Here is a 230,686-nt window from a genome sequence, read left to right as displayed (position 1 = left end):
TGATAGTTTTGTAGATAAGTATCAGGTTTCAGGACCGTTATGCAGTCCAGATGATATTATTGGACGCAATATTATGCTTACTAAAGTAAATGTATCTGATATTTTATTAGTTGAGTTGTCAGGAGCTTATGGTCCAACATCTTCTCCTGGACTTTTTCATAGTCATGGGTTCCCTTCTGAGGTATTATTATATCGAGGAGAAACCTACCTTATTAGAGGTAGTGATACAACAGAAGATATTGTAAATAAGCAAATACTAGTAAATTTTAAACAAGAAGAACCAATCTTAAGTTAATTGATATAATAATGGATACTGATAAAATTTTAGATATAATAAAAGACGGTTTACTAGATAGTATTCCGAATATTACTAAAGAAGAGATCTTAATAGAATCTCATCTTAAAAATGATTTAGGAATTGATTCGCTTTCATCTATGTTTTTTCTAACATATTTAGAAGATAATATTAATGGTTTCGAGGTAAACCCTGATAATATAGAAGCCAAACACTTCAATACGTTACAAACAATTTTCGAGTATGTACTTACCGAAATGAGCATAGATGTTTCGGTTTTATAACGTATAAAACTTCCATTTTAATTATTGTAGAGGAATTCTAGATTTCTTTACCGCAAGTACTTATTGATACTCTAATCATTTTAGAAGTATCAATAAGCTACTTGTTAATTCAACTTATAAATATTTTATAATGATACCAAAAATTCAAAATTTCTTGGAAGAATCTGCACACCTATATCCTAACGAAATAGCTGTAGTATTCGGAGAAAAAAGATTTTCATTTTCTAACATAAATAGACAATCCGATTCACTTGCTTCGTATTTTCAAAATATCGGTGTTAAAAGAGGAGATCGTGTTGTACTTCAATTAGGAAATGCTATAGAGACTGTCATCTCTTTCTGGGCAGTTCTAAAAATTGGAGCTATTGTAATTCCTGTAGGAACTGAGCTAAAATCTAATAAAATTGAATATATACTTAATGATTCTGGTGCTATAGTTTTAATCACCAAAGAAGATATAGCAGTTCAGAATATAGAACTATTAGATAACTCAAAGCTTAAAAAGATTATTATTCCTAATAAATCATTAGATCTAGAAGAAACCTTATTTGTTGATTTTGGACGTGTATCTAATAAAACGGAAAAAGAACTTGTTTCTTCGAGAACAATTAGTGTTGATTTAGCTGCTATTATATATACCTCTGGTTCTACCGGTGAACCAAAAGGAGTGATGTTAACTCATCAAAATATGATTGCCGCTACGAATTCATTAAATAGTTATTTGAGGTATAGTAAGGAAGATAAAATTTTATGTGCTTTACCCTTATCATTTGATTATGGTTTATATCAAATGATTATGAGTATTTCTGTTGGAGCAACATTAGTATTAGAAAAAGAATCCACTTGGCCCATATTTCTATTAAAAAGAATAGAAAAGGAGAAAGCAACAATAATACCTGCAGTACCAACGATGATCATGCTATTATTTGAGCAAAATAAGAAACATCGTTTTGATTTAAGAAGTGTACGTTCCGTAACAAATACTGGAGCTGCCCTAACGAGTAGTAATATTCAGATGATCAAAAATATATTTCCAAAGGCTCAAATATTTTCAATGTATGGCCTAACAGAATGTAAGAGATGCACGTACTTGCCTCCAGAAGATATTGACAATAAACCGGATAGTGTAGGGATAGCTATTCCAAATACTGAACTATGGTTAGTGGATTCTGATGATAACAAAATATCTACTCCAAATACAATAGGTCAATTAGTAATACGCGGTGCAACTGTAATGCAGGGATATTGGAATAAACCAATTAAAACATTAGAAAAACTTAAACCAGGTAGATATCCAAGTGAAAAAGTATTGTATACCGGTGATTACTGTACTATTGACGATGATGGATATCTCTATTTTATAGGTAGAATGGATCATATGATTAATTCTAGAGGTATAAAAGTTAGTCCCAAAGAAGTCGAAGATTATATAGGAAATATTAAAGAAGTCAACGCTGTTGTAGTAACAGGTGTTCCTCACGCTGATTACGGAGAAGCGTTATTTGCGTTCATTGTACTTAACTCAAATGAATCAATTACAGAAAAAGAGATTTTATCGCATTGCTCATCTAATTTAGAAAATTATAAAGTACCAGAGTATATTCAGATTATCGAATCAATTCCAAAAACTCCGAATGGAAAATTTAATGTAATTGTATTAAAACAAAGAGCATTAAAAATTATAGAAGAAGCTAATAATACGATATCTATTTAATTATGGAATTAGTATTGGATATAGAAGGTTTTAAGATTAGTGCTAAAACCTGGGGAGATAAGACAGGTCAACCACTGCTTGCTATTCATGGTTGGTTGGATAATGCAAATACATTCGACAAGATAGCACCATTACTTTCTGAGGATATTTATTTAGTCGCTCTTGATTTAGCTGGTCACGGTTTTTCTGATCATCGATCGGTTAATGATTCCTATTATTTGTGGGACTATGCGATTGATATATTGAATGTAGTAAGCATATTAAAATGGAAGAACTTTTCGATTCTTGCACATTCCATGGGCACGGGAGTGGCAGCTATTATTGCGGCTGCAATGCCCGAATTTATGGATAGATTAGTTTTTATAGATGGTTTAGGTGCTCCTTTTGTAATTAATGAGGGGGATGTTGTATCTAATTTTAGAAAATCCACAAAACAACTGAAAATGGCTAAGAAGACCAAGTTGTTTGGTTTTTCTTCAACAAATTCTTCTCAATTTGATACTAGGGAAGAAGCTATTAAGGATAGAATGAAGAGTAACATCAGTAGTATGTCGTATGATGCATCCGCTTGCTTGATAGGGAGATCTTTGTCTCAAACATCTAATGGATATCGATGGCGGTATGATCCGCGTATTGCCTTACCAGAATGTTATAAGATGACAGAAAGACAAGCGCAACTTTTTATTGAAAAAATATCTTGTGAGGTACTTGTTATTTTAGGAAAAGAGGGCCTTTTCTCAAATGGAATGTTTAGCGAAAGGCTTAAGAGGTTTAAAAAAGCTAGTGTTCATTGGGTTACAGGTGGTCATCATCTGCACCTCGAAGAAACACATATAGAAACCTCAACATTAATAAATCAATTTTTACAAACAGAATTTTAATTATGAAAAAGAATATATTAACGATTATAGCATGCTTATTAATGATGTATGCCTCTAGTGCTCAGGAAAAAAAAGAACAGAATAAAACTACATTTGCAACCAAAATCATTCATAATAGTGTTGCAGGTTTTTATCCTATTTTCTTTGGTAACTTTGAAACGAATAGAAATTTTGATATTACCTTTTATACTATTTTTTGGACAAATCCATCTTTTGGAAACTTGCCATCCGGAAGTGATCTATTGTTAGAAACGTCTGTTGGATTAGGATTTAAGTTATTAGATAAATCTTTATATATTAATCCATCTTTTGGTTTCACTAGTGGTAAGTTTTCATCTAATAGCACAGGAACTAAAATAGGAGAAGGAATTGTTCCGAGTGTTTATGTAAATTATCAAAAGGGTTTGATTGATTTTGAAGGATATATATCTTACTATAAATCAATACGAGAAGATGATGGTATCTTGACCAAAGATTATCTTTTAAATTGGATGGCTCCGGGAATAAGTGTTAGTAAGCGTGTAGTTTTAGGAGTTTTTTATGAATCCTTTGGAGTAACGAGACAAGAAGAAGGAGATCCTTTATTAGTATATCAGTGGTTAGGAGGGTCAATTAAACTAAAATTTGATAAAGGAATTGCTTTTAGAATATCGGCAGGAGCAACCTTAAATACGGATGCAGGAACCTCTGATGAGTTTTATAAAGTTTCTGCATTTATACCATTATAAATCATACAGTAATTTGCGTAAAGCGAGTGTAAAAAACAAGTTATACTCGCTTTATACTATCCGTGAATTGATTCTTTTTTACTTAGAGATTTCATGATATCTGCTTCGAAATCCAATAAATCCTGCCATTTTTGATCAACTTCTTTGCGATCTCCATACTGACGGGCAAAGTTTAGAAACATAGTATAATGATTAGCTTCACTAACCATTAAATCTCTGTAAAACTTAGCTAATTCTTGATCTTCTAATTCTTCTGATAAAAGTTTAAAACGTTCACAACTTCTGGCCTCAATCAAGGCTGCATATAATAGTCGATGTACTAATTGCGTAGTTCTACTACCACCTTTTGGAAAAAAAGTAACTAATTGAATGACATAATCATCTTTTCTATCTCGACCTAATGTCCATCCACGGGCAATGATTTTATCGTGTACCATTTTAAAATGACTGATTTCCTCTTTAACTAGTTTAGTCATCTCCTGTACCAATTCTGTATATTCGGGGAAACTAACAATTAATGATATGGCAGTTGATGTTGCCTTTTGTTCACAATAGGCATGATCCGTAAGGATTTCTTCAATGTTTTTTTCTACAATATTTACCCATCGCGGATCAGTTGGGAGTTTTAAACCTAGCATCATCTTGTTTCAATTATAATAAGCAAAATTACTATTTTGATTTTTCTAATGCTAATTAGTCAGATGGAAAGGTTTTTCTAAACTAAGAAATGTTGACTCTAGATCTTAATCATGTTTATCAGAAATCGTAAGTTATATATTTTTTCAATAAAACACTATTAGATATCTAAGTCAAAATCAGACCTTAATTTATCAATAAGAGGATTTTTTTCTCGAAGTTTTTCGTATTTATCTTGCGGAGTAAAAGCATATTTTTTTGATGCCTCTTCGTTTACCTTAATATCAAGTGCAATACTATAATTGTTAAGTTTTTTGTAAAGAAACTGAAATAATCCTGGTAGTGCACTCTCCATATCAGCTTTCATAGAATTATTAGGTAGTTCTAAATAAATTTTACCATCATTTAATGTAGGTATATTCATCGCGAACATAGAACCAATAATACGTTCTCCTTTTTTGTCTTGCATTTTCCCATATTCTTCCCAACCAGCTTGCATTTCGGATTCAGTGAAATCATCACTAGGTAAATTTTTAGGATCAACAATTGTATCTACTTTTTTCTCAGCGTGTTCTTTTTTCTTACGAATACTACTTAGTGATAAACCAGAGGTTCTACCAGTTCTATTTCTAATTACAGATTTGTTTTCCGAAGTGGTTGGAGCTATAGTAGCTGTTTGTTCTGTATTAGTAATTTGAGAAGGAGATTCTTGTTTTTTTTCATCAACAGGAGTGGATGAAACAGATACACCGGGATTTTCTTTAGAAATAGAAATCTCAGATTCACTATGAGCAGCTTTTTCTTCAGCTCTTTCTTTAACTTCTGGAGAAATCTTTACTGGTTGTATTCCTTTTTCCTTGAAATAGTTAGGAGGGATTATGTAAGGCTGGCCTTTTTTTTTTCTCCGTCTTTAGTAAGTACAGAGGCAAGTTGCATTAAACATAATTCGACCAATAATCGCTGGTTACGACTTGTTTTATATTTTAAATCACAATCATTTGCAAGTTCAATTCCCTGAACTAAAAATGGATGTGGTGCTTTTTGTGATTGTTCTAAATATTTGGCTTTTGTTTGTTCTCCAACTTCCAATAGATTAATGGTAGCTTGATTTTTGCAAACTAATAAATCTCTAAAATGAGAAGCCAAACCAGCTATAAAATGATGACCATCAAATCCTTGAGCTAGAATTTCATTGAATTCTAAAAGTAATTGAGGAATATTATTTTGCAGAATTAGATCTGTAGTCTTAAAATACGTTTCATAATCTAATACATTGAGGTTTTCGGTAACAGCCTGTCGAGTTAGATTTTTACCACTAAAACTAACAACTCTATCAAAAATAGACAAAGCATCTCGCATAGCACCATCCGCTTTTTGAGCAATGATTTGTAAAGCATCCTCATCAGCAGTTATTCCTTCTTGCTCAGCTACCTGCATCAAATGATTCTTTGCATCGGTAACTGTTATTCGTTTAAAATCAAAAATCTGACAACGAGATAATATCGTTGGAATGATTTTATGTTTCTCTGTAGTTGCAAGTATAAAAATCGCATGTTTTGGCGGTTCTTCTAATGTTTTAAGAAAAGCATTAAAAGCTGCTTGTGATAACATGTGTACCTCATCAATTATGTAAACTTTATAAGTTCCAACTTGTGGAGGTATACGAACTTGATCGATTAAGTTTCGGATATCATCAACAGAGTTATTAGAAGCAGCATCTAACTCAAAAATGTTAAATGCAAAATCTTCATCTGGATTTTCATGTCCTTGTTGATTAATTGTTTTTGCTAGAATTCTAGCACATGATGTTTTACCAACACCTCTTGGGCCTGTAAATAATAAGGCTTGCGCAAGGTGATTGTTCTCGATAGCATTAAGCAGCGTATTAGTAATAGCCTGTTGTCCCACAACGTCCTTAAACGTCTGAGGTCTATATTTACGTGCAGATACTATGAAGTGTTCCATCGATACAAAGTTAAAAATTGATTGGAAATAAAGAATTACTGTATTTGGTTTTTACAACCGAGTTATTAACAGTTTAAAAAAAACACGAATTACTTATTCAAGCTTTCTATTTATTTTATTTTTGCACGTAAGCAGATCACCTTATCGCTGTTTTGATTTATCAAAAGAGAGGAAAGTCCGGACACCATAGTGCAGTATAGCGGGTAACGCCCGTCCGTCGTGAGATGAGGACAAGTGCAGCAGAAAGTATGTACAGGTAAGGCTGTAGTGAAACCAGGTAAACTCTATACGGTGCAACGCCATGTATACCAACGCTTAAGGGTTGCGCGCCCAATGTTGGAGGGTAGGCGGTTTGATCTTGATAGTAATATCAAGGCTAGATAAATGATAAGGATTCCATCTTTGATGGATTACAGAATCCGGCTTATGATCTGCTTTTTTTATTTCTTTAGTTAGGCATACAATTTGATAAGATTGAATAAACAAGATAAAGATATGCCAATCAAAATCACTTTACTATTTCTGTTAATTTCCTTTGTATCAATCTCCGCTCAAAATCAGATTCCTAATACAGAAGAGTTGTTTGGAAAATGGATCATAGAAAAGGATTCTTATAACAAATTCAAAACGTATCTTATTAATGCTGAATTAGAAAATACTAATGTATCTACAAGGATTAATATTTTTAGAGATGTGTATACAGGAACACTAAAAATGGAATATGTTAAACCGGTGGGGACTAAATATAATACTCCTAGACCTAGATGTGGAAATGGTCCTAAATTGATAAAAAATGTCAAAGGAAATTACGAGGCATATACTGTTTGCGCTTATGATCCGAAAAATGGAAAATTAAAAGTGTTGGACCCTAGTTTTATAGATGGTAAATTGTTTTATGTAAAAAAGATTGGCATTGAAGAAATAGCGCTAATTAAAATCAAATAACTTTTTTACAAATCCTTTAACAAGTAGCAATACTATTTTTCTTGTACATTGTGCTACCAAAAGAAAATTGTATTTATGAATATTGCTATTGTTTGTTATCCAACCTTTGGAGGTAGTGGAGTAGTGGCTACAGAATTAGGAATTGCTCTTGCTAAATTAAACCATCAGGTACATTTCGTAACGTATAAACAACCAGTAAGACTAGGGTTATTAAGTCCCAATATTCATTTCCATGAAGTTACCGTTCCAGAATATCCTCTATTTCATTATCAACCGTATGAATTAGCTTTATCTAGTAAGTTGGTAAATACGGTAAAGAAATATGATATAGAATTACTACATGTACATTATGCTATACCGCACGCATATGCGGGATATATGGCCAAACAAATATTAGCAGAAGAAGGAATACATATTCCAATGGTAACAACATTACATGGTACTGATATTACATTGGTAGGAAATCATCCTTTTTATAAACCTGCTGTTACCTTTAGTATTAATAATAGTGATATTGTTACTTCAGTTTCAGAAAGTTTAAAAGATGATACATTAAGATTATTTGATATAAAAAAAACTATTGAGGTAGTTCCTAATTTTATTGAAGCTAGTGTACGTAAAACTGATTTTACAGATTGTCAGAGAGAGTTGATGGCTAAACCAGAAGAGCGTATAGTTACTCATATTAGTAATTTTAGACCAGTAAAAAGAATTATGGATATTGTAGACATATTCTATAATATTCAAAAAGAACTTCCCGCTAAGTTATTAATGGTAGGCGATGGTCCTGAGCGAAAAGCGGCTGAAAAGAAGTGTAAAGAATTAGGGATAAAAGATCATGTGATTTTCCTTGGTAATAGTAATGAAATTGATAAAATATTATGTTTCTCTGATTTGTTTCTACTTCCTTCCGAGAGAGAAAGTTTCGGTTTAGCGGCTTTAGAAGCTATGGTAAATAAAGTTCCCGTAGTATCAAGTAATTCAGGAGGTATTCCAGAGGTTAATTTAGATGGTGTTTCTGGATATTTAAGTAATGTAGGGGATGTTCAGGAAATGTCTAATAATGCAATTAGTATTTTAAGAGATGACGAAACATTGAGTAAGTTTAAGGAAGGAGCATTTAACCAAGCATTGAAATTTGATATTGCTAATATAGTTCCTTTATATGTAGAATTATATGAGAGCGCACTCGCCGCAGTTTAGAGAAACAAAATAAAGCGCTATTATTTTGATAATAGCGCCTTACAACTAAACAAAAATCAAATCAGTTGATTCTCGAGGGGTTTAAAAGATATATCTTGCAGCAATTCCGATATTGACTCCGAAGTTATCCACATCACTAAATCCTCCAGTATTTTCTATACTATGAATATCATAGGTTGGACGAATACTAAATGCCACCTGCAGTGGAAAATCAAAACGATAATCTACTCCAAAATCAGCTCCAACATATGGAAAGAATTCACTATCTCTATCATTGGTTATTCCAAAACCAAAAATGCTAGTTTTAAAGTCAATATATCCTGCACCTATTCCAGGACCGGCAAACCAATTTAGGTTATCCCAAATGTTATAACTCCAATGAAAGTATGCACCTCCGCGATAGGTGTTAATGAATGAATTTGTTTTCCAACTTAGGTTAACGTCAATTCTATTATGTTCTCCAAACATTTGACGTTGGTATGTAATTTCTGGACCAAATCCTTCATCACCAACAACTCCTTGTGATAATCTAATACCTATAGCACTTTTAGGAATATCTTGTGCCTGAAGATTAATACTAGTTACAATTAAGATGAGAACAAAAAATAATTTTTTCATGATTATAAGGTTTTTTTAATATTTACCTTTTGTATGTAATCGAATGAAAAGGTTAACATATAATCGAAAAAAAATAAAAATCCCTCGACAATAGTGCCAAGGGATTTTTATTATGATATGTTAGATGTACTAAAACTTATATCTTGCACTTAGACCAAGATTAAATATTATATCATCATTTGTGTAATCATCAAAGTAAATTTCTGGTCGAAAATCTAAAGAAATTAATAACGGAAAGTCGAAATTGAATTCAATACCAACGTCTCCCGTTACAAAACCAAAAGTCCCTAAGTCATCCCTATTATCAAGATCATTGTCATAATCGACAAGACCACCACCGATACCAGGCCCAACATACCAGTTTAGTCCTCCATCAATATTAAACACCCATTGATAGATTCCAGTTAATTTAACAGCATTAAAACTATTTCTTCCTTGCACTCCTAGATTTAATTCTGCTCTAGTTTTAGAGCTTAATTTTGCTTGATAAGTAGCTTCTGCCCAAAAACCATTACTTTCACTAAGTCTTAAACCTATAGCATGTTCCGAAATTTCTTGCGCTTGTGCTGTAAAAATTGAAGCAAATAATAAAGAGGTAATGATAATAATACGCTTCGTCATTGTGATATTGTTTTTTTATTGTTATCCCAATATAACGTTAGATCCTTTTTTTTAATATGACTGAATTGCTTAAGGTTTTGTTAATTTCTAATTTAATACAACATATGAATTCTTTTAAAACCTGTCTAAACTTCTTGTAATTTCATATCAGTACTTTCGAAAATTTTATCTGCTGAATTTGCTATAAACCCTGTAAAAAGTTTACCATTCTCTTGTTTGTGTCTAAATGCGAATTCATAATAACAAGAAGTAATCTCTTTGATCCCCTCAATAAATTCTATTTCGATTTTATCTGCTAAAATACTTGATTGTTCAAGAAATTGAGAAGGAGTTCCTTTGATCTCTCCACCAGAAGAGTTCAGTACAAATCCGTTTTCCTTTAGAAAATTATTAAGACTAGTTAAATTTTTAAAGTTGTTCAGTTTATTAACGTCTACTGTAAAGTGATTGGAGCAAAAACCATTAACGTACATCCAAGCAGCATATTCAGATTCTTGTTGTAAGTTTTTATAGATTTCATAGGATGGTGTCTCCCAAACCCTACCTTTTAATATTAAATCATCTTGGTCAAAAATTGTACGCTCGACGTTATCCAATAATTCTTTTACAGTTTTCTGAAGCTGTTCAGTAAAATGATGGCTTAGCAATTGACTTATAAAAATTTTTGGAGCATCCGGATTATCAGCATGTTCGTAATGTTTAGCATACAGTTTTTTAGCTTCAAAATGATATTCATTTATTTCTTTATAACCCATTGCTAAAAATGGTTTAGCGATTACACTAATATTAGTTCTTGGGTCATCAAAAGTTCTAATTGCGATATGATCATTGAAAATCGTTTCATTCTCTTCTGTTAATAGAGATTTAACCTTATTTGCAGATGGAGTTTTATGGGCATATTGTTTCCATAGCTCGTTAAAAAAAAGTGTAGAATTCATTTTATCTGTTTATTTTTATTTCAAAAGTACTACATTTGACTAATTTTATTACTTTAGGTAATTGATTTAATTAATTATTGTTTTTTTTTATGTCAAATTGATTTTACTTTAAAATAAGGTTTCTTATTTATAGTTTAGATCACTCAAAATTTCATTCATTATGAATCATTTTGATTATATAGATCAGCAAATATTATTGCAGATCCGCGAAGATGCTAGAAAACCTTTTTCTCAGATAGCCGAAGAATTAAAGATTTCTAATTCATTAGTACATCAAAGAATTAGAAAGTTAAAAGAGAATCAGGTAATTAATAAAGCCGAGTTTGTTATTGATGAGAAGCAAATAGGATACAAAACCAAATCTTATGTAGGAATAAGGCTTAAAGAAGCTAGATATGCTAGGTCGGTGGTTGATGATTTAGCTAAAATACCAGAAATATTAGAATGTAATTATGTATCTGGTAATTATGCACTTTTTATCCTGATATTTGCATACGATAATCATCATTTACGTAATATACTGTACGAACAAGTTCATCAAATAGATGGAGTTGCTGGTACTGATAGTTTTATTTGTTTTGATACCAATTTTAAACGGCAGATTACGTTAGATTCATTAGTAAAAGGAAAAAAAATATGATAAAAGAGGCTGATCTCATTACTTTAAGTGAACAGTTAGATGGAGAATTAAACTTCGATTTTCTTACCAAATCCTTATATGCTACTGATGCATCTGTATATCGCAGAATTCCTACGGCGGTAGCTTTTCCTAAAAATATATTGGACCTAAAGAAAATTATAAATTTTGCGAACGATAATAGCTGCGGTTTAATACCAAGAACGGCTGGGACTTCTTTAGCAGGTCAGTGTGTTGGAGATGGTATTGTAGTAGATGTGTCTAAATACTTTACTAAAATAATAGCTATCGATGAAGCTAAAAAAACAGTTACTGTTCAGCCCGGAGTTATTAGAGATGATTTAAACCGTTTTCTAAAACCTTATGGGGTGTTTTTTGGACCAAATACTTCTACCTCTAATCGTTGTATGATAGGAGGTATGGTTGGCAATAATAGTAGTGGTACTACTTCTATACAATATGGAGTTACTAGAGATAAAGTAATCGAATTACAAACAGTTTTATCTGATGGTAGCGAAGTAACGTTTTCCAATGTTTCTAAAGAAGGTTTTGAGCATAAGAGGAATCAAAATACATTAGAAGGTAAGATATATGATACTGTTTTTAATGAATTGATTTCTAAAGATGTACAAGAAAATATACATAATAATTTTCCAAAACCAGAGATACATAGACGTAATACTGGATATGCAATTGATGAATTAATTAAGTCCAATGTTTTCTCAGATTGCAAAAAGGATTTTAATATGTGTAATTTATTATCTGGTAGTGAGGGAACATTAGCTTTTACAACACAAATTACGTTGCAACTGGATAAACTCCCTCCTCAGGAGTCATTGATGATAGCTTCTCACTTTCATTCTATCGAAGACTGTTTAAATGCTGTAGAACCAGTAATGAAACATACATTATTTACTTGTGAAATGATGGATAAGACAATCTTAGATTGTACAAAAAACAATGTAGAACAACTTAAGAATCGCTTTTTTATAGAAGATGATCCTCAAGCGATTTTAATGTTAGAATTAAGAGCTAATGATTTAGAAAGTCTTGAAAAACAAAAAATGAAACTGTTGTCTACATTAGAGAATTCAGGATTGACCTATGCGAATCCTATTTTATTGGGAAATCAAATTAATCAAGCCTTAGAACTCAGAAAAGCAGGGTTGGGGTTATTAGGTAATATTATTGGTGATAAAAAAGCAGTAGCCTGTATAGAGGATACGGCCGTAGCTTTGTCTGATTTAGCAAACTATATCAAAGAGTTTTCTGATCTAATGAAAAAACATGATCAAGATGCAGTTTATTATGCACATGCGGGTGCTGGGGAACTGCATTTAAGACCAATTTTAGATCTTAAAAAGAAAACAGATGTTGTGCTCTTTAAAGAAATCACTGATGATGTAGCTAGTTTGGTAAAAAAGTACAATGGATCCATGAGTGGAGAACATGGTGACGGAATTGTTCGAGCAGAGTATATTCCTTTTATGATTGGAGAAGCGAATTATCATGTACTAAAACAGATAAAAACTGTATTTGATCCTAATGGTATTTTTAATCCAGGAAAAATAGTAGATGCCTATGCTATGAATGAACAGTTAAGGTACGAGATTGATAGAAAAGAACCTGAAATAGAAACATTATTAGATTTTACAGATTCTTTAGGAATTTTACGTGCTGCAGAAAAATGTAATGGGAGTGGAGATTGCAGAAAATCAGTAGAATCTGGAGGAACGATGTGTCCTAGTTATAGGGCTACTAAAAATGAAAAGGATACAACTAGGGGTAGAGCTAATACACTACGAGAAGTATTAACGAATAATACCGAACCTAATAAGTTTAACAAGAAAGAATTAAAAGAAGTATTTGATTTATGCATTAGTTGTAAAGGTTGTTCTAGTGAATGTCCTTCTAATGTCGATGTAGCTGCGCTAAAAGCAGAGTTCGAATATCAATATCAAAAAGAAAATGGAACTTCTCTTAGAACTAAATTATTTGCAAATAATAATACGTTAAATAATCTAGGAAGAATAGCACCCAGTTTAACAAATTTCTTTTTTGAAAACACATTTACTTCTGGAATTTTAAAATCTACTCTTGGTATTGCTAAAGAGAGAGAATTGCCATTACTAAGCAAACAGTCTTTAAGAAAATGGTGTCAATACCATTTAAAACTAAAACAACCTAAAAATCCAATTAAAAGCATTTACTTTTTTGTTGATGAGTTTACGAATCATTTAGATACAGATATTGGAATCGATGCCTTGGAGTTGTTAACAGGATTAGGTTATGAGGTAAAAATTACAAATCACAAGGAAAGTGGTCGAACATTTATTTCTAAAGGATTATTAAAGCAGGCTAAAAAACTTGCGAATTATAATTTAAATACTTTTAGAGAATTAATATCCAGTGATATTCCATTAATTGGATTAGAGCCTTCGGCGATATTAACGTTTAGAGATGAATATCATAGGTTAGCTGATGATAAAGAAGTAGCAAAAACACTTTCGCAAAACACTTTTTTAATTGATGAGTTTTTAAAATCAGAGGTTGAACTAGGTAATATTACTTCTGAGCAATTTACAAGGGAAGAAAAAGTAATAAAACTTCACGGGCATTGTCATCAGAAAGCATTGTCTACTATTCATACAACGTTTGTATACCTTAATCTACCCAAGAACTACAAAGTGACCATTATTCCTTCTGGATGTTGTGGTATGGCAGGGTCTTTTGGGTATGAAAAAGAGCATTATGATGTGAGTATGCAAATTGGGGAACAAACATTATTTCCTGCGGTAAGAAAAGCTCCAGAAACAACTATTATTGCTGCTGTTGGAACTAGTTGTAGACATCAGATTAAAGATGGAACAAAACGTATTGCATTGCATCCTGTTAGTATATTAAATGCAGCTTTAATATCGAAAACAGAATATAAATAACCTATAATCAATGTGTTGTGAAATTGTGAATATCTAATAACAAAATTCGTATTGAGAACTTTTTTTAAGATTTATATTTGGCATCCTAAAAAAGTAAATATATGAGCGCTACTTGGTACGAATGTAAAGTAAAATATAGAAAAATAAATGATTCTGGAGTACAGAAAGTAACTACAGAACCTTATTTAGTGGATGCAGTATCTTATACAGAAGCAGAAACTAGAATTAATGAAGAAATGGCAGCATATGTTAGTGAAGAATTTATTATTACTAATATAAAAGTTGCAAATTTTGCTGAGATACACCCTTTTGAAAATTCTGATCGTTGGTTTAAATCAAAAGTATCTTTGATAGCTTATGACGAAGAAAGCGGTAAAGAAAGGAAAACAAATATGTATCTTTTAATTCAGGCTAATGATGTAAAAGAAGCTTTTGACAATACTAATAGTGTTATGAAAGGTACAACAGGAGATTATACAATACCTGCAATTGCAGAATCACCAATTATGGATGTTTTTCCTTATTTTACAGGTGAAGAGGAACAATTAGAAAAATTCAAAGCATTGAGAGATTCTATTCAAGAAGTAGAAGAAGTAGAAATAGATGAAGATGTACCGGCAGCTCCAGGTTTTATAGGAGAAGAAGAATAATATTTTTAAAGTATTAAAACCTAATAGAGGGTTTCTAGAAAAAAGCTTTTGTAGCATATGACATGAATGCTCCAAAAGCTTTTTTTATATAATAATTTTTAATTTGACTAAAAAAGTTAATTTCTCATATATATTATTGTAGAATAATAATTTTAATCTTTTAGTAACTTATTCTAGAATTGATCGTCAAATAGATAATAATTGTTTTATTAAGCAACCACATTATCAATCAAAATAATAATCACATGAAATTATCACAAACAATTAAAACGTTACTTTTAGTTTTCTTTTGTACAGGAATGTTCTTTAGTACACAGGCCCAAAATTTAGAAAAAGAAATTGATGCTATAGTTTCTTCGATGTATTCTGTAGACGAACCGGGTATCTCAATTTTAGTAGCCAAAAATGGAAAACCTATTTATAGAAAGGCATTTGGAAAAGCTAATTTAGAATTAGAAGTTCCTCTCAAACCAGAAAATGTATTCGAAATAGGTTCGATAACCAAGCAATTTACTGCAGTTGCAATCCTAATGTTAGAAGAACAAGGAAAACTTAAAATTGATGACGAAATCACTAAGTATATTCCAGATTATCCTACGAATGGAAAGAAGATTACCGTTCATCATCTTCTAAATCATACATCTGGTATTAAAAGTTATACTGGTATGCCTAGTTTTATGAAATCTGCGCGTACTGATATGACACCAACCGAATTAATAGATGTATTTAAAAATGAGCCTATGGATTTTGATCCAGGAGAAGAGTTTAGATACAATAATTCGGGTTATATATTATTAGGATATATTATTGAAGTAGTAACAAAAGATACGTATGAAAATTTTATAGAGAAGAATATTTTCCAAAAAATAGGAATGAATTCTTCATATTACGGAAGTACTAGTGAACTTATTAAAAATAGAGCTTATGGGTATAAACAAAATGAAGATGCATTCCTTAATGCGGATTATCTAAGTCTTACATTACCTTACGCCGCAGGATCATTGATGTCTACAGTAGATGATCTATTAAAATGGCAAAATGCAATAAGTGCTAACACCTTTATTAAAAGATCAAGTTTAGAAAAAGCAATAAACGGATCTAAGTTAAACAGTGGCGAAGAAATTGATTATGGCTATGGTTGGAGTAAGACCATAATACAAGAATCTAAAGGATATGCGCATAGTGGAGGAATTTTTGGATACACAACGAATGGAATCTTTCTAGAAAATGAAAATGTATATGTAATTGGATTAACTAATTGTAACTGTAAGAATGTACGTGAAATCACTATGAAAGTAGCAGCTACTGTCATAGGTAAACCAATTCCTGATAAAAAAGATGCAGTTGCATTATCAATTAAAGAAGCAAAAAAATGGGTAGGAGCTTATGAGTTTGAAGATAATGTTATAAGACATATTATGCTTAAAGATGGTAAACTATTTAGTCTAAGAGAAGGAGAAAATTCTAGAGAGTTTGAAATATACCAAATGAAAGATGGTTCGTTTATTTTTGATGATGGAACTATATCTTATAATTTTTCGATGACTGATGATGGAAAAAGACAAACAGTATTTAAAACTGCTGATAAAAGTTTTACAGGAAAAGGAATTGATAAAGCTCCTCCTGCAGAAAGAAAGTCTATTACGGTATCAGCAGATATTTTGAAACAATATGTGGGTAAATTCGAGTTACAACCAAACTTCATCATAGACATTACTTTAGAAGGAAATTCAATATATGCAGAGGCTACAGGGCAACCTAAGTTTGAACTTTTTGCAGAATCCGAGACATTGTTTTTCCTAAAAGTAGTACCTGCAGAAATTAGTTTCAACGCTAATAATAAAGGGTTAATAGATAGTTTGACTCTAAATCAAGGAGGAAGAAAAATGCCGGCAAAAAGGATCAATTAGGGATTCTAGATCTTAGTTCAGTCATAATTTTAATATCAAATTATTAGATATCATAAAAGCGGAGTTAAATTTAATATTTTAACTCCGCTTTATTGGTTATAATTAAGCGAAAAATAACTTAATTAAATATGAATAGTTGGTCTTATTTTAATCGTTTAAAGAAGTGTTTAACTTGATCATATATAAAGAACTTGCATCTATTTTTGGCTCTGATCCAGGAAGTATTTTTTGTTCAATAATACCATTATCATCTTCATCGGTAACCGCAAAATCATCATCATTGATACACCCTAAAGTATGATCATCAATAACCCATATACCTTCTAATTTATCGTGTGGATATCCTGTTTTTTCGACAAGATCTGCTATTAAGGTCTTAGTAACAGGAACAATTCCAGCGTTTTCTAACTCCACCCAGGTAGATTCTTCCAGAGTTTTTCCATTAAGTAGTAAACCAAATTCATCTTCGTCATTAGTAGAACTAACATCTGTGGCGTTAGAAATATCTATTTTATAGATATGTTTTTGTACAGTACCTTCTCCAGAAAAATTACCATCTCTTTCTATAACAAGAAATTCTGTATCAGATAAACCAACGATTTCTGAATTTGATAAGTTTGAGTTTTCTTGTCTATAAAGGAATTGTTTTGTTCTAGCTGTTCGTAAGTCAAACACTAAAATTCTAGTAAGATCCGTTCTAATTGTTTCAGGATTATACATAGTAGATTGCATGATACCTACTAAATTCCTTTGATTTGGTGTGATTCCTAATCCTTCCATTCCTCGATTTGGTCTTCGTTTCGCAAATACAGCAGGAATTTTTCTACCTCCATTGTCATCATTAATACCATAAGGAGATATACGTTCAAGTTCTACACCTTCAGAAGAATAGTGTACAATATGAGGACCATATTCATCAGAAACCCAAAAACTCCCATCATATAATGCCACCAAACCTTCTGCATCTAGACCGAAATCATCAAATGGTAATTGGTTACCATCAATATCATAAGGTATCTCTCCTGTAGCTCCTTTTCCTTCAGGATTCGGAATTCCTGAAATAGGATTACCATTTGGATCTTTTAATATGATTTCTTTTTTTAGAATAATATCACCTTCCGAAGTAACAGAGAACAAGCCGATTCTTGGGGTGTAATCTGCGACCGGAAATTTTTTTCCATCCATAAAGTCAGTATTTGGACCTCTATCGGTTATTGCATAAAATTCTCCTTTTCTTCTAGGATTAGCAGTTGCCGCAGAACCGTAACCACCATTTCTAATTTCTACATCCTCTTGGGTAGTAGTTAATACTTCAAAAGGCAGCTCATATTGGATGTTTTCTTCTAAAACAAGTTGAGGTGGAACAGATATTGGACCTCCAGAAAAGTCATCCAAATACTGACAAGATGTAAAAAGAATTAGTACTGCACAAAGCAGCATGGTCTTAAGAGTTTTCATTGGTTTTAAGTTTAGTTATGTAATTAAGAAATTGTGTGAGATTTTTTAAAAAACTAATTAGATCTTTTTTTCTAGAAATGAATTCAAGAAAAATGAAGGTTGTAGTCCTTCAAGGTCTAGAGGAACGTTTTCAATATCTTCATTTAGTTCTTCAGCATAGGCTTCAAGTTGCTGTTGCTGGTAATGAACAAGTTTCCATTCTTTATTATGATATTCTAATGATGTTAGGTTTTCTATCCAATCTCCAGAATTTAAATACATACAAGATCCATTCTTATCTTTATATGTTTTTATTTGTGGTTGATGGATATGCCCACAAACGACGTATGTATATGCATTCTTGATAGCAAGTTCTGCAGCTACTTCTTCAAAATCATTTATGTATTTGACTGCTTTTTTAACGCTATTTTTAATTTTTTTAGAAAGTGAAAATTTTTCCTCCCCCATTCGTAAGAGAAACCAATTAATAAATTGATTTAATAAAATGAGCATATCATAGCCCCATCCACCTAATTTAGCTAACCATTTTGCGTTCTGAATCGAGGCATCAAAAATATCTCCGTGAAAAAACCAAGCTTTTTTTCCATCTAAATCCAAAACTAACTTATCAACTAATTTGAAGTTACCCATCGTAGTATCACTGAATTTTCGGAGCATTTCGTCGTGGTTTCCAGTGATATATATAACTTCGGTCCCTTTAGAAGCAAGAGTGATAATTTTTTTAATGATTTTAAGATGCGGCTTAGGGAAATACCTTTTTCTAAATTGCCAAATATCTACGATATCACCATTAAGAATAAGTACTTTGGGTTTGATACTATTGAGATAATTTAGTAATTCTTTTGCGTGACATCCAAACGTTCCTAAGTGAACATCAGATATAACTACGATATCTACAGTACGTTTCTTCATAAAAATGACTTATTCCTACAAATAAACTACTATATAGTTAAATAATAATTAAGGGATTATGAGCATATTGTTATCTGTGTTTGAATATTTTAACTCGGTATTACTAGAATGTTAAACCGATATTATTATCAAAAAGTTATAAACCATCAAATATTTAATTATTTCTGAGTTATTTTATGAAATTGTCTTATTCTATAGTGTTTTATTGAATAAAATACTTCTATAAACTTTCTTAACAACGCTCCAATAGCTTTGTTTTGCTTTTTTCTTATCCTGAAGTATCTCTAAATTCGTCCTTCAAATCTTAACATTTTTCGTATTGAAAAGTTTAGAATTTTTCTTTCTAATAAAATTTATTTTATGACATTTTTACATTTGAAAGTTTATACATATCGTTTTTTGATTTTTGGCGTATTCGTAATGATGCTATCCTGTGATTCTAAGATTTCAGAAACTTCATCTAGCAATTATCCTAAAGATCCTGTCGAGAATAAAATTGATAGTATCTTGTCTACAATGTCATTAGAAGAAAAAATAGGACAAACGGCGCAACGCGGTAAGTCTAGTAGAGTAAAAGAACTACCAAAAGATCTTAAAGATGCAGTTAGAAAAGGACAAATAGGATCTTTTCTTAACATAATGAATAAAGAGGATGCTAAAGAACTTCAGAGAATAGCCGTAGAAGAAAGCCCTAGTAAGATTCCATTAATTTTTGCACGAGATGTAATCCATGGTTTCAAAACAATTTTCCCTATTCCGCTAGGGCAGGCGGCTTCATTTAATCCTTCATTAGTACAAGAAGGTTCGCGAATAGCAGCAATAGAGGCAAGTACTTATGGAATAAGATGGACTTTTGCTCCGATGATAGATATTTCTAGGGATCCTCGTTGGGGAAGAATAGCAGAATCAGCAGGTGAGGACCCTTATCTTACAAGTAGAATGGCAGAAGCATATGTAAAAGGCTTTCAAGGAGAAGATTTAGCATCACCAACAAGTTTAGCTGCTTGTGCCAAACATTTTATTGGATATGGAGCTGCAGAAGGAGGTAGGGATTATAACACAGCAAACATCAATGATAATTTGTTGCATAATGTATATTTAAAACCTTTTAAAACTGCAGTAGATGCAGGTTCCGCAACTTTTATGACAAGTTTTAATGATCTTAATGGGATTCCGGCATCGGCAAATTCATATATACTAAAAGACATTTTAAGAGAAGAATGGGGGTTTGATGGTTTCGTAGTAAGTGATTGGAATTCTATAATAGAAATGGTAAATCATGGATATGCCAAGGATCAAAAAGAAGCTGCAGAGAAATCTATTAACGCAATGTTGGACATGGAAATGACCAGTACTTCTTATCACGATCATTTAAAAGAATTAATCCAAGAGGATAAATTTTCTGAAAAAGAATTAGATAAAATCGTAAGAAATATTCTTCGAATCAAGTTTAGATTGGGATTATTTGATAACCCTTATTTTGATTCTGATGATACAATATTGTATGATAAAAAACATTTAACGGCAGCACAAAAAACTGCTGAAGAAAGTATTATTTTATTAAAAAATAAGAATAATATTTTACCATTAGGTGCAAAAAGCAAAATAGCTATAATTGGTCCTTTGGCGGATGCGCCTCACGAACAATTGGGAACTTGGACTTTTGATGGAGAAAAAGAGCATACAATTACTCCTTTACAATCATTTAAAAGTGATGATGAATATATGGTACAGTATAGTAAGGGGTTATCGTACAGCAGAGATAAATCGGAGAATGATTTTGGTGATGCAATAAAGACAGCAAAATCGTCTGATATCATCTTGTTTTTTGCGGGAGAAGAAGCAATTCTTTCTGGAGAAGCACATAGTAGAGCTGATATCAACCTTCCTGGAGCACAAGAAGAACTAATTACAGAATTACACAAAACAGGAAAACCAATTATTTTAGTTCTAATGGCAGGAAGACCTATTACGTTAGGAAATATTAAAGATAAGGTAGATGCAGTTCTTATGGCATGGCATCCTGGAACTATGGGAGGTCCAGCTTTAAAAAATATTATTACGGGTTTGGTTTCTCCATCAGCAAAGTTGCCAGTAACCTGGCCAAAAGAGGTAGGGCAAATTCCTATTCATTATAATCATAAAAATACAGGTAGACCCGTAATTCCAGAAGAGTTTGTTCATATGGATTCAATTCCAATTGGTGCCTGGCAGAGTTCTCTTGGGAATACTTCTCATTATCTAGATGCAGGGTTTTTACCAGAATATCCTTTTGGTTATGGACTTGGTTATAGCAGCTTTAAGTACTCCAATTTTTCTATATCCTCAACGAATCCAAAGATAGGGGAAACTATTACTGTAAAAGTTCTAGTGACTAATACTGGAGATGTAAAGGCTAAAGAAACAGTACAATTATATTTTAGAGACATGGTTGGGAGTTTAACTAGACCTGTAAAGGAGTTGCTACGTTTTGAGAAAATTATATTAAATTCAGGGGAATCTAAAGAGGTTGAATTTACTTTTTCGACAAATGATTTAGCTTTTTATGGACCTGACAAGAAATGGATTACTGAATCTGGTAATTTTAAGCTATGGATCGCTAAACATGCTTTAGACGAAGAAAATGAATTAGAATTTATTTTAGAATAATAATTTACTATTGTTAAGGTGTCTAAAAGTATAATATACATAGTATATGGAGTTTCTGGAAGTGGAAAAACTACAGTAGGAAAAGCATTAGCTAAAGAATTAAATATTCCTTTTTTTGATGCAGATGATTTTCATCCAGAAGAGAATATTAAAAAAATGTCAACGGGCTTTCCTTTAGATGATTCTGATAGAGAACCTTGGCTGAAGAAATTAGCGAGTGAAATCGTAGTTTGGAATACAAACAAAGGTGCAGTACTGGCTTGTTCAGCTTTAAAGAAAGCTTATAGAAAAACCCTTCAATCTATCGATTCTAAGTATGTGAAGTGGATTTTTTTGGATGGGAGTTTTGATTTGATTTCAAATCGTTTAGAAGCTAGAAAAGATCATTTTTTTAAAAAGGAAATGCTATTCTCTCAATTTGAAGCTTTAGAACAACCGGAGGATGGTATTTCTATTAATATAGATAAGAGTGTTGATCAAATTATGAGCGAAATTAGAACTACATTAAATACAGATAAATCACAATTAGGGTTAATTGGTTTAGGAGTCATGGGTAAGAGTTTAGCTAAAAACTTATTGTCCAAAAACTTTAAACTTTCTGTATATAATAGACATGTTGATCATATTGAAGTTAATGTTGCTAAAAACTTTGTTGCCGAGGAGTCTAAATACCAAACATTATTAGGTTTCGATGATTTAAAAGAGTTTGTAGATTCTTTAGAACAACCGCGCACAATAATGCTTATGGTTAATGCAGGAAAACCAGTGGACCTAGTTATCGATGAATTATTACGCTATTTGTCCGAAGAAGATTGTATTATAGATGGAGGTAATTCTCACTATAAAGCAACATTAGAAAGAAGTAAAAGACTAGAAGAAAGAGGAATTCATTTTTTAGGAACCGGAATATCAGGGGGAGAAGAAGGAGCCTTAAAAGGTCCTTCGATAATGCCGGGAGGCTCTAAAACGGCTTATAATAGATCAGGGAAATATTTAGAAGCAATAGCTGCAAGAGATAAAAATAATAGGAGTTGTTGTACTTATATAGGACCAGAAGGATCTGGTCATTTTGTAAAAATGGTTCATAACGGAATTGAATATGCAGAGATGCAATTATTAGCAGAAACATATCATATGCTAAGATTTTATGCGCATAAAACTCCAGCTGAAATAGCTACTGTTTTTAACGATTGGATTAAAAAAGGACTAAAAAGTTATCTGTTAGAGATTACTTCGGATCTTCTTCTTAAAACAGAGGGTGAGGATTTTCTTATTGATAAAATATTAGATAAAGCAGGACAGAAAGGAACTGGTGGATGGTCTACAAATGCCGCCTTGGAATTGGGTGTTTCTCTACCTACGATTTCTGAATCTGTAATGGCTCGTAATGTTTCTGGAATTAAATCTGAACGGGTAAAAGCATCTGAGATATATCAACTTAAAACTTCAGATTACCCTGCCAATGATATTGTTTTTATTGAAAATTTAGAAAAAGCTTTTAAAGCTACTAGTATTATCAATCATCACATAGGGTTTCAATTATTAAACGAAGCATCAGCAACATATCAGTGGGGACTCAATCTGTCTGAAATTGCTAGTATATGGACCAATGGCTGTATTATTAGAAGCAATCTTATGGAACAAATGGCTGTGTTATTTGTAGAAAATAATGGGATACCTTTATTATTGTTTCCAGAAGTGGTTTCTACTATGAAATCTACGATAGATTCACTTTCAGAAACGGTGGCAACAGGATTAAAATCAGGTTTTTCACTACCAGTATTGTCTGCAGCAGCAAATTATTTTTTCGCATATACATCTGCGCAATCTTCTGCTAATATTATACAAGCGCAACGAGATTATTTTGGCGCTCATACATATCAAAGAGTGGATCAACCAATTGACCAATATTTTCATACAAACTGGAAAAGCTAATTTATGGATTATCAATTACTAATTGCAGTAGGAGTAGGTATCTTTGCACTACTTTTTATGATTTTAAAGTTACGAATGCAGGCTTTTATAGCCTTGTTAATCGTTTGTATATTAGTTGGAATTGTAGCTGGCTTACCTGCAGATGACATTCTAAATAGCATAAAAAATGGAATGGGAAGTACACTAGGTTTTGTGGCTACCGTGGTTGGACTTGGAGCGTTGTTTGGTGGTTTACTTGAGAATTCTGGAGGTGCACAAGGATTGGCTAATTATATCTTAAAATTAGCTGGAGAAAAAAATGCATCTTGGGCATTGATGATTACCGGTTTTATAATTGCAATACCCGTTTTTTTTGATGTAGCTTTTATTATTTTGGTTCCAATTGTTTATGCAATTGCTAGAAAAACTAAAAAATCTTTATTGTTATATGCTATTCCATTATTGGCTGGTTTAGCAATCACTCACAGTTTTATTCCACCAACACCAGGTCCAGTTGCTGTTGCCGATATATTAGGAGCTAATCTTGGTTGGGTAATTGTTTTTGGTTTTTTAACAGGTATTCCTGCGGCTATTATAAGCGGACCTATATTAGCAAAATACTTAGCTACAAGAATAAATATTACTATTCCTGAAACAAATGACTCAGGTGTTGCAATAAATAACACACCTAATCCTATTGGTATTATATTGATTATAGCATTACCCATTATGCTGATTGTTTTAAAAACGGTTTTATTAGGTGATTGGTTCGGAGAAGATGTATTATCAAAATCGATGGTAAACTTGATTACGTTGTTTGGTCATCCATTTACTGCGTTAATCATTGCTAATGTGGTCGCTTGGTATTTTTTAGGAATCAAAAGAGGTGTTACTAGAGATGATTTATTGAAAATTTCTATGAAATCTTTTAAACCAGCAGGAGCAATTATTCTATTAACTGGTGCTGGTGGCGCTTTTAAACAGATACTAGTGGATACTAAAGCAGGTGAGTTATTGGCATCATCATTACAGAGTTCATATATTCATCCATTATTGTTTGCTTTTATTGTGGCAGCTTTGATACGAGTTTTACAGGGATCAGCAACAACAGCTATGATTGCAGCCGCAGGAATTACATCACCTATTATTCTAGCGGGTGATTTTAGTAACTCTCAGATAGCTCTCTTTGTTATTTCTATAGCATCTGGGGCAACTATTTTATCTCATGTTAATGATAGTGGATTTTGGTTGGTTGGTCAATACTTGGGTATGACAGAGAAACAAACATTTCGTTCTTGGACTGTGATGACTACATTAATAGCTATTACTGGGGTTTTGATGTCACTACTATTGTGGTATATTTTTTAAATATTTTAAGTTGATTTTAAAAAAAAGTTTTCATAAACATATCGTTTGGTTAAAAATTAGTTAACTATTTGTTTTGTAATATGTTATTTTAATTGATATGTTTATTTTAAACGTGTTAATTATTAAAACAAAAGTAATGGAAGCATTAGATAATCTTAAGAAAACTTATAAGGAGATGGATCGTAATGAAAAACAAAAGATCCAAGGTGGGACGCAACAAAAATCAGTAGTAATATGGTCTAGAATGGCAATTACCGAGGAATGTACTGATCATATTTTAGGTTGCTAAAATCATATTTTTATTACAAAAAAAAATAGTTATTTATATAACTCGTTAGTAAAAACAAAGACTTAAAATTACGTTCTTTGTTGAACTATGAATCCAGAAGTTTATAAACACATAGAATTATTATTAGGTAGTATAGGTTTTATCATAGCGTTATTCTTTGGTGCTTTTTTGATAATAACCAAAGAACAGCGATCTAGTGCTAATATATTTTTAGCGATTTATTTATTGGCATTTAGTCTTAGAATTGGTAAATCACTGTTTTATAATTATTTTCAGATAGATCCGATAGTTCGCAATGTATTTTTAGGCATGTTGTTGGCAATTGGACCTTCCTTATTTTTTTATACCAAGAAACTATTTGAACTAAATAAAATAGATAATAAAAGATCAATTTTTATTCACTACATCCCTTTGTTTTTATTCGTAACATTTTGCTGGGTAATCCCGAATAATGATTCTATTTCTTCCAGAATTATATTTTTAGCACTGTTATTTCACATATTAGCATATGGATTGTATACGTTATATTGGATAGTGGTAAATAGAAAAGAGAGAAATGATAAATCGAATAAACTCTATCATTGGCTATTGTTTTTTACGATATTAACGATAATGATGTCACTCATACAGATTAGTGTTTTTCTGGATGTGGTTCCATACTTAAGTACTGCTTTTTTATTTTCTTTGATAATTTTGATTTTATCAATTACCGCATTAAAGAATCCTTTTTTGTTTAAAATGAAGAATGAAAAATATATTAATTCTTCGCTAGACAATGAAAAAGGGATAGAATATTTGAAAAAGTTAATGAGTTTAATAGAACAAGAAAAAGTATTTCTGGATCCCGAATTAACACTAACCAAATTGAGTAAGCGGATTGGAATAACGTCTAAACAATTGTCGCAAGTAATTAATCAAAATAGAAATGAAAACTATTCTCAATTTATTGCTAGGTATCGAGTAGAGGAAGCTAAAAGATTATTGAGGTTGCCAGAATATCATAACTTCAAAATATCTGCTATTGCTTATGAAAGTGGTTTTAATAGTATATCTTCATTTAATACTGCCTTTAAAAAAATAACGAATACTACTGCAGTTCGATTTAGAGAATCTTTGTAAAGATGATTGTGATTCTCCAATTACTAGATTAAAACATTTAGTGTTTAATTTACTTATTATAAAAGCAATAAGGTTGGTAATTAGTTTAGTTTGTGTTTAATTTCAAATATTACTTTTTCAATTTTTTCATTTAAAGTTATTTCTCTTTCTATTCTCAAAACTTTGCACTGTAATAATTTGATCCAATTATTATGAATTCTTAATGATCTCCCTTCAAAATTAGGGTTTTCATATTGATTCGCCCAGTTTAAGAAAGCTTTTGAATTTTGTTGAATCTCTTTGTCTTTTAGAATCTTTTCTCCGTATCGTTCTTTTTCTCTTTTATAAAGACGATCCATTCTTTCTTTATTATTAAGGCGAATAAATACCGCAAGATCAAATGATGTTAGCCATTCTTTTCCCCAACTTACCAATGAACCACTTACAACAACATTTTCATACTTTTTGAAATCTAACTTTAGTTTTTTATTCCGTTCGTTTCGTGGTACTTTTTTCTGGAATGGTGGTTCTGTTTTTTTCCAATAGTAATCATCAAGATCTAAATGAATAAAATTGGCGTGTTTTTCAATTTCTTTAGCTAAGGTGGTTGTTCCAGAACCTGATGCGCCAAATATTAATATTTTCATCTATCTAGATTTTGTTTTAAATAAAAGAAGTCCAATTGATAATATCCAAGCAGCTATACTAAAAGTAAATATTCTAAAACCGGTTAAACTCGTAAACACAAAATCTGTTCCCCCTCCTATAATAGCAAAAATTGTAATAAAAATTCCTAAATTTCCAATCCATTTTGGGTACTTGTTTTCTGCTAAAATAATAATAGAATATACTAGAATGGCTATACAACAGGCAACTATAAAAATATAATCCAATGGAATATTTAGAGCAAAACCATAGTTTATGATTGGTTGTAAAACTTCTAAGTTCTCTTCTGTTTTAGTAGCATATTGATTTAGGTAATGAGGTAGAGTGAGTCCATTAACAAGGGCAGCAAACATAGCAGCAATCAAACCAAAAGAAATGATTATAAATGCAAGAATGGATAATTTCCATTTGTCTAAAAGTGCTATTGTTAAACCATAAAATCCAAATAGTACTATTGGTAAACTGAGAATAGCTAATGAATGAGTAATACGGATCGATTGAGAGATTTTTATAATGTGTTCAATATTTCCACCTGCAGGATGGAGGATCATCGTGAAGATAATTAGAATCGCTCCTGTAATAAGAGCAATACCAGTACTTTTATAACTATAATTTTCCATGTATTTGATTTTAATTGATACTATCAAATATCTATGGTTTATTAAGAAAGATCACTTGATCGTAATCAAGAAATTAGGTAATTCGTTTTCGTACTCGGCTTAAAGTTTCGGGTGTTATTTTTAGAAAAGATGCAATTACTTTTTGAGGAAATTTTTGAAGCAGAAGAGGTTTGTTTTTCAGGATATATGCGTATTTCTCATCAGGAGTATTATTATTGTCGAAAAAAGAAATTCTAGCAGTTGATTCTTCTAAAACTTTACCAATTTGAAAAAATGTTGGAGATATTGCTATTAATTTATGTATTGCATCTATGGTTAGTTCATATACAGCACTATTTTCGTACGCCTGAATTTCAAATTCCGAAGGTTTTCGACCAGTAAAGCTTTTATGATCAATAACCCAATCATTTTGTATTCTTAAATCAATTATATTTTTATCTAAATTGGTATCCATATAATATTGATAAAAACTTCCAGAAATAACAAAGTATAGAGAAGAACAAACCTCTCCTTTATTTAGTAAAAACGCGTCTTTTTTTAGCTCTTTATATATAACTTCATTTTGTAGCAATGATGATTCTTCATCAGAAAACTTTCCAGCTTTATTTAAAAACTCTAGAATAGATGTATCCATTTGCTTTGTGTTTTTCTGAATATAAAGATTACCTAATTAAAAATCCTATTATCAGTATACCATGAAGATGATATTTAATCTACAGGCTGTTTAAATTTTAATGACTCATTTCCATTAGTGATAACAATAGTATATGTTCCTTTTTTTAAACCTAGATTACAGGTTTCTTTAGATGATTTTACCTCTGTAATATCTATAGGTACTGCCATATTTATATTTTCACCTTCTTTAAAGGCTAGAACCATAATAGGAAATTCAATTTGAATTTTTTCTAAATTGATAGTAACATTCTGATTCCCATTTTTAAACAACCAGTCCGGTCTATTGTTGATATACGTTGATGTAGGATGGAAAATAGCAATATCTGACCAAGCATCACCTTTTTTATGTTTTAATGGTTTTCCTTTTTTATCAATAATAACAGAGGATTCTTTAATGTCCAAAGCGTTTAGAAGAGGGAAATTATATTCAGATGTACTTTGTTGACTATATTTTACTTGATTTATTGTCAATGGATCTATTCCTGTGTATTCTGTTAACCTTCCTGCCATTGCTTTTTCCCAATAGTCATAATTTCCTTCTAATGCATGATCATATCCACAATGAATTAGAAATTTTTCATTTGGTTTCGCTTCTATAGCTTTTTGGATATTTTTTGCCTGATCAATTTCTCTGGGTTTTCCATTGGCTTCTTCATTTTTCGTTTCGTAAGGAAAAAGAGTATATCCGATCTCTAGCGCTTCTCTAATGAGGTTACCAAATTGAGGATCTTTCGTATAATAACCAGTTTTTTGTATTGGATATTTTCTAATATTATTAAGAGAATCTAAATCATCCTTGTATGATAACGCTTCAAGCCCTAAGTTTTTATATCCCAAATCATATAATTGTTTTAGAAGTGATTTTGTAAATGAACGATGAAAAGAATTATGGTGAGCTTCATTTATTATGATCACTTGATTTTTTTCCGCTTGTTCTAAAATATAATCATTAGCATTAACCTTAGTATATTTTTGATTTATAGAATCTACTCGATCTTCGGTAAACCCTTTTCGTTTTATTCCCATTGCAATATCCCATTGATTCATTGCATTTTTATAATCTCCTTTAGTTGCGTATTGGGAAGCTGCTATTTGATATTTCCAAGAAACAGTATCTTTAGCTAATTGAGATTCTATTTCAGAAGAAAACATATATTTTGTTTTAAAATCGACCTGTTCGATTATTTTTTCTTCTTTACAAGAGGTGAAAAAAACAACTGCAATTAAAAGATGGAATGTTGCTCTCATAATGGTCTTGGTTATATACTATTTACAAAATCGATAAAAATCTTTTTGTGAAGGTCAAGATCTAAATTAGCAGAAAGAGCGACTCGAACTATATAATCCTTATCACCTTCTTTAGTAGTTCCTTGGGTAGAAGTAGCAGGTATTGTCCAATAACACCCTTTTAGTTGACCATAACTAACACAAAATTTACTTTCATCAGGAATCTCATTGATCATTAGATTGATTAACTTAAGATTCAATGCTCTTTTATATGTTTCTTTTTCATCGTCAGTATCACCTTTAGTAGGAAGATCTAAAGAAAATACAGAAGGAGTAAACCCTTCATTTGCTAATTCTGAAGATACAAAATTGATTTTTGCATATGGTAAATTATTCTCGATAAAACTAACGAAATCACGAGTGTTTTTATAGGCATCAGCAATTCTTTGATTCATAGATGGTAATTGCTTTGCTAATATTTCCATTTGTAGATCAGTAGCTTGATTGTCACAAAGTCGTAAATGTAAGTCTATCTTTTCTAATAAGCTTGCGGATTTGTTATTAGCTACACAATATCCTGCAGTACATTTACCACCACTAGGAAATTTTGATCCACTAACATAGGCAATAGCTCTAACCGAGGACAGTATTTCATTTTCTCCTAAGAAATGAACATTAGGGCAAAATGTTTGATCTAAAATAAATACTGGATCAATAGCAGTTTGACCATCGGTAGTTTTACGTTCTTTACTAAGAACTGCTTCTAATTGAGGAAGATCTGGAACTTCAACTCTTGGGTTTGTTGGGATTTCTGCAATAATATATGGAACGGCATCTTGTTCTGCTATTTTATTTAGAACTATCTCAATACTTTGCACCATATCCTGACCACCATCTACAGGTAAGTCAACTATTTCGATCATATCACTACAAGCAGCAACACGTCTAGCTTGATCATTGGTTCCTCCATAACAGTTTGGAGGAACTACAATTTTTATAGCTTTTCCTTTATGATGTTCTAATGCGTGATCCACCAATCCCATTACAATGGCATATTGCATGGATAGCCCGCTAGATCCAACAAGACCTTTTGCCTTAGTTCCAGTAATTTCTTTTATAGTATCTAAAACAATAGTTTTGTTTTCGTCAATTTTACTATTTAAATCATTAGAAAAAGACTGTTGGGTTAAACTTTTTAGAAAAGCTAAAGTGTTCGCAGGTGTCATCGCGATAGTTTCTCTTCTTCTTACATGCTGAATTTCTGATATATATTCTTTATTAGTGTCTTTGTTTATTAAAATAACACTACCTAAATTATGATGAATGTTTACAAAAAAGTCAATATTAGTTTGTAAATCAAATTGTGTGAGATCATCCTGTTGGGAAACAAAAATTGTACTTCCATTAAACGCTGTAATCTCATCAGTATTTTCTATTTTTTTAAGATCAAATTGATATCCATATACGGTTTTTAGTATATCGGCATCGAAACAGTTAGGTAATTGATCAGTATATACAATTTGCGTGTTTTTACAAGCTAATAAGTTTGTTCGTAGAACAGCCATAATAGGAGTTGTCATAGACGAAAAACTAATTATATTTTCTGAACTTAATTTGTGTAGTTTAGCAATAGTCCATTCTAAAACACAAGACAATGGGTGCCCTAATCTAATATAGTCATATGCTGTTGGTAGTTCATGTAGTGAAGATAGTTGTGCGTCATTATTATTAAACAGAAGTTCAAAACCTTCTAGGAATTGATCTTTAGCCAATGCTTCATTATAGATATCTAGTCGATGTGTTGTTAAATTCAACCAGTCTGCAGGCATATTTTTTACTACCTCTTTTATATAATTTAATATGTTATTGTCTTGCATGATTTTTACCTTTAGAAAGGTGGGTAATATACATTAAATAGAATTTTTTTTAAACCTTTTTATTCTATTGTTTTTATTGTTGGTTATATGAACTTGGTTGTGAGATTACATCTTATTTTTTTAAAGGTGTATTCATCCAATAGTCTAATAGGTTTTGAGGAGTATTTGTTGGGTGGATGTTTTTAGAAATTGGTTTTGTTTTAATCATAAATAATTGATTAGTATTCTTTTCAGTATTGGTGCTAAGCTCTTGAACGAAAAACTCTCTAAATTGATTGTAAGAAACAGATTCTTGTTCATGAACTATATTCCCATAAATATCTTGCACATTTTTAACTTCTATGGATACACCTTTACTACTTAATTTATCAATAGATTGTATCATTTTTGGATGAAAAAAAGCTTTTTTGTCTTCAGGGTAGAGGTATATGCTATTCTTTTTTACACTAACACTATCAATTTTTAACTTTATTTCTTTATACCATAATCGATAATTCTTTTTTTTAAAAGCATCTTTCGTGGATACAGAATTATTAAAAATAAGTTCAAAACGTTTTCTTTCATGATTGATTTTTGCAGTTACGGGCTTAAACTTTGGTGGTTGTAGAACTTCAAAAGCATTATTAAAAGAGATGTAATTAGGATACATTAACCCTTTGTTTGACCTATATGCTACAATGATTTCAAAAAGTAATTTGCCTTGATTTTTTTTAGGAGTTTTTGTAGTGTTAGATTGTTGTCTATCATACACTGCATATTCTAATTTGTAAATTTTATAATCTTGTTTACTTACATAAATTTTACTCTCTACTTTTATATTTTCCTTATTTTTTGAAACTTTAATGGCATATAAAGGGATATCGTCTATAAAAGTTTCTGGTAGAAGTTTAAGTCTATGATTTTTAATTAGATCTTTATTTAAACGATTTACAAAGTCGTACGCATTAATATTATAGTTTCTAATTGCATCGTGTAATCTAAGAATAGTATATTCATTTCCTCCTTGACCATCTAAAGTCGCATTAGAAATAATCTTACTTCGATTAATGTAGTCATATGGTTTTGAAGCAACTGTATCTTTGGGGAAATCTGTATTGTTTTTATAGGAGAATAAAGTTGTCTGCGTATTTTTAAAATCCTCAGTTCCAAAACCTTGATCAAAAACTTTCATTATGGCTTCGTTCATATTTAAATAATGACCATCTTTTACTTGATAATCCCGATAATAGCCAACATAAGAATATGGCGAAAAAGGATAATTTTGTGGAATTCTATCAATGGCAGTTCGAATGATGCTTCTAGCACTTTTTCTTTTCTTCTTTTTTGAAGTTACAACTTTTACTTCGTCTAATAATTCTATTTTTTCCAATAGCCTTATTAAGTTAATCTGATTTGTTTTAAGGTTTGATAAAGGTATTTCTTTCGTTAAATATCCTATAGAAGATATCACTAAAGTATCAGCATTTTTCTTAAAAGTATAAGGGATTCTAAATCCTCCATCTGCGTTAGAGATTAGACCTCTTTTTTTGTTTTTAATCAAAACCGTAGCAAAAGATATTGGAGTTTGATTTTTAGCATTGATTAGTTTGCCATCAATAAATGAATCTTCTTGACCCAAAAGTTGTATTGACTGGGTTATGAGAACAAATACTAAAATATGATATGTTAGTCTAGTAACTTTATACATTCTATTTGTTCTTATGTTAGTTAAAAAAGCTGTTTGATAAGAAAACTGTTTGCAAGATTAATTCTTTATCAGATCCTTATTTATAGGAATTCTTCTATGAGTTTCATCCTTAGTTACTAAGTAAGTATATAATTAGTTATTAGTAAAATGTCAAGGTGCTTTTAATAATATTTTAAGATTCTAAAATAGTATTAGTTGTAATTTTCTCTAAGAATTTGAGAGACTAATGCTTTGGTTATTTTTTTTCCAGTAGTTTTAGTTCGTAACATATCAAATGAATATCTAAAGTCACAACCGTTTTTGAATTCACTACAGCCGTAAGCAGTTTTCCCTTTCAGGATGTGTCCTTTTTTACATTTAGGACATTCCATTTGATCAGGTGTACTGGTCGTAGTAGCTGATTTTGTCTTTTTCTCTTCTAATATAATCCTAAAATGATCATCAAAACGAAGTAGACCTTCTACAAGTCCGCTTTCTGATTTAAAACCTTTTAAGTTAACAGTACATCCTTTTTTTACTAACCTGATATATTGTTTTTCGGATATTTTTTTCCCTAAATAGGTAAATGGTAGTTGAAAACTACAGCCATCTTTAAACGCGCTACAACCATAAGCAGATTTTCCTTTTAAGATTTTTCCTTTTTTGCATTTAGGGCAAAGCTCTTCTATTATTGTCGAAGTCTTTTTAGTTTTTTCTGTATTCGTTTTTTGCGTTTTTTTATCGGCTGTATAAGATATATTAGCTCTTGTTTTTTCCGTTCTTACTTCATACACCAAATGGTCCACCATTTGTTTCATATTTTTAATGAATGCTCCTGCATTAAAAGAACCTTTTTCAATTTCTTTTAGCTGTTTTTCCCATCTTCCTGTTAACTCAGCAGAAATAAGTAGTTTATTCTGAATAGTGTCAATAAGCTGAATACCTGTGCTAGTTGGCAAGATTTGTTTTTTATTACGTTCAATATATTTACGCTTAAATAGCGTTTCGATAATATTTGCTCTTGTAGATGGTCTACCGATACCATTTTCTTTCATAAGCTCTCGCATCTCATCATCATCCACCTGTTTTCCTGCAGTTTCCATAGCTCTAAGTAAGGTAGCTTCTGTAAACTGTTTTGGGGGTTTAGTTTCTTTTTCGAGAAAAGTAGGTTCATGAGGTCCTTTTTCTCCTTTTGTAAAAACAGGAAGAATTCCAGTTTCTTTTTTATTAGGAGCATTTGGATTCTCAAAAACTACTCGCCATCCTTTGTCTAAAATAACTTTGCCTGTGGTTTTAAAAGAAACTGAATCAGCTTTACCGATTACCGTAGTATTAGCTACTTTACAATCATCATAAAATACTGCAATAAAACGTTTTGTAATAATATCATATACCTGTTTTTGATTATACTGCAAGTTTATTTGCTCACCAGTTGGAATAATAGCGTGGTGGTCGGTTACTTTTTTATCATTAAAAACTTTTGATGATTTTTTAATCTTTTTGTCTAATAAAGGTTTAGTTAATGCGCTGTAATCGGTCAAATTTCTTAAGATGCCAGGAACTTTTGGGTATATGTCATTTGGCAGAAAGGTAGTATCTACTCTTGGGTACGTAACAACTTTTTGTTCATACAATCTTTGTACAATTTTTAGAGTTTCATCTGCAGAAAATCCGAACTTAGTATTACAATATACTTGCAATCCTGTTAAATCAAATAACTTGGGAGCATATTCCTTTCCATCTTTTTTAGTGATAGAAACAATTTCAAAATCATTTTTTTTCACTTTATTAGCTAGTAATTCGCCATCTTCTTTTTTTAAGAATCTCCCTTCCTCATAACTAAATAAAGTATCCCGATATAAGGTTTGTAATTCCCAATACGGTTGTGGTATAAAGTTTTGGATTTCTTTATATCTATGAACAACCATCGCAAGACTAGGAGTTTGTACTCTACCGATAGATAATACTTGTTTGTAACCTCCGTGTTTTACTGTATACAATCTGGTAGCATTCATGCCTAATAACCAGTCACCGATGGCTCTAGAAAAACCTGCATAATATAAGTTATCATATTGTTCAGAAGGCTTGAGATTATCAAACCCTTCTTTAATTGCTTCTGTAGTTAATGATGAAATCCATAATCGCTGTATTTCTCCAGAATATCCTGCTTGATTGATGACCCATCGTTGTATGAGTTCTCCTTCTTGTCCTGCATCCCCGCAATTAATTACTAGACTTGCTTGATCAAATAAAGATTTAACGATGTTAAACTGTTTCTGAATTCCTTGATTATCTACAACTTTAGTTTTAAACTTTTCTGGAAGCATTGGTAGATTATTAAGATCCCAACTTTTCCAGTGTGGTTTGTAATCATTTGGCTCAAACAAAGTACATAAGTGCCCAAAGGTATAGGTAACAGCATATCCATTTCCTTCATAATAACCATCACGTTTTGTATTAGCTCCTAAAACAGTAGCAATTTCTCTAGCAACACTTGGTTTTTCGGCTATACAAACCTTCATTAATAGATATTTCTTGTTCGGTCGAAAATTAAGAAATTTTTATATAAAAACGATAGTAATGGTAATTGAGTATATCACGTTTTAGTATACCAGAATCACGATCTTGATAGGAAATACAATGTATATCAGTCAAATTTGTAGAAAACCAATACTCATATGAAAGCAACAGGATTTAATAGAAGAAAATTTTTACAATTAGGAAGCACCTTAGCAGTAGCAAGTACTATTTCTCCAATATCTTATGGAGCCACTTTATTAGACAAAAATGATGTAAAACCATTAGGAAATGATGAGAATATTAGGTTATTTTCTAATGAAAACCCTTATGGACCTTCTCAAAAAGTATTAGATGCTATCACCAATAACACTAATCGAGTAAATAGGTATGCATCGTTTCATTCGTATTCTACAGACACACTAAAAGAAAAAATAGCCAAAATCAATGGAATTGAAAAAGATCAAGTGATTTTTGGTCATGGATCTTTTGAAATATTATGTATGTTAACCAGAACATTTGGACAGCAACGAGATGGTATTATAGTTCCTGCGACTACATTTAATGTTACTGCTGCTTTCGCTGATAGAATTTTTGATCACAAAGTAAAGAGAATACTACTTACCGATGGAATGGATATTGATTTAGAAACTACTAAAAAAGAAATAACTAAGAACACAAAACTTGTATATATATGTAACCCAAATAATCCAACCGGAAAATCACTACCAGCGGCTAAGCTAGAATCTTTTTGTAAAGAATTAGCTACTACCAATTGTACTATTGCTATTGATGAGGCTTATATAGAATTAATGGAATCTTCAAGAAGACCAGATACTATTGAGTTATTAAAACAAAAATATAATGTATTGATTATTAGAACTTTTTCTAAAGCATTTGGTTTAGCTGGTTTACGGGTTGGATATGCAATGGGATTGCCCGAAACGATAGCAAAGTTGAATCATGATTCCTATACTTTTAGCGGATTGATCGGTAACCCTGGGATTGTAGCCGCAATAACTGCTTTAGACGACATTGATTATGTAGATGAATATAGAAAAAAGAATGTAGAAGTAAGAACGTATATGGAAAGTAGCTTAAAAAAAATGGGCTTGAAATATTTAAAAAGTGACACTAACTTTATGTTGATAGAAGTAAAAGATGTTAAACGATTAAAAGAAGAATTAGTGCCATTTGGGATTGCCATTTTTCCGAGTGGAGGAAAACATTATCCAACTTGGGCACGTATAAGTATCGGTACTTTGCAGGAGATGAAAATATTCTTTAATGCTATAAATACTATGAATTGGTTAACATCATAAATCAATAAAAATATTCATTGTGTAATAAAAGAGTTTGAAATCTGAAAGAGTAACAATTTTTAAGAAGCAAATAGCCGTTTTTCTATCAAATTACTATGGCGTTTTTAAAGATTAACAAGTACATTTGTTAAAAATTGTTTTGAATGGCAGGAAATACATTTGGAAATCTATTTAAGGTAACCACTTTTGGAGAATCTCATGGAGTAGCAATTGGAGGAGTAATTGATGGATGTCCTTCTGGAGTAACTTTAGATCTAGAGGCGATACAATCAGAATTAGATCGTCGTAAACCAGGTCAATCTGCTATTGTTACGCAACGTAAAGAACCTGATACTGTAGAGTTTTATTCAGGAATATTTGAAGGTGTAACAACAGGAACTCCGATTGGTTTTGTGATTAAAAATGCTAACCAAAAATCTAAAGATTATTCGCATATAAAAGATTCGTATAGACCTTCTCATGCGGATTATACTTATGATCAAAAATATGGTCTTCGGGATTATCGTGGAGGTGGACGTTCTTCTGCCAGAGAAACTGCTAGTAGAGTAGTAGCAGGTGCTATTGCAAAGCAAGTGCTTTCAGGAATTTCATTTAACGCATATGTAAGTGGAGTAGGATCAATAAAGTTAGATAAATCACATACGGAACTTGATTTTTCGTTGACAGAAAGTAATATTGTTCGTTGTCCAGATCCTCAGAAAGCAGAGGAGATGGAACAATATATTAAGCAAATTAGAAAAGAAGGAGATACAGTTGGTGGATTGGTTAGTTGTGTAATATCTGGTGTTCCAGTGGGATTAGGAGAGCCTGTTTTTGATAAGTTACATGCAGAGTTAGGTAAGGCAATGTTATCCATTAATGCAGTAAAAGGATTTGAATATGGTAGTGGTTTTGCAGGAGCAGAGTTAAAAGGAAGCAAGCATAACGATTTGTTTAATTCGGATGGTACTACCAAGACCAATCTTTCTGGAGGGATACAAGGTGGTATTTCTAACGGAATGGATATTTACTTTAATGTCGCTTTTAAGCCTGTAGCGACTATTATGCAGGATCAAGAAACCATTGATAAGGAAGGGAATGTTGTAAATATGCAAGGAAAAGGAAGACACGATCCTTGTGTAGTACCTAGAGCAGTGCCCATTGTAGAGGCAATGGCAGCCTTAGTCATCGTAGATTATTGGTTAATGAATCGTACGATCAAGAAGTAAGCTTTTAAAATATAAAGTTAATGTTGCGGTAATCTTAATAAGGTTACCGTTTTTTTGTTTTTAATTTATATCTTCGACTTCTTGTATTCAAAAAATTAGATAATTCACATGAAGAAACTAGCATTGCATTGGCAAATAATGATCGGAATGATCGCTGGAATATTATTCGGGTTTTTAATGACACAGTTTTCCTGGGGGAAAGGATTTACAGGAGATTGGATAGCTCCTTTAGGTACAATTTTCGTTAATCTATTAAAGTTAATAGCTGTTCCGTTAATTCTTGCTTCTTTAATAAAGGGTATTTCTGATTTAAAAGATATTTCTAAGTTTAAGAAAATAGGAGGAAGAACAATAATAATCTATGTTTTAACTACCGTTATTGCGATTACTATAGGATTGTTATTAGTTAATGTGATGAAACCTGGAGATGGAATTACTCCAGAAACTATAGAAAAATTAACCAACGAATATGCTAGCAGTTCTAAAATATCTGAACGTATTGCCGAGGCCGGAAGACAAAAAGAAAGTGGTCCTTTACAGTTTGTTATAGATATGGTTCCTCAGAACGCAGTAGCGGCTATGAGTAATAATAAACTGATGCTGCAAGTAATATTTTTCGCTATTTTCTTAGGGATTAGTATGCTACTTATTAAAGAAGAACAATCAGATCCTTTAAAAAAGTTTTTCGATAGTTTAAATGAGGTTGTTTTAAAAATGGTTGATTTAATCATGCTCACTGCTCCGTATGCTGTTTTTGCATTGTTGGCAAATGTGGTTGTTACTTCTGATGATCCAGATATATTATTAGCATTATTGAGGTATGCAGGAGTTGTAGTATTTGGATTAGCGCTAATGATTGTATTTTATAGTATTTTGGTATCCGTAATTACCAAAAAATCTCCTTTATGGTTTTTAAAACAAATCAGTCCAGCACAATTATTAGCATTTTCTACAAGCTCTAGTGCGGCGACATTACCAGTAACCATGGAAAGAGTAGAAGAGCATATTGGTGTTGATAAAGAAGTATCTAGTTTTGTACTACCAGTTGGTGCTACTATTAATATGGATGGTACAAGTCTATATCAAGCAGTAGCTTCAGTATTTATTATGCAAGTGTTATGGCCAGAAGGGCTTACATTTAGCAACCAGATCACTATTGTATTAACGGCATTGTTAGCATCTATTGGTTCTGCGGCTGTTCCTGGAGCAGGAATGGTTATGTTGGTAATCGTATTAGAGGCAATTGGTTTCCCGTCGGATAAACTTCCTATTGGTTTAGCCTTAATCTTTGCTGTAGATCGTCCATTAGATATGTTGAGAACTACTATCAATGTAACAGGAGATGCTACTGTTTCTATGATTGTTGCAAAATCCGTTGGTAAATTAGGGGATCCTAAGGTAAAAGATTGGGATGATCATTATCAGGGATAATAAAGAACTTTAGAATTTATTTGTTATACTTTTTCTAAAATTGAATGCTTTTTCTTATTAATAGGATTGGTAGTTTTACCTTTATTGAAAATTGAGCAATTAAGGTACTATGAATGAAAATATATTCTTAGACGAATCATTGGAAAAAGTATACAATCCTTCAGATTTTAGAGAAATAGGTCATCAATTAGTTGATATGCTAGCTGACCACCTCAGTCAGGTGCAATCGAATAGAGAACAATCTGTTATTAAGTTTGAAGATCCAGAAAAAGAATTATCATATTGGAAAGAAGATATATCTTCTGATACTAGTATAATGGATTTTTATCAAAAAATTCTTGATAGATCTATTCATGTGCACCATCCAAGGTATATGGGACATCAAGTAGCGGTACCTTCTGTAATAAGTAGTTTATCTGGTTTAATGGTTGATGTTTTGAGCAATGGAACTGGAGTCTATGAAATGGGAATGGCTTCTAATGCATTAGAAAAAATAGTTACTGATTTTGTTGCAGATAAGATTGGATATGGAGCTAATTCGTCTGGTTTTCTTACTTCGGGTGGTACATTAGCTAATTTAACAGCTTTATTAGCTGCTCGAAAAGCAAAAGCACCAGGTTCGGTTTGGGAAGATGGACATAATCAGAAATTGGCGGTATTAGTTTCTGAAGAAGCACATTATTGTATCGACCGTGCAGCTAGAATATTGGGATTTGGTTCAGAAGGAATAGTAAAAGTTCCTGCCGATGAAAATTTTAAAATAAATACTTCTTTATTAGAAGAGTATTTAAAAAAGGCAAAAAATAAAGGATTAACAGTTATTGCACTTGTTGGATGTGCTTCTTCTACATCTACGGGTTCTTATGATGATTTAAATGAATTAGCATCTTTTGCTTCAGAACATAATTTATGGTTTCACATAGATGGCGCACATGGTGGAGGAGTCGTTTTTTCAAAAAAATATAGGCATTTAGCAAAAGGAATTGAAAAAGCAGATTCTGTAGTAATCGATTTCCATAAAATGTTACTGACGCCATCATTAAATACAGCATTAATTTTTAAAGATAGTCAAGATTCTTATAGAACTTTTGAACAGAAAGCGCAATATCTTTGGGATTCTCAGCAATCAAGGGAATGGTATAATTCTGGTAAAAGAACTTTTGAATGCACAAAACTAATGATGTCACTAAAAGTATATTCTAATATTAGAATGTACGGGAATGACATATTCGAAAAGAATATCGATCGGTTATATGACTTAGGAAAAGCCTTTTCAAGAATCATAGAGAATAGAGAAGGATTTGAGTTATTAATATACCCTGAAGCTAATATTGTGAATTTTAGATATACTAACATATCAGAGAATGATCTTAATTCGTTCAACTCTAAAATAAGAGAAGAACTGATTTTATCTGGTAAATTCTATATCGTACAAACAATGATAGGAGAGGATCGTTATCTAAGAACTTCAATAATGAATCCTCTTACAACTGAAGTAGATTTTAATGCTTTGTTAGATGAAATAGAAAAAATTGCTAATCCTATCCTTGGTTAACTTATTACTCTTAAGACGCAACCAATTTATAAGTATTTCATCTATTAAGAGAATTAACTAATTGATAACCGGGTATAAATTTTAGTTTTTTCACTTTTAATAAACTAAAAAAATAAACAGATGAGACACTTTTGTATTGTATTGCTTTCGATTATCCTATTCAGTTGTAGTAATGATGATGATAATAATGCCCAGTCATCAACAATTGCAGGAGCTTGGAACTTGGTTAAGGTTTCTGGTGGAGTTACAGGAGTGGATGAGGATATAGAAAAAGGCCTTGTTGTATGGGATTTTAATGAAACTACAGGAATGGTGACTATTAATAATACGATTACTGATTCATCTTTTAATGTATTATTGGATTCAGGAACTTATACCTATAGTATTTCTGCTCCGGCGGATGCTGATATTCTTATTGTTAACGAAATAGTTGTAGGAGGTATTAATTTAGAAAATACATCATTTACCGTAGAAGAAACATTTGAAGATGGTTTTTCATTTCGTTTTGAGAGATAGTTTTATAAACTAGTTTTTATCCTCTAAAAAACAAAAAGAGACATAAGATTTCACCAAAATTTTAAGAGCTATTGTATAGCTCTTTTTTTATGATTTTATATTAACGCTATATTTTTTGATTTAAATATATGTATCTAAATACTTGTTTATTAGTATATTGTGTTTTGTTTACGGTTATTATATATTAAAAAAGGGGGAAAACCCCTATATGATTTTTAGCTAAAGTCCCCTTAATTTGTGCGATAGATAAGTATACTTTTGAACCACACATATTAATAAACTTAAAAAGACTCATTATGAAACGGCTTTTTCTACCAGTAGCTTTGATCTCATTTGCAGTAATATGCCTAAGTATAGTGCATATTGATAATGTAAACAAGCTTGATAAAGAATATAATCAGCTAAGAGAGAAACACCAAATTGATGATAATTCTGATATCGATACAACGATAGAAGAGTTTGATGTAAAATGAAGAGAAGGAAAGGATACGTTACAAACTAATAAACAAGAGGGAACTATTACTTCGGAACTGAAGGAATAAAAGGGAAAACAAAAAAAGTAACGGATAACCACCAATGAACTGTCTTATCTATTTATAGTAAGGCAGTTTTTTTATGCTATATACCTTTGATTTTACCGTTAAGTCTAGGACAAATCCCTATTTAAATGATGTTTGGTCGATGCTTCTAAAAACGTTTTTTTGATAAGTACAATCACTACAATAACGAATTCTAATTGAATTGCTACGAATTCTAAAAGACGAAGGTGAGTAGGGTGTAAACATGATTACTTTTAAACCGTAATTAAAGGATGGTCTTTTTTTGCTCCCAAGTTATTTTAATCCCAAAATAAAATAGATATGAAGCAATTGTTATTACCGGTAGTTCTTATATGTTTTACAATATTCTGTTTAGGATTTGTGCATATTGACAATATGAATGAACTGGCTAAAGAAAAGAGTGAATTAAAAAAAATCGAGAATCAAGAAATACTTTGATTTTCTAAATTATATTTTAACCGATTTAATCAATAAATAGGGCTTTAAGTTCTGGAGTTGGAATTACACAATTATCTCTTTTGCCAAACCATTTATATCTGTTTTTAGCAATAATATCATAAAACCAATCTCTTAGAATCTTCGGAAAAATAAGAAAAACAGAAAGTAACGGATAACCACCAGACAGCCGCTTTGCAATTTGTAGAGCGGCTGTTGATTTATGATAATATGCTACAGATGGTTCGATAAGCAGAATAGTATCTAACTTTGACGTATCTACACCAATCTCTGAAGCCAATTTTTTACCTATATCACTTTGTAACGATGCATATCTAAAAACATCATTCTTATCTCTTTTGATAATGAAATTAACAGCACCATTACATAAGTTGCAAACACCATCAAATAGTATAATCTTCTTCCCTTCAAAATTCATATTAAACAAAGATAAGGACGAAATATGACTTCTAACTATGGATTATAATTTCATTAAGAATCTGACTTACTTTAAGATAATAGAATCGATAACTTCTTTGGTTGTGATTTGCAGATTTTTTGGTAACAAGTTATCTTTAGGAAGTACCGCTAAATACCGATCATTATTAGAATCAAAAACTTGTTTAAATATTGGATCTTCAAATTGGAGCATATCACAGATTTCTTTTATAAGATCTAAGTGATAGATAAGATCAGTACTTCCTAGATGAAAGATGCCTTTTTTACTTCTATTAATTATGTAATGTAATTGTTGTGTCAGTTTAGAAATTGAAGTAGCATTTATAATAACGTTAGGAAAAACTTCTATCAAGGCTTTAAGATCATATAATGTTCTAAGTTCTTGTACACGTGGAGTACTAGCTCCAAAAATCATAGGTATCCTAGCGATTACGTATTTATGAGTTGGTAGTCGCATCAATGCATTTTCAATTTTTATTTTAAATCTACCAAAAACACTTTCACTTAATGTTTTATCATATTCATAAGAAGGATAATTACTAAACGTGTCAAATACATTTGCACTGGATAAGAATATCAATTTAGATTTATTTTTCTTGATCCAATCTATAATTCTATGATGTGCATCGACTTGAGAGTTAAAGTTCCCTCTAATAGCAGAAACAATGATTGTGGGTTTAAGATTATCTAATAATATTGAGATATCTTCTAATTCCATATCATACTGAAAGAATTTTTGATTCTTTTCATAAAAGGGATTATCCGTATGATATGTACCATACGTATCAAAATAAGAATTAAGCTCTTTATATAGAGCGTTTCCTATAAAACCACTGGCTCCTATGATTAGAATTTTTTTCAATACTACGTTATGCTAAAAAAGTTAAGTTTCAAAGATCACTAAACTCTGTAATCTTGAAACTTAACTTACCTTTTATTATTGTTATAAAATAATTATCCTTTGTAAAAAGGTAATTTTATTACTGTTGCTGGAATTGCTTTTTTACGAACCTGAATATGAATTTTACTACCAGGAGAAGCAAAAACTTTAGGAACATATCCTAATCCGATTCCTTTTCCTAAAGAAGGGGACATCGTACCAGAAGTAACTATTCCGATGATATTTCCATTACTATCTACAATATCATAATCATGTCTTGGAATTCCTCGTTCATCTAATTCAAACCCTATAAGTTTACGTTCTGCACCATGTTCTTTTTCTTTTGCCAATGCTTCTGCGTTTACAAAGTCTTTACTAAACTTTGTAATCCAGCTTAAACCTGCTTCTATAGGTGATGTTGTGTCATTGATATCATTACCATAAAGGCAATATCCCATCTCTAGACGCAAGGTGTCTCTTGCAGCAAGACCAATAGGTTTAATTCCGAAATCAGCACCAGCTTCAAGTACTTTATTCCATATTTGTTGTACTTCAGAATTTTTACAATAAATTTCAAAACCACCACTACCAGTATATCCAGTTGCAGAAATAATCACATGATCGATGCCAGCAAAATCAGACACTTCAAAGGTATAGAATTTCATTGCTTCTAAATCCACAGATGTTAAGGATTGCATTGCCTTAGCAGCTTTAGGTCCCTGAATTGCTAATAAAGAATAGTCCTCAGATAGATCTCGCATATCAGCATTCATGGTATTATGACTCTGTATCCAATCCCAATCTTTCTGGATGTTAGAAGCATTTACTACTAACAAATATTTTTCATCAGCTAATTTGTATACAATTAAATCATCTATAATACCACCTTTTTCATTAGGTAAACAACTGTATTGCGCTTTTCCATCTATTAGTTTAGATGCGTCATTAGAAGTTACTTTTTGGATTAAATCTAAAGCATTAGGTCCTGTAATTAAGAACTCACCCATATGCGATACATCAAAAACTCCCACGTCTTTGCGGACAGTTTCGTGTTCAATATTTACTCCTTCATAAGATACAGGCATATTATATCCTGCAAACGGAACTATTTTAGCACCTAAAGCAATATGAGTTTCTGTTAATGCAGTATTTTTCATAATGAATTGATTTGTAGAATTAAGAATCAAATTGACGCCGAAAGTAAAAAACTTTGCGTTGGTAAACAATGCTTTTGTATGATAAATTGTTAACTTTTTCCTAATCAGAAAGCATATAATTATGGATCTAATAATATATGATTGTATTCTCTATGTTTTTTAATAACTTTATAAAGTATCAGTAGTTAATTCACGTATTATGCCAGCAGGATATTCAGGAACTCCATTAGCTAAAAAATTAGGAATAAAAGAGGGATGTACTATTTTATTATATAATCGTCCAGATCATTATTGGAATTTGTTTTCTGATCTTCCTGATAAGATAAAAGAACTGAAAATGGCAAAAAATGAGCAAGCAGATTTTATTCATGTGTTTTGTAAAACAATAATAGAGTTAGAAAAGATTATCCCAATCTATAAAACTGCTTTAAAGAAAACAGGAATGTTATGGGTTAGCTGGCCGAAAGTAAGTTCTAAAATAACCACTGATCTTAAAAGAGAGTTGATCCGAACTCATGTATTACAGATTGGATTAGTTGACATTAAGGTAGCTGCCGTAGATGATGATTGGAGTGGTTTAAAATTTGTTTACAGAGTTTCGGATAGAAATTAATTTTAAATTATTTTTTATTGAAAAGCAACCCAATCCTACATAACGCATCTACATTATAAATAACGCAATCATGAAAAAGTATATACCTCTTATTTTGATTCCTCTTTTATGTGTGTTCTCTTGTAGTAATGATGATGATGCGATTGCTGATCCTGATTTATTAGGAAAATGGCAATTAATAGAACAACTGGTTGATCCTGGTGATGGAAGCGGTACATTCCAGCCAGTAAATAGTGATTTAGAATTAGAATTTCTCCCTGCCGGGGTACTTCAAGTGTCTAATGGAACTTTATGTTTAATAACCATTGGTGGAGAAGGAGATAGCACAGAAAGTTACTCCATTGATGAGAATGTTATAACTGTGGATTGTGGTAATTCTACGAATATTAGTTTCGAAATAAAAGAAGGAAGATTATTTCTGTATTTTCCTTGTATCGAAGCGTGCGCCCAGAAATATCAAAAGCTACCTTAAAAAAAACTATCCTAAATATTTAAGGTATTTTAGAAGTTTAATTAGTAGAAAACAGATAAGGGTAATAATAGAAACTATGGACCCTATTTTTTTCCATTTTTTAACTTTTTCCGGATCTCCAAAGCCTCGTGGTTTTTGAATGTACAACCCATTAGGAATATCTAGAGAGGCGATTAAATCAAATAGTTGATCGATTGTCATTTTACCTCTTAAAAATTCAATGAAAACAGGGTTTTTTCGGATGAGGTCATGATTTCCCTTTTGTTCTATGATAATGTATTCATCACATTTAAATATTTTAGTATAAAGACTCTGAAGATAGGTTAATTTGATATTGTGAATTGGTATTTTTTTTTCTGTATATAAGGTGAAATTTCCAATTTTTTTCTCAACCAAGGTATCATCGCGAATTTGAAAATGATCTTCTAGTAATGCTTTTTGAATATTTCCTTTAATAACTTTTAATTCACCTATTGCTAATTGACCAGAACCACCAAATTCTTCTAAGTAGGTTTTTAGCTGTAAATACTTTTCGTGATTTTCTGCGATCAGTAGATTATCATTCCTTTTTGTTAAAGACAAGCCAATAGTTTGGGCCTGTTCTTCGAAAACTGACATAAACTTTTTTATTAATAACATATCTTAAGATTAATTATTTGTGTGAATAATATATTGTTTAAAAACAGCAAATCCTGTCCATAAACAGAACAGGATTTGCCAAATAACCCCCATCAATTAAGGTAACTAAACTTAACTTAATATTTCTAAATGATTATTGCATTAGTTTTTTAGATAACTCTTGCAATTCAGCTGACTTTGCAGTCATATAATCATTTAACTTTTTTACATCATCGCCAGAAAGATTACCCATAACTTCCTGAGCTTTTGTACCTAATTCTTGTCCTTTTTGACCTAAAGAAGCAAAAGCTGTCATATCCTTACTTTCGACTACTTTTTTATATTCTTCAATATAAGCTTCATAAGAATTTACATACTCTTGTACTTTTTCGTCACTAAAACTTGGCACACCATCAGATGCTGCTGTCGTTGTTTCTTCATTACTTTTTTCTTCTGCTTTTTCAGTTTTTTCAACTTCTTCCGTTTTTTCTGCACTATCAGCAGCGTCGGATTTAGTTTCATTTTTACAAGAAGCTGCAAAAAGAACAGCAATGATTAATGCGAAATTTAAAATGGTTTTTTTCATGATTTTTATATAAGTGTTAATTAATTGGTTTCTATGACCACTACAAAGATATATTGATTGATTCCCTTACCAAACACTCTTTTCAGTGAAAAAAACACCCTGTTTTCAGGGTGCTTCCTTTGATAAGCTTTATGATTTGAATGTAATATATTGATAGTTAATTGTTTGTAATTTGTTGTGCCCCGCTTTTTTAAGTTATAGCTTCTGATTATAGGATTACCATAATTAATAAGGGATAAATCCCCGTTTTTAATAAGTGTAATACCTGTTGATCTCTCATTAGTAGTAGTGTAAGTTTATGGTATCAACTTAAATATATTATATATGAAATCTAAAACAACAATTCTGTGGTGCCTTATGGCACTGATCACTAGCTTTTCGTGGTCACAAAAGACAAAAACAATCAATCAACAACAATTTTTGGAAGAAAAAGATGGTTGGAAATTGGTTGATGAGCAAACTGGACAAAAATTTACATTAAGTGATGAAATTACAATTCAATTTAAGAAAGCACCTTCACCCAAGGAGATTCAAAGATTAGAAAACACCTATGGGATGAAATTCATGCGAAGTAACCGATTAGGTTTCTATGACTTTAAAATTACTACCAAAAGTAAACTACTCGATTCATATGAGAAAATGAGTAAGGAAGTAGATGCTGAGCAAGTTTTTACGAATACGATGGGTACATATATTTTAACACCTAACGATCCTCAGTTCGGAATACAATGGGGGCTAGAACAAGCTAGTGATGCGGATATTGATGCAGAAGATGCTTGGGATATTACTACTGGAAATAGCTCGGTAATTGTAGCAATTTTGGATAGCGGAACGGATTGGACTCATGAAGATTTAGGGCTTGGTACAGATGGATATCAGAATGTGTATCTTAATCCAGGAGAGGATGCTTGGTCTAATCCAAATGATCCTACTACCGGAAACGGAATAGATGATGATGGTAATGGATTTATTGATGATTGGAAAGGTTGGGATTTTAATAATGCAGATAATGATTCCAGAGGACCTTTTTGGCATGGTACGCATGTAGCAGGAATCGTTGGAGCTAAAACGAATAATAACACTGGGATGTCCGGCATTGCTGGCGGTAATAACGCTGTAGGGTCTAGATTGATGTTAGAAGGAGTTGGAGATTTTGCTCCTAATGCTTCTATTTTGGACGATGCTATTATATATGCAATGGATAATGGAGCAGATATCATTCAACTTAGTTTAACTGTTGGGAGTTCGCCGGCTATAGATACAGCACTACAAGATGCATATAATGCGGGAGTATTTATAGTGTGTGCTGCAGGGAATTCTGGAGCGGGAGCTATTTCGTATCCGGCATCAAATGTGAATGCATTCTCAGTAGCAGCAACAACAAATGCAGATGTTAAAGCAGGTTTCTCGCAATTTGGTCCTAACTTGGATCTTGCAGCGCCTGGTGTAGGGATTCGTAGTACACAAAATGGAAATGTCTATGCCGATAGCGATGGAACTTCGTTTGCTGCACCAGCAGTGTCAGGAGTAGCAGCGTTGATGCTATCAGTAGATCCGACATTAAGTAATCAGGAGATTGAAGATATACTAAAATGTACAGCTGATAAAGTAGGAGGATATGATTATATCTGGAATCCAGCGGAGTTAGGACATTCTCAGGAATTGGGGTATGGTAGATTAAACGCACATCAAGCTGTGTTGGCAGCGAATACTTCAGATATTTATATTAGAGATACCACGTTGGATGATGGAACAGAACCATCTTCGGGAACTATGTACCTTAGTCCAGATATTTGGGTACGTAACGATGATGATGGCGTACTAACCCATGAAAATCCAGAATACAAATTATTGAGTCCTAATTGGGTATATGTAAGAATTAATAGAAAGAATTGCTCTAATATTGATGATGGAGTTTTAAAATTATATTTTAGTAAAGCTTCTACAGGATTATCTTGGCCATTACATTGGGATAATTATTATCAGATGGTAAGTGGTAGCAGCGTATTACACGGAGATTTTATTGGTGATGTGCCAATACCGACATCTCCAGATGATGAGATTATCGTAAAAATTCCTTGGTATCCACCTAATCCAGCAGATTTTATAAACGATGTACATCACTTCTGTTTATTAGCTAGAATAGAATCTGCAACAGATCCAATCGGAGTAGAAGGAACTGCTGTATGGAACAATACCAGAAATAATAATAACATTGCTTGGAAAAATGTGAGTGTCTATGATATCAATGCATTTAATAATACTGCACCTTATGTATTCATTAGAAATGTGGACAAACGAGTTAGAGCTATTAATTTATCATTAGACGTTACAGAGAATAAAACGGGTATACCATTTGAAAAGATAGGAGCTTTTTATATCATTCCTGACGAAAAGTTAAATGAAATTTTAGCAGAAGCAAAGATGGAAGGAATTGAACGGGTAGATAGAAATGTCTATAGGGTATATGAACCCAAAGCTCGTATTTATGAGGTAAAAGCAGAACCCTATCAAACCTTTAGTCTTCAGTTATTGGTAAAACCAGAAGTTGAACTTAAAGAAGGGACCTATTTAAATTATAATATTTTGCAAACTGATGAAAAATTCCAGCCAATGGGTGGAGAACAGTTTACTATAGGTAATTTTGGCGGAAAAGAAGATGGCCGAGAAGAAATCACACAATCAGAAGAAATTAAAACGATAGATTTTAACGCATATCCTAACCCGACACAAGGCGAGGTAACTATACGTCTTAATGATACCTATACTAATGTAGGGATAGTGATCAGAAATATGGCAGGAGATGTTATTTATGCGGATCATCAAAAAGAAGCAGATCAATTTAATGTAGAACTAAAAGGTTATAAAGGATTGTATTTTGTGAAGATTACAGCAGCTAATGGAGAAACCAAAACAATGAAGTTGCTTAAGAATTAATAAATGTATGAATACCCCAAGACTAAATAAAACCGCTCTTTTCCTTAGAGCGGTTTTTTCTGTAAGTGGTAATGGTCTGCAATTCATTCGTCGACACCTTTTTGCTATTTACCGATTTAAAAGGGAAAATTAAGTGAATTACAAGTAGTTTAGATTTGGAAAAATAATACATTTGTTTCCTATGCAATACCTTAAAGACTCTATATTTTATAATCAGGCTATACACGAATTAAATTATCCTTTCGGAAATTTTTATTTATTTGATGGATTTGTGGTTGGTGAGTTTAAAGAAGATACTGTAGTTACTTGGGCTGATCACGCAAAACTTTTGGTAGAAGACTTAACTAATCTTTATGATCACGATGGAGGTAATGTTGTTTATATTACTAATCGTGTACATTCTTATGCGGTAAAACCGAGTGATTGGATTAAGTTTTATAGAAGTGATTATAAAATGAGGGGATATGCAATTATAAGTTATACTAAAAAAGGAATACTAAATGCATTGATAGAAAAACTCTTCATAAAAAGTAGGTTTCGTAGTTTCGAATCTTTAGGTGATGCAATTACTTGGGCTAAAAGCTTAACCAAATCTCCTGTTTCTAAATAAATATTCTTTCGTTCGATATACTATAAAGGATTTTATAGTCATTTGATTTCTTACATAATAGATTACCGATATCTAAATTTACAGTTTATCACGGGAAAATATACCTATATCGAAATATTTCGTGATGGTAACCGTTGTTACATATATTTTTGATATTTTCAGCTTTCCAAATACCAAATTCAAACGCTTATGGCCTTTCAGGCAAAACTATTTATTAATGACGAAGAGCGAAATGTAATTGACAGTACATTTTTATATCAGCAACTGATGGATAGCAATGGTCGTCCTAAAACTACGATTCAGGATGGTAAAATCAATGTTTTAATAGAATCCACTAAGAATGATGAATTGTTTTACGATTGGATGTTTTCTACGCATACCACGTATAACGGATATGTTCGATTTTTTAAACGAGATGGATTTAGTAAACTATTTGATTTCGAATTTGCGAATTGCCATTGTGTTCATTTAGAAGAAAAATTTAATGCAGAAGGTAATAGTCCGTTAAAAATGGAATTGGTATTGTCGCCAGGTATTCAGAGAGTGCGCGGTCAGATTTTTGAAAAAAACTGGAATCCTAGTAATCCTTTTACGAATGCTACACCAATTACAGAGCGGGAGGAGGAAAAAGAACCAGAATCACCAAAGATAATAGAGATGAAATGGCTAGATGAAGATGAATCGACAGAGATAAAAGAAACTAGTAATTTAAAAAAGATGTTTTTATATGCTAGAGTAAAAAATATTGAAGAAGGAGAGGAGCTTAAGATAACTCTAGAGGATGGTGATGGTGATAGCAGTAATGATGTTGTTTTAAGGGGGATAGTTAATGAGAATGGAGAGGTAATTCTTAAAGAATAAAAAATATGGAAGAAAATAATTCTAATAGCGAAAAAAAGTCTACTACCTATATACCTAAAATAACATATAACGGAGAATCATTAAATTATAAAGAAGTTCCGATTATTATAAAAGAAGAAGAACCTTACGAATGCCCATATTGTAAAGAAGAAATAACCGCAGCTCAAATCAAACATGTTGTCCCTAAAGCAAATAATGCTTTTATAAATAAGGTCCTAACTTATTTAAATAAATATAGAAAGGATTATAAATTGGATACTTGTTTGCGAAAAGCACATTTCATTTCACAAATTGGGGCAGAGATGTCGTTTCAAGAAATATATTTGAAAGAAGGCACGAAATATCATCATTCTGCACTTCATATCCATTCCAAATATTTTAAAACAAAAACTGTTATTACCGACTTGGTTTTAAATTCTTTAGAAAAACATCTTACAGATATATTTAAGATAACAGATAAAGATGGAAAAGTTATTACTAAAACCAATGCTCAGCTTAAGAAAATATTAAAAGATCATAAGGTTGAAGTGAATGAAATGAAACTTTATGGTTATACTAATGGCAAAAAGGATAATGAAGAAAATCTAGAAACTGTTAAGAAAAAAGAGAAGAATAAAGAAGGTAAAGAAGTTGAAGTGGTTGATTTTAATATTGTTTTAAAAAAACATAAAACCTTTGGTGTAGAACTTTTATCAAGGGCATATGCTGGAAGATATGGTAATGGAGACGAAATGTCAAGAGAGGGATATATATACAGAGGTAAAGGATTAAAACAAATAACATTTCATGACAATTTAGAGAGTTTTTCAAATTTTAGAAAAAATAATCCTTTTCCGGATGATACACATGGAGACATTGATTTTACTAAAATCACTGATAAAAATAATTTGAAAAGTAAATCAGATTTATTAGCGGATTCCAGTGATTTAATCTTCGCAGTTCAATCTGCTCTTTGGTATTGGATGCGTGGTAATGGAAAAATATATACTTATAGTGATAGTGACAAAGTGTATGATGTTTCTAGAAGAATTAATGGAGGAAATAATGGAATGAATAATCGATATGATAATACTTTAAGAGCTAGAGAAGATTCTGGTTTTAAGGTGTATAAACATTATCAGGAATTATATAATAAAGGGACTCAAGAAGAGAAAGATAAGGTAGTTGCCAATTTGGAATACTTATCAAAGGATTTAAAAACTAACGATACTGCGAAAAAGAAAGGACATAAAAAAAGAAAGGTGAATCTAAAAGATCCTAACGCCTCAATATTACTAGATAAATTACAAAATTCTCCTAAACCTATAAAAATAGAACCTTTAGGGGTTAATCTTATCCCTTTGGAATCAATAATTTCGGAACAAAAAATATCTCTTAAAACAATAACATTCGTAGAGCCTGAAAAGAAAAAGAAGAAGAAAAAAAAGAAGAAGAAAAATAAATGATAAAGTTTTCAATAAATACCATAAAGCTATTTTGGCTCTGTTTGTTAATCAGTTTCTGTACAAGTTCTTGTAAAAGTCAAAAGAGAACTATTTCTGAGATCAAAATTGAACCAATTGAATTTAGTAGGAATTGTGAGAATACAGGATCTTCGCTAAAATATAGATTACCAATAGTTAAAAACTATAGGCAATTAGATGAGATAATTATTAAAAAGTTAATTGATGATGAATTTTTTTTATTTGTTAATTCAGATGATTTAAACGAAGTCAATCAAAAATCTTTACAAGAGGTTATTAAATATGAATTTAATTTAGCAAAACTAAACTGCAATAGTGACGATGCTTTATCTACCTCTAAGGAGTGTGATTATGAAGTATATTACAATTCATCAGAATTAATAAGTATTCAATTTTCTTTAGCTACTATACAATCGGGGTTTGATCAATTTTATATCAACTTAAATTATGATATAGGTAAAGAAGAGGAATTTAAATTATCTGATATAATTGATGATAAAGGACTTGATTTTCTTTTAAAAGAATCAAATAATCAAATAGACCATATATTGGAAAATTATCTTTCGGATAGTCAAATAGATATTGAAGAAAGGAATGAACTTAAATCCTTGAGTTCCGAATCTGATTATAAATTATCCAGTGATTCCTTGAAGGATTACTCTTTTTTGCTAATAAATAAAAATGGAAAGGATGGTATTGAATTAGATTATGATTTTCCCTTTGATTCTAGAATAATCAATGTATTGGGAAAACCAGAATTGTTTTTTGATTTCTCTGAAATAAAAAGGTTTTTAAAACTTGACCTTAAGTGATATGAATTAAATGAAAAAAACGTTTCTTTCTTTAATACTTATTCTATTAATTTCCTGTCATACAACACAAGAAAATAAAGTAACTACCAAGGTAGAAAACGCAGTAGAAAGCATTCCAGAAAAAGTAGAAGCTACTGTAGAAAGAGCAGAGCAGCCGCCTTCGCAAGATACAGAAGAAACTATAGAAGAAGAATCAGAAGCTTTTACGCCTTCACCATTTATATCCAAAATTTTAGAACAACTCGGAGTTCAACCTATACAGGTGTATGAACAATTTGTTGTACAGAAAGTAATGCCTTATGATGAGACCAGTACTATAGTAGTGATTCCTACAGTAGCTAGCCAAGAGTACGATTGGGACGTTTTTACATTAAACAGTTATATTTTGGTGGTAGATTCGGAGACGGCGGAGATCAAGCAACAATTTTATGAAAAAGAAAGTTGGTATTCTGATGCTATTCGTATCGATGAGATATCCATTGACACAGCCAATTATAAGGTTGCCGATGGAAAGCGAGCTTTTGGAATTACACTTTCTTATATAGGAGCATCAAAACCGAATCCTTATAATTCAACTACCATTTCTCTATTTATTCAGGAAGAGAACTCGCTGGTACGAGTGCTAGATGCTTTCGAAATAAACTCTTACTGGGGAGAATGGGATATGCGATGTACAGGAGAATTTACGAGTGTAGGTAAGATCCTGATTATGGACAGTAATCAAAACAATGGTTTCTATGATATTAAAGTAAGTGTGGAAACTACAACCATGGAAACTTTTGAAAAAGGAGAAGATGATTGTGAGGAAAAAGAATCTACTCAAAAATCAAAACAATTGCTCCGATATTACGGAAGTTATCAGTTGTATCAAAAAGTATACACATTAGAAACTGAATCTTCTTGTGGATTAGAAATCAAGCTAGAAGAGAATCAATATTATCTAAAAACCAGTAAACGAGAACATAAGGGAATATTCGTAATAAAAGATGGGTATATTACTTTCCAAGGATTATTAGCTGATGACTCAAAAAAAGAAGTACAAGGCAGTTATGATGATGATGAAATCGTAATACAGAATTACGGAAATGCAATGAATCCGTTTACTGTATTTGGAGAATGTGCTGATCAGAAATATCTTCGTTTGGTAAATAAGGAATAATCTTCGTTGCCCTACTTAGGTAAATATAATTTTATCAAATGAAAAATAGGTTAGGTATCCTTATTTTATTGCTGGCAGGTCTAAGCTATCTTCAGAATAGCAATTATACAATATTAGTGTAAGAATTTGGTCTTCAGAATAACATCCAAACGGATAAAGAAAACACATCTTATTCGCAAAAAGTCTTTTATTGGTAATAATTTTCGGGGAAATTTGCTAGTGTAAAATGGAAAACAGTGGTTTTCAGGGGTGGTTTTATCTTATAGAATTGTTTCCTTTGATATTAAGAACCTATAATACCCCCAAAGTATGAAAAAATCAAGGCTCAAAGAATATGTAGTACCCTATAAAACTTTAAAAACTCAATTTGTTTCACCTTATAACAAAAAAGAAGTTTTACTGGAAGTACGTATGCATAAAAAGATGACACACAAAGGTTTTGGTGAAAAAACATTAAAACAGCCAATCATTACGTTTCATACTACCACAGATCAGACAGAGATCCCTAAAAGGTATTGGACAGAACAAATGATAAAAGCAGTTGATGCCTACACTAAAGAATATCCTGTAATTGATACCAGAAAAACACATTCTATAGTTAGTAAGATGATTTCTTCTATTTCTAGAGTATGGTTGGTGTTGATTCCTACTCATTGATTTTTTATTCTGTTAATGAGATTACACAAAATCAACAATTAATATTATGTTTCTCATGCATTACATAAAACAAAGAAATCTTCCTTAGTTAAACGGTGGTTTTCAGGGTTGATTTTGATCTGAATCCGTGGTTATTTTGAGATGTACAAACTAACAACGCACATTATGCCTATTCTTACTATCAGTGAGCATTTAGAACATTATCAAACACTCAAGAGCCAATTTATATCCCCATATACCAATATGGAAGTGATGATGGAAGTTCGCTTGCATAAAAAGGTTATAAATACAGGCTTGGTTCAAAACATCCAGAAGAAACCCGTAATTGCTTTTTATACAACTACAGATCGAACCGAGATTTCTAAAAAAAAGTGGACGCAGCAAATGAAAAAAGCAGCTGCGGATTATGCTAAACAATATCCAATTGTCGATGCAGGAAAAACATATTCGACATTTGGTAAAATTATATTCTCTACTGCTATTATTGGAGTCATTGGTGCGTTAGCACTGGTTTTTTACTTATTTATGTTTAGTAATCCACAAGCAAAAATGAATATAGAAGAGTTTGTGTCTTTACCTAATAAAGGAGATAAATACTATGGATTTATTAATCAGACTTTAGATGAAAAGAAGACGCCTTTTTTAGCTCATGGTTGGATTAAAGTAATAGCTGTAAATCCTATAGATAGCACCTGTACGTATGTTACGGGTGAAGAAGTAGGAGCGCTTACCTTTGATACCTTAGAAGCAGATCATAGTAATTTTTCTAATACACAGATAAAAGGAAAATTTAAAGCAGATAAGCGAGCTCAAAAAATTTCACTTATATCAGCAGACAAGCGTTGGAGATTCGAATCCCAAGTGATCAGTAATAAAACAAAGAATTATAAAATCACAGCAGAGTAAGCAGCTTATGGAAATACAACAAAATACACCATTAAGTCGCATAAATCCACCAAAAAACAGTACTTTTTTACAAGCGTATCAAAACTTAGAGCAGAATGCCAAAGTTGGGTTATCGATCTTAGGAACCGCAACGTTGTTTTTTACGTTGGTAATAGGAATGGGATTGTACGAAGTTTTTGGGAATCCTTCTAATGGAAATGGGATGCCTTTAAATTCTTTAATAGAACCTCAGTTTCTCGCTATAGTTATTGGTGTAATTATCTCCTTATTTTTTATAGTTTCTTTTCTAAATAAGCAACGAAAATTAGCAATAAAAGAACAGCAAACCTATTATAAGCTTGGGAATGTAGTTCCATTGAATATAGACCAAAAAAAAGCAATTAGACTCAATTTAGTACATATGTTTTATGGCGGAGGTTGGTCAGAAACTTTAGAAGTTTTTCCGTGTAATATTCGGTTAGGAGAACAAAAATTTAAGCCGCAGACATTTGATATACAGTATGATATCTTATACCAACAATATCTTAATGAAGATTGGGGAGTACTTAATAAAGAACAATATCATGAGATGATAGCTCGCTTATTTGATGGGATGCACTCTAAGTGGTTTGCGCAGGATATTGCTTCGGACTCCGCAAATGATATGATTAATCAAATCTCTGGACTTACCAAAGTAGATCCTATGTATATAGAAAAATGTGGTGTAGTAATTAATAATAAGCCTAAGAAGTTGATTTGGGGATTTGATTTGTTTAGAGTTATACCGATGAGTCGATGGGCATTTATGGCAGGTTATATTACGGAAGACGAAGCTTGGAAAAATATACTAAAAGCATCGGAGCTTATTTATTATCTATTTGATAGTCATGAAGATTATTATGACAATTATCGGGTAGGACATGCTTTTTGGAGTAATAATTTTGAAGCTTGCACGGATCGATTACAGAAATGGACCTATTTTAAAGAAAAATGTGATTGGCCCGCAAATAATTTAGCGTGGACACAACCAGAATCTGTAAGGCTACCAGAAAATATGAAGACCAATTTCGAAACACATCTTTCGGAGGTAAACAACCAACAGAAAACCACTATCGGGTTTCGCAAAACAGAGGAAAGTGAGTAGTATGGATTAGGACAATGTGGATAATGAATATACTGGATTTAGACCACACTTAGTTCTTTTATAAGTAAACTCTGAGCTGTTAACTTAGCTTATCTAATTAGTAGCCAAAAGGGAAGGAGTGCCATAGTAGTACATTAACATCAGATTATATATAAAAATGTCAGATATAGGGAAAAAAGCATTTCAGGTTTTAGTAATCATAACTTGTATTATGGTACTATTTACAAGTTTTATAGTATTAAAATCAAGATATGACGATAAAAAGGAAGCTAGAGATATTACATATAAAGCGAAAAAAGATGTTATTAAGGATTTTGACTATGAGTATGCTAAACTAAAGTATTTGGCAAGAGATTGGAGCACTTTGTATGCGAAAATAACCACAGCGCATAACAGAGATACTATAGAACATTCCAAGTATACAGTGTCAGAGTTTCCTAGGAAACACAATGATATAATACGATTTTGGGATCGATTTGAAGAAGATGTTTATATCCAACATTATACAACAAACGAAACGTATCTATCAAAAATATATACAGTAGGGGATACTTTACGAAAAGTTGCTAAACCATATGCTACGCAAAGTAAAATATCGGAGTATTTAGAATTACTTAATATGGCCTATGGGGATATCCTAAATCACACTTCGAAGACAGACAGTGTTTTTATGTATTCATCAAGAGGTAACCCGAAATTTTCAACCTATTTTTATTATCTGGATAAAATTGATCGAGCATACTATGAACTATTATCCGAGCATTATCCAACAGCGCTACATAATCTAATTTATGGCACTAAGGAATTCGAAAAAGACGCTGTTCGTAGTTTGATATATAGACAAACACAGGAGTTAAATACGAATTATAGGTACTATCCAAAGAATCCAGAAATAAAAGAGTTCGAAAAACATATGAAGGCATATTTAGATGTCGAAACAGATTCTCTAAATACCTATATTCTTAAAAAGAATAACAATAAGTTGTTGTTATTAGTAAAAACTTTGCAATTTAAAGAAGACGACAGCTTAGCATCAAAAAAAGCGTATCTCGATGCATTAATAGATGGTTTTACTCTGATTAGAGGCAAACATACAGAGGAAATATATATTTATCTAGAATTTTTTAATGCAGAAACTTTTTATATTGATACTTGGATAAAAACACCCAATGAAGCATATTTTAAGGTAGATAGTCAAGATAATATCCCAAGTATATTATCAGAATTCTACGAAGTGGATGCATATCAATATTATATCAAAGGGTCTTTTCCGCTATTAGATGTCTGGTATCCTAAAGTAGATAAACCTAAATCTTCATTATAATTTTGTACTCTAGCTATTCTCGAATCCTTAACTATTTTCGAACCCTGAGGCTCTCGAAGGGTGACGAAGTGGTAGCCGAAGGGTGATTTTCCGGGCTTCTATGATGAGGATGCTGAGCTTGTCGAAGTACAGCCCTCGAATACAATCGAACCCTGAGCTGTCACACTGAGCCTGTCGAAGTGGTAGTCGAAGGGTGATTCCAGATGAACCGGGTTTCGAGTGCCTCAACCCTCGGGGATGAGAATACTCCCGAACCCTGAGGTTACTCGAAGGGTGAAGTGCCCAAGGGTGAAATCATAGGGTAACAATTGCTTTACTACTGACACATAGTAATATGAATACTTTACTATCATAAGGATGAAAGGATATATGTACATATTAGAATGTAGTGACGGCAGTTACTATACAGGAAGTACAAAAGATTTAGATAGAAGATTGCAGCAACACCAAAATGGAGAAGGAGCTAATCATACAAAAAAACGATTACCGGTTAGGTTATTATACTACGAACAATATGACAGAATCGATACGGCATTCTATCGAGAGAAACAAGTACAAGGATGGAGCAGAGCAAAAAAGGAAGCGTTAATACGGGGAGAATTGGATACGTTACCGGGATTGTCCATTGCCTATCGTGATATTAGGTGACTGAGGCTCTCGAAGTCACCGGATTTCGACTCCGCGGATGCTGAGCTTGTCGAAGTACAACCCTCGGAGTGCGAACCCTGAGCGGAGTCGAAGGGTGAAGTGTCGAAGGGTGACACAACACCAGTATACCCCAATCCTTTGCCAATAGCACTGTCAGTATCCATCGAATGAGTAATTGTAAAAAATAAAATCAAAAACGTATCCAGATATAAAGAAAGCGTTTGTAAACCCCTGTAATGTAATATTTTATATAGAGGTCAGTATGTCAGTAGTGATTTTATGGAGTTGGTGTATTGGCAACTTTTTGCGTAAAATGTTAATTAGTAATCAATTAAAATTAAATTTTAACGAAATATTATCAATAAAAACATAAAATATTGAAATTATCGGTATTGTAATTGACCATACATCACCTCAAATGAATGTTAAACTCAATCTGGATATAATAGTTTTGGTTAAGGTTTATTGTTTGTCTAGAATATCATAAGATTTAATCAATCGTATATAATAGACGTTGCAAAGCAGGGCTTTGAAATCTTTTTCACCAGTATAGGATTTGTTTTACGTTAAAAAATCTTGAAGCCTTGGAAAGATTTTAGTAAAACAAATCTGGTTTTTAGCAAAGCTAAAAAATACCTTGAAAAAGCACCCTTTCTTTTGTTTCGTTTTCTTTGGGTGAGCAAAGAAAATGAAAAGAGGGTTAAATCAATTTTCATTATAACTAAGTATTAAAGAATCCGGGTTAAAAAACAAATGAAGTATGAGTAATGTATTAAACAACCGATTATCGGTAACCGTAGATCCAGCAGCGATCACAGAAGTAAAAAACAGAATTGAGGAAATCAATACACTGTTACCATTTTTAACAGGATTGACTAAAGACGAGCGTAGGACGCTCCCTAAGATCAATCGTAGTAACAAAATCTTTGTAGAAGATACACTAGATAGTATGCGGCAGAATGGAGATATTCTACCCAATTTTATCAATGTAGAAGAGGTAGATAAAGATTATGCGTTATACAATGAGTTAAAGGTATTAGCATTAGAGTTAGCAGAATTATCAGAAAAGGTAAACGATACGCGAATCTTGGCTGGTTCCGAAGCCTATAGCACTTCTTTATTAGCCTATAAGATGTTTGGTGTTGCAGCTAGTAGCGGTGTAGCAGGAGCAGAGGCATTGCATAGCAGATTAAAAGAACGATTTGCGAATAGCCCTAGTACCACAGAAGAGGACATGCCAGATCAAACCGATCAGGGTACGGATGGTAGTGCGGAATGAGACTTCGAGAGCCTCAGTCTCCAGACGTAATCCGAGGGTGAATTTTAGCGAACCCTGAGGTTCTCGAAGGGTGACGAATCGGGTTTCGAGAGCCTCAACCTTTGGAGTGCGAACCCTGAGCGGAGCCGAAGGGTAAGCGGAGTCGAAGGGTGAGAGCCTAGAAGTAAATAACCCAAACACCCTCAATTGTTGGAAACAACAGTTGGGGGTGTTTTTGTGTTCTTTTGTTAAACTATAAACTAGATTTAATATTTATAGGTAAACCAATTTTAAATCCGAAACGCAAATCTTTATCTTCCCCTTTTGGATCTAAGCTAAGATTACTTCTATCTAGAAATGCTTGAAAAGTTAAAATATTCTTTGTCTTATCTTTTGCTTTTAGATTTACTAGAAGCCCTAAACGCATGCGACCTACTTCTATATCTTCTATATCCTCACCACTAGGAAAATTAGTATAAGAATAGCCGACATTACCAAATAAACCAACTGGCCAATTACCGTATTTGGGAAGCCAATACGCCTCAAAACTAAAATCTGATGAAGTACCATATTGATATTTTTTATCACCAACATATGCATCTCTTGTACTGAGCAGAGTTATCGGGTTTCCGTTAATAGAATCTCCAGTGGCTTCTGTAAATCTGATATTCCTATTTCTAAAAGAACTACGATTAGAATTTCTCGATATAGATATTGCGCCTTTAGCATATAGGTTTTTCCACCATGTAATATTAGATTTTGTGTAATAGTTAAGACTTAACGTTGCTCCATAAACATCTCCAAATATTTCATCAAATTGTTTGCTAAAATCTTGTATAGAACTATTTGGTTGATAAATAGTAAAGTTTTCTCTTTGATAAAATGGAGAGAAAGATGCAAACCATAAGGATTTAGAGGTCCAAAGGTCTTTTGTTACTCTTTTTTCTATTCCTTGTAACTTTAATTCGATACTGTCTTTAAGAAATTTTTGAGTAGATTCAAATTCACTAATTAATTTTTCAATGTCAATTTTTTGATCTGCACTAAAATCCTTTTGATCAATTGGCTTTTGTTTTCCCAGATCTATATCTAATTTTTTAATCACATCATTATTGGTAATATCCATTTCTTTTAATGTGTATGCCGGATCAATATCAAATTTTACTAGGTATCTATTTTCTAATGTTGTTTTCTTGGTATTAGTGTCAATAGCATCTGTAACATCAATATTGAGACTTTGTAGCTTTTCTTTTAATTTTTTGTATTTAGAAAAAGTTTCTCTAAGTAGTTTTCTCTTAGCTAAGTAATTTTGAATATAGACTCTCTCTGCTTTTGCTTTATAGTCACCAGTAGAAGTTCTCAGGCCATTAAATTTTCTAGAGGGTCTAAAGAGCTTATAAAAATTAATAGTAAACTTAGAGTTTTTACTTCCATTTCCTTCATCAAAAAAATAGACTCCACTATCTACCGAAAATTCTCCATCTACAGTAGCTATGAATTTAGAATCATTTTTGAGCAAACCACTTGCTTTTATAATGGAATTATTATCTTTTAGTTCAAAAACAAGGCCTTGTTGTGGTGTGTTATCTCCAACTACTAAAAAGTTTAAATCTTCAAAAGATATCTTACTAAATGTTTTGTCAGACACCAAGTTTTTGGTCTTAATAGTGGGGGGGCTTTGTCCAAAACTAAAGAAGGTGATAAAACTAAAAGATAAGATAAAGTAAAAAGATTTCATAAGTAACAGATTAAATTTTGGTTAGTATTAGATGATTATATAACTTTAAATTGTAATACATTTTGTTGTTTGTAAAGCTATATGTATTTTTTTATTTTAGATATACCCAATGCTAGGTATATTGAGGAATTAATTTTATTTTTATATTTGAAGAAATACTAATCTTACCCCAGATTTAATAAACCAACTTTGAATAAAAAGAACCTTACTGAACGTGATATTTGTACTAAATTCATCAATCCAGCTCTTCAAAAATCAGGTTGGAATATGCGAACACAAGTCCGCGAAGAAGTTTCCTTTACAGATGGTAGAATAATTGTTCAAGGAAAATTGTATGCAAGGGGAAAACGAAAAAGAGCAGATTATATTCTATATTTTCAACCAAATGTTCCTATAGCCATAATTGAAGCAAAGGACAATAAAAAATCAGTTGGTGCTGGAATGCAACAAGGGTTAGAATATGCTGAAATGTTACAAATACCTTTTGTTTTTACTTCTAATGGAGATTCTTTTGTTTTCCATGACAGAACTAAAACAGAAGGTGAAATTGAAAAAGAAATAGACTTAGATGAATTTCCATCACCTGATGAATTATGGAATAAATACCTGAATAAAGAAGAATTAACTTCAGATACCGCAAAGAAAATTGTTGAGCAAGATTACTTTTCAGACGAAAGTGATATGACTCCAAGGTATTATCAGCAGAATGCAATCAATAGAACTATAGAAGCTATTGCTAAAGGTCAAAATCGTATTATTCTGGTAATGGCAACTGGTACAGGTAAAACCTATACCGCTTTTAATATTATTTGGAGATTATATAGAGCCAAAATCAAAAAACGTATTCTGTTTTTAGCTGATAGAACAGCGCTGTTAGAACAAACTAAAAATGGAGATTTCTCCCCTTTTGGTAATGATATTATGCACATTATCAAAAACAGAAAAATTGATAAATCATATCAAATATATTTCGCATTATATCAAGGATTAACAAGTAATGACGAATCAAAAAATGCTTACAAAGAATTTAGTAAAGACTTTTTCGACTTAGTCGTAATTGATGAGTGCCACAGAGGAAGTGCTTCTGAAGCTTCTGCTTGGAGAGATGTTCTAGATTATTTCTCATCTGCTACGCAAATTGGTTTAACAGCTACACCTAAAGAAACCAAAGATGTTTCTAATATGGAATATTTTGGAGAGCCTGTGTATACCTATTCATTAAAACAAGGAATTGCAGACGGCTTTCTTGCTCCTTACAAAGTAGTTAGAATTTCTACAACTATTGATGAGGGTTGGCGTCCTACAAAAGGGATGCTAGACAAATATGGTAATGAAATTCTAGATAGAATTTATAATCTAAAAGATTATGACAGAAATTTAGCAATAGATGAACGTACTAAATTGGTTGCGAAAAAAATAACTGAATACCTAAAAGCTACAGATCGTTTTGCTATAACCATTGTCTTTTGTGTAGATATTGACCATGCTAATAGAATGCGACAAGCATTAATAAATGAAAATGCTGACTTAGTTGCTAAGCATCCAAATTATGTAGTGAAAATTACAGGAGATGATGAAGTTGGTAAAATGGAATTAGGAAACTTTACAGATGTAGAAGAACAAATACCAACTATAGCTACAACTTCTAAAATGCTAACTACTGGTATTGATACAAAAATGGTAAAACTAATTGTTTTAGATACTAATATTGGTTCTATGACAGAGTTTAAGCAAATCATTGGTAGAGGAACACGAATAAGAGAAGCAGACGGAAAAGTGTTTTTTACTATTATGGATTTTAGAAAAGCAACTAATTTATTTGCCGACCCAGAATTTGATGGTAACCCAGTTCAAATTTATGAACCTATTACAGAAGAAGATGATGTCGTGCCTCCAGTTAATGAATACATTGAAATTTTAGAAGGAGAAGAATCAATTCAAGAGGATGCTTTTATAGATCCTGATGTCTCAATTGATACAGACGAAGATGAACCAAGAAAGTATTACATTAAAGATATTCCTGTAAGCGTAGCTAATGAGAGAGTTCAATATTATGGCGCAGATGGTAAATTAATAACTGAATCTTTAAAAGATTATACTAGAAAAAATATTTTAAATGAATATACGTCCTTAGACCATTTTATTCAGAAATGGAATAGTTCAGAAAAGAAAGAAGAATTATATAGTGAATTAGCAGAACATGGTATTTTAGTAGATGCTTTAAAAGAAGAAGTTGGTAAAGATTTAGATGTCTTTGATTTAATCTGTCATATTGCTTTTGATAAACCACCATTAACTAGAAAGGAAAGAGCGGACAATGTTAGAAAAAGAAACTATTTTGCCAAATATGGAGAAACAGCACAAAAAATAATTGAAGGTTTACTTTCTAAGTATGAAAACGAAGGTGTTTCAGCTATTGAAGATAAAGGAGTTATTAAAATTAAACCTTTAAACCAAATAGGATTACCAATGGAGATTTTAAGAGCTTTTGGAAAGCCAAAAGATTTTGAAAAAGCAGTAAAAGAATTAGAAAACGAATTATATAAAGACAATATAGCTTAATGAGTAACATAACAACAATAATAAAATCTATTAGAGACATCATGCGTAAAGATGCTGGTGTAGATGGAGATGCACAACGTATTTCACAAATGGTTTGGATGCTGTTCATGAAAATTTTTGCAGACAAAGAGGAAGAATGGGAGTACACTTTAGACAATTATAAAAGTCCTATCGCAGATAAATTTAAGTGGGATAGTTGGGCAGCAGATGATGAGGGAAAAACAGGTGAAGAATTAATGGAGTTTATCAATTCAGAATTATTTCCTGCGTTAAAAGACATTGATACCACTAAAACAGAGCAAGCAAAAATCATTAAAGCAGTTTTTGAAGATACTTATAATTACATGAAGAACGGTACGCTATTCCGTCAAGTAATTAATGAGATTGATAAAATAGATTTTAACAGTAGTGAAGACAGACATACTTTTAATGATATATACGAAACCATACTAAAAGAACTACAATCTGCAGGTTCTTCTGGTGAATATTATACCCCAAGAGCGGTAACACAATTTATTGTAGATATGGTAAACCCACAATTGGGTGAAAGTGTTTTAGATCCTGCTAGTGGTACTGGTGGCTTCTTAACCTGTTCCATAGACCATGTTAGAAAGCAAATAGACAACCCAAAAGCTACTCAAACATTACAAGATTCTATTAGAGGTGTAGAGAAAAAACCTTTACCTCATTTATTATGTACTACCAACTTAATGTTACATGGTTTTGATCAACCTGCGGTTACTAGAGGCAATATGCTGACCAAATCGTATAGTGACTATGGAGTAAAAGACCAAGTAAATATAGTGTTATCTAATCCACCTTTTGGAGGGACAGAAGAAGATGGTACAGAAAAGAACTTTCCCAAAAAGTTTCAAACGAAAGAAACAGCCGATTTGTTCTTAGCCTTGATAATAAAAGTGTTAAAGAAAAAAGGGCGTGCTGGTGTTGTATTACCTGATGGTACTTTGTTTGGTGAAGGTGTAAAAACTAGAATTAAAGAAGAACTATTAACCAAATGTAATTTGCACACCATTGTCCGATTACCAAATGGTGTTTTTAATCCATACACAGGAATTAAAACCAATTTATTGTTTTTTGAAAAAGGAACACCTACCAAAGAAACTTGGTATTATGAAATGCCTTATCCTGAAGGAATAAAGAATTTTAGTAGATCAAGACCAGTAGACATTAAACATTTTGATGACATTAAGACTTGGTGGGAAGACCGTGAAGAAAATGAGTTTGCTTGGAAAGTATCATTAAAAGAAATTAAAGAGAGAAGTTTTAATCTTGATATAAAGAATTCTCATGTTCTGGAGGCTGAAAAGGTATTTACTACAGAAGAACTTTTAGTAAAAATTGACACCTCATTTGATAAAAGTGTTAAGCTATTAGCTGAAATTAAAAAAGCTCTTTTATGAAAGATTGGAAAAAAGTAAAGTTAGGAACACTTTTAACTGAATCTAAAGTTGTTTCAGAAAAGCCAAATACAGATAAACGTCTTAGAGTAAAACTAAATGTTCTAGGAATAGAAAAAAGACCTATTACTAGAGATAAAAAAGGAGCTACAAAATACTATACGAGAAAAGCAGGGCAATTTGTATATGGAAAGCAGAATTTACATAAAGGTGCTTTTGGTATTGTGCCTGAGGAATTAGATGGCTTTGAATCTAGTTTAGATATCCCAGCATTTGATATAGATGAATCTTGTTATCCTGAATGGATTTTTTATTTCTTTAAAAAAGGTGATTTTTATTTAAAACTTGAAACTTTAGCCAAAGGGGTTGGCTCTAAACGAATTCATCCAAAAAAAATTTATGATTTAGATATTTTTCTGCCTTCTAAAGAAGAACAGAAAAAAGTATTAGAGGAGATTGAAAAGGCAGAAGCTAATAATCAAGAATTAGTAAACGAAATACTATCACAAGAAGAAAACTTAACCAAACTCCGCCAATCTATTTTACAAGACGCTGTTCAAGGTAAATTAACTAAGGAATGGCGTGAGAAAAACCCAAAAGCAGAACCTGCAAGTGAGTTACTCAAAAAAGTAAAAGCAGAAAAAGAGCAACTTATTAAAGAAAAGAAAATAAGAAGAGATAATTCAAAGGACACAATAATTAAAGACAATTGTAACTGGACTTTATCTGGATTCTGGTCAACTGCAAAACTATATGATGTATTTAGCTTTATCGACTATAGAGGAAAGACACCACAAAAGTCGCATAAAGGCAAGAGATTAATTACCGCCAAAAATATAAGGTTTGGTTATATTCAAAATAACCCAATTGAATATGTAGATGATGAATTCTATAAAAAATGGATGACAAGAGGTTTTCCTAAAAAAGGAGATATCCTTTTTGTAACAGAAGGTCACACTATGGGATTTGCTGCAATAATTGACTTGAATTTTGATTTTGCTTTAGCACAAAGAACTATTTGTTTTCAGCCGTATTTAGATTCAATAAACACATCTTTTTTCTTTTATTTAATATTATCAAATCAATTTCAAAAAATAGTATTTGATAATCAAACAGGTTCTGCTGCTAAAGGTCTTAAATCATCTAAATTAAAGAAGTTTCCAATTCCGATACCTCCTTTAGAAGAACAAAATGCAATAGTTGAAAAAGTGAATCAACTTCTAGCTAATTGTGATAAGCTAGAACAAGAGATAAAAGCCAGTAAAACCAATGCAGAAAAGTTAATGCAATCGGTATTGAGTGAGTTATTAGGAGAAGAGAATAATGTTTTAGTAAATAAAACAACAGCTAAAAAGGAAATAAAAAAGCCTTCAAGAGAAATCAAATACAATAGTAAAACCTTACTTATGGATTTAGTTAAACTATTAAAAGAAAACGGTAAGCTTCATGCAGAAGACCTTTGGAAAATGTCTAAATTTCCAAATAATATAGATGCTTTTTATGCAGAATTAAAAAAGCAAATAGAAGAAGAAAAAGCCATTAAAGAAGTTGTAAACGAAAAAGGGTATTTAGAACTAGTATGAGAATAGATAAAATCTACATAGAAGAGTTTAAAAACCTAAGAGATTTCTCAATTGACCTTAATGAGGAATACATGAGTACTGTATTTCTTGGTCAAAATGCTGCTGGTAAATCCAATTTATTAGAAGCTCTAGTAATAATTTTTAGAGACTTAGATTTGGAAGAAGAAACTACATTTAACTATATAATTGAATATCAATGCAAAGACAATATATTAAAAGTTGAAGGTGGTAAAAACACAAAAGGAAAATTTCAGTTTTATAAAGGTATAAAACTGAAAGATACTATTGCTTATGACTTAAAACCAATCTCTAAGACTTTAATAAAAAAGAATAAATCAAATTACCTACCCAAATATGTATTTTCTTACTATTCAGGTATCAGCAATCGATTATTGGAACATTTTGACAAACATCAAAAACGATTTTATGATGAATTGATAAAAGGAGTTGATGCACCACCAAGACCATTGTTTTATGCTCGTCAAATTCACAGTTTTTTTGTGTTAATGGCTTTTTATGCGTTTTCAGATAAAAAGGCAAGCGAATTTCTAAAAGAATTTTTAGGTATTGTTGGCTTAGAATCTGTTTTGTTTGTTTTAAAAAAACCCGTTTGGGCAGGAAGTAAAACAGAAGCTTTAGATTTTTGGAAAGCGAAAGGTGTAGTTCGTGAGTTCTTGGATGAGCTGTTTGAATCTGCCATGGCACCAATTGTTCATGAAGATACAGTAAGAGAAGATTTTAGAAGAAGTCACAAACAAGAGCAATTATACTTATATATCTCAAATCAAGAAAAACTAGAAAAGATTGCTAGTAAATACTTAACCAATGCCGAGTTTTTCAAGAGTTTAGAAAGCACTTACATCTCTGATTTAATACAGGAAGTACGTGTAAAAGTAAAGAAGGAAAATGTACATGGAGATATTACCTTTAAGGAGTTGTCGGAAGGAGAGCAACAATTGCTTACTGTAATTGGATTATTACGTTTCACGAAAGAAGAGGAGTCCTTAATTCTTTTAGATGAACCAGATACCCATTTGAACCCATTATGGAAATGGAAGTACATGAACTTATTAGAAAAATATTCAGGTAAAGAAGAAACTAGTCAAATTTTAATGACCACACATGATCCACTTGTAATTGGAGGTTTAACTAAAGAAGAAATAAGAATATTTCAATCAGTTAAGAAAACGGATGTGGAAGGAAAAGAATATCAACAAGTAGAAACCTTTGAACCAGACTTTGACCCTAAAGGATTAGGAGTTGCTGGTATTTTAACAAGTGATTTTTTTAATTTACCAAGTACTTTGGATGAGGATACTTTAGAAGATTTAAATACCAGGAATCGTTTAGTAACCAAAAAAGAAAATACAGGGCTTAGTGATGATGAGACTAACGAACTTAATGAGTTATTCATAAAGCTAAGTAATATTGGAATTAATACTACTGATAGAGACCCAATGTATCAACGATTCATAACTGCCATTAGTCAACGTGAAGAATTTCAAGAAGAAAAAATATCTAAAGAAGATAGAGAGAAGCAAAATAAAATAGCATTAGAAATATTAAACGAACTATTTGATGACCAATAATGAGGTATATTAATTTAGAAGATAATCCCCCGAAGCAAGATTGGATAGAAAGAGCAGATGATATAACTGCAGAATTATTAAATGCAAAAGAAGAAGACAGACAAACTATTATTGAAAAAAATAAAGGTTTATGGTCTGAATTAAAAAGTCATTTAAAAGACCTAAATCACAATAAGTGTTGGTATTCCGATTCTAAAAATGATAGCGCACATTGTCATATCGATCATTTTAGACCAAAAGGAAGAGCGTTAGATGAAGAAGGAAAAGACAAAGGAGGTTATTGGTGGTTAGCTTTTGAGTGGACAAATTTCAGGTATTCTGCACCTGTAGAAAATATTAGGAAAAGAGATTATTTCCATGTAAATGCTAATAAAGCAAATACTCCTAATGATTCTTTAGAAATAGAGGACATTCGTTTTTTAGACCCTACTGAAATTGAAGATCCAACAAAGTTAGCGTTTACTAATGAAGGTATGGTTACACCAAAATCTACTATTCCTGCAGAAAGAAATTATATTCAGGCAGAATATACTATACGAAGAATGAATTTGAATAAATTAGAAATGAAAGAAACTCGTAAGGATAAATTCTTCAAGACTTCGATTCTCATCAAACAAACAAATAAACTTGTTCTCAAACAAGATAAAAACTTTTGTATAGTAAGAAAGGGAGTTATACAAGAAAAAATGAAACAATTACTAGCGTTAGCTTCTTCTACTTCAGAATATGCTTCTGCCGTACAATTTTGTATGAAAAGTGCTGGATTAGAATGGGTAGATAATATTCTTTTAAGAGCCGCATAAATACAAATTAAATATTACAAAATGCGCTTAAAAGAAATACACATTAAAGGAACGTATAAAAATTTATCAAACTTTAACGTTGCTTTAGATGGCATTAGTTTTTTAGAAGTTTTTGTTGGTAAAAATGGTACAGGAAAATCTAACTTTTTTGAAGCCATTTTAGAAATATTTAAACACTTGTCTGAAGAAGATTATCCAATAACCTTCAACTATGCTATCAACTATGAAATTGATGAGGAAACTATTTACTTAGAATGGAAAGATATTAAATGGATAGATCAAGAAAAACAAGATATTGCGCCTGATAAAACCAAACTACCTGAGAATATTTTAGTGTATTATTCTGGTCATAACAAAACCATAGGGAATCTTTTATATACGTCTAACGAAAAACATAAATCGCTTTTAGATAATAAAAGAAAGAATATAAACCTGCTAAGTGAAGTTACCAGACGTTTTACAGGAATTGACGCCCAATACAAATCTTTATTATTGAGTGCTCTTCTTTTGCAAGAAGACACCAATAAAGCAAAGACTTTCATAAAAGACAAATTAGGTATTGCTTCTATTGGCAATGAAATAAGAATAGATTTTAAAAGACCTGAATACGCAAGCGATAAAGGTAAATTTGAGTTTGATGAATTTGATAATGATAAACGTTTTTGGTCGCCAGAAGGTTATTTTAAATCATTACTAAATCAAATTTGGGAAGTCGGTAAAAACGCAACTCAATTTGACATTAGAAATGAAGGTAAAATAAATGAAGATGAGTATATTCTTTTCAGAGGTTTTACTCATTTTCAAGAATCATTTAACAACTATACTCCACTTGAATTATTTATAGCATTTGACAATTTAAAAACCATTGGTTATTTAGATGATATTAAAATCAATGTTACGCTAACTTCAGGAAAGGAAATTAATATAGACCAATTTAGTGATGGTCAGTTTCAGTCTATTTATATCTATGCACTTACAGAGTTATTTAAAGATAAAAACTGCATTACACTTTTAGACGAACCCGATTCTTTTTTGCATCCAGAATGGCAACATAAATTTTTAAATCAGGTTTATGACATTAGTGATAAATCTGCAAAAACAAATCATGTTTTAATGAGTAGTCATAGTGCTGTGACATTAGTTGGTGACCAAGAAAAAAGAGTAAACCTATTCAGATTTCATGAAAACAATTTAAACTGCCATAAAGTAGGTAAAAACTTTGCTGTTAATCAATTATCAAGTCAGTTATTTAAAGTCAATTATGACAAACAGATATTAAGTATTATGCACACGCATAGTCAAGATAAACCAATCTTATTTACTGAAGGCTTTTCGGACCCTATTGTTTTATATGAAGCTTGGAATAAGTTATACGATATCGAAATCCCTTTTGATATTAGTTTTGGTTTTGGTTGTGAATATCTCAGGAAAATATTGACAAGTGATAAATTTCAATCAGAAATGAATGGAAAACCCATTTTTGGATTGTTCGATTTTGATGAAGCCTATAATCATTGGAATTCTTTAAAAACAGATGGTGTTTTAATAGAAAATGACCCATTTAAAGGAATTTGCAAAAAGGTTACAAATAAAAATTCTTATGCTTTTTTAATACCAATTCCTGAAAAGGATGAAATTAAAAGACAAGTTATAAAAGTTGAAGCAACCAAAGAGACATATAAGCATGAATCAAAAGTAGAAATGGAACATCTTTTTTATTCTGACGATACAAAAGAGAAATTCAATACCAAAAACAGTGTTGGAGGTGCACAGATAATTGAAATAAGTGATTCAGCAAAAATGGAATTTGCACAAGACATTATTCCTGTGTTAGAAAAAGAACATTTTGAAATATTGAAACCTATGTTTGATTTGATTTTAACCAAAGTTTAAGGTATTTATAATGACCACTACTGATGATTATAGAATCAAACATAAAATCAGCATTACAAAAAGAATTAATTGACGCTAAGACTACTTGGGTTGCTTCAGCAATGATAAGTAATTCAGGTTGGAGGTTTCTTCAAAAAAACATCCCTTACTCAAGTACTCAATTTTATTTAGTTGGTATTGATTTATCAACGGACCCTAAGGTGTTTGATTCAATCCGTGAAAATTTAGAAATAAATGCAAGAGTTTATGAAACAAAATATACATTTCATCCAAAGGTATATTTAATACAAAAAAAAGATAATTCTTTTACCGCTTTTATCGGTTCTTCTAATACCACAAATTGGGGTTTGGAAAAGAATGTGGAAATGAATTTTCAAATAAATGATCAAGTAGAGTGTAAAAGATTACTCCATTGGTTTAACGGTCTATATGCTGATGGTTTTTTAATAACACAAAAATTTGTTGAAGACTATAAGTCTAAATTTGTTAAAGCTTCGATCAAAGTAAAAGAAATAGAAAGAGAAGCAGTATCAATCAAAACGACTTTAACTAAAAACAAAGGTCAATTTTTTTCTCAAAATCATCATGAAATCTTTAACGAGAAATACCACCGAATAAATAGTGAAAACCTCCAAATGATTAGAAAAGAGGTAAGCATGAAATTTAAAGAATTACACAATGTTATTTATCCTCAATTTTCAGATTATGGATTAACAGATTTACACTGTCATCATAATGCACGAGAAATTGTTAGTAGGCACTTTTTTAATAAGTTTAGCGGCAATTATGTAAGCGCTATGTGGCTGCATTATGGGAAGTCATTACCCCAATTAGAATCTTACAAGAATACAGATACGTCAATAAATAAACCCAATTCATTTATAAATAACATACGAATGCAAGTAATTATCCATGAAGATAGTTTAGGGATTTGGCTAGTATTGGGGCGCAATAACGGAAGCAAAATTGATAGAGAATGTTTTCGTAAAAGGATGAAAAATACTTCTGCTCAAGAAGAGTTTTTTGAGGCATTTAAAAATCTTGACGATAATTATTGGATTAATATCAATAATCGTGTTTACAATAGAGACATAAAAACTGTAAGCACTTTGTTAAAAGAAATACAAAAAGAAAAAATTGAAGAATACTTCGTTATTGGTTGTGATATAAATAGAAATGATAGTAGGCTTTCAAATAGAAATCTGCCAATAACAGTACTTGAAGGGTTTAAAAAATTATATCCACTATATGATATGATGAAGCACAGATAATAAGCTAATGAATAGACCACAAACCATACAAATATTTTTACCAGATGGTTCTCCTAGCAGTATTAAGGAAGCTGAGATTACCAATCGTTTAGTAAAAGCTATTCTTTTTCCTCGTAATAAATTAAAGGAAGTGGGAGAAAGAGAATTGGTACATTTCACTGGTGTATACTTTTTATTTGGTGCTTCAGAAGAAGAGGCCAAACCAATTGTATATATTGGAGAAGGTGAAGATTGCTATACTCGTATACAGGAACATAACCGTAGCAAAGATTTTTGGACGCATTGTATTATAGTAGCTACTAAAACTAACGAGTATACCAAAACAGATGCTAAGTTTTTAGAGCATTACTGTATTAAACAAGCAGAGATTATTGGGCGATATGCATTAGATAATAATACAGGTTCTAAAAAACCATCGTTGCCAGAAACCCGTGAGTATGATCTGTTAGACAACTTTGATACCTTAAAAGTACTATTGGCAACTTTAGGATACCCCTTATTTGAAGAGAAACGTAAGTTGGAAGGTAAAAAAGAATTGTTTTTTTGCAAGGTCAAAGAAGCATCAGCTCAAGGAGAACTTACAAATGATGGCTTTGTGGTATATCAGGGAGGTATCTGTGTATTAAAAGAATCCGCCAAAGCACAGAGTGGATTATTCGATTACGTAAAAAATTAGTTGATCAAGAAATACTTAAAGAAGAGAATGGTTTATTGGTGTTTCAAAAAGATGAAATTTTTAATTCACCTAGTGCAGCTGCCGTATCTGTCTTAGGCCGACCAGCAAACGGTTGGACTACTTGGAAAGACAAGAATGGTAAAACATTAAATGAATTAAAAAGGAAATAAATGGATAAAAACCACAAAACTGAATTCCAAAAACTCATTGTACAGACATTAGGAGAAAAGTATACACTACATAAAACAGAAGAAAGTTCTAAATATATATTGGGGTTTTGGAAACATGTAGATTATGAAGCAGATGATGATAGAGGTGGACGCATAGGACCTGGACCTGTTGTTTTTATAAAAGCTACTAAGGAGTATAAAATGTTGGGCAGTGGTGATCTTGTATATGGAGACTACTTTGATGAGTTTAAAGAAGAGGATGATAAAGATGGTTATGATGGATGGCAATCCATAGAAGAAATAAAAGAAGGGATTTTAAAAAGAAGATTTGTAAACGAACGAGATATTGTAACAGTAGTTTTTAAAGCTATGGAAGAAATAGGGGAGTTCAAATTTAATTTAAACCATGTAGATCCTAGAAAATCGATGGATACCTATATCTTCATATCAGAATCAAAAGAAGCTAGAAATAAGGTTATTTGGTTTTTAGAGTATATTGGTATTCCATACGATATAAAAGAAACTACTAATATCATTTTTGATAGAGAAATTAAATAAGTTTGTAATATGTCAAACAACCAAACCCTTACCATACTAATTATCCTAGGAATTCTCATGAGTCTTACCAGTGTGTTTTTATTGAATTTCACTAGTGTTGCTAATAGTGATTTTCTACTTACTATAGGTATATGGTTAATTGAAATGGGTGGGATGTTTTTATTGCTACACAATGGTACTTTTATTAAAACTGTGTACTCACGCATAGTGATGGGGATGTTTGTTTTGATTTTAGTAGGTACTGTTTTTAAAATTATGCATTGGCCTTTTAACAATATGATTATTATAGTTGGATGTGTTGGTATTGTTTGTGTTTATGTCTTACATTTCACTAAAAAACCGATCAAAAAGCGATTGGATTATTTAAAACTAGCATGGGTAGTACTATTATATATTGGAGCTATACTAAAGTTATATCATTTAATATTTGGAGATTATAGGATTCTTACTGTAGTACTAATGATACTGGCACTTATGGATTATATGTTGCCTAAGATTAAAAATAAGACATTGTTTGATTAGGCATATTCTGTATTAAAATTTTAACACTTGTTTAATCTCCTTATTATAAATAGTATCTTTGTTAGGTAACAAGATGATCCATAACAACTTCTTGCCCCAAAAAAGCGAATTAGATGAAGCCTATATTGTCCTTTTATGTACTGCTGCTATACGCATTGGTAGCTACCTCGCAAGAAATCAAAACATTGGTTCCTTCTGTAGAACTTTTAGAATTCAGTAAAGAAGGTGAGCAGGAGTTTAATAGAAATTGGAAAGCTTGCGAAGTTATCTGGGAAAAGATGCAAAATGGTATCGAGTATAAAGACCTTACTGCTCAGGAACAACAAGATTTAGAGAAGGTAAGTGAGGTGCATAGCGATTATTGGCAAGTAGGTACTGATGGGTGCAGTTGGTATTGTGGTGCTAGTATTGCTAAGGTTTCTGCTTCTTCTTATTTAAAGACACAAGGGAAAACATCATATATTCCCGAAAATTCTCATGATTTTGATTATAAAAATGCTTGGGTAGAGGGAGTTGAAGGATATGGAGTTGGTGAGTTTTTAGAATTTAGTTTTCCTCAGGAAAATCCTAGAATTACTAAAATTAGTATAGTAAACGGATATGTAAAAAGCGAAAAAGCTTGGAAAGCAAATAGTAGAGTTAAAAAACTAAAAATGTATATAGATGATAAACCGTATGCTATTTTAGACTTAAAAGATCAAAGAGCAACTAATCATTTTACGGTTGATCCAATTGGTAACGATGATCGCGATAATTATGATGAACTTTCCAAGTTACCGGATTGGACTATCAAGTTTGAAATTCTAGAAGTGTATCCAGGGGAATCATATGATGATACCGTGATTTCAGAAATCTATTTTGATGGGATCGATGTACATTGCTTTGCTGCTGGGACTATGATCACCATGGCTAATGCTACACAAAAACCAATTGAGTTGGTAAAAGTAGGTGATCAGGTAGTATCTTATCATAAACAAACAAAAACCTATATCACTACTATTGTAGAAGAAGTAGCTAGCCCAATACACAACAACCTAGTTACCATTACTTTTGATGACCAATCAACGATAACATGTACCAATGACCATCCTCTATTACGAGCCAATGGAGATTGGGTTTCTTATAATCCTTCGAAAACAATAAAAGACTATGATTATAACCGGGTTTATCAACTAAAAGTAGGAGATGTTCTACAAGGAAATGATATACAACGAACCGTCACATCTATTAAAGCAATTGAAGCAGCGCAGCCTACATATACCATAGTACGCTTAGATAAAGGAACTACTTTTATTGCGAATAATATTATGGCAGGAACAGAACCATTGAAGAAGATAAAAAAATGTGATGTTCATAAATCAAATTGTAAAGTAGTAAAGTAAATAGATATGATCATATACCTTAGTATCATAGAAATTGCATTAGTTGTGTATACTTTTTACGAAGGGTATAGATATTTCAGTTTTAAATATTTATCACTTACTATTGATGCTACTGTAATTTTATGTCAGGCCGATAAGGCTTTTCAAACAGTTACTTCAAGATTTTTAAAAGGAACAAGACAGGTAATGAAAGTAGGACTTTCCTATAAAATAGATGGAAAAAGCTATTCTGAGATTCAAAAAGTTCCATATAATCCTGAGATAAACCTTGGCAGTACAATACCATTAAAGATTCTAAAGAATAATCCTAATGTTTGCAGCCTACATAAGGATATTATTCGTTTAAGAAGATTAATGTTAGCATTGATATTCTTGATATTTTGGTCTGTATTGTCCTATGTTATCCTGAAAACTTCTTAAAGATCTTATACTTATATGTTCTTAAAACTATGGTAATCTTTATTACAGTATGGGCGTTCATAAATTAACTTCTCATTAACAAAAATGATCTAAGAATACTCAAAACCTACTACCATTACCAGGGAGTGGGTACATATATAAGTAGGCATATCGAGATGAGTATTTCGCTTAGGGGATTTATCATAGTAGGTGCTAGTAAGCCAAAGCTTTGCATGGGTTAGTTCTAGTAAAAGGTAAGGGTACTTCTAACGGAAGCATGGCTAGGTGTAAAGAGAAGTAACTCTTGTGTCAGAAGGAAGTATCACTTCTGTTTAACACAGGAACTTCCTATATCAGAACTAGAATGAGAGTAGTACATAAATAGGAGTGAGGCACCTCTGAAGTACCCCTAAAAAAACAAAAAATGTTAAATTTTTATTATAGTATTAGGTGACTGAGGCTCTCGAAGTCACCGGGCTTCGACTCCGCGGTTGTTGAGTTTGTCGGACTTCGACTCCGCTCAGCCCTCGGCTGGTTACATTCTCGAACCCTGAGCGGAGTCGAAGGGTGATTACTGTCGGACTTCGACTCCATGATTACTGAGCCTGCCGAAGTACAGCCCTCTGATGTTCGAACCCTGAGGCTCTCGAAGGGTGATTATTACGGGCTTCGGCTTCGCTCAGCCCTCGGCTGGGCTGCTTACATTCTCGAACCCTGAGCGTAGTCGAAGGGTGATTACTGCGGGTTTCGATTATTCCAGAATCAGTATAAATTTTAATTACTTGCTGCTATTAAGAACTTTTTATAACTATCCGTTAAACCCTAGTTAAATCAGCCTGTTTGCTTGTTTTTGGCGTTCTTGAATATTATATTAAGATATGGAAAAAATATTAGTAGTAGGTGCCACAGGTACCACAGGAAATAAAGTCATTAATGAATTAAATAACCAAGAAAATTTTGAACCAGTTGCAATGGTTCGAAAAAAAGAGCAGCAACTAAAGTTTGAAAAACAAGGCATACAAACCGTATTAGCCGACTTAGCCGAAGATGTTACTCACGTAACTAAAGGTATAGATAAAGTAATTTTTGCAGCAGGATCAAAAGGAAAAGCATTAGAAACTGTAGATCGTAAAGGAGCGATGAAAATTGTTGACGCTTCTAAAAAACATAAAGTTCATAAACTCGTTATGTTAAGTTCTATAGGAGCAGACGCTCCACAGCAGTCTGATAAATTACAAGATTATCTACAGGCTAAAAATGATGCTGATGAATATCTGGCCAATAGCGGTTTAGATTTTACGATTGTTAGACCTGGTACACTGAATGATGAAGTACCAACGGGAAAAATACGATTAGCAACAAGTTTAGATAATAAAAAAGGTTCTATACCAAGAGGAGATGTTGCCAAGGTATTAGTACAGAGTTTAGAAGATACTATTGCTAGAAGAGAAGTTTTCGAAATACTCAATGGAGAACAACAGATTGACAAAGCTTTAGATACAGTAGCTAGTATTCGATAATTGAATATTAACTATTTGTTGGTAAGCATCCCATTAAACGATTATACGTTTAATGGGATGTTTTTTATTCTCGAACCCTGAGCGTAGTCGAAGGGTGATTACTACGGGTTTTCGGCTTCGCGGCTGCTGAGTTTACCGAAGTACAGCCCTCGGATGTTCGAAGGGTGGTCCAATAAAAAACAAAAAAAGCCGAAGCTTACAACACACGGTAAGCTTCGGCTTGCTCGGATTTTCCCCAAAACCCTCGCTATTTATACCCTCGCTATGGTATGAATGTTTACTTCTTCTTGCTTGCCTTTTAATAATACACTTCCTAAAAATTGACAAGTTAAATTGGCATTGATCTTAAGATCTTGAATCAGTTTATCAGAGATTAATAATGGTACTTTATAAGCATTACATTGGCCTTGTATCCTTGCAGATGTATTGATAACATCTCCGTGATAGGCTATTTCTTTTTTTACAATTCCTACTTCGGTTACCATGAGTTTACCACCGTGTAATCCTGCTTTAAACTCTGGTACAACGCCATATTTTTTGAGATAATATTCTGATTTCGCCTGTTTTCGTTGTTGGAAGGCAAAAAATAAATTAACACAGTTGTTATCTGCTAACCCTCTTTTATAGGGCCAACTTAGCACTACTTCATCTCCCACATATTGATAGATTTCGGCGTTGTGTTTAGGAACTACTTTATTTAGGTCATAAAAACAATCTTGTATCAATTGGCTGTATTTAAAATGCCCTAATTTTTCTGCTATTGTGGTAGAGTCCTTTAGATCAAGAAACATAAATATACGTTTCTCTTCTTGTGGGTTTTTATATTTTCCTAAAAGCATTTTTATAAAAACTCCTTTTCCGAATTTTTCGTTGGCTATTTTGATAAAAGAGAAGACAAAAGAGGATAAAACAATATACAGAATAACCGCCCAAAACGATTTATTAAAAGAACACCAACCGGTATGTTGACCAGCGTGTGTACCTGTAAGTGTTGCGAAAATATCTGTAATCACCATAAATACAGTAAGCGTTACTATAAAATGTAATAATGTTCTTAAAATGATATCCTTAGTAAGTGATATTCTATTATTTGTATAGGCATCAAAAATGAAATCCACAGTTGCATATAAAAGCCCAATCATACTACCAATATTAATGAGTTTTACAAAATAATAAAGTGTTCCCAGTGTACCTTCATAGTTTTTGATCACTGCAAGACCTTCTTCTGAATCAATTCCATAATATCTGAATATTGAATATAGTACCATAGCTATTGTCCAAAAAAGTACAGACTGCTTCAGAAGCTGCGAGTATTGTTTTAATGTATGATTCATAACAGGTATAGTTTACGTGATTTTTGTTTTCTATACCTAAAACACATATGTACGAATTCACCCTACCTTTTTTTCGGTTATTAGAAGAAAAAAGATTTCAAATTGGTTTTAAAACACTCTTTTTTAGGTGCTTAATTAGGTTGTAGGTTTTTGCTAATCGTGTGGATATTGACTTCTTTTTGTTTTCCTTTTAATAAAACACTCCCTAAGAATGTAGTAGATAAGCTAGAATTAATGCTTAGATCTTGTAATAACTCTTCAGAAATAAGAAGCTTCACTTTATGATTATTACATTCTGCCTGTATCCGAGCTGATGTATTAATTACATCCCCATGATAGGCTATTTCTTTTTTGATTACTCCTACTTCTGTAACCATGAGTTTACCGCCGTGTAATCCAGCTTTAAATTCTGGAATTACACCGTACTTTTCTTCATAGTAGTCAGCTTTACTTTGTTTTTTTTGTTGAAATGCAAAAAATAGGGATACACAATTATTATTTGCTAATCCTTTTTTATAGGGCCAGCTCAATACTGCTTCATCCCCTACATATTGGTATATTTCTGCTTCATGTTTAGGAACAACAGTGTTTAGATCATAAAAACAATCTTGTATAAACTGACTGTATTTAAAATGCCCTAATTTTTCTGCGATAGTGGTAGAATCTTTAAGATCCAGAAACATAAAAATGCGCTTCTCTTCTTGTGGGTTCTTATATTTACCTAGAAGCATCTTTATGAAAACACCTCTACCAAATTTTTCAGTTGCAATCTTTATAAATGAAAAAACAAAAGACACCATCACTATATAAAGTATAGTAGCCCAAAATGATTTGTTTTCTTTCCACCAACCTCTATCGGTGTCTAAATTAAGATTATAGATGTCTGAAAAAATATCCATAATAATCGTAAATATGATAACGGTAGTAATAAAGTAAAATAAGGTCCTAACGATTAGGTTATATACCAATGATATTTTATTAGAAGTATATTTATCAAATATCAGATCGATGGTAGCATATACAATTCCGATTAGCATTCCAATACTAGAAAAACCCATTAATGCACGTATTGTACCTGTATACCCTCGATATTCTGGAATCATATAGATACCCTCTTCCTCATCAATACCATAATATCTAAATATAGAAAAGAATCCCATGGCTAAGGACCAAAAGAGAACGGATTGCCATAATAAACGCAGGTATTTTTTGATATTTCTGTTCATTTACAAAACAAATGAGATTAGAGAATACTCTAACAAAAATAACTAAATCTTATAAGGCATCCTATAATGAATATAAGGAAGTGAAATCTGAGATAAAATTGTAGAAAATAATGTGGTAAAAATACACAACTGTGTAAGATATACACACTTTTGTTTTTTGGTATTATTCTTAAACCACTGTGATTCAGTAGTGTTTGTGAATGGTATCAATTTTGGTTTTCCAGAGTGGTAACAAAAAAAACATTATGGAGATATCAAGAACAATAGAAATGACAGAAACACCGATAGTGGGAAACTCATTCGGTAATCGAATGAAGAATATGGTCTTAAACGGATCTTCTTCGTTTGTATTGCTAATCACTTTTTTATTATTATTTGGTGCTACATCGTTATTCTATTTTTTACACCCTTATTTTGAACAAATTCGTTTAGAAAGAATGAATACTGTTTGGGGAATAAGTTTAATGATAGCTGGTATTTCTTTGTTATTGATTAAAGTAAGTTTTCTTGGTTATATATTATATCTGTATCTACGCTATCAAACAACTGATACTGTATCTGATAAAGAATTACCATTATGTACTGTAATTGTTCCTGCGTATAATGAAGGAGAATTGGTATATAAAACACTTCATAGTTTAGCTAAAAGTGATTATCCTATCGAAAAATTACAGATTATTTCTATTGATGATGGTAGCCAAGATGATACTTGGGATTGGATGAAAAAAGCAAAAAATGAATTAGGAAACAGAGTTTCTATATACCAGCAACCAGAGAACAGAGGAAAAAGACATGCATTGTACAGAGGATTCAATTTAGGAATGGGAGATGTTTTTATTACAGTTGATAGTGATTCTATTGTAAAAGAGGATACGCTTCGTGTAATGGCTTCGCCTTTTGTTACTAATGAATCTTGCGGGGCAGTAGCTGGTAATGTAAAAGTATTAAATAGCGACAAAGCGTTAATCCCAAGAATGCTTAATGTAAGCTTTGCATTTAGTTTTGAGTTTATACGTTCTGCACAGAGTGCTATTGGATCTGTATTATGTACTCCAGGAGCTTTATCTGCGTATCGCAGAGAAGCAGTTATGAACTGTAGAGCAGAATGGATTACTCAGACTTTTATGGGACAAGTCTCTAAAATAGGAGAAGATCGAGCAATGACTAATATGATTCTAAAACAAGGATATAATGTATTGTTTCAGAGAAAAGCATATGTGTATACGAATACTCCAGAACGTTATAAGAATTTATATAAGATGTTTATCCGATGGGAGCGTAGTAATATTAGAGAGAATATTGCTATGAGTAAATTTGCCTTTAGTAATTTTAGAGAAGGATCGAAAGCTGGTACCAGAGTTTTATTATTAAACCAATGGTTAAAAATGGTAATGGCGTATCCTGCGACTTTATTAATGGTATTTTTTATAGCTACGTATCCAGTTTTATTTTTTAGTTCTACACTAGTAAGTATCCTAATATTTTCGAGTATTCAAGCGTTCTTTTATGCTAAAAAACATAGTCTATCAGAATCTTTATGGGCGTATCCATATAGTTTATTCTATGCATTTACTTTGTTCTGGATTACACCATATGCTATAGCAACTGCCGGAAGAGGTGGATGGCTTACTCGTGACTTATCTAAGAAAGAATTAGAAAAACAACAACAGATAGTTCCTGCAGCTTCTTAACAATATTAATTACCCATTTTATTTCAATTGACCAACCATTTTATTTCCATCAAGGGTCTGAGAATTTTAACCCAAAGAAATTTACAGACCCTGAGGAGATATATTAGGTATAGGATTTAATGGATTATTAGAAAAGTAACTACACAAACTCAACTACACTTTTTTTGCTTATCAATTTAAACTATGATAATCAACCTACCAAAAAGCTCCTCTTCCCCCAATTAGAGGAGCTTTTGCTATTAAAGATATAGTGATTTCTTTTTTCAGGGTTTACAATATCCTTGTTTTCAGGGGTAGTTATTGTATCTGTGATGTTTACTTTTACGTCAATAAATCGAAAGAAAAATAAGCAATTAGAGTATGAGTATTGGTAAGAAGAATATTGTATTGGTTAGTATTATTTATGTAATCTTATGTACTATAGGTTTTAAGGCTTTTGGACAGAATGATACAATTTGGTATGATAAAAATTGGAGGCTATCAATTAAAGATGATGCAGCTTTTTATCGTCCACCTGTTTCTAAGAAAGGAGAATTATATCTAGTACAGGATTATTATATAAATGGCTCTTTGCAAATGGAAGGTACATCCTCTAATGCTGCTAAGGATTTTTGGGAAGGTGTGGTAACTTGGTACGATATAAACGGAAAAGTAATACAATCTTTTACTTATGAAAATAACCGTTTAGAAGGTGATTTCATTACTTATTACAAAGATAAAAAGCTTATTGCTCAATACAAGAATGGACGTTTTGTTTCTGGAGAAGCAAATTTTAATAATGGAACTTCGCAAACCTATATCGTACAGCGTGATAGTATTATGAAAGAAGTTATCTATGATACCGATATAAATGGCGTTAGGTACGAATATTTTAAAAAAAATACGGGAACCTATGTAGATGCCTATGAAACTAAATTCTACGACAATGAAGGCAAGTATATAGGAACTTCTACAAGAGATAAGACAACTGGAAGTTATGAGGGAATATTTGTTACGTATTATAGAAATCCATTTAGAGTAAAAGAAGTTAGAGATTATAAATACAAAAATGGTAGGGTAATGGCTACGTATTATCCTAATGGTGTACTAAGGAATCGTTTTATAGAAGAACCGAAACAAAAAATAGAATATTTTGATAAACAAGGAAATCTATTAAATAGTGTAGGAATTGAAAACCCTAATAAAAGCTGGAGTTTTATAAATGGAAAACGTATGCAGTTTTATTCGAATTACATTCCAGAAGAAATGCATCTTATAGAATATATAGAAGAGTTCAATGAAGTAGGTGATGTGGTCTATATGGAACGTTTTCATAAAAATCAGAAGATAAAGGCGAAGATTTATTTCGAGAATAAAAATAAAAAGGAAGAGATTAATTACGATGAGCAAGGAAAACAATCCAGTAGGCTTACTTATAAAGGGTATAAACCATATCAAGGGACATTAATAGAAAAAGGTAGATCTGTTATATATGACCAAGGAGTTTTAGTAAAAGAGACTAATTATTATCCAGAGACAAATGTTCCGTTCAGTATTTTTCAGAATAGTAAAGCTACTTTTTATGATAAAAATGGATTAGAATTGGGGCATGTGACGTCTAACTCTGATGAATATATGAGTGAAGAAGATGGTACTAGATATAGAATTGATTATAAAGGAAGAATTAATTATGTATCTAAATATTCGGACGGGAATAAAACTTCTGAGAAGACTTATCGATACTTTGATAAAGATACTAGTAAGGTTGGAATCATAGAATATTTTTATGATGGTTATAAAACGTTAAAGGAAGTAACGTTTTATCACGATACGCAAAGAAAACGTTCTGTATTACTTTATAAAAAAGGAAGCAAAGCAAAGGAAATCTTCTATGATCCATCAGGTAATGAGATAGCTACTTATGATCATCAATTAAAGCAAGGAATCTTGTATAAGTATTTTAGTAATACAGATGTGGTAGAGGAATATAAGGAGATGGATAATGGTACATTAGTAAAAAGTAAAAAATATAAGAAACGCTACATGTCTAATGCTAGTAAAGAATATGAATATGTATTAATAGAAGATATAGATATAAATACAAAAGCAGTTTTTTATAAAGAAAGTGGAGAAGTGATTGCAGAGCTGTTATTTAAAGATAAAAAACCATACGAAGGAGTTGCCTACAACCATGTTAATAATTCTTATTTGACCTATAAAAATGCTAAAAAGAATGGAGTGTATAAACGAATGAATTATTCCAATAAATTAATAGAAGAAGGGTATTATATAAATGATAAAAAAGAAGGATCATTCATTAACTATGATTATAAGGGAAATAAATTGTTTGTAAAAAAATACAAAAATGATAGATTAGAAGGAGAAACCGTTTATTATAATGATGAGGGTAAGGTAGTTAGCACACTGATATATAAAAATGGTAGCCCGTATCAAGGTAAAGAAATATTTGGAGGAGAAGAAGTATGGTACGAAAAAGGAGCAATTGTTAAAAAAGAAAAAACAACCGAAAGACAAGTAATAGTTACCAATTACATTTCTGAAAATAATCAAAATGTAGTGGTGTACAGTGCTAATAGAAAAAATAAAGAATATACATATGCAATAAAGGATTATAAACTAGATGGTAAAGTCATCAGGTATGATCTTAATGATAAGGTACTTCATACCGCTATCTTTGATAATGGAGTGATGAAATCAGGAGAGATTTTGATTAAAGAAAACTCTTATAATTTGCGCATATATGAAAAGATATTTATGAAGTTGGATCAAGATGTTTTATCAATAAAATGTTTTGATAAAGAAAAGAATATTGTGTTAGAAATTACGGAAAAAGCTAACAGCTATAAAGAGTTTCCCAATGCAGTAAAACTAGGTTTAAACCTCGGGTATCTGGGTCCGAATGTTCTTTTTTAGTACAAAACTGGAATAGGTTTTTATAAAGTAATTATAGTATATTACCAGCCAATAGAATTTAGATCACAGAATGAATATAAAAGTGTTATTAATTTTCCTAATGATTTCTATAGTCGCTTTAGGACAAAAAAAAGAATGCGATCAGTTTAGAGAAGGTTATTTTAAAATTGAAGATTCCATAACGGGAGTTTCTTTACTCCATAGATTCGGAAATAAACAAAAAGAGTATAATTCTATTTCTAAAATGAAACTCGAACTTTCTGTAGAATGGTCAGCGTGTGGTTATAAGTTAAGATTAGATAAAATAGTTGATAATCCTTATGATATTGATTTAGATACACAATTTTCTATTGATGTCGCAATGTTAGAAACTACAGAAAACTCATATCTTCAAAAGAGTACATCTCCATTTTCTGATATGGTTATACAGACTAGTGTACAACGTATTACCGAAGAAGAATATCATGAAATTTTAACACAACAAAAAAAGATCGATAGGAGTCTTAGTATTGATGATCCCACTTTTAAAAAAGAAGTAGCCGAAAGTATGTGCAATTGCTTTTCAGAAGAGGATAAGACAAATATTGATCAAAGCTTTTTTGCCAATTGTGTTGCTAAAAGTATATTAAATCATCAAGAACAATTAATCTCGATAGCATTACAAGATACTACAGGAACTGATCCGGAGATTTTAGGAAGACGTCTTGGAGAAGAACTTGTACTAACTGTACAAAAAGATTTAATTTATGATTGTGATGAGTATTTTAATTTTTTAGACGGAATAAAAAAAGAAGGTGAGAACAAGAGGTTTGCAAAGGCAAATCAAAAAATAACGGATTCTCTTTCTTATTTAATTGAAGATAATCAAGAATTATCATTGTATAGGAGTAGAGCCGAAAATTATCTAGGGCTTAGAGATTATGAAAATGCAGAAAAGGATATAGACGCTTGTTTTGTTTTTGATCCTACCGATATACAGGCTAAAATGTTGTATGCATTAGTTTTAGAAGGGAAAGAAGAATATGAGAAGGCTGCTGATCAGTATATGGAGATTTCTGAAATAACGGGTAATAAATTTTTACCTATTATCGCAGAATTAACTAAAAGAAAGGCTAAAATGTAATTGTTTTTCCATCCATTGATTAAACATAAATTTCAGATATAGAGTGATTTGACTACAAATAGTATATTTGTAATACCAACTAAAACCAATCACTTTTTTATGAAAAATTACATACTCTTAGTTCTAGTTTTATGCTCTATGACTATAAAAGCACAACTAGAAGACTGCTCTGATTGTGCTACAATTGCGTATGCATCAAAAGACATATCCAAAAATAGTTTGTATCAATTACAACTATTACGAAATGAGATTTTTGCTAGACATCAATATATTTTTAAAGATGAACGTTTGTTAGAACATTTTCAGGAATATTTGTGGTACCAACCAGATTATAATAATCCTGCCGAAATTACTTTAAATGATATAGAAAATACCAACATAGCTCTTTTTAAGGCAGCAGAAAACCGAATTAAGAAAAAACGACAAAGACTGTTTGCAGAATTAAGTGAGTTAAAAAGAGTACTAAGACAAAAAGATACTATTACTATTAATATGTTTTTAGATGATGGTTTATCGGATGGAGCGAACAAAGAAGGAGCTATAGATGAGTTGAATGCTATTTTTTCTAAAATAAACTTAAAAGATGTTAACTGGTATAGAGATGCTGCTATATACAGTGTATCGACAGATAATGGATTTTTAATATGTAAAACAGAATTACTTATAGATGGTAACAAAGTTACGCTTAGTAGAGGTGATCTGGAACATTCAGAAATAATGAAAGAGCCATTTAAATATGGAAGCGATTATTACTCGGAAAGTGAATATAGTTCCCTCTGGGTATTTACATTTGATGGTCAAAAATTAAGATTGGTAGAACATCTTGTTGCTGGATAAACACACAAGAAATAGAACGCTACAGTCTTTATACAGAAGGATAAAATTAATACGATTTTATCCGTTAGAGTTGATGATTGTCAATAGTCTCAAAAAATGATTTTCTGTACGTATTTCCAATAGGGAGTTCTATATTCTGGATCCAAATCGTATCATTATTTATTTTATCAATATGCTTGATAGAAATGATGTATGATTTATGGATTTGTATAAAATTAGATGATGGTAGTGTTTCCTTAAAATGTTTTAATGTGTTATAAGTAATGATTTGTTGGTCTTGTAGATGGATAGCAATGTAGTTTTTTAAACTTTCTATATATATAATATCTTGTAAAAATACCTTGGCATACTTATTCTTTCCGTCGGTTTTAAAAAAGAAAAATTCATCATTATTAGTTTGATTAACTATAGTATCCGAATTATTTGTAGCTTTTATCTTGGAGACCGCGGTATAAAAGCGTTCAAACTCAATAGGCTTAAGTAAATAATCTAAAGCGGCAACTTCATAACTATCCAAAGCGAATTGGGGATAAGCAGTAGAGAAAATAATTTTGGTTCTTTTATTGATAATTTTTGATAATTGAATTCCAGTAATTTCTGGCATTTGTATATCCAGAAAAACTAGATCTACAGATTCTCCTTCTAAATATTTTAATCCCTCTAATGGATTTGTAAACGTATCTTTTACCTCTAAAAAAGATACCTTACCACAATATTTCTTTAACAACCTAATCGCTGCTGGTTCATCGTCAATAATTACACAAGTAAATTGGTCTTTCATTAATAAGTTGTTATACGTTTAGAGTTCAAGTTGCAGGTATGCCTCAAACTGGTTTTCAGTTTTTTGATGTTCTAAAATAAAACTATCCTTATAGATAACCTCTAATCTTTGTTTAATATTTTTAGTACCTATGCCTTGTTCCGTATATGTATCAGAAATATTAATGTAGTTTTTCGTTTTTAACTCTAACGTATGATCGCTGATCACTAATGTAATATTAGCCGGGCGGTTTTTGTCATTGATGATTCCATGCTTACATACATTTTCTATGAAATGTATTAGAATAAGAGATGGAATTTTTTGATTATGTACAAAACCATCTATATGCAATTGCACATGGAAATTATCCTCATACCTGCGTTTAAAGAAATATAAATAATCTTCAATAAAGGTTATTTCTTTATTTATAGAAGTGAAATCTTCGTTTGTTTCATAGGTAACATATCTCAATAATTTAGATAGTTTTAAAATATCACTGGCCGTTTTAGGTTTGTCTTCATATAGTTCTTCATAAAAGTTATTTAAGGTATTAAATAAGAAATGAGGACTTATCTGTGATTTAAGTACAGAGAGTTTTGCTTTTTCTTGCTCGATTTGTAATTGATGTATTTCTTCTTTGTTTTCATTGTATCTAAAAAATAAACACACAACAGCACTAACCAAACAGACTCTTAAAGTATAATAAAAAGAATCCCAAGCGTAGTTGCTAATGAGTTCTGATAGTGGAACATCAAAAAAATAATTATGCCTACCTGTGATATTATATAAGATGATTTCTTCTAAAAAGAAACGCAACCCTGCAAATAATAAAATCATTGCTATGAATACTAAGAAGTATTGAAGGTGTTTTTTCTTAAATAGAAATTTAGGAACACTATATATATAATTTATAATATACACTGTTAATAGTGATATAGTAAATGTGGTTTTAAATAAAAATAAAGTAAAGCTCGAAGAAAAAACATCTTTATCAAAAATGATATAATCTCCAAGTACATCTAGGATAATTATTGCCAATACAATTAATAGGTTGTATAGAAACTCTTTTTTAGTATTCATACTCCAAAAGTAGTTTTAAATACGATTCCTTTTATTCAATTAGTATGAACAATTCTTTTTATAGGATGAACTATAGTTTTTGTTATACAAAAACCTATGTTTTATAATATGTAAGGTTTATAAAATAATAAAAGGTGTTTGTGTAAAATTCCTATTGCACCAGCGTTAAGGCCGTAACATTGTATTGAATTTAATAAATCATATATAATGAAATACAGTCTATTATTACTTATCAGCATTAGCATCACTTTATTTACTACTAAAATAGAAGCTCAGGAAATCTCCAAGGAGAATGAAGGAATTCTTAAACCATATGAAAGTTATTATCCAAAACAGAAAACGAAAGTGCTAGTTGTAGGTACATTCCATTTTTCATACCCAGGTCTGGATTATACCAAAACCAATGATGATGATAAAATCGATGTGCTAAAAGAACCTAAAAAGTCAGAGGTAGAAGAGTTAGTGGCTTATATCAAAAGGTTTAAACCTACAAAAGTTGCCATAGAGGCAAAACCAGATTGGGGGATGGATAAAAAATACGAAGAGTATAAAGCAGGGAAACATAGGGATGTAAGAAACGAGAGTTACCAACTAGGAATGCGAATTGCAAATGATTTTAAGTTAGCCAAGATTTATTCTGTGGATGCTACTACGTTTAGCTCAGAATTAGAAAAGAAATACCCTAAAATGATGAAAGAATTGACGGAAGGGTATGATTTTCAATCTGATGATCCTTTTACGAAAATGACGCAGAAATCCTTCAATGAGTCCACTAAGTTTCCTTCTAAAGTAAAAATCCTTGATTTTTTCAAATATATGAATACAGTAGAAGGACATAGACATAATTATGGCTCTTATCTTGTGGGCGATTTTAAACTTGATAACAATCGAGGAGCCGATTTTTTATCCATATGGTGGTATAATAGGAACTTAAGAATATTTAGAAAAATACAACAGATAGAGCAAACAAAAGAAGATAGAATATTACTCATCGTAGGAAACGGACATGCCTCTGTATTAAGGCATTTATTCGAGTATTCACCAGAGTATGATTTTATAGAATTTAGTAATCTATAGTTTTTATATGAAGACACTTAGTACTAATAAAACAAAAATATCGAGCGTTACAAGCTCGATATTTTTGTTTTATTTAAGTGTGTTTTAAAGCTACTAACTTTATTGTCAATTATTGTTTCGTCGTTACTGCACTCTTCTTTAATTTAATAATGCCTAACCTATTTAATAACAGCATTATATAATAAGTAGGATCTATTTCATGCCATCGTACACCACCAAAGTTAGCTCTACCACTATATTTATGATGGTTATTATGATAACCCTCTCCCATCATTAAGAAATCAATTGGGAGTAAGTTTTTAGAGGTATTATCCACTTTAAAATTAGTATACCCAACAATATGACCAAACCAATTAATAATAACTCCGTGTATAGGTGCCATAAAGAATGCTATTGGAAGAAATAACCAGTGCCACCAAGTGGTAGCAAAAAAATAAAAGAACACAGTATATCCCAATCCCCAAGCAATTCTAGAAAAATTAGAACTAGCAAACGTATCAAATGATTTCCATTGAGGAGTGTTTTTGGTGAATTTTGCATCTAAAGAAATTCGCTCATTATTGATATCCTGATATATATTTTTAGTTCGCCACATCATACTAAACATATTACTATCATACTTTGGAGAATGTGGATCTTTTTCGGTATCCACAAATGCGTGATGCATACGATGCATGACACCATAACCATATGCACTTAGATAATTAGATCCCTGACATACCCAAGTTAGAAAAAAACACATTTTTTCTGTAAAATTAGACATGGTAAATGTTTGGTGTGCTGCGTATCTATGTAAAAAGAAACTTTGAAAAAATAAACCTGTATACCATAATACAAGCATAAAAATAAGAATAGCCATTTTTAATTTAGAGTTGAGTTTGTAATCATTTATGATCCACCATTATCTGGTTTAGTGAGATGGGTGCAAAAGTACATATACTTATAAGATGTATTTAGCTATATGTTGGTTTATTTTTAGGGAAAACTAAAATTGATTCTTAAAAGCCGTGGTTTGGTATTTTAATTAGGTAATTATAATCGATTGATCGTTAGTACAAATAATAAACCAGATCCCATAAGAACCTGGTTTAATTGTATAATCAATTGTTTTATCTATATACAGAATACTGTATAACACAAGAATTGTTTTGTCTGTCATTACACTCAAAATAGATGATATCAGCATCTACAAAAGCAGCTCCTCCAGAACCAACAATTTGTGACACTTGAGCTTGTAAATCGTCTTGATAATGATCAAGGTTAATATCGCTGTCACCATCAACGTAATATACCATACTTCTAAAGTACGTATTTACTACATTAGATGGAGGCCAGTTTCTCGTATACGTAGTGCACTCACGTACATATCTTTCGAATTCTGAAGAAGCATTATCAGAACACCCTTCATCTCCACTTAATGTGCAATTAGCTTTTTCGATAGTTGTAGGGATTTTACTTAATTCTTCAGGTGTAGCAATACGTTGTTCTTCTGTACCAACAAGATCAAAGATAGCTGTTCTGTCTACAGATTCCGCTGATTCATTAAGATCTGTATCGTCGCTACAAGAAACGATTGTTAATGTTAGAAATAATACGCCCAATAATGATTTAAAAAGTGATTTCATTGTAATATATTTAAGGTTAAAAGTTGAAATAAAAGTAAACAACAGTACCTAAAAATGAGGGTGTTACTTTTTAAGAAATCGTAAATAATACGATGTATTTTTAGGGGAATTTTTAACTTTTTTTAATATTTATTTAAGATGCAAATAACATATAGCTTAATAACAGTAATAAACAGTGGTTTTTTAATTTATATGCTGATTATTAGCGAATTGTGTTTTTGAGAAATAATCATTTTGAAGTTTATCAAGTATCGTATTAAGATTCTTCTTAGATTTGATATTCAACCAAAAACCAATATATGATTCAGTCCTATAAACAACGTCCTAAATTAGAAGATAAGTATGATGCTATTATTATAGGATCTGGTATGGGAAGTTTAACAGTAGGAGCTATTTTGGCTAAAGAGGGTAAAAAGGTTCTTATTTTAGAACGTCATTATACGGCTGGTGGTTTTACACATATATTTAAACGCAAAGGATATGAGTGGGATGTAGGTATTCATTATATTGGAGGAGTACAGCAAGAGAATAGCCCTATTAGAAAGTTGTTTGATTATGTTTCTGATGGTAAATTAGCATGGGCCGATATGGGAGAAGTATATGATCGTATTATTATTGGCGATAGATCGTATGATTTTGTAAAAGGTGTTGAGAATTTTAGAAATAAAATACTAAGTTATTTCCCAGATGAAGAAAATGCAATTGATACTTATATTGATTTAGTTTTTAAATCAAATAAGGCAATGGGAGCTTTTTACAAAGAAAAAGCACTGCCTGGCTTTTTACGCTTTTTGATTGGAGGTTTCCTAAAAAGACCATACTTGAAATATGCAGATCAAACCACATATCAAGTATTAAGTAAGCTTACTAAAAATGAAGAATTAATTAAAGTACTGTCTGCTCAATATGGTGATTATGGATTGCCTCCAAAACAAAGTAGCTTTGCAATGCATGCTTCTGTTGCTAGACATTATTTTGGAGGAGGTAATTTTCCGGTTGGAGGTTCCTCTAAAATAGTGGAAACAATAGATCCTGTAATAGAATCTTCTTTAGGAACTATTCTGATTAATGCTGAGGTAGATGAAGTGATTATTGAGAATAATAGGGCAAAAGGAGTAAGAATGATAGATGGTAAGGAGTTTTATGCGGATACAATTATTAGCGGTACTGGAGTTTTTAATACTTTCGAAAAATTAATTCCTACCTCTATTAGTACCAAGTTAGGACTATTAGAACAATTACAGAAAGTTACACCTTCGGTATCTCACGCTTGTTTATATATGGGTTTTAAGAGTTCTCCCAAAGAATTAGAATTACCAAAGACTAATTTTTGGATATATCCAAATGATGGAGATCACGATACGTGCGTAGATCGTTACCTAAAAGATGAAACAGCTCCTTTTCCAGTAGTTTATGTTTCATTTCCTTCTGCTAAAGATCCCGATTGGTCTAATAGATATCCAGGGCGTAGCACCATTGATATTATAACTTTGGTACCATATGAAACTGTTTCGCAATGGAAAGATACCAGATGGATGAAGCGAGGAGAGGATTATGAAACTTGGAAAGAACAGATATCTCAGCGTTTAATGAAGGAACTTTTTAAACAACTTCCACATTTAGAAGGACAGGTAGATCATTACGAACTTTCTACACCTTTAAGTACACAACATTTTGTGAATTATAAAAATGGAGAAATCTATGGAATTGATCATACACCTGATCGTTTTCGTCAGAAGTTTTTACAACCCAGAACACCTATCAAAGGATTATATTTAACAGGGCAGGATATTGTTACAGCTGGTGTTGGTGGTGCTTTATTTGCAGGAGTTGTTACGGCATCTGCAGTTACAGGTATAAATTTTAAGAATAAGATTTTTGTGTAGGTAGATATTTTGCTACAGAATTAATTTATTTTGGCATGCAATTAGGTAAAGAAAATAAGATGTTAGATCACTTGATTTCAGTAGCTTTCAATTAACTTACGTTTTATGATTAATATAGATATACTAGTTATGATCGTTCAGGAAATATAGCAGGTAAAAAGTAAAAACTGCTGGAGAGAAGATATAATAGTACTTTCTAGGGATTTAGATGAGCTAATTTTTAAAAAATAGATATACAGTAGAATTCTCAATTTATTTAATCATTAAGATCCCAGTTATAATCTAAGTATTTTATTTCTGCATTAGGAGTTATCTTTGTTGTAGAAAAGTTATTAATAAACGGGATTATACCTTTTTTGAAATCCACTTTGTACCATTCAAATATTTTACTAATTTCAATGGAGTTTTCTGAAATTTTATTTTTTGAAGAATCGGTAATCCAGCTTTTAGAAAGCATATTTAATTGCGAATTTAATTTAGAAGGAAGAAATGCCCCTTTCATCAACTTAGGACAAGAAATAGCAGCACAGTTAAATGCTACATGTAATCTAGGTTCATTAAAATTAGGGCGTACAATAGAGTTTTCTATTTGATTTAGAGAGTATGTTTTATTTCCAGATTTTATGAATTTCTTATCCCAAGGTTTACCATTATTTATATCCTTAATACTTTTTACGGGATAATTACTGGCTATCAGATGAATTGTAGCAGCATTATACAAATTAAACCAATATGCTAATTTTTCATTTTTGGTCCAATCCTTTTTTGGAGGAGTTACTTCTAAATGTGACAAGTAGATTTCAATGGATTTAATATTTGATTTAAAACCATTATAATTTACTTTTCCAGAAGAGGAGACATGTTTTTTGGTTAAACTATTCCAAATGGTATGATGTGGTCTAACCCTTTCAATATTACCTTTCGTAATCTCTTTTTTTTCTTTTTTATCTCCTGCCTTGGCTTCTTTTGCAATTTCTCTACCCTTAGATACCTTTATATCAGTTTCTGATTCTTTTACTTTATTAGTTACAATAACAGAATCTTTTACTTCTATTTTTTCTTCATTAGATATAATTTGGTCAGAGGTGTGATCGACCATAGCAGTATCTATAGCAGTAGTGCTTTCTGGTTTAATATTAGATTTTTCTTCCTTTTTGTTAGAAGTACATCCGATAATAAAGAGGATAACTAATACAAATGATATTTTTCGCATAGTATTTTGGTTTTAGTACTAGTAGATTAGGCCTTATTAAGATAGGCAATTATTTAATAAAATATAAGCAAGGTTTACTTTATTATTTTTTGCAATCTATAGAAACTTGTATTTCATTTAACCTGTTCCATATTGAGTGATCAATTTCTTTAGGAGATATTCTAAAGATTACTAAGTGTTTATCAATAGAATTACATTCAATATAGGTAGCAATAATATTTAGAGCGACCTCTTTTTTAGTTGTAAAAGCGTCATAGGTCATTACTTTACCAGCATAAGATGTATTATCAATTTTTTCGAAGAAAGCCTTAGTTTCTTTAACTTTCTTGGTAGCATCAGCTTCTGATTTAACCATTCCTTGCATTAATCCGATAAAATAATCTTCTAGTTGTGACTCTAAAACTATATTGGATAATGTTGGTTTTTCATCTAGATACCAAAGAAAGGCATAAGAAAAATAATCCTCAGCACCTTCTTTACCCCAACCAGGAGCAAATCGAACATATTCCGTACCTTTATAATTAATTGATGGTGCAAACGATAATGGAAACTCTATAGTTTCTTTTCTCCAATTATCAGGAGCAGATAGATAGTTAATAGATGATTCTTCTTTTTTACAACCACCAATGAATAACAAAGTAATAATGATAAAAAATGGTATGGTTTTTGGATTTATCATAAGGAAATGTTTATTTTAAGACAATATATATACTAATTGTAAAATTATATATTGTTTTTTATAAATTTGTTAGAAGGAAAGGAAAAATAAGAATACAAAAATTTTAAAATGAAATTATATAAGTTTAGAACATTACTATTATTGATTTTTTGCATTCAGATTTCAGTAGCTCAATCATTGACTGATCAAGAAGAAGCAGAGATTATTAATATCCAAAAGGATATTGTTGGTAAACTAACTGGACATATTCCTATAAAAGGAAAAAAGAAATTGTCTAGTAGAGCAAGTAATTCGGAAAGAAGAATCACAGCTGATTATTTATTTAATTACCTGAAAGATTTAGGGATTAAAGCAAAACGTAATAATTATAACGTTCAAGATAAAAAAGGGAATCAGTACAATGGATCTAACATATATGCCGAGATTCCTGCTACCAATGGTAGCGATGAATATATTGTCTTAGGAGCTCATTATGATACAGCAGAAGGAAGTCCTGGAGCAGTTCATAACGCTACTGGAGTTGCCTTAACTTTATATGTGTCGGAAAAGCTAACCAAGTTAGCTAATCGTAATATTAATTTTATGATTGTATTTTTTGATCAACAAGAAACGAATATGATTGGATGTAGAATGTTTGTAAAAAAACTACAGGATGATAAATACAATGTAAATTCTATGCATCGTGTAGATTATGTAGGATGGGATAATGACGAAGATAGAGCTATAGAGTTATTAGCATCCAATATAAGTTTAGAATCAGCATATCGATTAGAATCTGGTGTACCAGTTTTTAAAAGGAGAGTGTCAACTCCAGAGACTAGAGTATTTTCTACTTTAGGGTATGATACGATAACAATAACTGCAGAGTTAATGAATGGAGATAATTCCCCGTATGTGCACCAGTCCGAAGATAAGTATACAACAGTTAATTTTAGGTACCTAGCATCTACTTCTTATATAGTCTCTAAAGTAATGAAATCACTTTCTAAATAAATTTTAGGATAAATAAAATATTCTAAAAGAGTTTCTTCTTAACTAAGAAGAAACTCTTTTAGTTTGTTATAATCATTGGTTTTGATACTTACTTTTTTCTTATCCATTACTTTTTGAATCTGCGGAGGGATTGATATTTTAGTATCTAAAGTTTCTTCGACAATATCCAAAAACTTAACTGGATGAGCAGTTTCTAAAAATACTCCATATTCATTTTCCTTTAAATTATATTCTTTTAACCCAAGATAACCGACTGCTCCGTGAGGATCTGCTATATACTTTGTCTCTTGATAAACTTCTTTCATAGCTTGTTTTGTGCTTTGGTCATTAAAACTATAAGCAGAAAAACTACTTTTTAAAGATTCGAAATTATTGTTGAATAACTGTTGAATTCTAATGAAATTACTTGGATTACCTACATCCATGGCATTAGATATAGTTGCTTTAGAAGGTTTTGGATCATAATTTTCCGTATTCATATATCTAACAACCGTATCATTTACATTGGTAGCAGCAACGAAGTGTTTGACAGGAAGGCCTAGTTTATGTGCTACAATTCCGGCGCAAATATTTCCAAAATTACCACTTGGAACAGAAAATACAATATCTTTTCCTTTACTTTTCAATTGTTTATAAGCAAAAACGAAATAAAATAATTGTGGCAACCATCTGGCGATGTTGATAGAATTAGCAGAGGTCAATTGCCTATGATCTGTAATACTTTTGTCCAGAAATGCTTTTTTTACCATATCCTGACAATCATCAAATACTCCATCTACTTCTAACGCTGTTATATTTTGTCCAAGAGTTGTTAATTGTCTCTCTTGTATATCACTAACTTTACCAGAAGGATATAAAATCACCACATCGACACCTTTAACCCCAAGAAAACCTTGTGCTACCGCACCTCCAGTATCACCAGATGTAGCGACTAATACAGTAACTTTATTATCATTAGTTCTATTAAAATATTCTAAACAACGTGCCATAAATCTTGCACCTACATCTTTAAAAGCCATTGTAGGTCCGTGAAAAAGCTCTAACGTACCGATATTTTCTTTGATATCAATTACAGGAAAATCAAAACTTAACACATCCCTAAGAATATCCTTTAATTCTGAATCAGGAATCTCATCACCAACGAATTGTTTAATAGTTTGAAAACCAATTTCTATGGTGTCTAAATGTTCAATATTATCAAAAAAAGATGAAGGTAAAGGAGTTATACTTTCAGGAAAATATAAACCTTTGTCTGGCGCTAATCCTTTTATAACAGCTTCAGAAAAAGGTACTTTAGGAGCGTTATTATGTAAACTATAATATTGCATTTTTAATCTAGTTTTAGTATTATGAAACTATAGCAGAAAATTCAATCTCTACTAAAATATTGGGATCAATTAGTTTAGAAACTTCTACCATTGATGTTACAGGTTTTATTTTGCCAAAGTATTCACCATGAGCTTTACCAATTTCTTCCCATTTGCTAATGTCTGTACAGTATATTCTAGTTCTAACTATTTGATCTAAATCAGCATTGAATTCTTTTAGTACATTCTTTACGGACTCAATAATAGCTTTGGTTTGCTCATATTCGTTTTTTCCTGGAGCAGTTGTTCCTGATACTTCAATGATATTACCAATTTTAATGGCTCTAGAATATCCTACAATGTCTTCCCAAGGAGAACCTGTTGCTATTTTTTTAATTTCTTGCATATCAATTTATTATTTTAACTCCTTGACTATTGATTTTAGAAATATGAATATCAAAGTCAAGTCCTGTTTTTGTATACACTTTATGTATTGCGTTTCCCACGTTTTCCGCAGTAATCATACTTTTGCTTAAAGCAAATATGGAAGGTCCAGAACCCGAAATCCCACATCCTAAAGCACCTTCTGCAATGGCGGCTTTTTTAACGTTTTCAAATTCCGGAATTAGAATCGATCGCATAGGTTCTATGATCACATCTTCTAAACTACGACCTATTAAATCATAATCCTCAGTAAAAAGCCCAGATATAAAACCTCCAACGTTACCCCATTGATGTATTGCTTGCTTTAATGTTACATTTTGTTTTATAACGGATCGCGCATCCGAAGTTTTTACTTCAATTTGAGGATGAATAACAGTCATTACCAAATCATCAGGAGTGTGTAATTTTATCACATCTAAAGGGGCATAACTTCGCACTAAAGTAAATCCGCCTAATAGGGCAGGAGCGACATTATCTGCATGTGCATTTCCACTAGCTAGTTTTTCTCCTTCCATCGCAAATTCGACTAATTTATGAGGAGAAAAGGGATGATCCAATAAATGATTTACGGCCCAAACGGCTCCTGCGCTACTAGCAGCACTGCTGCCAATACCACTTCCTGCTTTGATTTTTTTGTAAATTTCAATATCTACTCCTATTTCATTTTTATAATTAGCTAATAAAGCTTCTACAGCAACACCAGCTACATTTTTTTTAGTGTCTAAAGGGAGAGCAGCTCCTTCAATTTTAGTAATTCTTACACCTGGTTTCGAACTAAGTGATATGACCATTTCATCTCCTACAGTATCCAAACAGCAGCCTAAGACATCAAATCCACAAGATAGATTAGCAACGGTAGCTGGAGCAAATATCTTTATACTTTTCATGTTAATATTGAGATTTACTTTTTACCAATTCTTATAATGTCAGCAAATATACCAGAAGCCGTTACTTCTGCACCAGCACCAGCTCCTTTTACAATAAGAGGTTGTTTTGGATAGCGATCTGTATAAAAAAGAACAATATTATCACTTCCTTCTAAATTGTAGAATGGATGATCCGAAGGTATATGTTGTAAACCTACCTTTGCTTTACCATTCTCATATTGAGCGACATATTTTAATCTACATTCTTTTTTGTTAGCTTCCTCAAGAATTTGAGAAAAATGAGCTTCGTTCTTTTTTAATGATTCGAAAAAATCATCAACAGTTGAAGTGTCGAGACTCTGTTGTGGTAAAAAAGCATCCTTTTCGATATCATCTAGCTCCATTATTTGACCACTTTCTCTGGCTAGAATTAAAATTTTTCGAGCAACATCTACACCACTTAAATCAATTTTTGGATCTGGCTCAGTGTATCCTTCTTCTTGTGCTTGTTTTACAACATCATAAAAATTAGTGTCTTCATTATAATTGTTAAATACAAAATTTAAACTACCCGATAATACTGCTTGTATCTTATGTACATTATCACCCGATGCAATTAGATTGTTTAATGTATCTATGATAGGCAAACCAGCCCCTACATTAGTTTCATAAAGAAAAGAAGCACTAAATTTTCGCGAAAGCTCTTTTAATTCAGAATAGTTAACATATTCATCAGCACAAGCAATTTTATTACAGGTTACAACTGCCATACTTTCTGATAAATAGTGCTTGTATACTTTGGCAATATCTGGATTTGCAGTATTATCTACAAAAATCGAATTACGGATATTCATTGCTTTAGCAGTTTCAAAGAATTTTTCTGAATTCGCTTTTTCTCCACTAGCTAATTTTTCTTCCCAAGAATTTAGTTTAATTCCTTGTTCATCAAAAACCATAGTTCTTGAATTAGAAATTCCAACCACTCGTATCTTTAAACGTAATTTATCTTTTAAGTAACTTTTTTGTTGTTCTAATTGTGATAATAATTTACTACCGACATTACCTACACCTGTAATAAATAAGTTTAGTTGTTTTGTTTTTACTTCGAAAAAACGTTCGTGTAATATATTTAGGGCTTTTTTGATATCTTTTTTCCCAATTACAACAGAAATATTTTTTTCTGAAGCTCCTTGAGCTATTGCTCTAATATTTACATTGTTTTTACCTAAAGTGCTAAACATCTTACCACTTAAACCTTGATGGTGATACATATTATCACCAACTAAAGCAACAATAGCAGCATCGTTTTCAATTTTAACAGGATCTACTTTATGCTTTGTAATTTCAAACTCGAAAGCAGAATCTAAAACTGTTTTAGCTTTTTCTGCATCAATAGCTTCTACAGCTAAGCAGATGGAATGTTCAGAAGAAGCTTGAGTAATTAAGATTACATTGATGTTTTCTAGAAATAGAGCTTCAAACAAACGTTTTGAAAATCCTGGAATACCTACCATTCCACTTCCTTCTAGTGATATTATAGAGATGTTATCGATATGACTAATACCGGTAACTGGTTTTGGTCTATTAGTAACTTCTCTAGTTATCAAGGTACCTTTATCTTCAGGTTTAAAAGTATTTTTGATAACAATTGGAATATTTTTATCTAAAACCGGATGAATGGTTGGAGGATAAATAACTTTAGCTCCAAAATGGGACAATTCCATGGCTTCCTGATAAGAAATATGTGATACAGGTTTTGCTTGTTTTACTAATTTAGGATTGGCAGTATACATTCCACTTACATCTGTCCAAATTTGTAATTTTTCTGCGTGTATACCTGATGCTAAAATTGCTGCTGTAAAATCTGATCCGCCTCTTCCTAAAGTTGTAGGTTCTCCAACCGATGTCCTTGCTACAAAACCTGGAAATAGACTGATCTGATGTTTGTTATCCTCGGCATATCGTTTTATTCTAAAATTGGTTTCCTCATAATCAATAGTAACTTTCGAAGCTTCAGTTGTTATTATATAATCTCTAGAATCTTTTAAAACGATGTCTAATCCTTTTACTTTAGCAGCTTCAGAAATTATAAAAGAGGATAGCATTTCTCCAAAACTAGCAATTACAGATTCAGTTTTAGGAGATAACTCACTTAAAAGATATACTCCTTCACACAAAGATTCTAGTTTATTTAACTCTGATTTGACTTTACTGATGATAGAGCTTTGCGAAACCACCGGGATTAATTCCTTGATAGCTTCGAGATGCCTACTTTCTATAGTTGTTAGTGTATTTTTATATTTTTCGTTGTTAGAAGAAGCTTCTTTGCCAGCCTTTATTAGTAGATCTGTAATTCCACCAAGGGCAGAAACAACCACATAAAGAGGTTTGTTTACAGATTGTTTTTCGATGATTTCTATAACTTTTTCTATAGTAGTTGCATTTGCAACCGAGGAACCTCCAAATTTTAGAACGTTCATAATATATTTTTTATAATGATGTATTTAATAAAGCTTTTCGTTAGATTATTTACTTAAAATAAACTAACTACTTAATTTCTATGATATATAAATGATTAACCCCTAAGGGTAATAATAATAGTAGAAGTACGTGTAAATGAAGTGTAGGCGAAAGCCGCTGTTGTTCCTAACGCGAAAAGTAAAACCGAGATTGAAACCGTACTAAACATTAGTTTAATTTATATTTAAGTTCAAATGTATAATTTTTTACTTTTGAACAAAATAAAAACGTTAGTAATCATAAACTTTTATTGATACTTTAATTTAAGGCTGTATTCATTAAGGCATTCTTAAAAAAAACTAATCAAAAAGGATTATCAATGTTTGTAAAATGTATCAAAAAATAATCACTAAAATTTAAACTTGTGAAGATATTTTCCGCTGATCAAATGCGTAAGGCAGACGAAGTAACTATTCAATCTCAAAAGATTACTTCTTTAGAGTTAATGGAAAGAGCTGCTACTCAAATATTTAATGTTTTACATCAACGATTGCAAGGAGCTCCGATTCCGATTCATGTATTTTGCGGTATTGGAAATAATGGAGGAGATGGTTTAGTGATTTCACGTTTGTTAGTGGAACATGGATATCATGTAAAGACATATATTGTAAATTTTAGTGATAAAAGATCTGATGGTTTCCTAGTTAATTATGATCGTTTAAAGGGAATAGGTGTAGAATGGCCTGTGCAACTAAAGTCTAATGAGGATTTTCCAGAAATTAAGCAACAGGATATGGTAATCGATGCAATTTTTGGGATAGGTTTAAATAGGCCGGTAGTACCTTGGGTTATTAATTTAATTAAACATATTAATGCGTCTAGATGTTTTACTTTATCTATAGATGTACCTTCAGGTTTATATGCAGATAAAGCGCCAGATGATCCCGAAGGTGTTATATATGCTTCTACGACCGTTACTTTTCAACTACCTAAGCTAATATTTTTCTTACCAGAAACTGGACAGTATTCCCAAGATATGGAGGTTATTGATATTGGCCTAAGTAGAGAGTTTATATCCCAAACTCCGGGCTTTGCAGAATTAATAGGTAAGAACGAAGTACTTTCTCTATACAGGCCTCGTCATAAATTTGCTCATAAAGGAGATTATGGACATTGTCTACTTATTGGAGGAAGTTATGGTAAAATAGGTAGTACAGTTTTAGCAACAGAAGCTGCTTTACGAATAGGAGCGGGGCTTGCTACTGCATATATTCCAGAATGTGGATATGATATTTTACAATCGTCGGTTCCTGAAGCAATGGTTATTACGGATGAAGAAGATGATTATATATCTAAAATAAAGTTTGACATTAAACCATCCGTTATTGGAGTAGGGGTTGGTTTAGGAACTAATGATAAAACGATTGAGGCATTTGGTGAATTCTTAAAGCAAAATAAAACTAAGTTGGTTATTGATGCGGATGGAATTAATATATTGGCTAATAAGTCAGATTTCTTACAATATATACCCGCAAAAACGGTATTAACGCCACATCCTGGAGAATTAAAACGACTAATAGGAGCATGGAAAGATGATTTTGATAAGATTAATAAGGTAAAGGTGTTTTCTAAAAAGCATGATTGTATTATCGTCATTAAAGGTGCAAATAGCTTGGTTATTTATCAAGACGATATTTATGTAAATACTTCTGGTAATCCAGGAATGGCTACAGCTGGTAGTGGAGATGTGTTAACAGGAATTATTACAGGTTTGATTTCTCAAGGATATGATTCGCTGTACGCTGCAGTATTTGGAGTTTATTTACATGGCAGTGCTGGGGATATAGCAATTCAACAAACTGGTTATCAAGGTTTATTAGCAAGAGATATTATTTCCCACATCGGAAAATCTTATATAGAATTGTTCAAAAAACCGCAACAAGCGCCGCCAGAAGCATAAAATTCTTTAATACACGTTGAAAAATAACGTTTAAAACGTACAATTTTATCAGCTTTTTGTAGTTAATTTGAATATTGATATCCATACTATCAAGAATTAAATTAAAAAAGCAAAAAATGATGAAAAACAAGATGATGGCGATGGCAGCAATCGCCTTAGGATTATTGGGTGTTTCCTGTTCTAGTGATGACGGACCACCTGTAGCTAATGTTGCTATAGAAACAATTGGATTAGAAAACTTAACTGGAGGTTCTACCTACCAAGGATGGTTAATAGTAGATGGTCAAGCGGTACCAACTAGTAGATTTACAAACCCTGCGGGAACTATAAATCTTACAGTATTAGCTTCTGACCTAGCTGATGCTACCGAATTCGTTCTTACTGTAGAACCAGTAGGCGATACAGATAATGTTCCTTCTGATGCTAAAATTTTGACAGGAAGTTTTAATGGATCTAATACTGCGACGCTTAATTTTGCGCCAGTAGTTGCGGATTTATCTAGTACAGCGGGACAGTTTTTTCTAGCTACTCCAACTGATGATGTAGCTGATAATGATGAATTTGGTGTTTGGTTTATGGATGGAACATCTGCAGGATTAACATTACCTACTTTAGCGAGTGGTTGGAAATATGAAGGTTGGGTAGATTTCGGTAATGTAACAGTTTCGACTGGTACATTTTCTGATGCAGAAGGAAGAGATGATGCTAATTTCTTTAGTGGTTCTGGAGGGATGATTCCAGATTTTCCTGGGGAAGATTTTCTTGTACTTCCAAGTCAAATTCCATTGACTGGGGTTACATTTCCTGCTTCAGTAGCAAGTAGAAGAGTTTTTATTACCGTAGAGCCTTTTGGCGATAATGATCCAGCACCTTTCTACATTGAGCCATTAAGCGGAACTGCAGGTATTACTACAGGTCCTTCAAATCCTGTTACAATGACTTCGGATACTTCTATGCCTTCAGGTAGAGCAACGCGACCTAATTAAATCTTATTTTAAGATATAATAACAATACTAAAAGACTCTCGGTTTTTCCGAGAGTCTTTGTTATTTATAATTCTTTTGTTGGAACGACAGTAGGAAGAACCCTTTGAAAGTTTCTTTTGCTTTTACGATCTCTTCTTGAGATAGTGGGTTATTATCCAAAATTAGTCCCGCTAACGGGTATTTTTCAGTTTCATAGGTAATAGGGATTGATACAATCTCATTATTATTAATATGTACCATAAGTAAAGATTTCATACTTGAAAAAACACTAGGGAGCTCTTTAAATTTGTTAAACCCGGCGTGTATTACCCACACACTTTTCATTTCCTTTAATTGATCAGGAAGCGTTTCTAAATCATTATGATCTATATAAAAAAATCGAATTTGATTAAGTTTACTAATAGTATTTGGTAACTCCTTTAGATTGTTATGATCTATCCATAAAGAATACAAATCGGGTAATTTTCCTAAATGAGAATAACTTGCTTCATCGTGTATCTCATTATATGATAAATTTAAATCTCTTAGCGTATTGAGTGCTGTTATATTCTTAGGGATTTTAGTGAGCTGGTTATTTTTTAGGTTTAAAAACTCAATGGGTAATTCAGAAATTTGCTGTAGTATTTGTGAGAGATCAAAGCCTGGATTATTTATTAATGAAATCTGCTTTAGCTTAGGGAATAGTTTGATGGATTCAGGGATTGTTTTAATATCTAAGCTATCTAAGATTAATACTTCTAGATTTTTATGAACCGAAAGCACCCTGAGACTATTGTCGATATCTAACCCCTTATTATTACTTAGATTAATCATTCTAAGATCTTTTAATTTGGTAATTGAGTTAGGTAACTCTTTAAGTTTTTGATTGCTTAGGTCTAAACGGTGAATTTTTGAGAATTTTTCTAAATTGATTTCTACATGAGTTTTACTATAAAATGTGGTGTAAGTATTACAGCTACTGCAAAGCAATAGAAGACACAGGTGAAATAAGAATTGTTTTTTAATCATCTGTAGTCGTTTTATAAAATACATTTCCGCTTACTTCTATATAGATTTTATCTTTGGTTTCTACTAACCAAGGGAATCTAGGATTTAGCCCTAAACCATCGTGCAGTATGTTTTGTATATATGCTCCTGCTTTTTGGCTATTAATTCCTAGTTTAGAATGTATAGAAAAATCATTTTCTTGATGTGTTACATATCCGTATAAGTTTCCATAAAATAACTCTTTAAAAGGAGGTAGTGTAAACCATACGTTTTTACGTCCATCATCAGAGTTTACTTGATTTCTGGGGGATTGACTGTAATCAGGTCTTGGCGTAAATAAATCAATACCAATCCCAAGTTTTTGTATTGTTTGTGGATCAATTATTTTAGTAAAACCAATGTCCAAAGAACCTGTAACACCATAATCGGTGCCCGCTCCCTTAAATAGTCCAATACTAAAATCATTCTGAAAGGCGAAATGGATATTATGATTTGCGTTACTAAATCGCATAAGAAATGCTCCACGTCTTAGCCCATATGATTTCAAAGATTTAGGAAGATAATCTTTACTAAAACCAAAGCCTAAACCATTAAAACCTCCTTTTCCATTAGGGTTAAATATAAGGGTGGTGTTTAGGTTAGAAATAGATGAACCTAGTAAATTACTGTTTTTACCAATACCAGCTAATGCAAAAAATTCATAAGAATATGCGAGTCCAGAACCGTTAACAGTATGTCGTTTTAAGAATTGATAAGAAGCAAAGGATAATCCAGTTTCCATAGAAATATCTCCATAGTTTAAAGTTCCAAAACCATAAGCTCCTAGTTTTAACCATTGATTTTGATTGCCAATAGTAATTTCTGCCTTAAGCATAACACCTCCATCTGCACTGAAGCGTTGGGAATAGATTAAAGAGCAACTTAAAAATAGGATATAGGTAATGTATTTTCTTAAGGTATTCAAAATCATACTATCTTCTTGGATGAAATGTATTAATTACCTCACTAAGATGGCTTCTGTCCATATGCATATATATTTCTGTAGTCGTAATACTTTCATGACCTAACATTAATTGAATAGCTCTAAGATCTGCTCCGTTTTCTAATAAATGGGTGGCAAAAGAATGTCGGAAGGTGTGCGGACTTATATTTTTATGAATTTCGGCTCTTTCTACAAGTCTTTTTACAATAGTAAAAATCATAGCTCGTGTCAGTTGCTTACCTCTTCTGTTTAAAAACAATGTATCTTCATGTCCATTCTGAATATTTAGATGAGTTCTTATTTCATCCTTGTAAATATTGATGTATTTCTGCGTTACATCTCCAATAGGAACAAATCGTTGCTTATCACCTTTACCAGTGATACTAATAAAACCTTCATCAAAGAAAAGATCCGAGAGTTTTATATTGATCAATTCGCTAACTCTTAATCCACAACCATAAAGTGTTTCGATAATGGCTCGATTACGCTCTCCTTCAGCTTTGCTTAAATCTACCTTAGAAATAATTAAATCTATTTCTTCTAATGATAAAGTATCGGGTAGTTTTCTTCCAATTTTAGGAGCTTCTATAAGTTCCATTGGATTTGTATCTCTATAATCTTCAAAAACTAAATAATTAAAAAAACTTTTTAATCCAGATATGATTCGGGCCTGTGATCTAGCATTTACTAGTTTTGCGGTTTCATATATAAATTGTTGTAGTATATCTTTTTCTATGGATAATGGAGTCTTTTGTATATCGTGTGCTTCTAGATATTTGATTAGTCTTTGAATATCAAGACTATAGTTAATGATGGAATTATCAGAAAGTCCTCTTTCTATTTTTAGATAATGTTCATAGTCTTTTATGGCGTGACTCCATTTCATTTTTCTAATATAAAAAGAAAAACCATCCTGATCTAATCAGGATGGTTTAATAAATTTATAAAAGATAGTTTTTATAGATGAATAGCAAATCCAATATTAAGTTGGAATGCATCCGTATAGAAATCATCATTTAAACTTAAATTATATCTTACTCCAGGCTCAATGCTAACATTGTCTCCAATGAAAAAAGCATACCCACCTTGAATACCAAAGTAAGAAGGATCTTCATCGGCATCGCTACTGATACCACTGTAATCTATTTGTACAGGTATAGACCCTATAACGTAATATTTAGCACCAATTTTATAACTAAACCTATCAACTGCATCAGCATCAGAATTAGCTTTAATTGATCCATATCCTAATCCAGCTTTTAAGGCTAAATTGTCGATAATAAAATATCCACCTTCTAATCCAATATTAAAAATGGATCCTGCATCGTCAGAAAAAGTAGTGAATTGTATACCAGTGTTGGCTGTGTGAGCAGCGCCAAAATTAGTATTGGCTTCAATTAGCCATTTTCCTTTAGAAGTTTGCTCCCCATCCTGAGCATTAGCAAATGTTAAGCTGCATACTGCAAGAGCAGTTAGAATTAATTTTTTCATGATCATTGTTTGTTTAAAGTTGAAACAAATGTATATCAGCTATTCATGAAAAAAACCACTGTTTTCAGGTAGATTTTAAGTAAGATTATTCCTGAAAATAGGGGATGAAAAAAGAAATATTTATTGTTCAAAAAAATAAACTCCATCATAATTATGTATATGATGGAGTTTAAAATTTATATGTGCTCTATATTAGAACTTGTATACTAAACCTAAGTTAATGTCATCTAGATCTAGGCCTATTGTGAAAAGATCAGTTGAATCTGCGGCACCATCAGCTTTGCTTGTAGCATATCCTAATGCACCCCAAAATGCTTCAAGTGCAAAGTTATCACTTAAGAAATAGCTTACACCTGGTCCAACACTTATACCAAATCCATCAGTAGTAGAATCGATTGATGCTATTTCTGTTTTAGCAGATACATAATCAAATCCAAGTTCACCAAAAACAGAAAACTTGTTAGAAGGTGTGAAGTAGTATCTACCAAAAGCACCTGCATTCAGTGTATTGATTTTGGTCTCTCCTCCACCAATTTCAATTTTTTGAGTTGTATAACCAAGTCTGGCTCCCACGGTAATATTTTCGGTAATAAAAAAACCAACTCTAGGAGTAATGCTAAAGGTATTATTTTTATTATCTCCCGTTGATTCTGAGTTATAACCAAAAGATCCAGAAACAAAAATATCTCCTTTAGCGAAACCTCCATCTTGTGCGTTGACAAAAGTTAGTGTGAATACTGCAATTGCAGTTAAAATCAATTTTTTCATAATGTTTGTTTATTTGTTAATACACACATTAGTTACATTGATGATAATTTTGTTACTCCAGTTTTCTATATTTTTTTGATATTTTTTCCTTGTAAAATCTAACACTCTTACTTTCAGTAATTAATAGATTGTTAAATTTTGAAGATTAATTTACTTTCGTCTTCTGTAATAGGTTTTCTCTAGTTTTTGATAGCAGTTTTTTTAGTTACTTACATATGGTTATAAAAAATAAAGCTACTTTTGAGTATCAACTTATTATTAGATTATGAAAAGAAATGTTTTTATTCTCATTGTGATTATTTTTAGTTTCATTTCTGTAAATGCTCAGAAAATTTCTGATGAAGACCCATTATATGCTCGTGCAGGTTTTAAAGGAGGTATAAATTACAGTAGTATTCTTGGTGATGCTGATGATACTAGCGGGAGAGTGAGGATACATCTAGGTGCTTTGGTAGAGTATCCTATTTCAAGTAAATTTTATATTCAAGGAGAACTGTTATATTCAGCACAAGGATATAAGGTAGAAGTAGCTGGACAAGAACAAAAGATTAGTCTAAATTATATTTCATTACCTATTGTAACCAAATTCTATGTTACAGAAAAAATTAGTTTAGAAACAGGCCCACAATTTTCAATTTTAACGACAGTAGGAAATGATGATGTAGCTGATAATGATCCATTTTTTGACTCTTTTAATGATTTTGATTTTAGCTGGGCTGTGGGTGCAGGTTATAAGTTAGAGAGTGGTTTGTTTTTTCAAGTTAGATATAATTTAGGATTAACAAATATTAATGATACTGGAGTTATAGATATTACCAATAGAAATTCAGTTGCACAATTATCAGTGGGATATTTGTTTAAAACTAAAGATAATCGAAGAATCATACGAGAACAATAAGAATGAAACTTTTACTATTAAACGGCCCTAATCTAAATCTTTTAGGCAAAAGAGAACCCGGTATATACGGAAGTCAGACTTTTGAAGATTTTTTTTCAGAATTACAAATGAGATTTAAAGATGTTGAATTAGGATATTTTCAATCCAATATTGAAGGAGAGTTAATTACTAAAATTCAAGAAGCAAATGATACTTTTGATGGTGTTATTCTAAATGCAGGAGCCTATACACATACTTCCATTGGTATTGGTGATGCAATTAAAGCAGTAGATGTTCCTGTTATTGAGGTACATATTTCCAACACTTTTAGCAGAGAGGAGTTTAGACATCAATCGTATATTTCTCCAAATGCAAAAGGTGTTATTCTTGGTTTTGGTCTACAGAGTTATGCATTAGCGATCCAAAGTTTTCTATAAGATGCGTAAAACGTATTTTAATTGGAGTAGTGGTAAGGATTCTTCACTGGCATTATATTATACATTACAACAAAAAGAGTATAATATAACGAAACTAGTTACTACAATTAATGATGATTTTAAAAGAGTATCCATGCACGGATTGAGAGAGTCTCTTCTCGATGCCCAAGCAGTAAGTCTAAATTTACCTTTGCATAAAATAAAACTTTCTGCAAACGTTTCTATGACTTCATACAATGAGGTAATGAAAGATAATGTGATGAATTTAAAATCAGAAGGATATACACATTGTGTTTTTGGAGATATTTTCTTAGAGGATTTACGGATTTATAGAGAAGATCAACTAAGGAGTATTGGAATTCAAGGGGTTTTTCCTCTTTGGAAAAAAAACACAAAAGAACTTTTGTTAGAATTCATTAATCTAGGATTTAAAGCAATTACTGTTTGTGTAAATGCTAAATACCTTGATGATTCTTTTTGCGGTAGGATACTGGATGAATCGTTTCTAAATGATTTACCAGAAAATGTAGATCCTTGTGGAGAAAATGGAGAGTTCCATACCTTTGTTTTTGATGGTCCAATTTTTAGTGATCCAATAAATTTCGAAATAGGAGATAAGGTGTTAAGAAATTACACTCCATCATCTGATGATGATGATAATTGTTTTACAGACGAAGATGATAAAAGCTGGGATACTTCTTTCTGGTATTGTGATTTGATATAATTTGAATTAAATTGTACTAAGTACGTGAATATTTTTTTCTGTTAATTTTTTTAAGTTTAAATGTTAAAATTCATTACTTTCGTTTTAAAAATATTGGTCAACCAATTTGTAGTTAAATATTAAATGAAAGTAAAAAATATTATTATGTCGTATATACTCTTTATTGCGACAATTTTTGGAATACAAGGGCAATCAAAAGTTATCAATATAGAGTCAAGAAGAAATAATGATAAAAGTATAGATATCATTTATGAGAAATCAAAACCTGGTAGTTATACAGTCATGATTGAATTTACTAAATTAGAAAACGCAGATATTACTGCTTATGGAGGTAGATCTTTTAATCAAAAATTTATAGGGACGGTTGATAGCAATAGAGGGATAGTACTAAAATTACGTCGGCGTAATCCAGAACAAGGAATTTCTTATGGATATACTACAAGTTATATTAGGGGTAAATATAATCCTAAAGTAAAGAAAGATTTTGTTTACACATTACCATTCAAAAAAGGAACTAGGATCAAGGTTAAAGATGCTGGTAATCTTTCTACAAAATATTTTGATTCTGAACTTCCTGATAATTGGAAATCCTTTGTTTTTAGAGCAAAAGATAGTGATACTATTGTTGCTGTGCGCAAAGGGCTTGTAATTGAAGTAAAAGATCAATATAAGTTGGATACGGTATCTCATTTTACTTCAAAGAAAAACCAAGTACTCATTGAACATAAAGACGGAACTTTAGCAATTTATAAAGGTTTTTCGAAAAATGGAGTGCTTGTTAAGGTAGGGCAAACTGTATATCCGCAAACTAGTTTGGGAGTTTTTGATGCAAAAGGAAATAAGAGTAACGATAATGTCTTACATTTTAACATTTCCTATTTATCTGATATTAAGATTGATGGTCAAATCAAGAAAAAACTAAAAGATAAAAAAAGTAGAAGTACTTATTTAAATCCGAATTTTTTAACTGATGATGGAGTAATGAAATTAGGTAATAAAGAGATATATACCGTTGAAGTTAATGAGGATGTAATTTTCTCTGAATTTACAAGAAGAGAAAAAAAGAAATATAAAAAAGGAGATCTCTTGATCAAATAAAATTGTAATTAAGGAATAATTAAAAAGCCTTATGAATATATATATTCATAAGGCTTTTTAATTTAATAGTTTATCTATTACTATAAATGTATCACTTCGTCATAAGCGTCAGCAACTGCTTCCATAACAGCTTCACTCATCGTTGGATGTGGATGTATTGCTTTTAGGACTTCGTGTCCAGTAGTTTCTAGTTTTCTACCTAATACAGCTTCTGCGATCATATCAGTAACTCCGGCACCAATCATATGACATCCTAACCACTCACCGTATTTAGCATCAAAAATCACTTTTACAAAACCATCCTTTGTTCCAGCAGCACTTGCTTTACCAGATGCAGAGAAAGGAAATTTACCAACTTTGATTTCGTACCCAGCTTCTTTTGCTTGATTTTCAGTCATCCCAACACTAGCGATTTCTGGAGAAGCATAAGTACATCCAGGGATGTTACCATAATCAATTGCTTCTACATGCATTCCTGCTATTTTTTCTACACAAGTAATACCTTCTGCAGAAGCTACGTGAGCTAGAGCAGGACCGGGAACAACATCACCAATTGCATAAATACCAGGGATATTTGTTTGATACCAGTCATTTACTACAATTTTATCTCTATCGGTAGCAACTCCTAGTTCTTCTAAACCAATATTCTCTATATTCGTTTTGATACCAACAGCAGATAATACGATATCAGCTTCAAGAATTTCTTCTCCTTTTTTAGTTTTTACAGTAGCTTTTACTCCGTCACCACTTGTGTCAACACTTTCTACAGAAGAATTTGTCATTACTTTAATACCAGCTTTCTTAAAGCTTCTTCCAAATTGTTTTGATACTTCTTCATCTTCTAATGGTACCAGATTTGGTAAATATTCTACAATGGTAACTTCTGTTCCCATTGCGTTATAAAAATGAGCAAATTCTACACCAATGGCTCCAGAACCAACTACGATCATTTTCTTAGGCTGAGATGCTAAAGTCATAGCTTCTCTATATCCAATTACTTTTTTACCGTCTTGTGGTAAATTAGGTAATTCTCTTGATCTTGCACCTGTTGCTACTATAATATGTTTTCCTTCATAATCAGAAGCATTTCCATCTTTATCAGTAACGGTTACTTTATTGTTAGCTTTTAATTTACCAAAACCTTCAATAACATCAATTTTGTTCTTTTTCATTAGAAATTGAACACCTTTACTCATTCCATCAGCAACGCCACGACTTCTTTTTACTACTGCATCAAAATCTTTATCGAATTTTTCAACTGTTAAGCCATAATCAGAAGCATGTTTTAGGTAATCAAATACCTGTGCACTTTTTAATAATGCTTTTGTAGGGATACATCCCCAATTTAAACATACACCTCCAAGGCTCTCTTTTTCAATAATAGCAGTTTTAAACCCTAATTGAGAAGCTCTAATAGCAGTAACATAACCACCAGGTCCACTTCCTAATACGATAATATCATATGCGCTCATAAATGTGAATTTTTTGAAGACACGAATTTACGGATAATTCGTTTAATCAAAAAGGGTTTTGCAGATTCGGTTTTCACAATTATACCTTAATAAAATTCATAAAAAAACACTATCATAATGATAGTGTTAATTTTTTTTCATTTTCCTTATCTTTTTGGAATAATAAGGAATAATATTTATTTCTTAATTACTTAAAATTCTAGGTTCAATGCTGATTGTACTTCTTCTAGATTTGATAAATCAATGTCTGTATTTTCTGCAAAAGATGCAGGTACAACAACAACTCTAAATGTTTGATTATTCGTTAAATCAGCTGGCACCAATTCTGGAGCATTACTCTCCAATAATACATCTACATCACCAGAAGTGAAATTAAATCGATATAAAACAGTAATGTCACCGCCATTACCATCATCTAAGAATATAGTAGCTGTAGGTAAAGGTTCCCAAACATCTAAATTATTGTCTACAGCTTCTAGTCTATACACTAGTACAACATCTGAATCAAAAATGTTTTCATTAAAAAAGAAACGATGCCCGAAATCGTTAGCTTGATTAAAATTTGTAGTAAATTCAAAAGTTGTTCCAATGGTATCGAAATCTACGTCATCATCATTTACGCAAGAAGTGAATACAAGTGTTGATAAAAATAAAAGTGCAAAAATCTTTTTCATAATGTGTAATTATTTGTTGTTTCTGATATGAGAACTAACTATCAATAAGTGTTCCAAAGTATAAAATTGATAGTCTTTATGATTTATTGAAATCGATACTTACTGAATTTACACAATATCGTTGACCAGTTTCAGTTGGGCCATCATTAAAAATATGACCTAAGTGACTCCCACAGTTTGCGCATAAAATTTCTGTTCTAATCATTCCATGTGATGTGTCTTTTATATATTCTACATTTCCCTCTATAGATTGATCAAAACTAGGCCATCCACATCCAGAATCAAATTTTGATGTACTTATAAATAAAGGAGTATGGCAAGCCATACATTTATATGTTCCATTTTCTGAATGAATATTGTATTCTCCAGTAAAAGGACGTTCGGTACCTTTTTGTCTAAGTACCCTATATTGCTCTTCTGTGAGATCTTTTTTCCATTCTTCTTCTGTTTTATGAAAAGGATATTTACTCATTTATTTATCTTTTTTTTGGTTCAAAGACTAAAGCGTCTCCATTAATACAATGCCTTTTTCCGGTAGTTTCTCTTGGTCCATCACTAAAAACATGTCCTAAATGTCCACCACAGGTCGAACATAATAGTTCGGTTCTAGCATATCCAAGTTTATAATCTGTATCTACATCTACATTTCCTTTTACAGCTCTATCAAAACTAGGCCAACCTGTCCCACTATCAAATTTATGTTTACTCTCATATAAAGGAGTTTTACACGCTGCACAATAAAATGTTCCAGCGGCATATATCTTATTTAAAGGACTAGAGAAAGGTCTTTCTGTCCCAGCTTGTCTAAGAATATAATATTGATCGTTAGTTAAGATTTCCTTCCATTCTTTATTAGTTTTATTTACAGCATATTCTTTCTTTTCTTTTTTACTATCTTTTTGAGCAGTACCTGAGCAACTTATAGTTAAAATACTGATACATAGTATGATGATTTTTTTCATTTTATTCAAATTAAAGTTCTTGTATCTATATAGTCGTTTATAAGGTACATCAATAACAAAAGATTTATGATTCTGAAATAAATGCCGCAATTTTCTTTATTATTGATTTGTCTCCAAGAATTTTCCGATGACCTAATTTTTCAGTTAATATTATTTTCCCATTTTTAAGTTTACTTTCAATTTCAATTGCCGAACTATAATGAACGTCTACATCGTTTTTATCATGAATTACTAGTGTTGGTGTTTCTATACCTTCCGCAGAAATTCCTCCAGAGTAGTTATCCAGGTCTTCACCATAATGCTGATCAAAATATTGTTTCATTAATTTACCAGTTTTATCTCCTAATTGCAAATTTTTAGCAAAATCCTTAGTGATTTTGGTTATACTATTCGCTGTTCCAATAATAACTAGTTTTTGTAATCCTAATCCAAATTTAGTTGCTCTTAATAATGACATCCCTCCTAAAGAATGGCCAACAGCTGCATGAAATGGTCCATGTGTTTTTTCTAATTGATAGATGGTTTCAATGAAGTGAATCATGTTACTTCTTTTTCCAGGAGATTGGCCATGTGCAGGAGCATCAAAACTTACTGTGCTGTATCCGATATTTAATAGTTGATCAGCTATCATAGAAAGTTGAGTTCCACTACCAGACCACCCATGAACTAATAAAACCTTTTTGTTGGATACTCCATAATTATAAATTATAACTTCTCTGTTTATTTTTTTTATTGACACATTCTCTTTAAGGCTTTGAACAGCCATCGTTTCCTCTCTTTTAGGTCTTTTGTATTTAAAGGGAGTTAGAAATAACCGAGCAGCAAACCTCGATGCTAAAAAAGGAGAAATCCAGTTTAACACCTTTCCAGTATACAGAATAGGTTTAGGAATAAGTAATGCTTGAACTGGTATTAGGTCTTTGTCAATCTTAGCCATGAAATAGTTATGGATTATATTTTAAAATTATAAAGAACAACGCAAGTGATAAGGAATATTATGAATAATTAACACTTTTGAAACTATTGTAAGACAAAACAAAATATATTTTATAAAATCTTTTATATAAGTATAGAAAGTGTTTAATTTTGTAGCTTATTTTTAATCGAGAGCAAATGCGGGTAAATCCCTCTGAAATAGAAAAAAAAGAACAAAAAGTTCTATATGATTATCAGGCCAGAGATATCGATAAGATTTTTGGGCGTTTGCAGGAATTTTCTGGAAATTATAATTTACTATATCAATTACCAACCGGTGGAGGTAAAACGGTAATATTTTCTGAAATTGTTCGAAGATATATTGAAACTACTAAGAAAAAAGTAGTAGTACTTACACATCGTATAGAACTGTGTGATCAGACATCTAACATGCTTACAGAATTTAATGTAAAGAATAAAATCATTAATAGTAATGTAAAAAAATTAGAAGATCAGCATGAGTATATGTGTTTCGTAGCAATGGTAGAAACACTAAATAATCGTCTTAATGATGACCAATTAGAGATTGATAATGTGGGCATGGTCATCATTGATGAGGCACATTATAATTCATTTAGAAAATTATTTCGCTTTTTTGATACTTGTTTTATCCTAGGTGTTACTGCAACTCCTTTAAGTTCTAATATGAAACTCCCAATGAAAGATAATTATAGGGAGTTAATAGTAGGGGATACCATTAGTTCTCTTATAGGAAAAGGTTTTTTGGCTAAGCCAGTAACCTATACCTATGATGTTGGTCTTGGTTCTTTGAAAATTGGTATGAATGGTGATTATACCGTCAAATCTTCAGAAGACTTGTATACAAATGCCTTGATGCAGGATAAATTACTAAAGGCTTATGAGGAAAGAGCAAAGGGGCAAAAAACACTGATTTTTAATAATGGAATTAATACATCCATTCATGTATATGACGTTTTTAATAGAGCAGGATATCCAATACGGCATTTAGATAATACTAATAGTCGGCAAGAAAGAGCTGATATTCTTAAATGGTTTAAACATACGGATGATGCAATTCTGACTTCAGTTAGTATATTGACTACTGGTTTTGATGAACCTACTGTAAAAACTATTATTTTAAATCGTGCTACTAAGTCATTAACATTATATTTTCAAATGATAGGTAGAGGCTCTAGAATATTGCCTAAAAAACCAGAATTCTCTATCATTGATATGGGTAATAATACTGCTCGTTTTGGCTTGTGGAATGGAGAGATTGATTGGCAAACAATATTTAGGTCACCTGATTTCTACTATGATAGTCTTGTTAGTGATGATGAAATTGAGCGTAATTTTAAGTACGTTATGCCAGAAGAAATAAGAAAAGAATTCAATAATTCTGTAGACATAGATTTTGATATTGAAGCTGAATATGCAAATACGAAAAAATATGGTCTACGTAGTAAGAGTGTTTTAGAAAAATCAATAGAACAACATGCTAAGATGTGTGCAGAAAATAGCGAAGATGTATTTGATGCTAGAATTCTTAGTAAATTGTTAGAACATGATATTGAATATCGCGTAAGAAGATATTCCTACTGTATTAGTAAAAGCACAAAAAATTATAGAGATTGGTTACAGGAGGATTATGGAAGGAAATTAAGATCCAAAATCAATCAAATGTTTTTATAATAGTACTTAGATTTTTACTATAAGTTTTCCCTTGTTTTTACCAAAAAATAACATATTTAATGCTTCAGGTAATTTTTCAAACCCTTGTATAATAGTTTCCTGATATTGCATTAAACCATTTTGTACCCAAGGTGTCATTTCTAGGAGTAATTCTTCCATTCTATTATTATAATCTCTCGCGAGCACTCCCGTAATAGTTGCTCTTTTGTATAATATTTTATGTAAAAATCTCGGTCCCATTTCTGGTGTATCTAGTCCACCTGAGTATTGGGAGATTTGTCCACAAATAACTATTCGAGCATTGATGTTAATATGTTCAAAAACAGCATCGGTGATATATCCTCCAACATTATCATAATATATATCTATTCCTTCTGGGGATACTTCCAGTAATTTTTTATATATTTTTTTTGCAGAGGGATGATCTTTGTAATTTATTACTTCGTCTACGCCAATCGTTTTTTTGAGAAATTTTGTTTTTTCATCAGATCCGGCAATACCGATAACTTTACAACCTTTTATTTTTGCAATTTGTACTACAATTTGTCCGACCGCTCCAGAAGCACCAGAGACAACAATAGTTTCGCCTTTCTTTGGTAAACCAGCTTCAAGAAGACCAAAATAAGCAATACGAGCAGGCATACCTAAAACACCTAAAGCTGTTGTAACAGAAACTTCAATAGGATCTAATAAACGAAGACTACTAATTTCGGTAATAGCATATTCCTGCCAACCAGTATACGATAATACCCAATCTCCCTTTTTTAAAGAGGAACTATTATCATTAATGGCCACTATTTGAGCAACAACCGCTCCGCCTTGAACAGTATTTAATGGATATGGCTCTTCCCAGGTATTATGTTTAGATTGTTGGATCCGCATATATGGATCTATGCTAAAATATACAGACTTTAGTAAGGCTTTTCCTGATTCCAAATCCGACATTGCTACAGTGTTTTTGTACAATGTATAATGACTTTTATCGACTAGTTTTTCTGGCCTTTTAGTATAGATCCATTGTCTGTTTCTAAATTCTTTCACGCTTCAAGAATATTTATTTTTAATTGATATGTTTTGTTTAAGAAGAATCAATTTATATTTCTATTTCTCCAGTTAAATAGGGTACAGCGTAACCGCTTAAAAAGACTCTATCTTTCTCTAGTCTACAGTCTAATTCACCACCTCTTTTGGATAATTGTTTAGCTATTAACTTAGTTTTACCAAGTTTTTCAGCCCAAAGAGGGACTAAAGCAGCATGTGCAGATCCAGTTACAGGGTCTTCCAATGGTATATCTGGATTAGCATCAAATACTCTAGATACAAAATCAGAATCATTTCCTTTGGCTGTAATAACGGTACATAAATAAGGAAGTCCTTTTAGTATTTCTAATGTGGGTTCTTCGTTTATAATATCTTCTTCTGAATCAACGGTAATAATTAGATCTCTACCTGCATATGCTTCTATTGGTTTCGATGTAAAGGCTTTATATACTTCTTTGGGAATTTCTATTGGTTTTGGTAGTCTAGAAGGGAAATCTAAAGTAATGGTGTTATTCTTTTCTTTTTTAGCTTTTAGAATACCACTTTTAGAAGAAAATATAACTTCGCTTGCCGAGGCGTCTACATAATTAAAGATTACATAAGCTGCTGCTAAAGTTGCATGTCCGCATAAATCAATTTCTGCATAGGGCATAAACCATCTAATTTCATAGATGTCATCCTTTTTTACGAAGTAACCGGTTTCTGCTAAATTATTTTCAATGGCTATGTTTAATAAATTTTTATCATCTAACCAATGAGGTAAATGACAAATGGCCGCTGGATTTCCTCCGAATAGTTTTTGGGTAAAAGCATCAATCTGATATATTGGAATTTTCATGAATAGTAGTTTTTAATGGTTTGTGGTGAGCTTGTTATACTGATTTAATAGTTTTATGTTTAATATATTTTTAGAATTTGTCCACTATTAGTTGTGGTCAAAGAGTATTCATAAATTTTTACGACATCTTCAATTTCTACAGGAAAATAGCCTGCAAATTTCTTTTCTTTAGGAAAATCACCTGAGATAGCCCCTGGTGCAACTGTGTTTAAGCGAATACCTCTGTTTAATTCTTTTGAAGCCGCATTAACAAAACTATGAATAGCACCATTTACTAAGGATAATGCTACTGCATTAGGTTCATAATGTTCCGCTAAAATACCAGTAGTTAGGGTAATTGATCCGTGATCATTTATATAATCTTTTGCTATGTGTACTAAGTTAACTTGTCCCATCAGCTTACTTTTTATTCCTAGATAATAATCTTCTTCTTTAAGTTCAAAAAGAGGTTTCCAGGATGCTGTACCGGCTGCATTTATAACTGCATCTAGTTTAGGTAATTTTTCGAACAGTTGTCTGATCGATTCTTGATTGGTAATGTCGATAGGATAGGAGTCACTGTTTCTATGTGCTCCATATACTTCATGATGTTCTTGTAGGGATTCGTAGATTTTTTTACCTATTGTTCCTGTATATCCTATTATTAATATCTTCATAATTATATATTTAATTTTGTAAATATGTTATTCTAAATTTTTTATAAATTATCTTTTATTTCATCAATGTATTGTTGTATAATTTTTTCATTTCTTTTGAAATAAGTCCATTTCCCATGTCTAGTTGGAGTTAATAAACCTGCTTTATTCATAATAGCCAAGTAGTGAGAAATAGTAGGTTGTGATAAACCTGATTTTTCTTTAATAAATTGACCACATACGCCAAAATCAAAATGACCGAGTTCTGAATGGGGAGGAAAATTAGATTCAGGATCTTTTAACCAATTCAAAATTTCTAATCTCGTTAAATTAGCTAATGCTTTATTTATTTCTAGTACTTGTTCCTTATCCACTTGTCAAATATACATATTTAATTTTATAAATATGTTTTACTTTGTTAAATAATTATCATTTTACAAAGTAATCTATTTATATATTCCTAATTAATACATTAGTATATCGTTCTAGATTTTTTAATACAATATCACTTCCTTTTACAACTACTTCTAATGGATTATCTCCTTTGTATACTGGGAGTTCCGTAGTTACAGAAAATCTTTTATCTAAACCACGAAGCAAAGAACCACCGCCTGTTAAAAATATACCTGTGTTATAGATATCAGCAGATATTTCTGGAGGTATATTGGATAAAGTATCTAGTATGTGATTTTCTATCTGTGTTATTGATTTGTCAAGGCTTTTGGATATTTCTTTATATGTTATGTACGCTTGCTTAGGTTTACCTGTTAAGATATCTCTTCCTTGTATTGGTGTATTTTTAGGAGGTACTTCTAAAGTATCTACAGCAGATCCGATATTAATTTTTATACTTTCTGCAGTATTTTCACCAATATGCAAGTTGTGTTTCTCTCTTATGTACTGTATAATATCATTGTTAAATACATTACCAGCAATTTTCACAGATTTACCGGCAATTATTCCTCCTAGAGTTATAACAGCTATTTCTGTGGTACCACCTCCAATATCAATTACCATATGACCTTTTGGTTGTAGTACATCAATACCAGCTCCTATAGCCGCTGCCATAGGTTCCGAAATTAGATATATTTTTTTTGCATTTAATCGTCTTGCAGATTCTTTTACTGCTCGCATTTCTACTTTGGTAATCCCACAAGGTATTGCGATAATCATATTATATGATTTGATAAAAATAGCACTACTTATGTCTGATAATTTCTTTATCAGAATTTTAAGCATTTTTTCTGATAGATCGAAATTGGCAATAACTCCATTTCTTAAAGGATAACAGGTTTTTATATTTTTATGAATTTTGCCTCGCATTGAACTCGCTTCTTTTCCAACAGCGATTATTTTTCCGGTAATTTTATTTACTGCTATTACTGATGGCGCATCTATTGCTATTTTGCCTTTATGAGTTATTAATGTGTTAGTTGTACCAAGATCTACGGCTATCTTATTGGTTAAGAAATCAAAAAAGCCCATGTTTGTGTGTTAAGTTAGTATCGATTAGCATTATATAAATAAATCATTCGCTAAAATGATATTATACATTTGGGTTGCTAATTTATTATAACTCTGATATACATATTATATTGTTAGATGTACTGTAGGGTACTGATATTCAATCAGATGTGTTTATTATGTTTTGACCTGTACTATTAATCAAATAATTTAATATATGATGTACTATGTATATACCTGTACTTATAAAGTTAATATTTGGCTCATTTTTGATGGTCTTATCCGTTTTATTTGATGTCTTATAAAATTTTTGTTGCTAACTATCGTTTTCCAGATAGTTTCTTTTATTTTTGCTGCTAATGATGCGTAGATATATATTTTTGGTAATCATTTTTTTTACCACATTAACCTATTCACAGATAGGAGGTAGGTATACTTATCAATTCTTGAATTTGGTTTCTTCGCCAAAACAGGCTGCGCTTGGTGGTAAGTATGTTACTGGTTATAATATGGACCCTACTTCGGCAATGCTTAATCCAGCTACAATTAATATCGAAATGGATAATCAATTATCTATAAATTATGTGAATTATATTGCTGATGTTAATTACGGATCAGTATCATACGCAAAAGCATTCGGAGAAAAACAAAGAGTATTTCACGCTGGAATTACTTATATCAATTATGGTAAGTTTGATGGATTTGATGAGTTTGGAAATGAAACTGGTGATTTTGGGGCTGGAGAAGTAGCAATTTCAGTTGGATACGGATATACAATTCCTAATTCAAATTTTCATGTTGGTGCGAGTGGTAAATTTATCTCTTCCAAATTAGAAGAATACACTTCTTTAGGAGGTGCGCTGGATTTAGGTTTGATTTATCATAATCCAGAATCAAAGTTTGATTTTGGTTTTGCGGTTCGTAATCTTGGAACCCAATTTACTACATATGACAATACTAGAGAGGACTTACCTTTATCTGTAGATATGGGAATTGCTCAAACTCTAAAAAATGTACCTATTAGATGGAATTTTACATTAGAAAATCTTCAGGTTTGGGATGTTGCTTTTAGAAATCCAGCTAGAGATATTACGGATCTCGAGGGAAATGTAGAGGCTGATGATCCTAGTTTTGTAAATAATGCGTTACGCCACGTTGTAGTAGGGTTAGAGTTTTTTCCTGAAAGTGGTTTCAATATTCGTTTAGGATATAATTTTAGAAGATCAGAAGAATTGAGAATAGAAGATCAGAGATCTTTTGCAGGACTAAGTGGTGGTTTTTCTTTAAAATTAGGGAAGTTTAGGTTTGCCTATTCATACGCCCGTTATAATTCGGCGGCTTCGTCCAGTACTTTTGGTGTTAATGTAAATCTTCAATAGTGAATCACAAAATAATAATAGCAATAGATGGGTATTCTTCAACTGGTAAAAGTACAGTTGCTAGACAATTAGCAAGGGAATTAGGATATATATATGTTGATACGGGTGCGATGTATCGCGCTGTTACATTGTACGCTATGAATCAAGGTTATATTGATGAAAATACTTTTGATAAAGATGCCTTGACTCAAAATCTTCATTTGATTAATATCAGGTTCGAAGTTAGTACTATTACTGGTTTAGCTGAAGTATTTTTGAATGATGTTAATGTCGAAAAAGAAATTAGAACACTTAAGGTTTCTAGACAAGTGAGTCCTGTAGCTGCAATATCTTCTGTTCGAAGAAAATTAGTTGAGCAACAACAACTAATGGGAAAAAATAGAGGTATTGTAATGGATGGAAGAGATATTGGCACTGTCGTTTTCCCTAATGCAGAATTAAAGTTATTTATGACTGCTACTGCTAAAGATAGGGCAGAAAGAAGATATAAAGAGCTTGTAGAAAGAGGAGAAGATGTTACTTATGAGGATGTTTTGAAAAATGTAGTTAATAGAGATCATATTGATAGTACAAGAAAAGATTCTCCATTGCGTAAAGCTGAAGATGCAATAGAAATTGATAACTCAAATCTTACACTTGTTGAACAGTTTGATCAAATCCTTACTATTGCTAAAAAAGCAATTGCTAAAGGGAAAAAATAATATCCTTTTCTATGAAACTATAAATAAAAAAGTAGTTATTAGTAAGCTTTAACTTCCCTTAGTTCGTAGAATAGCATTTTTCCTTTAGTCCATTCTATCAATTCCTTTGATTTATTATCTTCTTTTACTAAAAGCACTCTATTTAGAATTAGAATATTATCTCGGAATTTATACCTTAAAGGAATTGTAGTATCAGAAACTGCATATAAGGGAGTTTCTTTTACTATTTGATATTCTTTCCCATTATTCATTACTACAGTCTTTTTAGACTCGTAAATTATATTGGTTTTAGATAGAACTTGCCCATAACCAGATATAGCAATTACTAGAAAAAATGAAAATAAAATCGATTTCATAATTATTGATAGTTTTGGCGGGGTATATTTACGGTAAAACCTCAAAGTTACACAATTTTTTATTTTAGGAAAGTATTTTCCGACAAAGAGAAACAATTAATTTTTTAAGTGTGTTTATCTTTTATTGATAGTACGCTAGGTTTTAAAAAAACCATCAAAACAAATTGTTTTGATGGTTTTGAGAATATTAAAAAAAATTATGTTTTCTTATTTCACAATAATTGCGTGATTAGATAACTTCCCTTCGATATTTAGGGAAAGAATATAAGATCCAGATTGAACTCCTTGTAGGCTTATTGATTTATTATTTATTAATCCATTGGATACACTTCTTCCTTGTAGATCATAAAGTATATAACTGATTTTTAAATTAGGTGCAATAACATTTAAATAACTATTTGAGCTAACAGGATTTGGGTAAGCACCAATCTGTAATCCTTCAGTAGTTGTAAAACTTTCTATTTCTGGACCTCTTGCTGTTCCTCCAACTGAGAAAGTAGTAGATTCGGATCCTCCAAAAGATCCACCAGAAGCTAAAGTAGTACTTCCTGCGGATAGAGTATACGATCCATTACCGTAAGAACAGCAAATCCCATCACCATAAGAATCATTAATTGTAAATGTATATGATCCAGCATCTAGACATTCAGTAATAGAAATTGTAGAACCATCAGGCTGTGAACCGTATGTTCCTCCAGAAGCTACCACTTGATTGTTACTATTGATAATTTGCCAGCTTGTTTCTTCAGGATAGTTATCTAATGTTATAGATAATGTTACATCAGTACAAGAAGGAGGTGTTACGGTACCTGTAGTTAAATTAATGTCATCAACTGTCATATCTCCAGCCCAAGAGGAACTAGTAATACCGTTAAATCTAAGTTGAACTCCAGAACCGGTTAATGATGCTAAATTTACACTTGCATTTTGCCAAGAATTTCCTTGATTACCCGATTCAGACCATAAAGATGTCCAAGTGATACCATTATCATTACTTCCTTCTAGAGTTAATGTTCCCATGCTGTTACCATACATATGATATTGAAAAGTGAATGTTGCTTGAGTAGTTCCGGTTAGATCAAAACAAGGAGAATTTAATATAGCTCTTTTGTTTGGATAGCCATTTCCATTTCCAGATGCTTCAATATACATATAAAAAGATCCTTCCGTAGCACTAGACGGTCCTGTATTTCGTGACGGTGTACCATTAGAATCTCTAGTCCAGTTAATATCATCAGCAGTAGCTTGCGACCAATTTCCTAATCCATTTTCAAAACCTTCACTATATGGGAATGAAGAAATTTCTCCGGTACAACCTGTATTTGGAGTTCCAGCATCAGTAGTAATATTTACTGTGTTACTAAAACTTGATTCATTTCCTGCTGCATCTTTAGCTTTAACTCTAAAAGAATATGCTGTTTCTGAGGATAATCCAGAAACCGTATATGATGTATTTGCAACAGTAGCAATTATAGTATTACCTCTATAAACATCATAACCAGTTACCGCAACATTATCTGTAGAAGCATTCCAGGAAAGATCAGTAGTACTACTAGTTGTGTTAGTAGCTGTTAAACTAGATGGAGTAGAAGGTGCTTGTGTGTCTGGAGTAACTACACCAGAAATTTCAAAGTCTGTGTTAGAAATATCAAAGAAAATATTTCCAGAACCTTTAACCATAATTCTATTTTGAGTACCCTGAACATTAGGAACTGTAATATCATGAGAACCATCATTTGGTACTCCAGTTGCTAATGCTATAGAATATGTGTCTCCTCCATCTGTAGATAATAAAATATCTACATTGGCGGCATTAATTCCATTTCCAGTAGTTCCAGCTACATCCCAAGTTACTGTTTCAGTTGCATTTGCCGACCAACTAACATTGGTATTAGGTGTATTTATTACAAACGGCCCTGCACTAGCAGTAACATTAACGCTCATATCATCACTATTGTTTCCAGCACCACCAGCTTTATTGTCTCTTACGGTTAACCTGAAATTAAGCGTTCTAGTAACATTAGGAACAGCTTCCCATTGCCAAGAAGTAGCTCCTGTTTTTATAGTTTCTAATCTAGGAAAATACCTTTTATTTGATGTAGATGGGTTAAAAGATCTAAATGCAACACCAGATGTTCCAGTAACACTTGGATATGTAGACGAAGCGTTGTTTTCATCTCTTTGTTCCCAGCAATATGTAAGTACATCTCCAGAATTAGCATCAGAGCCTTGACCTTCTAAAACAAAAGGAGTTCCGCTGGGGATAGTATAATTAGATCCAGCATCAGCAGTTGGGATAGCATTACCGGTATTAGTATTTGTTTGACAACTTGTAGATTTTACATAGTTAGTTACCTGTTCAATAGAATAAAAGTGAAAATAAGGATCACTATTCTGTTGAACATCTGTAGCACCAGTTATACCTGCATATCCCATAATAGTAGTTCCACTTCCTGGTTCAAAATGAGCATTGGTACCTTCATTTCTGATTGAAAATGTATGGTTAGCTCCAAATTGATGTCCGATTTCATGAGCTACATAATCCACATCAAAAGCATCACCTATCGGAGTACTTCTAGAAGTAAAAGCACTTCCTTTACTTCCGTTCACACAAACACAACCAATACAACCAGCATTACCATTATCACCTGCTTTTGCAAATAAATGCCCGATGTCATAATTTGCTTCACCAATAACATTTGTTAACGTTGATTGAAGTTGACTATTAAAACTACCGGTATAAGGATCTGTATTAGCATTGGTATAAATAACATCATCAGTATTTCCTATAAGAACCATGGTAACCGCAAAATCGCTTTCAAAAATACCATTTACACGGGTCATAGTTGTATTGATAGCTGCTAAAGCACCAGCTTTAGTTCCTCCATGGAATTCTGTATACTCACCATTTGTTGAAACAGCTAAACGGTAAGTTCTTAAAGTGCTATCGTCAGCATTTTTCATATTTGATGAAGTAGAGTTACTTAAGTTAGGAGTGTCTCCATCCACTAAACATTCAAATTTCTTAACTGTATCAGATTTTTGGTCTCTAGTATAAATTGTATACGTAGTACCATCTGTAGAAATAGGCTCTATAAATACTGTAGGCCCATTACTTAAGCGCATACTTTGCAATCCTAAAGGAGACATGCTAAATCTTACTCTTGTAGTAGGGTCCTCAATACTTTGTCCAGCATATGATTTAATTCCAGGATATTTAGCAGCAAGTTCATCACTAAATACTGGAGCTTCAAATACTCTATAGGATTCCATATTTCCGTCTGCATTTGGTAATGGAATGATAGTAGATGATCCAGTAGATTTTCCTCTTAATGGAGAATTAGCAAGCATTTTCTGAATACTATTTACATCTAATGTAAAAAGAGTGTTCGTTGGTAAGTTCTTTTTAGTTGAAATAACGTTTGAACTTTTAAGGTTTGTGTTTGTTTTTGTCCAAGGATTTTGGGCAAAACTGAGACTTATCATGAATAAGCCCATGATTAAAGATAATCGTGTTTTCATAATTAATAATAAATTGAGTTAGTGGAGTCAAATGTAGATATATTTTCATAATTTTTGTGAAATAGTTAACATAAAAATATACTTTGGTTAATAATTATACTAAAATTGATAATATATTATATGTTTCAATGTCAAATATTCAATTTACAAACCTTTTTTATGGGAGAATTAACTGTATTGATATTGTTAAATTGTTAAATAAGTCATAATTACTTATCGTTAATGGAATACTTCACCGTGAGAGTAGAACAAAAAAAAGACCGCTGTAAAGCGGTCTTTTTAATATATGTGTTATAAGGTCTATCTAATCTATAGATTTGGAATAATTAATTCTTGATCCGGGTGAATTACATCGGGATTCTTTAGAATATGTGTGTTTGCAGCAAAAATTTCTTTGTACTTCATAGGATCTTTGTAGTAATGCTTTGCAATTTTACTTAATGATTCACCACTTTTTACAGTATGTCTATGATATACAGAACCATCTGCTACGTCAATGTCAGCTACAATATCAGATGGAGCTTCTCCACCGATTTCTTTTATTTTATCCCAAAGTTGATTTTTCTCATATTGAGTATTAGCCGTTCCTTTTACTTTAAGAACCCCATTTTCTTCGGATACATCACCATTTTGGATATTTAATTCTTGTCCTAAATCCAAAACGTCTTGATATTTTGCTTTAACCATAACTGAGTTGATTTTTTAAATTATTAATTAGATTTACTCAAATATAATAATTTCTAAAGTTGATTTTATACTATTTACTCATTAAAAAACATCTTATTATCGATGAAATACATAATTTATCTATATTCGAATACTTTTAAATAATTATCAATATGTTTAGAAAACGATACTATTACCTTATTAAACTACAATATTTAGGTTTTAGATATCATGGGTGGCAAAAGCAGCCTAATGTTAATACACTACAAAGAATGGTTGAACGAACCATTAATTATGTCCTAGAAACAAAAGATTTTAAAGTATTAGCGGCTGGACGAACGGATGCAAAGGTATCTGCAAATGAAGCTTATGTAGAATTATTTGTGGATCATAATCCGTTGGTGCTAAAGGATTTTTTTGAGTTATTTAATCAAAATCTACCGCAAGATATCAGAGGTATAAGTATACAGGAAACAGATGAGTACTTTAATATTATACAGCATCCAAAAATTAAAGAATATATATACTTGTTTTCCTATGGGAAAAAATTTCATCCGTTTAGTGCTCCTTTTATGTATAATGTTATAGGAGATTTGGATATTGATAGTATGATGGAAGCAGCAAAACTATTTGAAGGGAGACATAATTTTAGATCTTATTGTCATAGACCTAATGCAAATACGATTTTACACGGAGAAATAATACAATGTGAAATTGTAAAAAATGATTTATATACAGCAAATTTTTTTCCGGATTCGAGTTATTTGTTTAGAGTAAAAGGAGAGGGTTTTAAAAGAAACCAAATAAGATTAATGATGGGGGTGTTATTAGATTTAGGCAAAGGTAAAGTGGATATAAATTTTATTAAGAAAACATTGAATCCTATGGAAGAAGAAATTACTTTAGAGCATATTGTTCCTGGTTCCGGGTTGATTTTAAATACTGTAAAGCTAAAAGAATAACTAAATGAAAGTAGTATCCACTAATATTGGAGAAACCAAAACGATTTCTTGGAGAGGAAAAGAAGTTAAAACGGGTATTTATAAGTATCCAGTTGATGAACCTATTTATCTAGATAAAGAAGATGTAAAAGGTGATCACGTTGTAGATCGGCGTGTTCATGGAGGTGTAGATAAAGCCTGTTATTTATATGCAGCTGAACATTATCCATATTGGAAAGAGAAATATCCTAATCTAGATTGGGATTATGGAATGTTTGGCGAAAACCTAACAGTTCTTGGACTTGATGAACGATTAATTAATATTGGAAGTGTTTATGTGTTGGGAGAAGCGTTGGTGCAGGTTTCACAACCTAGACAACCTTGCTATAAATTGGGTGTACGTTTCGGGACTCAAACAGTTTTAAAACAGTTTATTGAAGCATTAATACCTGGAGTGTATCTTAGAGTTTTAACTCCAGGGGTAGTACAAACTGATGATATACTTATTCCACATGAAATACATACAGATGGCGTATCAATCAAGGATATGTATAAGTTGTTTTATGATCAAAATTCGCATGAAACTTTAGCTAAAAAAGCAATAAATGACCCTTTTGTTACTACTAACAATAAAAAGAATATCCTAAATAGATACGGTAGCTCAATTTCTTAATTGATTATGAATGTAAGAGTAATTGAAAACTTGATTATTGGCGCCGGGCCAGCTGGATTAGCAGTTGCGGGTCGTTTTGTTAAACAAAATGTTCCTTTCGAAATAATAGAAAAAACAGATAAAATTGCTTATAGTTGGCATCATCACTACGATAGACTTTTATTGCATACAGTAAAAGAACTTTCGTGTTTACCTTATTTAGAGTTCCCTGATGAGTATCCTAGATACGTTCCTAGGGCTAGGTTAGTGGCATACTATGAGAATTATGCAGAACATTTCAATATAAAACCTCAGTTTAATATAGAAGTACAATCCGTACAGAAAGAAGATGGGTTTTGGCGCGTAATAACGGATAAACAAAGTTATCAAACAAAAAATGTCATTGTTGCTACGGGAATAAATAGAGTTCCTTTTTTACCTGTTTGGCTGGATCAAGAAAAATTTGATGGTGATATTATTCATAGTAGAGATTATAAAAATGCAATCCCTTTTGTAGGAAAGAAGGTGTTAATCATTGGTATGGGTAATACTGGTGCAGAATTGGCGCTAGATTTAAGTGAACATAATATTGATGTTAGTATTTCTGTCAGGAGTCCTCTTCTTATTGTGCCAAGAGATATTAATGGTCGTTCCGTGCAGCTCACTGCAAAGAAATTAGAGAGATTGCCTTTTGGTTTAGGAAGATGGATTGGAAAACAAGTACGCAAGATTGTTATTGGAGATCTTTCTAAATATGGAATTTTATCTTCTAAAAAAGATCCAATTGATCATTTAAAACAAACAGGAAAGACACCTGTTATAGATCTAGGTACCGTTAAACAGATTAAATCTAATAAAATCAAAGTAATTGGAGATGTTGCGTCATTTTACGCAAATGGGGTACAATTAATAAATGAGACTAAATTAGATTTTGATGTTGTTCTATTAGCAACAGGGTATAGAGCTAAAGTAAGCGATTTTATAGATAACACTGATGGGCTATTAGATCAATACAATATTCCTAAACAAGTTGTCGCCGATGGTAAGCATAAGGGATTGTTTTTTGTGGGTTTTGATAATTATAAATTAGGAGGGATATTAGGAACTATTATAGCGGATTCTAAAACAATTGTATCTAAAATTTTAAAAGATGCGTTATAATTTCACGGTTAACAGTGTTTTATTGAGTATATAGTCTTACTAGATTTGTTAAGTTTTTTTTATCAATTTATAAGAGTTTAATGAAGGATATATTATTTCTATTTTTGCTTGTAGTAAGTAAATCTTTATTTGCTCAGGAACCTCGTCAACCTATAGTTGACTATGAAGAAAATAATCTAATTTTGGATAATTTTCCTGCGATTTCCGAAGATGGTTCTCATTATTTAGCTGTGTATAATCAATATTCGTGTTGTATTTATTTGGGAAATTCATTACAAAAGATAGAAACGAGTAGTGGAAAGATCTTAAGTGAAATTATTATTTCTCCAACTGAAGAGTCCGTTCAATTCACCATTTCTAAGCAAAAATCTATTTATAAAAACATAAAGCATCTTCTTAAAAGTAATCATTATTATACAATGAAAATGATTGACAAATTTAAAGTAATGTATGGAGAAGATAAAGATGAGTTGTATATTATGGTTAATATATCTGATAACATATACGTTAGTAAGAAATTTATCTTACCCAGAATAAACTCTCATGGTTTTTGTTGTAATGGGGGTATCGATATGAATGAAAACTGTTTACTAAATCAAGAAATAATCAATGTTTCTTTTTCGATTAGACATAATGTTCTTTTGGTAGAAACAGGTTTAGATCAGCTTGCAGATGGCTGTGATCAAGGGCCTTTTTATCAAGTGATTCCTATTTCAAAAAATTAGTCGTTTTCCAGAATAGCTAGTGCCAGTTTGATAGAGTTATAATCCATTGCTTGTTCAAAATGCTCAAAATATGGTTTTAACCCGTCCGGATTATCCAATGTTTCTTTGGCTTCTTTTACAGATTTAATATCAGCGTTACTAATAAATTGCTTTAAATCAATGTCTTCTCCATCATTATACAGCTTCATGATATGAGAAAAAATAGTTGATTGTGCTAGTTTTCTTTCTTGAGCGATTTCTTCTATGGACAACCCTTGTTTATATAAATTAAAGGTTTCTTTATGAGAGTTGCCTTTATTCTTATTTGATTTTTTCTTCTTCTTTGTTTTTTCTGTAGAAAAGTCAATGATCGTTTTAATGAATTGATATCCATAGTTTTGCATTTTCATTTTCCCAACTCCATTTATTCGCATAAACTCATCATCACTCATCGGTCTTACTTTTTCCATTTCTTTTAAGGTTGCATCATTAAATATTTGATATGCAGGAATACCAGCTTCTTTAGCAAGACTTAAACGTAATTCACGTAATTTATCAAATAATGTATTAGATGAAACTTTCTTGGTTTGCTCAACATTCTTTTCTTTAATTTTTTCTAATTCGATAAGATTTGCAAGACGTACTTTTTCATTTTCAAAAAGAACTTTTTTTGAAAGTTCAGTAAGTTTTAATTTGTTGTTTAAGTGAAAAGCAATTTCTAAATATCCTTGATTTATTAATTGAATGATATATTGTTGCCAATCTCGCCAAGAAATATCATTCGCGATACCGTAAGTTTTAAGTTGCTGATATCCTTTATCTAGTACTAATGCATTCTGGGCACCTCTTAATACATCGATTATAGTTCCTATGGGTTCTTCTTCTTTAATTCTAGCAACGGTAGATAAAGCTTTCTGAGCAATTATAGTGCCATCAATAAAACTAGGAGGATTATTACATACATCACAATTACCGCAATCCTCTTCTATTAATTCTCCAAAATAACTAAGTAATATTTTCCTTCTGCAACTTAGAGAATCTGCATATTGCTTCATTCTATCTAATTTTGCCATTTGGACTTCTTGATTCCCGGAGGTAGTTGCAAATTTTTGTAATTGAACAACATCTGCATAACTATGAAAGAGTAGTGTAGCAGATGGTAGTCCATCTCTTCCTGCACGACCAATTTCTTGATAATATCCTTCAATGTTTTTGGGTAAATTATAATGAATAACCCAGCGTACATTGGACTTGTCAATTCCCATTCCAAATGCAATGGTAGCACATACAATTTGAATATTATCATTTATAAAACCTTCTTGTACATTGGCTCTTTTTTCGTGTGGAATACCAGCATGATATGCCTCTGCAATAAACCCTTGATTCTGTAGTTTTTCTGCTAACATTTCTGTAGTCTTTCTACTTAAGCAGTAGATAATACCAGAATCGTTAGGCTTGTCTTCTAGAAAATTAAGTATCTGCTCAATTCTTTTATTTCCCGGGCGAACTTCGAGACTTAAATTTTTACGATCAAAAGAAGCTAAGAATTGTTTGGCATTTTTAATATTAAGTTGTTGACAAATATCTTGCCTAGTTGCTTTATCCGCTGTAGCAGTTAGTGCAATCAAAGGTGTGTTAGGGAATCGACTTTTTAGATATCCTAATTGTGTATATGCTGGTCTAAAATCATGACCCCAGGAGGAGATGCAATGAGCTTCGTCGATTGCGATTAAACCTATTTCTATTTGTGATAATAACGAATCTAAGAAATTCAAACTCTCCGGAGCTACATAAAGTAGTTTAATTTCCTGATTAAGGATTTTTTGATAAATTTCTTGTTGTTCATTTTCGTTTTGACTACTATTTACAAATGCAGCTTCGATTCCATTAGACTTTAGTCCATCTACCTGATCTTTCATAAGAGCAATCAATGGAGAAATAACTAATGTAATACCAGAAAGAAGTAAAGCAGGAAGTTGATAGCAGATAGATTTTCCACCACCAGTAGGCATGATTACAATATTATCATGACCATTAAATATAGAATTAACAATGTCTTCTTGTAATGGTCTGAAGCTATCATACCCAAAATATTCTTTTAGCGTGCTTAAAATTTGTTTTTGATCTGGCATAAATGCAAAGAAAGGAAAAAAGCTTTCAAAAAATAAATGATACTGGTAGAGCTTATCAAAATATTTATAGTGATTGATTTTTCTATTTAAAAAGCCCAATGAATAGACATAATAAAGCTTGATTGCTTTTTTGATATCTTAGACATGTTGGTCAATTAGGATAGTATTTCCATCAGGATCTGTTAATACAATACTTGCTGGTCCACTTGTGTTCTCGTCCGCCTCTTTTTGTAATTGTATGTTTTTGTTTTTGAGGTGCTTTTGAATTTCTCTTATGTCTTCAAAATTTTCAAGTTTATTAGCTTTTTGACCCCATCCTGGATTGAAAGTAATAATATTATTTTCAAACATTCCTTGAAAAAGCCCGATAAGAGTTTTCTCATTTTTCATTATTAAATAATTGTTTTTTATGTCTCCTGCAAATACTTCAAACCCTAAGTTTTCATAAAACTCTTTTGAGATATGGATATTCTTAACATTTAGACTTATTGAAAATGCACCTAATTTCATTTTTATGTATATTGTTGTGAATCATAAAATTAATGAAATTTCTATTTATCAAAAGAAGCGTAACTAATGTTTTGAAATAAAATGTATTGAGTATATTATAAAAATAAATCAGAGCTTAAATAACGATCACCGCGATCACAGATGATTGCAACAAGAACTCCGCTATCTATAGTTTCTGCTAATTTTAAAGCCGCGGTAACAGATCCACCGCTGCTCATACCAGAAAACACGCCTTCTTCTTTTGCTAATCTCTTAGCCATATCTGTAGCTTCTTCTTGACTAACTTCTATAACTTGATCCACTTTCGAAGGATTAAATATTTTTGGTAAATATTCTTTAGGCCATTTTCTTATTCCAGGAATTCTTGATTCATCTGTGGGTTGTACACCTACAATCTTAACTTCTTGAGATTGTTCTTTTAGATATGTGGATGTCCCCATAATGGTACCCGTAGTTCCCATAGAAGAAACAAAATGTGTAATCTTTCCATCGGTATCTTTCCAAATTTCGGGACCAGTAGTTTTATAATGAGCTTTCCAGTTGTCATCATTGGCAAACTGATTTAACATAACGTATCCGTCGTTGTTTACCTTTGCTTCTGCATAATCACGTGCTCCTTCGATACCAACATCTGCTGATGTTAAGGTCACTTTTGCACCATATGCTCTCATGGTTTGAACACGTTCTTTGGTAGAATTTTCTGGCATCACAAGTTCAATATCTAAATCAAAAATACCTGCAATCATTGCTAGTGCTATCCCAGTATTTCCGCTCGTCGCTTCTATTAATTTTGTGTTTTTATCAATATCTCCTCGATCTAAAGCAGACTTTATCATGTTATAAGCTGCACGATCTTTTACACTTCCTCCAGGATTATGCCCTTCTAGTTTTAAGTATAATGTTATGTTTGGGTTATTAATTAGGGAAGTAGCTTTTACTAAAGGTGTATTTCCGATGAGATCTAAAATGCTATGGGACATTAAATTACTTTTTTTATCTTGATTTCTGATGTGTTTGATATAATCGAATTTTCTGGTACAGAAGAAGTTATCCAAGCATTACCACCAATAGTACTGTTTGCTCCAATAACAGTAGTGCCACCAAGTATCGTTGCATTCGCATAAATGGTAACATTATCTTCTACCGTAGGATGTCTTTTTACATTGCGAAGCTTTCTATCCACGTATAAGCCACCTAACGTTACACCTTGATATATTTTTACATTATTCTTTATAATTGCAGTTTCTCCAATAACAATTCCTGTAGCGTGATCAATAAAAAATGATTCTCCAATTTCTGCTCCAGGATTAATGTCTGTACCAGTTAATCTATGAGAATACTCTGTCATAAGTCTAGGAATAAGAGGCAATCCAAATTTTAATAGCTCATGGCTTAATCTATAGATCGCAATAGCATAAAATCCAGGGTACGCGAGATAAACTTCTTCAATAGAATTAGCTGCAGGATCACTTTTTATAAAAGAATCTGCATCCTTATTAAGTTTTTGCAATATCTCAGGGAGTTTTTCTAAATATGATTGCCATATTTTACAACAAGGTCTTTCAGTTTCCCAACAGGCAAGATCTACCAACTCTTCAAAAGTTTGTTCAAGTATAGCAATGTTTTTTTCTACTTCTGTGTCAGAATCGAATAAGGTGTAAAAAAGAAGATTAGTGAAATACTCTGTTCTCTCCTTAAGTTTTAGCTTTAGATTAGGATTCTTTTTCTGTTTTTCAATCTTAGCTATAATTTGTTCTCTTTCTTTAGTCATAGTGCCTATTTTGAAAAGTCTAGTAAATATATAGAATAAAGAAATAGAGAAGTCTTATTTAAATACAAATACTTACATTTTTACAATAATAATAACAAAGAATGGTTAGAATTGATAGTAATACATAAAATTTGGTTAAAAAGATAAGACGGTTTGGTATTCTTTTAAGATGAATTACCTTTATAAGGTTTACAAAGAACTCGATCTATACTTATTGTTTTTTATAGATATAGTTAGTGATAAGATTAGCACAGGAAAAAAAACTTAATTTATCAAATAATAATAGCATAAATTATGAAAAAACTCAAAAAGGAAGATATTAAACAAGAGGTGTTTAACTTATATGATGAGTATGCACATAGTAAGATTCAGAGAAGAGAGTTTATTGAGAAGTTGGGGATCTATGCTGTAGGAGGAATTACAGTTCCTTCTTTGATGAGTTTTTTAATGCCTAATTACGCGGATAACTTGATAGTTGATAAAAATGACACTCAATTAGATTCTAATTACATTACATATAATTCGGAAAAAGGGGGAGGAGAAATAAAAGCATTGTTTTCTAAGCCTAAAGATATAAAACAAAAATTAGGTGGAATTGTAGTTGTGCACGAAAATAGAGGGTTAAACCCTTATATAGAAGATACAGCAAGGAGAGCGGCGTTGGGAGGTTTTATTACCATTGCGCCTGATGCGCTATCCCCATTAGGAGGATATCCAGGTAATGATGACGAGGGAAGAAAATTGCAAAGAAAACGAGATCGAAATGAAATGCTAGAAGATTTTATAGCAGCATATAAATATCTAAAACAGCATGAAGAATGTAACGGTAAAATTGGTGTGGTAGGGTTTTGTTTTGGAGGATGGGTTTCTAATATGATGGCAGTAAAAATAGAAGATCTAGCTGCTGCTGTTCCTTTTTATGGAAGTCAACCTAAAGAGGATATTGATAAAATAGAAGCTCCATTGATGCTTCAATTTGCTGGTCTCGACAAGCGTGTTAATGAAGGTTGGCCTGAATATGAAAAAGCTCTTAAAAAAGAAAATAAAGAATATGAGGCTTTTACATATCCGGAAGTAAATCATGGTTTTCACAATACAAGTACGCCAAGATATGACAAAGAAGCTGCAGAGTTGGCTTGGAGTCGCACGATACAATTTTTTAAGGAAAAGTTAGTATAGCGTACCTCAATACAATAAAAATATAATCATTAAATCAAAATATATGGAGATTAGAATTCCTGAATTGGCATTCGAGTTTTTAAAAGATCTAAAAAAGAACAATCATAGGGATTGGATGCAAGAACATAAAAAACGTTATCAATCTAATGAGAAGGATTTGAAAGCATTTTATGCTTCAGTGACGGAAAGGTTAAATGAAGAAGATGAGATAGAGAAAACTAAGGTGTTTAGAATTAATAGGGATGTGCGTTTTAGTAAAGATAAAACTCCATATAATGTGCATAGAAGCGTTAGCTTTAGTCGGGCAGGAGCACATCGAAGAGGAGGATATTATTTAAGATTAGAACCTGGTAATTCTCGCATGGCTGGTGGTTTTTTTAGTCCAGAACCTAAAGATTTATTGCGTATTCGAAAAGAGTTTGAAATGGATGATCAAGAAATTAGAGATATTTTAGATCATTCAGATTTTAAAAAAGCATTTGGAGGTTTTAATACGGCTTATCAAGTAAAAACTGCGCCCAAAGGATTTAGTAAAGATCACCCATCAATTGATTTGATTAAAAACAAATCATTTTTTGTAGAACACAAATTTACCGACAAAGAGGTATTTGCCGAAGATTTCTTGGAAAAACTGATATATCATTATAGGTTATTAAGACCATATTTTGATTACATGAGCGATGTGTTAACAACGGATTTAAATGGAGTTTCTTTAATAGATGGATAATGTAATTTTAGTTGGGTTTATGCGACTACTATCCTATAATTTTAACCACATTTTAATACCAACAAAAAATAAGATATGAAAAGAATAGCAATAAATGGATTCGGAAGAATCGGGAGAGCTGCACTTAAAGTAATTATGGAGGAGCCAGGCTTAGAAGTTGTAGCAGTTAATGATTTAATGTCAATTGATAATGCTCAGTATTTACTAAAATATGATAGTGTATATGGAATTTTTGATAAAGAAGTGAGTATTCAGGATGATCATTTACTTGTAGATGGTCAGAAGATATTATACTTCAATCAAAGAGACCCTGAACAACTTCCTTGGAAAGAAAATAATATTGATGTCGTAATAGAAAGTACGGGTTTCTTTACAAATAGAGAAGATGCAGAAAAACATATTAATGCTGGTGCTACTAATGTTGTGATTTCTGGACCAACAAAAAGTAAGGATACACCAACAGTAGTCCATGGAGTTAATACAGAAGATGGAAAAACAGCTATATTTTCTTGTGCTAGCTGTACTACGAATAATATTAGTCCTGTTGTAGAAATCTTAGGGAGAACTATTGGAATTAAAAAAGCAATATTAAATACTATCCACGCGTATACAGCTTCGCAAACTTTGGTTGATGCACCATCAAAGAAAAATCCTAGAATGGGTAGAGCAGGAGCAGTTAATCTTACACCAACTTCGACAGGAGCAGCAATTGCAACAACAAAAGCGTTGCCACAATTCGAAGGTAAATTCGATGGTATAGCTGTTAGAACTCCTGTACCTGTTGGTTCCGTAAGCGATGTGACGTTTATAGCCGAAAGAAACACTACTGCTGAAGAAATTAATGAAATACTTTTAAAAGAAGCTAAAACCGATAGATATCTTAAAGTTTTGGATGTTACCTATGAACCTATCGTTTCTTCTGATATACAAATGAATCCTTTTGCTTCTACTGTGGATGCATCTATGACAAGAGTAGTAGATGGTGATTTGGTTAAAATTATGATCTGGTATGATAATGAGTGGGGTTTTACGAATCAAATGATTAGACAAATTTTAGAACTATAATACGTTATGGAATAAAGTATATCCAAAATCTTATGGTTTTGTTTGTAATAATTTTAACATAAACTAAGCTTTCGTATTATATTTTTGAGAATTCAATATCAAAAACTACTGATTATTAAGAATAAATACGAAGCTTTAGCATGAGATTTTGGATTACTGTACTTTTATTTAATTTAGGACATCAAGTTTTTTCCCAAAAAAATACTGCCGAAAAAAGGTCTTTTATTGTCGGTACCACTTCAGAAAGTATAACAATTGATGGTCAGTTAGATGAAGCTATCTGGACAAAGTTAGAACCTGCTAAAAATTTTACACAGTATTTCCCAAATGATTCTTTACCAGCTGCTGCGCAAACAGAAATATACATGTGTACAGACAAGAAAAATTTGTACATAGGAATTAAATGTTATGCTGCAGGAAATGATTGGGTAATAGAATCCTTGCGTAGGGACTATCGTGCAGGAGGAAATGATAATATAACTTTACTATTTGATACTTTTGATGATCAAACCAATGCATTCTATTTTGGAATTAATCCAGAAGGTGTTCTAAGAGAAGGAACTATAAGTAATGGAGGAAATGTTTTTCAGGATTTTTCTACTTCTTGGGACAATAAGTGGAGAGGGAATGCCAAAAAGTATGATGGCTATTACACGGCAGAACTAGAGATTCCTTTTAGCACTTTTAGATATCCAACACCGTCTAAGAAATGGGGATTTACTTCTTATCGATTTGATACACAGTCTAATGAAATAAGTACGTATCCAGGAACACCGCGAAATCAAGTTGTTTTCACGTTAGCATATCCCGCAGAGATGATTTGGGAAGAAGATCTAGTCACTAAAAGTAGTGCGGTTTCTTTGATTCCATTTGTTTCTACAGGGATCAATAAGGACTATGAGGATAATCTACCAACGGATCAAATTTTTGAAGTAGGAGGTGATGCTAAAATTGCATTAACACCTGGTTTGAATTTAGATTTAACCGTAAATCCCGATTTTTCTCAGGTTGAAGTTGATGAACAAATAACCAACCTAGATCGTTTTGAAATTTTTTTTCCAGAACGAAGGCAATTTTTTCTTGAAAATGCTGATCTTTTTGGACAGTTTGGTTTTTCTAATATTAATCCATTTTTCTCTAGACGTATTGGAGCAGGAGAAGATGTAGTTAATGAAGAATTGGTTCAGAATAGAATTTATGGAGGCTTTCGTATAAGTGGGAAGTTAGATCCGAAGACCAGAGTGGGTTTGCTAAACATGCAAACAGCTTCTAGTAAATCGCAAGGAATTCCAGGAACAAATTTTGGTGTTGGAGTTATACAAAGAAAGATAGGTGTACGTTCTAATATTGGAATTATTGGTGTAAATAAACAAGCCGTAAATTTTGATGAAAATCTAGATACTTTAGATATAAATCGGTATAATAGAATGATAGGACTAGACTATAACTATTCTACTAAGAGTAATACTTGGTTTGGAAAAAGTTTTATTCACTCAACTTTCTCTCCTGATACCGATATGGCGATAGCACAAGGTACAACTGTGAATTATAATACTAGGAAATTTGGAGCATTATGGAAGCATGAATATGTCCACGAAGATTATAATGCAGAAGTTGGATTTACGCCTAGAACCAATTATGTAAGAGTTAGTCCTTCTGCAGAACTTAGGTATTATCCTCAAAATGATTTTTTAAATAACTATAGTTATGGCGCTGAGGCGGATGTCTTTTGGAGACCCGAATTTGGGAAAACGGATCATTTTTTCTCAGTTGGGTTAGGAGGGGAATTGTCCCAAAGATCAAATTTTGGTTTTAATTTAAATCATAGTTATGTATATCTTTTTGATCCATTTGATCCAACAGGTACTGATTCAATAGAGTTGGCTGCAGATCAAGATTTTTCTTGGATAAGTTTTACCGGAAACTATCGTAGTGATCGACGAAAAGTATTTAGTTGGAATCTAAGTCCATACGTCGGAGAATATTTTAATGGTTGGAGATACGGTACTAGAGGAGGCTTTAACCTACGTTTTCAGCCCAAAGGTTTTTTCTCTCTAAATTACGCAGTTAATGTTTTTGATTTACCTCACTTAGATGGCACAAGAGAGACTTATTTAATTAGCCCCAGGATAGATTATACGTTTTCTAAAAGTTTGTTTACGTCTGTTTTTGTACAGTATAATTCACAAAATGATAATACCAACATTAATGCACGAATCCAATGGAGGTTTGCTCCAGTATCAGATTTAATACTCGTATATACAGATAATTATCTAACAGGAAATGTAGATGATCCAATGAATCGATTTGCTTTTGATGTAAGAACTCGTTCCATAGTCTTAAAAATCACGTATTGGTTAAACTTGTGAAATAGTTGATCAGATATCGTTTAGTTTTTAGTATTCTATAGGTATTCTCATAATAGTTTCTACACCATTGTTATTTTTTAGATTTCTGAATGTGAAGTCAAAATTCTTATTATAAAGGGTAAATAACCTGTCTTTTATATTTTTAATGCCCATTCCCGAAGATTCAACATCTTTTATGATCTCTCCATTATTGGTAATGTTAATTAATAATTTATTATTCTTTTTTGAGATACTTAGCTTGACATTAAGGTTTTCTACAGTATAAGAATATCCATGTTTAAAGGAATTTTCAATAATAGGTTGAATAATCATACTTGGAATTAAAGTATCCTCTATATCTTCTTCTATTTGAATATCCATGGTTAAATGATCAGAAAATCGTATTCTCATAATATCGATATATTTATTTAATAATGATATCTCTTGATGTAAAGGAATTAAATTCTCATTTTTAATGATTAAAACTTCTCTTAATAAATCTCCTAAAAAAACAATCATATCCTGAGCTTTTTTTTGATCTTCTATGATTAAAGCAGAAATACTGTTAAGGGTGTTAAAAAGAAAATGAGGGTTTAGTTGAGATTTTAACGCTTCCATTTTAACATTAATAAGTTGTTCTGATAATTGTGCTTTTTGTACCTCCATTTTACTGGTTCTATTAATGTAATAATAAGAATAGATGATGCTTACAAAACCTACATACCCCAGAAAATCACGACCCGAAGAATGCACTAACTCAGATATGATTTCGCTTTTAGATAAGGAAATAGTACTATCTTCGGTAATTATTAAATAAATGACTCCTGATAAAGTAACAAGTAATCCATAAATCCATGATAATACGAAGTGGATGGGAATGATATATACCCATTTATAGTTTCGATTGATCATAATTTTTGTTACTATAAGAATAATGAAAACTATAGGAGTAATGATAATTGTTGTAGGGATTATTTGTTGAATGATTATGCGAAACCATTCGGTGTTTTCAATAGCTCTATCTTCAAGATAATTTAAAAAAAACTCTTGCAGTATCGTCACTGTTTTGTATCCACTGACGTACCCCATAAGGATTAAGAATAGTTTTTTATCTATTAATTTTCTCAATTACACTCCCATTTTGGTTAAAAACGTTTTTTTGTAACTCTTACTAATCCTAAATTGATTACTGTCTTTCATTTTTACATGAATTGCTCCATAGCCCGAGTTTATAAGTTCCTTTATGAAATCAATATTAATAATTGTGGATCGATGGATTCTTATAAAATGATCTGGATTTAACATATCAAGTAGGTTTTGTAGAGATTCCCTAAGGAGGTACTTTTTGTTTTCTGTATATATTTCTGCATAGTAGTTAGAAGCAGTTATATATGTAATTTCATTTAGAGGGATAAATATAGTTCTGTTTCTTAATGGGATAGGAAGTTTTTTGATGGGATTTTTATCCGCAACACGAACATGATTCATTAGGTTGTTTACCTTTTTTTGAAGCAGAGAAGTGTCTTTTTTATGAAAAGCCTCAATTGCTTTATTAACAGATATATAAAACCGACTTTCATTAAAGGGTTTTAATAAATAATCAAAAGCAAAAAAATTAAATGCTTTTAATGCATAAGCGTCAAAAGCCGTTACAAATATTATCATAGGAGCTTTTACTGAAATTTTCTCTAGAATATCAAAACCGGTCATATCTTTTAGTTTTATATCTAAAAAAATAAGATTGGGTTTTAATGTGTCGATCATTAAAATAGCTTCCTTTCCAGTTTTGCATATACCAATGACATTAATCATGGGCTCCGTTCTAAGTAAGTTATTAATTAAGTTCCTTGCTAAAGGTTCATCATCAATAATTAATGCTGAAATTTTCATGTCCCCGATATATCTACATTTTTATTATGCATTTATGGAACAATTTAGACAAAAAATGTATGTCAATCATTTATTAATTGCATTCACATCAAAATATGATGTATTCACTTCAAAAAAAAGGTGATCTACTTCAAAGTGGTGTAGAGATATTACAAAAACAAATAATTTTAAATTGAAATAACGAAAACACATCATCTATTTATTATTTAATTTAAAAGAACAAAAAAATGAGAAAACTTTATGTTTTAATACTAGTTATAGTATCATCGGTAGCTTATTGTCAAGAGGTAACTACAGTTTTAGATTCTCCTGATGCGATTGTAGATGATGCTTTGGCTATAGATTTCAGAGGTAATTTATATGGATCTAATTTTTTTGGAGATTCAGTCTATAAAATTGCACGATCAGGAGAGGTAAGTGTATTTGTATCCGGATTGGCTAATCCTAATGGATTAGCTTTTGATCGTCAGGGTAATCTTTTTATAGCAGAATTTAGTGCCTCCGTTATCCACAAATATGATAAGGAGGGGAATTTGTTAAAAAGTTTTCCTGTAGATGGAATACCTTCTGGAATGATTCAGTCAAGGCATAGAAATTCGATTATTTTTACTGATGTACGTAATAATGGAATCAAAGAATTATTATCGGATGGAACAGTTAGGGTGTTGTATACTGGAGAACCGCTTAATGCCCCAGTGGGTTTAGCTTTTGATAGAAGAGGGATGCTATACATTGGAAACTTTAATGATCGAAAAATATATAAATTAAATACCAGAAGTGAAGAATTAGAATATATTGCTACAGTTCCTGATTCCGGTACAGATTTTCCTTTCTTAGGATTTATAACTTATGCAAATGGTTCACTTTTTGGTACCAATTATGGAGAACATAAAATTTATGAAATCAATCCTGAAAGAATTGATGACGTTTCCATTTTCGCAGGAAGTGTTAACGGGGCTATGGATGGAGATATTACCGAAGCTACCTTTTCTTATCCTGCAGGAATTACAGCTAATAGAACAGGAACTGCATTATATGTTTCTGAACTTAGTGGATTAGGGAATATAAGAAAGATATCAAGCAGACCCTATTTTCCTCGACGTAATTTTAGTGTAGAAATATTACAAAATCCTGTAAAAGATATACTTGACCTTAAATTTAATTCAAAAAACGAAGGAATTATAAATATTCGAATTTATAGTCTGTTAAAAGGTGATTTGATTTTGGAAAGCCAGCAATTTATGGAAAAAGAAGTGTTTAAAACTCAGATTAATATAGAAGATTTTAGAAGAGGAGGATATATTTTAAAGGCAGAAAAGAACGGGAATATTAGAAGTAAAATTTTCATAAAAAATTAAAAATAAGACGAGTAGTTTATAAAATTGAAATAGGAATATGTCATAAAATAAAACATATTCCTATTTTTAATTTCAATATTCTAAATCTGACTTAACCCTCCATCAACTTCTAATTCTACACCGTTAATGTAAGAAGCATCGTCAGAAGCTAAAAATAGTGCAGACTTGGCAATTTCATCAGAGCTTCCGAAACGTCCTAAAGGAACTTGTTCAGCGAATCCTTTTCCCATTTCTTCTACAACATCTTCTGGTAATCCCATCTTGCCATAAAGAGGTGTTTCAATAGGTCCAGGAGCTATTGCATTTACTCTAATACCTCTTGATTTCACTTCTGATGTTAAAACTCTCTGATATGCACGTAATGCACCTTTTGATGCTGAATATATGCCTAATCCATCAAACCCTTTTTGATGAACAACAGAATTTGTAAATAGAATTGTCCCTCCATCATTGATATGAGGTAAAGCTTCTTTAGTAGCGATGATCGGACCTTTTACGTTTATATCAAAAATGTTGTTATAATGTTCTTCTGTAACATCAGTAGTTGGTGTAGGAGTTGCAATTCCAGCATTTAAAAATAATATATCAATTTTTCCATATTTGTTGGTTGCTTCTTCTATAAGCCTTTTATTATCTGCAGCGATACTAACATCCGCTTTGACCGTTATAAAGTCTCCTTTTAGTTCTTTCGCTACTTCGTCAAGAGCTTCTTGTCTTCTTCCAGAAACTACTACTTTGGCGCCTTCTTGAAGATATAATTTAGCAGTAGCTAAACCAATTCCGCTATTAGCTCCTGTAATTACTGCTACTTTGTTGTTTAATTTACTCATGTTATATGTGTTTTATTTGAAACAATCGTTTCAGATTAAGTTAAAAAAAATATTAATATAGTATTGTAAGTACCATTTTGATTAAATTTCTAAGCTCATTTTCATTCGAATTTAGGATTCCAGTCATTCTTAAGCCTTGGATGGATGAATATAAATATAAAGCATATTGTCCAGCAGTTTGTTTTTCGTTAAAAACCTTTTCCATTTGACCATTATGTACAACATCTTCTAAAAGTGCAATCATTTGTTCCTGATTTTGCTCCATAAAAGATTGTATTAAGGGTTCTTGATTGGACATTTCGGATTTACAATTCACGATTAAACAACCTTTATGATCTTCGTCTTCCAATATATCTTTTAAATACCATTCGAAAATTGAGAGTATTGTATCAGAAGCGTTATGTGTATTTACTATTTCTTTACTCATATTATTGTTACCTGCATTTTGGTAAAAAGAAAGTACTTGCATAAACATTCCTAATTTACTTCCAAAAGAATTATAGATACTTGATCGGTTAAGATTGGTAGCATCCACCAAATCTTGCATAGAAGTTCCATTGTATCCCTTTTTATGGAATATTTCAGTTGCTTTTTGCAATACATTGGTTCTATCGAAAGTTTCTACCTTTGGCATACTTTAATGAAATGATCGTTTCAAAATTAATTATAACTTCATTATAATACTGTTATAAAAATACTAAATTTTAAAATTATTTATAAAACGAGTTTCATCATTATGTCCGTTTGCTTGTCGGTACCTAGCATAAAACTATGTTTGTCAAAGGTTTTGAACCCATTTCGTTCATAAAACCTTATAGCATCTGTGTTTTCGTCCCAAACTCCCAACCATATAAAATCTTTCTTCTGATGTTTTGCAATTAGGATAATAGTATCAAGCAATTGTTGTCCAATACCTTTACCTTGATACTCCTTTATAACATAAATACGTTCTATTTCTATTGATTCCCCTTTTATAAGTTCTGTTTGAGCTTTTCCTGTGTTCAATTTAAAATAACCAATAATTTCATCTTTGTATAATGTAAAGAAGAATTTAGATTCTGGATTGAGAATTTCACTTGTGATTTTTTCTAAAGTAAAACTTTGATTTAAGTAATAATCTATGTTTTCGTGAGTATTATGAGGAGGACCAAAGGCATCATAAAAGGTTTGGCGACCAATTTCTAGAAGTTTACGACTATCCTTAGGGAGAACATTTATTATTTTTAGTTCTAGAGGTGTCATTATTATAGATTTTAAACTATTCGTTTAATAACTCTTAATTTATGAGTATATAATCGTTTTTCTCCATTAAAAATCCCAGTGTGATCTATACGATCCACGCGCACTTTGCCGTGTGCGTGGATAATATAGTTATCTTTCATAATAATACCTACATGAGTAATTGCTCCTTCTTCATTATCAAAAAAGGCCAAATCACCAGGCTCACTTTCTTCTATAAAGCTTAAAGGATCTCCTTGTGTTGCTTGCAAAGAAGCATCACGTAATAATTTGTATCCATTTAATTTATAGACCATTTGTGTAAAACCACTACAGTCAATACCAAAATTGGTCTTACCACCCCATAGATAAGGTGCATTAAGGAATAGATAAGCAGTTTCTACCAGTTTTTCTTTAGATTGTATTTCTGTAATCCTATTACCATCATATTGATGTTTAAAAAAATCTAGCGCTCCTAAAGAGGATCCCAAAGCAATTGGCATCAATTGATTGTCTTCACAACTAACAAAATCAATTAAGTCTGCACTGACATCCAACGATTTGGTGTTAAACTCTTTGTATTGGCCCTCAGTGATTTCTATATATTGTTTATTATCGATCCAGCCTTCATATGTGTCAAATGCTAAACGGATTCGACTCCATTTTTTTCGTTTTTCTAAAACTTTAAAGTGTTCACCATACAGAACTTGTGATACCATTTCACTTGGATCATTTGGTTCAAAACGTAATGGCACAATACTAAGATTGCAAATACCGTATAGCATGAATATTTATAGCTACTATATATTAGACATTTAATAAATTTGGATTGCTAATCCTTTTAATTTGTGTTACACACGTTCGATTACCATTGCAGAAGCTCCACCGCCTCCGTTACATATAGCTGCAGCTCCGGTTTTAGCATTATTTTGCTCCAGCACATTCATCAAAGTAATCAGGATACGAACACCTGAGCATCCTAGAGGATGTCCTAATGATACAGCACCACCGTTAACGTTTGTATTAGAATCATTTAATCCAAGTATTTTCATATTTGCCAGCCCAACTACAGAAAATGCTTCATTGAACTCGAAAAAGTCTACATCATCTAAAGAAATACCTGCTTTATCAATTGCTTTTGGTAAAGCTTTTGCGGGTGCTGTAGTAAACCATTTAGGTTCCTGCGCAGCATCTGCATAACTTTTAATTTTTACCAATGGTTTTAATCCTAGTTCAGCTGCTTTTTCTGCGCTCATTACTACGACAGCACCAGCACCATCATTTATAGTAGAAGCATTCGCTGCTGTCACTGTTCCTTCTTTTGTAAAAGCAGGACGTAATGCAGGAATTTTTTCCATTTTTACATTCTTGTATTCTTCATCTTCAGTAATCATAATAGGCTCACCACGACGCTGAGGAACAGGTACTGGAACTATTTCATTCTCAAATTTACCTTCTGACCAAGCTTTAGCAGAACGTTCGTAAGATTGAATAGCAAAGGCATCTTGATCTTCTCTACTAAAGTTATGTTCAGTAGCACATAAATCTGCACAAACCCCCATAGCATTTTGATCATATACATCAACTAAACCATCTCTTTGCATTCCATCTTCTAATGTTTGCGAACCAAATTTATGACCGGATCTAAGTCTTACATAATGCGGAATTAAACTCATATTTTCCATTCCACCAGCAACTACAATATCTGCATCTCCCAATGCAATAGTTTGTGCGGCGTGCATTACAGCTTTCATTCCACTAGCACATACTTTATTAACAGTTGTACAAGGAACAGTATCATTAAGTCCAGCACCTAAAGCAGCTTGTCTTGCCGGAGCTTGTCCATTTCCTGCTTGTACTACATTTCCCATAAATACTTCTTGAACCAATGAAGGATCTAAGTTAATTTTATCTAATGCACCTTTAATTGCGATTGATCCCAATTGAGTAGCAGGAACAGTAGATAAACTACCTAAAAAACTACCTATTGGTGTACGTGCTGCTGATACTATTACAACGTCTTTGCTCATTATACTATATTTAATATGTGTGTTTGTTATTCTGCGAATTTAAGGATTTTTAGAGGATATACATAGCTAAGTTTTTGATTGAATTATTGATTATTAAATAGTATTGAAGTAGTATTTTTTAGACTTCTTCATACTGACTTATTTTTTAGTACTTTTGAGTTATATATACGAATATCCTTGTGAAGAATTTTTTAAATAATTTTTATAAAAATCAATCCTTTTTATATAAGGTTTTTCTTTTTGTAATTACATTAATACTTATCGTTTACTTATTTCCTAAAGGAGGTGTTTTTAAGTATGAATTTACTAAAGGTAAACCTTGGCAATATGAAAATTTATATGCTCCTTTTGATTTTGCTATAGCAAAGACGGAAGACGAAATTATTGGGGAGAAAAAAAGAATTGAGGATAATATCATTCCTTATTTTGAGTATGATACTATCGTATCAAACTTGGCTAAAGATAGATATGAAGCTGCTTTTAAAAGTAATCTAGAAGTATTAGATCAAAGTAGTTCTGGAAAGCAAGCAAAACTTTTTGGTAGAATTATTCTTAATGATATTTATCGATATGGTGTATTACAAGAGGCATATAGTTATGAAAATAAACGACAAATATTTCTTAATAAAGGTAACAAAGCAGAAGCTATTACTTTTGGACAAATATTAACTCCAAATCAAGTAACAACGCTTATTAACTCAAGAATAGATAAGAGTGAGTATACTAAGTTTAAAAGTGGTTTTGTTGCATTGTTTTATGATCTAATTAAGCCAAACGTTACCCTTAATCAAAAATTAACTGAGAGTACCCTCGAAAATGAATTGTCGCAAGTTCTCACAACAAGAGGTAGTGTTTCTAAAGGTAGTAGAATTATAGCAAAAGGAGAAGTTGTAGAAGGCAATCGATTACAAATATTAACATCGCTAAAAGCTGAATATGAATCTCAGGTTTGGAGTGACAAGAATTTTTATTGGATTGTTTTTGGATATGGTATTTTAGTGGCTTTGGCGCTCTTAATGTTATTACTTTTTATTAGAAAATATCGAAGAGATATCTATGATAATAATACCCAGGTAACATTTATAGCGTTCAATGTTTTATTAATGGTATTGATAACTACATTGGTAGTAAAATATAAATCGGATTATATTTATATAGTACCATTATGTATTTTGCCATTAATTCTAAAAGCATTTTTTGACTCGAGACTTGGGTTATTTACACATGTTGTAACTGTATTGATTTTAGGTTTTGTTGTACCCAATAGTTATGAGTATACTTTTTTGCAGATTATTGCTGGAATCGTTACTATACTAACTATTTCGGAGTCTTATAAAAGGGCAAATTTGTTTATTACCGTTGGACAAATTACCGCTATTTATATTGTAGCATATATCGCCTTTCATATTATTCATGAAGGGAGTATTAGTGATATTGATTGGACAACTATAGGATTGTTTGTTATAAGTGGTTTTGCAACGTTAATTGTACATCCATTAATTTACGCTTATGAGAAAATGTTTGGTTTGATCTCTGATGTTTCTCTTTTAGAACTGAGTGATACCAATTCATCTCTATTAAAAGAATTATCGGATAAAGCTCCTGGAACATTTCATCATTCGCTTAATGTTGCAAATATTGCCGAGGCTGCTGCTAATGAGATAGGAGCAAATGTAATGCTTGTTAGGGTAGGAGCTCTTTATCACGATATAGGTAAAATGGCCAATCCTACTTTTTTTACGGAAAACCAAACAGCATCAGGAAATGCACACGACGTTTTATCTCCTAAAGAAAGTGCTAAGATTATTATAAATCATGTAATTCGTGGTATCGAAATAGCAAAGAAAAACAAGCTTCCTGATCGAGTGATTGATTTTATAAGAACACATCACGGAACAAGTACTGTTTACTATTTTTATATGAAAGCTAAGGAGATTAATGAAAATGTTAATATAGAAGATTTTCAATATCCTGGTCCAAAACCATTTTCTAAAGAAACGGCTATTTTAATGATGAGCGATAGTGTTGAAGCAGCTTCTAAAAGTTTAAAAAACCCTACCAGTAGTTTAATAGATTCTTTTGTAGAAAAAATCGTTAATAAGCAAATGGAAGATGGGCAATTTCTTAATGCAAATATTACTTTTAAAGAAATTCAACAGGTAAAAAAAGTATTCAAACGTAAGCTTACTAATATTTATCATCTCCGAATCGAATATCCCGAATAATATTTTAAGATTGGTATGTTATTTGATAAGATAGCTAGTAACATAAACCATCTTAAAAATTTACTATGAAATCTTTCAGAAACTTTGTCATTCTAGTATGTTTACTACTAGGTCTTAAATCACATGGTCAAGTTAGGATAGGAGGAGATGTTTCTATTGACATAAGTATAAATATTCCAGTTCCTGATATTGTAATAGAACAAAGAAAAAATACAACAGTTGATACAAAACCCTCTGCTCCTGTTATACATAACTGTGATCACTTATGTACGCATAATGAAAATGTAAGTTATGGAGAAATTCAAAATCAAAACGGTCCTTTTGGTCGTCAAATATATCAAGTAACTCGTGCAAGATTAGAATCTAATCCTGTTGGTTCAGAAAGTGTTATTTATTTTTTAGATTCTGGAGATGTATTAGAATTAATAATTGTAGCTGCTAATCTTCAAGATTTCAATTACCATACCTATGAAGATAATTGTGATTGTTCACAGCAAAATAGAATATTGGAAGTACTATTAAATAATCAACAAATACAGTTAAGAGATGGAAGTTTATCATTACAACCAAAAAGAAATGGTTTTCACTCTGTTATAAATTTGCATACTGAATTTGAAGGAGATTTTAACGGAACAGTTAATTTTTAGACTAGTATTTTTCATCCATCCAGAAAGTTATAAGGAGTAGTGCTAAAAGAAATATTGGCTTTTATTATTTTTAACAAAATATATAGTAACATACTTTAAAGTTTTGATATTAATTATAGAGGAGCGCAAAATTTTGCACTTATACAAGGGTAGAAGTTATTGTGCTATTAATATTTTTAAAACCTAAAATTTTATTATTATGTTACACAAATTTTTGAAATTAGATTTTGCTGAAAAGATTTCTAAGAACGAACAAAAAGCTATTAATGGAGGAATGCGTACATTAACCAGTATATGTTTTGGTACAGGAACTGGAGGAGGCTCTAGTGTAGGGTTTTCTCAAGCCTGTGTAGGTAGAACAGAAGATACTGATTGTATTATTAACGGATATCAGGCTTCTTGTGCAGGCAATGGAAGTGGAGATTTTTGGTATTTGTAATCAATATCAAATGTAAGTGTAAGAGTTTTTCAGTGATGAAAAGCTCTTTTTTTATTAAAAGCGTTTTACTTCTTCGATAAATATTTTCCATCCATCCAGAAAGTACCAAAAGGAATTATAGAGCATAAGAGTACAATTGCCAAAGTTTTAATATTCCATTTTCTTTCTGCTTTAATTAAAAAAGCAAAAACGATATAAATCAAAAACAGAAAACCATGAGCCATACCGATTACCTTATTTGGTTCTGGAGACGCAAATAAATATTTTAAAGGCATTGTAACGAATAAGATAAGTAGATATGAAATCCCTTCTAAGTAACTGATTATTCTGAAAGCACCAACCATATGTATTATTTAAAATTGAATGCAAATTTAACGCTCAAAAGACATTTAATCTTACTTATTATCTATTTTTTATGATTAAAATCTAATTCGAAGATTTCTAAATCAAAATAGGAGATAGTAGATAATAAATGATCAAAAATATCGGCTACTATTTTTTCATAGTTTTTCCAGATTTTATCATTACTAAATGCATATATTTCTAAAGGAATACCCTGTGAAGTAGGAGCTAGTTGTCTACTCATTATAGTCATATTGTTATTTACATAAGGGTGATTTTCTAGATATGATTCTACATAGCGTCTAAAAACTCCCATATTAGATAGATTTCTACCATTTACAAGAACTTCTTTATTGATATTATTTTCTGCGTTATAAAATTCTATCTTGTTTTGTGAATCTTCTAAGTAATCTGTAATAAGTTCTATTTTTTTTAAACGATCTATGTCATTTTTAGATAGAAACTTAATACTCGAAGCTTTTATAAGAAGTGCTCTTTTAATTCTTCTTCCTCCAGAATCCATCATTCCTCTCCAATTTCTAAATGATTCAGAAGTTAGGTGGTATGTTGGTATTGTAGTGATCGTTTTATCAAAATTTTGCACCTTAACAGAAGATAAATTAATTTCTACTACATCTCCATCGGCACCGTATTTATCCATAGTAATCCAGTCTCCAATTCTTACGGTATCATTAACTGCGACCTGTATACTAGCTACAAAACCTAAAATTGTGTCTTTAAAAATTAATAGAATTACTGCTGACATCGCACCAAGAGCAGTAAGAAAAGTCCAGATAGATTTTCCTGTGACTGACGAAAAGATAAAAATTCCACCGATAGCCCAAACTATGATCATAAATACTTGAACATAACTATCTATGGGTTTATCCTTAAAGGATTCTAAAGATTTTAAAAAATCTCTAAAGGTTCTAAGTACACTTCTTACAATCCATATAGTTAGAGCAATGACCAAAATATCAAAAAGAATCTCTAAGTAACCTTCTGTAGTAGGAAAAGCGATAAATAATTGTGGAAATATCCAAATACTTATGGATAACGGTACTATATGAGATAAATAATCAAAAGTCTTATTCTTTACTAAATAATCATCAAAAGTGTTTCGTGATTTAGAAGCATAACTTTTAAAAAGATTAAGTATTACTTTTCTTATAATTCGATCGATAAGAAAAAGTACGATGAGTAAAATAAATGTTCCTATAAGAACATTTAAATATTCTGCTATGTTTTCTGAAATACCATATGAAACTAATAGTTTATAAAAGTATCGGATTAATTCTTCCATAAAAGAGAATTACAAAATGGTTTTTGATGATTGTTTTAATCGATAATAATATTTACTCGATAAAGTGTTATACCAGATTAAAAATTGCAGCTGCATATAAATAAAATCTAACAAACCTTAACAACCCAAATAGTAAATAGCTAGTAAAGGAATATCTAATCATTCCTGCAGCAATACTTGTTATAGAAAAGGGTATTGGTAATAATGCACCTACTACAATTAAAAAACCTCCCCATTTTCGAGTATTTTTTATGTGTTTTGCCATTTTTACTTCTAGATATTCGTGAACCGAAGGGATCTTAGTTATTGATTTTCCTATAAAATATGAAATAACACCTCCTAGATATGACAATAGAGCTAATATGGATAAATACAATATGGGACTACTCGCTTTATCACTCCAAGCGATAAAAATTTCTGGAGGTATAAGACCTAAAAGAGATTCTGAAGCGAAAAACACACTAAAAACTATATAGTCAGAGTAGTTTTTCGTTACATATAATAAAAGATCGTTAATGTTTATAACAAAGTAATTAACGATTAATAATCCAGCAATAAACAATAGAATGGGAGGTAGTGCCTTTTTAAGACTGGTACCTAAAAACTTATAAAAACCAGTATAACTGTAATACTGATGCAATAACTGCAATCTTGTTTTCTTAACAGATCGGGGATTCATTTTCATAACAATTTTTCCTCAAGGGGACAAAAATAATATTTAATTGATTTTTTGACGTTTATAAAATCATAAAATTTGTCGATAAAATGTTATTATCATTACAACTTTTTATTTTTTGTCTAAATGATTGGTTGTTAACGAAAAAAGTATTTAGTTTAGTATATGTTTTTGAATAAAAAAAGACCTTGAAAAATCAAGGTCTTTTTTTATTTATATATAAAATACTTTAATGGATATCTATTTTAGGCATTTAAGGCATCTCTATAATCAGCCAAATCCATTACATTCATTTTGTTTTTCAGATCTTTCAATAATGAAATAAGATACATAAGACTTTCTACTGGATTTACGTCTTTATCTGTTTCTACTGGAGTTTCATTTTCTTCAATAGGCTCATCATCAGGAATTGGGATTAAGAAGCTATCATTTTCTTCTATATGTTCGTAGGTAAGTCTTAAAACCTTAACCACTAAAGGTACTTGTTGTTCTAAAGCAAAAGTTCTTAGGGTTTTAAGATCTTCAATTAGTGTGTCTGTGTTGATACCAGATTGTCCTAGATCAGTCAGAATTTTGTCTATTAATTTGAGTGCCTTTTTATTTTCCAAGGATGATAAAATTAGTATGGTTTAAAAAAATGATTCTGGCAAATTTAACCCTTTATATAAATCTTTAAAATCTTTTAAAACAAATAAATTTATTTTTTAGTGTTAAAAAATAAATCTCTAATTATTATAACAAAAAAAAGAGAGGAATATTCCCCTTAATGTATTGATAGGTAACTGTTTATTCTGTTAAAAACCCTTGTATGCTTGTATTCCGGCTAAAGTTTGAGGTTTAACCGTAACCAAAATTCCTTAATCCTCTTTATCTTTGAAAAGTATTCCAATTACAATTTTTCCCTTACTTTTTTTGTTTTCCCCAACACTTACCTCCTTGAATACAGGAGGTAAGTTCTTCTTGGGGTATTTCGTAATTAAAACAGTGTTACAATTTTATCTTTATCTTCTTTTTTTATCGTTATTAATAATTTTCTTTTTCCAAGCTTATTCACCTTATATACTTTAGTTCCAGTTGTCCAATTTTCTTTTCTTATTGCTTGCGGCATCATGGGAAATCCATAACTAAATTTAGATCCATCAAGTTTCGGTCCTATTACTAAAAAATGATTTCTGCTTAGAGAGTTGTTTTTGATTTTGAATTTAATGTATTCGGTAAGATTGTTTTTTGTTTTATTATTTCTATTTCTATTTTTTTTGGCGTCACCTTTGATTTTTTTTGGCGTATTTAAGATATCTAGTTTTGCATTTTTAGATAGTTTGGCATCAATTTCATTGAGTACCCGAACATTTGCTGATCCCCAACTCCATATATCTATTCTAGCATTTTCTGCAGTTAAATTTGACGCATCTATCGAAGCAACTTCTGCTGCAATACGTAATTCCTTTGTTTTTCCTTCTAAAACTATTTTACCTATAGGTGCGACAACCTGAATATAATCATTATCTAGGTTAATAATTTTTGTAGAATCGTGAGTTCCACTTTCTACTTTTTTTATGTTAGGTGCTCCAATGATAATCTTTACATTTTTAGAGGGTTGTATCCATTCTTTTTGATTTAAGTATAAGGTTCCACCTACTACTTCTTTATCAATGTATTCAAAAAGGTTTGTATCGGTGGTGATAATAAGGGTCTCTTTTTTAGAATTGTCTATGATTACTTGTGCATAAAAATTAATTTTTATGGATTCTATATTTTCTACATTAAAGGTTTTGGTTTCTATTTTTTTGTTTCCTTTTATTTGTCCAATCGTTGTTAAACTGAATAATAATAGTATAGTATTTATAAATGCTTTCATGGTTTTATTTTTTTAAATTGATTTTGGAATTACATTTTCGTTTGATATTAAATGTTTCGTTTTTGATAATAAATAATCAATTCCGAACCTTCCTGAACCTAGTATTAGATTATAGATGGATATCCATAAGAAACCCATCGCTGGTAACATACCCCAAATCCCATTATCCCATTTTTGAAAAAATATTGCGACTAACATTGTACACATTATAAAGAAAGAAGCAATTCTAGTTTTTAAACCCAATGCAAGAAATACTCCACCAATGGCCTCGCTTGCTGCTCCCATCCAAGCAAAGAAAACTGGAAACAAAGCAAAAACGCCTCCGTATTCTGCAATATCTTGGGGGAACCAATCTACTACTTCTAGAAAACCTAAATCTGGTGAACCTTTAGGACTCCAGGGTACTCCAAATTTACTCCCACCAAAATTTACTGCTAGAAAGTATCCACATAATATTCTCGGAAGAGCAAATAGTAAATCAAAAAACCAATACACCATTGTTATTGGAGTTATTATCATTTTAATTACATTTTTCATGATTGAATTTGTTTTAGATGTTTGATAATCCAAATGTCTAATTTCAATACGATTCTGGCGCCCCAAAACGAAATAGGACGGCTCAAATCATAATTTGAGCCGTCCTATTTAACGTGAGTCGATATGTAATTTCGATTATTTTTTCGCCTCTAGTAATACAATTTCATAATCAGATTTTATGGTAACATTTCCATCTTTTACAGTAGCTTCTATTCCTGAATACGTATCCGTTAAAGCTGTACCATCTTTAAAAATTGAATTAACTTTTATTGTTTTTGTTCCTTTTCGTTGATTTAATCCTATTACAACTCCATCAACGTTGCCATCTTTAGTATATTTTCTCGAAAAAACATAAGGCGTTTCTTGTATCATTTTATGTTTTCCTGCACCAATAGACGGATGATCTTTTCTGAACTTACCAAGTTTTTGCCAGTGTAGTAATAATGATTTTGTTTCTTCTTTTTCCAAATCTTCCCAATTCATATTTGATCTTAAAGTAGCATCACCTTCGGTTCCTTCTATGATTAAAGATCTACCAGTTTCATCACCGTAGTAAACTTGAGAGATTCCTGGAGTTAATAATAACTTAGTAGCAGACTCAAAAGTTTTCTTTCTTTCTTTATCAAATGGGTCTCCGTCATCGTGAGAACTGATATAGTTCATAACACTTTTTCCTATAAGACCTGTTTGTAGTGCAGTACTATATTTACTATACAGTTTCTCATAATTTAGTCGTTTAGCATCGTATTTAAATTGAAAATTGATAAGATTATCAAACCCATTTGCAAAATAATCTACTTTACGATCTCCGAAATCATAAAATCGTTTTCCATCGATACCATACCCATATAATTCTCCTAAAACATAAAATTCATTATTGTCAAGTACTTTACCAGGATGATTTTTCTTCCATTCTGCAAATGCTATTTTGGCTTGTTCTGCTAGTATTCCCCAAACACCTTCTTCTACATGTTTAACTGTATCTACGCGATATCCGTCAATTCCAAGTTCCCTAACATAATCAGTTAACCATTTAATGATATAGTTTTTGGGAGATTTTTTTAAACCAGTTTTAGCAAAAAAGATTTCTAATTCATCCATTTCTGCTTCTAATCTTCCTTCTTCTTTCCATTTGTTAATTAACGCTTCGGGTAGTTTTACCTCATCATTATTTTCGGTTTTTACATCGGGAAGATTTTTTACCAATGTACATTTTACTGCTGTTTCATAATCTTTATAAGAACATTGCGGTCCTGTACGAACCCAATCATCTGACCATTTAGGGTCTTTATCTGTTACAGGACCTGTATGGTTTATAACCACATCCATCAAGATTCTAATTCCTTTTTGATGTGCTACATCTACTAATTTCTTAAGATCATCATAAGTCCCAAAATTTGGATCTATAGAGGTCCAATCTTTTGCCCAGTATCCATGAAAAGCATAAGTGTTACCTGTTCCTTCATCTACACTGTCATGAATTTGCTCTACTAAAGGGTTTACCCAAAGAGCATTAATTCCAAGTTTTTCGAAGTAGCCGTCTTCAATTTTCTGAATTATTCCTTTTATATCACCACCTTCAAAACCACGAAGAACACCTGTTTCTTTTGATCGATCTAAAACCTTGTCATTAGAAACATCTCCATTTTTAAACCTGTCCGCTAATAAAAAATATACATTAGCGCCTTCCCAAACAAAGGGTATATTATCCGCTGTAACTGTTGTTGCTGTTTTCGATTCTAAATTTGCTTTTTCTTCTGAATTTGGTTTAGTTTCATTTTTGCAAGAGATAAGAATGCTAAATAAAAGTAAAATGCTAGTTGTTAATAAATGTTTCATGCGTTTGTTTTTGTGCTTCAAAACAATAATTTTCTCAATAAAGAGTATTAATTAAGTATCGAAACGGTAATAAATACTGGTTGAAGTTGCTAATCTATAAAATTGTGTATAAAAAATGCAGTTTGATTAATTGTGAAATTCATAAAAATGATATACTTATGTTTTATTTTGGGAAGCAGAATATTGTGAAGGAGATGTATTCGTTAATTTCTTGAATACTCTATTAAAGGTAGCTTTACTGTTAAATCCGCATTCGTAAGCGATTCCTAATAAGGATAATTGTTGTTGTTTACCTTCTTTAAGCATTGCTTGTACTTCTTTTACTCGATAAGAATTTACAAAATCATTAAAATTCTTATCAAAACCAGAATTAACAGTCTCAGAAACAACAGACGCTGGTATTTTTAGCATTTGTGATAACTGAGTGAGGTTAAGATCTGGATTAAGAAAGGGTTTTTCCTCTTCCATAAATTCCATTATTTTTTTCTTATTTCTAATAACATCACTACTTAATTCAGATGGTGGAGTAGAAGTTGTTTCTTTTACCGATACAGAAAAATTTAAATTATTCAACTTACTAGTATCTGTAAAATATCCTTTTATACCAATATATATAATTGCTACAGCTGTAAAAAAATGATACCACCAACGTTGCGTCCAATGAAGTTCAGTAATAACGGATCCGATAACTCTCTGAAATAAACTATATAAAAAAAGAAAGGAGTAAATAAAAAGAAAGTTCCTAATCCAGTTCAATTCTAGACTATACGTGTTAGAAAAAAAATGTTGAATTTTTTTTCGGTATACATAATATAACTGAATAGTAAATGCTAGATACAGAAGCATCTGAAGGTTTTCTACAACCCCAATAAGGGGTCCAACATATTTTTCGTCCAAAAAAACTTTGAGATAACCATTCTGTGTATCCTCAAAACCTGGTTGCGCAGCATCATAAATGAAAATAGATATTTTGTATACTATATATAAACAAACAGGAATGAAATGTAAGAAGTCTTTTTTTCTAAATTTGAAATTAGAAGTAGTAATTGATTTTATGTAAAAGTATAGTAAAGGACCAATTGCCAATGATAATGCTATGAGCCAATAATTAATCTTGGTATTTCGAAATGTGTCATACCAGTCCATAAAACCAATAGTATAAGAAGTTCTATGATAGCCAGTAATAAAAATTAATAAAGAAAGTATTAAAGCGGATATATGTTTTTTTTTGAAATATCTTACCAATAAAAGAAAAGCAAAAATAAATGCTTGCAGAACCAATAGTAGCAAAGGTGTACTATATAGATTAAATGAAGGGAATTCTAACGGCAACGGAATTGACATAATGCTAATTTAAATAATTCACAGAATTATTTTTTATTTTTTATTTAATTAAAATACTGTTCCTTTGACTATCAATTAAGATTATAATGACGAAATTTAAAGCTTGGATCTCTGCCGCAAGGCTTCGTACATTACCATTGTCAGTATCAGGAATTATTGTTGGATCAGCATTAGCTGGTGGTTTTGGGGTTTCTATTATTTTTTGGTTAGCGATTGCGACTACCTTAGGATTACAAGTCCTTTCTAATTTTGCAAATGATTATGGTGATGGTGTAAAAGGTACTGATAATGAGGATAGAGTAGGACCTCAGCGAGCGCTACAAAGTGGAGCTATATCAGATAAAGAGATGTTTGTAGGCATTGTTCTCACTTCGATTATAACCTTATTTCTAGCTATATTTCTTATTTACGTGTCCTTTGGAAAGGAATATTTCTTTTATTCGATATTCTTTTTTCTTTTAGGCATTGCAGCTATAGCGGCAGCAATAAAATATACCATGGGTAATTCTGCATATGGATATCGCGGATTGGGGGATGTTTTTGTATTTATTTTTTTTGGATTAGTTAGTGTTGTAGGGTGTTATTTCTTATTTACTAAAGACTTAAATGGATTAATTTTTCTTCCAGCTACCGCAATCGGATTATTAAGTTCAGCAGTGCTAAATCTCAATAATATGAGAGATCATGATAGTGATAAAAAATCTAAAAAGAATACTCTAGTGGTTAAATTAGGTATTGCCAAAGCTAAAATGTATCATTACTTTTTAATTCTGGGAGCGATTTTCAGTATGTTAGTTTATCTTATTTATACCTATAAGAATTATTTTAACTTACTGTTTCTAATAGTTTTGATACCCTTATTAATTCATTTGAATAAAGTTATAAAAACAAAGGATACCAAAAACTTAGATCCAGAATTAAAAAAAGTGGCACTATCCACATTTTTTCTGGCTATATTATTTAGTTTAGGGCAGATTTTATAACTTTCCATTACCATTTTAAAACCTTACACAATGAAAATTACTTTTTTTGGGCAGAATACGTTATTGCTGGAAATCAATGAAGTTAAAGTTTTAGTTGACCCCTTTATTTCTGGTAATCCTATGGCTAAAGACAAAATAAAAATTACAGATTTTAAAGTTGATTATATATTACTAACACATGCACATCAAGATCATACATTAGATGCAGAAGCCATTGCAAAGCATAGTAATGCGATTATAGTATCTAATTATGAAATTGCAATGTATTATCAGGATAAAGGTATAGAAGTACATCCGATGAATCACGGAGGTAACTGGGAATTTAGTTTTGGAAAAGTAAAATATGTAAATGCAATACATACGAGTAGTTTTCCTGATGGAACTTATGGTGGTCAACCTGGAGGTTTTGTAATACAAGCAGAGTCTGCGAATGTTTACATCGCTGGAGATACTGCTTTAACCATGGATATGAAGTTAATTCCGCTAACAACAAAATTAGATTTAGCTATTTTACCTATAGGTGATAATTTTACTATGGGAATTGATGATGCTATTATTGCTAGTGATTTTGTAGAATGTGATAAGGTTCTTGGAGTTCATTATGATACTTTTGGATATATAGAAATTGATCATGAGGATGCTAAAAGAAAGTTTAGAGCCAAAGACAAGGATCTTATTTTATTAGATGTAGGGCAGCGTATAGAATTATAATGAAAGCAATCTATCATAAGCATATTTTAGAATTTAAAAGACCAAGTGGAACTTCCAGAGGAGTTCTTAAGACTAAAGAAACTTGGTATATCGTAATTACTTCTAATGGTAAACAAGGTATTGGTGAGTGTGGTATTCTAAGAACGTTAAGTATTGATGATCGACCTGATTATGAAGAAAAACTTAAATGGACTTGTAATAATATTCATTTAGGTGTTGAGCAACTTTGGGAAGAACTCAAAGAATTTCCTAGTATTCAATTTGGTGTAGAAATGGCTTTTAAATCTTTACATAGTGAGTCACCATTTTTGTTATTTCCATCAGAATTTACGAAAGGAATAGATTCGATCCCAATTAATGGATTGATATGGATGGGAGAGAAGGAGTTTATGAAAAATCAGATAATAGATAAGCTAAATCAAGGTTTTGATTGTATTAAAATGAAGATAGGTGCTATTGATTTTGAAGCAGAATTGGAGTTGTTATCATATATAAGATCACAGTTTTCTGAAGAAATTATTGAGTTAAGAGTTGATGCTAATGGAGCGTTTAGCCCAAATGAAGCTTTAGATAAGTTAATAAAGTTGCATAGTTTTGGATTGCACAGTATAGAGCAACCGATAAGGCAAGGGCAATCCGATTATATGATGGATTTGTGCCAAAGAACACCTTTGCCCATAGCTCTAGATGAAGAATTAATTGGTGTTTTTAGTGTAACGGAAAAGAGAAAATTACTACTAACAATAAGACCTCAATACATTATTTTAAAACCAAGTTTAATAGGAGGTTTTAGAGGAACCCAGGAGTGGATCGATATTGCCGAAGAATTAGGAATAGGATGGTGGATTACGAGTGCTTTAGAAAGTAATATAGGATTAAGTGCTATAGCACAATATACCTATACATTACAAAGTAAGATGCCGCAGGGATTAGGAACAGGAAGTTTGTATACCAATAATATAGAAGCTCCCTTGTTAGTAGATACAGGTAGTTTAAAATATCAACAAAATAAGAAATGGGTAGTTTCTTATTTAAATTAAATAATTTGTAGATGTATATAGAGCAAGGAAGAAAAGGGAAATTAGGAATGTGGAAATATTTGCCTGTTCCAATCGGTTTTCTCGGTTTAATTCTTTTTAATTTGATGTTTACTCAGGGAGTTGATATTGATGTACTTATGGCTGAGCAGATAGAAACTTTAGGAAAACCACTATTTTTTCTTATTTCTGTAGGACCTTTTGTTATTTTTTTAGCGGGATTACTTTTTTGGGTAAAGGTAGTGCATCAACAAAGTATAACGTCTTTAACTACATCTAGAAAAAGAATAGATTGGAAACGAGTTCTTTTTATGTTTACACTCATAACACTCTATATTTTAATTACTACTGGAGTTTTATATTATTTATATCCAGAAGATTTTCAGCTTAATTTTGAATTTGATGCTTTTATTACTTTGGCTATAATGGCAATTATTATTGTTCCGATGCAAACTAGTTTCGAAGAATATTTGTTTAGAGGTCATATGATGCAGGGATTAGGTTTAGCTACAAAAACTAGATGGATTCCACTGATTGTTACCTCTGTAATATTTGGTGCTATGCATTTTGGTAATCCAGAAGTAGCTAAGATTGGTCCTCATATTATGGTTTACTATATAGGGACAGGTCTATTTTTAGGTATTATTACTTTAATGGATGAAGGTTTAGAGCTAGCATTAGGTTTTCATGCAGCGAATAATTTAATAACGGCACTTTTAGTAACATCTTCTTGGACAGCTTTTCAAACAGATTCTATTTTATTGTATACAGGAGAACCCGAGACAGGATTGGAAATATTGATTCCGGTTTTCGTAGTGTTTCCAATTTATATTTTAATTCTTTGGAAAAAATATAAATGGTCAGGATGGAGAGATAAACTATTTGGAAAAGTTAAACCAGAAATTCAAATGGAAAAATAACAAATTATTAATATATATTTTACGTAATCATAACCAACGAATATGTAATAAAATTGAAATTTGGGTATGCAAACAGAAGATACATTTTCTACACCTAAAATACATGACAATTTTAGTATTAATAAGCGATCTTTAGATAATTCTGGTCTGCAACGTATCGCCTATAGTTTTAAAAAAGACGGAGAGTTTTATGAACAAGAAGTGGGTAACTTTCTTCTGGATTGGTTAAATGATAAAGATTATATTGTAGTCAAAACTTCAGGTTCTACCGGAAAACCAAAGAAAATTAAAATTTACAAGCAGCATATGATAAATAGCGCCTTAGCTACGGGTGCTTTTTTTAAGGTAAAAGAAGATACAACTGCCTTGTTATGTTTACCGGCTACCTATATTGCTGGAAAAATGATGTTGGTTCGCGCTATGGTTTTGGGATGGAAAATTGATTTGGTTCCACCTAAAACAAATCCCTTGGATACTGTATATAAACAATATGATTTTTGTGCTATGGTTCCATTGCAATTAGATAATTCTATTAATAGATTACATCTTATAAAAAAATTAATTGTTGGTGGAGGAACCGTACCGGAAAATCTTAAAGAATTAGTGCAAGGGGTCAAAACTAAAATTTTCGAAACTTATGGAATGACCGAAACCATCACTCATGTTGCTGCAAGAAGAATTAACCCCAAAAAGAAAGATAAAAAAGATGCTAAATACTTTAAAGCATTACCAAATATAACACTTAATACAGACGAAAGAAATTGTTTGATAATCAAAGCACCCCAGTTAAATGATAAAACAATCATCACAAATGATGTTGTAGAGCTTAAAACATACAAGAAGTTTAATTGGAAGGGACGTTATGATAATGTAATAAATAGTGGAGGAGTTAAATTATATCCAGAAGAGATAGAAACTAAACTTCAGTTATTAATTGGGCATCGATTTTTTATAGCAGCTGTTCCAGATGATGCTTTGGGTGATAAAGCAATTTTGATAGTGGAAAGGGATTATGATATTGTGGTAAAAGAAAATTTAGAAGATGCGATATCTAATTTAAAAGTTTTAAGTAAATATGAAGTCCCTAAAGAGATTCATTTCTTAGCTCAATTTATAGAAACGGATAATGGTAAAGTACAACGAACTAAGACGTTGGAACTTGTTCATAATAATCTATCCTAAATATATTACCAATTTCCCTAAGCTAAATCACCTTTTTACTCAATGTAGATTTTAATTAAGAATCTGTAGGAGTAGTTTTATTTCATAATTAAAACAATAATTATTATGAAACAACTACACTATTTTATGCTTTTGTTATTTACTGTTGGAATAACAATGGGCCAAGAACTAACAATTACAGGAACTGTTACGGATACCAGCAATAATGATCCAATTCCTGGAGTAAATATAACTATTAAAGGAACGAATAAAGGAGCTCAAACTGATTTTGACGGGAGGTATTCAATTCAAACAAATATTGGAAATATTTTAACTTTTTCTTTTATCGGCTATGAAACTGAAGAAGTAAAAATAAAACAAGATAGTTCTATTGTCAATGTAGCTATGAGTATATCTCCCGCACAACTAGAAGAAGTTGTAGTAACTGCACAAGGAATACAAAGAAAACGAAGTGTTTTAGGGTATGCAGTCTCTGCTGTTAGTAGTGAATCTATTAGTATGTCTAGAGCAGATAGAAGGAAAGCTAGAAGAGCAAGAAAACAATCAAAAGCTAATAAGTTAAATGGGAGAGTTTCTGGATTATCAATAACTAATAATGCGGGAAATACGAACTCTAATAATTCTATAAGAATAAGAGGAGCTAACAGTATTTCTAATACAAATCAACCTTTATACATTGTAGATGGTATACCTATAGATAAAAAAAATATAGGAAAGATTCAGAGTATAGATCCTAAAAACATTTCTAATGTAGAAGTTTTGAAAGATAAAACTGCAGCTTCATTATACGGTATAAGAGCAACTCATGGATGTGTTATAATTACTACGCACAAAGGGAATTATAAAATAGATAATAATGAATCATATGAAGAAATAGTAGAAAATAGTTTTGAAAAGGTAAATATGTCTCCGTTATCTACATTTTCTATAGATGTTGACAAAGCATCATACAGTAACGTTCGAAGAATGATTAATAGTGGTCAACAAATACCTGTAGATGCTGTTAAGATCGAAGAGATGATTAATTATTTTGAATATGACTATAAACAACCAACCAATGATCATCCATTCGCAATTCATACAGAATATGATAAAACTCCTTGGAATACCAAAACTCAATTGGTAAAAATAGGATTAAAAGGAAAAGAAATTCCGCAAGATGAAATTCCAGCCTCGAACTTGGTTTTTCTGCTTGATGTATCTGGTTCTATGAATCAAGCTAATAAATTACCATTACTAAAGAGAGCTTTTAAATTATTAGTAAATCAATTAAGAGAGAAAGATAAAGTGTCGATAGTGGTTTATGCTGGAGCCGCTGGAATGGTATTGAAACCGACATCTGGAGCTCATAAAAACGAAATCAATCGAGCATTAGATAATTTGAGTGCGGGAGGTTCTACAGCTGGAGGAGCAGGTATAGAACTTGCGTATAAAATTGCACAAGAAAATTTCATGAAGAATGGAAACAATCGCGTGATTCTTGCAACCGATGGAGATTTTAATGTAGGAATGAGTAGCGATGCGGATATGAAATCATTGATTGAAGAAAAGCGTAAATCTGGTGTATTCTTAACCTGTTTAGGTTTTGGGATGCACAATTATAAAGATAGTAAGTTAGAAACTCTGGCGGATAAAGGTAACGGGAACCATGCATATATTGATACTATGCAAGAAGCTCAAAGAGTATTAGGTAAAGAATTTGGAGGAACATTATATACCATTGCCAAAGATGTAAAGATACAAGTAGAGTTTAACCCTGGAAAAGTACAAGCATACCGCTTAATAGGTTACGAAAATAGATTATTAGCTGATGAAGATTTTGTGGATGACACAAAAGATGCAGGAGAATTAGGCAGTGGTCATACAGTTACTGCGCTATATGAAATCATACCAACAGGAGTTAAGAGTAACTATATTAAACATACACCAGATTTAAAGTATACAGATACTAAAATCACTAAAAATTATGGAGATGAATTGTTAACAGTAAAATTTAGATATAAAAAACCACAAGGAAACAAAAGTATTGAAATGGTTCACGTGTTAAAAACAAATAAAAAGCAAGTTTCTAAAGATTTCAATTTTGCAGCATCTGTTGCTTGGTTTGGTATGAAAATTAGAAAGTCAAGATATATAACGAATAAAAATATCAACGATATTATAACAATGGCAGAAGAAAACAGATCTTTAGATCGTCAAGGTTACAGAGCAGAGTTTATTAGATTAATGTATAGTTATCAGACGCTTTAAAATTAGTTATATTGTAATAGAAAAAGAGACATCTGCAAAGCATTGCAGGTGTCTCTTTTTTATGTATTAAATTTAATATATAAAACTATTAGGTAACATTTTATGGTCTAATGCAATTAACAGATATACTGTTTATTAATTTCAAATAAGATCGATGAAAAATAGTTCTATTACTCTGCTTTTTATTTTGCTGTTTTTTTTTGGTAATTTATTTGGTAACAATTCAGATAGGAAACAGATTTCCATATATTGGGATGCTTCATTCTCTCAAAATAGAGAAAATATAAATAGAGAAATAATTTTTCTAGAAGAGTTTTTTAGCGTTTACAACAATGTAAAGATAGATTTGATTGTATTTAATACCTGTATCCTTGTTAGTGAGGAATTCTTTGTATACAATTCTGATTGGAGTGAGTTAAGAAAACAACTTACAGGAATAAAATACAATGGAGCATCAGATTTTGGGATATTACCAGCTAATAAAGAACAGGATATCTTACTATTATTTACTAATGGTGTCCAAAATCTTGGAGAGTTTAAGACAACACTTTATGGTCCTAGAATAATTACCATTAGTAATCAACTGAATATAGACAAAAAGTTTCTTTATCAAACTGCTTTTTATAACAATGGTTATTATATAGATCTATTGAGTTCTGATGTAAAACAGGCTGTTCAATCTATATATGATAATAAGGTTCTTTCTAAGTTGCAATTTGTAAATTCAAATGAATCTAATAAGAACTATGTATCAGGAATTGTAGAAGATGAAGCTGGACTTTTGGGAAATGTAGATATAGAAATAAAAAATAAGAATATAAAGACAATAACGGATGTAAATGGAGTGTATAATATAAAAGCCAATCCGGCTGACACATTAGTGTATAGTTATACAAATAAAAAAACTGTTATACTAACCTCAGGAAACGCCAAAGTTATTAATGTTAAATTACAAGAAAAAAGTAACAAATTAGATACTGTTTTCATAATGTCAGAAAAAAAGGATACAGAAGTGGAAAAAGTTATAATTGGAGATAGAATAGTAGAAAAAAGATCTTTGGGATACGCTGTGCAAAATATATCTGATCAAAATATTAGTCCCGATGAAGTTAAATTAGGTGAAGCATTAGCAGGTAAATTCTCCGGAGTAGTTATGGGTAATAACAATGATTCAAGCCAAATGATCATTCGTGGTTTTAGTTCAATCCAAGGAAGTAATCATCCTCTCTTTATTATTGATGGGGTTCCTATTTCAAGAAATAGAGGTCTTTCTGCACAAAACAAATCTAGAATGGATTTTGTTGATCCTAGTAATATTGCAGATATTACTGTTTTGAAGGGGTTAGCAGCAACTAACAGGTATGGTTCTTTAGGTTCTAATGGCGTTGTCATTGTTACTACAAAAACGTCTCTAGTGAATTATGAGAAGTCCAATCGAAAAGAAGAGAAAAAGAAAAAAATCAAGTATAATCGTTATAATGGGTCATTAGAATTCCAATTTAAAAAGAAATCTATTTTTATTGAAGTTTTAGAGAATTATAATAATGTGGATATGGCATATGAACATTTTTTAAGTTTTATGGGGAGTAATACAAAAAATATAATGTATTTTATAGATTCAGCTAGTTATTTTTTTGATAATAAAGATTTTGAAAAAGGAATTCAGGTTCTTTCTAATCTTGTGGAATTATATCCTAATGATACTTCTGTATTAAGAGTGCTGGCCTTTAACTTAGAAAAGTATTCTCTACTAGAATATGCAGAGAAGATTTACAAAAGAATTCTACATATTTCACCAAATGACACACAAAATTATTTAGATTTAGCAAATAATTATTATAATAATAAAAAGTATCAAAAGTCTGTTGATTTATTCAATAAGATGTCTAATAATAAGATAAAGGATATTCACACGTTTAATGGACTAAATAGTCAAATTAAGAATGATTTTAAAAGCCTTGTTTCTAATAGAAATCAATCTTGGAATCTAAATAATGTAAATAAATCTAATTTTCTTTTACCAAAATATAAATTAAGGGTTGTTACAGAATGGTCCCATCCCCAGACGGAATTTGAAATACAATATATAAATCCAGAAAAACATTTTTTCACTTTAAGTCATACTAAAGAAAGGAATAAGAATGCGCTTAATGCAGAAATGAAAGAAGGGTTTTTATCAGATGAATATGTCCTGTCGGATCTAAAAAGTGGAAAATGGTTTCTGAATTTAATTGTCCCAGAAAAGCAGGTGCTTAATATTAAGTATCCAAGGTATCTAAAAATAGAAGTATATACCGAATTTGGATTTTCCAATCAAAAAAAGCAAACACACTTAATTAATTTGGATACAGTTGATGGCACTAAAATATTTGCTTCATTTAATATCAAGTGATTTTTTGAAATGTTTCGATTATTTATAAGATTATCATAGATAAGTATGGGGTTATAAATAACCTATGGGTTAATTATTGTAATAGGGATAAAGAGACATCTGCAAAGCATTGCAGGTGTCTCTTTTTTGTAATACTTTTATTCGATATTAATGAACCCACACAAATGAAAAGATTTTTTATACTCCTATTACTAATTTTTACTACGATTTCTCAAGCACAAATTCTTCCAGAAAGAGATAGAGCAGAGGTAATTGATCAAATATTAGCAGATCGTTTTAATAAACTATTACCACAGTTAATGGATCAAACTGATTTTGATATGTGGATATTGATTTCGCGTGAGTATAATGAGGATCCAGTATTAAAGACCATGTTACCAGCAAAATGGCTTAATGCAAGAAGAAGAACCATATTGGTTTTTTATAGGGATAAAGAAAAAAACACAATTGAACACCTTGCTGTAGCTAGATATAATGTTGGTAAGTATATTGATTCTGCTTGGGATAAGGAAAAACAACCGGATCAGTGGAAGGCCCTTACAGATATTATTGCAAAAAGGGATCCCAAAAAGATTGGAATTAATTATTCTGAACATTTTGGAATTGTAGATGGTATAGTTAAAACAGATTATGAAGAATTTATAAAAGAGTTACCAGATACTTACAAGTCTAGAGTAACATCTGCAGAGAAATTAGCTATAGCATGGATAGAAACTAGGACTGAACAAGAAATGGAAATCTATAAAGAGTTAGTACAAATCACACATGATATTATCGGTGAAGCATTTAGTACTAAGGTTGTGAAACCAGGTAGCACAACAACCGATGACGTGGTTTGGTGGTTAAGACAAAAAGTAACAGATATGGGACTTAAAACGTGGTTTCATCCAACTGTAGATATCCAACGGGATAATGAAAAGTTAGAAGATCACATAGTTTCGTTCTCCAATAGACCAAATGATAAAATTATCAAACAAGGGGATCTGATTCATTGTGATTTTGGAATTACATATTTAAGGTTAAATACAGATTGTCAGCAACATGCATATATCTTAAAAAATGGAGAAATGGCTCCACCTGAATTCTTGATTAAAGCATTTGCGGATGGTAATAGAGTTCAGGATATTTTTACTTCAAATTTTGAGACAGGGAAAACCGGAAATGAGATACTATTAAAATCTTTAGAAGAAGGTAGAGCAGAAGGATTAAAACCTGCCATTTATACACATCCTTTAGGATTGTATGGACATTCATCGGGTACAACTATTGGAATGTGGGATTCACAAGGCGGTGTTCCTTTTACTGGAGATTATCAGTTACACGAAAATACGGTATATGCTATAGAACTTAATACTACAGTAACATTATCGGAATGGAATAAAGATATTAGAATTATGTTAGAAGAAGCTGGCTTTTGGGGTAAAAATGGATTTAGGTATGTCAATAAAAGACAAGAAGAATTGATTACTATTCCGAAAAGGAAATAAAAAAAGGGAGTTCCATTATGAACTTCCTTTTCTTTTTATTTTGATTTATATTCTATAATTCAATCTCTTCAGTAGTTCCATCAGGATAGGTTACAAGTGCTTTGTCGTCGCAAGTTCCATCTCCATAATTAATAGAAGCGCTCAACGAATTTTTAGTCATTATTAGAGTACCTGTGGTAATATATCCACAACTAAAAGTACCTTCTAATGTAGGATCCGTTACTAGTGAATAGCTGTCAGGACCTAAGGTTACTATCCAACTACCACCAATAGAATAACTAGCATTTGCTGTCCCAAGACCACTGATTGTATACGTTTTTGTTCCTTGTTCAGAAGCAGTAGTTCCATCAGCCAATGTAACAGATAGGTCAGAGGTAACACTATATAAAAAGTTACCACCATTAGTATCTAAGGAATAGGTAGTACTTTTGCTGCCATTAACAGAGTTTCCTGCAAAGGTTAAATTATCAAAAGTAATCGTTGTAGTAACGGTATTGTTTTCTATTACTACCATTACATTAATTGCTCCACTAATTGTTTCTCCATCCTCTGTAGTACAGTCGGCAAATGTCAGCGTGTATCCAGTATCAGTAATACTGAAATCTGCACATCCAGGTCTACTGAATTTTGAAGATAACTGCGCATTGGATCTATTCGTTGAGATATTATCCAAAGTCATGTTATCAATAAAGTTGGATATTTTTTCAACTTCTAAACTCTTCGTTACATCTTCTTGGGTAATATCAATAGATGCGGTGCTACTGTTGTCATCATCACTACAACTTATGATAAATAAACTGGCAAGTATAGCGATACTTAATACTTTAATTTTTAAAAATGATTTGTTCATTATTTTTGCTTTTGTTTATAAATATTCAACTTAATAATATAGGTTTTAGTATATCCTAAACAATATTTTAAGTATGATATAAACCTTATGTTAGCAAAATCAGATCTTAATTAAGGTGTCAAAATTTAGTTTAGCGGATATTTAAAAGGCGATACCAAATGGTATCGCCTTAAGAATTTCTAAACAGAAAAAATTATGCTATTTGACACATACCCCAAAAACAAAAGAATTCTTCATGTTCAAATCCAGGAATAGAATTTAAAACATTACAATCAGCGCTGCTATAACAGCGCATTCCTGTATTTCCTCCGTTTACAGATTTTTGTTCTTGTTTGTTTAAAATTTGGGCGCCTTTTAGTTGCATTATTTTTTTCATCTTTTTATAATTTATTGATTTGTGTTTCAGTAAACGTTTTAAGACAGTTACTGTTTCTGTCCGTTACTTTTTATAAGCTTATAAATCTTTCCTGCTTAAGTATTATAAGTTCAAAAATGAATGTTATTATCTAAGAAAATGAACAGATAGCAAGCGTTATGGTATTTCCATTGATTATTTTTTCTACTCCACATTTTCCGGAACAACAATCACTATCATCGATGCATCTTCTAGCTACATTTTGACATTCATGAGTACCTCCTTTAATTGATATTTGATCTTCCTTTTTAATTGGAATGACTCCGTTTAGGTTTAAAATTTTATGAATCATGATGTAGTATTTAAAATTTGAATACGTTTAGAAAACATTTCCTTAATAAGAAACCTCTTAGTAATTGTAATTAGTCTAATTGCCCAAAATAACGTTCGAAAGAACAACTTACCCTTCATTTTATTTACCTATTCTTTCGATGGCTTTTTGGTTTTCGCTTCGATAAATCGATTATATAAATTGTATTAATTACAATTTATGGGCAATTTGGATTGCAAGGTGGATCTATTTGGTTTCCGTCTCCACTAGTATATGGTCTACGAACAGTTCTGCCATCAGCCCATTTTCCAGGATCTGGATTTACTACCCAAATACGTAATCCGTTACTGGCAAATTGACTTCGTTCATAAGCGGATGATAAACGCAGTGTAATGACTTGTTGTCCTTGAGCATTTGTTGTTAGTGTGCGGTTAGAACCTCTATAAGTTCCTATAATAGTAGAGCCTGTAGTAGTTCTAATATCTACATAAGAATTGTTATCAAAATTGGAACCCTTAATCCAAATACAATAATTATCATTACAACCAGCTCCTGCACTAATTATATTTGGAGTACCATTTCGTCTTACGATAGCACCATTATAACCTCCTGGGAATAAATTGGTAAAAGGGCAATTATTATTGTAGATGTATTCCTCTACAAAGTATCCGTTCGGGATACCATCTACAGAACATATAAAAAGATATTCTGGATTACTTTTATCACTAATTTCATTCTCTATAAGCTCCTGTTCTTCTATAAAAGAATTATCTTCTTTCTCACAACTTTGAATTCCTATTAATAGAAATAGCACTGTTATTATTCTTAAATAATTTTTCATGTTTTTAATCTGTTTTTTAAAATGATTTATGATTTGCCGGCCAGCTTATATTTGTAAAACTAGAGGTAAATCATTGATTATGAAAAAGAAGAAAAGTCAGTTTTATAAAATTGATGTTGTTTGTAAACAGTATAGCGATCAGGGTTTCTCTATTAATAAAAAAGCGACTTCTAATATTTAAGAAATCGCTTTTTAAATTTGGATGTTTTATTAAAACTATTCTTTTTTTATTATAGTCCCATAATATCTAATATCTCCAGTACTTTTATGTATAAATAAAGAATAATGGTAATTGCCGGAAGGTATTTTATTCTCATCCAAATAAGAAACTTCAAGATGATTTGCTTGCGCTGGAAATATATACCCCTTTTGATAAACTATATTACCTTTATTATCATAAATTTGAATGGAAACAGTACTAGTATAAGTTGAGTTTAAATAAAACCCAAAAGTAACTTTATCTCTAAATGGGTTTGGGTATACCTTTAGATTATTAGAGTTTAATTCGATAGATGGAATTTCATACGTGATTCTATTATTACTATCACCATCACTATATTCTAGAATATCTTTATCCTCATCTACAACTATGTTGATTTTACGTCCCACAATATCTTCATATGTGTAGGAATTGATAAATAATAGTGAATTTGTACTTTCATTGCCTTCAAGTGGCCTAATATTTGTTTTGCCTAGTAAAATTGACTTTTCATTTTCTGTATAATAATATCTAACTTCTGTAGATTCGTTGATATCATAATTTCTTGAATTTAATATTTGACTTTTTATATAGTATCCATCTATTATATATTGATTGAAAGGATTAATAACTTCTGCATGGGTAATTATGTAATCACCAAGCTCATCATATTTATAGATAGAAAATGGAATATTGACCTTATCAATTAAATCAATATAGTTCTCTGTTAGTTTTACATGAAATAGATAATCACCAGAATTCACATAATATTTATCAAGATATATCGATCGACTATCTAATAAAACCCTTTCTTTTCCAATTTGATTAGATATTGCTCTAGTATCAGGATCTGGTCTTGTAGGCGGAATAATTATTGGATTAAGAGTTGTATTTATAAAATTAGGAGATACAGAAAGATGTATTTCTTTTTGCCCAGGTGGTCTGTAAAAACTGGAAGGGTAAATGCCAAATATGTTAATAATTATTTCCCCACCATATCTATGAAGTTTTAGTTCTTCTAGATCATCTTGATTAATGTGTATTTTTCCTGAACTAATATCAATGTTTATATCTAAAATTATTTCTCTGAAATCAAAATGACTTTGCGCAAAAGAATATGTAGAACAAATGATCAAAGAAAATACAACAGGTAGTAGAGTTTTATAGTTCATTTTTATCTCTTTAATTGGTTCATTGTAAAAATAAAGGTTGGGTATGTAGAACTAACTATAATATACTTTTATAAACGTCAATTTTATAAAATTGATCGAATTTCATCTTCAATTTAAGACTTTGTTCCCTTCTTTTCGTTGGTGTTAGTAATCTCAGCATTTACTTTTTTGATATAATAAGAATGACTAAGTCCTGTTTGTTTTTTAAAGGCAGATGCAAATGTATTTACGCTTCCATATCCTAGTTCGCCAGCAATAGCTTTAATGGTATATGACCTAAATTTAGGATCATTATTTAATCGATTTCTAAAATATTTAATCCTTAGCTCATTTATATATTCATTGAATGATTGTTTCCTATATTCATTAATTATTTTAGACAAATAGGTCGTATTGGTATCAATTTTCTTTGCTGTGTTATATAAATTACAATCAATCGTTAAGTAAAACTCTGTTTTTTCTAAAGCAGATAATTTTTGTAATAAATTTTCTATTTTTTTATCAGTGATAAATTCGTTTTTAGTAACTACTGGAATATCTTTTTCTGGAATAGATTCTTGTATTCTTTCTTTTTGTAATTCTTCGTAGAGGAGTTTGTTTTTTCGTTTGGTTTTGATATTGTATATCAACGCTGCGATAGCCAAGGTAAGTGCAAAAAGAAAACTAATTATATAAATAGTATTTTGTGATATTAGATCTTGGTTTTGTTCTTCTAAATTTTTTATATCGTAGTCATATAATTTCTCTTGCGCACTATTTTCATTCTCATACAAAGATTCAATGATTTTATTGTATTCATTACTATACTTATATTGAAGATCTGTATCATTGAGTTTTTCTCCACATTTTTTTGCTAAATCAGAGGCTTCTCTTATTTTTTCAATTTCTAGATTCTCTTTAAGGTGTTCAAAATTTTCAAGCAGTAATTCTCTCGTTTTTTTATATTTTTCTTGTCCAAAAAAACAGGTTGCTATATGTAGATTCGCTGTAAAAAGATTGGGATCATTTTTTTTGTTTTCTTTTAATATATCAGATTTAGCAATAGTTAAATAAGAAAGTGCTTTATCATATTTTTTCTTTCCTATATATGCTTCCCCAATATTAAGGTTAAAGCCAATAATATATGCTTTTAGATTATGTTCTTCGGCATATTGTAATCCTTTGTAATCATAATTTAGCGCTTCATTATAATTACCCTTTTTATAATAACATACTCCAATACCCTGGATAGTAGACAAGTACCTGGCGTCATGATTAGTGTCAGGTTTGTATGCTGGTTTTTGAAGTAATTCTAGGCCTTTTTGTAAAGACGTTAAGGCTTTTTCATTTTGATCTAATCGTATTCGTATTTGACCAATGCTTACTAAATTGTCAATTTCATATTGAGTAAGGTTATATTTTTTTATTACCTCTTTCATCAATAAGTATTTCTTAAGCGCATTTTCGCGATCTCTTTTATCTTGATACGCGGCTCCAGAAATAAATAATCCACGAACTATATAATCTCCATTATCTAATTTTTCACCAAGTTTTGTGGTATTAGCACTATATTCTATTGCTGAATCATATTTTTTATTTAGATATTTCGCATATGCTAAATAATAATTGCCCCAAAACTGAATTGTATCATTTTTTTCTTTGAGTCCTCTATCTAAGTAAATTTTATACCCTAATTCTGCTAGATCTAAATCTTTATTTAAAAGTTGAAATAGATATGACTCTATGGTATCCCTATTTTTTTCATTTAGAATAAATTCGGAATCATTGTTGGATATACTCTTTTCCTGAAAAGCAAATCCATCATAGAATATTAATAAGAGTATGGTGAATACTATAGGCGTGGTAAGAACTCTCATAGACTAAAAGATAATATACCTAAAAAGGAATTAAGATGTATTAAATTATTACTTTACAGTAATTGAGTTTTATTCAATTACTGTAAAGTAATTAGGACGTAATCAATATTGCAGTACAAATAAATTGTAGGTTTATTATACTTGTATCACTCCAAGATTAAAAGGTTTTTCGATAGGAGCGTGGTCAGCTGCTTCAATACCCATAGAAATCCATTTTCTAGTATCTAATGGATTAATAATTCCGTCTGTCCAGATTCTTGCTGCGGCATAATACGGAGAAATCTGCTTATCATAACGAGCTTTAATTTTATCAAATAAAGCCTTTTCATCTTCTTTAGAGAGTTCTTCTCCTTTTTTCTTTAAGGAGGCAGTCTCAATTTGCAATAATACTTTTGCCGCTTGAGCACCACCCATTACAGCAAGTTCGGCACTTGGCCAAGCACAGATTAAACGAGGATCATATGCTTTACCGCACATTGCATAATTACCAGCACCGTAAGAGTTACCAATAACTACCGTAAATTTTGGGACTACACTATTGCTAACAGCATTTACCATTTTAGCGCCATCCTTTATAATACCACCGTGTTCACTTTTACTTCCTACCATAAATCCAGTAACGTCTTGTAAAAAAACCAAAGGAATTTTCTTTTGATTACAATTGGCAATAAACCGGGTAGCTTTATCTGCAGAGTCAGAGTAAATAACTCCTCCAAACTGCATTTCTCCTTTTTTATTTTTGACAATTTTACGTTGATTAGCAACAATACCTACAGCCCAACCATCAATACGCGCATAACCTGTAATTATTGTTTGACCATAACCAGATTTATATTCTTCAAAATCAGAATCATCCACTAATCTATGAATGATTTCCATCATGTCATACTGTTCATTTCTAGCTTTAGGTAATATACCATAAATATCATTCGGGTCCTTTTTTGGTTTTATAGATTTAACTCTATTGTATCCAGCTTTGTCAAAATCACCGATCTTAGAAACAATATTTTTAATAGTGTCAAGAGCATCTTTATCATCTTTAGATTTATAATCTGTAACTCCCGAAATTTCACAATGTGTAGTAGCTCCGCCTAATGTTTCATTATCGATACTTTCTCCAATAGCCGCTTTTACAAGGTAGCTACCAGCTAAGAAAATACTTCCTGTTTTATCCACAATTAAAGCTTCATCACTCATAATAGGCAAATATGCACCTCCTGCAACACAGCTTCCCATTACAGCCGAGATTTGAGTAATTCCCATACTACTCATTACTGCATTATTTCTGAAAATTCTACCAAAATGTTCTTTGTCAGGAAAAATTTCATCCTGCATAGGAAGATAAACTCCAGCACTATCTACTAAATAGATAATAGGTAATTTATTTTCAATAGCTATTTCTTGTGCTCTTAGATTCTTTTTACCAGTTATAGGAAACCAAGCACCGGCTTTTACTGTAGCATCATTAGCAACAACGATACATTGCTTACCACTTATATGGCCTATTTTAATTACAACTCCTCCACTTGGACATCCACCATGTTCTTCATACATTTCATCTCCTGCAAAAGCACCAATTTCTATGGCTTTGTCATCATCGTCTAGTAAATATTCGATTCTTTCTCTTGCAGTCATTTTACCCTTGGCGTGTAACTTTTCTATTCTCTTTTCTCCACCGCCTAATTTTACTTTTGCTAGTTTTTGACGTAACGCGGAGACCAGTAGTTTATTATGATCTTCGTTTTTATTGAAGTTTATATCCATTTGTGTGTATTGTATCTATTGTTTGCACGAAAATACAAAAAACAAGTAGTTTTTAAATCATTAAAATTTTCACCCAATTCATCAATTTCTTTTTTAGTGAAATGTTTAATAAATGTTAACAGATTTATGTAAAAGATTAAATTCTATAACATTTCTATAACAGTTTGCTAACTTTTGATTATCAGATATTTAACACTGTAAAGCTAGTTTTATGGATACATTAAATCCAACTATAAAAAATTACTAATCTATAATCAAATGCTACTATGAAACTATTGAAATTAAATTCGATTTTATACCTACTGTCTTTTGCTGTTTTTATAACAAGTTGTAATGTAGATGATGATAATCTTCATTCGGAAATAGAAACTAATCCTGTTTCTATAAGTGGAGAACTAAAAACTGAAACCTTTTTATATGATAATGAAGGACCACATGATTATAATCCAAATGGGAAAAGGCAAGATGGTTTTATAGAAACTTATGAGTCAGGTTCTAAATCAAGTTATGCAGGAGCAAGTGTTACTTTATCGTCAGGAGATTGGTATTTAAGTGATGCTTTATTAGGTGGTTTGTCAAATGACCGGAAATATGGATCTAAATCTGTGAGAATTAGAAATACAGGCTATGCAATCATGTCTTTTAATATGGATAATGGTGCCGAAACGATTAGAATTCGTCATGCAAAATATGGCAACGATGGTACATCTACATGGAGATTAATAGCTTCTTATGATAATGGTGCTTCTTGGTATTATATAGGTTCTACGGTAACAACAAATTCTACAACGCTAAACACTGTGGCCTTTGATGTGAATGAAACCGTAAGTGTTCGGTATGGAATTCAAAAAATTTCTGGAGGATCTAATAGAATAAATATTGATAATGTTGAAGTAGTGACTAGCTCTACTGGCGGTAATGCTGGAATAGATAGTAATATTACCTTCGGCAACCCTTCTAATGCTGGTACAAGTTCTACTAATTATTACCTTTCTAAACCCGATTTTTCTTTATCTTATAATAATAATACTGGAACTGCTAATTGGGTAAGTTGGCATCTAAGCAGTGCTTGGACCGGGAATACTCCAAGATGTAATTGTTTTAAAAGAGATAATGATTTACCAAGTAATTTTTTCAGAGCTACATCTAGTGATTATACAAACTCAGGTTTTGATAGAGGACATTTATGTCCATCTGCAGATCGCAATGGGTCAGAGGATTCTAATGAAAACACATATTACATGACTAATATTGCTCCTCAAGCTCCGGATAATAACCAGAGAAGTTGGGCCAATTTTGAAAATTATCTCCGGTCATTAACCTTAGAAGGTAATGAGGTTCATATTATTGCTGGTGTAGCAGGAAGTGGAGGAACGGGAAGAAATGGTTTTGCCTCTTCTATCGATGGGGGAAATATTACTGTTCCTGATTCTTTTTGGAAAGTTGCTTTGATTTTACCCAATGGTTCTAATGATATTAATAGAGTAACAACTTCTACTCGAGTTATTGCTATCAATGTGCCTAATGATCAAGGTATAAGTACTGATTGGACTCAGTTTAGAACATCGGTTAATTCTATCGAAAGTTTAACGGGATATGATCTCTTTGAGAATATTGACAATGCTATTGAGTCAGTAATTGAGTCGGTTGTAGATAATGGCCCTTCAAGTTAAGTAATAAATAGATTTATATTTAAAACAGGGACTTAATATTTTAGGTCCCTGTTTTTATAAAATCATTTCATAACTTATTGTTTAACAAATAGTAAAGTGTTTTTATCATCTAAGATCACTCCAAAATGTTATTTTTTGATGATAAAATACCGATATTTGTATGCTGTTTTTGATTTTTCATTAAGAACAGTTAACTAAATAACTTGCTATGGGAATGAATAAAAATACAGTATTAGCGTGGGCCACATTTATAATGATTTTGGTAGGACTTGGTTTAATAGCACTTGGAGCATTTAGATATAGAGATGTCTCTGGTTGGGGTTTTGCTGCTGTTGGAGTTGGTTTTTTAGCTAATGCTTGGGTATTTAATGCTTTAAAAGGTAGAGTATAATTATCCAAAATTCATTTGGATTACTAACAATATTATTAAAATAATTTATAGGGGCTTATGTCAGATGATAAAAAGATTATCTTTTCTATGTCTGGAGTTACAAAAACGTTTAAAAGCGCTAACACTCCAGTTTTAAAGAATATATATTTAAGTTTTTTCTACGGTGCAAAGATTGGGATTCTTGGTCTTAATGGATCTGGTAAATCAACATTATTAAAAATTATTGCGGGAGTTGATAAAAATTATCAAGGGGATGTAGTGTTCTCTTCAGATTATTCTGTGGGATATTTAGAACAAGAACCACAGTTAGATCCCGAAAAAACGGTTTTGGAAGTTGTTAAAGAAGGTGCTGCAGAAATGGTAGCTGTTCTTGATGAGTATAACAAAATCAATGATATGTTTGGTTTAGAAGAAGTCTATAGTGACGCAGATAAAATGCAGAAACTAATGGATAAGCAAGCATTATTACAGGATCAAATTGATGCTGGTAATGGTTGGGAGCTGGATACCAAACTAGAAATTGCAATGGATGCGTTAAGAACTCCTGATTCTGATAAAAAAATTGGAGTTCTATCTGGAGGAGAGCGTAGAAGAGTTGCGCTATGTCGTTTATTGCTTAAGGAGCCTGATGTTTTATTATTAGATGAACCTACAAACCACTTGGATGCAGAATCAGTTCATTGGTTAGAGCACCATTTGGCGCAATATAAAGGAACCGTAATAGCAGTAACTCACGATAGATATTTCTTAGATAATGTTGCTGGTTGGATTTTAGAATTAGATAGAGGAGAAGGTATCCCTTGGAAAGGGAATTATTCTTCTTGGTTAGATCAAAAATCTAAACGATTAGCACAAGAAAGTAAATCAGCTTCTAAACGTCAAAAAACTTTAGAGCGAGAATTAGAATGGGTTCGTCAAGGTGCGAAGGGAAGACAAACTAAGCAAAAAGCTCGTCTTAAGAATTATGATAAATTAATGAGTCAAGATCAAAAACAACTTGACGAAAAATTAGAAATATATATACCGAATGGGCCACGATTAGGAACCAATGTGATCGAAGCTACAGGTATAAGTAAAGCATATGGAGATAAGCTTTTATATGAAGACCTAAATTTTAAACTTCCTCAAGCTGGTATTGTTGGAATTATTGGGCCTAATGGAGCTGGAAAAACTACAATTTTTAGAATGATCATGGGAGAAGAAACTCCGGATAAAGGAAGTTTCTCAGTAGGTGAGACTGCAAAATTAGCGTATGTTGATCAATCTCATTCTAATATAGACCCTGATAAATCTATTTGGCAGAATTTTAGTGATGAACAAGATTTGGTCATGATGGGTGGTAAAGAAGTTAATTCTAGAGCATATTTGAGCAGGTTTAATTTTGGTGGAAGTGAGCAAAATAAGAAAGTTTCCACACTTTCTGGAGGTGAGCGTAATAGGTTACATTTAGCGATGACGTTAAAAGAAGAAGGTAATGTATTGCTTTTAGATGAGCCGACTAACGATCTTGATGTCAATACATTGAGGGCTTTGGAAGAAGGTTTGGAAAATTTTGCAGGATGTGCCGTTGTAATATCTCACGACCGTTGGTTCTTAGATAGAATTTGTACGCATATATTAGCTTTTGAAGGGGATTCTCAAGTATACTTTTTCGAAGGTAGTTTTTCTGATTATGAGGAAAATAAGAAGAAACGTCTTGGAGGTGATTTAATGCCTAAACGAATTAAGTACAAAAAATTAGTACGTTAATATAGTTGCTCAATCAAAATTAAATATGAATCTAACCTTTAAGATATGTGTTTTTCTATTGTTTTCAATAGGGGTATACGCACAATCTGAATTTCCACATGTATTAGTTTTTAAAGACGGTACAGAAATAAGAGGGAAAGTAGTTATATGGGATCGTAATAAATTGGTTTTTAGGAAAGCCGATACTAATGAAAAAGAAGATTATAAGTATAAAACGCTTAAATCGATAGTTGCGTTTGATACGGGTAAAGAATACGAAGGACTATTTGTGTTACGACAATTAAAAGGTACTGATAAAACTTTGCGATTAAAAAAAGCTATTTCTGGAAAAGTAGAATGCTTTTATATTCCAAGAGAAATTTCCTCTGCAGCGTTTGGGTCTGATGCAGTGACGGTTACATCAATGTATTATTTGTCTAAAGAAGAAGATGGTAATGAAGTCATAAAAATTAGATCCGGACTACAATTTAAGAAAACCAAAAAACTGTTGATAGAATATTTTAAAGATTGTCCTGATTTAATTTCTAAAATTAACGAAGGTTATTTTGATGGTAATATAGAGTCTTTAGAACCAATAGTTAAATATTACAATACCAAATGTTAGGTAAAATAAAAGTAATAGCATTCGATGCAGATGATACCTTGTGGGTAAACGAAACTTTTTTTAGAAAAGCTGAAGAAGATTTTTGTGAACTTGTCTCTAGTTATCTCTCTAAAGAAGAAGCAAATAAATTACTTTTTGAAGTTGAGATGCAAAACCTCGATTTATATGGGTATGGAATAAAACCGTTTACGCTTTCTTTAATCGAAGCAGCGTTACGAATAACGAACGGAAATTTGGATGCTAAGCTTATAGAAACTTTAATAGCTAATGGGAAACAGATGCTGCAGGAGCCTGTTGAGTTAATCGATGGGATTGAAGAAACGTTGCAATACTTATCTAAAAAATATCGTTTGGTCATGGCTACTAAAGGAGATTTGTTAGATCAAGAACGAAAATTGATTAAATCTGGATTAGAGAAATACTTCCATCATATCGAAATTGTTTCTAATAAAACTGAGAAACAGTACAAGAAATTAGTGGATCATTTAGATATTGATGAATCCGAATTCTTGATGATCGGAAATTCTCTAAAATCAGATATCATACCAGTGTTAAATATTGGAGCTCACGCGTATCATATTCCTTTTCATACTACTTGGGCTCATGAAGTGCATAATGGAACTATTGATAACCCTAATTTTAAAAGCTTAGATAGTTCTAAAGAATTGTTAGAATTTTTATAATGAAAACAGCGTTAGATCTCACAAATTGGAATAGAAAAGAACATTATGATTTCTTTGGTTCTTTTGATGAACCTTTTTTTGGGATCGTGTCTAACATTAATTTTACAAAGGGATATCAAAAGATTCAAGAAAACGGATATTCCTATTTCCTCTATTATTTGCATAAAGCAGTAAAAGCAGCAAATACTATAGAACCATTTCGATATAGAATCGAGGAAAACAAGGTTTATGTATATGATCAAGTACACGTTTCTGCCACTATAGGAAGAGATGATCATACTTTTGGTTTTTCATTTATAGAGTATGATGAAAACTTTAAAGTGTTCGAACAAAATGCTCAAAAGGAAATAGAGGCGGTTAAAAGCTCTACAGGATTACGACATAATGATAATGCTAAACGAATGGATAGCTTACATGTTTCATCAATTCCTTGGTATAATTTTACGAGTATTTCACATGCTAGACATTTTCAATATAAGGATAGTGTACCAAAAATATCCTTCGGTAAGTATGCTAAAATAGAAGATGAAATCCTTCTCCCAATCTCTGTTCACGTTCATCATGGCTTAATGGATGGATATCATGTTGGTGAATATCTAGAAGAATTTCAACGATTGTTAAATGAGGATGAATAATTAATGTGTATTTTAATTATTTTTCAAAGTATTAAATATTCTTTATGAAAAAATGGGTTTTATTTTCCTTCTTTATTATATGTTGTTTTTTTACAAATGGACAGGATTATACAGATATTGTTCGATTAAATGTTTCTAGAGCCAATTTTGAAGATAAAGGAAAGACCTTTGATACTGATGTAACAAATGTCAATTTTGAAGTTATATACCCTAAAATTATAAATGATGATTTAATTTTGTTAGCAGGGTTAACTGTTGAGCATACGAGTCTAGATTTTTCAAGTGTATTATCCAATCAAAATCTCATAATGACTCGACTAAATGCTGGAGTAAAAATTAACCATTCAGAAAAATGGTCTGGTACCTATGTAGTGCTTCCTAAATTGGCTTCTAATTTCGAAAATATAGGTTCTAGGGATTTTCAAATTGGTGGAATTGCACTTTTGGATTTTCAGTATAATGATAATGTAAGAGGGAAATTTGGACTATACTCTTCCTCAGAGAATTTTGGAACAATTATAACACCTCTTTTAGGTTTCTTTTATAGGTCAGCAAATAAAAAGTTTCATATGGATGCTGTTCTTCCAATTCGTTTAGAAGTAAACTATAAATTATACAATCATTTTAGTTTAGGTTTGGATCTAAGAACCTCTGTTAAATCATATAATTTAGTAGATCAAGATGTTGAGTTTTATGCGCAAGAAGAATCTGTAAGAGTTGGTTTTTACGGTTCCTATGAATTATTTGACGATGCTTTATTAATAAGAGCCAAGTTTGGTTTAGATACTACAGATTATGGTGTTTATGCGTCAGATGATACATCAGGTGTTCAGTTGTTAACATTTACACTTAATGATGATGAAAGAATACGACTGAATAATGAATTCGATAGTACTTTATTTTTGGGATTGGATTTTATATATAGATTCGATATATCATCAAAAAAATAAAATAATTTCGGAAAATTATTTGGTATTATAAAGGGGTATCTATAATTAGATACCCCTTTTGTATATATGATCAAAGTGGTTTATTTAGCGATGTACATATCCTATTACACCTTCATATGAATATCCAGCACTAACACCTTCATTGTAGTTTGTAGTATATAAATGATCTGTATTTGAAGATCCATAAAATCTATAAAGTTTTACTCTTCCGCTTCCTGCGCTGCTATGAATGTATGAAGCTTTCTTAATGTTTCCGTATAGGGTTCTAACACTATAATCTTTCCACCCTTTCCTTAATAAACTAAATTGTTCTGATCCACTCGTGGTCATAACGAAATCTTTATTTCCAGGAGCTAATAGAAAAAAGACCTGTTTAGTTCCGGATGGTGCCGATTGATTATAATCATAGGTACCTAGTTTAAATGGTCTGCCTTCATAAGTTCCAATTCCAACACCAAGGTTTAAAACTCTATACGTGTGTACCGTATTTGATCCTCCAGAATAATAACGGCTAACAGGAGATATCGCAGTTGCTTTGCCATTGATTTCAGAAGTAGTTTCAAGGTCTTCTAATACTATGCTTTCTGATTGAATTTCTTCTTTTTCACAAGAGATAAAGGTCAGTACAGTAAAAATCGCTGTAGATAAGATTGATAATTTTAATTTGCTTTTCATAATTTAAGAATGATTTATTGTTATATACCTCAAAGATGTAGTTTACTAGGTTTTCTTAAATTATTTTGTGGGTTTTTAATGGGGAAATTGTGGACTAATGTAGATGTTTAGGTGATGCGTGTTTAAAAGATAGTTTTTTAATGACAAATCTATTAAAACGTAACCGTAAACTACTTACTGTATTACTGTTTGCAGCTCTATTACTTCTCCTGGCTCCATGTTTTTTAGTAGAATATTTCCAATTCTCACTCGTATTAATCGTAAAGTAGGAAAGCCTACAGCCGAAGTCATTTTTCGTACCTGTCTAAATTTACCTTCTGTTAATGTGATAGAAACCCAAGTAGTTGGTCCATGTCTATCATCTCTTATTTTTTTTGATCTTTCCGGAAAATCAGGAATTCCTTTAATCTTAAAAGCTTTACAGGGATTGGTCATATATTTTTTGCCATCAAAACCAATTTCTACTCCATTCATTAATTTAGATATTGCATCATCCGTAATATCACCATCCACTTGAGCGTAATATTCTTTTTCTATTTTTCTACTACATATATAGTTACTTGTTTTACCATCTGTGGTTAATAGTAATAAACCTTCTGATTTTTCATCTAATCTCCCAATTGCCATCGTACCTTTTGGGAAATCAAAGAGATCTCCTAACAATTTTTTGGAGTTTTGTTTTTGTCCATTGTTTATAAACTGACTTAAATACCCATAAGGTTTATAGATCATAAAATGTCTTTGATCTTTGTTATTGTCTGTTAGCATTATTGAATGGATATTTATTTTTTAATTAAAGCATCAAATGTAATGATTGAATAATTGCTTTGGAAAACTTTTATCTTTTTCAGGTTAACTTTTATGTTTTGTTTTTCACTAAATACTAATCAATTTAACTAATTAAAATAATTATTACTATGGCAATTCATATGATTGGACAGTCGTACCATCAAGATATTATTATCGGTGGTTATGGCTCAGGAAGAAGAAGGAACAGTGAGCCTAATTATTTTGCACCAAATCCTTTAGATTCATGGCAACATGATCGTATAAGAGGTTTTTATCAAGAGGTAGAGAATGAGAATTTAATTGATATACATTATTATAGATCTAATGAGAATGTTTCAATTAATATATATCAGGTAATACGTTCGGAAGTATTATTGTTAGAAAGAACATTAGATTTAATACCTTCCGGACATTTAAGATGGTTAAAAGATCGTAAACCAGCAGGGATTATATTTGCTGATTCTGCGGGTAGAGGTAGATCAGAGCGATATACAGGTGGTCTAAATCCTGGATATGATGATGCAAATACTTCGTTTTTTGATGAAAGTGAAGGCATAATAATTACATACGGAGCGTTATGGCGATATCAAAATATTGGAATTATTCCAACATTAATTCACGAAATTGGGCATGTAATGACACATGCCGGTAAGATTAGTTATCGATTTTTTTCTGAATCTGATAGAGAAACACTTTCTAACACTAGAGTTTCTAGAAACCCCGGAAGTCTAGAAGCTTTATGTAATGCGTATATGTATTTTATCTGTTATGCCAGTGATATACCAGCAATAAGATTGTTTGGAAGTAGACCAATAATATTAGAAAGAAGTCCACAGACTCGGACTGCATTAAGAAGATGTAGGGCGTTTACTTCGCGAATGTTATCCCCTTATGAGATGTTACGTTTTAGTGAAAGATAGTATTCCTCACGTATTTATATGATAACTTGTGGATTAAATTAGTACTTAATTACTAAGAAATTAAAAAGTATAATTTATCTTTGCAGTAAATAATTACATATTCAATGTAATTAGTCGTTGTAACCGCTGGGTCAATTATTCGGTAAGTCAATAAAGTGATATTGTGATTTTCCAATTGTTTGTTTAGTATTTCGATGACGATTCATTACTTAACAAATAAATTCATATTTATAATACATGGCAAAATCGCAGCAGACTTTTAGCAAAATTGAAAAGGAAAAAAAGAAACAGAAAAAACGCGAGGAGAAGCAAAAAAAGAAAGAAGAGCGTAGAGCTAATTCTAAAAAAGGAAGTGGTTTTGATAGCATGATTGCATATGTTGATGAAAATGGACATCTTACGGATACCCCTCCAGATCCATCAAAAAAGAAAAAGATAAAAGCCGAAAATATTGAAATCGGTATTCCTAAAAAAGAACATGTTGAAGAAGATCCTATTAAAAAAGGTAGAGTAGCATTTTTTAATGACTCTAAGGGATACGGTTTTATTACAGAACAAGAATCACAAGAAAAGTTTTTTGTTCATGTAAATGGCTTAATGCAAGAAGTTAAAGAAGGAGATAAAGTACAATTCGAATTGGAGATGGGAATGAAAGGATTGAATGCAGTTCGTGTAAAAAAGATTTGATAAGTATCTAGCTAAATAAAAAACAAAAAGCATTTGCAGTTAATTTCTTTCTGTAAATGCTTTTTGTTTTTTCAGCACTTTTTTTATTTAGAATACCAGTTTAATTGTACTACTGCTATTTCTGAATTACCCTTAGTTACAATTTCTTTAAACTTAACTACATCACTAAATCCATCTGTTCCTCTATAGTGATAAGGGTATATTTCTTTTGGTTTGAATTCTAATACAGCATCAGCAGCACTCTCTACGGTCATAGTGTAGGGTAGGTTCATGCAAACAAATGCTTTATCTATATCTTTTAGTGCTCTCATTTCAGGAATATCTTCTGTATCTCCTGAGAAATATAATCGCTCTTCACCCAATGTAATAACATATCCGTTCCCACGACCTTTATTATGAAATTTTAGCGCTTCTTCTCTTAAATTATACATAGGTATTGCTTCAATGGAGATTCCATTTACTTCCTTTACTTCTCCATTGTTTATGATTACTAATTGTTTGGTATAATTAGCAGGTAGTTTTTCAGCAACCGCTTGTGGAACAACAATTTTTGATTTTGAGATGTCCAAACTATTAAGTGTTTCGATATTCATATGATCTCCATGAATATCCGTAATCAGAATTATACTGGGTGTTTTTTGATTTTCAAACGCTTTTATCCCTCCAGTGGGATCTATATATATAATATTGTCTTTATATTCTAATACTGCTGTTGCATGTGAGATTGGGATAATTTTTAAGTCAGAAATTGGTTTTTTTATAGATTCTTCTTTTGCATTAGCTTCATCGGTATTTGCTGTTTTTTCTTCTTTTACATTTGATTTACAACTGATTAAAAATATGCTAAGAGCAAAAATGCCAAGGGTATATGTTTTCATTATATGTGATTTTAGTTTCCTTAACAAGGTATAAAATGGTGATAAAACAGGAAATATTTTAATGTAAGATTAACTATCTATCCATAGCTTAATAGCCATAGCTATTACCATTATTACCAAAAATATTTTAACAATTCCATCTCCTTTTTTTACAGACCATCTACTGGCGATCCAACCACCACTGGCATTACCAAAAGCTAACACAAATCCATATAAATAGTTGATTTGATTATTGTATGCAAAAATAATCAATGCACCAATGGTGTATATAAAAACCACTAAAGCTTTTACAGCATTTGAAGAAACTAGGCTCATTTTATTAATGGTACTTAATGCCAAAAGAATAAAAATGCCAACTCCTGCCTGTATGAAACCACCGTATATTCCAATTATAAAAAAGGTAATGATAGAAAACACACGATACTTTCCTTGTATTCGTTCTGTAAAATCTTTCAAATTAATTTTAGGTTTAAAAACCATAAAAAGAACCACAATCAACATTACAATTGCGAGTATCTTATTAAAGGTTTCACCTTTTATGTTGATTGCTATTTTTGCTCCGATTAGCGACCCTATCAATGCAGATAGGCCTAAGTATACACTAAAAATTGATGGTTTTATACCTTTGCTTTTAAATCCAGCAACCGATGTAATACTCTGAATAAAAATCCCGATTCGGTTTGTGCCATTTGCTATTGCTGGTGGCAATCCCATAAAGATAAGCATCGGTAATGTTAACAAAGATCCTCCTCCAGCTATAGTATTTATGACTCCTGCTATAAAACCAACTATTGCTAAAAGAATAAGAAGTAGTGTTTCGTTCATTTAAGTATGTTTCATCCCAAAAATAGGTAAAACCAAAAAATACAAGCGCTTTTTCAAAATCAATTGGTATAAATTATTAAACTGTCGTAGATTTACCAGTACTAATAAAAAATCAACTAGCAATAATTCTTTGAATAAAATAATTCCCATTTTAGAAGCTTTAAAGGGCTATGGCAAAATAACTTTTGCTTCTGACGCTATTGCCGGTATAACTGTAGGAGTGGTGCTTATTCCTCAAGCAATAGCTTATGCCTTACTTATGGGTACACCACCGATATATGGGCTGTACGCTTGTTTAATTCCTTTGGTTATATATGCTTTTTTTGGAACATCAAGACAATTAAGTATTGGTCCTGTAGCAGTAACGGCAATTTTAGTAATGAGTGGAGTAAGTCAGCTTGCAACTCCTTTTACTGAAGAGTTTACTAATTTGGTGATTTTTTCTGGTTTATTAATAGGGATATTGCAGATTGTACTCAGTCTGCTAAGGATGGGATTTTTGGTTAATTTGATCTCACAACCTGTAATTTCGGGCTTTATTTCTGCTGCAGCTATTATTATTATCGTTTCTCAACTTAGTGAATCATTAGGAATTGAAATTCCGAATTTTGATTACCCACATGAATCAATATGGTATGCTATAAAAAACATTTCTTCGATTCATGTAATCACATTAAGTATGTGTTTGGGATCAATAGTAGTTATGCTTATTCTTAAAAAAATTAAAAAATCATTTCCGGGGGCACTTTTTGTTTTAATAATAACAACGGTAATTACAATTATTTTTGATTTAAAAAAATTAGGTCTTTCAGTAATAGAAGATGTTCCAAAAGGTTTACCATCTTTTAGTATTCCTGATATGAGTTATGATTCTATGATTGCATTAATTCCTTCCGTGTTAACAGTTACTTTTATTGGTTATGTTGGTAGTATAGGTATAGCTAAATCCTTAGAGATTAAAAATAGAGATCATATAGTTCGGCCTAATCAAGAATTATTGGCTTTAGGTCTAGCAAAAGTTGTTGGTGCATTTTTTCAGGCAATCCCTTCTTCAGGAAGCTATAGTAGATCGGCTATTAATGATGAGGCGGGAGGAAAGACTACAATTTCATCTATCATCACTGTTATTATGGTGATTATATCTTTATTGTTCTTGACTTCGTTCTTTTATTATATTCCAAATGCTGTTTTAGCGGCTATTATATTAGTTTCAGTTTTTGGATTGATCAATATCAGTGAGGCAAGATATCTTCTCGCATTAAGACGAAGGGAGTTTATCGTAATGTTCATAACATTTATTGGGACATTAGTTTTTGGTGTAGAAAAAGGGATTTTTATTGGGGTCATATTATCGTACATTTTTTTACAATATTATAGCTCGAGACCACATGTTGCAGAATTGGTAAATATTCCGAACACGAACTATTATCGTAATATCAAAAGATTTCCGGATGCTACGAGGTCATCTAGATATCTGATTATTCGATTTGATGATCAATTATATTTTGCTAATACTAGTTACTTTAAGGACGCTATATTAAATCAAATAGATAAAAGAGAGGTGTTACCAGAGTTTTTGATTTTAGATAGTACCAATATCAATGATATTGATAGTACGGGTTTACATATTTTAGAGGATGTTCATAGGTATTTAGAAGATTTAGGAGTGCAATTATTAATCACTGGTACAATTGGTCCTGTTCGGGATTTTCTTAAAAGATCTGGGTTTACGGATAATTTAGGTAGTCAACATAATTTTTTAAACATAGAAGATGCTGTTAATTATACAGATAATAAAACTGTTCAGCAAAATTCTCTAGAGGTAGCAGTTCAGTATAATAAGAAACGTTCTTTTCTTGATTAGAAGATATTATTTTTCATAAACATGCATTTTTATTCCCATACCATAATTCATAAAACCTTTTTGGATTAATGTATTATTTTCGCTGTATTCTTTGTCGAAGCGTTGCCAGGTTCTGTTTTTGAAAAAGATTCTTCTTGTAAACGTAATATTGTTGTCTATTTTGTCGGTAAAAGGAAGTAGTGGTCTAAATGTAGTAGAGACTTTTACGATTCCTTTACGTGTTTCTACTTCGTGGTATTTTTTGGTATGCTGCAGTTTTCCTTGCTTATCTGTATAACCTAATACTTGAACAGAAATAAATATACCATTTTTAGGAACAAATATTTTGTATTCAGAAATATCAAGTTCGAAATTTGTTTTGTCTTTATTTGTTATTCTAAAAATGATGTCGTCACCAGCCAATCTCTTTCCTGGAATACCATTTGTACTTTCATAGAATTGCATTTTAAACAAAGTAGAAAAAGATTGTTTTCTACTAGAAGATCTTTTGGAGCTTTCCATCATCACAGGTAAAAAAACAGAAGCAATTTTAGTTGATTTTATATAATGCCTAGGGAAAAAGACAGCTATTTCTGATTCTACAGTAGGTAGCCAACATCTAAAGTAATCATCATGTATTTTAGAACCTTTTTTCTTTGTCTTGTATTTACCTAAATTTTCTGCTTTTAAAACTACTTCTTGAAGTTCGGCAATATCAGGTGTTAATAAAATACTCTTTGGGATATTATTTGTGCTAAGACCTTTTTCTTTATATCCAAGTGCCGATATATATAATGAATCGATGTCGCTATATCTTTTTTTTGAAAATTTAAAGATTCCACCTTCGTCAGCAAACAATCCATTACCATTGCCAAATGAAATTGTAGCATACGATATAGGGAATTTTTGTACAGAATCTTTGATGGTGTACACTTGACTATATATACCATTGGATATCAGTAATAGAAGTATATAGAGGACTTTTTTCATAGTAGGTTAGGGGACTAAATAGGCTGTTAAAATAGTGAAAATATTTTAAAACATTCTTTATGTTTCATTAGTTACAGAAGTAATAGCTCTTTAATTTCTTTACTTTTTATATTTTGATATAAGCAAAAAAGAAGCCAAAAAATAAGTGAATTATTATTTTAACCATTGTTTTTTAATAATAACATACTCGTTAATGATTAAATAATATTGGTACATACTCTATCTTTGTAAGATTAATAATGTTCCATATTTGGTTTAAAACAAAGAGTATTTGAAAAAAGCAATTTATTTTATGTTACTGAGCACCGTTTCTTTTACGGTGATGAATTTACTGGTTAAATATTTAGTTGGTTTTAGTGCATATCAGTTAGTTTTTTTTAGATCAATCGGAACTTTGTTTTTCACTATGCCATTTTTAATTCACCATAAAATATCAATTCTAGGAAATCAAAAGAAGTTACTAGTACTTCGTGGTTTAGCAGGTGTAACCTCTATGGGATTGTTTTTTATGTCGGTAGAATATCTTAAAATAGGTTCTGCAGTATCTCTACGGTATCTTTCTCCTATTTTTGCTACTATATTAGCAGTTATATTTCTAAGAGAAAAAGTTAAAAATATCCAGTGGTTATTTTTTTTGTTAGCGTTTACAGGTGTTTTAATTATTAAAGGATTTGATGCAGAGATTAATTCTTTAGGATTATTATTAATTGTTTTTTCTGCATTATTTAGTGGGTTTGTATATGTTTTAATTAATAAAATAGGGTTAGGAGACCATCCCGTAGTTATTGTGAACTATTTCATGTGGATTGCTACTGTTTTAGGTGGAATTTTATCTATTTTTAATTGGGAGAAAACTCCGCAAGGTATGGAGTGGGTATTATTATTAAGCTTAGGGATCTTCGGCTATTTTGGCCAACTATTTATGACAAAAGCTTTTCAATCACAAGTTACTAATAAGGTAGTTTCTTTAAAATACATGGAGGTAATATTTACCATGATAGCTGGTATTTTCTTATTCGGAGACCAATATCCTTTGCTTAGCGTTTTAGGTACTATAATGGTAATTACTGGATTGATTCTTAATATGTTTTATAAATCTAAATAGGCAGTGATTATCGTATTTATGATTAAACAATTATCCCAGATTTTTTATTCAATCCACATTGTTCCAAAAACTTATTGGTAAATACTTCTCGCGTATTATCATCAAGAAGCTCGTTACGTGAATCTATCCAATGCTGGACAATAGCAGCGCCATACATTTTTTGTATCCTATTATAGTTAAGATTGAAATTTATTTTACCCCAATGTAGTGTATATGCAATGTTTTTTGCTTCTAATCTATTCCATATTTTGTCATAAAACTCTCTGGTTACTTTAGAGTCAACACCATCTAATTCTAAAACACATGTTTTAGCGAATTTTGTAAAACCTAATAATGCTTTTGTGCCTTTTACATATCGCAAAGAAATTCCTCCAGGAAAAGGATTGCCATTATCAATAATATCCATTATTTCTTGTACTACTTGTACGCTATCTTTAATATCGATTCCGAGGGCCGCACTTGCTACTTTTCCTCTAAATTTAGTATTGTTATATGTTTCTCCAATAGTGCCTTCTAAAGCAGGAGTTTCTTTATAAGCTAAAGGAAATAATAGATTAACTAAGCTTGGTACTAATTTTACAGATAAAGTACCTAGACTGTCCATCATAGTTTGTATTAAACCTAATAAATCATCTCCATATGTTAATCCATTTTGATCTCTTTCTCTTCGTGTATAGTTATCACGGTATTTTCTTTTGTATGCAACCTTAATAAAAACACCTTTGTCGATATCGTTAGGTTTAAAATCATATGGATTTATAAGTATTTCAAAATGGTATAATTCTCGATCTGGAGAAACTTCAGGAAAAGGCATTAAATCTTTAATACCAGAAAAGTTTTGTGTAGTCATTGTATTTTTTAAAGCATCATTATATGCTACTTTATCAATACGATGTTCTTCTAATAAAAATTTGGGTTCTGTTTCTATTAATACACCATGAATGAAACCAAAACTTCCAAAACTTACGATTGCAGCATTAAACATAATATCATCCTGAATTCTTTCTGCTCCTAACCAATTAACAAACTTATCAGACATAATAGGAGTAGACGCTCGCTCTAACCAAACATGCCTATCCTTGCCTACTATTAAGTGTAATCCAACTACAAAATCTTGTAATGCACCAACGTTATAAGCAGCACCGTGTGTTCCTGTAGATAATGCTCCTGCGATGGTTTGACCATTACTAGCACCGGATGCTTTAATGGATCTGCTTGGTCTTTTTTCTTTTTCGAGTTTGGCATTTAGTTGTAAAATTGACATTCCACATTGCGAAAAAAATAAGTTTTCTGGGGTACCTCCATCGTTTAAATAATCTTTTGTTACATATGATTTAGAGATAGAAAAGGAAAGCCTAAGTGATTTAGTGTCAATAATACCTCCTTCAGAAACGGCTACTTTAGAAAAAGACCAACCGCTACCCATTGCTCGCAATCGGATTTTATTTTTAATAGCATGTCCTATTAACCATTGGATGTTTTTAGTAGTAGCCTTATATTTCTCAGAACTTTTAGATAAGAAATGGTTATTTCTTATTTTAAAAGAAGCATTTTTAGTTAATTTTTGAGTAAAATTTTGATGTCTGTTTTCCCAAGAAGTTATTGGTAGTATTTCTATGCCTTTTGGTAATGCCATTTTTAAAGTTTTTAGATAGTTATAAATCTTCGATAGGAGTTTCTACAGGTGCGCATTCCCATTCTATTGTTTGTGGGACTACTATACCAAGAGTAATTGCTGAAATTAAAATATACCCAAGATTGGTTTTGCTAGTAACAGCATTCATTTTTTTAGATTCACATTCTGGGTTGATATCTTTAGGAGTTACTAAACCCCAAGCATAACTCCAAGATGTTTTATGATGTTTTATTATAGAATCATTATCATACTCGCTGACAACTCGTGTTGATATACAACTCTGACAAAGGATTAAAAGCAATAATAATATACTAATTGTGCGTAATTGGATATAATTTTTCATACCTCAGATATTTTATGAGGCAATAAGACGATTGAAGGGTAACTATATTCTTAGTAAAATTATGAATATATATAGTGTGCTAAAAGGGGTTTTTAACTGTATTTTCTTATAAATAAATCAGTTGTTTTTAAAGTATACAAAAATATACTTTATATACTTTTTAATGTGATTGTGTATATTTTAATATACTTTATTATATTTGTATATGTTTTTTTAAAGTATATTTAGCTATACTTTGGAGATATTATTACTTATAAAGTATAATTTTGTATACCTTAATTTATAGATTATGGATTTAAGTAGATTTTCGGATAATGATGTTTTGTTAGAGCTTACGCAACGCGTAAAAAAGAGAAGGCTTAATCTTAATATAACACAAGAAGAGCTTTCTAAAAGAGCAGGAGTACATGTGCAAACGATAAAAAATTTCGAGTCTGGTAAAGCGACAACCTTACTTACATTTATTCAAATATTGCGAGCTTTTGGAGAACTTGATGCTTTAAGTTCTTTTTTGCCGGATCCTGGTATTAGTCCTGTTGAATTATTGAAATTAAAAGGAAAAGAAAGAGAAAGAGCTTCTGGAAATTCAAAAGATAAACCAAACAAATCATCATGGTAGATGTAATAAAAATAACACTCTGGGGAAAAGAATTAGGAGCTTTAAGTTGGGATACTGATAAGAAGTACGCATCTTTTGAGTATTTCTCTGAATTTTTAAATAATAATTGGGAGGTTTCTCCTATACATATGCCTTTAGGCACATCAGAGAGAAGAATATATAGTTTTCCTCGTCTTAACGAAGATACTTACAAAGGACTTCCTGGAATGTTATCAGATGTATTGCCTGATGATTTTGGAAATAGATTGATAGACCAATGGTTGTTACTTAATAATATACCAAAAGCACAGTTTACACCTTTAGATCGTCTATGTTATATAGGATCTCGAGGTATGGGAGCCTTAGAGTTTCAACCTGCGAGAAATTTAGGGAATAAAGTAGCAAGTAATGTGGTAATAGATAAATTAGTTATACTCGCTCAGAAAGTTCTAGATTCTAGAGAACAAATTGAACTTAATATTGATGAAACTGAACATTTAAATGAATTAATAAAAGTAGGTACTTCTGCTGGTGGACAAAGAGCAAAGGCAATTATAGCATATAATTCTAAAACAGGTGAAATTAAATCCGGTCAAACGGATGTTCCTGAGGGTTTTGAGCATTATCTGTTTAAATTCGATGGAGTAAATGATGTGTCTTTAGGAGATCCACAAGGTTATGGGAAAATAGAATATGCATATTATTTAATGGCATTAGATTGTGGAATTGAAATGGAACATTCTCAATTGTTTCAAGAATATAATAGAGCACATTTTATGACCAAGCGATTTGATCGTTTACCTAATAATAAGAAGTTACATATGCAAACATTATGTTCTTTAGCACATTTTGATTATAAATCTCCAGGAGCATATTCTTATGAGAATGCATTTGATATTATGCGACAGCTTAGATTACCGCATCGAGATGCTATTCAGTTATATAAAAGAATGTTGTTAAATGTTATTGCAAGAAATCAAGATGATCATACTAAAAATATTTCATTTCTAATGGATGAACAAGGAGTGTGGAAATTAGCTCCTGCATATGATATTACATATTCTTACAATCCAACAGGGATATGGACTAGCATGCACCAAATGTCAATTAATGGAAAGAGAAACGATTTTACTATCAGCGATTTATTAACTGTAGGGAGTAAAATAAGCTATAAAAATAGCAAAACAGAAATACAACAAGTATTAGATGTTGTAGCTAATTGGAGTTACTATGCTAATGAAGCAGGAATACCGTCTAAACAAGCTAATAAGTTACAACAAGCATTTAGGATAAATTTATAAATGAGTACGAAAAAGAAATCCAGATTAAATTATATAACTACTAAAGGCGTATTTTATATTACGTTATTGGTCATATTTATCACAATATTTCAGGTTTGGCAATTTGGATTAGAAAAGGAAAGAACTATTATCGAAAATTCTATGCTATCCACTACGATACTATCTGTGATATTTTTTCTCTTTATTACAATCGGTCTATATTATGGTGTAAAACTAAAAGATAATTTAGGCAAAATGACGGATCGATTGGATTATGATAGGGAAGGTGTATCTGATTTTTTTAATATAGATACTGATATACCAGATGTTGGTGATGGATGCGAAGGTACAGTATTAAGTATATTATTATGGATTCTAATAACTATTTTAATAGGAGTATTTTTATGGTTGTTTGGAGGAGTGCTATGGAGTGTTTTAATTACATTTTTAGCGATGCTTTATTGGATTTTCTTTAGGGCATTACGTTTGGTTTTTAAAAAATCTCCAGTTTGCAAAGGTAATCTTCCCAAAAGTATTAGGTATGGGATTAGTTATACAGTATTATACAATTTTTGGATTTATATAATAATTTTGATAGCTGAATTTATAAAACAATAATTATCGAGCATATAAGTACCGAGAAATTTGGTGAATTATTTAGGGCAAAAAATTCAAATTTGTTCACGATAAGTGGGGTAAAATGTTTCAATTTAGAAACTAATTTAAGACGCATTGTACTTATATACTCAAATAATAATAAGGTGCTGTTCTAGTTAAAATCTTCTCTGAGATAATACATTAACTTAGATTTGTCTGTAAAACTTTTTATTGCAATAATTTCACCGTTTAATTTATTATAAATTATTTCGGCGAATAAAAAGTCTATGTAGAATATACTATAGTAAAAGTCTCTATTAGCATCGTTTATAGAAAAAAGGTGTATCCCTTTGTTCCAAATGTTACGATATTTCTCTGCTAAATTTTGCGAATTAAACCGCTTCTCTAGGGTAGTTTTTTGCATAAGCATTATGATTTTAAGATTTAAGGCACTACTAAACTACGGAAAAACCGTAACAAAACAAACATTAAAACGGAAAAATTTGAATTTTCCCCATTTATTACTTGTAAATTATTAAAAAGAACTATTTAAACGTTATTGTTAATTAATGATGTAAATAGAATAAAATATTATTTTCGTAGCTTAAAAGTAAAATTATATTGGCTACAGTTTCTCAAAATATATTTCTAACTAGAAAAGAAAAACAACGTTGTGTTTGTTGTGGTAAAAAAATTCCTTTTGGTAAATCGTTTGTTGCAGAAACCGAAGATCATAAAGGTACTTGTTTTGCTTGTTCACCATTTTTGGGATACTCCTTATTACCGGCAGGAAATGCTGCGATGACTAGAAGGTCTAAAAAACACTCAAAACTTTGTGGAGTCGTTTTAAAATGGAATCAACGTAGAAAGCGTTACGAGCGTAAAGGGCAGTTTGTAGAAGAAATAGCAATTGAAAAAGCACGGTTAGAGTGCGAAAATGATAGAGAAGCTAGAGAGCTTAAAAATAAAAAGGCAGCTATTGTAAGAGAACAGAAAGATAAAGTGTATATCTTAAATTTTGCAAATGCAATAAGAAATAAATATCCTAATTGTCCTCAAAAGCGAGAGTTTAAGATAGCATCACATGCTTGCAAGAAACATAGTGGAAGGGTAGGACGTACTGCAGACGCCAAAGAATTTGACCCACAAATGATTGACTTGGCCGTACAAGCACATATACGGCATACAGAGACTAATTATGACGAACAATTTGGTAAAGGAAAAAGAAAGACAGAAATTAGATCAGATGTGCAGTCAAAAATTGAGAGTGTTTTGAATAAATGGAAATAGTAAGTCCTATATTCTAAGTGTAAAATCATTTAAGTTTTTAGAGATGGCAAAAAAAGGTAGAGAGAAAAATACATTAAATAAAGCAAAACATTCAAAGCTTATGAATCGCAAAAAGAATAAGCTTAAAAAAGAAAAAGAACAAAGGGCAGAACGATTAAAAGCGATAGTTCGAAAAGCTAATCAATCTAAAGAAAAAGGCTCTGAAAATGAATAAATGTTATTGTGGTAAAGACAAGTCCTATAATAATTGTTGTGGTACGGTTCATAAAGATATACTAAAAGCTTCGACTGCCGAAGATTTAATGAGATCTCGCTACAGTGCTTTTGTATTAACTAATGGTGATTACTTAATGAAAAGTCACCATAGTACTACACGTCCTTTAAAAGAAAAGAAATCTATTGTTACCTGGGCTAAATCTGTTAATTGGGTTAAGTTAGAGGTTTTAAATACTACAGATGGATTAGAATACGATATGAAGGGAACTGTGGAGTTTAAAGCTTTTTACTTTGAAAAAAATAAGATAGAATGTATTCACGAAAACTCTGCGTTTATTAAAGAAAACGGGTATTGGGTATATCTAGGCGAAGCTTAAAGATTATGCATCTCATAGTTGGTGCTTAAAAACATTTGATCTTTCCAATTCACGAATTTTTAAAGATATTCTTTTCAATAGGATAGTTTAGCAATTGTAATGTTTGTTTTTTCCGGTTTAATGACCGATAAATGGCAGGTAATATCTCTCTTCAGTTTAAAAACAACCTACTCTTTTATTTCTCAAAATATATCTATTTATATCCATTAATATATAAACTTTTGAAGAAAGGAGGGTAACAAAATAATTTCCCTTTTTATATAAGTATGTAAAATCAAAACGCGCGCTTGATAGATACACTTTTTTTGAGGTCGCCGAAAATCATAAAGAGTAGGCAAAATCTAAACATACAAATAATGAAAAAGGTATTCTTATTACCCAAAGGCTTAGACAAATTTTCTACAAAAGAGCTTAAAAATATGGAGGCTATTTTAGGAGGAACTGTAGATGTACCAGATATTATATATTACCCAACTAGTGGTGGTAGAAGATGTGCAGAAGGCCAGGTTTGGTCAGAAACATTACAGAGATGTATTGTTGTTACTGTGGGAAATCCAGTTCAACACAGATAAATGATTTGGTTTTATATCCAAACATATATTGATAAATAGGTTGTTTAATCAACTTATAAAATGCTAAGCGGAGTGGAGTAAACTTGTACAATTTTTATTCTCCAAACTTCGCTTAGTAAGTTTAATATTCTTAACTTTTTAATTCCTTATTCATGCAATTCGATGCCTTAATACTCAAAGTAGCTAGCAGATGTAATCTTAATTGTTCTTATTGTTTTATGTATAATCTTGGTGATACTACATATAAAGAGCAACCAAAATTTATGTCATATGAAATGATTGATTCCATTTTAGAAAAAACGAAACGATATATTCAGAAATATAGTAAAAAGGAGTTCTCTTTTATTTTCCATGGTGGAGAACCTTTATTAGTAGATAAGAAGTTTTACAGAACTTTTGTAGCTAAAGCTAATGATATCAAAAAAATACTCCCTAATGTAATTTTTAAGTATGACATACAAACCAATGGAGTTTTAATAGACAAAGATTGGTGTGCATTGTTTAGAGAATTAAATATTTATCCTAGTACGAGCGTAGATGGCACAAAAGAAGCACACGATATGTTTAGAGTAGATCATCGTGGAAATGGTAGTTATGATCAAGTGTGTAAAGGAGTTAAATTATTAAAAGAACAAATAGGATATGCAGATACAGTTTGTGTAATAAATATCAAAGAAGATGCAGGTACTATGTATGAAAGTTTTAAGAAAATGAATGTAAATTCAGTAAATTTCTTAATTCCAGATTATACACATGATAATTTTCCGTTTGATAAAAATAAAACAGAAATGGCTGATTGGTTAATTAAATTGTTTGATGTTTGGATACAGGATTCTGAACGATATAAGATTCCTATGTTTATAGGATTAGTAAATAGGTTGTTAGGTATTACCGAACAAATAAATAATGAATCTGCCGTTTTGGTCATCGAAACAAATGGAGAAATAGAAGCGATAGATTCTTTAAAAGCTTGTGGACACGGATTTACAAAATCAGGAATTAATGTATTGCACAATGATTTTTCTGATATTAACAAATCTCCTTTAGGGAAATTATATTTTGAAGAAAGTACAACAAAGTTGTGCGCTCAATGTCTTAGTTGCCCTATAAAAGAAGTCTGTCAGGGAGGTAGGTTGGTTCATAGATATAAAAAAGAAAATGGTTTTAATAATACATCAGTATATTGTAATGATCTTATAAAATTTATAGCACATATTCAGAATAGTTTAATGGCTATTTTTCCTGAATTATATAGTCAGAAAAATATAGATCGTATAAAAAGTGAAGAAATTATTCAATATTTGAGTAAGGAAAAAGGAAATTTACCTACAAACTCTATGTTTACTAAAGAGTTAGAGTATTTTGCTACGAGCTAGAATTGAGATTTTATATGATCTGATTATAAAGAACTATTTGTATTCACTTTACTACTAATAGGAAATAATAAATTAATAGTTTCATTATGAAAGAAAATCTTCAAAATAATGATTATTCAATGGGTGAATTTGCTACTGTTGATCAGTGTTCATTAAGAGGACATTTACGTTGTGTATATACTACTGGTAAAGAAGTATATCGAGATGGTCGTAATGGTCGTAAAACAATTCATTGGTGGAGAATGTCTTATATTGGAAGAGCTTGTACCAGAAAGTGGGGTAGACGAGCAGGTGTTTTTTACGAAGCATTGTTTGTAGTCCCTCATTACATTGGAATATTCTTTGGAAACCTTCTTGGATATTGTATGTTTTTAGTTTTAGGAAGTAAGAAATGATTCATCTAATTCATTATTTGGATTAGAATTATTTTGTAAATATTACCACAATAATTGGCCAGTTATTGTGTTTAAGTAATGTTAATTTTATGAAATAATTATGAAAAATTGGCTAATTATATTTTCATTCATTTTTTTTGTTCTTCTATTATTGCTCAAAAGGAAATTAAATTTTCTACTTATTTTAAAACCAATAAGGCGAACTTACGACTTAGTGATTTCTCAAGACTTACTAGATATATTGATTCAATTTCGAAATTAAAAAACGTTGGTAAAATAAAAGTTTTTGGTTATTGCGACGATGTAGGAGAAGAAGCTAATAATCTTATGTTATCTCAAAAAAGATCGGAATTTGTTTCTGAACAAATTAAGATTAAAGCAAATAAGCAGACCGTACTATTTTCCCCTGTAGGCAAAGGAGAATTGCCAATTAATGATGAGAGTAATTTTTCTATTTCAGAACAAAGAACGAAAAACAGAAGGGTTGATATTATTGTTTATTTCAATGATAAGAATCAGATTATTGATGATTATCACGAGAAGGGTGATAGAATTATTTTAGACAATGTTTTATTTCAAGGTGGTAAAACTGTATTCTTACCAAGAACGGATTTTGTATTGCATAAATTGGTGGACGAATTAAAGGAAAAAAAGAAATTACACATACAACTTCAAGGCCATATAAATCAGTTAAAACCTCAGCAGATGGCTGACTCTACATTATATAGACCCGAAGATAATTTGTCTACACGAAGAGCAAAAAAGGTATATGATTTTTTAATTTCTAATGGTATTGATAAAGAACGATTATCTTACGTAGGTTTCGAAGGTAAATTTCCTTTAGGTACATATCCGCAATATAATAGAAGAGTAGAAATAGAAATAACGGATATCAAAGAATAATATAATTCTGTTAAAAACTTGTTTTCTTTTTCTCCTAAAAAAACAAGTTATTTGTTCCCGGAAAAAAAAAGTTGTCATTGGAAGAACAAATTATTACAACAAAGAAGTTTACTCGAAATAATTTCTTTAAGAATACTTATTGCGTATTTAAGGGAGTACGTCTAAGAGAAATTTCTAGGAGAAAACCCCACTACCGAAGTGAATCTGGTAGCACCTATTATTATACAACTAATGGAGTATATCGCCTATCTAATCATTGGGGTAGAGCTGCTAAGTGTAACTGGAGATTGGTCTCAGAAATTCCTGTAGAGATTGATGATCTTCGTTTAGGGTATGCAGATTGGACTGATTTTAGAGAAAATCTAGATCAAGATGTAGATGCATATTATATTGCTGTAGATTTCGAAACCAAAACTGTTAGTTATAAGCATAAGGACAATCCTGCTTATGATCAGATTGCTGTGATACGTCCAGTTGATGCTACTCGTAAATTAATTAAACAGATAAAAACTCTTTTAGAAGATCATAAATGGGCAAAGTACTATGATTACGAGGATTTAGATGAGTTCCGAAAAGAAGTAGTATTGGAGTTAGTAAACACGACAAAAACATTGCACGATATTAGAAGAGAATTAGCATCAGGTTAAAACTATTCGGGCATCATTACATAACTGTTATCGTGAGATACTTTCGGAAATTGTTTGTTTCTCCATTTTTCTTTGGCTTCTTCTAGTTTAGTTGTGCTAGAGGAAACAAAATTCCAATAAATATGACGTTCTTCAGGGAATGGTTGCCCTCCAAAAAGTAATAGATGTGTGTTTGGCTCTAAAATTATGGTACATGTATCTTCTATTTTAGAAACTAGCATATTTCTTTTAGAAATATTGTTTTCACAGGCTTGTATTTCGCCATCTACGATACAGATGCCTATTTCTCCTTTTAGCTCTCCTTTGATTTGTAATTCATATCGTTCTTTACTTTTTACTTCTACCATAAAAAGTTCGGAATGCACAGGCAACGATGATATTCTACCATATCCTTTTCCGGCAACTAACTTAAATTCAGTTGTTCCATCATTCCAAGAAGGGATTTCAGTTTTATCTAAATGATGAAATTCGGGTTCTATATTTTCCAAATGTTTTGGTAGTGCTACCCAAATTTGATATCCGTGTGTTATAAATTCTGTACCGTCTCTCATGTCCTTAGGAGTACGTTCGGTATGTGTAACTCCTTTTCCGGCAACCATCCAGTTCACAGAACCTGGAGAAATACGTTGATTAGTGCCGATACTATCCTGATGCATAATTTCACCATCTAATAAATAAGTTAAAGTAGATAATCCGATATGTGGGTGTTGATCTACATCCATATATTTTCCTTTTTTAATGATGGTTGGACCCATATGATCAATAAAAATGAAGGGACCTACCATTCTTTTTTTTCGAAAAGGAATAAATCTCCCTACAAGAAAATCACCAATATCTCTACTTCGTTCTTCGATTATCAAACCTTGATTAGACATAAAAACAGTTTTTTGTTCATTTTAAGTTTCTAAAATACACTTTTTAACTACAGTATTTCGTTAAATAAGTATTAACGAATGATTGCGATTAAGAGGTTGTTCATACCTTAAAATAATTTACTATCTTTTCCTTGCAATATTAAACAACCACAACTAACCAATGGAAATATTCTCCTCGTATAATTTAATAATCGAAGTTTCTTTAGTCCTTATTTTATCTTTTATTTTTAATGGAATAGCAAAGAAAACTAATATTCCAGCTGTATTAATGTTGATTATATTGGGTATTATTATTCAGTATGCGATTAAAGCATTTGGAGCGGGATCTTTTGATTTTTTCCCGATGCTAGAGATTCTTGGAATTGTTGGGCTGATAATGATTGTATTAGAGGCTGCGCTAGAATTAAAATTGAAAAAAGAAAAATTAGTTCCTATCTTAAAATCTCTTGGGATTGCTTTAATAGGGCTTGTTGCATCTGCATATATTGCTGCGGTAATTTTAAAGGCACTGATTGATGGAATGACGTGGCAATCTGCTTTGTTATATGCTACTCCATTATCTATTCTGTCAAGTGCTATAATTATTCCAAGTGTAGCCGGGTTGTCAGAAGCAAAAAAAGAATTTCATGTGTATGAAAGTACATTCTCTGATATTTTAGGAATTATGATGTTTTATTTCCTTACAGGAAAACTTAATCCCGCAGAGGATGCTGGAGTTTCGGGATTTGCATTTAACTTAATCATTACAATTATTATATCACTAATTGCCAGTTATGGTATTATTTTAATTTTTCAAAAGATAAAAAGCCAAGTAAAACTATTTCTATTAATAGCTGTTTTATTATTGTTATATGGAGTTGGAAAAAAAATGCATTTATCGTCTTTGATTATCATTTTGATTTTTGGTCTAGTAATCGCTAATATGAAATTGTTTTTTCAGTGGAAACTAGAAGGTTTATTGGATTTTGAAAAGGCAAAAACAATTTACCATGAATTACATGTAATTACTGCGGAAACTGCATTTGTAGTACGAACATTGTTTTTTGTGATTTTTGGTATTACAATTACCTTATCTTCTTTATTAAATTTAAAAGTAGCATTGATAAGTATTCTAATTATCATTTCGATTTATTTGATTCGATATGTATTGTTACGATTATTTGTAGGAAAAGATATTTCTCCTCAATTATTTATAGCTCCTAGAGGGTTAATTACAGTATTATTATTTTATGCAATACCAGCAGAGGCCATGATCCCAGGTTTTGAACCAGGAATTTTATTGTTTGTAATAATTGGAACTAGCCTTATAATGACTGGTGGTATGATACGTGATAATAGGGTAAAAGCGGTAGCATTAACTCCTGAAGAGATTGAAGAGGCAGCTGATGCAGAAGTAGCTTATATCATGAATACTACGACCGATCTTAGTGAAATTGAGGATTCCTCTGAAGAGGAAGACGATGATGAAATTTATGAATAATTAGTAGAAATGAAACGATTACATCGGTTAACAGCTATTTTAGTTAAGTTACAATCTAAAAAAATAGTTCAAGCTTCAGATTTAGCAGAGAAATTTGATGTAAGCATTCGTACTATTTATAGAGATATGCTTGCATTATCTGATGCTGGTGTTCCTATAGGAGCCGAGGCAGGTACAGGTTATTTTTTGGTAGATGGGTATTCTCTTCCCCCAATTATGTTTTCAGAAAAGGAAGCCAATGCATTAATAACTGCTGCTAAAATTATCCACACCAATAATGATGAATCACTTATTTCTGACTATAATACTGCTATAGAAAAAGTTAAAGCGATTCTTAATACAACACAAAAAGAAAAGTTAGAACTTTTAGAAAAAAGAATTGTTAGTCCTCCTTATAAAAAATCTCCAGCTAGCACTTATTTATCAACAATCCAAAAAGCTATTACAGATTTGAGAGTACTAGAAATAGAATATACAGCTGCTTCTAAAGAATACACCAAACGATCGATTGAACCTTTAGGTGTATATTTTACAAATACTATATGGGTGTTAATAGCCTATTGTAGATTACGTAAAGATTATAGGGAGTTTAGGACAGATCGAATTATCAATTTAATAGAAACTTCAGAGTTATTCCCTCCAAAATTTTTTACGTTAGAAGAGTATTTTAAAAAATATATGGAACATTAAAAATACTACTGACATAAGGTTGTCACACTCCACTTGTAGTTTTGGTGAAAATTAGAATATGTATCACTTAATCCACACAATTATGCTTAGTATGTTTTTATGCTGCGCAACTACATTTAGTCAAAACCACAACCTTATGAAAGACAAACCTTATTCAATTGAAATCGTATTATTCGAAGTAGTACCAGGGTACTCTGTAGAACAAGCTAAGAAGGCTATAACTTCTTTAAATGATATTGTTAAATTATATGATGGATTTATAGATAGAACAACCGCAAGTAATATCGACGGTAAGTTTATTGATCTACTGTATTGGACAGATATTAAATCGGCTAAGCTAGCTGGAGAAGATATTATGAAAAATCCAAAGGCATTAGAAATTTTTGAAATTATAAAACCGGAATCAATGCAAATGTTTCATATGGATGTTTTTAACCAATTCGAAGAATAATCATATATTTAAAAGAATGTATTATGTTATCAGATTTAAAACCTATTATGCAAACAAATAAAAAGATTCCGGAGCACATAATAAATCGAAAAGGTCCAAGAAGTGCTAAAGATTTAGATTCGGAAGTATTAGAATATTTAAATAAAGGTCTAATTGAAACAGCTAACCTTATGGAATGGTTAGCTGTAGATCAATTAAAATTACTAAAATGTATACTAGATGATTTAAACAAATCTAATTGGTATGATAGTTTTTATGAAGCCGTGTCTAATCAAAAAAAGCCAAGTGCCAATAGCAATACCAAAGTTATAGGCGCAACTTTTGCTCAATTAACCAATGATAATAAAGTCATTGATTATTTGTCTAATCATCCTTCTGATGTATGTAGATGTTGGGCTACTCAGTATTATAGTGGATTAGACATGTCAATCACAGAAAGACTTCACACTAATAAACCATTTGCTGCAGATCCACATTTTGGGGTTAGAGAAGTTGCGATTTTTGCAACAAAGGATTATATAATTCAAGATTTAGATCAATCTATTATGATATTATCTAACTGGACAAAAGATACTAATGAGAATGTAAGACGTTATGCTGTAGAAACGATTAGACCAATAGGAGTTTGGACAAAAAAAATAGATGAACTCAAAGAAACTCCCGAAAAAGCAATTGGTATTTTGGAAGCGTTGAAATCTGATACATCAAAATATGTAAAGGATGCTGTTGGTAACTGGTTAAATGATGCAAGTAAGACAAGACCTGATTGGGTTCTTAATGTTTGTAAAGAATGGGGAGAAAATAGCTCATCAAAAGATACCAAATATATTATAAAAAAGGCTCTAAGGACTATCAATAAGTAGCTTATAGCTAGTTGTTAACCGTTGTCTATTTTTCGACAATTATCATATTATTATCAAATCGAAAATAATGCTGCTAAATAATTATTAAATAATCATTAAATCTTATTCTTTTTAAAATTTATATAGGTAAATGTTTTCAGCTTTTTTATAGCTTTAAACTCCTGTTGGAAGTTATTAACAACAGGTTCATTTGATAAATTTTGCACTAAAGAATAAATAATGAGAGTACTTCATACGAGTTTAGAATGTTATCCTTTAGCAAAAGTTGGCGGCCTTGGAGATGTCGTCGGTTCATTACCAAAATATCTAACGGAACTAGGTTGTATTACAGAGGTTATTATGCCTTTTTTTGATAATTCAAAAATTAATGAGCTTTCTTGTGAAGACATTTATACTGATTCATTGGTTTTGGGATCTAATTCCTTTGATTTTACGATTAAAAAAGTAATATCCTCCGAGTTTGGGTTTCAAATATATCTAGTAGATATAAAGGAATTATTATATAGATCAAATGTCTATAGCTATGAAGATGATACAGAACGATTTGTAGCGTTTCAAATAGCGATTTTAAATTGGCTTTTATCTATAGATATAAAACCTGATATTATACATTGCCATGATCACCATACGGGTCTTATACCTTTTTTAGTATCCCAAGTGGGTGTTTATCAAAGTTTAATTGATATTCCTACCGTACTCACAATTCATAATGCGCAATATCAAGGTCAGTTTTCTTATGATAAATTAGATTATATACCACAATTTGATTTACATAATATTGGATTACTAGATTGGGATCAATGTATAAATCCTTTAGCTACTGCAATAAAGTGTGCTTGGAAAGTAACTACAGTTTCACCAAGTTACATGGAAGAGTTGCAAGGTCAAGCTAATGGTTTAGAAGGGCTTTTATCACACGAAAAAAATAAATGTATTGGAATACTGAACGGAATTGATCATCAGACATGGAATCCCAAAACGGATCCAATGATTATTAGTAATTACGGAAATAAAAATATCGTTTCTGGAAGAAAGGAAAATAAAAATTGGTTATGTAAAGAGTTTGGGTTTGATATAGATAAACCATTATTTGCATTTATAGGTCGACTTGTATATGAAAAAGGAGCAGACCTTCTTCCGAATATTGTTTCTGAGGCATTACAGCATTTAGATATTAATATACTCATTTTAGGATCTGGTGATCCGGCTATAGAGTCAAAATTAAGGGAATTAAAGGAACGTTTTCCAGGTACATATAATACATATATAGGATATGATGAAAAACTATCGCATATTATATATGCAGGCGCTGATTTTTTATTAATGCCTTCTAGAGTGGAACCTTGTGGGCTTAACCAACTATATTCTTTACGATATGGTCTCGTACCTATAGTTAGAAAAATAGGCGGATTAAAAGACACTGTTATAGATATTGGTGATGGTGGTTTTGGGATCTGTCATGATCAGGTAAACGTTCAGGATGTATATAATTCAATTAAAAGGGGAATTGAATTTTATAACGACCAAAATAGATATAGGAAAACACAAAAAGAAATTTTAAAAATTGATCATTCTTGGAATAATTCAGCTAATAAATACATTGAATTATATAAATCTTTAAAACAATCGCACAATGATTAACAAAAAAGTCCTTGCAATTATCCTTGGAGGTGGACAAGGAACCAGATTATCTCCTTTAACCGAAAGTAGATCAAAACCAGCAGTATCTATCGCTGGAAAATACAGATTGGTAGACATTCCTATTACTAATTGTATACATTCGGATATTAAAAGAATGTTTGTGCTTACGCAGTTCAATTCAGCTTCTCTAAATAGTCACATTAAAAACACTTATGTTTTTAGCTCTTTTAGTCAAGCTTTTGTAGATGTTCTTGCTGCAGAACAAACACCTGGTAATAAAACTTGGTTTCAAGGTACTGCAGATGCTGTAAGACAATCGATGCATCATTTTCTTAATCATGATTTTGAGTACGCACTTATTTTATCAGGTGATCAATTATATCAAATGGATTTTAATGATATGATTGAAGCGCATATAGAGAAAGGAGCTGATATCTCTATAGCTACATTGCCTGTTAACCCAAAAGACGCAACCGATTTTGGGATTTTAAAAACTGACGAAAATAGTTTTATCAGTTCATTTACTGAAAAGCCAAATTCTGATAAACTTCCAGGTTGGGAATCTGAAGTAAGTGAAGAAATGAAAAGTGAGAATCGTCACTATTTGGCTTCAATGGGGATTTATATATTTAATAGACAATTGTTAGTTGATTTGCTTTCTGATCCTTCAAGAATAGATTTTGGAAAAGAAATCATTCCTCAGTCGATTGAAGATCATAAAGTATTAGCATATCAATATGAAGGCTATTGGACAGATATAGGAACAATTCCTTCCTTTTTTGAAGCTAATATCGAGTTAGCCAATGATATTCCAAAATTTGATTTATTTGATAATGATAGAAATATACTTACCAGACCTAGAATACTTCCTCCATCAAAAATATCTGGAACACTACTAAATAAATCAATGATTGCTGAAGGTTGCTTAATACAAGCCAAGGAAGTAGAACAATCTGTTATTGGTATTAGATCCAGAATTGGAAAAGATACTATCATAAAAAACACATATATGATAGGTAGTGATAGATATCAAGACATAGAAGAATTGCAAACTGATGATAAGGAGAATAGACCTTATATAGGTGTCGGAGAAAGATGTAATATTAATAACGTTATTATTGATAAGGATTGTAGAATTGGTAATGATGTTGTTATTAATGGAGGGCCGCATCTAGAAGATATTGATAATGAAAAGTATGTGATAAAAGATGGTATTGTAGTGTTTAGAAAAGGTGCTATAATACCAGATAATTTTAAGATCTAAGTATCTATAATTTCTAAATTAAATAATTATAAATAGAATATTCTATTTAGTTAAAATGATATTAATAATATCATGACCATTCTTATATGAGTAAAGTAATAGTACATAGTTTATTTTCTGAATTTGATATTAATCTTTTTAAAGCTGGTAAGCACTATCGATTATATGAAAAATTTGGTTCACATATTATTATGGTAGATGGAGTTCGAGGAACATATTTCGCAGTTTGGGCACCATCTGCTAAATCTGTTTCTGTGATTGGAGATTTTAATTTTTGGGTAGAAGGAGAACATCAATTACACGTTCGCTGGGATAAATCTGGTATATGGGAAGGTTTTATACCTGAAGTAGGAAAAGGTAATATCTATAAATATAAAATTCATTCTCATAATAATAGTATTGTAACTGAAAAAGCGGATCCATATGCACGTAGATGTGAACACCCTCCAAAAACGGCTTCGGTAGTTTGGGAAGATTTATATGATTGGAATGATAATGAATGGATGGCAAATAGAAAAAAACATAATACAATCGATGCTCCTTTTTCGGTTTATGAAGTTCATTTAGGCTCTTGGAAAAGAAAAATAGAAGAAGATCGATCTTTGTCATATACCGAACTGGCAGACGAATTGGTTTCCTATGTAAAGGAAATGAATTTTACTCATGTGGAACTAATGCCTGTTATGGAATATCCTTATGATCCATCTTGGGGATATCAAATAACTGGTTATTTTGCACCAACATCTCGTTTTGGTTATCCAGAGGAATTTAAATTACTAGTAGATAAACTTCATCAGAATGATATTGGGATTCTATTGGATTGGGTACCATCGCATTTTCCAGAAGATAATCATGGTTTAGGCTTTTTTGATGGATCTTGTTTATATGAGCATCCTGATAAAAGAAAAGGATATCACCCTGATTGGAAGAGTTTAATATTTAACTATGAAAGAAATGAAGTTAAAAGTTTTCTGATTAGTAATGCAATTTTTTGGTTGGATCAATTCCATGCAGATGGATTAAGAGTTGACGCAGTTGCTTCCATGTTATTTTTAGATTATTCTAGAGAAGATGGGGAATGGGAAGCAAACCAATATGGAGGTAGAGAAAACCTTGCAGCGATTGAATTCATGAAGGAACTAAATAAAGAGATTTATATTAGTTACCCGGATGTACAAACAATTGCAGAAGAGTCTACCTCTTTTCCTATGGTTTCTAAACCAACATTTCTTGGAGGGCTTGGTTTTGGTATGAAATGGATGATGGGGTGGATGCATGATACGTTACAGTATTTTTCAAAAGAGCCTATCTATAGAAAACATCATCAAAATGATTTAACTTTTAGTATGACTTATGCATTTACGGAAAACTTTATGTTACCGTTATCTCATGATGAAGTGGTATATGGAAAAAGAAGTATTATAGGCAGAATGCCTGGCGATGAGTGGCAACAGTTTGCTAATTTACGATTGCTATATAGCTATATGTTTACACATCCTGGTAGTAATTTACTCTTTATGGGTGCCGAGTTCGGTCAACGAGAAGAATGGAACTTCCAGAGTAGTTTGGATTGGCATTTATTGCAGTACGATTATCATTCTGGAATTAAAAAGTTGATTACAGATCTTAATTCGTTGTACAGAAATCACCCAGCTTTGTATGAAAAACAATTTGAGTCAGATGGTTTCGAATGGATAAGCTATGATGATCATGAAAATTCTGTAGTTGCCTATATTAGAAAAGGAAACAAGACTGAGGATACGTTAGTTGTAGCTTGCAATTTTACGCCGGTACCACGTTCCAATTATCGTATAGGATTATCAGCAAAAGGAACACTAATTCCATTATTTAATACTGATGAAAAAACGTATGGAGGAACAGGGGATTTTATATCTGAAAAGATTTTGATAGAAGATAAAGAATGGCATTATAGAGAATATTCGGCGGAGATTGATATTCCTCCATTAGGAACACTTGTTTTTAAAATCAAGAGTTAATTTATATAACCTAAATTATTTCATGTTTACAATACTATAAGGCACTTTATTAGTTGTAGTTTAAACAATTGTTAATTGATTATAGTTTCAAACGTTTTCGTTGAATGTTTTTAATAAATACTAATTAAAAGAGTTCATTTATTGCAATAGATATCGTTTTTTTACATAACACAATAGTATAAGAAAAGAAACCAACCAACTATGATTACTAATACTGAGTTAGAGATAAAAGGGAACTTATTTCCCGGAAAGATCATTTCCTTTTCACAAAATGTAGATAAGATTAATTTCACTACAGAGAATGGTGTAATTCTTCAAGTAACTATTATAAGAGGAAGTGTAGTGCGTTTTAGATACGCAACGGACAGTAATTTTGAGAAAGACTTTTCTTATGCAATTAGCGAAAAAGGTGTAAGAGGATACAGTGAGTTAGAGGTTAAAGAGTTAGAAGATAAATATGAGATCATCACCAAGAAAATAGTAATTTCTATTGCTAAGGCTAATATTAGTGTTTCCATTAGTGATAAAGAAGGAAATGTTATTTGTAAAGATGATTGGGGATTTCATTGGGAGCAAAGTTATGAGTACGGAGGAAACATCGTAAAGATGAGTAAATCCGCTCCGCAAGGTGAGTGTTATTATGGCTTGGGTGATAAACCGATGCATTTAAACTTAAAGGGTAAACGTATAGAGAATTGGGCTACTGATCAATATGCTTTTGGAAAAGATCAAGATCCATTATATAAAAGTGTTCCGTTTTATATTGGAATGTATGAAGAAAGAGCTTATGGTATTTTCTTTGACAATTCTTTCAAAACATTTTTTGATTTTTGTAACGAACGTCGTAATGTAACTAGTTTTTGGGCGCATGGCGGAGAAATGAATTATTATTTCTTTTATGGACCTAATATGCAGGATGTGGTTACTAGATATACAGATCTTACAGGTAAACCCGAATTACCACCTTTATGGGCATTGGGATATCATCAATGTAAATGGAGTTATTATCCAGAAAGTAAAGTAAAGGAAATTACTACGAAATTTAGAGACTTAAGAATACCTTGTGATGCTATATATTTAGATATAGATTATATGGATGGATTTAGATGTTTTACTTGGAATAAGGAGTATTTCCCAGATCCAAAACGAATGGTAGAGGAATTAGCAGAAGATGGGTATAAAACTATTGTAATTATTGATCCAGGAATTAAGATTGATGATCAGTATTCTGTATATCAGGAGGCAATGGAAAACGATTATTTCTGTAAACGCGCCGATGGACCTTATATGAGAGGAAAAGTATGGCCGGGAGAATGTTTCTTTCCTGATTTTACAAATCCTGAAGTTAGAGAATGGTGGGCAGGATTATTTAAAGAGCTTATTGATGAAATTGGTGTAAAAGGGGTTTGGAATGATATGAATGAACCAGCAGTAATGGAGGTTCCTGGAAAAACATTCCCTGATGATGTACGTCATAATTATGATGGGAATCCTTGTAGTCACAGAAAAGCACACAATATTTATGGTACGCAAATGGCGCGTGCGACTTATGAAGGGATAAAACGATTTGCTTATCCAAAAAGACCATTTGTAATTACAAGATCAGCATATTCAGGAGCACAACGATATACTTCTTCTTGGACTGGTGACAATGTAGCCACTTGGGAGCATCTTTGGATAGCAAATATTCAGGCTCAACGTATGAGTATGAGTGGTATGTCTTTTACAGGAAGTGATATCGGAGGATTTGCAGAACATCCTACAGGAGAACTTTATGCTCGATGGATACAGTTAGGTGTTTTTCATCCTTTTTGCAGAACTCATTCATCAGGAGATCACGGTAATCAAGAACCTTGGACCTTTGGTGAAGAGGTAATTGATGTAACACGAAAATATGTAGAATTGCGCTACCAATTGCTACCATATTTATACACCATGTTTTGGGAATATGCAGAAGAAGGAATACCAATGTTAAAATCATTGGTCCTATATGATCAATTGGATCCACAAACACATTATAGAACCGATGAATTTGTTTTTGGAAATCAAATTTTAGTATGTCCTGTTCAAGAACCTAATGCCAAAGGAAGAAGATTATATATACCTCGAGGTAATTGGTATAATTACTGGACACGTGAATATGTGAAAGGAGGAATGGAACAATGGGTAGACGCAGATTTAGACACGATTCCGTTATTTGTAAAAGAAGGAGCGGTTATTCCTAAATACCCTATTCAGCAATATGTAGGTGAGAAAAAAATTGAAGAATTAAAGCTAGAAGTTTATTATAAATTGGGTAATAAAGAAGTCTCTAAGGTATATGAGGACGCTCAAGATGGTTATGATTATGCTAAAGGGCGATTTAGTTTGCGGAGTTTTGCTTTTACTGGAAAGGAAAATGAAATTATTATACAGCAGCATAAAAATGGTACATTCATCACGGAGTATGAAGCAATGAAAATAGAATTTATAGGATTACCTTTTGTTATAGGAAAAATTGAAATTGATAATGTAGTGGTATCCTTAGGTGATCTTAACTATGATGCTAAAAATAATACCGTAGTTGTTCCAAAAAACTTTACAGAGCTTCATATTGTATCTAAATAATGCAGTTTGTCGATTATAAAAGCTTTACATAGACTATAGTGAATAAATAGATCGTTTTTTATTAAAATGGATGTGTTGAATTTTGTAATTTTATATTACGTAAATTATATCTATCCGTAAATATTATGAAAAATAAAAAAATAGTAGTTGCATTAGGATCTGTGTTTCTTTTTCTATCGTGTGCTACCAACCCTTTTACTGGTAAGCAAACATTGGCGTTAGTGCCTAATTCTCAGATTTTACCAGCAGCTTTTGCCCAATATGATCAGGTATTGAAGGAAAGTAAAGTACTAAAGGGCACATCAGAAGCAGAAATGGTTAAACGTGTTGGTCAAAAGATAGCTACAGCGGCAGAAAGATGGCTTAATGCAAATGGTCATCAAGGTTATTTGAGTGATTATAAATGGGAATATAACCTAATAGATGATAAATCTGTTAACGCTTGGGCTATGCCTGGTGGAAAAATAGCATTTTACACGGGTATTTTACCGATTGCCAAAACTGAAACGGGAATAGCTGCTATTATGGGACACGAGGTAGTTCATGCAATTGCAAATCATGGACAACAGCGTATGAGTGCTGGACAATTACAACAAGTAGCAGGTGTAGCGACAGCAGTAGCTGTTAGTGGACAAAAGGAGCAAACACAACAGATAGTTGGAACAGCATTTGGTTTAGGTAGTCAATTCGGAGTTATGTTACCATTTAGTAGAAGTCATGAAACAGAAGCTGATAAAATTGGATTGACATTAATGGCGATTGCAGGATATGACCCTTCGGAAGCAGCCGAGTTATGGAAAAGAATGAAAGCCAATAGTGGAGGACAAGCACCACCAGAGTTTATGAGTACACATCCATCAAATGATACTCGTATAGCTAATCTCACAGCTTGGGCACCAGCTGCAAAAGCTGAGGCAAGAAAATTTGGAGTTACTAGCTTTAAATAATTGTAAATTCTCAATACTTAAAAAGATTATACTTATTTTAGAAGCTGTTCCGGAAAATTCCAGAACAGCTTTTTTAATATTGATACATGGGAAACACACTACCTAAAGGACATAAGAAATTATTAAATGCTTGGGCTTTTTATGATTGGGCAAATTCTGTATATAACTTAACTATTTCATCTGCTGTTTTCCCTATATTTTGGGGAGCACTAACTATTATTAGAAATGATCAAGGAGAAATAATTAGTGATACTGTTTCTTTTTTGGGATATGATTTTAATAATGATTCTTTGATAAGTTATGTAACCGCTTTAGCATTCCTTATTGTATCATTTATTAGCCCTTTCCTTTCAGGAATAGCTGATTATATAGGTAATAAGAAAAATTTTTTGAAGTTCTTTTGCTATTTAGGAGCATTATCCTGTATAGGTTTATATTGGTTTTCTTTAGATAATTTATTTTTCAGTTTGTTATGTTATTTATTAGCGTTGATCGGTTTTTGGGGGAGTATTGTATTTTATAATTCGTATTTACCAGATATCGCATTTCCGGAGCAACAAGATGCCATAAGTGCAAAAGGATATTCTTTAGGATATATAGGCAGTGTAATACTTTTAATAATAAACCTAGTAATGATATTAAAATATGATTGGTTTGGTTTTGAGAATGAAGGATTACCAACTAGATTATCATTTTTAATGGTAGGTGTATGGTGGATTGGTTTTAGTCAATATTCATATTATTATTTGCCAAAAGGAAATAAAAAGAAAACTTTATCTAAAGATGTTCTGTTTAATGGTTTTAAAGAATTGAAATTAATATGGAATGCTCTTAAACATAATATTAGGTTAAAAAGGTATTTAATTTCCTTTTTTGTTTATAGTATGGCGGTTCAAACCATTATGCTTATTGCTACTTATTTTGGTATTGAAGAGTTAGATTGGGGAGATCAAAATGCGACAACAGGACTTATTATTAGTATTCTTTTAATTCAATTAGTCGCTATTGCGGGTGCTTTTTTAACTTCAAGAGCTTCGGCTAAATATGGTAATATACAAACTCTTATAGTTATTAACTGTATTTGGATTGCGGTTTGTATTTATGCATATACTATTACAACACCAACTCAGTTTTATGTTGCAGCTGCTATCGTAGGTCTTATAATGGGAGGTATTCAAGCCTTGTCTAGGTCTACATATTCAAAGTTACTACCGGAAAATGCTGTGGATACTGCTTCTTACTTTAGTTTTTATGATGTAGCAGAAAAAATCGGCATAGTTATTGGAATGTTTTCTTATGGTATTGTAGCGCAACTAACGGGCAGTGTTAGGTTTTCAATATTGTTTTTTATAATATTTTTCATTGTTGGTGTTTTTCTACTATTTAGAGTTCCAAAGGAAGAAGAGTAAGTGTTTTTTATTTTATATTAATTGGCTTTTTATAGTGTTAAAATCTGTTAACAATGTATAGTTAATATATGATAATATTCTTTGTTTCGTTTTATCTCTTATGTAGATTAGATTTGAACTTTTAAAAACCACAACCGTATGACTTCCCAAAGTAAACTTCATCACTTTTATCTAAAATCTGTGTATTTGATCTAAATTATTAAATGCTCCGATGATATTTTTAATTCAAAATAAGTTTATATGATGATATTTGAATATAAACTCATAGCTTAAATTTTACAGTTAAACATAAATTAATACTCATGAAAAAACTGATATTAGTACTTACAGTTATTTTGCTGGCATCTTGTTCTGCAAGCCAGAAAACGATTATAGCAGCAAAGAAAACCTTAAAAGGGGAATGGTCTTTAGATAAAATATCTTATGACCGTTCTGGTGTGTTTGAGGTTACGTTATATAATGATGCTTCGGCAGAATGTCTAACTGGTGGTATATGGAAATTTATTCCAAATAATAATACAGGTAAATATACAGTAAATGAAAATCAGTGTACTTCTACTGGTGCTCGTAACTTTAGATTTACTATTCCAGAACCATCAGAAAATGGAGATTATAGTTTTCTTTTTAAACCAATAGATGAGAAGAAGAAAAGTACGAATAATAATAAAGGGTATCGCATGACCCTTAAACATTTAGATGATACTACAATGACGTGGACTCAAACAGTTAGCCTAGAAGGAAAACCTTTTGTAATCACCATGAATTTTAATAAACTACAATAAATCAAATCTTAAGATAATGATACGATCAAATTTTAATAAAATAGCAATAGCATTAACTGCTTTAATTATTTTGAACAGTTGTGATGCGGTACAAAATGCAAATAATACGCAAAAAGGTGCTGTTATAGGTACGACTACTGGAGCAGTTCTAGGAGGGGTAATAGGTAATAATGTTGGAAATAAAGAAAATTCTGTATTAGGAGCTATTATTGGAGGTGTTGTTGGAGGTGTTGCCGGTGGAGTTATTGGTAAACAAATGGATAAACAAGCTCAAAAAATAGAAGAAGAAATTCCAGGAGCAGAAGTAACTAGAGTTGGAGAGGGAATTGATATCATATTTGATGAAAATAGTGGTGTGTATTTTGATACTAATAAGTATAATATTAATGCAAAATCCAAGGAGAACTTGAATAAGCTTATTAATATTTTTAAGGAATATCCTGACACTAATATTATTGTAGATGGTCATACAGATAGTTCTGGTGATGATGCTTATAATATGGAATTGTCAAAGAAACGGGCAAATGCAGTTACTAGTTATTTAGTATCTCAAGGTATTAGCACTACCAGGTTAACTACCTATTATCATGGGGAAACATTACCTAAGTATGATAATTCGACTGCAGAAGGAAGGGCGAAAAATAGAAGAGTAGAATTTGGTGTTTTAGCAAATGATAAAATGATAGAAGACGCTAAAAAAATAGATTAAAAAAAGTATAAAAATTTATTAAATCCCCAAAGGAATGTAGTTTTCTTTGGGGATTTTTTCATGCATTTTTTTTACCCTGAAAACAGTGATCTCTTTTTCACTATTTAGGATGTAGTATTAAGGTAATAAGAAGAGGATATTTGTTCTATAAAACATGATAACCTTTTTAAAACCTAAACCTTGAGAACAATTTTCCTTTTTTTGACATGTATACTTTTATATAGTTGTGGAGCTTCGGATGCTTTTACAAGGTCAGCTAAGATTTCAATACAAGGAGTTTGGATATTAAAAGAAGCCAGTTTTGATACCAATAGTAGTGCTACATATAATGTTACTGTATTGAATGGTGTTCCTTTAAAATGTATTGAAGACACAAATTGGGAGTTCATATCCAATAATAATACCGGAAGCTACGCTCTATCAGGGACCTCTTGCCCAGAAATTGGTATTTATAATTTCATATGGTCCATTCCAAAAGAAATGAATGGATTAAAGCATAGCATCTTATTAAAACCGGTTAATAAGAAGATGAAAAGTGAAATAAATAATAAAGGGTATCGTATGGAATTCCATGAATTGAAGGATGATAGAATGACTTGGACTTATGATATGATCATAGATGGAGAAAAGTTTACAATTAAACTAAATTTTGAGAAACAATAATTAAAAGAATTAATAACCAACAAACATAATTTACTACACATGAGATCACACAATATCAAAAACTCAAAAAAACTAGCATATTTAGGAATATTATTAATCACTATCATGAGTTGTAAATCTATGAAAAACGCCGAATTAGGTGGTTTTATAGGAGCAGCGGGTGGCGCCATTATTGGAGGAGTAATTGGAGAGAATATAGGAGAAGAAGGTGAAATTGGTGCCGTCATTGGTGGTATTGTTGGAGCAACGGTAGGGAGTATTATAGGAAATCAAATGGATCAACAAGCAAAAAAGATCGAAGAAGAAATGCCTGCAGTCGTTGTACAAAGAGTAGAAGAAGATATTAATATTGTTTTTGATGAAGAAAGCGGTGTCTATTTTAATACCAATAAGTATGATTTAAATGCAAGTTCTAAAGAAACCATCAATAAATTAGCAGAAATACTTAAAGAATACCCTAATTCTAATATTCTAATCGAAGGTCATACCGATAATGTTGGTAAAGAAGAATCTAATTTTATTCTATCAAAATATAGAGCACAATCAGTTAGAGATTATCTTATAACACAAGGTGTTGATGAAGAGAGATTTACTGTCACTTATTATGGCGAATCACAACCTAAATATCCAAATGACACTTCTGAAGGGAAGTCCAAAAATAGAAGGGTAGAAGTTACTATATCACCAAATGAAGAATTAAGAAGACAAGCAGTTGCGCAAATAAAAGAGTAAGGTTTTGTAATTGAGAATGATAAATCCCGACTTAAAAGTTGGGATTTTTTTATGCACAAAATTTATGTATCTTCAATAAATGAATAGTCATAAGCACATAGTTATTATTGGTGGCGGTCTGGCTGGTTTGACTAGTGCAATACATTTGGCTAAGTATCAAATACCTGTGCTTATTATAGAAAAAGATCAGTATCCAAAACATAAAGTTTGTGGAGAATATATTTCTAACGAAATAATGCCATACTTTGATTTTTTGGGAATAAAATTAGATGATTTAGGAGTAGTAAAAATTTCAGAATTAAATATAAGCACAACAAAAGGTAAAATAATAAAAAGTAAACTTCCTTTAGGTGGTTTTGGTATTAGTCGATATACACTAGATAATTACTTATGGAATTTAGCAAAAAGTTTAGGTGTACAAACACTAAATGATCAAGTTTTAGATGTAGGCTACAAAAAAAACAGGTTTTCTGTAAAAACGGCTAATAATGCATTGATTACTAGTGATTATGTTATAGGAGCTTATGGGAAGCGATCCATATTAGATAAAAAGTTGGAACGTGATTTTAGTAAAAATAAATCTCCTTGGCTAGCAGTTAAAGCTCATTATAAGTCCAGTTTTAATCCTAATACAGTGGCGTTACATAATTTTGATGGAGGTTACTGTGGATTATCTATGGTAGAGAATAATACTGTAAATGCATGTTATCTCGTAAACTATGATAGTTTTAAAAGATGTAAGGATATAGATCATTTTGAAGAGAATGTGCTTAAGAAAAACCCTTATTTAAAAGATTTTTTTGAAAACTCTCAACGAATATTCGAAAAACCGATTACTATAAGTCAAATTAATTTTGATAGAAAACAGCCCGTCGAAAATCATGTTTTTATGTTAGGTGATGCGGCAGGATTAATCCACCCTTTATGTGGCAATGGCATGGCAATGGCTATACAGAGTGCTAAAATCTTATGTGAACTGTTAATTAATAATTATGAATCTAATATATATACATTAGAAAAGATAGAAGAACTTTATTCAAAAGAATGGAAAACAATGTTTTCTAAAAGATTATATGCTGGACGTATACTTCAAAAGATGCTGTTAAATGAAACTATACAACAAATAGGTCAGAAAGTGGCAACTTTAGTCCCGGTCATTGTTCCGAAAATTATAAAGCAAACACACGGAAAACCTTTAATATGTTAGAAAACTTTACGAATAGAAGTAATGAAGCAGAATTAATGGATGATCCCCAGGTTAATGAAAAAGATTTGGCAGTGGCTTTAAGGGATATATCTAGAGTAAATAAACTATTAGGAGGCAATAGTATCACTATCAAATCGGTATTAAATAAAATAAAAAGTAAGGATAATAAATCTGAATGGATTATTACAGATTTGGGATGTGGTGATGGTCAAATGCTGCGACAATTAGCAGATGTATTTAGGAAAAGAGGAATTAAAGCAAAATTAATCGGAATTGATAATAATGATAAATGTTTGTTACACGCAGAAAATTTAAGTAAACCATATACAGAGATTAGTTATAAGAATGCCGATATCCTAACACTGACAAAAGAAAATTTTTCTTGTGATATAATTATCTGCACATTGACATTGCATCACTTTACAGATGAAGAAATAAAGAAAGTACTTAAAAAAAGTTTAGAGTTAGTGTCAGAATCTTTGATTATTAATGATATCCATAGAAACACTTGGTCGTATTATTTATTTAAAATATTTAGTTATTTCTTTATCAAAGGATATATTGCTAAGAATGATGGACTCGTATCTATTAAAAGGGGGTTTAAAAGAAAAGAATTAGTAAGTTTTGCAAAAGATTTAGGACTTACAAAGTATCAATTAGATTGGAAATGGGCTTTTAGGTATCGCTGGATAATCAATAATTAAAAGGGAGTAAAATTGAGTGTAAAAATAACAACAGTTGCTAAACAGTTGCCAAAATATGTAAGGAATACAAAAGAAATACTTCCTTTTGTATCTCATTGGCTTACAGGACAAGAAGATCGTTTTAAACGAAAGGTTCTTAAGATTTTTGAGAATGCCGCCGTCGATAAGCGTTATGGGATTATGAGTATTGAGGAAGTTTTTACTGCAACTTCTTTCGAAGAAAAAAATGATATTTACATTAGAGAAGTAAAAAAACTTGGAGAATCTGCACTAAAAAAAGCATTAGATAAAGCTGGTTGGGATCCAAAATCACTAGACTATATAATTACAGTAAGTTGTACAGGAATAATGATTCCGTCATTAGATGCCTATTTAATAAATTCATTAGATCTTAGGCAAGATATTGTAAGACTTCCTGTTACTGAAATGGGTTGTGCAGCAGGAGTTTCTGGAATTATATACGCTAGGAATTTCTTAGAAGCAAATCCAGAAAAAAGAGCTGCGGTAATCGCAGTAGAATCGCCAACAGCAACTTTTCAACATGATGATTATAGTATGGTGAATATTGTGAGTTCTGCTATTTTTGGTGATGGAGCAGCTTGTGCCTTACTTTCTTCAGAAAAACAATCTGAAGGACCAAATATTCTTGCTGATGAGATGTATCATTTTTATGATGCAACAACTATGATGGGTTTTAAATTGACTAATGGAGGTCTACAAATGGTGTTAGATAAAGAGGTGCCTGAAAAAATAGCTAAATATTTTCCTGATATAATACATCCTTTTCTTTCAAAAAATGGAAAATCTATAGAAGAAATAGATCATTTGATTTTTCATCCTGGAGGTAAGAAAATTGTGCAAACTGTAGAAAATCTTTTTGGTGATCTAGGAAAGAATATTGATGAGACTAAAACTGTTTTACGTGAGTATGGAAATATGAGTAGTGCTACGGTGTTATATGTTTTGCAACGTTTTATGGATAACAAACCCAAAAAAGGAGAAACCGGATTAATGTTAAGTTTTGGCCCAGGATTTTCTGCTCAAAGAATATTATTAGAATGGTGATCAAAATTAATTAGATATAATAATCTTACTATAAAAATATCATGAAAAACCTATTAACTTATATACTCTTTATTATGGTTACAGTATCTGCTTGTAAAGCCAATGATAATGGTGATAACTCCAATATTGACGTAGATATTACTAATGCAGAAGTTACTAATGTGTCTGTTACTGGTAATGAAAGTAACTATTCCTTTAACGTAGAGATAAAAAGCCCTGATTTAGGATGTAATCAATATGCGGATTGGTGGGAAATCATATCCGAAGATGGCACATTGCTATATAGAAGGATTTTAGCACATAGCCATGTAAATGAACAACCATTTACAAGATCTGGAGGCCCTGTAGCGATTAGTGATGATCAAGTAATCTATATCCGTGCGCATATGAATACTACTGGGTATGGGAAATTAGTGTATAAAGGAAGTGTTTCAGGTGGTTTTAGTCAACAAACATTGGAAACTACCTTTGCAAATCAAGTAGAAACAGAAGAACCACTGCCTAGCGGATGTGCTTTTTAAAAACAAAGTAATTTTGACAGGAGAACAGATTATTGAAAAGCTACCATATCAGGACCCTTTTTTATTTGTTGATGAAATTTTAGAGGTAGATGAGCATCAAATAGTAGGTAATTATACCTTAAAGCAAGATGAATATTTTTATAAAGGTCATTTTAAAGAAAATCCAATAACACCAGGAGTTATTCTTACAGAAATTATGGCTCAAATAGGTTTAGTATGTTTAGGAATGTTTATCCTTAGTGAACAAATAAATAACAATCCGGTTAAAGTAGCTATGAGTAGCACGAGTATTGATTTTTACAAATCTGTTCTACCAGGAGAAAAGGTAGTTGTTATTTCAAAAAAGGAATATTTTAGATTTAATAAATTAAAATGTCAAGTCGAAATGTATAATGAAGAAGAGAAGCTAGTTGCTAAAGGGCAAATTGCAGGTATGGTTATTTAGTGTTCGTTAGTATTAATTCTTTAGAATTTTATGAAAAACAGAAGGGTAGTAGTTACTGGTTTGGGTGTTGTCTCATCAAATGGAATTAACGTTTCAATATTTAATGAGTCAATTAAAAGCGGTATCTCAGGAATTAATTATATTGAAGAGTTGAAATCACTTAAATTTTCATGTCAAATAGCTGGAAAACCGAATTATAAAAAAGATTACTTAAACAAATACTTTAATAGTGTCCAGCTAAAAGGATTAAATGCCTCAGGATTAGAATATGGTGTGATTTCGGGTTTAGATGCTTGGAAAAATGCAGGTTTAGAAATCACGGATAAAAAAGAAAAGCCCTTATGGAATGCTGGAGTAATTTTTGGAACAGGTATACTTGGAGTTGATAAATTTAGAGAAGCTATCTATAAAGTCGACGAAGGAAATGTAAGAAGATTAGGAAGTACTTCTGTTATACAAACAATGGCTAGTGGTATTAGTGCTTTTTTAGGAGGAATTATTGGTTGTGGTAATATTACAACAACGAATTCTTCAGCTTGTAGTACGGGAACAGAAGCTATTCTTATGGCTTATGATAGAATCACAGAGGGAAAAGCAGAGATTATTTTAGCAGGTAGTACCAGTGATAGTGGGCCTTATATTTGGGGCGGCTTTGATGCTATGAGAATTCTTCCTCATAAATTTAATGATAATCCTACAGAGGCTTCAAGACCGATGAGTGCTACGGCAAGTGGTTTTGTGCCAGGAAGTGGAGCGGGAGCTATGGTGTTAGAAAGCTTAGAAAGTGCCAAAAAGAGAGGGGCAACAATTTATGCAGAAATATTAGGTGGACACGTTAATAGTGGTGGTCAAAGAAATGGCGGAAGTATGACTGCTCCTAATAGCATTGCAGTTAAACAATGTATTCGTCAAGCGGTTATAAACTCGGGGATTCAAAATAACGATATAGATGCTATTAATGGACATTTAACAGCAACCACAAAGGATGTTGCAGAAATTGAGAATTGGTGTGAAGCATTGGATAGAAAAGGAAAAGATTTCCCATATATAAACTCATTAAAAGGTTTGGTCGGTCATTGTCTAGCTGCATCCGGGAGTATAGAAAGTGTAGCTACAGTGCTGCAGTTAAAAGAAGGTTTTGTTTTTGGGAACAAAAACTGTGAAGATTTACATCCAGAAATTGAAGCTTTGATTGATAGAGAAAAAGTTCCTACTAAAACAGTATTAAAACCTATTAATATTGCGGTAAAAGCTAGTTTCGGATTTGGAGATGTAAATGCTTGTATTATCTTTAAAAAATATTCGTAATCAAAAAAAGTTCATGACAAAAGAAGAATTATTATCTAAACTAAAAACTATTATAAAACCATATGTTCAAAATCAGGAAGGGTTACAACAACTTTCTGAAGCTACTAATTTTATTGATGATCTCGAGATTAATTCTGCAAATTTAGTAGATATAATACTTGATGTAGAAGATGAGTTTGGTATCGAAATAGATAATGACGGTATGGATAAAATGTTAACCGTAAAGGCATCTATAGAAGTAATTGAGGATAAATTAGCTGCAAAATGATAGGTGACGATATTGTAGATCTTAAACTTGCACGAATCCAAAGTAATTGGAGAAGAAAAGGGTGGCTGCAAAAGATTTTTACAGAATCAGAACAAGTCATGATTTGGGATTCTGAAGACCCTGATGGATTAGTCTGGAAATTATGGAGTATGAAGGAAGCTACTTATAAAGCTCATCAACGCCGTTTTTCTATACCTAGAAAATATAATCCTTGGGATTTTGTTTGTTCTGATGAGCAGGTTACAATCGATAATCATAGTTACAAAATAGTTTCTAAACAGAATAACAAGTACGCTTATACTATTTCTTTCACAGATCAAAGTAACTTTATTTCTAAAGTATTTAATGATAATACACTGTTTTATAAAAAAGTATTACAGAATTATGTAGCTGATATAATGGGAGTAAAAAAGTCTTCTATTTCTATTCTTAAGGATATTCATGGAATACCATGTATCAAAATAGATGATAGATCTACAGATATACCGCTTTCTTTCTCTAGTCACGGTTCTTTTTCTTCATTTACCATTGATTTACCTTAGAAGGTTAATAAGGGGCAAAATACCCTATTAAAAACAGTATTTATACCCTTATGTAGTAGTATTATCATTTGTATTTTCGCAACAGGGAAAACAAAAACTAAATCAGTCAAAAATGATAAATACGTTATTAAGTAAAAGGAACACAAAAAAAGATGAGAAAATAAAAATCACTCGTCTAAAAGAAATGAATATTGTCAATAATGAATTCTTGAAATCTTCAGAAAAACTTGCTAAAGCTTATAATATTCACATATAAATAAATACCAAATAGTTTATTTCAAAATAGGGAAATCAAATACAACATCTAATTTGTTTTTTTCTCTTTCATCATGAATATTTACTCCATAATCACTGGTGTAAATTGTAGTTTTACCAAGTAAATTTTTGGTAATATCTAAGGTGAAATTGATAATAACTTCTTTTGAGATACCTTTAATAGTAAGGTTTCCTATCACTTTATAGTTATTGTCACCAAAATGAACTACTTCAGAGCTTTCAAAGCTAATTTTAGGGTATTTCTTTTTGTAGAAGAATTTTTCCCACATTAAATGACCATCTCTTAGGAAGTTACCTGTTTCTAAGGTATTTACTAGAGCTGTTCCTTTAAAATAAGCATTCTCAGGGTCTTCGGGATTAAACGAAATTTTAAAATCTAAACCTCCAATAGTTCCATTGGTATCCTCAGAAATAAAATCAAAGGATATTTTAGCATTTTTTTTATCAAAATCAAGTTTAATAAAATCATTGATTAATGCTTCTTCATGACCAATATAGCCATTGGATCCACTAATCATCTTATCAGCTGGTGGTGTAAATTGACCATATCCAAAAGGAATTAAAAAAATCAAAAAAAGAATTGAGTTTAGGTAGGTTTTCATATCAGAAGTTAATTTTTAAATATATACATAATCAATAATCATTCCAATAGCTTTAACATATCAAACAATGTAAAGTATATGATAATCAGTAAAATAATTATAATTTGATGTTAACATTTCTGCTAAATTCTGAAAATTAATATAACTTAGAAAGGATTTAATTCATCAGGTTACAAATTATAAAAGTTTTGAATATGGAAAATCATAATAAAAAGAAATCCTGGTCAAAGAGAAAGTTTGCTGATTTTCAAAATAAGTATCGTCGATCTTCTAATTTTGGGTATGGATCCAAAAGAGATAAATTCGCTATCACTGGTGATGGAGAACTAGCTGTACCTAGAAAAAAGAATATGGATGATATGAACGCTATTGATTAAAAAATTATTTATTTTTTTTACTTGTAGTTTTCAGATATGTCAAAATCCCTATAGAAATCGCAGCGCAAACCGAAAAACCTAAGAAAAGAGGCAAAGCAGTGTCCTCTACAAATTTTCCTATATAAGTACTAATAGGAACCGCCATTATTGTGCTTAAAAAACCGGTAATAGCAGCGGCTATTCCTGCAATATGACCAACAGGTTCCATTGCTAATGCTCTTAAATTACCAAACAAAAATCCAATCGAGAAAAATTGCAAGCCAAAGAAAATTAATAGTACTAGTACGCTGGGATTAGAATTCCCATAAAACAAACCAAGATATAGTAAAGAAATACCAAAGAAGGAGTAGAGTGAAACAGTAACTAACTTTTCCATTCCATACTTTAGTACTAAAGTTCCGTTTAAAAAAGTGGCCGTACCAATTGAGATTGCTAGTAACGCAAATATATATGGAAATTCATCTTTGAGTCGATATTGTTGTTCGAAAATTTGTTGTGAGCTACTTAAATATACCAAAAAAGAACCGACAATAAATCCCGAAATTAAAGTGTATCCGATCGTAGTCTTGTATTTTATTAATTCTCTTAAACCATCTTTAAATATAGAAGGAGTAAATTTTATACGATTCGAAACTTCCAAAGTTTCTTTTTGTCTTTTCCAAAACCAGATAGATACAAAACCACTAAATATAAGTTGTATGTAAAAAATAGCTTGCCAATTATAATGATCTAGTACAAATTTGCCAAGTGCAGGTGCAATAATAGGTACTAAGAGAAAAACTACTGTTATAAAAGACATAATACGTGCCATATAATCTCCACTGTAAGTGTCTCTAATCATAGCAATAGCTATTGTTCTTGG

At 31.4% G+C, this 230,686-nt stretch carries 219 protein-coding genes, 1 other RNA gene and 1 pseudogene (2 of these 221 running past the window's edge); 134 read left to right on the top strand and 87 right to left on the bottom strand.

All coding sequences use genetic code 11. The features are described from left to right. From D1815_RS06610 to D1815_RS06590, 5 genes are all read left to right on the top strand, one after another. Window positions 1-295, top strand: partial view of an alanine racemase gene (locus D1815_RS06610; protein ID WP_118386401.1) — the 3' portion only. It extends 983 nt beyond the left edge of the window; only the last 295 of its 1,278 coding nucleotides appear in the window; the start codon falls outside the window, past its left edge; the stop codon is at window positions 293-295. Window positions 296-306: 11 nt separating this feature from the next. After that, window positions 307-579: a phosphopantetheine-binding protein gene (locus D1815_RS06605; RefSeq protein ID WP_118386400.1), complete on the top strand. Its 273-nt coding sequence runs from the start codon at window positions 307-309 to the stop codon at window positions 577-579. 130 nt (window positions 580-709) lie between these two features. Then, the gene (locus D1815_RS06600; protein ID WP_118386399.1) at window positions 710-2,293 is read left to right on the top strand and encodes a class I adenylate-forming enzyme family protein; all 1,584 of its coding nucleotides are present in this window, start codon (window positions 710-712) and stop codon (window positions 2,291-2,293) included. A 2-nt stretch (window positions 2,294-2,295) separates the two neighbouring features. Then, window positions 2,296-3,174, top strand: coding sequence for an alpha/beta fold hydrolase (locus tag D1815_RS06595; protein WP_118386398.1), 879 nt, complete (start codon window positions 2,296-2,298; stop codon window positions 3,172-3,174). A 2-nt stretch (window positions 3,175-3,176) separates the two neighbouring features. Next, window positions 3,177-3,902, top strand: coding sequence for a DUF6733 family protein (locus tag D1815_RS06590; protein WP_120650267.1), 726 nt, complete (start codon window positions 3,177-3,179; stop codon window positions 3,900-3,902). Window positions 3,903-3,958: 56 nt separating this feature from the next. Here the strand turns inward: D1815_RS06590 and D1815_RS06585 are convergent, their stop codons facing one another. Together D1815_RS06585 and D1815_RS24075 are read right to left on the bottom strand one after the other, a co-directional pair. Continuing rightward, window positions 3,959-4,540: a tRNA-(ms[2]io[6]A)-hydroxylase gene (locus tag D1815_RS06585; protein ID WP_027391215.1), complete on the bottom strand. Its 582-nt coding sequence runs from the start codon at window positions 4,538-4,540 to the stop codon at window positions 3,959-3,961. 158 nt (window positions 4,541-4,698) lie between these two features. After that, on the bottom strand, window positions 4,699-5,007 hold the full coding sequence (locus tag D1815_RS24075) for a hypothetical protein (protein WP_369899418.1): 309 nt from the start codon (window positions 5,005-5,007) through the stop codon (window positions 4,699-4,701). A 40-nt stretch (window positions 5,008-5,047) separates the two neighbouring features. On the opposite strand from D1815_RS24075, the gene D1815_RS24070 reads away from it, so the two are divergent. Next, a complete protein-coding gene (locus tag D1815_RS24070) occupies window positions 5,048-5,236 on the top strand; it encodes a hypothetical protein (RefSeq protein WP_369899417.1) in 189 nt (62 codons plus the stop codon). Between the two features lie 154 nt (window positions 5,237-5,390). On the opposite strand, the pseudogene dnaX reads toward D1815_RS24070, so the two are convergent. Then, window positions 5,391-6,503, bottom strand: a pseudogene (gene dnaX, locus D1815_RS24065) (DNA polymerase III subunit gamma/tau); the annotation flags it as partial. Window positions 6,504-6,631: 128 nt separating this feature from the next. Here dnaX and rnpB point away from each other — a divergent pair. From rnpB to bshA, 3 genes are all read left to right on the top strand, one after another. Next, window positions 6,632-6,945: RNase P RNA component class A (gene rnpB, locus D1815_RS06575), an RNA gene on the top strand. Between the two features lie 53 nt (window positions 6,946-6,998). Then, entirely contained in the window at window positions 6,999-7,448 is a 450-nt protein-coding gene (locus tag D1815_RS06570; protein WP_118386396.1) for a hypothetical protein, read from the top strand. Between the two features lie 75 nt (window positions 7,449-7,523). Continuing rightward, entirely contained in the window at window positions 7,524-8,651 is a 1,128-nt protein-coding gene (bshA, locus tag D1815_RS06565; RefSeq protein ID WP_118386395.1) for an N-acetyl-alpha-D-glucosaminyl L-malate synthase BshA, read from the top strand. 81 nt (window positions 8,652-8,732) lie between these two features. On the opposite strand, the gene D1815_RS06560 is transcribed toward bshA, so the two are convergent. From D1815_RS06560 to D1815_RS06550, 3 genes are all read right to left on the bottom strand, one after another. Then, on the bottom strand, window positions 8,733-9,269 hold the full coding sequence (locus D1815_RS06560; RefSeq protein WP_035084043.1) for a hypothetical protein: 537 nt from the start codon (window positions 9,267-9,269) through the stop codon (window positions 8,733-8,735). Between the two features lie 129 nt (window positions 9,270-9,398). Then, complete coding sequence (locus D1815_RS06555; RefSeq protein ID WP_027391221.1) at window positions 9,399-9,890, bottom strand: hypothetical protein; 492 nt, start codon at window positions 9,888-9,890, stop codon at window positions 9,399-9,401. Window positions 9,891-10,015: 125 nt separating this feature from the next. After that, window positions 10,016-10,828, bottom strand: a complete 813-nt coding sequence (locus D1815_RS06550) for a DUF1338 domain-containing protein (RefSeq protein ID WP_118386394.1) — start codon at window positions 10,826-10,828, stop codon at window positions 10,016-10,018. Between the two features lie 160 nt (window positions 10,829-10,988). On the opposite strand from D1815_RS06550, the gene D1815_RS06545 reads away from it, so the two are divergent. The 4 genes from D1815_RS06545 (at window position 10,989) to D1815_RS06530 (ending at window position 16,964) form a co-directional block, all read left to right on the top strand. Continuing rightward, complete coding sequence (locus D1815_RS06545) at window positions 10,989-11,468, top strand: Lrp/AsnC family transcriptional regulator (protein WP_118386393.1); 480 nt, start codon at window positions 10,989-10,991, stop codon at window positions 11,466-11,468. Then, window positions 11,465-14,404, top strand: a complete 2,940-nt coding sequence (locus D1815_RS06540; RefSeq protein ID WP_118386392.1) for an FAD-binding and (Fe-S)-binding domain-containing protein — start codon at window positions 11,465-11,467, stop codon at window positions 14,402-14,404. The genes D1815_RS06545 and D1815_RS06540 overlap by 4 nt, the downstream gene beginning before the upstream one ends. Before the next feature lie 101 nt (window positions 14,405-14,505). Beyond that, entirely contained in the window at window positions 14,506-15,054 is a 549-nt protein-coding gene (locus D1815_RS06535) for a DUF4494 domain-containing protein (RefSeq protein WP_035084047.1), read from the top strand. Window positions 15,055-15,299: 245 nt separating this feature from the next. Then, a complete protein-coding gene (locus tag D1815_RS06530; RefSeq protein WP_118386391.1) occupies window positions 15,300-16,964 on the top strand; it encodes a serine hydrolase in 1,665 nt (554 codons plus the stop codon). 147 nt (window positions 16,965-17,111) lie between these two features. Here the strand turns inward: D1815_RS06530 and D1815_RS06525 are convergent, their stop codons facing one another. After that, window positions 17,112-18,422, bottom strand: coding sequence for an esterase-like activity of phytase family protein (locus tag D1815_RS06525; RefSeq protein WP_199726730.1), 1,311 nt, complete (start codon window positions 18,420-18,422; stop codon window positions 17,112-17,114). Between the two features lie 57 nt (window positions 18,423-18,479). After that, on the bottom strand, window positions 18,480-19,334 hold the full coding sequence (locus D1815_RS06520) for a UDP-2,3-diacylglucosamine diphosphatase (protein ID WP_118386389.1): 855 nt from the start codon (window positions 19,332-19,334) through the stop codon (window positions 18,480-18,482). Between the two features lie 360 nt (window positions 19,335-19,694). On the opposite strand from D1815_RS06520, the gene bglX reads away from it, so the two are divergent. From bglX to D1815_RS06500, 5 genes are all read left to right on the top strand, one after another. After that, window positions 19,695-21,983, top strand: coding sequence for a beta-glucosidase BglX (bglX, locus tag D1815_RS06515; RefSeq protein ID WP_118386388.1), 2,289 nt, complete (start codon window positions 19,695-19,697; stop codon window positions 21,981-21,983). Between the two features lie 18 nt (window positions 21,984-22,001). Beyond that, on the top strand, window positions 22,002-23,918 hold the full coding sequence (gene gndA / locus D1815_RS06510) for an NADP-dependent phosphogluconate dehydrogenase (protein WP_233557649.1): 1,917 nt from the start codon (window positions 22,002-22,004) through the stop codon (window positions 23,916-23,918). Window positions 23,919-23,921: 3 nt separating this feature from the next. Beyond that, window positions 23,922-25,265 (top strand): GntP family permease, encoded by a 1,344-nt coding sequence (locus tag D1815_RS06505; protein WP_118386387.1) that lies wholly within the window; start codon window positions 23,922-23,924, stop codon window positions 25,263-25,265. A 136-nt stretch (window positions 25,266-25,401) separates the two neighbouring features. Beyond that, complete coding sequence (locus D1815_RS23585; protein ID WP_155839587.1) at window positions 25,402-25,554, top strand: hypothetical protein; 153 nt, start codon at window positions 25,402-25,404, stop codon at window positions 25,552-25,554. 87 nt (window positions 25,555-25,641) lie between these two features. Then, a complete protein-coding gene (locus tag D1815_RS06500) occupies window positions 25,642-26,673 on the top strand; it encodes an AraC family transcriptional regulator (RefSeq protein ID WP_118386386.1) in 1,032 nt (343 codons plus the stop codon). A gap of 80 nt (window positions 26,674-26,753) precedes the next feature. Here D1815_RS06500 and D1815_RS06495 read toward each other — a convergent pair whose 3' ends face one another. From D1815_RS06495 to D1815_RS06465, 7 genes are all read right to left on the bottom strand, one after another. After that, window positions 26,754-27,299, bottom strand: a complete 546-nt coding sequence (locus tag D1815_RS06495; protein WP_118386385.1) for an AAA family ATPase — start codon at window positions 27,297-27,299, stop codon at window positions 26,754-26,756. Beyond that, window positions 27,300-27,938 (bottom strand): hypothetical protein, encoded by a 639-nt coding sequence (locus D1815_RS06490; RefSeq protein ID WP_118386384.1) that lies wholly within the window; start codon window positions 27,936-27,938, stop codon window positions 27,300-27,302. 73 nt (window positions 27,939-28,011) lie between these two features. Next, window positions 28,012-28,572, bottom strand: a complete 561-nt coding sequence (locus D1815_RS06485; protein ID WP_118386383.1) for a Crp/Fnr family transcriptional regulator — start codon at window positions 28,570-28,572, stop codon at window positions 28,012-28,014. A 74-nt stretch (window positions 28,573-28,646) separates the two neighbouring features. After that, entirely contained in the window at window positions 28,647-29,861 is a 1,215-nt protein-coding gene (locus tag D1815_RS06480) for a hypothetical protein (RefSeq protein ID WP_118386382.1), read from the bottom strand. Window positions 29,862-29,872: 11 nt separating this feature from the next. Further along, the gene (locus D1815_RS06475) at window positions 29,873-31,717 is read right to left on the bottom strand and encodes a PLP-dependent transferase (RefSeq protein WP_118386381.1); all 1,845 of its coding nucleotides are present in this window, start codon (window positions 31,715-31,717) and stop codon (window positions 29,873-29,875) included. A 112-nt stretch (window positions 31,718-31,829) separates the two neighbouring features. Next, on the bottom strand, window positions 31,830-33,404 hold the full coding sequence (locus D1815_RS06470) for a carboxypeptidase-like regulatory domain-containing protein (RefSeq protein WP_118386380.1): 1,575 nt from the start codon (window positions 33,402-33,404) through the stop codon (window positions 31,830-31,832). A gap of 191 nt (window positions 33,405-33,595) precedes the next feature. Beyond that, entirely contained in the window at window positions 33,596-35,905 is a 2,310-nt protein-coding gene (locus tag D1815_RS06465) for a type IA DNA topoisomerase (protein ID WP_118386379.1), read from the bottom strand. Window positions 35,906-36,061: 156 nt separating this feature from the next. Between D1815_RS06465 and D1815_RS06460 the strand changes: the two genes are divergently transcribed. From D1815_RS06460 to D1815_RS23580, 6 genes are all read left to right on the top strand, one after another. Further along, a complete protein-coding gene (locus D1815_RS06460; RefSeq protein WP_118386378.1) occupies window positions 36,062-37,222 on the top strand; it encodes a histidinol-phosphate transaminase in 1,161 nt (386 codons plus the stop codon). Between the two features lie 143 nt (window positions 37,223-37,365). Further along, entirely contained in the window at window positions 37,366-38,430 is a 1,065-nt protein-coding gene (gene aroC / locus D1815_RS06455) for a chorismate synthase (RefSeq protein ID WP_118386377.1), read from the top strand. A gap of 108 nt (window positions 38,431-38,538) precedes the next feature. Further along, window positions 38,539-39,861 carry a dicarboxylate/amino acid:cation symporter gene (locus D1815_RS06450; RefSeq protein WP_027391241.1) on the top strand — a complete coding sequence of 441 codons (1,323 nt, stop codon included), beginning with the start codon at window positions 38,539-38,541 and terminating at the stop codon, window positions 39,859-39,861. Window positions 39,862-39,970: 109 nt separating this feature from the next. Next, window positions 39,971-41,416: an aminotransferase class I/II-fold pyridoxal phosphate-dependent enzyme gene (locus tag D1815_RS06445; RefSeq protein WP_118386376.1), complete on the top strand. Its 1,446-nt coding sequence runs from the start codon at window positions 39,971-39,973 to the stop codon at window positions 41,414-41,416. A gap of 120 nt (window positions 41,417-41,536) precedes the next feature. Continuing rightward, complete coding sequence (locus D1815_RS06440; RefSeq protein ID WP_118386375.1) at window positions 41,537-41,932, top strand: hypothetical protein; 396 nt, start codon at window positions 41,537-41,539, stop codon at window positions 41,930-41,932. Window positions 41,933-42,228: 296 nt separating this feature from the next. Continuing rightward, entirely contained in the window at window positions 42,229-42,405 is a 177-nt protein-coding gene (locus D1815_RS23580) for a hypothetical protein (protein ID WP_155839588.1), read from the top strand. A gap of 550 nt (window positions 42,406-42,955) precedes the next feature. On the opposite strand, the gene D1815_RS06435 is transcribed toward D1815_RS23580, so the two are convergent. The 3 genes from D1815_RS06435 to gcvT all read right to left on the bottom strand — a co-directional run bounded on the left by D1815_RS06435 (window position 42,956) and on the right by gcvT (window position 45,423). After that, window positions 42,956-43,366, bottom strand: a complete 411-nt coding sequence (locus D1815_RS06435) for a thiol-disulfide oxidoreductase DCC family protein (protein ID WP_027391244.1) — start codon at window positions 43,364-43,366, stop codon at window positions 42,956-42,958. Between the two features lie 66 nt (window positions 43,367-43,432). Continuing rightward, window positions 43,433-44,248, bottom strand: a complete 816-nt coding sequence (locus D1815_RS06430; protein ID WP_118386374.1) for a sugar nucleotide-binding protein — start codon at window positions 44,246-44,248, stop codon at window positions 43,433-43,435. Between the two features lie 92 nt (window positions 44,249-44,340). Continuing rightward, entirely contained in the window at window positions 44,341-45,423 is a 1,083-nt protein-coding gene (gene gcvT, locus D1815_RS06425; protein WP_118386373.1) for a glycine cleavage system aminomethyltransferase GcvT, read from the bottom strand. Window positions 45,424-45,622: 199 nt separating this feature from the next. On the opposite strand from gcvT, the gene D1815_RS06420 reads away from it, so the two are divergent. Beyond that, a complete protein-coding gene (locus tag D1815_RS06420) occupies window positions 45,623-46,036 on the top strand; it encodes a DUF3052 domain-containing protein (RefSeq protein ID WP_118386372.1) in 414 nt (137 codons plus the stop codon). A 70-nt stretch (window positions 46,037-46,106) separates the two neighbouring features. Beyond that, on the top strand, window positions 46,107-46,508 hold the full coding sequence (locus tag D1815_RS06415; RefSeq protein ID WP_118386371.1) for a hypothetical protein: 402 nt from the start codon (window positions 46,107-46,109) through the stop codon (window positions 46,506-46,508). Window positions 46,509-46,514: 6 nt separating this feature from the next. Here D1815_RS06415 and D1815_RS06410 read toward each other — a convergent pair whose 3' ends face one another. After that, complete coding sequence (locus D1815_RS06410) at window positions 46,515-47,126, bottom strand: hypothetical protein (RefSeq protein WP_118386370.1); 612 nt, start codon at window positions 47,124-47,126, stop codon at window positions 46,515-46,517. 154 nt (window positions 47,127-47,280) lie between these two features. Then, on the bottom strand, window positions 47,281-47,712 hold the full coding sequence (locus tag D1815_RS06405; RefSeq protein ID WP_027391250.1) for a hypothetical protein: 432 nt from the start codon (window positions 47,710-47,712) through the stop codon (window positions 47,281-47,283). Between the two features lie 324 nt (window positions 47,713-48,036). On the opposite strand from D1815_RS06405, the gene D1815_RS06400 reads away from it, so the two are divergent. The 12 genes from D1815_RS06400 (at window position 48,037) to D1815_RS06345 (ending at window position 61,491) form a co-directional block, all read left to right on the top strand. After that, window positions 48,037-50,649: a S8 family peptidase gene (locus D1815_RS06400; RefSeq protein ID WP_118386369.1), complete on the top strand. Its 2,613-nt coding sequence runs from the start codon at window positions 48,037-48,039 to the stop codon at window positions 50,647-50,649. A 181-nt stretch (window positions 50,650-50,830) separates the two neighbouring features. Continuing rightward, window positions 50,831-51,259 carry a hypothetical protein gene (locus D1815_RS06395; RefSeq protein ID WP_091404757.1) on the top strand — a complete coding sequence of 143 codons (429 nt, stop codon included), beginning with the start codon at window positions 50,831-50,833 and terminating at the stop codon, window positions 51,257-51,259. 189 nt (window positions 51,260-51,448) lie between these two features. After that, a complete protein-coding gene (gene tssD, locus D1815_RS06390) occupies window positions 51,449-52,120 on the top strand; it encodes a type VI secretion system tube protein TssD (protein ID WP_118386368.1) in 672 nt (223 codons plus the stop codon). Between the two features lie 5 nt (window positions 52,121-52,125). Then, window positions 52,126-53,565, top strand: coding sequence for a hypothetical protein (locus D1815_RS06385; RefSeq protein WP_118386367.1), 1,440 nt, complete (start codon window positions 52,126-52,128; stop codon window positions 53,563-53,565). Next, complete coding sequence (locus tag D1815_RS06380) at window positions 53,562-54,395, top strand: hypothetical protein (protein ID WP_118386366.1); 834 nt, start codon at window positions 53,562-53,564, stop codon at window positions 54,393-54,395. The genes D1815_RS06385 and D1815_RS06380 overlap by 4 nt, the downstream gene beginning before the upstream one ends. A gap of 10 nt (window positions 54,396-54,405) precedes the next feature. Further along, a complete protein-coding gene (locus D1815_RS06375) occupies window positions 54,406-55,554 on the top strand; it encodes a hypothetical protein (RefSeq protein WP_118386365.1) in 1,149 nt (382 codons plus the stop codon). A 309-nt stretch (window positions 55,555-55,863) separates the two neighbouring features. Then, entirely contained in the window at window positions 55,864-56,211 is a 348-nt protein-coding gene (locus D1815_RS06370; RefSeq protein ID WP_118386364.1) for a hypothetical protein, read from the top strand. A 165-nt stretch (window positions 56,212-56,376) separates the two neighbouring features. After that, a complete protein-coding gene (locus D1815_RS06365; RefSeq protein ID WP_118386363.1) occupies window positions 56,377-57,117 on the top strand; it encodes a hypothetical protein in 741 nt (246 codons plus the stop codon). A 7-nt stretch (window positions 57,118-57,124) separates the two neighbouring features. Next, window positions 57,125-58,240, top strand: a complete 1,116-nt coding sequence (locus D1815_RS06360) for a DUF1266 domain-containing protein (RefSeq protein WP_118386362.1) — start codon at window positions 57,125-57,127, stop codon at window positions 58,238-58,240. Window positions 58,241-58,397: 157 nt separating this feature from the next. Beyond that, window positions 58,398-59,564 carry a hypothetical protein gene (locus tag D1815_RS06355; protein WP_118386361.1) on the top strand — a complete coding sequence of 389 codons (1,167 nt, stop codon included), beginning with the start codon at window positions 58,398-58,400 and terminating at the stop codon, window positions 59,562-59,564. 357 nt (window positions 59,565-59,921) lie between these two features. After that, on the top strand, window positions 59,922-60,212 hold the full coding sequence (locus D1815_RS06350) for a GIY-YIG nuclease family protein (RefSeq protein WP_118386360.1): 291 nt from the start codon (window positions 59,922-59,924) through the stop codon (window positions 60,210-60,212). 760 nt (window positions 60,213-60,972) lie between these two features. Next, window positions 60,973-61,491: a hypothetical protein gene (locus tag D1815_RS06345; protein WP_118386359.1), complete on the top strand. Its 519-nt coding sequence runs from the start codon at window positions 60,973-60,975 to the stop codon at window positions 61,489-61,491. Between the two features lie 232 nt (window positions 61,492-61,723). On the opposite strand, the gene D1815_RS06340 is transcribed toward D1815_RS06345, so the two are convergent. Next, complete coding sequence (locus D1815_RS06340) at window positions 61,724-63,208, bottom strand: hypothetical protein (protein ID WP_118386358.1); 1,485 nt, start codon at window positions 63,206-63,208, stop codon at window positions 61,724-61,726. 189 nt (window positions 63,209-63,397) lie between these two features. Between D1815_RS06340 and hsdR the strand changes: the two genes are divergently transcribed. From hsdR to D1815_RS06275, 14 genes are all read left to right on the top strand, one after another. Next, a complete protein-coding gene (gene hsdR / locus D1815_RS06335; protein ID WP_118386357.1) occupies window positions 63,398-65,770 on the top strand; it encodes an EcoAI/FtnUII family type I restriction enzme subunit R in 2,373 nt (790 codons plus the stop codon). Further along, on the top strand, window positions 65,770-67,191 hold the full coding sequence (locus tag D1815_RS06330) for an N-6 DNA methylase (protein ID WP_118386356.1): 1,422 nt from the start codon (window positions 65,770-65,772) through the stop codon (window positions 67,189-67,191). Before hsdR ends, D1815_RS06330 begins: the two co-directional genes overlap by 1 nt. Further along, complete coding sequence (locus D1815_RS06325) at window positions 67,188-68,771, top strand: restriction endonuclease subunit S (protein WP_118386355.1); 1,584 nt, start codon at window positions 67,188-67,190, stop codon at window positions 68,769-68,771. The genes D1815_RS06330 and D1815_RS06325 overlap by 4 nt, the downstream gene beginning before the upstream one ends. Then, entirely contained in the window at window positions 68,768-70,360 is a 1,593-nt protein-coding gene (locus D1815_RS06320) for an AAA family ATPase (RefSeq protein WP_118386354.1), read from the top strand. The genes D1815_RS06325 and D1815_RS06320 overlap by 4 nt, the downstream gene beginning before the upstream one ends. Then, the gene (locus D1815_RS06315) at window positions 70,360-71,163 is read left to right on the top strand and encodes a hypothetical protein (RefSeq protein WP_118386353.1); all 804 of its coding nucleotides are present in this window, start codon (window positions 70,360-70,362) and stop codon (window positions 71,161-71,163) included. The genes D1815_RS06320 and D1815_RS06315 overlap by 1 nt, the downstream gene beginning before the upstream one ends. 21 nt (window positions 71,164-71,184) lie before the next feature. Beyond that, entirely contained in the window at window positions 71,185-73,056 is a 1,872-nt protein-coding gene (locus D1815_RS06310) for an ATP-binding protein (RefSeq protein WP_118386352.1), read from the top strand. A gap of 23 nt (window positions 73,057-73,079) precedes the next feature. Continuing rightward, window positions 73,080-74,327 carry a phospholipase D-like domain-containing protein gene (locus D1815_RS06305; RefSeq protein ID WP_118386351.1) on the top strand — a complete coding sequence of 416 codons (1,248 nt, stop codon included), beginning with the start codon at window positions 73,080-73,082 and terminating at the stop codon, window positions 74,325-74,327. Window positions 74,328-74,334: 7 nt separating this feature from the next. Further along, a complete protein-coding gene (locus D1815_RS06300; protein ID WP_199726721.1) occupies window positions 74,335-75,003 on the top strand; it encodes a GIY-YIG nuclease family protein in 669 nt (222 codons plus the stop codon). 38 nt (window positions 75,004-75,041) lie between these two features. After that, the gene (locus D1815_RS23895) at window positions 75,042-75,173 is read left to right on the top strand and encodes a DUF4357 domain-containing protein (RefSeq protein WP_233557516.1); all 132 of its coding nucleotides are present in this window, start codon (window positions 75,042-75,044) and stop codon (window positions 75,171-75,173) included. After that, entirely contained in the window at window positions 75,174-75,731 is a 558-nt protein-coding gene (locus D1815_RS06295) for a hypothetical protein (protein WP_118386350.1), read from the top strand. 9 nt (window positions 75,732-75,740) lie between these two features. Further along, the gene (locus tag D1815_RS06290) at window positions 75,741-76,253 is read left to right on the top strand and encodes a hypothetical protein (RefSeq protein WP_118386349.1); all 513 of its coding nucleotides are present in this window, start codon (window positions 75,741-75,743) and stop codon (window positions 76,251-76,253) included. A 113-nt stretch (window positions 76,254-76,366) separates the two neighbouring features. Further along, complete coding sequence (locus tag D1815_RS06285) at window positions 76,367-77,635, top strand: hypothetical protein (protein ID WP_118386348.1); 1,269 nt, start codon at window positions 76,367-76,369, stop codon at window positions 77,633-77,635. A 6-nt stretch (window positions 77,636-77,641) separates the two neighbouring features. Further along, window positions 77,642-78,055 carry a hypothetical protein gene (locus D1815_RS06280; protein ID WP_118386347.1) on the top strand — a complete coding sequence of 138 codons (414 nt, stop codon included), beginning with the start codon at window positions 77,642-77,644 and terminating at the stop codon, window positions 78,053-78,055. 857 nt (window positions 78,056-78,912) lie between these two features. Further along, entirely contained in the window at window positions 78,913-79,554 is a 642-nt protein-coding gene (locus D1815_RS06275; RefSeq protein WP_118386346.1) for an SDR family oxidoreductase, read from the top strand. 251 nt (window positions 79,555-79,805) lie between these two features. Here the strand turns inward: D1815_RS06275 and D1815_RS06270 are convergent, their stop codons facing one another. Both D1815_RS06270 and D1815_RS06265 read right to left on the bottom strand, forming a co-directional pair. After that, window positions 79,806-80,888, bottom strand: coding sequence for an adenylate/guanylate cyclase domain-containing protein (locus D1815_RS06270; protein ID WP_118386345.1), 1,083 nt, complete (start codon window positions 80,886-80,888; stop codon window positions 79,806-79,808). Window positions 80,889-81,019: 131 nt separating this feature from the next. Beyond that, entirely contained in the window at window positions 81,020-82,114 is a 1,095-nt protein-coding gene (locus D1815_RS06265; RefSeq protein ID WP_027391278.1) for an adenylate/guanylate cyclase domain-containing protein, read from the bottom strand. A gap of 245 nt (window positions 82,115-82,359) precedes the next feature. Between D1815_RS06265 and D1815_RS06260 the strand changes: the two genes are divergently transcribed. The 4 genes from D1815_RS06260 (at window position 82,360) to D1815_RS06245 (ending at window position 88,678) form a co-directional block, all read left to right on the top strand. Next, window positions 82,360-83,805: a glycosyltransferase family 2 protein gene (locus D1815_RS06260; RefSeq protein ID WP_118386344.1), complete on the top strand. Its 1,446-nt coding sequence runs from the start codon at window positions 82,360-82,362 to the stop codon at window positions 83,803-83,805. A gap of 360 nt (window positions 83,806-84,165) precedes the next feature. Then, window positions 84,166-86,718, top strand: coding sequence for a toxin-antitoxin system YwqK family antitoxin (locus tag D1815_RS06255; protein WP_118386343.1), 2,553 nt, complete (start codon window positions 84,166-84,168; stop codon window positions 86,716-86,718). 100 nt (window positions 86,719-86,818) lie between these two features. Continuing rightward, window positions 86,819-87,841, top strand: a complete 1,023-nt coding sequence (locus tag D1815_RS06250) for a hypothetical protein (protein WP_118386342.1) — start codon at window positions 86,819-86,821, stop codon at window positions 87,839-87,841. Between the two features lie 99 nt (window positions 87,842-87,940). Next, window positions 87,941-88,678 carry a YARHG domain-containing protein gene (locus tag D1815_RS06245; protein WP_118386341.1) on the top strand — a complete coding sequence of 246 codons (738 nt, stop codon included), beginning with the start codon at window positions 87,941-87,943 and terminating at the stop codon, window positions 88,676-88,678. 64 nt (window positions 88,679-88,742) lie between these two features. On the opposite strand, the gene D1815_RS06240 is transcribed toward D1815_RS06245, so the two are convergent. After that, window positions 88,743-89,459 (bottom strand): LytTR family DNA-binding domain-containing protein, encoded by a 717-nt coding sequence (locus D1815_RS06240; protein WP_118386340.1) that lies wholly within the window; start codon window positions 89,457-89,459, stop codon window positions 88,743-88,745. 18 nt (window positions 89,460-89,477) lie between these two features. After that, window positions 89,478-90,518 carry a sensor histidine kinase gene (locus tag D1815_RS06235; protein ID WP_118386339.1) on the bottom strand — a complete coding sequence of 347 codons (1,041 nt, stop codon included), beginning with the start codon at window positions 90,516-90,518 and terminating at the stop codon, window positions 89,478-89,480. Window positions 90,519-90,725: 207 nt separating this feature from the next. On the opposite strand from D1815_RS06235, the gene D1815_RS06230 reads away from it, so the two are divergent. After that, a complete protein-coding gene (locus tag D1815_RS06230; RefSeq protein ID WP_199726789.1) occupies window positions 90,726-91,595 on the top strand; it encodes a DUF5694 domain-containing protein in 870 nt (289 codons plus the stop codon). Window positions 91,596-91,704: 109 nt separating this feature from the next. Here D1815_RS06230 and D1815_RS06225 read toward each other — a convergent pair whose 3' ends face one another. Next, a complete protein-coding gene (locus tag D1815_RS06225) occupies window positions 91,705-92,454 on the bottom strand; it encodes an acyl-CoA desaturase (protein ID WP_118386338.1) in 750 nt (249 codons plus the stop codon). Window positions 92,455-92,704: 250 nt separating this feature from the next. Next, window positions 92,705-93,220 carry a hypothetical protein gene (locus D1815_RS06220; RefSeq protein WP_027391286.1) on the bottom strand — a complete coding sequence of 172 codons (516 nt, stop codon included), beginning with the start codon at window positions 93,218-93,220 and terminating at the stop codon, window positions 92,705-92,707. Between the two features lie 299 nt (window positions 93,221-93,519). Here D1815_RS06220 and D1815_RS06215 point away from each other — a divergent pair, with 299 nt between their 5' ends. Beyond that, complete coding sequence (locus D1815_RS06215) at window positions 93,520-95,106, top strand: NAD(P)/FAD-dependent oxidoreductase (RefSeq protein WP_118386337.1); 1,587 nt, start codon at window positions 93,520-93,522, stop codon at window positions 95,104-95,106. A gap of 256 nt (window positions 95,107-95,362) precedes the next feature. Here D1815_RS06215 and D1815_RS06210 read toward each other — a convergent pair whose 3' ends face one another. Next, complete coding sequence (locus tag D1815_RS06210; protein ID WP_233557538.1) at window positions 95,363-96,319, bottom strand: DUF547 domain-containing protein; 957 nt, start codon at window positions 96,317-96,319, stop codon at window positions 95,363-95,365. Window positions 96,320-96,401: 82 nt separating this feature from the next. Further along, entirely contained in the window at window positions 96,402-96,998 is a 597-nt protein-coding gene (locus tag D1815_RS06205) for a hypothetical protein (protein WP_118386336.1), read from the bottom strand. Between the two features lie 108 nt (window positions 96,999-97,106). Here D1815_RS06205 and D1815_RS06200 point away from each other — a divergent pair, with 108 nt between their 5' ends. Continuing rightward, complete coding sequence (locus D1815_RS06200; protein WP_027391292.1) at window positions 97,107-97,991, top strand: M28 family metallopeptidase; 885 nt, start codon at window positions 97,107-97,109, stop codon at window positions 97,989-97,991. Window positions 97,992-98,029: 38 nt separating this feature from the next. Here the strand turns inward: D1815_RS06200 and thrC are convergent, their stop codons facing one another. The 4 genes from thrC to thrA are packed head-to-tail and all read right to left on the bottom strand — an operon-like array spanning window position 98,030 to window position 103,088. Beyond that, on the bottom strand, window positions 98,030-99,319 hold the full coding sequence (gene thrC, locus D1815_RS06195; protein WP_118386335.1) for a threonine synthase: 1,290 nt from the start codon (window positions 99,317-99,319) through the stop codon (window positions 98,030-98,032). Window positions 99,320-99,338: 19 nt separating this feature from the next. Then, a complete protein-coding gene (locus D1815_RS06190) occupies window positions 99,339-99,704 on the bottom strand; it encodes a RidA family protein (RefSeq protein ID WP_027391294.1) in 366 nt (121 codons plus the stop codon). A gap of 1 nt (window position 99,705) precedes the next feature. Then, entirely contained in the window at window positions 99,706-100,629 is a 924-nt protein-coding gene (locus tag D1815_RS06185) for a homoserine kinase (protein WP_118386334.1), read from the bottom strand. 14 nt (window positions 100,630-100,643) lie between these two features. After that, a complete protein-coding gene (gene thrA / locus D1815_RS06180) occupies window positions 100,644-103,088 on the bottom strand; it encodes a bifunctional aspartate kinase/homoserine dehydrogenase I (RefSeq protein WP_118386333.1) in 2,445 nt (814 codons plus the stop codon). 404 nt (window positions 103,089-103,492) lie between these two features. Between thrA and D1815_RS06175 the strand changes: the two genes are divergently transcribed. Both D1815_RS06175 and D1815_RS06170 read left to right on the top strand, forming a co-directional pair. Beyond that, a complete protein-coding gene (locus D1815_RS06175) occupies window positions 103,493-105,028 on the top strand; it encodes a bifunctional ADP-dependent NAD(P)H-hydrate dehydratase/NAD(P)H-hydrate epimerase (RefSeq protein ID WP_027391297.1) in 1,536 nt (511 codons plus the stop codon). A gap of 116 nt (window positions 105,029-105,144) precedes the next feature. Further along, a complete protein-coding gene (locus tag D1815_RS06170) occupies window positions 105,145-106,014 on the top strand; it encodes an anti-sigma factor (protein WP_118386332.1) in 870 nt (289 codons plus the stop codon). A gap of 60 nt (window positions 106,015-106,074) precedes the next feature. On the opposite strand, the gene D1815_RS06165 is transcribed toward D1815_RS06170, so the two are convergent. The 5 genes from D1815_RS06165 to D1815_RS06145 form a co-directional block, all read right to left on the bottom strand. Next, on the bottom strand, window positions 106,075-107,022 hold the full coding sequence (locus D1815_RS06165) for a leucine-rich repeat domain-containing protein (protein ID WP_027391299.1): 948 nt from the start codon (window positions 107,020-107,022) through the stop codon (window positions 106,075-106,077). Then, window positions 107,015-107,971 (bottom strand): hypothetical protein, encoded by a 957-nt coding sequence (locus tag D1815_RS06160; RefSeq protein WP_118386330.1) that lies wholly within the window; start codon window positions 107,969-107,971, stop codon window positions 107,015-107,017. The genes D1815_RS06165 and D1815_RS06160 overlap by 8 nt, the downstream gene beginning before the upstream one ends. 1 nt (window position 107,972) lies before the next feature. Next, window positions 107,973-108,869: a site-specific tyrosine recombinase XerD gene (xerD, locus tag D1815_RS06155; protein ID WP_118386329.1), complete on the bottom strand. Its 897-nt coding sequence runs from the start codon at window positions 108,867-108,869 to the stop codon at window positions 107,973-107,975. A 71-nt stretch (window positions 108,870-108,940) separates the two neighbouring features. Beyond that, window positions 108,941-109,474 carry a hypothetical protein gene (locus D1815_RS06150; protein WP_027391302.1) on the bottom strand — a complete coding sequence of 178 codons (534 nt, stop codon included), beginning with the start codon at window positions 109,472-109,474 and terminating at the stop codon, window positions 108,941-108,943. 192 nt (window positions 109,475-109,666) lie between these two features. After that, window positions 109,667-110,242: a porin family protein gene (locus tag D1815_RS06145; RefSeq protein ID WP_118386328.1), complete on the bottom strand. Its 576-nt coding sequence runs from the start codon at window positions 110,240-110,242 to the stop codon at window positions 109,667-109,669. 265 nt (window positions 110,243-110,507) lie between these two features. Between D1815_RS06145 and D1815_RS06140 the strand changes: the two genes are divergently transcribed. The 4 genes from D1815_RS06140 (at window position 110,508) to D1815_RS06125 (ending at window position 113,378) form a co-directional block, all read left to right on the top strand. Next, window positions 110,508-111,140, top strand: a complete 633-nt coding sequence (locus D1815_RS06140; RefSeq protein ID WP_051335918.1) for a porin family protein — start codon at window positions 110,508-110,510, stop codon at window positions 111,138-111,140. Window positions 111,141-111,142: 2 nt separating this feature from the next. Further along, window positions 111,143-111,556, top strand: a complete 414-nt coding sequence (gene aroQ, locus D1815_RS06135) for a type II 3-dehydroquinate dehydratase (protein WP_027391304.1) — start codon at window positions 111,143-111,145, stop codon at window positions 111,554-111,556. Window position 111,557: 1 nt separating this feature from the next. After that, window positions 111,558-112,280, top strand: a complete 723-nt coding sequence (locus D1815_RS06130; RefSeq protein WP_118386327.1) for a diphthine--ammonia ligase — start codon at window positions 111,558-111,560, stop codon at window positions 112,278-112,280. 144 nt (window positions 112,281-112,424) lie between these two features. After that, window positions 112,425-113,378, top strand: coding sequence for a M23 family metallopeptidase (locus tag D1815_RS06125; protein ID WP_158594425.1), 954 nt, complete (start codon window positions 112,425-112,427; stop codon window positions 113,376-113,378). Between the two features lie 80 nt (window positions 113,379-113,458). On the opposite strand, the gene lpdA is transcribed toward D1815_RS06125, so the two are convergent. The 5 genes from lpdA to D1815_RS06100 all read right to left on the bottom strand — a co-directional run bounded on the left by lpdA (window position 113,459) and on the right by D1815_RS06100 (window position 117,423). Continuing rightward, complete coding sequence (gene lpdA / locus D1815_RS06120) at window positions 113,459-114,850, bottom strand: dihydrolipoyl dehydrogenase (protein ID WP_027391307.1); 1,392 nt, start codon at window positions 114,848-114,850, stop codon at window positions 113,459-113,461. Between the two features lie 191 nt (window positions 114,851-115,041). Then, window positions 115,042-115,524, bottom strand: a complete 483-nt coding sequence (locus tag D1815_RS06115; RefSeq protein WP_118386325.1) for a hypothetical protein — start codon at window positions 115,522-115,524, stop codon at window positions 115,042-115,044. A gap of 76 nt (window positions 115,525-115,600) precedes the next feature. Next, window positions 115,601-115,996 carry a peptide-methionine (R)-S-oxide reductase MsrB gene (msrB, locus tag D1815_RS06110; protein ID WP_118386324.1) on the bottom strand — a complete coding sequence of 132 codons (396 nt, stop codon included), beginning with the start codon at window positions 115,994-115,996 and terminating at the stop codon, window positions 115,601-115,603. A gap of 4 nt (window positions 115,997-116,000) precedes the next feature. Continuing rightward, window positions 116,001-116,486 (bottom strand): peptide-methionine (R)-S-oxide reductase MsrB, encoded by a 486-nt coding sequence (gene msrB, locus D1815_RS06105; protein WP_027391309.1) that lies wholly within the window; start codon window positions 116,484-116,486, stop codon window positions 116,001-116,003. Between the two features lie 64 nt (window positions 116,487-116,550). Beyond that, window positions 116,551-117,423, bottom strand: coding sequence for an alpha/beta fold hydrolase (locus D1815_RS06100; RefSeq protein WP_118386323.1), 873 nt, complete (start codon window positions 117,421-117,423; stop codon window positions 116,551-116,553). A 176-nt stretch (window positions 117,424-117,599) separates the two neighbouring features. On the opposite strand from D1815_RS06100, the gene D1815_RS06095 reads away from it, so the two are divergent. Beyond that, window positions 117,600-119,114, top strand: coding sequence for a DEAD/DEAH box helicase (locus D1815_RS06095; RefSeq protein WP_027391311.1), 1,515 nt, complete (start codon window positions 117,600-117,602; stop codon window positions 119,112-119,114). A 6-nt stretch (window positions 119,115-119,120) separates the two neighbouring features. On the opposite strand, the gene D1815_RS06090 is transcribed toward D1815_RS06095, so the two are convergent. The 5 genes from D1815_RS06090 to D1815_RS06070 form a co-directional block, all read right to left on the bottom strand. Next, window positions 119,121-120,155, bottom strand: coding sequence for an NADP-dependent oxidoreductase (locus D1815_RS06090; protein ID WP_199726742.1), 1,035 nt, complete (start codon window positions 120,153-120,155; stop codon window positions 119,121-119,123). 52 nt (window positions 120,156-120,207) lie between these two features. Beyond that, window positions 120,208-120,993, bottom strand: coding sequence for a PhzF family phenazine biosynthesis protein (locus tag D1815_RS06085; RefSeq protein ID WP_118386322.1), 786 nt, complete (start codon window positions 120,991-120,993; stop codon window positions 120,208-120,210). A 59-nt stretch (window positions 120,994-121,052) separates the two neighbouring features. After that, a complete protein-coding gene (locus D1815_RS06080) occupies window positions 121,053-121,649 on the bottom strand; it encodes a short chain dehydrogenase (protein WP_027391314.1) in 597 nt (198 codons plus the stop codon). A gap of 41 nt (window positions 121,650-121,690) precedes the next feature. Continuing rightward, window positions 121,691-122,002, bottom strand: coding sequence for a helix-turn-helix transcriptional regulator (locus tag D1815_RS06075; protein WP_027391315.1), 312 nt, complete (start codon window positions 122,000-122,002; stop codon window positions 121,691-121,693). Between the two features lie 76 nt (window positions 122,003-122,078). After that, entirely contained in the window at window positions 122,079-123,113 is a 1,035-nt protein-coding gene (locus D1815_RS06070) for a rod shape-determining protein (RefSeq protein WP_118386321.1), read from the bottom strand. A 341-nt stretch (window positions 123,114-123,454) separates the two neighbouring features. On the opposite strand from D1815_RS06070, the gene porQ reads away from it, so the two are divergent. Beyond that, the gene (gene porQ, locus D1815_RS06065) at window positions 123,455-124,471 is read left to right on the top strand and encodes a type IX secretion system protein PorQ (protein ID WP_027391317.1); all 1,017 of its coding nucleotides are present in this window, start codon (window positions 123,455-123,457) and stop codon (window positions 124,469-124,471) included. Further along, entirely contained in the window at window positions 124,471-125,172 is a 702-nt protein-coding gene (cmk, locus tag D1815_RS06060; RefSeq protein ID WP_118386320.1) for a (d)CMP kinase, read from the top strand. Before porQ ends, cmk begins: the two co-directional genes overlap by 1 nt. A 38-nt stretch (window positions 125,173-125,210) precedes the next feature. Here the strand turns inward: cmk and D1815_RS06055 are convergent, their stop codons facing one another. The 3 genes from D1815_RS06055 to D1815_RS06045 form a co-directional block, all read right to left on the bottom strand. After that, a complete protein-coding gene (locus D1815_RS06055; protein ID WP_027391319.1) occupies window positions 125,211-125,528 on the bottom strand; it encodes a hypothetical protein in 318 nt (105 codons plus the stop codon). Window positions 125,529-125,735: 207 nt separating this feature from the next. After that, entirely contained in the window at window positions 125,736-129,050 is a 3,315-nt protein-coding gene (locus D1815_RS06050; RefSeq protein ID WP_118386319.1) for a reprolysin-like metallopeptidase, read from the bottom strand. Window positions 129,051-129,359: 309 nt separating this feature from the next. After that, on the bottom strand, window positions 129,360-129,737 hold the full coding sequence (locus D1815_RS06045) for a LysM peptidoglycan-binding domain-containing protein (RefSeq protein WP_027391321.1): 378 nt from the start codon (window positions 129,735-129,737) through the stop codon (window positions 129,360-129,362). A gap of 152 nt (window positions 129,738-129,889) precedes the next feature. On the opposite strand from D1815_RS06045, the gene D1815_RS06040 reads away from it, so the two are divergent. The 4 genes from D1815_RS06040 to D1815_RS06025 all read left to right on the top strand — a co-directional run bounded on the left by D1815_RS06040 (window position 129,890) and on the right by D1815_RS06025 (window position 133,195). Beyond that, entirely contained in the window at window positions 129,890-130,678 is a 789-nt protein-coding gene (locus D1815_RS06040) for a tRNA pseudouridine(38-40) synthase TruA (RefSeq protein WP_118386318.1), read from the top strand. 4 nt (window positions 130,679-130,682) lie between these two features. After that, window positions 130,683-131,330 (top strand): MOSC domain-containing protein, encoded by a 648-nt coding sequence (locus tag D1815_RS06035; protein WP_118386317.1) that lies wholly within the window; start codon window positions 130,683-130,685, stop codon window positions 131,328-131,330. 6 nt (window positions 131,331-131,336) lie between these two features. Further along, window positions 131,337-132,470: an NAD(P)/FAD-dependent oxidoreductase gene (locus tag D1815_RS06030; protein ID WP_027391324.1), complete on the top strand. Its 1,134-nt coding sequence runs from the start codon at window positions 131,337-131,339 to the stop codon at window positions 132,468-132,470. A gap of 80 nt (window positions 132,471-132,550) precedes the next feature. Further along, window positions 132,551-133,195, top strand: coding sequence for a hypothetical protein (locus D1815_RS06025; protein WP_118386316.1), 645 nt, complete (start codon window positions 132,551-132,553; stop codon window positions 133,193-133,195). On the opposite strand, the gene recQ is transcribed toward D1815_RS06025, so the two are convergent. From recQ to epsC, 4 genes are all read right to left on the bottom strand, one after another. Further along, the gene (gene recQ / locus D1815_RS06020) at window positions 133,192-135,306 is read right to left on the bottom strand and encodes a DNA helicase RecQ (RefSeq protein ID WP_118389897.1); all 2,115 of its coding nucleotides are present in this window, start codon (window positions 135,304-135,306) and stop codon (window positions 133,192-133,194) included. The two genes, D1815_RS06025 and recQ, sit on opposite strands and share 4 nt — an antisense overlap. A 138-nt stretch (window positions 135,307-135,444) precedes the next feature. Next, window positions 135,445-135,816: a VOC family protein gene (locus tag D1815_RS06015; RefSeq protein WP_118386315.1), complete on the bottom strand. Its 372-nt coding sequence runs from the start codon at window positions 135,814-135,816 to the stop codon at window positions 135,445-135,447. A gap of 95 nt (window positions 135,817-135,911) precedes the next feature. Next, window positions 135,912-136,796 (bottom strand): cysteine synthase CysM, encoded by an 885-nt coding sequence (cysM, locus tag D1815_RS06010; protein WP_118386314.1) that lies wholly within the window; start codon window positions 136,794-136,796, stop codon window positions 135,912-135,914. After that, window positions 136,796-137,587, bottom strand: coding sequence for a serine O-acetyltransferase EpsC (epsC, locus tag D1815_RS06005; RefSeq protein ID WP_108804366.1), 792 nt, complete (start codon window positions 137,585-137,587; stop codon window positions 136,796-136,798). The genes cysM and epsC overlap by 1 nt, the downstream gene beginning before the upstream one ends. 294 nt (window positions 137,588-137,881) lie before the next feature. Here epsC and D1815_RS06000 point away from each other — a divergent pair, with 294 nt between their 5' ends. From D1815_RS06000 to D1815_RS05985, 4 genes are all read left to right on the top strand, one after another. Further along, complete coding sequence (locus D1815_RS06000) at window positions 137,882-138,766, top strand: dienelactone hydrolase family protein (protein WP_118386313.1); 885 nt, start codon at window positions 137,882-137,884, stop codon at window positions 138,764-138,766. Window positions 138,767-138,809: 43 nt separating this feature from the next. Further along, a complete protein-coding gene (locus D1815_RS05995) occupies window positions 138,810-139,493 on the top strand; it encodes a DUF2461 domain-containing protein (RefSeq protein WP_027391331.1) in 684 nt (227 codons plus the stop codon). Window positions 139,494-139,568: 75 nt separating this feature from the next. Beyond that, window positions 139,569-140,558, top strand: coding sequence for a type I glyceraldehyde-3-phosphate dehydrogenase (gene gap, locus D1815_RS05990; RefSeq protein ID WP_118386312.1), 990 nt, complete (start codon window positions 139,569-139,571; stop codon window positions 140,556-140,558). A 140-nt stretch (window positions 140,559-140,698) separates the two neighbouring features. Further along, window positions 140,699-142,927, top strand: a complete 2,229-nt coding sequence (locus D1815_RS05985; RefSeq protein ID WP_118386311.1) for a DUF5916 domain-containing protein — start codon at window positions 140,699-140,701, stop codon at window positions 142,925-142,927. 27 nt (window positions 142,928-142,954) lie between these two features. Here D1815_RS05985 and D1815_RS05980 read toward each other — a convergent pair whose 3' ends face one another. Beyond that, window positions 142,955-143,995 carry a sensor histidine kinase gene (locus D1815_RS05980; RefSeq protein ID WP_118386310.1) on the bottom strand — a complete coding sequence of 347 codons (1,041 nt, stop codon included), beginning with the start codon at window positions 143,993-143,995 and terminating at the stop codon, window positions 142,955-142,957. A 39-nt stretch (window positions 143,996-144,034) separates the two neighbouring features. Then, the gene (locus tag D1815_RS05975) at window positions 144,035-144,796 is read right to left on the bottom strand and encodes a LytTR family DNA-binding domain-containing protein (protein ID WP_051335921.1); all 762 of its coding nucleotides are present in this window, start codon (window positions 144,794-144,796) and stop codon (window positions 144,035-144,037) included. A gap of 227 nt (window positions 144,797-145,023) precedes the next feature. Between D1815_RS05975 and D1815_RS05970 the strand changes: the two genes are divergently transcribed. Further along, window positions 145,024-146,154, top strand: a complete 1,131-nt coding sequence (locus D1815_RS05970; protein WP_118386309.1) for a T9SS type A sorting domain-containing protein — start codon at window positions 145,024-145,026, stop codon at window positions 146,152-146,154. Between the two features lie 80 nt (window positions 146,155-146,234). Here D1815_RS05970 and D1815_RS05965 read toward each other — a convergent pair whose 3' ends face one another. From D1815_RS05965 to D1815_RS05945, 5 genes are all read right to left on the bottom strand, one after another. Continuing rightward, window positions 146,235-146,984: an SDR family NAD(P)-dependent oxidoreductase gene (locus tag D1815_RS05965; RefSeq protein WP_027391337.1), complete on the bottom strand. Its 750-nt coding sequence runs from the start codon at window positions 146,982-146,984 to the stop codon at window positions 146,235-146,237. Between the two features lie 52 nt (window positions 146,985-147,036). Next, window positions 147,037-147,618 (bottom strand): TetR/AcrR family transcriptional regulator, encoded by a 582-nt coding sequence (locus tag D1815_RS05960; protein WP_118386308.1) that lies wholly within the window; start codon window positions 147,616-147,618, stop codon window positions 147,037-147,039. An 80-nt stretch (window positions 147,619-147,698) separates the two neighbouring features. After that, the gene (locus D1815_RS05955) at window positions 147,699-148,226 is read right to left on the bottom strand and encodes a GNAT family N-acetyltransferase (protein WP_118386307.1); all 528 of its coding nucleotides are present in this window, start codon (window positions 148,224-148,226) and stop codon (window positions 147,699-147,701) included. 11 nt (window positions 148,227-148,237) lie between these two features. Then, window positions 148,238-148,987, bottom strand: coding sequence for a C40 family peptidase (locus tag D1815_RS05950; protein ID WP_118386306.1), 750 nt, complete (start codon window positions 148,985-148,987; stop codon window positions 148,238-148,240). A gap of 66 nt (window positions 148,988-149,053) precedes the next feature. Further along, window positions 149,054-150,232, bottom strand: a complete 1,179-nt coding sequence (locus D1815_RS05945; RefSeq protein ID WP_027391341.1) for an acetyl-CoA C-acyltransferase — start codon at window positions 150,230-150,232, stop codon at window positions 149,054-149,056. Window positions 150,233-150,411: 179 nt separating this feature from the next. On the opposite strand from D1815_RS05945, the gene D1815_RS05940 reads away from it, so the two are divergent. The 3 genes from D1815_RS05940 (at window position 150,412) to D1815_RS05930 (ending at window position 153,543) form a co-directional block, all read left to right on the top strand. Further along, complete coding sequence (locus D1815_RS05940; protein WP_118386305.1) at window positions 150,412-152,457, top strand: HD family phosphohydrolase; 2,046 nt, start codon at window positions 150,412-150,414, stop codon at window positions 152,455-152,457. Window positions 152,458-152,522: 65 nt separating this feature from the next. Next, on the top strand, window positions 152,523-153,104 hold the full coding sequence (locus D1815_RS05935; protein WP_118386304.1) for a hypothetical protein: 582 nt from the start codon (window positions 152,523-152,525) through the stop codon (window positions 153,102-153,104). Between the two features lie 199 nt (window positions 153,105-153,303). Beyond that, window positions 153,304-153,543: a hypothetical protein gene (locus D1815_RS05930; RefSeq protein WP_027391344.1), complete on the top strand. Its 240-nt coding sequence runs from the start codon at window positions 153,304-153,306 to the stop codon at window positions 153,541-153,543. A 65-nt stretch (window positions 153,544-153,608) separates the two neighbouring features. Here the strand turns inward: D1815_RS05930 and D1815_RS05925 are convergent, their stop codons facing one another. From D1815_RS05925 to D1815_RS05890, 8 genes are all read right to left on the bottom strand, one after another. Further along, a complete protein-coding gene (locus tag D1815_RS05925) occupies window positions 153,609-153,887 on the bottom strand; it encodes a DUF3817 domain-containing protein (RefSeq protein WP_118386303.1) in 279 nt (92 codons plus the stop codon). Between the two features lie 62 nt (window positions 153,888-153,949). Beyond that, on the bottom strand, window positions 153,950-155,188 hold the full coding sequence (locus D1815_RS05920) for a mechanosensitive ion channel family protein (RefSeq protein WP_118386302.1): 1,239 nt from the start codon (window positions 155,186-155,188) through the stop codon (window positions 153,950-153,952). 67 nt (window positions 155,189-155,255) lie between these two features. After that, complete coding sequence (locus D1815_RS05915) at window positions 155,256-155,873, bottom strand: YqaA family protein (protein ID WP_027391347.1); 618 nt, start codon at window positions 155,871-155,873, stop codon at window positions 155,256-155,258. A 236-nt stretch (window positions 155,874-156,109) separates the two neighbouring features. Continuing rightward, the gene (locus tag D1815_RS05910; RefSeq protein WP_027391348.1) at window positions 156,110-156,472 is read right to left on the bottom strand and encodes a hypothetical protein; all 363 of its coding nucleotides are present in this window, start codon (window positions 156,470-156,472) and stop codon (window positions 156,110-156,112) included. Between the two features lie 368 nt (window positions 156,473-156,840). After that, window positions 156,841-157,722 (bottom strand): GIN domain-containing protein, encoded by an 882-nt coding sequence (locus D1815_RS05905; RefSeq protein WP_118386301.1) that lies wholly within the window; start codon window positions 157,720-157,722, stop codon window positions 156,841-156,843. A 12-nt stretch (window positions 157,723-157,734) separates the two neighbouring features. Next, window positions 157,735-158,259, bottom strand: a complete 525-nt coding sequence (locus D1815_RS05900) for a DoxX family protein (protein WP_118386300.1) — start codon at window positions 158,257-158,259, stop codon at window positions 157,735-157,737. A 135-nt stretch (window positions 158,260-158,394) separates the two neighbouring features. Next, the gene (locus tag D1815_RS05895; RefSeq protein WP_118386299.1) at window positions 158,395-160,098 is read right to left on the bottom strand and encodes an alpha-amylase family glycosyl hydrolase; all 1,704 of its coding nucleotides are present in this window, start codon (window positions 160,096-160,098) and stop codon (window positions 158,395-158,397) included. Between the two features lie 156 nt (window positions 160,099-160,254). Beyond that, window positions 160,255-161,442: an AraC family transcriptional regulator gene (locus D1815_RS05890; RefSeq protein WP_240337546.1), complete on the bottom strand. Its 1,188-nt coding sequence runs from the start codon at window positions 161,440-161,442 to the stop codon at window positions 160,255-160,257. 86 nt (window positions 161,443-161,528) lie between these two features. Between D1815_RS05890 and menA the strand changes: the two genes are divergently transcribed. The 8 genes from menA (at window position 161,529) to D1815_RS05850 (ending at window position 172,404) form a co-directional block, all read left to right on the top strand. Beyond that, window positions 161,529-162,425 (top strand): 1,4-dihydroxy-2-naphthoate octaprenyltransferase, encoded by an 897-nt coding sequence (gene menA, locus D1815_RS05885; RefSeq protein ID WP_027391352.1) that lies wholly within the window; start codon window positions 161,529-161,531, stop codon window positions 162,423-162,425. Window positions 162,426-162,455: 30 nt separating this feature from the next. Further along, the gene (locus tag D1815_RS05880; RefSeq protein ID WP_027391353.1) at window positions 162,456-163,136 is read left to right on the top strand and encodes a metal-dependent hydrolase; all 681 of its coding nucleotides are present in this window, start codon (window positions 162,456-162,458) and stop codon (window positions 163,134-163,136) included. Continuing rightward, window positions 163,136-164,176 carry an o-succinylbenzoate synthase gene (locus D1815_RS05875; protein WP_118386298.1) on the top strand — a complete coding sequence of 347 codons (1,041 nt, stop codon included), beginning with the start codon at window positions 163,136-163,138 and terminating at the stop codon, window positions 164,174-164,176. The genes D1815_RS05880 and D1815_RS05875 overlap by 1 nt, the downstream gene beginning before the upstream one ends. Window positions 164,177-164,187: 11 nt before the next feature. Continuing rightward, on the top strand, window positions 164,188-165,093 hold the full coding sequence (locus D1815_RS05870) for a CPBP family intramembrane glutamic endopeptidase (protein ID WP_118386297.1): 906 nt from the start codon (window positions 164,188-164,190) through the stop codon (window positions 165,091-165,093). Window positions 165,094-165,159: 66 nt separating this feature from the next. Next, complete coding sequence (locus D1815_RS05865; RefSeq protein WP_118386296.1) at window positions 165,160-166,275, top strand: AMP-binding protein; 1,116 nt, start codon at window positions 165,160-165,162, stop codon at window positions 166,273-166,275. 105 nt (window positions 166,276-166,380) lie between these two features. Further along, on the top strand, window positions 166,381-168,525 hold the full coding sequence (locus tag D1815_RS05860; RefSeq protein WP_118386295.1) for a VWA domain-containing protein: 2,145 nt from the start codon (window positions 166,381-166,383) through the stop codon (window positions 168,523-168,525). Between the two features lie 154 nt (window positions 168,526-168,679). Continuing rightward, complete coding sequence (locus tag D1815_RS05855) at window positions 168,680-170,917, top strand: lipopolysaccharide assembly protein LapB (RefSeq protein ID WP_118386294.1); 2,238 nt, start codon at window positions 168,680-168,682, stop codon at window positions 170,915-170,917. Window positions 170,918-171,081: 164 nt separating this feature from the next. After that, complete coding sequence (locus D1815_RS05850) at window positions 171,082-172,404, top strand: M24 family metallopeptidase (protein WP_027391358.1); 1,323 nt, start codon at window positions 171,082-171,084, stop codon at window positions 172,402-172,404. Between the two features lie 52 nt (window positions 172,405-172,456). Here D1815_RS05850 and D1815_RS05845 read toward each other — a convergent pair whose 3' ends face one another. The 7 genes from D1815_RS05845 to D1815_RS05815 all read right to left on the bottom strand — a co-directional run bounded on the left by D1815_RS05845 (window position 172,457) and on the right by D1815_RS05815 (window position 179,772). Next, window positions 172,457-173,254 (bottom strand): hypothetical protein, encoded by a 798-nt coding sequence (locus D1815_RS05845; protein WP_118386293.1) that lies wholly within the window; start codon window positions 173,252-173,254, stop codon window positions 172,457-172,459. 193 nt (window positions 173,255-173,447) lie between these two features. Next, window positions 173,448-173,630, bottom strand: coding sequence for a hypothetical protein (locus tag D1815_RS05840; protein WP_027391360.1), 183 nt, complete (start codon window positions 173,628-173,630; stop codon window positions 173,448-173,450). Window positions 173,631-173,760: 130 nt separating this feature from the next. Beyond that, window positions 173,761-173,961 (bottom strand): hypothetical protein, encoded by a 201-nt coding sequence (locus tag D1815_RS05835; RefSeq protein WP_027391361.1) that lies wholly within the window; start codon window positions 173,959-173,961, stop codon window positions 173,761-173,763. Window positions 173,962-174,157: 196 nt separating this feature from the next. Continuing rightward, window positions 174,158-174,781, bottom strand: coding sequence for a hypothetical protein (locus D1815_RS05830; protein WP_118386292.1), 624 nt, complete (start codon window positions 174,779-174,781; stop codon window positions 174,158-174,160). Between the two features lie 216 nt (window positions 174,782-174,997). Then, a complete protein-coding gene (locus tag D1815_RS05825; protein WP_118386291.1) occupies window positions 174,998-176,152 on the bottom strand; it encodes a hypothetical protein in 1,155 nt (384 codons plus the stop codon). Between the two features lie 113 nt (window positions 176,153-176,265). After that, window positions 176,266-178,008, bottom strand: a complete 1,743-nt coding sequence (locus D1815_RS05820) for a helix-turn-helix domain-containing protein (protein WP_118386290.1) — start codon at window positions 178,006-178,008, stop codon at window positions 176,266-176,268. 135 nt (window positions 178,009-178,143) lie between these two features. Beyond that, on the bottom strand, window positions 178,144-179,772 hold the full coding sequence (locus D1815_RS05815) for an acyl-CoA carboxylase subunit beta (protein WP_118386289.1): 1,629 nt from the start codon (window positions 179,770-179,772) through the stop codon (window positions 178,144-178,146). A 266-nt stretch (window positions 179,773-180,038) separates the two neighbouring features. On the opposite strand from D1815_RS05815, the gene D1815_RS05810 reads away from it, so the two are divergent. The 7 genes from D1815_RS05810 to D1815_RS05780 all read left to right on the top strand — a co-directional run bounded on the left by D1815_RS05810 (window position 180,039) and on the right by D1815_RS05780 (window position 186,457). Continuing rightward, window positions 180,039-181,445 (top strand): DNA/RNA non-specific endonuclease, encoded by a 1,407-nt coding sequence (locus D1815_RS05810; protein ID WP_027391366.1) that lies wholly within the window; start codon window positions 180,039-180,041, stop codon window positions 181,443-181,445. A 208-nt stretch (window positions 181,446-181,653) separates the two neighbouring features. Continuing rightward, entirely contained in the window at window positions 181,654-181,836 is a 183-nt protein-coding gene (locus tag D1815_RS05805; protein WP_027391367.1) for a CAL67264 family membrane protein, read from the top strand. A 57-nt stretch (window positions 181,837-181,893) separates the two neighbouring features. Continuing rightward, the gene (ettA, locus tag D1815_RS05800) at window positions 181,894-183,585 is read left to right on the top strand and encodes an energy-dependent translational throttle protein EttA (protein WP_027391368.1); all 1,692 of its coding nucleotides are present in this window, start codon (window positions 181,894-181,896) and stop codon (window positions 183,583-183,585) included. Between the two features lie 25 nt (window positions 183,586-183,610). Continuing rightward, window positions 183,611-184,189, top strand: a complete 579-nt coding sequence (locus D1815_RS05795; RefSeq protein ID WP_027391369.1) for a hypothetical protein — start codon at window positions 183,611-183,613, stop codon at window positions 184,187-184,189. Further along, window positions 184,183-184,872: an HAD family hydrolase gene (locus D1815_RS05790; protein ID WP_027391370.1), complete on the top strand. Its 690-nt coding sequence runs from the start codon at window positions 184,183-184,185 to the stop codon at window positions 184,870-184,872. The genes D1815_RS05795 and D1815_RS05790 overlap by 7 nt, the downstream gene beginning before the upstream one ends. Beyond that, a complete protein-coding gene (locus D1815_RS05785) occupies window positions 184,872-185,507 on the top strand; it encodes a chloramphenicol acetyltransferase (protein WP_118386288.1) in 636 nt (211 codons plus the stop codon). The genes D1815_RS05790 and D1815_RS05785 overlap by 1 nt, the downstream gene beginning before the upstream one ends. 44 nt (window positions 185,508-185,551) lie before the next feature. Next, entirely contained in the window at window positions 185,552-186,457 is a 906-nt protein-coding gene (locus D1815_RS05780; protein WP_118386287.1) for a DUF6268 family outer membrane beta-barrel protein, read from the top strand. An 84-nt stretch (window positions 186,458-186,541) separates the two neighbouring features. Here D1815_RS05780 and D1815_RS05775 read toward each other — a convergent pair whose 3' ends face one another. After that, on the bottom strand, window positions 186,542-187,132 hold the full coding sequence (locus tag D1815_RS05775) for a hypothetical protein (protein ID WP_118386286.1): 591 nt from the start codon (window positions 187,130-187,132) through the stop codon (window positions 186,542-186,544). 174 nt (window positions 187,133-187,306) lie between these two features. After that, window positions 187,307-187,900 carry a pseudouridine synthase gene (locus tag D1815_RS05770; RefSeq protein ID WP_118386285.1) on the bottom strand — a complete coding sequence of 198 codons (594 nt, stop codon included), beginning with the start codon at window positions 187,898-187,900 and terminating at the stop codon, window positions 187,307-187,309. Window positions 187,901-188,049: 149 nt separating this feature from the next. On the opposite strand from D1815_RS05770, the gene D1815_RS05765 reads away from it, so the two are divergent. Next, a complete protein-coding gene (locus D1815_RS05765; protein ID WP_118386284.1) occupies window positions 188,050-188,841 on the top strand; it encodes a hypothetical protein in 792 nt (263 codons plus the stop codon). Between the two features lie 237 nt (window positions 188,842-189,078). Then, window positions 189,079-189,528, top strand: coding sequence for a cold-shock protein (locus tag D1815_RS05760; protein WP_027391376.1), 450 nt, complete (start codon window positions 189,079-189,081; stop codon window positions 189,526-189,528). An 83-nt stretch (window positions 189,529-189,611) separates the two neighbouring features. On the opposite strand, the gene D1815_RS05755 is transcribed toward D1815_RS05760, so the two are convergent. Next, window positions 189,612-190,406 carry an MBL fold metallo-hydrolase gene (locus D1815_RS05755; protein ID WP_027391377.1) on the bottom strand — a complete coding sequence of 265 codons (795 nt, stop codon included), beginning with the start codon at window positions 190,404-190,406 and terminating at the stop codon, window positions 189,612-189,614. Window positions 190,407-190,475: 69 nt separating this feature from the next. Next, a complete protein-coding gene (locus D1815_RS05750) occupies window positions 190,476-191,231 on the bottom strand; it encodes a TSUP family transporter (protein WP_027391378.1) in 756 nt (251 codons plus the stop codon). A gap of 130 nt (window positions 191,232-191,361) precedes the next feature. Here D1815_RS05750 and D1815_RS05745 point away from each other — a divergent pair, with 130 nt between their 5' ends. Further along, entirely contained in the window at window positions 191,362-193,095 is a 1,734-nt protein-coding gene (locus D1815_RS05745) for a SulP family inorganic anion transporter (protein ID WP_035084077.1), read from the top strand. Between the two features lie 6 nt (window positions 193,096-193,101). Here the strand turns inward: D1815_RS05745 and D1815_RS05740 are convergent, their stop codons facing one another. Continuing rightward, window positions 193,102-194,064 carry a hypothetical protein gene (locus tag D1815_RS05740; RefSeq protein ID WP_118386283.1) on the bottom strand — a complete coding sequence of 321 codons (963 nt, stop codon included), beginning with the start codon at window positions 194,062-194,064 and terminating at the stop codon, window positions 193,102-193,104. 271 nt (window positions 194,065-194,335) lie between these two features. Here D1815_RS05740 and D1815_RS05735 point away from each other — a divergent pair, with 271 nt between their 5' ends. After that, window positions 194,336-195,169: a DMT family transporter gene (locus D1815_RS05735; RefSeq protein WP_255420150.1), complete on the top strand. Its 834-nt coding sequence runs from the start codon at window positions 194,336-194,338 to the stop codon at window positions 195,167-195,169. Window positions 195,170-195,191: 22 nt separating this feature from the next. Here the strand turns inward: D1815_RS05735 and D1815_RS05730 are convergent, their stop codons facing one another. After that, window positions 195,192-196,805: an FAD-binding protein gene (locus D1815_RS05730; RefSeq protein ID WP_118386281.1), complete on the bottom strand. Its 1,614-nt coding sequence runs from the start codon at window positions 196,803-196,805 to the stop codon at window positions 195,192-195,194. 19 nt (window positions 196,806-196,824) lie between these two features. Continuing rightward, a complete protein-coding gene (locus D1815_RS05725; protein WP_027391381.1) occupies window positions 196,825-197,148 on the bottom strand; it encodes a hypothetical protein in 324 nt (107 codons plus the stop codon). A 289-nt stretch (window positions 197,149-197,437) separates the two neighbouring features. Between D1815_RS05725 and D1815_RS05720 the strand changes: the two genes are divergently transcribed. The 11 genes from D1815_RS05720 to D1815_RS05670 all read left to right on the top strand — a co-directional run bounded on the left by D1815_RS05720 (window position 197,438) and on the right by D1815_RS05670 (window position 205,399). Continuing rightward, a complete protein-coding gene (locus D1815_RS05720) occupies window positions 197,438-197,767 on the top strand; it encodes a helix-turn-helix transcriptional regulator (RefSeq protein WP_027391382.1) in 330 nt (109 codons plus the stop codon). Then, window positions 197,761-199,047 (top strand): type II toxin-antitoxin system HipA family toxin, encoded by a 1,287-nt coding sequence (locus D1815_RS05715; protein ID WP_118386279.1) that lies wholly within the window; start codon window positions 197,761-197,763, stop codon window positions 199,045-199,047. The genes D1815_RS05720 and D1815_RS05715 overlap by 7 nt, the downstream gene beginning before the upstream one ends. Then, window positions 199,048-199,644, top strand: coding sequence for a hypothetical protein (locus D1815_RS05710; RefSeq protein ID WP_118386278.1), 597 nt, complete (start codon window positions 199,048-199,050; stop codon window positions 199,642-199,644). It begins immediately after the preceding gene. A gap of 600 nt (window positions 199,645-200,244) precedes the next feature. Beyond that, window positions 200,245-200,913 carry a DUF2293 domain-containing protein gene (locus D1815_RS05700; protein WP_118386277.1) on the top strand — a complete coding sequence of 223 codons (669 nt, stop codon included), beginning with the start codon at window positions 200,245-200,247 and terminating at the stop codon, window positions 200,911-200,913. A 43-nt stretch (window positions 200,914-200,956) separates the two neighbouring features. After that, on the top strand, window positions 200,957-201,127 hold the full coding sequence (locus tag D1815_RS23575) for a hypothetical protein (protein ID WP_162897346.1): 171 nt from the start codon (window positions 200,957-200,959) through the stop codon (window positions 201,125-201,127). Continuing rightward, window positions 201,120-201,506 (top strand): YchJ family protein, encoded by a 387-nt coding sequence (locus D1815_RS05695; protein ID WP_118386276.1) that lies wholly within the window; start codon window positions 201,120-201,122, stop codon window positions 201,504-201,506. The genes D1815_RS23575 and D1815_RS05695 overlap by 8 nt, the downstream gene beginning before the upstream one ends. Window positions 201,507-201,862: 356 nt before the next feature. Further along, the gene (locus D1815_RS05690) at window positions 201,863-202,078 is read left to right on the top strand and encodes a hypothetical protein (RefSeq protein ID WP_118386275.1); all 216 of its coding nucleotides are present in this window, start codon (window positions 201,863-201,865) and stop codon (window positions 202,076-202,078) included. A gap of 152 nt (window positions 202,079-202,230) precedes the next feature. Then, the gene (locus D1815_RS05685) at window positions 202,231-203,454 is read left to right on the top strand and encodes a radical SAM protein (RefSeq protein ID WP_118386274.1); all 1,224 of its coding nucleotides are present in this window, start codon (window positions 202,231-202,233) and stop codon (window positions 203,452-203,454) included. 86 nt (window positions 203,455-203,540) lie between these two features. After that, complete coding sequence (locus tag D1815_RS05680; RefSeq protein WP_118386273.1) at window positions 203,541-203,849, top strand: hypothetical protein; 309 nt, start codon at window positions 203,541-203,543, stop codon at window positions 203,847-203,849. A gap of 108 nt (window positions 203,850-203,957) precedes the next feature. Beyond that, on the top strand, window positions 203,958-204,752 hold the full coding sequence (locus D1815_RS05675) for an OmpA family protein (RefSeq protein WP_118386272.1): 795 nt from the start codon (window positions 203,958-203,960) through the stop codon (window positions 204,750-204,752). Between the two features lie 77 nt (window positions 204,753-204,829). Then, window positions 204,830-205,399, top strand: a complete 570-nt coding sequence (locus D1815_RS05670; RefSeq protein WP_118386271.1) for a hypothetical protein — start codon at window positions 204,830-204,832, stop codon at window positions 205,397-205,399. Window positions 205,400-205,401: 2 nt separating this feature from the next. Here D1815_RS05670 and D1815_RS05665 read toward each other — a convergent pair whose 3' ends face one another. Beyond that, window positions 205,402-206,274, bottom strand: a complete 873-nt coding sequence (locus D1815_RS05665; protein WP_027391393.1) for a pirin family protein — start codon at window positions 206,272-206,274, stop codon at window positions 205,402-205,404. Window positions 206,275-206,434: 160 nt separating this feature from the next. Between D1815_RS05665 and D1815_RS05660 the strand changes: the two genes are divergently transcribed. The 23 genes from D1815_RS05660 to D1815_RS23570 all read left to right on the top strand — a co-directional run bounded on the left by D1815_RS05660 (window position 206,435) and on the right by D1815_RS23570 (window position 228,825). Beyond that, the gene (locus tag D1815_RS05660; RefSeq protein WP_027391394.1) at window positions 206,435-207,754 is read left to right on the top strand and encodes a cation:proton antiporter; all 1,320 of its coding nucleotides are present in this window, start codon (window positions 206,435-206,437) and stop codon (window positions 207,752-207,754) included. Window positions 207,755-207,763: 9 nt separating this feature from the next. Further along, on the top strand, window positions 207,764-208,444 hold the full coding sequence (locus D1815_RS05655; RefSeq protein WP_118386270.1) for a YafY family protein: 681 nt from the start codon (window positions 207,764-207,766) through the stop codon (window positions 208,442-208,444). Window positions 208,445-208,580: 136 nt separating this feature from the next. After that, window positions 208,581-208,895, top strand: a complete 315-nt coding sequence (locus tag D1815_RS05650) for a hypothetical protein (RefSeq protein WP_118386269.1) — start codon at window positions 208,581-208,583, stop codon at window positions 208,893-208,895. 23 nt (window positions 208,896-208,918) lie between these two features. Continuing rightward, window positions 208,919-209,758 carry a DNA alkylation repair protein gene (locus tag D1815_RS05645; RefSeq protein WP_240337545.1) on the top strand — a complete coding sequence of 280 codons (840 nt, stop codon included), beginning with the start codon at window positions 208,919-208,921 and terminating at the stop codon, window positions 209,756-209,758. Between the two features lie 219 nt (window positions 209,759-209,977). Further along, the gene (locus tag D1815_RS05640; RefSeq protein WP_118386268.1) at window positions 209,978-211,399 is read left to right on the top strand and encodes a glycogen synthase; all 1,422 of its coding nucleotides are present in this window, start codon (window positions 209,978-209,980) and stop codon (window positions 211,397-211,399) included. Continuing rightward, the gene (locus tag D1815_RS05635; RefSeq protein ID WP_027391398.1) at window positions 211,392-212,663 is read left to right on the top strand and encodes a glucose-1-phosphate adenylyltransferase; all 1,272 of its coding nucleotides are present in this window, start codon (window positions 211,392-211,394) and stop codon (window positions 212,661-212,663) included. The genes D1815_RS05640 and D1815_RS05635 overlap by 8 nt, the downstream gene beginning before the upstream one ends. Window positions 212,664-212,749: 86 nt before the next feature. Then, window positions 212,750-214,660 carry a 1,4-alpha-glucan branching protein GlgB gene (gene glgB, locus D1815_RS05630; RefSeq protein ID WP_118386267.1) on the top strand — a complete coding sequence of 637 codons (1,911 nt, stop codon included), beginning with the start codon at window positions 212,750-212,752 and terminating at the stop codon, window positions 214,658-214,660. A 201-nt stretch (window positions 214,661-214,861) separates the two neighbouring features. Continuing rightward, the gene (locus tag D1815_RS05625) at window positions 214,862-217,267 is read left to right on the top strand and encodes a glycoside hydrolase family 31 protein (RefSeq protein ID WP_118386266.1); all 2,406 of its coding nucleotides are present in this window, start codon (window positions 214,862-214,864) and stop codon (window positions 217,265-217,267) included. Window positions 217,268-217,392: 125 nt separating this feature from the next. Then, window positions 217,393-218,214 (top strand): M48 family metallopeptidase, encoded by an 822-nt coding sequence (locus tag D1815_RS05620; protein WP_027391401.1) that lies wholly within the window; start codon window positions 217,393-217,395, stop codon window positions 218,212-218,214. An 86-nt stretch (window positions 218,215-218,300) separates the two neighbouring features. Next, complete coding sequence (locus tag D1815_RS05615) at window positions 218,301-219,623, top strand: MFS transporter (RefSeq protein ID WP_027391402.1); 1,323 nt, start codon at window positions 218,301-218,303, stop codon at window positions 219,621-219,623. Between the two features lie 302 nt (window positions 219,624-219,925). After that, window positions 219,926-220,405: a lipocalin family protein gene (locus tag D1815_RS05610; protein ID WP_027391403.1), complete on the top strand. Its 480-nt coding sequence runs from the start codon at window positions 219,926-219,928 to the stop codon at window positions 220,403-220,405. A gap of 19 nt (window positions 220,406-220,424) precedes the next feature. Then, window positions 220,425-221,114, top strand: coding sequence for an OmpA family protein (locus tag D1815_RS05605; protein ID WP_027391404.1), 690 nt, complete (start codon window positions 220,425-220,427; stop codon window positions 221,112-221,114). Window positions 221,115-221,315: 201 nt separating this feature from the next. After that, window positions 221,316-221,777, top strand: coding sequence for a lipocalin (locus D1815_RS05600; RefSeq protein ID WP_158594446.1), 462 nt, complete (start codon window positions 221,316-221,318; stop codon window positions 221,775-221,777). Between the two features lie 39 nt (window positions 221,778-221,816). Next, complete coding sequence (locus tag D1815_RS05595) at window positions 221,817-222,509, top strand: OmpA family protein (RefSeq protein WP_027391406.1); 693 nt, start codon at window positions 221,817-221,819, stop codon at window positions 222,507-222,509. Between the two features lie 79 nt (window positions 222,510-222,588). Then, complete coding sequence (locus D1815_RS05590; protein WP_118386264.1) at window positions 222,589-223,716, top strand: NAD(P)/FAD-dependent oxidoreductase; 1,128 nt, start codon at window positions 222,589-222,591, stop codon at window positions 223,714-223,716. Further along, window positions 223,710-224,420: a methyltransferase domain-containing protein gene (locus D1815_RS05585; RefSeq protein WP_027391408.1), complete on the top strand. Its 711-nt coding sequence runs from the start codon at window positions 223,710-223,712 to the stop codon at window positions 224,418-224,420. The genes D1815_RS05590 and D1815_RS05585 overlap by 7 nt, the downstream gene beginning before the upstream one ends. A gap of 12 nt (window positions 224,421-224,432) precedes the next feature. Beyond that, window positions 224,433-225,485 carry a type III polyketide synthase gene (locus tag D1815_RS05580; protein ID WP_118386263.1) on the top strand — a complete coding sequence of 351 codons (1,053 nt, stop codon included), beginning with the start codon at window positions 224,433-224,435 and terminating at the stop codon, window positions 225,483-225,485. Between the two features lie 41 nt (window positions 225,486-225,526). Beyond that, window positions 225,527-226,006 (top strand): hypothetical protein, encoded by a 480-nt coding sequence (locus tag D1815_RS05575; RefSeq protein ID WP_118386262.1) that lies wholly within the window; start codon window positions 225,527-225,529, stop codon window positions 226,004-226,006. Window positions 226,007-226,019: 13 nt separating this feature from the next. Beyond that, complete coding sequence (locus tag D1815_RS05570; RefSeq protein WP_118389891.1) at window positions 226,020-226,451, top strand: 3-hydroxyacyl-ACP dehydratase FabZ family protein; 432 nt, start codon at window positions 226,020-226,022, stop codon at window positions 226,449-226,451. Window positions 226,452-226,481: 30 nt separating this feature from the next. Then, entirely contained in the window at window positions 226,482-227,759 is a 1,278-nt protein-coding gene (locus D1815_RS05565) for a beta-ketoacyl synthase (RefSeq protein WP_118386261.1), read from the top strand. A 13-nt stretch (window positions 227,760-227,772) separates the two neighbouring features. After that, window positions 227,773-228,027 carry an acyl carrier protein gene (locus tag D1815_RS05560; RefSeq protein WP_027391413.1) on the top strand — a complete coding sequence of 85 codons (255 nt, stop codon included), beginning with the start codon at window positions 227,773-227,775 and terminating at the stop codon, window positions 228,025-228,027. Further along, window positions 228,024-228,569 carry a 4'-phosphopantetheinyl transferase superfamily protein gene (locus D1815_RS05555; RefSeq protein ID WP_118386260.1) on the top strand — a complete coding sequence of 182 codons (546 nt, stop codon included), beginning with the start codon at window positions 228,024-228,026 and terminating at the stop codon, window positions 228,567-228,569. Before D1815_RS05560 ends, D1815_RS05555 begins: the two co-directional genes overlap by 4 nt. Window positions 228,570-228,681: 112 nt before the next feature. Continuing rightward, window positions 228,682-228,825 (top strand): hypothetical protein, encoded by a 144-nt coding sequence (locus D1815_RS23570; RefSeq protein WP_155839596.1) that lies wholly within the window; start codon window positions 228,682-228,684, stop codon window positions 228,823-228,825. Between the two features lie 16 nt (window positions 228,826-228,841). Here D1815_RS23570 and D1815_RS05550 read toward each other — a convergent pair whose 3' ends face one another. Continuing rightward, the gene (locus tag D1815_RS05550) at window positions 228,842-229,447 is read right to left on the bottom strand and encodes a YceI family protein (RefSeq protein WP_118386259.1); all 606 of its coding nucleotides are present in this window, start codon (window positions 229,445-229,447) and stop codon (window positions 228,842-228,844) included. Window positions 229,448-229,641: 194 nt separating this feature from the next. Here D1815_RS05550 and D1815_RS05545 point away from each other — a divergent pair, with 194 nt between their 5' ends. Further along, window positions 229,642-229,824 (top strand): hypothetical protein, encoded by a 183-nt coding sequence (locus tag D1815_RS05545; RefSeq protein ID WP_027391415.1) that lies wholly within the window; start codon window positions 229,642-229,644, stop codon window positions 229,822-229,824. 4 nt (window positions 229,825-229,828) lie between these two features. Here the strand turns inward: D1815_RS05545 and D1815_RS05540 are convergent, their stop codons facing one another. Continuing rightward, window positions 229,829-230,686 carry the 3' portion of a multidrug effflux MFS transporter gene (locus D1815_RS05540; protein WP_035084096.1) on the bottom strand. Its footprint extends 345 nt past the window's final position, so only the last 858 of its 1,203 coding nucleotides appear in the window; its start codon lies off the right edge, out of view; the stop codon is at window positions 229,829-229,831.

The sequence above is a fragment of the Aquimarina sp. AD1 genome, assembly GCF_003443695.1.
GTDB classification, from domain to species: domain Bacteria; phylum Bacteroidota; class Bacteroidia; order Flavobacteriales; family Flavobacteriaceae; genus Aquimarina; species Aquimarina latercula.
The sequence above is the reverse complement of the archived record's forward strand: the minus strand, read 5'-3'. Positions and strand labels throughout refer to the sequence as shown.

Excerpts from the sequence above, each read along its gene's own strand:
- D1815_RS06605 (WP_118386400.1), top strand. The coding sequence starts at position 307 with ATGGATACTGATAAAATTTTAGATATAATAAAAGACGGTTTACTAGAT.
- D1815_RS06600 (WP_118386399.1), top strand. The coding sequence starts at position 710 with ATGATACCAAAAATTCAAAATTTCTTGGAAGAATCTGCACACCTATAT.
- D1815_RS06595 (WP_118386398.1), top strand. The coding sequence starts at position 2,296 with ATGGAATTAGTATTGGATATAGAAGGTTTTAAGATTAGTGCTAAAACC.
- D1815_RS06590 (WP_120650267.1), top strand. The coding sequence starts at position 3,177 with ATGAAAAAGAATATATTAACGATTATAGCATGCTTATTAATGATGTAT.
- D1815_RS06585 (WP_027391215.1), bottom strand. The coding sequence starts at position 4,540 with ATGCTAGGTTTAAAACTCCCAACTGATCCGCGATGGGTAAATATTGTA.
- D1815_RS24075 (WP_369899418.1), bottom strand. The coding sequence starts at position 5,007 with ATGCAAGACAAAAAAGGAGAACGTATTATTGGTTCTATGTTCGCGATG.
- D1815_RS06570 (WP_118386396.1), top strand. The coding sequence starts at position 6,999 with ATGCCAATCAAAATCACTTTACTATTTCTGTTAATTTCCTTTGTATCA.
- bshA (WP_118386395.1), top strand. The coding sequence starts at position 7,524 with ATGAATATTGCTATTGTTTGTTATCCAACCTTTGGAGGTAGTGGAGTA.
- D1815_RS06560 (WP_035084043.1), bottom strand. The coding sequence starts at position 9,269 with ATGAAAAAATTATTTTTTGTTCTCATCTTAATTGTAACTAGTATTAAT.
- D1815_RS06555 (WP_027391221.1), bottom strand. The coding sequence starts at position 9,890 with ATGACGAAGCGTATTATTATCATTACCTCTTTATTATTTGCTTCAATT.
- D1815_RS06550 (WP_118386394.1), bottom strand. The coding sequence starts at position 10,828 with ATGAATTCTACACTTTTTTTTAACGAGCTATGGAAACAATATGCCCAT.
- D1815_RS06545 (WP_118386393.1), top strand. The coding sequence starts at position 10,989 with ATGAATCATTTTGATTATATAGATCAGCAAATATTATTGCAGATCCGC.
- D1815_RS06540 (WP_118386392.1), top strand. The coding sequence starts at position 11,465 with ATGATAAAAGAGGCTGATCTCATTACTTTAAGTGAACAGTTAGATGGA.
- D1815_RS06535 (WP_035084047.1), top strand. The coding sequence starts at position 14,506 with ATGAGCGCTACTTGGTACGAATGTAAAGTAAAATATAGAAAAATAAAT.
- D1815_RS06530 (WP_118386391.1), top strand. The coding sequence starts at position 15,300 with ATGAAATTATCACAAACAATTAAAACGTTACTTTTAGTTTTCTTTTGT.
- D1815_RS06525 (WP_199726730.1), bottom strand. The coding sequence starts at position 18,422 with ATGAAAACTCTTAAGACCATGCTGCTTTGTGCAGTACTAATTCTTTTT.
- D1815_RS06520 (WP_118386389.1), bottom strand. The coding sequence starts at position 19,334 with ATGAAGAAACGTACTGTAGATATCGTAGTTATATCTGATGTTCACTTA.
- bglX (WP_118386388.1), top strand. The coding sequence starts at position 19,695 with ATGACATTTTTACATTTGAAAGTTTATACATATCGTTTTTTGATTTTT.
- D1815_RS06505 (WP_118386387.1), top strand. The coding sequence starts at position 23,922 with ATGGATTATCAATTACTAATTGCAGTAGGAGTAGGTATCTTTGCACTA.
- D1815_RS23585 (WP_155839587.1), top strand. The coding sequence starts at position 25,402 with ATGGAAGCATTAGATAATCTTAAGAAAACTTATAAGGAGATGGATCGT.
- D1815_RS06500 (WP_118386386.1), top strand. The coding sequence starts at position 25,642 with ATGAATCCAGAAGTTTATAAACACATAGAATTATTATTAGGTAGTATA.
- D1815_RS06495 (WP_118386385.1), bottom strand. The coding sequence starts at position 27,299 with ATGAAAATATTAATATTTGGCGCATCAGGTTCTGGAACAACCACCTTA.
- D1815_RS06490 (WP_118386384.1), bottom strand. The coding sequence starts at position 27,938 with ATGGAAAATTATAGTTATAAAAGTACTGGTATTGCTCTTATTACAGGA.
- D1815_RS06485 (WP_118386383.1), bottom strand. The coding sequence starts at position 28,572 with ATGGATACATCTATTCTAGAGTTTTTAAATAAAGCTGGAAAGTTTTCT.
- D1815_RS06480 (WP_118386382.1), bottom strand. The coding sequence starts at position 29,861 with ATGAGAGCAACATTCCATCTTTTAATTGCAGTTGTTTTTTTCACCTCT.
- D1815_RS06475 (WP_118386381.1), bottom strand. The coding sequence starts at position 31,717 with ATGCAAGACAATAACATATTAAATTATATAAAAGAGGTAGTAAAAAAT.
- D1815_RS06470 (WP_118386380.1), bottom strand. The coding sequence starts at position 33,404 with ATGTATAAAGTTACTAGACTAACATATCATATTTTAGTATTTGTTCTC.
- D1815_RS06465 (WP_118386379.1), bottom strand. The coding sequence starts at position 35,905 with ATGAAGGTTTGTATAGCCGAAAAACCAAGTGTTGCTAGAGAAATTGCT.
- D1815_RS06460 (WP_118386378.1), top strand. The coding sequence starts at position 36,062 with ATGAAAGCAACAGGATTTAATAGAAGAAAATTTTTACAATTAGGAAGC.
- aroC (WP_118386377.1), top strand. The coding sequence starts at position 37,366 with ATGGCAGGAAATACATTTGGAAATCTATTTAAGGTAACCACTTTTGGA.
- D1815_RS06450 (WP_027391241.1), top strand. The coding sequence starts at position 38,539 with ATGAAGAAACTAGCATTGCATTGGCAAATAATGATCGGAATGATCGCT.
- D1815_RS06445 (WP_118386376.1), top strand. The coding sequence starts at position 39,971 with ATGAATGAAAATATATTCTTAGACGAATCATTGGAAAAAGTATACAAT.
- D1815_RS06440 (WP_118386375.1), top strand. The coding sequence starts at position 41,537 with ATGAGACACTTTTGTATTGTATTGCTTTCGATTATCCTATTCAGTTGT.
- D1815_RS23580 (WP_155839588.1), top strand. The coding sequence starts at position 42,229 with ATGAAACGGCTTTTTCTACCAGTAGCTTTGATCTCATTTGCAGTAATA.
- D1815_RS06435 (WP_027391244.1), bottom strand. The coding sequence starts at position 43,366 with ATGAATTTTGAAGGGAAGAAGATTATACTATTTGATGGTGTTTGCAAC.
- gcvT (WP_118386373.1), bottom strand. The coding sequence starts at position 45,423 with ATGAAAAATACTGCATTAACAGAAACTCATATTGCTTTAGGTGCTAAA.
- D1815_RS06420 (WP_118386372.1), top strand. The coding sequence starts at position 45,623 with ATGCCAGCAGGATATTCAGGAACTCCATTAGCTAAAAAATTAGGAATA.
- D1815_RS06415 (WP_118386371.1), top strand. The coding sequence starts at position 46,107 with ATGAAAAAGTATATACCTCTTATTTTGATTCCTCTTTTATGTGTGTTC.
- D1815_RS06410 (WP_118386370.1), bottom strand. The coding sequence starts at position 47,126 with ATGTCAGTTTTCGAAGAACAGGCCCAAACTATTGGCTTGTCTTTAACA.
- D1815_RS06405 (WP_027391250.1), bottom strand. The coding sequence starts at position 47,712 with ATGAAAAAAACCATTTTAAATTTCGCATTAATCATTGCTGTTCTTTTT.
- D1815_RS06400 (WP_118386369.1), top strand. The coding sequence starts at position 48,037 with ATGAAATCTAAAACAACAATTCTGTGGTGCCTTATGGCACTGATCACT.
- D1815_RS06395 (WP_091404757.1), top strand. The coding sequence starts at position 50,831 with ATGCAATACCTTAAAGACTCTATATTTTATAATCAGGCTATACACGAA.
- tssD (WP_118386368.1), top strand. The coding sequence starts at position 51,449 with ATGGCCTTTCAGGCAAAACTATTTATTAATGACGAAGAGCGAAATGTA.
- D1815_RS06385 (WP_118386367.1), top strand. The coding sequence starts at position 52,126 with ATGGAAGAAAATAATTCTAATAGCGAAAAAAAGTCTACTACCTATATA.
- D1815_RS06380 (WP_118386366.1), top strand. The coding sequence starts at position 53,562 with ATGATAAAGTTTTCAATAAATACCATAAAGCTATTTTGGCTCTGTTTG.
- D1815_RS06375 (WP_118386365.1), top strand. The coding sequence starts at position 54,406 with ATGAAAAAAACGTTTCTTTCTTTAATACTTATTCTATTAATTTCCTGT.
- D1815_RS06370 (WP_118386364.1), top strand. The coding sequence starts at position 55,864 with ATGAAAAAATCAAGGCTCAAAGAATATGTAGTACCCTATAAAACTTTA.
- D1815_RS06365 (WP_118386363.1), top strand. The coding sequence starts at position 56,377 with ATGCCTATTCTTACTATCAGTGAGCATTTAGAACATTATCAAACACTC.
- D1815_RS06360 (WP_118386362.1), top strand. The coding sequence starts at position 57,125 with ATGGAAATACAACAAAATACACCATTAAGTCGCATAAATCCACCAAAA.
- D1815_RS06355 (WP_118386361.1), top strand. The coding sequence starts at position 58,398 with ATGTCAGATATAGGGAAAAAAGCATTTCAGGTTTTAGTAATCATAACT.
- D1815_RS06350 (WP_118386360.1), top strand. The coding sequence starts at position 59,922 with ATGAAAGGATATATGTACATATTAGAATGTAGTGACGGCAGTTACTAT.
- D1815_RS06345 (WP_118386359.1), top strand. The coding sequence starts at position 60,973 with ATGAGTAATGTATTAAACAACCGATTATCGGTAACCGTAGATCCAGCA.
- D1815_RS06340 (WP_118386358.1), bottom strand. The coding sequence starts at position 63,208 with ATGAAATCTTTTTACTTTATCTTATCTTTTAGTTTTATCACCTTCTTT.
- D1815_RS06330 (WP_118386356.1), top strand. The coding sequence starts at position 65,770 with ATGAGTAACATAACAACAATAATAAAATCTATTAGAGACATCATGCGT.
- D1815_RS06325 (WP_118386355.1), top strand. The coding sequence starts at position 67,188 with ATGAAAGATTGGAAAAAAGTAAAGTTAGGAACACTTTTAACTGAATCT.
- D1815_RS06320 (WP_118386354.1), top strand. The coding sequence starts at position 68,768 with ATGAGAATAGATAAAATCTACATAGAAGAGTTTAAAAACCTAAGAGAT.
- D1815_RS06315 (WP_118386353.1), top strand. The coding sequence starts at position 70,360 with ATGAGGTATATTAATTTAGAAGATAATCCCCCGAAGCAAGATTGGATA.
- D1815_RS06310 (WP_118386352.1), top strand. The coding sequence starts at position 71,185 with ATGCGCTTAAAAGAAATACACATTAAAGGAACGTATAAAAATTTATCA.
- D1815_RS06305 (WP_118386351.1), top strand. The coding sequence starts at position 73,080 with ATGATTATAGAATCAAACATAAAATCAGCATTACAAAAAGAATTAATT.
- D1815_RS06300 (WP_199726721.1), top strand. The coding sequence starts at position 74,335 with ATGAATAGACCACAAACCATACAAATATTTTTACCAGATGGTTCTCCT.
- D1815_RS06295 (WP_118386350.1), top strand. The coding sequence starts at position 75,174 with ATGGATAAAAACCACAAAACTGAATTCCAAAAACTCATTGTACAGACA.
- D1815_RS06290 (WP_118386349.1), top strand. The coding sequence starts at position 75,741 with ATGTCAAACAACCAAACCCTTACCATACTAATTATCCTAGGAATTCTC.
- D1815_RS06285 (WP_118386348.1), top strand. The coding sequence starts at position 76,367 with ATGAAGCCTATATTGTCCTTTTATGTACTGCTGCTATACGCATTGGTA.
- D1815_RS06280 (WP_118386347.1), top strand. The coding sequence starts at position 77,642 with ATGATCATATACCTTAGTATCATAGAAATTGCATTAGTTGTGTATACT.
- D1815_RS06275 (WP_118386346.1), top strand. The coding sequence starts at position 78,913 with ATGGAAAAAATATTAGTAGTAGGTGCCACAGGTACCACAGGAAATAAA.
- D1815_RS06270 (WP_118386345.1), bottom strand. The coding sequence starts at position 80,888 with ATGAATCATACATTAAAACAATACTCGCAGCTTCTGAAGCAGTCTGTA.
- D1815_RS06265 (WP_027391278.1), bottom strand. The coding sequence starts at position 82,114 with ATGAACAGAAATATCAAAAAATACCTGCGTTTATTATGGCAATCCGTT.
- D1815_RS06260 (WP_118386344.1), top strand. The coding sequence starts at position 82,360 with ATGGAGATATCAAGAACAATAGAAATGACAGAAACACCGATAGTGGGA.
- D1815_RS06255 (WP_118386343.1), top strand. The coding sequence starts at position 84,166 with ATGAGTATTGGTAAGAAGAATATTGTATTGGTTAGTATTATTTATGTA.
- D1815_RS06250 (WP_118386342.1), top strand. The coding sequence starts at position 86,819 with ATGATTTCTATAGTCGCTTTAGGACAAAAAAAAGAATGCGATCAGTTT.
- D1815_RS06245 (WP_118386341.1), top strand. The coding sequence starts at position 87,941 with ATGAAAAATTACATACTCTTAGTTCTAGTTTTATGCTCTATGACTATA.
- D1815_RS06240 (WP_118386340.1), bottom strand. The coding sequence starts at position 89,459 with ATGAAAGACCAATTTACTTGTGTAATTATTGACGATGAACCAGCAGCG.
- D1815_RS06235 (WP_118386339.1), bottom strand. The coding sequence starts at position 90,518 with ATGAATACTAAAAAAGAGTTTCTATACAACCTATTAATTGTATTGGCA.
- D1815_RS06230 (WP_199726789.1), top strand. The coding sequence starts at position 90,726 with ATGAAATACAGTCTATTATTACTTATCAGCATTAGCATCACTTTATTT.
- D1815_RS06225 (WP_118386338.1), bottom strand. The coding sequence starts at position 92,454 with ATGGCTATTCTTATTTTTATGCTTGTATTATGGTATACAGGTTTATTT.
- D1815_RS06220 (WP_027391286.1), bottom strand. The coding sequence starts at position 93,220 with ATGAAATCACTTTTTAAATCATTATTGGGCGTATTATTTCTAACATTA.
- D1815_RS06215 (WP_118386337.1), top strand. The coding sequence starts at position 93,520 with ATGATTCAGTCCTATAAACAACGTCCTAAATTAGAAGATAAGTATGAT.
- D1815_RS06210 (WP_233557538.1), bottom strand. The coding sequence starts at position 96,319 with ATGCGAAAAATATCATTTGTATTAGTTATCCTCTTTATTATCGGATGT.
- D1815_RS06205 (WP_118386336.1), bottom strand. The coding sequence starts at position 96,998 with ATGATAAATCCAAAAACCATACCATTTTTTATCATTATTACTTTGTTA.
- D1815_RS06200 (WP_027391292.1), top strand. The coding sequence starts at position 97,107 with ATGAAATTATATAAGTTTAGAACATTACTATTATTGATTTTTTGCATT.
- thrC (WP_118386335.1), bottom strand. The coding sequence starts at position 99,319 with ATGCAATATTATAGTTTACATAATAACGCTCCTAAAGTACCTTTTTCT.
- D1815_RS06190 (WP_027391294.1), bottom strand. The coding sequence starts at position 99,704 with ATGCAAGAAATTAAAAAAATAGCAACAGGTTCTCCTTGGGAAGACATT.
- D1815_RS06185 (WP_118386334.1), bottom strand. The coding sequence starts at position 100,629 with ATGAAAAGTATAAAGATATTTGCTCCAGCTACCGTTGCTAATCTATCT.
- thrA (WP_118386333.1), bottom strand. The coding sequence starts at position 103,088 with ATGAACGTTCTAAAATTTGGAGGTTCCTCGGTTGCAAATGCAACTACT.
- D1815_RS06170 (WP_118386332.1), top strand. The coding sequence starts at position 105,145 with ATGATGAAAAACAAGATGATGGCGATGGCAGCAATCGCCTTAGGATTA.
- D1815_RS06165 (WP_027391299.1), bottom strand. The coding sequence starts at position 107,022 with ATGATTAAAAAACAATTCTTATTTCACCTGTGTCTTCTATTGCTTTGC.
- D1815_RS06160 (WP_118386330.1), bottom strand. The coding sequence starts at position 107,971 with ATGATTTTGAATACCTTAAGAAAATACATTACCTATATCCTATTTTTA.
- xerD (WP_118386329.1), bottom strand. The coding sequence starts at position 108,869 with ATGAAATGGAGTCACGCCATAAAAGACTATGAACATTATCTAAAAATA.
- D1815_RS06150 (WP_027391302.1), bottom strand. The coding sequence starts at position 109,474 with ATGAAAAAATTAATTCTAACTGCTCTTGCAGTATGCAGCTTAACATTT.
- D1815_RS06145 (WP_118386328.1), bottom strand. The coding sequence starts at position 110,242 with ATGAAAAAATTGATTTTAACTGCAATTGCAGTATTCACACTAACTTTT.
- D1815_RS06140 (WP_051335918.1), top strand. The coding sequence starts at position 110,508 with ATGAAAAGAAATGTTTTTATTCTCATTGTGATTATTTTTAGTTTCATT.
- aroQ (WP_027391304.1), top strand. The coding sequence starts at position 111,143 with ATGAAACTTTTACTATTAAACGGCCCTAATCTAAATCTTTTAGGCAAA.
- D1815_RS06130 (WP_118386327.1), top strand. The coding sequence starts at position 111,558 with ATGCGTAAAACGTATTTTAATTGGAGTAGTGGTAAGGATTCTTCACTG.
- D1815_RS06125 (WP_158594425.1), top strand. The coding sequence starts at position 112,425 with ATGTCGTATATACTCTTTATTGCGACAATTTTTGGAATACAAGGGCAA.
- lpdA (WP_027391307.1), bottom strand. The coding sequence starts at position 114,850 with ATGAGCGCATATGATATTATCGTATTAGGAAGTGGACCTGGTGGTTAT.
- D1815_RS06115 (WP_118386325.1), bottom strand. The coding sequence starts at position 115,524 with ATGAAAAAGATTTTTGCACTTTTATTTTTATCAACACTTGTATTCACT.
- msrB (WP_118386324.1), bottom strand. The coding sequence starts at position 115,996 with ATGAGTAAATATCCTTTTCATAAAACAGAAGAAGAATGGAAAAAAGAT.
- msrB (WP_027391309.1), bottom strand. The coding sequence starts at position 116,486 with ATGAAAAAAATCATCATACTATGTATCAGTATTTTAACTATAAGTTGC.
- D1815_RS06100 (WP_118386323.1), bottom strand. The coding sequence starts at position 117,423 with ATGGCTAAGATTGACAAAGACCTAATACCAGTTCAAGCATTACTTATT.
- D1815_RS06095 (WP_027391311.1), top strand. The coding sequence starts at position 117,600 with ATGCGGGTAAATCCCTCTGAAATAGAAAAAAAAGAACAAAAAGTTCTA.
- D1815_RS06085 (WP_118386322.1), bottom strand. The coding sequence starts at position 120,993 with ATGAAAATTCCAATATATCAGATTGATGCTTTTACCCAAAAACTATTC.
- D1815_RS06080 (WP_027391314.1), bottom strand. The coding sequence starts at position 121,649 with ATGAAGATATTAATAATAGGATATACAGGAACAATAGGTAAAAAAATC.
- D1815_RS06070 (WP_118386321.1), bottom strand. The coding sequence starts at position 123,113 with ATGGGCTTTTTTGATTTCTTAACCAATAAGATAGCCGTAGATCTTGGT.
- porQ (WP_027391317.1), top strand. The coding sequence starts at position 123,455 with ATGCGTAGATATATATTTTTGGTAATCATTTTTTTTACCACATTAACC.
- D1815_RS06055 (WP_027391319.1), bottom strand. The coding sequence starts at position 125,528 with ATGAAATCGATTTTATTTTCATTTTTTCTAGTAATTGCTATATCTGGT.
- D1815_RS06050 (WP_118386319.1), bottom strand. The coding sequence starts at position 129,050 with ATGAAAACACGATTATCTTTAATCATGGGCTTATTCATGATAAGTCTC.
- D1815_RS06045 (WP_027391321.1), bottom strand. The coding sequence starts at position 129,737 with ATGGTTAAAGCAAAATATCAAGACGTTTTGGATTTAGGACAAGAATTA.
- D1815_RS06040 (WP_118386318.1), top strand. The coding sequence starts at position 129,890 with ATGTTTAGAAAACGATACTATTACCTTATTAAACTACAATATTTAGGT.
- D1815_RS06035 (WP_118386317.1), top strand. The coding sequence starts at position 130,683 with ATGAAAGTAGTATCCACTAATATTGGAGAAACCAAAACGATTTCTTGG.
- D1815_RS06030 (WP_027391324.1), top strand. The coding sequence starts at position 131,337 with ATGAATGTAAGAGTAATTGAAAACTTGATTATTGGCGCCGGGCCAGCT.
- D1815_RS06025 (WP_118386316.1), top strand. The coding sequence starts at position 132,551 with ATGAAGGATATATTATTTCTATTTTTGCTTGTAGTAAGTAAATCTTTA.
- recQ (WP_118389897.1), bottom strand. The coding sequence starts at position 135,306 with ATGCCAGATCAAAAACAAATTTTAAGCACGCTAAAAGAATATTTTGGG.
- D1815_RS06015 (WP_118386315.1), bottom strand. The coding sequence starts at position 135,816 with ATGAAATTAGGTGCATTTTCAATAAGTCTAAATGTTAAGAATATCCAT.
- cysM (WP_118386314.1), bottom strand. The coding sequence starts at position 136,796 with ATGTCCCATAGCATTTTAGATCTCATCGGAAATACACCTTTAGTAAAA.
- epsC (WP_108804366.1), bottom strand. The coding sequence starts at position 137,587 with ATGACTAAAGAAAGAGAACAAATTATAGCTAAGATTGAAAAACAGAAA.
- D1815_RS06000 (WP_118386313.1), top strand. The coding sequence starts at position 137,882 with ATGAAAAAACTCAAAAAGGAAGATATTAAACAAGAGGTGTTTAACTTA.
- D1815_RS05995 (WP_027391331.1), top strand. The coding sequence starts at position 138,810 with ATGGAGATTAGAATTCCTGAATTGGCATTCGAGTTTTTAAAAGATCTA.
- gap (WP_118386312.1), top strand. The coding sequence starts at position 139,569 with ATGAAAAGAATAGCAATAAATGGATTCGGAAGAATCGGGAGAGCTGCA.
- D1815_RS05985 (WP_118386311.1), top strand. The coding sequence starts at position 140,699 with ATGAGATTTTGGATTACTGTACTTTTATTTAATTTAGGACATCAAGTT.
- D1815_RS05980 (WP_118386310.1), bottom strand. The coding sequence starts at position 143,995 with ATGGGGTACGTCAGTGGATACAAAACAGTGACGATACTGCAAGAGTTT.
- D1815_RS05975 (WP_051335921.1), bottom strand. The coding sequence starts at position 144,796 with ATGAAAATTTCAGCATTAATTATTGATGATGAACCTTTAGCAAGGAAC.
- D1815_RS05970 (WP_118386309.1), top strand. The coding sequence starts at position 145,024 with ATGAGAAAACTTTATGTTTTAATACTAGTTATAGTATCATCGGTAGCT.
- D1815_RS05965 (WP_027391337.1), bottom strand. The coding sequence starts at position 146,984 with ATGAGTAAATTAAACAACAAAGTAGCAGTAATTACAGGAGCTAATAGC.
- D1815_RS05960 (WP_118386308.1), bottom strand. The coding sequence starts at position 147,618 with ATGCCAAAGGTAGAAACTTTCGATAGAACCAATGTATTGCAAAAAGCA.
- D1815_RS05955 (WP_118386307.1), bottom strand. The coding sequence starts at position 148,226 with ATGACACCTCTAGAACTAAAAATAATAAATGTTCTCCCTAAGGATAGT.
- D1815_RS05950 (WP_118386306.1), bottom strand. The coding sequence starts at position 148,987 with ATGCTATACGGTATTTGCAATCTTAGTATTGTGCCATTACGTTTTGAA.
- D1815_RS05945 (WP_027391341.1), bottom strand. The coding sequence starts at position 150,232 with ATGAGCAAAGACGTTGTAATAGTATCAGCAGCACGTACACCAATAGGT.
- D1815_RS05935 (WP_118386304.1), top strand. The coding sequence starts at position 152,523 with ATGAAATCTTTCAGAAACTTTGTCATTCTAGTATGTTTACTACTAGGT.
- D1815_RS05930 (WP_027391344.1), top strand. The coding sequence starts at position 153,304 with ATGTTACACAAATTTTTGAAATTAGATTTTGCTGAAAAGATTTCTAAG.
- D1815_RS05925 (WP_118386303.1), bottom strand. The coding sequence starts at position 153,887 with ATGGTTGGTGCTTTCAGAATAATCAGTTACTTAGAAGGGATTTCATAT.
- D1815_RS05920 (WP_118386302.1), bottom strand. The coding sequence starts at position 155,188 with ATGGAAGAATTAATCCGATACTTTTATAAACTATTAGTTTCATATGGT.
- D1815_RS05915 (WP_027391347.1), bottom strand. The coding sequence starts at position 155,873 with ATGAAAATGAATCCCCGATCTGTTAAGAAAACAAGATTGCAGTTATTG.
- D1815_RS05905 (WP_118386301.1), bottom strand. The coding sequence starts at position 157,722 with ATGAAAGCATTTATAAATACTATACTATTATTATTCAGTTTAACAACG.
- D1815_RS05900 (WP_118386300.1), bottom strand. The coding sequence starts at position 158,259 with ATGAAAAATGTAATTAAAATGATAATAACTCCAATAACAATGGTGTAT.
- D1815_RS05895 (WP_118386299.1), bottom strand. The coding sequence starts at position 160,098 with ATGAAACATTTATTAACAACTAGCATTTTACTTTTATTTAGCATTCTT.
- D1815_RS05890 (WP_240337546.1), bottom strand. The coding sequence starts at position 161,442 with ATGTCAATTCCGTTGCCGTTAGAATTCCCTTCATTTAATCTATATAGT.
- menA (WP_027391352.1), top strand. The coding sequence starts at position 161,529 with ATGACGAAATTTAAAGCTTGGATCTCTGCCGCAAGGCTTCGTACATTA.
- D1815_RS05880 (WP_027391353.1), top strand. The coding sequence starts at position 162,456 with ATGAAAATTACTTTTTTTGGGCAGAATACGTTATTGCTGGAAATCAAT.
- D1815_RS05875 (WP_118386298.1), top strand. The coding sequence starts at position 163,136 with ATGAAAGCAATCTATCATAAGCATATTTTAGAATTTAAAAGACCAAGT.
- D1815_RS05870 (WP_118386297.1), top strand. The coding sequence starts at position 164,188 with ATGTATATAGAGCAAGGAAGAAAAGGGAAATTAGGAATGTGGAAATAT.
- D1815_RS05865 (WP_118386296.1), top strand. The coding sequence starts at position 165,160 with ATGCAAACAGAAGATACATTTTCTACACCTAAAATACATGACAATTTT.
- D1815_RS05860 (WP_118386295.1), top strand. The coding sequence starts at position 166,381 with ATGAAACAACTACACTATTTTATGCTTTTGTTATTTACTGTTGGAATA.
- D1815_RS05855 (WP_118386294.1), top strand. The coding sequence starts at position 168,680 with ATGAAAAATAGTTCTATTACTCTGCTTTTTATTTTGCTGTTTTTTTTT.
- D1815_RS05850 (WP_027391358.1), top strand. The coding sequence starts at position 171,082 with ATGAAAAGATTTTTTATACTCCTATTACTAATTTTTACTACGATTTCT.
- D1815_RS05845 (WP_118386293.1), bottom strand. The coding sequence starts at position 173,254 with ATGAACAAATCATTTTTAAAAATTAAAGTATTAAGTATCGCTATACTT.
- D1815_RS05840 (WP_027391360.1), bottom strand. The coding sequence starts at position 173,630 with ATGAAAAAAATAATGCAACTAAAAGGCGCCCAAATTTTAAACAAACAA.
- D1815_RS05835 (WP_027391361.1), bottom strand. The coding sequence starts at position 173,961 with ATGATTCATAAAATTTTAAACCTAAACGGAGTCATTCCAATTAAAAAG.
- D1815_RS05830 (WP_118386292.1), bottom strand. The coding sequence starts at position 174,781 with ATGAAAAATTATTTAAGAATAATAACAGTGCTATTTCTATTAATAGGA.
- D1815_RS05825 (WP_118386291.1), bottom strand. The coding sequence starts at position 176,152 with ATGAACTATAAAACTCTACTACCTGTTGTATTTTCTTTGATCATTTGT.
- D1815_RS05820 (WP_118386290.1), bottom strand. The coding sequence starts at position 178,008 with ATGAGAGTTCTTACCACGCCTATAGTATTCACCATACTCTTATTAATA.
- D1815_RS05815 (WP_118386289.1), bottom strand. The coding sequence starts at position 179,772 with ATGGATATAAACTTCAATAAAAACGAAGATCATAATAAACTACTGGTC.
- D1815_RS05810 (WP_027391366.1), top strand. The coding sequence starts at position 180,039 with ATGAAACTATTGAAATTAAATTCGATTTTATACCTACTGTCTTTTGCT.
- D1815_RS05805 (WP_027391367.1), top strand. The coding sequence starts at position 181,654 with ATGGGAATGAATAAAAATACAGTATTAGCGTGGGCCACATTTATAATG.
- ettA (WP_027391368.1), top strand. The coding sequence starts at position 181,894 with ATGTCAGATGATAAAAAGATTATCTTTTCTATGTCTGGAGTTACAAAA.
- D1815_RS05795 (WP_027391369.1), top strand. The coding sequence starts at position 183,611 with ATGAATCTAACCTTTAAGATATGTGTTTTTCTATTGTTTTCAATAGGG.
- D1815_RS05790 (WP_027391370.1), top strand. The coding sequence starts at position 184,183 with ATGTTAGGTAAAATAAAAGTAATAGCATTCGATGCAGATGATACCTTG.
- D1815_RS05785 (WP_118386288.1), top strand. The coding sequence starts at position 184,872 with ATGAAAACAGCGTTAGATCTCACAAATTGGAATAGAAAAGAACATTAT.
- D1815_RS05780 (WP_118386287.1), top strand. The coding sequence starts at position 185,552 with ATGAAAAAATGGGTTTTATTTTCCTTCTTTATTATATGTTGTTTTTTT.
- D1815_RS05775 (WP_118386286.1), bottom strand. The coding sequence starts at position 187,132 with ATGAAAAGCAAATTAAAATTATCAATCTTATCTACAGCGATTTTTACT.
- D1815_RS05770 (WP_118386285.1), bottom strand. The coding sequence starts at position 187,900 with ATGCTAACAGACAATAACAAAGATCAAAGACATTTTATGATCTATAAA.
- D1815_RS05765 (WP_118386284.1), top strand. The coding sequence starts at position 188,050 with ATGGCAATTCATATGATTGGACAGTCGTACCATCAAGATATTATTATC.
- D1815_RS05760 (WP_027391376.1), top strand. The coding sequence starts at position 189,079 with ATGGCAAAATCGCAGCAGACTTTTAGCAAAATTGAAAAGGAAAAAAAG.
- D1815_RS05755 (WP_027391377.1), bottom strand. The coding sequence starts at position 190,406 with ATGAAAACATATACCCTTGGCATTTTTGCTCTTAGCATATTTTTAATC.
- D1815_RS05750 (WP_027391378.1), bottom strand. The coding sequence starts at position 191,231 with ATGAACGAAACACTACTTCTTATTCTTTTAGCAATAGTTGGTTTTATA.
- D1815_RS05740 (WP_118386283.1), bottom strand. The coding sequence starts at position 194,064 with ATGAAAAAAGTCCTCTATATACTTCTATTACTGATATCCAATGGTATA.
- D1815_RS05730 (WP_118386281.1), bottom strand. The coding sequence starts at position 196,805 with ATGGCATTACCAAAAGGCATAGAAATACTACCAATAACTTCTTGGGAA.
- D1815_RS05725 (WP_027391381.1), bottom strand. The coding sequence starts at position 197,148 with ATGAAAAATTATATCCAATTACGCACAATTAGTATATTATTATTGCTT.
- D1815_RS05720 (WP_027391382.1), top strand. The coding sequence starts at position 197,438 with ATGGATTTAAGTAGATTTTCGGATAATGATGTTTTGTTAGAGCTTACG.
- D1815_RS05715 (WP_118386279.1), top strand. The coding sequence starts at position 197,761 with ATGGTAGATGTAATAAAAATAACACTCTGGGGAAAAGAATTAGGAGCT.
- D1815_RS05710 (WP_118386278.1), top strand. The coding sequence starts at position 199,048 with ATGAGTACGAAAAAGAAATCCAGATTAAATTATATAACTACTAAAGGC.
- D1815_RS23575 (WP_162897346.1), top strand. The coding sequence starts at position 200,957 with ATGGCAAAAAAAGGTAGAGAGAAAAATACATTAAATAAAGCAAAACAT.
- D1815_RS05695 (WP_118386276.1), top strand. The coding sequence starts at position 201,120 with ATGAATAAATGTTATTGTGGTAAAGACAAGTCCTATAATAATTGTTGT.
- D1815_RS05690 (WP_118386275.1), top strand. The coding sequence starts at position 201,863 with ATGAAAAAGGTATTCTTATTACCCAAAGGCTTAGACAAATTTTCTACA.
- D1815_RS05685 (WP_118386274.1), top strand. The coding sequence starts at position 202,231 with ATGCAATTCGATGCCTTAATACTCAAAGTAGCTAGCAGATGTAATCTT.
- D1815_RS05680 (WP_118386273.1), top strand. The coding sequence starts at position 203,541 with ATGAAAGAAAATCTTCAAAATAATGATTATTCAATGGGTGAATTTGCT.
- D1815_RS05665 (WP_027391393.1), bottom strand. The coding sequence starts at position 206,274 with ATGTCTAATCAAGGTTTGATAATCGAAGAACGAAGTAGAGATATTGGT.
- D1815_RS05660 (WP_027391394.1), top strand. The coding sequence starts at position 206,435 with ATGGAAATATTCTCCTCGTATAATTTAATAATCGAAGTTTCTTTAGTC.
- D1815_RS05655 (WP_118386270.1), top strand. The coding sequence starts at position 207,764 with ATGAAACGATTACATCGGTTAACAGCTATTTTAGTTAAGTTACAATCT.
- D1815_RS05650 (WP_118386269.1), top strand. The coding sequence starts at position 208,581 with ATGAAAGACAAACCTTATTCAATTGAAATCGTATTATTCGAAGTAGTA.
- D1815_RS05645 (WP_240337545.1), top strand. The coding sequence starts at position 208,919 with ATGTTATCAGATTTAAAACCTATTATGCAAACAAATAAAAAGATTCCG.
- D1815_RS05640 (WP_118386268.1), top strand. The coding sequence starts at position 209,978 with ATGAGAGTACTTCATACGAGTTTAGAATGTTATCCTTTAGCAAAAGTT.
- D1815_RS05635 (WP_027391398.1), top strand. The coding sequence starts at position 211,392 with ATGATTAACAAAAAAGTCCTTGCAATTATCCTTGGAGGTGGACAAGGA.
- glgB (WP_118386267.1), top strand. The coding sequence starts at position 212,750 with ATGAGTAAAGTAATAGTACATAGTTTATTTTCTGAATTTGATATTAAT.
- D1815_RS05625 (WP_118386266.1), top strand. The coding sequence starts at position 214,862 with ATGATTACTAATACTGAGTTAGAGATAAAAGGGAACTTATTTCCCGGA.
- D1815_RS05620 (WP_027391401.1), top strand. The coding sequence starts at position 217,393 with ATGAAAAATAAAAAAATAGTAGTTGCATTAGGATCTGTGTTTCTTTTT.
- D1815_RS05615 (WP_027391402.1), top strand. The coding sequence starts at position 218,301 with ATGGGAAACACACTACCTAAAGGACATAAGAAATTATTAAATGCTTGG.
- D1815_RS05610 (WP_027391403.1), top strand. The coding sequence starts at position 219,926 with ATGAAAAAACTGATATTAGTACTTACAGTTATTTTGCTGGCATCTTGT.
- D1815_RS05595 (WP_027391406.1), top strand. The coding sequence starts at position 221,817 with ATGAGATCACACAATATCAAAAACTCAAAAAAACTAGCATATTTAGGA.
- D1815_RS05590 (WP_118386264.1), top strand. The coding sequence starts at position 222,589 with ATGAATAGTCATAAGCACATAGTTATTATTGGTGGCGGTCTGGCTGGT.
- D1815_RS05585 (WP_027391408.1), top strand. The coding sequence starts at position 223,710 with ATGTTAGAAAACTTTACGAATAGAAGTAATGAAGCAGAATTAATGGAT.
- D1815_RS05575 (WP_118386262.1), top strand. The coding sequence starts at position 225,527 with ATGAAAAACCTATTAACTTATATACTCTTTATTATGGTTACAGTATCT.
- D1815_RS05565 (WP_118386261.1), top strand. The coding sequence starts at position 226,482 with ATGAAAAACAGAAGGGTAGTAGTTACTGGTTTGGGTGTTGTCTCATCA.
- D1815_RS05560 (WP_027391413.1), top strand. The coding sequence starts at position 227,773 with ATGACAAAAGAAGAATTATTATCTAAACTAAAAACTATTATAAAACCA.
- D1815_RS05555 (WP_118386260.1), top strand. The coding sequence starts at position 228,024 with ATGATAGGTGACGATATTGTAGATCTTAAACTTGCACGAATCCAAAGT.
- D1815_RS23570 (WP_155839596.1), top strand. The coding sequence starts at position 228,682 with ATGATAAATACGTTATTAAGTAAAAGGAACACAAAAAAAGATGAGAAA.
- D1815_RS05550 (WP_118386259.1), bottom strand. The coding sequence starts at position 229,447 with ATGAAAACCTACCTAAACTCAATTCTTTTTTTGATTTTTTTAATTCCT.
- D1815_RS05545 (WP_027391415.1), top strand. The coding sequence starts at position 229,642 with ATGGAAAATCATAATAAAAAGAAATCCTGGTCAAAGAGAAAGTTTGCT.